The organism is Chitinophaga oryziterrae (assembly GCF_009758125.1).
GTDB lineage: Bacteria > Bacteroidota > Bacteroidia > Chitinophagales > Chitinophagaceae > Chitinophaga > Chitinophaga oryziterrae.
This window is the reverse complement of the sequence record NZ_WRXO01000007.1, coordinates 115,343-346,028: the sequence shown is the minus strand read 5'-3', so window position 1 is coordinate 346,028 and position 230,686 is coordinate 115,343. Positions and strand designations below refer to the sequence as shown.

166 protein-coding genes (2 of these 166 cut by a window edge) are annotated in these 230,686 nt (G+C 43.1%); 66 read left to right on the top strand and 100 right to left on the bottom strand.

What is annotated here, in order from left to right; translation table 11 throughout:
* Positions 1 to 1,497 carry the 3' portion of a SusD/RagB family nutrient-binding outer membrane lipoprotein gene (locus tag GO495_RS22935; protein WP_157302129.1) on the top strand. Its footprint begins 36 nt before the window's first position, so 1,497 of the gene's 1,533 nt are visible here — the last part of the coding sequence; the start codon falls outside the window, past its left edge; the stop codon is at positions 1,495 to 1,497.
* A 12-nt stretch (positions 1,498 to 1,509) separates the two neighbouring features.
* Positions 1,510 to 3,219, top strand: coding sequence for an IlvD/Edd family dehydratase (locus tag GO495_RS22930; RefSeq protein ID WP_157302127.1), 1,710 nt, complete (start codon positions 1,510 to 1,512; stop codon positions 3,217 to 3,219).
* Between the two features lie 448 nt (positions 3,220 to 3,667).
* Here the strand turns inward: GO495_RS22930 and GO495_RS22925 are convergent, their stop codons facing one another.
* Positions 3,668 to 3,904, bottom strand: a complete 237-nt coding sequence (locus GO495_RS22925) for a hypothetical protein (RefSeq protein WP_157302125.1) — start codon at positions 3,902 to 3,904, stop codon at positions 3,668 to 3,670.
* A gap of 285 nt (positions 3,905 to 4,189) precedes the next feature.
* On the opposite strand from GO495_RS22925, the gene GO495_RS22920 reads away from it, so the two are divergent.
* The 3 genes from GO495_RS22920 (at position 4,190) to GO495_RS22910 (ending at position 6,133) form a co-directional block, all read left to right on the top strand.
* Positions 4,190 to 4,780, top strand: coding sequence for a Crp/Fnr family transcriptional regulator (locus GO495_RS22920; protein ID WP_157302123.1), 591 nt, complete (start codon positions 4,190 to 4,192; stop codon positions 4,778 to 4,780).
* Between the two features lie 77 nt (positions 4,781 to 4,857).
* Positions 4,858 to 5,790 (top strand): alpha/beta hydrolase family protein, encoded by a 933-nt coding sequence (locus GO495_RS22915; RefSeq protein ID WP_157302121.1) that lies wholly within the window; start codon positions 4,858 to 4,860, stop codon positions 5,788 to 5,790.
* A gap of 145 nt (positions 5,791 to 5,935) precedes the next feature.
* A complete protein-coding gene (locus tag GO495_RS22910) occupies positions 5,936 to 6,133 on the top strand; it encodes a hypothetical protein (protein ID WP_157302119.1) in 198 nt (65 codons plus the stop codon).
* A 284-nt stretch (positions 6,134 to 6,417) separates the two neighbouring features.
* On the opposite strand, the gene GO495_RS22905 is transcribed toward GO495_RS22910, so the two are convergent.
* The 4 genes from GO495_RS22905 to GO495_RS22890 form a co-directional block, all read right to left on the bottom strand.
* Positions 6,418 to 7,218: an XAC2610-related protein gene (locus tag GO495_RS22905; RefSeq protein ID WP_157302117.1), complete on the bottom strand. Its 801-nt coding sequence runs from the start codon at positions 7,216 to 7,218 to the stop codon at positions 6,418 to 6,420.
* Between the two features lie 907 nt (positions 7,219 to 8,125).
* Positions 8,126 to 9,400 (bottom strand): DUF1016 N-terminal domain-containing protein, encoded by a 1,275-nt coding sequence (locus GO495_RS22900; protein WP_157302115.1) that lies wholly within the window; start codon positions 9,398 to 9,400, stop codon positions 8,126 to 8,128.
* Between the two features lie 21 nt (positions 9,401 to 9,421).
* Positions 9,422 to 10,666 carry a hypothetical protein gene (locus tag GO495_RS22895; protein ID WP_170302712.1) on the bottom strand — a complete coding sequence of 415 codons (1,245 nt, stop codon included), beginning with the start codon at positions 10,664 to 10,666 and terminating at the stop codon, positions 9,422 to 9,424.
* Positions 10,667 to 11,064: 398 nt separating this feature from the next.
* Entirely contained in the window at positions 11,065 to 11,736 is a 672-nt protein-coding gene (locus GO495_RS22890) for an XAC2610-related protein (RefSeq protein ID WP_157302111.1), read from the bottom strand.
* A gap of 178 nt (positions 11,737 to 11,914) precedes the next feature.
* Here GO495_RS22890 and GO495_RS22885 point away from each other — a divergent pair, with 178 nt between their 5' ends.
* Positions 11,915 to 14,158, top strand: a complete 2,244-nt coding sequence (locus GO495_RS22885; RefSeq protein WP_157302109.1) for a T9SS type A sorting domain-containing protein — start codon at positions 11,915 to 11,917, stop codon at positions 14,156 to 14,158.
* Between the two features lie 248 nt (positions 14,159 to 14,406).
* On the opposite strand, the gene GO495_RS22880 is transcribed toward GO495_RS22885, so the two are convergent.
* Positions 14,407 to 15,396 (bottom strand): hypothetical protein, encoded by a 990-nt coding sequence (locus tag GO495_RS22880; RefSeq protein WP_157302107.1) that lies wholly within the window; start codon positions 15,394 to 15,396, stop codon positions 14,407 to 14,409.
* Positions 15,397 to 15,755: 359 nt separating this feature from the next.
* Between GO495_RS22880 and GO495_RS22875 the strand changes: the two genes are divergently transcribed.
* Positions 15,756 to 16,265, top strand: a complete 510-nt coding sequence (locus GO495_RS22875; RefSeq protein ID WP_157302105.1) for a hypothetical protein — start codon at positions 15,756 to 15,758, stop codon at positions 16,263 to 16,265.
* Positions 16,266 to 16,400: 135 nt separating this feature from the next.
* On the opposite strand, the gene GO495_RS22870 is transcribed toward GO495_RS22875, so the two are convergent.
* The 3 genes from GO495_RS22870 to GO495_RS22860 all read right to left on the bottom strand — a co-directional run bounded on the left by GO495_RS22870 (position 16,401) and on the right by GO495_RS22860 (position 19,222).
* Positions 16,401 to 17,492: a protein kinase family protein gene (locus GO495_RS22870; RefSeq protein ID WP_157302103.1), complete on the bottom strand. Its 1,092-nt coding sequence runs from the start codon at positions 17,490 to 17,492 to the stop codon at positions 16,401 to 16,403.
* A gap of 116 nt (positions 17,493 to 17,608) precedes the next feature.
* On the bottom strand, positions 17,609 to 18,535 hold the full coding sequence (locus GO495_RS22865; RefSeq protein WP_157302101.1) for a hypothetical protein: 927 nt from the start codon (positions 18,533 to 18,535) through the stop codon (positions 17,609 to 17,611).
* A gap of 309 nt (positions 18,536 to 18,844) precedes the next feature.
* Positions 18,845 to 19,222: a winged helix-turn-helix transcriptional regulator gene (locus GO495_RS22860; protein WP_157302100.1), complete on the bottom strand. Its 378-nt coding sequence runs from the start codon at positions 19,220 to 19,222 to the stop codon at positions 18,845 to 18,847.
* Between the two features lie 122 nt (positions 19,223 to 19,344).
* Between GO495_RS22860 and GO495_RS22855 the strand changes: the two genes are divergently transcribed.
* Both GO495_RS22855 and GO495_RS22850 read left to right on the top strand, forming a co-directional pair.
* Positions 19,345 to 20,139 (top strand): SDR family oxidoreductase, encoded by a 795-nt coding sequence (locus GO495_RS22855; protein ID WP_157302098.1) that lies wholly within the window; start codon positions 19,345 to 19,347, stop codon positions 20,137 to 20,139.
* Positions 20,140 to 20,154: 15 nt separating this feature from the next.
* Complete coding sequence (locus GO495_RS22850; RefSeq protein WP_157302096.1) at positions 20,155 to 20,478, top strand: nuclear transport factor 2 family protein; 324 nt, start codon at positions 20,155 to 20,157, stop codon at positions 20,476 to 20,478.
* A gap of 482 nt (positions 20,479 to 20,960) precedes the next feature.
* Here the strand turns inward: GO495_RS22850 and GO495_RS22845 are convergent, their stop codons facing one another.
* The gene (locus GO495_RS22845; protein ID WP_157302094.1) at positions 20,961 to 22,403 is read right to left on the bottom strand and encodes a serine hydrolase domain-containing protein; all 1,443 of its coding nucleotides are present in this window, start codon (positions 22,401 to 22,403) and stop codon (positions 20,961 to 20,963) included.
* A gap of 1 nt (position 22,404) precedes the next feature.
* Between GO495_RS22845 and GO495_RS22840 the strand changes: the two genes are divergently transcribed.
* Together GO495_RS22840 and GO495_RS22835 are read left to right on the top strand one after the other, a co-directional pair.
* Complete coding sequence (locus GO495_RS22840; RefSeq protein WP_157302092.1) at positions 22,405 to 22,605, top strand: hypothetical protein; 201 nt, start codon at positions 22,405 to 22,407, stop codon at positions 22,603 to 22,605.
* A 406-nt stretch (positions 22,606 to 23,011) separates the two neighbouring features.
* A complete protein-coding gene (locus tag GO495_RS22835) occupies positions 23,012 to 23,689 on the top strand; it encodes a DNA alkylation repair protein (RefSeq protein WP_157302090.1) in 678 nt (225 codons plus the stop codon).
* 35 nt (positions 23,690 to 23,724) lie between these two features.
* Here the strand turns inward: GO495_RS22835 and GO495_RS22830 are convergent, their stop codons facing one another.
* Both GO495_RS22830 and GO495_RS22825 read right to left on the bottom strand, forming a co-directional pair.
* Complete coding sequence (locus GO495_RS22830; protein WP_157302088.1) at positions 23,725 to 25,278, bottom strand: Gfo/Idh/MocA family oxidoreductase; 1,554 nt, start codon at positions 25,276 to 25,278, stop codon at positions 23,725 to 23,727.
* Positions 25,279 to 25,751: 473 nt separating this feature from the next.
* Positions 25,752 to 27,389 carry an alpha-L-fucosidase gene (locus GO495_RS22825; RefSeq protein ID WP_157302086.1) on the bottom strand — a complete coding sequence of 546 codons (1,638 nt, stop codon included), beginning with the start codon at positions 27,387 to 27,389 and terminating at the stop codon, positions 25,752 to 25,754.
* A gap of 629 nt (positions 27,390 to 28,018) precedes the next feature.
* Here GO495_RS22825 and GO495_RS22820 point away from each other — a divergent pair.
* Both GO495_RS22820 and GO495_RS22815 read left to right on the top strand, forming a co-directional pair.
* Positions 28,019 to 28,888, top strand: coding sequence for a hypothetical protein (locus GO495_RS22820; RefSeq protein ID WP_157302084.1), 870 nt, complete (start codon positions 28,019 to 28,021; stop codon positions 28,886 to 28,888).
* Between the two features lie 638 nt (positions 28,889 to 29,526).
* Positions 29,527 to 30,153, top strand: a complete 627-nt coding sequence (locus GO495_RS22815; protein ID WP_157302082.1) for a DinB family protein — start codon at positions 29,527 to 29,529, stop codon at positions 30,151 to 30,153.
* Positions 30,154 to 30,245: 92 nt separating this feature from the next.
* On the opposite strand, the gene GO495_RS22810 is transcribed toward GO495_RS22815, so the two are convergent.
* The 3 genes from GO495_RS22810 to GO495_RS22800 all read right to left on the bottom strand — a co-directional run bounded on the left by GO495_RS22810 (position 30,246) and on the right by GO495_RS22800 (position 32,262).
* Entirely contained in the window at positions 30,246 to 30,665 is a 420-nt protein-coding gene (locus tag GO495_RS22810; protein ID WP_157302080.1) for an OsmC family protein, read from the bottom strand.
* 51 nt (positions 30,666 to 30,716) lie between these two features.
* Positions 30,717 to 31,511, bottom strand: a complete 795-nt coding sequence (locus tag GO495_RS22805; protein ID WP_157302078.1) for an alpha/beta fold hydrolase — start codon at positions 31,509 to 31,511, stop codon at positions 30,717 to 30,719.
* 154 nt (positions 31,512 to 31,665) lie between these two features.
* Positions 31,666 to 32,262: a Crp/Fnr family transcriptional regulator gene (locus GO495_RS22800; RefSeq protein ID WP_157302076.1), complete on the bottom strand. Its 597-nt coding sequence runs from the start codon at positions 32,260 to 32,262 to the stop codon at positions 31,666 to 31,668.
* A 221-nt stretch (positions 32,263 to 32,483) separates the two neighbouring features.
* Between GO495_RS22800 and GO495_RS22795 the strand changes: the two genes are divergently transcribed.
* Both GO495_RS22795 and GO495_RS22790 read left to right on the top strand, forming a co-directional pair.
* Positions 32,484 to 33,296: an alpha/beta fold hydrolase gene (locus GO495_RS22795; protein ID WP_157302075.1), complete on the top strand. Its 813-nt coding sequence runs from the start codon at positions 32,484 to 32,486 to the stop codon at positions 33,294 to 33,296.
* A gap of 10 nt (positions 33,297 to 33,306) precedes the next feature.
* Positions 33,307 to 33,471, top strand: a complete 165-nt coding sequence (locus GO495_RS22790) for a hypothetical protein (RefSeq protein WP_157302072.1) — start codon at positions 33,307 to 33,309, stop codon at positions 33,469 to 33,471.
* Between the two features lie 132 nt (positions 33,472 to 33,603).
* Here the strand turns inward: GO495_RS22790 and GO495_RS22785 are convergent, their stop codons facing one another.
* The 3 genes from GO495_RS22785 to GO495_RS22775 all read right to left on the bottom strand — a co-directional run bounded on the left by GO495_RS22785 (position 33,604) and on the right by GO495_RS22775 (position 37,218).
* Positions 33,604 to 34,992 (bottom strand): serine hydrolase domain-containing protein, encoded by a 1,389-nt coding sequence (locus GO495_RS22785; RefSeq protein ID WP_157302070.1) that lies wholly within the window; start codon positions 34,990 to 34,992, stop codon positions 33,604 to 33,606.
* An 80-nt stretch (positions 34,993 to 35,072) separates the two neighbouring features.
* Positions 35,073 to 36,212, bottom strand: coding sequence for a helix-turn-helix domain-containing protein (locus GO495_RS32550; protein WP_157302068.1), 1,140 nt, complete (start codon positions 36,210 to 36,212; stop codon positions 35,073 to 35,075).
* Positions 36,213 to 36,840: 628 nt separating this feature from the next.
* A complete protein-coding gene (locus GO495_RS22775; RefSeq protein WP_205691310.1) occupies positions 36,841 to 37,218 on the bottom strand; it encodes a winged helix-turn-helix transcriptional regulator in 378 nt (125 codons plus the stop codon).
* Between the two features lie 160 nt (positions 37,219 to 37,378).
* Here GO495_RS22775 and GO495_RS22770 point away from each other — a divergent pair, with 160 nt between their 5' ends.
* The gene (locus tag GO495_RS22770; protein WP_157302066.1) at positions 37,379 to 37,981 is read left to right on the top strand and encodes an FMN-dependent NADH-azoreductase; all 603 of its coding nucleotides are present in this window, start codon (positions 37,379 to 37,381) and stop codon (positions 37,979 to 37,981) included.
* A gap of 503 nt (positions 37,982 to 38,484) precedes the next feature.
* On the opposite strand, the gene GO495_RS22765 is transcribed toward GO495_RS22770, so the two are convergent.
* From GO495_RS22765 to galA, 3 genes are all read right to left on the bottom strand, one after another.
* Positions 38,485 to 40,452 carry a discoidin domain-containing protein gene (locus tag GO495_RS22765; protein WP_240915301.1) on the bottom strand — a complete coding sequence of 656 codons (1,968 nt, stop codon included), beginning with the start codon at positions 40,450 to 40,452 and terminating at the stop codon, positions 38,485 to 38,487.
* Positions 40,453 to 40,579: 127 nt separating this feature from the next.
* Positions 40,580 to 42,952 (bottom strand): PDZ domain-containing protein, encoded by a 2,373-nt coding sequence (locus tag GO495_RS22760; RefSeq protein ID WP_157302062.1) that lies wholly within the window; start codon positions 42,950 to 42,952, stop codon positions 40,580 to 40,582.
* Between the two features lie 27 nt (positions 42,953 to 42,979).
* The gene (gene galA / locus GO495_RS22755) at positions 42,980 to 45,436 is read right to left on the bottom strand and encodes a beta-galactosidase GalA (RefSeq protein WP_157302060.1); all 2,457 of its coding nucleotides are present in this window, start codon (positions 45,434 to 45,436) and stop codon (positions 42,980 to 42,982) included.
* Positions 45,437 to 46,795: 1,359 nt separating this feature from the next.
* Here galA and GO495_RS22750 point away from each other — a divergent pair.
* Together GO495_RS22750 and GO495_RS22745 are read left to right on the top strand one after the other, a co-directional pair.
* The gene (locus tag GO495_RS22750; RefSeq protein WP_157302058.1) at positions 46,796 to 47,818 is read left to right on the top strand and encodes an SDR family NAD(P)-dependent oxidoreductase; all 1,023 of its coding nucleotides are present in this window, start codon (positions 46,796 to 46,798) and stop codon (positions 47,816 to 47,818) included.
* Between the two features lie 69 nt (positions 47,819 to 47,887).
* Positions 47,888 to 48,715: an AraC family transcriptional regulator gene (locus GO495_RS22745; RefSeq protein ID WP_157302056.1), complete on the top strand. Its 828-nt coding sequence runs from the start codon at positions 47,888 to 47,890 to the stop codon at positions 48,713 to 48,715.
* Positions 48,716 to 48,810: 95 nt separating this feature from the next.
* On the opposite strand, the gene GO495_RS22740 is transcribed toward GO495_RS22745, so the two are convergent.
* Positions 48,811 to 49,749 (bottom strand): MBL fold metallo-hydrolase, encoded by a 939-nt coding sequence (locus tag GO495_RS22740; protein WP_240915300.1) that lies wholly within the window; start codon positions 49,747 to 49,749, stop codon positions 48,811 to 48,813.
* Positions 49,750 to 49,915: 166 nt separating this feature from the next.
* Here GO495_RS22740 and GO495_RS22735 point away from each other — a divergent pair, with 166 nt between their 5' ends.
* Positions 49,916 to 50,272 carry a winged helix-turn-helix transcriptional regulator gene (locus tag GO495_RS22735; RefSeq protein ID WP_157302053.1) on the top strand — a complete coding sequence of 119 codons (357 nt, stop codon included), beginning with the start codon at positions 49,916 to 49,918 and terminating at the stop codon, positions 50,270 to 50,272.
* Positions 50,273 to 50,417: 145 nt separating this feature from the next.
* Entirely contained in the window at positions 50,418 to 50,783 is a 366-nt protein-coding gene (locus GO495_RS22730) for a DUF2200 domain-containing protein (protein WP_157302051.1), read from the top strand.
* 18 nt (positions 50,784 to 50,801) lie between these two features.
* Here the strand turns inward: GO495_RS22730 and GO495_RS22725 are convergent, their stop codons facing one another.
* The 4 genes from GO495_RS22725 to GO495_RS22710 all read right to left on the bottom strand — a co-directional run bounded on the left by GO495_RS22725 (position 50,802) and on the right by GO495_RS22710 (position 55,314).
* The gene (locus tag GO495_RS22725; RefSeq protein ID WP_157302049.1) at positions 50,802 to 51,710 is read right to left on the bottom strand and encodes an SMP-30/gluconolactonase/LRE family protein; all 909 of its coding nucleotides are present in this window, start codon (positions 51,708 to 51,710) and stop codon (positions 50,802 to 50,804) included.
* Positions 51,711 to 52,364: 654 nt separating this feature from the next.
* The gene (locus GO495_RS22720; protein WP_157302047.1) at positions 52,365 to 52,616 is read right to left on the bottom strand and encodes a hypothetical protein; all 252 of its coding nucleotides are present in this window, start codon (positions 52,614 to 52,616) and stop codon (positions 52,365 to 52,367) included.
* Positions 52,617 to 53,326: 710 nt separating this feature from the next.
* Entirely contained in the window at positions 53,327 to 54,376 is a 1,050-nt protein-coding gene (locus GO495_RS22715; RefSeq protein WP_157302045.1) for an SUMF1/EgtB/PvdO family nonheme iron enzyme, read from the bottom strand.
* Complete coding sequence (locus GO495_RS22710) at positions 54,373 to 55,314, bottom strand: caspase family protein (protein WP_157302043.1); 942 nt, start codon at positions 55,312 to 55,314, stop codon at positions 54,373 to 54,375. The genes GO495_RS22715 and GO495_RS22710 overlap by 4 nt, the downstream gene beginning before the upstream one ends.
* A gap of 263 nt (positions 55,315 to 55,577) precedes the next feature.
* Here GO495_RS22710 and GO495_RS22705 point away from each other — a divergent pair, with 263 nt between their 5' ends.
* The 5 genes from GO495_RS22705 (at position 55,578) to GO495_RS22685 (ending at position 59,504) form a co-directional block, all read left to right on the top strand.
* The gene (locus GO495_RS22705; protein WP_157302041.1) at positions 55,578 to 56,051 is read left to right on the top strand and encodes a hypothetical protein; all 474 of its coding nucleotides are present in this window, start codon (positions 55,578 to 55,580) and stop codon (positions 56,049 to 56,051) included.
* Positions 56,052 to 56,726 (top strand): hypothetical protein, encoded by a 675-nt coding sequence (locus GO495_RS22700; protein WP_157302039.1) that lies wholly within the window; start codon positions 56,052 to 56,054, stop codon positions 56,724 to 56,726.
* Entirely contained in the window at positions 56,696 to 57,514 is an 819-nt protein-coding gene (locus tag GO495_RS22695) for a sensor histidine kinase (RefSeq protein WP_170302711.1), read from the top strand. The genes GO495_RS22700 and GO495_RS22695 overlap by 31 nt, the downstream gene beginning before the upstream one ends.
* Positions 57,511 to 58,161 carry a response regulator transcription factor gene (locus GO495_RS22690; protein WP_157302035.1) on the top strand — a complete coding sequence of 217 codons (651 nt, stop codon included), beginning with the start codon at positions 57,511 to 57,513 and terminating at the stop codon, positions 58,159 to 58,161. The genes GO495_RS22695 and GO495_RS22690 overlap by 4 nt, the downstream gene beginning before the upstream one ends.
* An 89-nt stretch (positions 58,162 to 58,250) precedes the next feature.
* On the top strand, positions 58,251 to 59,504 hold the full coding sequence (locus GO495_RS22685) for a WG repeat-containing protein (protein WP_157302033.1): 1,254 nt from the start codon (positions 58,251 to 58,253) through the stop codon (positions 59,502 to 59,504).
* Between the two features lie 41 nt (positions 59,505 to 59,545).
* On the opposite strand, the gene GO495_RS22680 is transcribed toward GO495_RS22685, so the two are convergent.
* Genes GO495_RS22680 through GO495_RS22650 form a run of 7 tightly spaced genes read right to left on the bottom strand, consistent with a single transcriptional unit; the run spans position 59,546 to position 69,384 of the window.
* Positions 59,546 to 60,202, bottom strand: coding sequence for an OmpA family protein (locus tag GO495_RS22680; RefSeq protein WP_157302031.1), 657 nt, complete (start codon positions 60,200 to 60,202; stop codon positions 59,546 to 59,548).
* The gene (locus GO495_RS22675) at positions 60,202 to 61,698 is read right to left on the bottom strand and encodes a MotA/TolQ/ExbB proton channel family protein (RefSeq protein ID WP_157302029.1); all 1,497 of its coding nucleotides are present in this window, start codon (positions 61,696 to 61,698) and stop codon (positions 60,202 to 60,204) included. The genes GO495_RS22680 and GO495_RS22675 overlap by 1 nt, the downstream gene beginning before the upstream one ends.
* Positions 61,691 to 62,674 (bottom strand): hypothetical protein, encoded by a 984-nt coding sequence (locus tag GO495_RS22670; protein WP_157302027.1) that lies wholly within the window; start codon positions 62,672 to 62,674, stop codon positions 61,691 to 61,693. The genes GO495_RS22675 and GO495_RS22670 overlap by 8 nt, the downstream gene beginning before the upstream one ends.
* Complete coding sequence (locus tag GO495_RS22665; protein ID WP_157302026.1) at positions 62,671 to 66,186, bottom strand: hypothetical protein; 3,516 nt, start codon at positions 66,184 to 66,186, stop codon at positions 62,671 to 62,673. The genes GO495_RS22670 and GO495_RS22665 overlap by 4 nt, the downstream gene beginning before the upstream one ends.
* Before the next feature lie 5 nt (positions 66,187 to 66,191).
* Positions 66,192 to 67,679, bottom strand: coding sequence for a hypothetical protein (locus tag GO495_RS22660; RefSeq protein WP_157302024.1), 1,488 nt, complete (start codon positions 67,677 to 67,679; stop codon positions 66,192 to 66,194).
* 2 nt (positions 67,680 to 67,681) lie between these two features.
* Complete coding sequence (locus tag GO495_RS22655) at positions 67,682 to 68,125, bottom strand: hypothetical protein (RefSeq protein ID WP_157302022.1); 444 nt, start codon at positions 68,123 to 68,125, stop codon at positions 67,682 to 67,684.
* Positions 68,126 to 68,142: 17 nt separating this feature from the next.
* A complete protein-coding gene (locus tag GO495_RS22650) occupies positions 68,143 to 69,384 on the bottom strand; it encodes a hypothetical protein (RefSeq protein ID WP_157302020.1) in 1,242 nt (413 codons plus the stop codon).
* Between the two features lie 913 nt (positions 69,385 to 70,297).
* Between GO495_RS22650 and GO495_RS22645 the strand changes: the two genes are divergently transcribed.
* On the top strand, positions 70,298 to 72,670 hold the full coding sequence (locus GO495_RS22645) for an FtsX-like permease family protein (RefSeq protein WP_157302018.1): 2,373 nt from the start codon (positions 70,298 to 70,300) through the stop codon (positions 72,668 to 72,670).
* 214 nt (positions 72,671 to 72,884) lie between these two features.
* Here the strand turns inward: GO495_RS22645 and GO495_RS22640 are convergent, their stop codons facing one another.
* From GO495_RS22640 to GO495_RS22630, 3 genes are read right to left on the bottom strand one after another with little or no spacing between them, the layout of a single operon-like run.
* Positions 72,885 to 73,562 carry an ABC transporter ATP-binding protein gene (locus tag GO495_RS22640; protein WP_157302017.1) on the bottom strand — a complete coding sequence of 226 codons (678 nt, stop codon included), beginning with the start codon at positions 73,560 to 73,562 and terminating at the stop codon, positions 72,885 to 72,887.
* Between the two features lie 2 nt (positions 73,563 to 73,564).
* On the bottom strand, positions 73,565 to 74,818 hold the full coding sequence (locus GO495_RS22635; RefSeq protein WP_157302016.1) for an ABC transporter permease: 1,254 nt from the start codon (positions 74,816 to 74,818) through the stop codon (positions 73,565 to 73,567).
* On the bottom strand, positions 74,815 to 75,897 hold the full coding sequence (locus GO495_RS22630; protein WP_157302015.1) for an efflux RND transporter periplasmic adaptor subunit: 1,083 nt from the start codon (positions 75,895 to 75,897) through the stop codon (positions 74,815 to 74,817). The genes GO495_RS22635 and GO495_RS22630 overlap by 4 nt, the downstream gene beginning before the upstream one ends.
* Positions 75,898 to 76,243: 346 nt before the next feature.
* Here GO495_RS22630 and GO495_RS22625 point away from each other — a divergent pair, with 346 nt between their 5' ends.
* Positions 76,244 to 79,657 carry a HEAT repeat domain-containing protein gene (locus GO495_RS22625; RefSeq protein ID WP_157302014.1) on the top strand — a complete coding sequence of 1,138 codons (3,414 nt, stop codon included), beginning with the start codon at positions 76,244 to 76,246 and terminating at the stop codon, positions 79,655 to 79,657.
* A 113-nt stretch (positions 79,658 to 79,770) separates the two neighbouring features.
* The gene (gene mug, locus GO495_RS22620; protein ID WP_157302013.1) at positions 79,771 to 80,268 is read left to right on the top strand and encodes a G/U mismatch-specific DNA glycosylase; all 498 of its coding nucleotides are present in this window, start codon (positions 79,771 to 79,773) and stop codon (positions 80,266 to 80,268) included.
* Between the two features lie 68 nt (positions 80,269 to 80,336).
* Here mug and GO495_RS22615 read toward each other — a convergent pair whose 3' ends face one another.
* Complete coding sequence (locus GO495_RS22615) at positions 80,337 to 81,863, bottom strand: S41 family peptidase (RefSeq protein ID WP_157302012.1); 1,527 nt, start codon at positions 81,861 to 81,863, stop codon at positions 80,337 to 80,339.
* 153 nt (positions 81,864 to 82,016) lie between these two features.
* Between GO495_RS22615 and GO495_RS22610 the strand changes: the two genes are divergently transcribed.
* Together GO495_RS22610 and GO495_RS22605 are read left to right on the top strand one after the other, a co-directional pair.
* Positions 82,017 to 82,724, top strand: a complete 708-nt coding sequence (locus tag GO495_RS22610; protein WP_205691309.1) for a WYL domain-containing protein — start codon at positions 82,017 to 82,019, stop codon at positions 82,722 to 82,724.
* Positions 82,725 to 82,784: 60 nt separating this feature from the next.
* Positions 82,785 to 83,318 carry a VOC family protein gene (locus GO495_RS22605; protein ID WP_157302011.1) on the top strand — a complete coding sequence of 178 codons (534 nt, stop codon included), beginning with the start codon at positions 82,785 to 82,787 and terminating at the stop codon, positions 83,316 to 83,318.
* A gap of 137 nt (positions 83,319 to 83,455) precedes the next feature.
* Here GO495_RS22605 and GO495_RS22600 read toward each other — a convergent pair whose 3' ends face one another.
* From GO495_RS22600 to GO495_RS22575, 6 genes are all read right to left on the bottom strand, one after another.
* Complete coding sequence (locus tag GO495_RS22600) at positions 83,456 to 84,472, bottom strand: glycoside hydrolase family 43 protein (protein ID WP_157302010.1); 1,017 nt, start codon at positions 84,470 to 84,472, stop codon at positions 83,456 to 83,458.
* A 4-nt stretch (positions 84,473 to 84,476) separates the two neighbouring features.
* Complete coding sequence (locus GO495_RS22595; RefSeq protein ID WP_170302710.1) at positions 84,477 to 85,988, bottom strand: RagB/SusD family nutrient uptake outer membrane protein; 1,512 nt, start codon at positions 85,986 to 85,988, stop codon at positions 84,477 to 84,479.
* 23 nt (positions 85,989 to 86,011) lie between these two features.
* On the bottom strand, positions 86,012 to 88,990 hold the full coding sequence (locus GO495_RS22590; RefSeq protein ID WP_157302008.1) for a SusC/RagA family TonB-linked outer membrane protein: 2,979 nt from the start codon (positions 88,988 to 88,990) through the stop codon (positions 86,012 to 86,014).
* Positions 88,991 to 89,109: 119 nt separating this feature from the next.
* On the bottom strand, positions 89,110 to 93,192 hold the full coding sequence (locus GO495_RS22585) for a hybrid sensor histidine kinase/response regulator transcription factor (RefSeq protein WP_157302007.1): 4,083 nt from the start codon (positions 93,190 to 93,192) through the stop codon (positions 89,110 to 89,112).
* Between the two features lie 207 nt (positions 93,193 to 93,399).
* Positions 93,400 to 95,778, bottom strand: coding sequence for an ABC transporter permease (locus GO495_RS22580; protein WP_157302006.1), 2,379 nt, complete (start codon positions 95,776 to 95,778; stop codon positions 93,400 to 93,402).
* A 496-nt stretch (positions 95,779 to 96,274) separates the two neighbouring features.
* Positions 96,275 to 96,907 carry a phosphoribosyltransferase gene (locus tag GO495_RS22575; RefSeq protein ID WP_157302005.1) on the bottom strand — a complete coding sequence of 211 codons (633 nt, stop codon included), beginning with the start codon at positions 96,905 to 96,907 and terminating at the stop codon, positions 96,275 to 96,277.
* Between the two features lie 167 nt (positions 96,908 to 97,074).
* On the opposite strand from GO495_RS22575, the gene GO495_RS22570 reads away from it, so the two are divergent.
* Together GO495_RS22570 and GO495_RS22565 are read left to right on the top strand one after the other, a co-directional pair.
* Positions 97,075 to 98,409: an erythromycin esterase family protein gene (locus GO495_RS22570; RefSeq protein ID WP_157302004.1), complete on the top strand. Its 1,335-nt coding sequence runs from the start codon at positions 97,075 to 97,077 to the stop codon at positions 98,407 to 98,409.
* A gap of 172 nt (positions 98,410 to 98,581) precedes the next feature.
* Complete coding sequence (locus GO495_RS22565) at positions 98,582 to 100,066, top strand: apolipoprotein N-acyltransferase (protein ID WP_157302003.1); 1,485 nt, start codon at positions 98,582 to 98,584, stop codon at positions 100,064 to 100,066.
* On the opposite strand, the gene GO495_RS22560 is transcribed toward GO495_RS22565, so the two are convergent.
* Positions 100,015 to 100,584 carry a Crp/Fnr family transcriptional regulator gene (locus GO495_RS22560; protein ID WP_157302002.1) on the bottom strand — a complete coding sequence of 190 codons (570 nt, stop codon included), beginning with the start codon at positions 100,582 to 100,584 and terminating at the stop codon, positions 100,015 to 100,017. The two genes, GO495_RS22565 and GO495_RS22560, sit on opposite strands and share 52 nt — an antisense overlap.
* 311 nt (positions 100,585 to 100,895) lie before the next feature.
* On the opposite strand from GO495_RS22560, the gene GO495_RS22555 reads away from it, so the two are divergent.
* Both GO495_RS22555 and GO495_RS22550 read left to right on the top strand, forming a co-directional pair.
* Positions 100,896 to 102,023 (top strand): acyltransferase family protein, encoded by a 1,128-nt coding sequence (locus GO495_RS22555; protein ID WP_157302001.1) that lies wholly within the window; start codon positions 100,896 to 100,898, stop codon positions 102,021 to 102,023.
* Between the two features lie 44 nt (positions 102,024 to 102,067).
* A complete protein-coding gene (locus GO495_RS22550) occupies positions 102,068 to 102,391 on the top strand; it encodes a hypothetical protein (protein ID WP_157302000.1) in 324 nt (107 codons plus the stop codon).
* Between the two features lie 44 nt (positions 102,392 to 102,435).
* Here the strand turns inward: GO495_RS22550 and GO495_RS22545 are convergent, their stop codons facing one another.
* On the bottom strand, positions 102,436 to 103,230 hold the full coding sequence (locus tag GO495_RS22545) for a hypothetical protein (RefSeq protein ID WP_157301999.1): 795 nt from the start codon (positions 103,228 to 103,230) through the stop codon (positions 102,436 to 102,438).
* A gap of 306 nt (positions 103,231 to 103,536) precedes the next feature.
* On the opposite strand from GO495_RS22545, the gene GO495_RS22540 reads away from it, so the two are divergent.
* Positions 103,537 to 105,444, top strand: coding sequence for a thiamine pyrophosphate-binding protein (locus tag GO495_RS22540; RefSeq protein WP_157301998.1), 1,908 nt, complete (start codon positions 103,537 to 103,539; stop codon positions 105,442 to 105,444).
* Positions 105,445 to 105,455: 11 nt separating this feature from the next.
* A complete protein-coding gene (locus GO495_RS22535) occupies positions 105,456 to 107,117 on the top strand; it encodes a flavin monoamine oxidase family protein (RefSeq protein WP_157301997.1) in 1,662 nt (553 codons plus the stop codon).
* Positions 107,118 to 107,210: 93 nt separating this feature from the next.
* On the opposite strand, the gene GO495_RS22530 is transcribed toward GO495_RS22535, so the two are convergent.
* Positions 107,211 to 107,738, bottom strand: coding sequence for a hypothetical protein (locus GO495_RS22530; protein WP_157301996.1), 528 nt, complete (start codon positions 107,736 to 107,738; stop codon positions 107,211 to 107,213).
* Between the two features lie 142 nt (positions 107,739 to 107,880).
* The gene (locus tag GO495_RS22525; RefSeq protein ID WP_240915299.1) at positions 107,881 to 108,501 is read right to left on the bottom strand and encodes a phosphatase PAP2 family protein; all 621 of its coding nucleotides are present in this window, start codon (positions 108,499 to 108,501) and stop codon (positions 107,881 to 107,883) included.
* Positions 108,502 to 108,613: 112 nt separating this feature from the next.
* Here GO495_RS22525 and GO495_RS22520 point away from each other — a divergent pair, with 112 nt between their 5' ends.
* From GO495_RS22520 to GO495_RS22510, 3 genes are read left to right on the top strand one after another with little or no spacing between them, the layout of a single operon-like run.
* Positions 108,614 to 109,303, top strand: coding sequence for a response regulator transcription factor (locus GO495_RS22520; RefSeq protein WP_157301995.1), 690 nt, complete (start codon positions 108,614 to 108,616; stop codon positions 109,301 to 109,303).
* Positions 109,300 to 110,541, top strand: coding sequence for a sensor histidine kinase (locus tag GO495_RS22515; protein WP_157301994.1), 1,242 nt, complete (start codon positions 109,300 to 109,302; stop codon positions 110,539 to 110,541). The genes GO495_RS22520 and GO495_RS22515 overlap by 4 nt, the downstream gene beginning before the upstream one ends.
* 40 nt (positions 110,542 to 110,581) lie before the next feature.
* Complete coding sequence (locus tag GO495_RS22510; protein WP_157301993.1) at positions 110,582 to 111,220, top strand: START domain-containing protein; 639 nt, start codon at positions 110,582 to 110,584, stop codon at positions 111,218 to 111,220.
* A gap of 80 nt (positions 111,221 to 111,300) precedes the next feature.
* On the opposite strand, the gene GO495_RS22505 is transcribed toward GO495_RS22510, so the two are convergent.
* The 9 genes from GO495_RS22505 to GO495_RS22465 all read right to left on the bottom strand — a co-directional run bounded on the left by GO495_RS22505 (position 111,301) and on the right by GO495_RS22465 (position 125,497).
* Positions 111,301 to 111,897: an HD domain-containing protein gene (locus GO495_RS22505; protein WP_157301992.1), complete on the bottom strand. Its 597-nt coding sequence runs from the start codon at positions 111,895 to 111,897 to the stop codon at positions 111,301 to 111,303.
* A 160-nt stretch (positions 111,898 to 112,057) separates the two neighbouring features.
* Positions 112,058 to 113,665 (bottom strand): SusD/RagB family nutrient-binding outer membrane lipoprotein, encoded by a 1,608-nt coding sequence (locus GO495_RS22500; protein ID WP_157301991.1) that lies wholly within the window; start codon positions 113,663 to 113,665, stop codon positions 112,058 to 112,060.
* A 26-nt stretch (positions 113,666 to 113,691) separates the two neighbouring features.
* Entirely contained in the window at positions 113,692 to 117,141 is a 3,450-nt protein-coding gene (locus GO495_RS22495) for a SusC/RagA family TonB-linked outer membrane protein (protein WP_157301990.1), read from the bottom strand.
* 164 nt (positions 117,142 to 117,305) lie between these two features.
* Positions 117,306 to 118,487, bottom strand: a complete 1,182-nt coding sequence (locus GO495_RS22490) for an ROK family protein (protein WP_157301989.1) — start codon at positions 118,485 to 118,487, stop codon at positions 117,306 to 117,308.
* A gap of 428 nt (positions 118,488 to 118,915) precedes the next feature.
* On the bottom strand, positions 118,916 to 119,395 hold the full coding sequence (locus tag GO495_RS22485) for a hypothetical protein (RefSeq protein WP_157301988.1): 480 nt from the start codon (positions 119,393 to 119,395) through the stop codon (positions 118,916 to 118,918).
* Positions 119,396 to 119,476: 81 nt separating this feature from the next.
* On the bottom strand, positions 119,477 to 119,932 hold the full coding sequence (locus GO495_RS22480; protein ID WP_157301987.1) for an ester cyclase: 456 nt from the start codon (positions 119,930 to 119,932) through the stop codon (positions 119,477 to 119,479).
* A gap of 65 nt (positions 119,933 to 119,997) precedes the next feature.
* A complete protein-coding gene (locus GO495_RS22475; protein ID WP_157301986.1) occupies positions 119,998 to 120,444 on the bottom strand; it encodes a DinB family protein in 447 nt (148 codons plus the stop codon).
* Positions 120,445 to 120,579: 135 nt separating this feature from the next.
* The gene (locus tag GO495_RS22470) at positions 120,580 to 122,340 is read right to left on the bottom strand and encodes a RagB/SusD family nutrient uptake outer membrane protein (protein ID WP_157301985.1); all 1,761 of its coding nucleotides are present in this window, start codon (positions 122,338 to 122,340) and stop codon (positions 120,580 to 120,582) included.
* Between the two features lie 22 nt (positions 122,341 to 122,362).
* Complete coding sequence (locus GO495_RS22465) at positions 122,363 to 125,497, bottom strand: SusC/RagA family TonB-linked outer membrane protein (RefSeq protein WP_157301984.1); 3,135 nt, start codon at positions 125,495 to 125,497, stop codon at positions 122,363 to 122,365.
* A gap of 336 nt (positions 125,498 to 125,833) precedes the next feature.
* Between GO495_RS22465 and GO495_RS22460 the strand changes: the two genes are divergently transcribed.
* Positions 125,834 to 127,159: an APC family permease gene (locus GO495_RS22460; protein ID WP_157301983.1), complete on the top strand. Its 1,326-nt coding sequence runs from the start codon at positions 125,834 to 125,836 to the stop codon at positions 127,157 to 127,159.
* 36 nt (positions 127,160 to 127,195) lie between these two features.
* Here GO495_RS22460 and GO495_RS22455 read toward each other — a convergent pair whose 3' ends face one another.
* From GO495_RS22455 to GO495_RS22445, 3 genes are read right to left on the bottom strand one after another with little or no spacing between them, the layout of a single operon-like run.
* On the bottom strand, positions 127,196 to 127,963 hold the full coding sequence (locus tag GO495_RS22455; RefSeq protein ID WP_157301982.1) for an SDR family NAD(P)-dependent oxidoreductase: 768 nt from the start codon (positions 127,961 to 127,963) through the stop codon (positions 127,196 to 127,198).
* 58 nt (positions 127,964 to 128,021) lie between these two features.
* A complete protein-coding gene (locus tag GO495_RS22450) occupies positions 128,022 to 128,597 on the bottom strand; it encodes a cyclic nucleotide-binding domain-containing protein (protein WP_205691308.1) in 576 nt (191 codons plus the stop codon).
* Positions 128,598 to 128,625: 28 nt separating this feature from the next.
* Complete coding sequence (locus GO495_RS22445; protein WP_157301981.1) at positions 128,626 to 129,747, bottom strand: hypothetical protein; 1,122 nt, start codon at positions 129,745 to 129,747, stop codon at positions 128,626 to 128,628.
* 237 nt (positions 129,748 to 129,984) lie between these two features.
* Between GO495_RS22445 and GO495_RS22440 the strand changes: the two genes are divergently transcribed.
* Positions 129,985 to 130,932 (top strand): hypothetical protein, encoded by a 948-nt coding sequence (locus tag GO495_RS22440; RefSeq protein ID WP_157301980.1) that lies wholly within the window; start codon positions 129,985 to 129,987, stop codon positions 130,930 to 130,932.
* 104 nt (positions 130,933 to 131,036) lie between these two features.
* On the opposite strand, the gene GO495_RS22435 is transcribed toward GO495_RS22440, so the two are convergent.
* Complete coding sequence (locus GO495_RS22435; RefSeq protein ID WP_157301979.1) at positions 131,037 to 131,459, bottom strand: secondary thiamine-phosphate synthase enzyme YjbQ; 423 nt, start codon at positions 131,457 to 131,459, stop codon at positions 131,037 to 131,039.
* On the bottom strand, positions 131,456 to 133,780 hold the full coding sequence (locus GO495_RS22430) for a GH92 family glycosyl hydrolase (protein WP_157301978.1): 2,325 nt from the start codon (positions 133,778 to 133,780) through the stop codon (positions 131,456 to 131,458). The genes GO495_RS22435 and GO495_RS22430 overlap by 4 nt, the downstream gene beginning before the upstream one ends.
* A 69-nt stretch (positions 133,781 to 133,849) precedes the next feature.
* On the opposite strand from GO495_RS22430, the gene gpmA reads away from it, so the two are divergent.
* On the top strand, positions 133,850 to 134,539 hold the full coding sequence (gpmA, locus tag GO495_RS22425; RefSeq protein WP_157301977.1) for a 2,3-diphosphoglycerate-dependent phosphoglycerate mutase: 690 nt from the start codon (positions 133,850 to 133,852) through the stop codon (positions 134,537 to 134,539).
* Positions 134,540 to 134,681: 142 nt separating this feature from the next.
* Here gpmA and GO495_RS22420 read toward each other — a convergent pair whose 3' ends face one another.
* Together GO495_RS22420 and GO495_RS22415 are read right to left on the bottom strand one after the other, a co-directional pair.
* Positions 134,682 to 135,377: a dihydrofolate reductase family protein gene (locus GO495_RS22420; RefSeq protein WP_157301976.1), complete on the bottom strand. Its 696-nt coding sequence runs from the start codon at positions 135,375 to 135,377 to the stop codon at positions 134,682 to 134,684.
* A 128-nt stretch (positions 135,378 to 135,505) separates the two neighbouring features.
* Positions 135,506 to 136,168 (bottom strand): GDSL-type esterase/lipase family protein, encoded by a 663-nt coding sequence (locus GO495_RS22415; protein ID WP_157301975.1) that lies wholly within the window; start codon positions 136,166 to 136,168, stop codon positions 135,506 to 135,508.
* A gap of 112 nt (positions 136,169 to 136,280) precedes the next feature.
* On the opposite strand from GO495_RS22415, the gene GO495_RS22410 reads away from it, so the two are divergent.
* On the top strand, positions 136,281 to 137,333 hold the full coding sequence (locus GO495_RS22410) for an AI-2E family transporter (RefSeq protein WP_157301974.1): 1,053 nt from the start codon (positions 136,281 to 136,283) through the stop codon (positions 137,331 to 137,333).
* 59 nt (positions 137,334 to 137,392) lie between these two features.
* On the opposite strand, the gene GO495_RS22405 is transcribed toward GO495_RS22410, so the two are convergent.
* The 9 genes from GO495_RS22405 to GO495_RS22365 all read right to left on the bottom strand — a co-directional run bounded on the left by GO495_RS22405 (position 137,393) and on the right by GO495_RS22365 (position 152,177).
* Complete coding sequence (locus GO495_RS22405; protein ID WP_157301973.1) at positions 137,393 to 137,605, bottom strand: hypothetical protein; 213 nt, start codon at positions 137,603 to 137,605, stop codon at positions 137,393 to 137,395.
* A 169-nt stretch (positions 137,606 to 137,774) separates the two neighbouring features.
* Positions 137,775 to 138,815 carry an Atu2307/SP_0267 family LLM class monooxygenase gene (locus GO495_RS22400; RefSeq protein WP_205691307.1) on the bottom strand — a complete coding sequence of 347 codons (1,041 nt, stop codon included), beginning with the start codon at positions 138,813 to 138,815 and terminating at the stop codon, positions 137,775 to 137,777.
* 128 nt (positions 138,816 to 138,943) lie between these two features.
* Positions 138,944 to 139,840, bottom strand: coding sequence for a PorP/SprF family type IX secretion system membrane protein (locus GO495_RS22395; protein ID WP_157301971.1), 897 nt, complete (start codon positions 139,838 to 139,840; stop codon positions 138,944 to 138,946).
* 5 nt (positions 139,841 to 139,845) lie between these two features.
* Positions 139,846 to 144,603 (bottom strand): tandem-95 repeat protein, encoded by a 4,758-nt coding sequence (locus tag GO495_RS22390; protein ID WP_157301970.1) that lies wholly within the window; start codon positions 144,601 to 144,603, stop codon positions 139,846 to 139,848.
* Positions 144,604 to 144,968: 365 nt separating this feature from the next.
* Complete coding sequence (locus GO495_RS22385; RefSeq protein WP_205691306.1) at positions 144,969 to 145,853, bottom strand: glycerophosphodiester phosphodiesterase family protein; 885 nt, start codon at positions 145,851 to 145,853, stop codon at positions 144,969 to 144,971.
* 1 nt (position 145,854) lies between these two features.
* On the bottom strand, positions 145,855 to 147,252 hold the full coding sequence (locus tag GO495_RS22380) for a RagB/SusD family nutrient uptake outer membrane protein (RefSeq protein WP_157301968.1): 1,398 nt from the start codon (positions 147,250 to 147,252) through the stop codon (positions 145,855 to 145,857).
* Between the two features lie 9 nt (positions 147,253 to 147,261).
* Entirely contained in the window at positions 147,262 to 150,381 is a 3,120-nt protein-coding gene (locus GO495_RS22375) for a SusC/RagA family TonB-linked outer membrane protein (protein ID WP_157301967.1), read from the bottom strand.
* A gap of 128 nt (positions 150,382 to 150,509) precedes the next feature.
* The gene (locus GO495_RS22370) at positions 150,510 to 151,517 is read right to left on the bottom strand and encodes a FecR family protein (protein ID WP_157301966.1); all 1,008 of its coding nucleotides are present in this window, start codon (positions 151,515 to 151,517) and stop codon (positions 150,510 to 150,512) included.
* Positions 151,518 to 151,583: 66 nt separating this feature from the next.
* Complete coding sequence (locus GO495_RS22365) at positions 151,584 to 152,177, bottom strand: RNA polymerase sigma factor (protein ID WP_170302709.1); 594 nt, start codon at positions 152,175 to 152,177, stop codon at positions 151,584 to 151,586.
* Positions 152,178 to 152,261: 84 nt separating this feature from the next.
* Here GO495_RS22365 and GO495_RS22360 point away from each other — a divergent pair, with 84 nt between their 5' ends.
* The 4 genes from GO495_RS22360 to GO495_RS22345 all read left to right on the top strand — a co-directional run bounded on the left by GO495_RS22360 (position 152,262) and on the right by GO495_RS22345 (position 155,067).
* On the top strand, positions 152,262 to 153,110 hold the full coding sequence (locus GO495_RS22360) for a dioxygenase family protein (RefSeq protein WP_157301964.1): 849 nt from the start codon (positions 152,262 to 152,264) through the stop codon (positions 153,108 to 153,110).
* Between the two features lie 6 nt (positions 153,111 to 153,116).
* The gene (locus GO495_RS22355; protein ID WP_157301963.1) at positions 153,117 to 153,989 is read left to right on the top strand and encodes a helix-turn-helix domain-containing protein; all 873 of its coding nucleotides are present in this window, start codon (positions 153,117 to 153,119) and stop codon (positions 153,987 to 153,989) included.
* Positions 153,990 to 154,043: 54 nt separating this feature from the next.
* Complete coding sequence (locus GO495_RS22350; protein WP_157301962.1) at positions 154,044 to 154,454, top strand: ester cyclase; 411 nt, start codon at positions 154,044 to 154,046, stop codon at positions 154,452 to 154,454.
* Positions 154,455 to 154,602: 148 nt separating this feature from the next.
* On the top strand, positions 154,603 to 155,067 hold the full coding sequence (locus GO495_RS22345) for a GNAT family N-acetyltransferase (protein ID WP_157301961.1): 465 nt from the start codon (positions 154,603 to 154,605) through the stop codon (positions 155,065 to 155,067).
* On the opposite strand, the gene GO495_RS22340 is transcribed toward GO495_RS22345, so the two are convergent.
* Positions 155,051 to 155,515: a hypothetical protein gene (locus tag GO495_RS22340; protein ID WP_157301960.1), complete on the bottom strand. Its 465-nt coding sequence runs from the start codon at positions 155,513 to 155,515 to the stop codon at positions 155,051 to 155,053. The genes GO495_RS22345 and GO495_RS22340 overlap by 17 nt on opposite strands.
* 85 nt (positions 155,516 to 155,600) lie before the next feature.
* The gene (locus GO495_RS22335) at positions 155,601 to 156,749 is read right to left on the bottom strand and encodes a DEAD/DEAH box helicase (RefSeq protein WP_157301959.1); all 1,149 of its coding nucleotides are present in this window, start codon (positions 156,747 to 156,749) and stop codon (positions 155,601 to 155,603) included.
* An 85-nt stretch (positions 156,750 to 156,834) separates the two neighbouring features.
* On the opposite strand from GO495_RS22335, the gene GO495_RS22330 reads away from it, so the two are divergent.
* Together GO495_RS22330 and GO495_RS22325 are read left to right on the top strand one after the other, a co-directional pair.
* Entirely contained in the window at positions 156,835 to 157,557 is a 723-nt protein-coding gene (locus GO495_RS22330; RefSeq protein ID WP_157301958.1) for a DUF4197 domain-containing protein, read from the top strand.
* 49 nt (positions 157,558 to 157,606) lie between these two features.
* Positions 157,607 to 158,476, top strand: coding sequence for a 2OG-Fe(II) oxygenase (locus tag GO495_RS22325; protein ID WP_338075453.1), 870 nt, complete (start codon positions 157,607 to 157,609; stop codon positions 158,474 to 158,476).
* A gap of 139 nt (positions 158,477 to 158,615) precedes the next feature.
* On the opposite strand, the gene GO495_RS22320 is transcribed toward GO495_RS22325, so the two are convergent.
* The 6 genes from GO495_RS22320 to GO495_RS22295 all read right to left on the bottom strand — a co-directional run bounded on the left by GO495_RS22320 (position 158,616) and on the right by GO495_RS22295 (position 170,062).
* Complete coding sequence (locus GO495_RS22320) at positions 158,616 to 160,760, bottom strand: glycoside hydrolase family 31 protein (protein ID WP_170302708.1); 2,145 nt, start codon at positions 160,758 to 160,760, stop codon at positions 158,616 to 158,618.
* 43 nt (positions 160,761 to 160,803) lie between these two features.
* On the bottom strand, positions 160,804 to 162,945 hold the full coding sequence (locus GO495_RS22315; RefSeq protein ID WP_205691305.1) for a hypothetical protein: 2,142 nt from the start codon (positions 162,943 to 162,945) through the stop codon (positions 160,804 to 160,806).
* Positions 162,946 to 163,020: 75 nt separating this feature from the next.
* Positions 163,021 to 164,658, bottom strand: a complete 1,638-nt coding sequence (locus GO495_RS22310) for a RagB/SusD family nutrient uptake outer membrane protein (protein ID WP_157301956.1) — start codon at positions 164,656 to 164,658, stop codon at positions 163,021 to 163,023.
* A gap of 10 nt (positions 164,659 to 164,668) precedes the next feature.
* Complete coding sequence (locus tag GO495_RS22305) at positions 164,669 to 168,007, bottom strand: TonB-dependent receptor (protein WP_157301955.1); 3,339 nt, start codon at positions 168,005 to 168,007, stop codon at positions 164,669 to 164,671.
* 279 nt (positions 168,008 to 168,286) lie between these two features.
* Positions 168,287 to 169,378, bottom strand: coding sequence for a FecR family protein (locus GO495_RS22300; protein WP_157301954.1), 1,092 nt, complete (start codon positions 169,376 to 169,378; stop codon positions 168,287 to 168,289).
* A 114-nt stretch (positions 169,379 to 169,492) separates the two neighbouring features.
* On the bottom strand, positions 169,493 to 170,062 hold the full coding sequence (locus tag GO495_RS22295) for an RNA polymerase sigma factor (protein ID WP_157301953.1): 570 nt from the start codon (positions 170,060 to 170,062) through the stop codon (positions 169,493 to 169,495).
* A gap of 42 nt (positions 170,063 to 170,104) precedes the next feature.
* Here GO495_RS22295 and GO495_RS22290 point away from each other — a divergent pair, with 42 nt between their 5' ends.
* Positions 170,105 to 170,476 (top strand): hypothetical protein, encoded by a 372-nt coding sequence (locus GO495_RS22290; RefSeq protein ID WP_205691304.1) that lies wholly within the window; start codon positions 170,105 to 170,107, stop codon positions 170,474 to 170,476.
* 62 nt (positions 170,477 to 170,538) lie between these two features.
* Here the strand turns inward: GO495_RS22290 and GO495_RS22285 are convergent, their stop codons facing one another.
* From GO495_RS22285 to GO495_RS22270, 4 genes are all read right to left on the bottom strand, one after another.
* Positions 170,539 to 172,212 (bottom strand): ArnT family glycosyltransferase, encoded by a 1,674-nt coding sequence (locus GO495_RS22285; RefSeq protein ID WP_157301952.1) that lies wholly within the window; start codon positions 172,210 to 172,212, stop codon positions 170,539 to 170,541.
* A 294-nt stretch (positions 172,213 to 172,506) separates the two neighbouring features.
* The gene (locus GO495_RS22280; protein ID WP_157301951.1) at positions 172,507 to 172,830 is read right to left on the bottom strand and encodes an ArsR/SmtB family transcription factor; all 324 of its coding nucleotides are present in this window, start codon (positions 172,828 to 172,830) and stop codon (positions 172,507 to 172,509) included.
* Positions 172,811 to 173,260 carry an SRPBCC family protein gene (locus GO495_RS22275; protein WP_157301950.1) on the bottom strand — a complete coding sequence of 150 codons (450 nt, stop codon included), beginning with the start codon at positions 173,258 to 173,260 and terminating at the stop codon, positions 172,811 to 172,813. Before GO495_RS22275 ends, GO495_RS22280 begins: the two co-directional genes overlap by 20 nt.
* Before the next feature lie 41 nt (positions 173,261 to 173,301).
* The gene (locus tag GO495_RS22270) at positions 173,302 to 174,207 is read right to left on the bottom strand and encodes an ABC transporter ATP-binding protein (protein ID WP_157301949.1); all 906 of its coding nucleotides are present in this window, start codon (positions 174,205 to 174,207) and stop codon (positions 173,302 to 173,304) included.
* Between the two features lie 185 nt (positions 174,208 to 174,392).
* Between GO495_RS22270 and GO495_RS22265 the strand changes: the two genes are divergently transcribed.
* Complete coding sequence (locus tag GO495_RS22265) at positions 174,393 to 176,291, top strand: AAA domain-containing protein (protein ID WP_157301948.1); 1,899 nt, start codon at positions 174,393 to 174,395, stop codon at positions 176,289 to 176,291.
* Between the two features lie 133 nt (positions 176,292 to 176,424).
* On the top strand, positions 176,425 to 180,492 hold the full coding sequence (locus GO495_RS22260) for an alpha-L-rhamnosidase-related protein (protein WP_157301947.1): 4,068 nt from the start codon (positions 176,425 to 176,427) through the stop codon (positions 180,490 to 180,492).
* Between the two features lie 65 nt (positions 180,493 to 180,557).
* Here the strand turns inward: GO495_RS22260 and GO495_RS22255 are convergent, their stop codons facing one another.
* A complete protein-coding gene (locus tag GO495_RS22255) occupies positions 180,558 to 181,250 on the bottom strand; it encodes a molybdopterin-dependent oxidoreductase (protein ID WP_157301946.1) in 693 nt (230 codons plus the stop codon).
* A 151-nt stretch (positions 181,251 to 181,401) separates the two neighbouring features.
* Here GO495_RS22255 and GO495_RS22250 point away from each other — a divergent pair, with 151 nt between their 5' ends.
* From GO495_RS22250 to GO495_RS22235, 4 genes are all read left to right on the top strand, one after another.
* The gene (locus tag GO495_RS22250) at positions 181,402 to 182,160 is read left to right on the top strand and encodes an alpha/beta hydrolase (RefSeq protein ID WP_157301945.1); all 759 of its coding nucleotides are present in this window, start codon (positions 181,402 to 181,404) and stop codon (positions 182,158 to 182,160) included.
* 77 nt (positions 182,161 to 182,237) lie between these two features.
* The gene (locus GO495_RS22245) at positions 182,238 to 183,215 is read left to right on the top strand and encodes a bifunctional methionine sulfoxide reductase B/A protein (protein WP_157301944.1); all 978 of its coding nucleotides are present in this window, start codon (positions 182,238 to 182,240) and stop codon (positions 183,213 to 183,215) included.
* Between the two features lie 777 nt (positions 183,216 to 183,992).
* Positions 183,993 to 186,152: an RHS repeat domain-containing protein gene (locus tag GO495_RS22240; protein ID WP_157301943.1), complete on the top strand. Its 2,160-nt coding sequence runs from the start codon at positions 183,993 to 183,995 to the stop codon at positions 186,150 to 186,152.
* A 2-nt stretch (positions 186,153 to 186,154) separates the two neighbouring features.
* Entirely contained in the window at positions 186,155 to 186,850 is a 696-nt protein-coding gene (locus tag GO495_RS22235; RefSeq protein WP_157301942.1) for a hypothetical protein, read from the top strand.
* A gap of 338 nt (positions 186,851 to 187,188) precedes the next feature.
* Here GO495_RS22235 and ltrA (GO495_RS22230) read toward each other — a convergent pair whose 3' ends face one another.
* The 6 genes from ltrA (GO495_RS22230) to GO495_RS22205 all read right to left on the bottom strand — a co-directional run bounded on the left by ltrA (GO495_RS22230) (position 187,189) and on the right by GO495_RS22205 (position 194,503).
* The gene (gene ltrA, locus GO495_RS22230; protein WP_205691303.1) at positions 187,189 to 188,376 is read right to left on the bottom strand and encodes a group II intron reverse transcriptase/maturase; all 1,188 of its coding nucleotides are present in this window, start codon (positions 188,374 to 188,376) and stop codon (positions 187,189 to 187,191) included.
* 662 nt (positions 188,377 to 189,038) lie between these two features.
* Positions 189,039 to 190,346, bottom strand: coding sequence for a group II intron reverse transcriptase/maturase (gene ltrA, locus GO495_RS22225; protein ID WP_157301940.1), 1,308 nt, complete (start codon positions 190,344 to 190,346; stop codon positions 189,039 to 189,041).
* Positions 190,347 to 191,131: 785 nt separating this feature from the next.
* A complete protein-coding gene (locus GO495_RS22220; protein ID WP_170302707.1) occupies positions 191,132 to 191,875 on the bottom strand; it encodes a PQQ-binding-like beta-propeller repeat protein in 744 nt (247 codons plus the stop codon).
* 788 nt (positions 191,876 to 192,663) lie between these two features.
* Positions 192,664 to 193,167 (bottom strand): DinB family protein, encoded by a 504-nt coding sequence (locus GO495_RS22215; protein WP_157301938.1) that lies wholly within the window; start codon positions 193,165 to 193,167, stop codon positions 192,664 to 192,666.
* Positions 193,168 to 193,256: 89 nt separating this feature from the next.
* Positions 193,257 to 194,084 carry an AraC family transcriptional regulator gene (locus GO495_RS22210; protein ID WP_157301937.1) on the bottom strand — a complete coding sequence of 276 codons (828 nt, stop codon included), beginning with the start codon at positions 194,082 to 194,084 and terminating at the stop codon, positions 193,257 to 193,259.
* Positions 194,085 to 194,302: 218 nt separating this feature from the next.
* Positions 194,303 to 194,503 carry a hypothetical protein gene (locus GO495_RS22205; RefSeq protein ID WP_157301936.1) on the bottom strand — a complete coding sequence of 67 codons (201 nt, stop codon included), beginning with the start codon at positions 194,501 to 194,503 and terminating at the stop codon, positions 194,303 to 194,305.
* A 958-nt stretch (positions 194,504 to 195,461) separates the two neighbouring features.
* Between GO495_RS22205 and GO495_RS22200 the strand changes: the two genes are divergently transcribed.
* From GO495_RS22200 to GO495_RS22165, 8 genes are read left to right on the top strand one after another with little or no spacing between them, the layout of a single operon-like run.
* The gene (locus GO495_RS22200; RefSeq protein ID WP_157301935.1) at positions 195,462 to 200,135 is read left to right on the top strand and encodes a hypothetical protein; all 4,674 of its coding nucleotides are present in this window, start codon (positions 195,462 to 195,464) and stop codon (positions 200,133 to 200,135) included.
* Positions 200,135 to 202,210: a fibronectin type III domain-containing protein gene (locus GO495_RS22195; protein ID WP_157301934.1), complete on the top strand. Its 2,076-nt coding sequence runs from the start codon at positions 200,135 to 200,137 to the stop codon at positions 202,208 to 202,210. The genes GO495_RS22200 and GO495_RS22195 overlap by 1 nt, the downstream gene beginning before the upstream one ends.
* An 18-nt stretch (positions 202,211 to 202,228) precedes the next feature.
* Positions 202,229 to 206,581: a T9SS type A sorting domain-containing protein gene (locus tag GO495_RS22190; RefSeq protein WP_157301933.1), complete on the top strand. Its 4,353-nt coding sequence runs from the start codon at positions 202,229 to 202,231 to the stop codon at positions 206,579 to 206,581.
* 48 nt (positions 206,582 to 206,629) lie between these two features.
* On the top strand, positions 206,630 to 208,879 hold the full coding sequence (locus GO495_RS22185; protein WP_157301932.1) for a fibronectin type III domain-containing protein: 2,250 nt from the start codon (positions 206,630 to 206,632) through the stop codon (positions 208,877 to 208,879).
* A gap of 10 nt (positions 208,880 to 208,889) precedes the next feature.
* Positions 208,890 to 212,195, top strand: a complete 3,306-nt coding sequence (locus tag GO495_RS22180; RefSeq protein WP_157301931.1) for a hypothetical protein — start codon at positions 208,890 to 208,892, stop codon at positions 212,193 to 212,195.
* Positions 212,195 to 213,190, top strand: coding sequence for an outer membrane protein assembly factor BamB family protein (locus tag GO495_RS22175; protein WP_157301930.1), 996 nt, complete (start codon positions 212,195 to 212,197; stop codon positions 213,188 to 213,190). The genes GO495_RS22180 and GO495_RS22175 overlap by 1 nt, the downstream gene beginning before the upstream one ends.
* 34 nt (positions 213,191 to 213,224) lie before the next feature.
* A complete protein-coding gene (locus GO495_RS22170) occupies positions 213,225 to 214,568 on the top strand; it encodes a PKD domain-containing protein (RefSeq protein WP_157301929.1) in 1,344 nt (447 codons plus the stop codon).
* On the top strand, positions 214,561 to 216,288 hold the full coding sequence (locus tag GO495_RS22165) for a DUF4136 domain-containing protein (protein ID WP_157301928.1): 1,728 nt from the start codon (positions 214,561 to 214,563) through the stop codon (positions 216,286 to 216,288). The genes GO495_RS22170 and GO495_RS22165 overlap by 8 nt, the downstream gene beginning before the upstream one ends.
* Before the next feature lie 65 nt (positions 216,289 to 216,353).
* Here the strand turns inward: GO495_RS22165 and GO495_RS22160 are convergent, their stop codons facing one another.
* Entirely contained in the window at positions 216,354 to 216,806 is a 453-nt protein-coding gene (locus tag GO495_RS22160; protein ID WP_157301926.1) for a hypothetical protein, read from the bottom strand.
* Positions 216,807 to 216,906: 100 nt separating this feature from the next.
* On the opposite strand from GO495_RS22160, the gene GO495_RS22155 reads away from it, so the two are divergent.
* Positions 216,907 to 217,620 (top strand): uracil-DNA glycosylase family protein, encoded by a 714-nt coding sequence (locus GO495_RS22155; protein ID WP_157301924.1) that lies wholly within the window; start codon positions 216,907 to 216,909, stop codon positions 217,618 to 217,620.
* Here GO495_RS22155 and GO495_RS22150 read toward each other — a convergent pair.
* From GO495_RS22150 to GO495_RS22115, 8 genes are all read right to left on the bottom strand, one after another.
* Entirely contained in the window at positions 217,615 to 218,910 is a 1,296-nt protein-coding gene (locus GO495_RS22150) for a GlcNAc-transferase family protein (RefSeq protein ID WP_157301923.1), read from the bottom strand. The genes GO495_RS22155 and GO495_RS22150 overlap by 6 nt on opposite strands.
* Before the next feature lie 33 nt (positions 218,911 to 218,943).
* The gene (locus GO495_RS22145) at positions 218,944 to 220,257 is read right to left on the bottom strand and encodes an SPASM domain-containing protein (protein ID WP_157301922.1); all 1,314 of its coding nucleotides are present in this window, start codon (positions 220,255 to 220,257) and stop codon (positions 218,944 to 218,946) included.
* A 13-nt stretch (positions 220,258 to 220,270) separates the two neighbouring features.
* Positions 220,271 to 220,756, bottom strand: a complete 486-nt coding sequence (locus tag GO495_RS22140) for a hypothetical protein (protein WP_157301920.1) — start codon at positions 220,754 to 220,756, stop codon at positions 220,271 to 220,273.
* Positions 220,757 to 220,767: 11 nt separating this feature from the next.
* A complete protein-coding gene (locus tag GO495_RS22135; protein ID WP_157301919.1) occupies positions 220,768 to 222,990 on the bottom strand; it encodes a peptidase domain-containing ABC transporter in 2,223 nt (740 codons plus the stop codon).
* Positions 222,991 to 222,995: 5 nt separating this feature from the next.
* Complete coding sequence (locus tag GO495_RS22130) at positions 222,996 to 224,018, bottom strand: hypothetical protein (protein WP_157301918.1); 1,023 nt, start codon at positions 224,016 to 224,018, stop codon at positions 222,996 to 222,998.
* Between the two features lie 7 nt (positions 224,019 to 224,025).
* Positions 224,026 to 225,390 carry a radical SAM/SPASM domain-containing protein gene (locus GO495_RS22125; RefSeq protein ID WP_157301917.1) on the bottom strand — a complete coding sequence of 455 codons (1,365 nt, stop codon included), beginning with the start codon at positions 225,388 to 225,390 and terminating at the stop codon, positions 224,026 to 224,028.
* Between the two features lie 78 nt (positions 225,391 to 225,468).
* Positions 225,469 to 225,684, bottom strand: coding sequence for a hypothetical protein (locus GO495_RS22120; RefSeq protein ID WP_157301915.1), 216 nt, complete (start codon positions 225,682 to 225,684; stop codon positions 225,469 to 225,471).
* Between the two features lie 153 nt (positions 225,685 to 225,837).
* The gene (locus GO495_RS22115; protein WP_157301914.1) at positions 225,838 to 228,219 is read right to left on the bottom strand and encodes a TonB-dependent receptor domain-containing protein; all 2,382 of its coding nucleotides are present in this window, start codon (positions 228,217 to 228,219) and stop codon (positions 225,838 to 225,840) included.
* 906 nt (positions 228,220 to 229,125) lie between these two features.
* On the opposite strand from GO495_RS22115, the gene GO495_RS22110 reads away from it, so the two are divergent.
* Positions 229,126 to 230,686, top strand: the 5' portion of a protein-coding gene (locus GO495_RS22110) for a B12-binding domain-containing radical SAM protein (protein WP_157301913.1). It continues 629 nt past the right edge of the window; only the first 1,561 of its 2,190 coding nucleotides appear in the window; it begins with the start codon at positions 229,126 to 229,128; its stop codon lies beyond the right edge, outside the window.

The window sequence follows — 230,686 nt, the reverse complement described above, 5'->3', positions numbered from 1 at the left end:
TTCTCCGCTTCCTGTGAAAAGGGATTGAGCGATCTGAATGTAAACGGAACAAATTCCACTTCACTCGACCCAGCCCTATTACTGAACCAAGCCATTATCAATACCTCGTTCCCGGTAAAATCCCTGGTGTTCGATATTGGAGTTGTACAGCAAATGATATCACCGAATGGCGGTGTGCTGGCCGGAGCCAATTTTAATCAGGACAGTCGCGATATAACCACACAACCGCTGTGGACAGCTTACTATCAAAGCGTGATCAAAAATACCTATGATGCCCGTACCCGGTCTAAAGACCTGCCGAACAGGAGCAATATGTATAACATGGCGCGCATTTACCAGACTTACGTGTTTATGATCCTTACAGATGAGTTTGGAGACATCCCTTATACAGATGGTGGCGCAGGGCTAGTTAAAGGCGCTCTGTTTCCCAAATATGACCGACAGCAGGATATTTACCCATTACTCATTCAGGAGCTGAAAGAAGCCGCCGCAGCACTTAACACAACGGCTGTTATTGAAACCGGCGACATATTGTATGCCGGCGATGTGGCCAAATGGAAAAAATTTGCCTATTCCCTGTTGCTGAGAGCCGGTATGCGATTGAGTAAAGTAGATCCCACTATGGCGCAAAGTACCGTGCAGGCTGCTGTAGCAGGAGGAGTAATCACCGCTAATGCCGACAATGCATATATACGACATGATGCCAATTACACTCAACCCATCGGCAATACACTGAATGGAGGCGAGGCGGCCAATTTTTACCTTGCCAAACCCTTTGCAGATCAGCTGAAGAATACTGCGGACCCGCGATTAACGGCCATAGCCATCAGGTATGTTGGTGCCACCAGCGGGGCCGGACAAACCGTAGCAATTGGCACTACGGACCCCACTAAACAAATTGGTATGCCTATTGGCAAAGACAACGGTACCATTGTGGCTGCAGCAACAGCGGATGGTCTGGCCAGCTTTTATGATTATAGTCAGGTTGATCGTCGCAGAATGCTCAAAATTTTCTCTCCTGTGTTTCTTGTCACTGCCGCACAAACCAAACTCTTACTGGCAGAAGCCCGTTTCAGGGGCTGGATCACCACCGGAAGCGCTGCTCAATATTTTGCTGACGGTATTAGTGCCCATATGGACCAGATGACAGTCTATGATATGAATTCTGCTGTTAGCACAGAAGCCCGTGATACTTACGTAGCCGCCACTCCGCTTACGGCCGGCAATGAACTGGAGCAGATCAATACCCAATATTGGATTGCCTCCTTTTTGAATGGCCCGGAAGCCTTTGCTAATTTCAGGAGAAGTGGTTTCCCGAACCTCACTCCTAATCCATATGGACAACCTAGTAATCCGGATGTGCCCAATGGTACTTTTATCAGACGACTTACCTATCCTACCTCTGAACTAAGTGTAAATATCGAAAATGTGAACGAGGCCATTTCCAGGCAGGGACCTGATAAATTGAGTACAAGGATCTGGTGGGATAAACAATAAAAAGAAGCGGCAATGAAGTTAAGAAGCGCAGACTGGTTCGGAAAACAGGATAAAATGGGATTTGTACACCGGTCATGGTTCCATACCCAGGGCTATCCTGATGATTATTTCATGAACAGACCTGTCATCGGCATCTGTAATACCTGGAGTGAGTTGACTCCCTGCAATGCACACCTCCGCGAAATAGCTGAAGTGGTAAAGCGTGGTGTGCTGGAAGCCGGAGGCGTTCCATTTGAATTTCCTGTTACTTCTCTCGGAGAAACGGTCATGCGCCCAACAAGCATGTTATTTCGTAACCTGACCAGTATGGATGCGGAAGAAACGATCCGCGCCAATCCTATCGACGGGGTAGTACTGCTTACGGGTTGCGATAAAACCACTCCGAGTGTTATTATGGGAGCCTGCAGCGTGGACCTCCCGACTATTGTAGTACCCGGAGGGGCTATGCTCAACGGACATTTTCGCGGTGAATGCATTGGCAGTGGTTCTTTCAACTGGCTGATAAAGGAAAAACAAGGTGTGGAAAATTATACTGCGCAGGATATTCACGAAGTGGAAGTAGGTGTGGCACGTAGCCAGGGTCATTGTATGACCATGGGTACTGCCAGTACGATGGCTTGTATGTCAGAAGCCCTCGGATTGACATTACCTGGTGCTGCAGCTATTCCTGCAGTGGATGCACGCAAGAAACTGCTGGCTCAGTTGAGTGGTCGTCGTATTGTAGAGATGGTAAAGGAAGACCTCAAACTCTCCCGTATACTTACCCGGGAGGCTTTTGAAAATGCCATTGTTATTAATTCCGCCATTGGAGGTTCTACCAATTTTATTATTCATTTACTAGCCATAGCCGGTCGTATCGGAGTTCCACTTTCATTGGAAGATTTCGACACCATAGGCAGCAGCATTCCCTTGTTAGTAAACCTGAAACCATCAGGTAAATTCCTGATGGAAGATTTTTATTATGCAGGCGGGCTACCTGTCGTTATTCGCGAAATGCAATCTTATCTGCAAATGAGTGTCTTAACTGTCAATGGGAAAAGTCTCAGTGACAATAGCAGCATTTCTCCCTGTTACAATACGGAGATCATCGCTACGCAGCAGGCTCCCCTGCAGCCGGAAGCCGGTATAGTAGTGCTGAAAGGTAACTTATGCGAGCAGGGAGCTGTTATTAAACCTGCTGCAGCTTCTGCTCATTTATTAAAGCATCGCGGCCGGGCAGTCGTATTTGAAAGTATAGAAGATTATCTGGCCAGGATTGATGATCCAGATCTGGATATTGATGAACAATGTGTGATGGTTTTGAAAGGAGTTGGCCCGGTAGGTTACCCCGGTATGCCTGAAGTTGGAAACCTGGATCTGCCAATGAAACTATTGAAAAAAGGCATCAAAGATATAGTGCGCATTTCTGATGGTCGCATGAGTGGTACGGCAAGTGGTACAGTGATTTTACATATATCGCCTGAATCATCAATAGGAGGTGTATTGGCATTGGTACAGAATGATGATATCATCGAGCTGGATGTGGCTGCAAAGAAACTGCATCTTGATGTTAGTGGAGAAGTGCTGGCTGCACGTAAAGCAAGCTGGCAGGCACCACTTCCTATGGCCACCCGTGGGTATGTAAAATTTTATATTGATCACGTACAACAGGCGCACCTCGGTGCAGACCTGGATATACTACGAAATAGTTCAGGATCTAAAGTAATCAGAGATCTGCATTAAGTGTTGGAAGATTAATTACCCGGATTATCCAGAAAAAGACAGGCAAACCCGTTGTTCTTACTCTACATGCCATTGCCTTAACAGTACTGCAGGAGATGCAAAGAATCGCATTGAATAAAGCAAACCCGAATGACTGTGTATTCGATCTGCCAACAGCAAACGGAGCTAATAAGGTGTTGGGCGAATGGGTTCAACGGGCAGGAGTAAAAAAGGAAATTACATGGTCTTGAGCCCGGTTAAGTTTTTCCATCCTGTTAAAAGATAATAATGTAGACGATGCTACTATTGCTTATCTGATGGGACATACCACTACCAGACAGGTACAGGCAACTTACAAAAGGCATAAGCCTAAAGACCAAACGGCAGCTATCAGTAACTTACCTAAGTTTGATATTAATACGCTGATATAAGTAAAACGGGCCATTCAAAATGAATGGCCCGTTCTTTACTAGGCTACTTTAAGTTTGATGGAAGAAGTTGTCACCAATTCTCCTGATAACATTTTATCTATATCCTCTTTCTTATAATACCCTGTATTCGACTTATAGACACCATATTCCTCGCAATTCTTTGCAAATTGAGTTCTGCCTAAGTTGCAATAAATAAGTGCTTCTTCGGGTTTCAAAAAGGGCTTAAAGCAGATTGCCACTGCCTTCATCAAAATAAGATCATCTCTTTTAATCATGGTTAAGGTTTTTAAGTGTTACAAAGCATTTATACTAATGGTAAACCAAAGTCAAAATGTAAGCTCCTAAAAGACAAGAAAGCCAATAAGACCTCCAGTTTTAAATCTATCGAACTTAAATAAGCCAGTTTTATGAATATAAGGATGGTAGTTTAGCAACCCTTTTTGCAAAACAATGGGACAAAATTGGGCAGTTACCGATACTCTGAAACATAGTGTATATTTATGTCATCATAATCAAGGCATATTATAAACCCTATTGCATTAATCCTTTTGAAATTACACATGGAAAAGACAGATTATTTTAAAGTCTTACGAAACAAGTTTCCGGTAAAGGATGACCATCCATTTCTGGCAGAACTAGAGCAAAAATGCACCGTACTAAAGCTGGAAAAAAACGAACTCCTGATCAGGTACAATGCAGACAATAAAAAGATGTTTTTTATTGTCTCCGGAAGTTTTATTCGCAGCATTATTACATCGCGGGGCGAAGACAGGACCGTCATGTTCCATACCGAAGATTTCCTAGAGTTTGTTAAAGCCTATGATACGGTCTATTTTCATGAAAAAACCAATTATGAAATTAAGGCCAATGAAAGGTCTGTTGTCATTGCTTTTGATTATGACTTCATGTTCCAGGCAGTATCCAAGCAACTCGACCTGCTCCAATATTTTACGTTTAAGACAGAGGAACTGTTGAAGACCATCGACCTTTTTCGTAATTTCCAGCTGGGCCTGACCAGCGATGAGTACCTTAGCTGGCTTTATGAAAATTACAGTTTTCTGTTCCAGCGCTTCCCTGCACAAAACATTGCCAGCTTTATGGGCATCACACCCGTCTGGCTCAGTAAATTGAAAGCAAAACTCACTTCTTAAATTAGTTTAAGAGGGTTCTTTTTTTTTTGGGCCACCTTTGTACTGTCAAACAAAAACAGACAACTAAACTCAAAAAAATGAAAACCTACGATTCAAACAACGCTTGGAAGCTGGTCAACAAATTGTTACCCGCAGACTTTCAACTGAACGAAAACACTTTACCTCTGGAAGAGGAGTGGATTTGGAAAGGCAATAAAATGCACCTTGACCGCTATCCTAACTCAGCTTCAAAATACCGGATTTTCCTGCACCACGGTGTCGGTACCAACGGGCGATTGCTGAATATGATTTTCGGACATAAAATGGCTGAACTCGGCTACGATGTTGTCGCTATGGATAATCTCGGTTATGGCATGACCGAAGTAAACCAAAAAAACATCACCTACGAAGATTGGGTTATTTCCTTTTCGGATTTCGTAAATGCGGAAACAAAAAGGGATTACAAAAAGCCCATTCTTTATGGTTTAAGTGCCGGTGGTATGATCACTTATAATGCAGCCTGCTACATGGATGAAGTGTACGGTATCATCGGTATGTGTTTTCTGGACAATGCCCATTATCAGGTCATTAATGATACATCGAAATATAAACATACTGCATGGTTCGCCTTTCCATTCCTTGGCCTGCTATCTAAAACCCCTTTAAGGACCATGGGGATACCGATGAAAGCGGTATCGAAAATGAATCATCTTGTCAATCATAAAGAAGCATTGAAAATTTTATTGCATGATTCCGCTTCGGGTGGCGCTTCGGTCCAAACACAGTTTCTTGCATCTTACGCATCTTATAGATCACCTATTGCAGTGACCGCCTTTGACAAATGCCCGATACTATTGACGCAGCCTGAAAAAGACGGATGGACGCCAATTGAACTCAGCAAACTGTCTATGGCAGGAATTAAAGCCCCTTTCTCCATTAAAACTCTAAAAGGCGCCGGACACTATCCTATGGAGGAACAGGGGTTGAAACAATTGATTATTTACGCCAATGAGTTTATTAGTAGACTATAACTCATATTGAATAATAACGTACTCTGGCTTTTTAACGTCAATAAACATATCTCTGAAGTTGAGCGTCATCTATATCGCGCCAAAACCATATTATTAGTAGTTTGGCACGATATAGATCTTGCATTACAAATAAATCTATTCAGTTATGCCATCCAGCAATGTTAGACATACACCAACGTTAACTTATAATTCTGATTTACCTATGCACGCCTGTAATGTTTGGAATATTGATACTGGTGCAGGATTTACCGGAAGTTTGTCAGCATTGAATATTGATACAAAAGAAATTCTACAAAGTGATAAGATTCCTTTTTTATATCCGCGTGAAAATGGAAGAAATTAATAAGCGCCGTAGAAATCAGAAAACAATACGAACTATTAAAACATTAGCGAAATATCAAAGACATTGAAAATCATTGCAGAAGAAATTGACATGATAATAAGAAGCAAAGGGCTATGGTTCGATTTCCATGTATATAGATATAAGAGTAATAAGCTAATAATTGCAGGAAGTATTGACCTATGCTACCAGGTCAACTTTATGGGTCGATAAAAAATCTGTTAAAAAACTGGTTCGTTAAATCCCCTATTCTAAGCACCAAAATAGAGAGACATAACGCCATTTATTTATTTGTCTACAGCCATTTCACATTTTTCTTTAACACCTTCTGCATAAAAACTGGGAACATATTTATAAGCCACCTTGTATGGAACGAAATAAGGCTTTTGTCCAAACACCTCAATTATACAACTGCCATTAGATTCCAGGCAGCAGTCGCAGCTCATTTCTTTTATTTTTTCCACTTTATTTCCAATGATTTTGAAAATCCCAAAATACATAACCATATCTGCGCAACCCATGCTTTGATATGAATAAATCAAGTTTGTACGTTTATCATATGTTGCACTTATGATACTATCAAATCCTTGCACTTTTGTAAAATGATTCTTGCTGTATAGCCATAGATCAGACTTTTCTCCAATATGAATATTCCAATACTCCTTTACAACTTTCAAGTCAGGAATATTGTCTCCGTTAAAGTCACTCACTTCTATGAGGTCTTCAAAAGCACCTGTTGTCACTGGACAAATCTTTGTAGAAAAGATAGTATCCCAGTTTTTTCCTGACAGCCTCAGAATAATAACATTTGCAACTGTGTCATTATCCTCATATCTAAGAACCGCATCTTTTTGTTTTTTGTCGAATAGATGTCCAATAAGTAATGATGTCCACAAATCCCGTGAACTAAATTTTGCTGAATCTTTGTTTAGTAAGAACAACTGATTCAAAGATGCTTTTTTTTTGGAAAATACGTCAACTGTGCTATCGGTCAAAAGCTTTATATCCCGGCCTTTTGCTTTTATTTCTACCCTATGTTGTCCACAAGAAAGAAAACAAACTGTTAAGAAAAGAATTACCCGTATCATTATTTTTATAATTAAGTCTATGAATTTACTATTCGCCTAAATAACAGCCTTAGTATTACAGCAGCCAGAGCATAAAAATGAAATTAATATAATTCCGCTTACTGACGTATGATAATTTTAACGCCATTTCTTAATAAATGCTTTAAGAGCCTGCTGTATCATCTTACACTCACTTATGTAAAAATACTGGCTTTTTTACAGCCTTTCCTAATTGTTCAGTCCTGATGTTCTCAATGGCAAGGGCTATCCTGCATATCAGGTAGAATTGAGCAGCGTTTTTACACAGCCCAAAGATATATTCAGGAGATAATTGACTTGAATAGTATCGACATGGACATTTTAGCGGATAGGTTCGTTCGTTTTTTTCCTGTCAGGATAATCGTACAGATCGGAATTAAATATGGCGTTGAATAAGGCGCAGCGATTTTGCTTGCAAGCCCTAATTTATTATTTTAATAAGATTAACTTAATCATTATCAATACTATTTGGTTCGAGAACTTACCAGTTCTGGGCACGACACAACTCTGTAAGCCATTGATTTACAGAGTTTTTAATGCTCCTACTTTCCTAAAATCCCCCCTTTCCCCCCCTTCCTCCCCTTTTCGTTGACACAAATTTGACACAGCAAATGACACAGCAAACCTTCTTTTACGATCTGCTCACGAGCCGGGCTATTAGGGAGGCGCTGATGCTGCCTGGTAAATTTATCCACTTCATAAAGGGGATTTCATTTGTGGGGATTCCTTATATACATAGTCCGACCAGGTAGCCTTGGGGCCGAGTGCAATCTGGGCTGATACAATCCTTCCGCAAACGAATAGATTGTATTTCTTCTTATTCTAATCGCACTGCGAAGATGCTGGAAGAAGGCACGCAAATATCCGATACAGGAACTGTTCGAGGTGTTTACCCCTGCTTCCACGCTTCACGCATCAGCGACACGAAATATGGATTGCCAAAAATGTCCATGACAAATCCATCATTGAGAATGTCCCGATCAAGTGCCACAAAAGTTTCCGTTATTCTGACTTCGGAATTTCTTGTCTTTGGGACGGAAACCTCAGGTTGTTTATTCACGGGTGTGGTTTGCAGCAGTAAGCGACGTTCATCCTCCAAAACACTATCTGGAATATGGTCAGAAACTGTCAGTTTCTTTTGTGCCAACAAGCGGGCATAAATAAGCATGTCTTCGCTGTCATGGAGTTGAAGAAGCGCTAAAAGGTCTTCCCAATCTACAAGGTGGGCAATGCGGGCCGCCTTATTTCTATCATTGCTCTTTTCATGAAATAAGATCATACCTGCAATACTGCGTTCACTGAATACAGGGCTATCATAGTTTTCCCGAAGCAATGCAGAGATTTGATCCAGCGTCATACCTCCACCAGCCCTATTTTTATTCCCGGCTATTTTATCGCTGATGATTCGGCCTAACTCCAGAAAAATCAAATTCAAGCGGCCATTGATCCTGGTGCTATGACTGGACCTGAATTTTTGGATTAACCGGCGGATTGCATAGGATAGCGAGGATATCTCCTCCTGTGCCACCAAATGGTCAAATTCCGGATTGGATTCGAACAGTTCAGCAAAAGCAGGCGCCAACGATCCTGTATACAAACTATCTTTCGGTACTTTATTGGTTAGAGCAGTTGTCGGTTCAGGGAGTAATCCGGAAAGCTTCTTCTGATCTACAGTATAAGTCGCAAGACCTGATGATTGATCGGAGGCATTGCCATCTCTATGAAACAGATCTATTTCCTTTTCAAGTTGCCCGGCGCTTAAGCTATCCCGGAAGCTGCGGTCAATAAAATGAAAAAGTTCTTCCTCATTTTGAAGTTTGGCAAAGCATGCAATATGATTCCAGTCAAAGTAAGACGCCATTTTTGACATGATCGCAGGCTCTGAAACCATTTGGGCAAACCGCCACATAATAGGTAGCTGTACTTCTTTGAACAACCCACCAAATTTAGCGGTCAATTCATCCTGAATAAGTGCCAACGCAGGTATCTGTGACCCTTGTCGGCTATATTCATCTATCTGTTTGCCGATCTCCCAAAAAAGCGCTATCAGCTCATAACGCGAGTTGCCAACGATTTCCTGTTGCCGCTGGCGAAGGGGCTGGAGCAGTTCATCAACGAAATTGTTTTTCCCAGCGCTAAGACCTGACTTGTATGTTGAATTCATTGTAATACATTTAGTGGGCTATTATTTAGTTATTGTTTTACTTTTCGACCACTGCCTGGTATTGACAGTACCATCTGAATACACATACCTGGCGTTCACCAAGCACCCCCAATGCAGGTTAACCCGCCTCGGATCAGTTAACAATTCATACCACTGCAATTTATCAAATAAGGTTAGGCTACGTGTAACTACTCTGCCGCTGTTATCATTGTAGGTCACCGTCATCGGGGTAGCCGTCATTGGATCGATAACCACGCTGAGAATATTGTAGGTATCCTGGTCACGCGCAATTTGTGCTTCATATGAATATTTTATAGCAACAGTTCCAGTCCCATTAGTTAAGTCGTAATCCGAATAATTATCCTCACTTTCATCCTCTTCAACCAACACATTTTCCACACCATTAGCATCAAGAACAGGATTGGGCCCACCGCCGACACCGTTTCCTCCACCACCTCCATTAGTAGAACAATTAGTTCCATTGGCCAGCATGTAATTCAAGAAGGGGCCATTTACTATACAGTAATTGTAATAGTTAGACAATATACTTGAAATCATCTGTTGAATATTAGCGCCATTTGAGCTTGCGATGACACTCACGACATCTGAATTTCCATAAATTATAATCCCAGAACCGGCAGGATTAGCCATAACTGTATAAGGCTCCTGGTAATAGTTATATAATTCGTTTGGCAGATTTTCAACTATTGCAGTGGTTATACCACTCAAATATTCTTCCTGACTTGTCGATGCGCACTGCCCATCTTGTGTATTGGTATACATTGTCACATATATATCCAATGTAACCGTACAAGATGTCGTGCTTGCAGAAGTTGACGTTTTCTTAGTTACCTTTCTTGAGGTTATATCATTAGTTCCATTCTTTGCAGACAGATAAGAAATTAACGCTTCAGGCATCTTATACCCTTGTTTTGATAATGCCCAAAATGCCTGGCTCATACGCCATTTCTGGGCTTCATCTTTCATTCCTTTTAGGTGGTTATAAGATATAAAAGCAGGCGATTTTACTTTCCCCTTCTCCACTGTAACCTTACAATACCCGGATAGCAGGCTATCTTGACCAATAACAGGAAACAGCATATCAAATGAGTTAACTTTCCCTAAAGAACCCGAACTCACGGGATTATCCCAAATGGCCATCTCCCTGGACGTGATCGTAAAAGGAGAATCAGCATTAAGCTGCTGCAACTGGTCAATTGCGCTTTTAATAGTAGCGTTTTGTTCCAGCGTAAGCAAAGAATACATTCAATTTTTCTTTTGATAATGAGGATTGGTCCTTTTTGCTGCATGCCCAAAAGCATATTAATGTCAAACAAAATAAACCGAATAATAACAAAGGTAATTTCTTCGAGTAAAATTGTCTCATGGTTCTTTTATATAGAAACTGGGTTACATAATCAGGCTTATACAATGCTAATTCACAAAATTCGCTTTACAGAAAAACAATTCAAATATATTTAAAATTTATAAATAAATAATTTATTAATGCCATAAAACAGGACTTCTTAAATAGAAAAGTTGCTGAATGAAAACGCAAAAACTGAGATGTTCGATAGCGCTACAAAAAAGAGCTGACCAAAAAGGATTCCCAGGTAGAATCCCCTATTCTAAGCACCAAAATAGAAACACATAACTCCATTTATTTATTTGTCCACAGCCATTTCACATTTTTCTTTAACACCTTCTGCATAAAAACTGGGAACATATTTATAAGCCATCTTATATGGAACTAAATGAGGCTTTTGTCCAAACACCTCGATTATACAACTGCCATTAGATTCCAGGCAGCAGTCGCAGCTCATTTCTTTTATTTTTTCCACTTTATTTTCAATGATTTTGAAAATCCCAAAATACATAACCATATCTGCGCAACCCATGCTTTGATATGAATAAATCAAGTTTGTACGTCTATCATATGTTGCACTTATGATACTATCAAATCCTTGCACTTTTGTAAAATGATTCTTGCTGTATAGCCATAGATCAGACTTTTCTCCAATATGAATATTCCAATACTCCTTTACAATTTTCAAGTCAGGAATATTGTCTCCGTTAAAGTCACTCACTTCTATGAGGTCTTCAAAAGCACCTGTTGTCACTGGACAAATCTTTGTAGAAAAGATAGTATCCCAGTTTTTTCCTGACAGCCTCAGAATAATAACATTTGCAACTGTGTCATTATCCTCATATCTAAGAACCGCATCTTTTTGTTTTTTGTCGAATAGATGTCCAATAAGTAATGATGTCCACAAATCCTGTGAACTAAAAAATGCTGGCTTTTTTACAGCCGTCTCCTCAGGAATACATGAATTCACTGCCCGGAATTTTCACACAATAGATGTAAACATATATCAGGACGAGACACAATGCTTATTCGAGTAACGATATTTATAACCTGGAAAATTTGGGAATTGGTATATTATTTTTATTATATTCACAAAACGTAATTAACCCGTATATTCTGTAACCTATATAACCCACAATTACCTCACCATGAAAGAACTCTACCTTCTTACTACTTTTCTGTTTTCTGTCGGTACTGTACAAGCATATACAGAACCTGTTATTGAAAAAGATAAACTGCATCAGATACAGGAACAACTCTCACGTAGCGAATACTTTATCCACTGGCAAAGCAATGCGGGTATCTACCAAAGTACTAACCCTAAGAATAGCCTGCATGCTGTTTATACTGGTCAGGAAATAAGTATTACACCCCGGAACTCCCAACAACAATGGTCATTCGGGTTTGCGGTAAAGGGAGTATCTGCTGATGGTCGCTCTCTTTACAAACCAGCAGTGCAGCCTGTAGCCATAATCGACGATGGTATCATACAATTTAATCATGATAATCATTATACAGTAGAATATGTAAATAATGATCAGGGTATCCGGCAGAACTTTATCATACAAAAACCGGCTGTAGAGGCGCACAAACTCAATATACAACTGCAGGCATCCGAAGGATGGCAAACTTTCAAACGTAGTGAAACCTGTCTCACATTCAAAAACAAGCAGCAACGACTTTCTTACAATGACCTGAAAGTATGGGATGCGAAGGGTACTATGTTACCGGCACATTTTTCTGTACAGAATAACCAGGTACAAATAGAAGTAGATGTTGAAAAAGCGGTTTACCCGGTTACTATTGATCCTATTGTATTGAATGGTACTCCGCAGAATGCCAATACTTTCGTACAAAGCAACCAGGCAGACGCATTGATGGGATATAAGGTATCAACTGCAGGAGACATCAACAACGATGGTTATGATGATATTATGCTGGGCGCACCAGGCTATATTAATGGACAGGGCGGAAACGGGGCTATATTCATATATTATGGTAGTTCCCGTGGTATTAATCCAACCAGGTATACTTTGTTGACATCAAACGTAGCCGGCGGACAATATGGAACAAATATGGCCGGAGGCGGAGATGTTAATGGTGATGGCTACGATGATATAGTAACAATTGCTCCCACAGACAGTGCGAACAGTCAAGGTGGTATCTCCGTATATTATGGCGCTGCAGCTGGTATTGAAACCACGCCCGAGACCGTCTATGGCGACCCGGCTTATGGCCAGTTTGGATCGTCTATAGCAATAACAAAAGATGTGAACGGAGATCTTATCGATGATATAATTGTAGGGTCAAGCGGGGCTTCACACGGACAAACTTATGAAGGAACTGTGACACTTATTTATGGTGGTCCCTGGGGGATATCATATACTCCGTGGACTGTTATTGAAAGCAATCAAGCCGGATTGCACTTAGGATCACAGGTTTCGGGGGCACTGGACATTAATAATGACCTCTACAATGATATTGTGGTTGGAGCAGACAATAAGATTTTTGTATATTTCGGAGGGCCTGCCGGTATTGAAGTAACACCTGCCAGTTCCATGATATTGAATGCACCTGGTACATTTCACGAATATGCCCTTGCAGGTGGCGGAGATATTAACAATGATGGTCATGGTGATATATTGATAGGCTTCCCTAATTATTCCAATGGCCAATCCCTGGAAGGCGCAGTAAATGTCTATTATGGTAATTCCACAGGTATTGATACAATTCCTGCCACGATCCTGGAAGGAAATGTGGATTCGACTTATTACAGCGGTACGCTTGCATTTGCCGGAGATATCAATAATGATGGATTCAGCGATATTGTAGTTGGTGCGAGAGCGCAGAACAACAACATCAACCAGATAGGCGAAGGAATGGCTTACGTTTATTATGGCCGGTCCAATGGCATAAATCCGGTTCCTGCATCGACGATACAATCCAACCAGGCGAACGCATTAATGGGATTTAGTGTGGACGGTGCAGGCGATGTTAATGGGGATGGTTATAGTGATGTGCTTATCGGTGCAATGTTGTATACCAATGGGCAGTTCTTCGAAGGAGGAGGATTTGTTTATCATGGTGGGGCTGGTAGTGCAGGGTTGCTGGCCGCAGCTCCGGAGATAGAAAGTACTGCTTCCGCGGCTGTAAAAGTATTTCCTAACCCGGTAGTGAACAACTTGTCTGTTCAGTTGCAGGGATTAGATATTCAAGCCCCTACTTACATACAGATAATGAATGTGCAGGGTATATTAGTTCAATCTGTTAAAGCTGGTAATATAGAACACTATCAGCAATCAATTGATCTTAGCAGGCTTACCTCGGGAATATACTTTGTTATCATACAGAATGGTGGTAAAGTATTCCGGGAAAAAATAATTAAGCAATAACTAAATAAACCGGAACTACCCTACCATTACTATTAGAGTCCCTGCCGAGGCAGCAGGGACTCTAATAGTAATATGTATCAGCATCACAAAAGAAAAATACAGGGTCTATAGAATGACACAAAAAATTGTGGTACTTCTCCAACGGTTACCGTTGTGTCTATAGTAAGGGTTATCTTTGCATTTTGAATTTCAGACAATTGATGGGTAGTAAAAGGCCCCGTGCGGCCATATCTACCTTTATCACATTCTTACAACCTTTTCCCTGTATTTATAATACTCCTGATCTCCCGCATAAAGCGTTCGATCTGTTGCGCACTCCTGAAAGTAGATACCCGCAGTACATTGCTTTTCTTGCCAGTAGTTTCAAAGAACATATTGATATCCGTACCGGTGTAAACACCGTTATAGGTTTTACGCACCGTCTCGAAATTGACAAAACTGTCGAAGCTAAACTGACGATTGCCTATACCGATTGGACTCTTCCTTTCTATGATACGGGTCCCTATATTGAAAGTTAGCCTGGTATAAGCAGCAGCGATGAACACTACACCTAATGCGATCGGGAAGATGGTCACCAATAATTTACCGACTATATTGAGGTAATACATCCAGGCATCGGGGGTACATTCATGAATGCCGATGGCCAGGGAGAGGATACCAAACACGACGAGTCCGGCTTTCTTTACCTTGAGGGTATAGATGCCATCACCTTCGGTGAAATATTCGTAGTCGGTGATCGCTGTGTTTTCCGATTCTAATGGCGCTACAGCATCCAGGTATTGGTGAATCAGGGGAATGACTTCATTGATGAATGCTACCGCGTTTGGATCGGTATCTTTACTGTAGTGGGAACTTATAATAGTACCTCTTCCATACTTATTTGCCCTGGTAAAGATACGGAAGTTAAAACCGCCTGGGCGTTGGGTAATCATGTTCACCTGATACAGTTTCTCAAAAGGAACGTTCCTGACAGGAAGAAAGCCAAACAGCATCTGTTTCATACGACCAGCGTTGCGATCGAAGATTACACACGTAAAACCACCCAGTAAGAAAGGCAGCCAAACGAGTGCCATTATTACCACCAGGGGCCTCATATAGCCAGCGTTTTCTTTTTGACCTAACAGGAACAATCCAATAAAGATAACCGCCAAAACGCTGGCAAGGATGAACAGAATGCCGCGGGGACGGATAGTGATTCTGTCAGATTCGATTTTCCATTGTGTTTTTGATATCGACATATATTAGCGTTTACGAACAAAACAAAATTTTAACTCAGGCGTATTAAGCCTGAAGCGATGCAACTCCTCTGCATCAATAAGAATTAACAAACCCTCTCTGGTACTGACGATGCCGAAATATGGTAAATAAATCCTTCATATATGTATTCAAAAATAGATGCTGAAAACGAATTATTTGAATAATTGCCTACTACAAATCGACTACAACTACATCAATTAATTCTAATGATGCTAAAAATCAATTACATAAGCATCTATATACGTTGGTTCAACAACTATTACCCTTTGATGTCAAAAAAGCCGGAGAAATTATTTTATCACTAAAATTAAATATGTTTGATCTCAAAATTCCAAATTTGATGAATCGAATTATAACCATACTCCTGTTAATGATCGTTTTACCTGTTTTGAATACCCATGCTCAACAGAAAAATGTTGAACCGGATATTATAGCTATCAGGGCAACATTCAAAAAGATCAACACGCTATCTCTGAAACAGGAGCAATTTAAGTATGAAGCTGAAGGTTGTGTAGAGGATGGTATCGTACAATACTATTTCCAGGGCAATGAGATCGTAAAGATCATAGAATCAGGAAGTATTGGAGACGGCAGCTGGAAAAATGAATACTATTACGAGTCTGGTAAATTTATCTTTTCTTATGAGATGATTGTAGGTAGTTCTGCTGACGGAGCAGAAACCAAAAGCGAGTATCGTATATACGCGAAAGATGGTACGGCTATTCGCTACATGGAGGATCAAAAGATCTTACCGGCAGATAGCAGAGTTACCAAAACACTGGCAATCGCAGAAAAATTACCGAAAGCCTATACTACAAAAAAATTTGCAGCAGTATTGTGTGAGCAATGATAAAATTACCTTATCAGCGACAGTGCCAGTTTAATAGCCCTCAAATGAGGACTCGACTTTATAGTCCGGGATAACTCCACGTCCACGGAAGCCTTTATGCACAGCCAGATTAATGATGATATTTTAGATACGCTCTTATTCCAATGCAGCATTATCTCCACCATCAACAACTGCTTTATCAACCGCCGCTTCAACAGGAAGTACTTGTGGGATGGCGGTTGCTTCCTGCACCACCCATTGTGAATCATCCCCAGCCCATGCTACTATTTGATTGTATGTTTTTGTCTGGCCGGATTTCTTCATCAGGTCGTTCATCAATATCTCTATGTCTTCAGTCTTTCTTATATACCTCCCTTTGGTATAATCACCAAAATCTCCCAACATAGGCAGGTCTTCAGCATTAAGGAAGATGTTCGCAGGTTTGATGTCTCCGCTGTTATAATCAGAAGCTGCAAGGCGCGAAAGTATCGTCTCAAGTTTTTTATAGTACAATTTCGCTTTATCATTAAAACCAGCTATTTCAGATTTTTTCACCTCTTTATGAGCCTGGTCCCCCCCTTCAGCGTACTCCATGATAAGATAATAGCTCGTTATCTCTCCGGCATTCATCACTTGCAGGGTAACGAAAGTATTGGTCGCTACATCGAATACATCACCACTATTTAATCTTTCCGGTAAAAGTGCCTCCAGTGGAATGTCATTGCCTGCCACTTTTTCCGTCCTGATGTCTGTCATTGAGCGAACATTGACTTTTTTTACAACGACATCGTCTCCTTCCTCTACATAAAGGTCCATTGACGCTAATAATTCCGTCTTTAAAAGCTCTGTTGCGCTGGCACGGTACACCTCTCCACTCGCTCCATCCGTTGCGCCTTTTAAGCGTTCTCTATCTTCACAATATTTATCTAAATCGTCAACGATATGTTCAGCGTCGCTCTGTACTTTAATTACACGTTGTATAGGTGCTGAACCTGAATTGCCATTCATTTGCATGGTCGCATTAACGCTGCCTCGTTTCTGCTGCATAACGTGCCAGGCTTCAAGTGGCTTTTGAATCCCAGGCTGGCTTTCAAAGGTGCTGTCTTGTAAAGGTGGTTCATCGCCAATAAGATCTTCTTTCTTTTGAAACACAGGTACGGCAGGCATACTTTTGCCCTTCACACCCTGAAGGCTGTTAGCAATACTTACTGGCTGTCCGGATGCCCTGTCTGAATCGGGGATTTTCATTTAAGATAGCGCTTACCTTATATCTGCCGATAAAAAAGCATGATTAGCTATTCTCTGACAATGATAAGCATCGTAATTTAAGCATAAATTAAATATGTGATTGAAGATTTCAATAGTTATTGATAGCTGTACCATCGACCCCCCAGCAGACCATGATGATCTTCGAGATGCAGGTAGTTACCCTCTGTAAAGCGTTTATATACCTCGTACCCGAATTCCCGTCTGAAAACCTGGGCATTCGTTTTTAGTACAAGCAAGTGATAAGTCGCCTCTATGTTATTACGTTGTCTGAATGAAGCTGCTTTTACGCTGCTGGCTCTTCTTTCCATGTCCAGAAGCATGCAATTGGTACAATTTATATTGGCTTTCACACAGTTCCAGTCAAACCCTGCATTTTTATAATGCTCCCCACTCACCTCCATCCAGTGGGGTGGCACAATAATACTATCAGCAGGCAACAGGTACAAATAATATAGAGTGGTCTCGCTCTCCCCTTCTGCAGGATCTGAATGATATGCAAAAGTCTGCGTCTCTGTATCGGTAACATAATACTTTGTGATCGCCGGACGGGAAAGATCAAAGGCATAGTTAATACCCGCTAAAAAGGGAAGCGTATAAAAGGCCATGGTCGTTAGCAAAACATTCTCATTCCTTTGTGACTGATCAGGCCTCCGTTGTATTCTCCAAAACACAGCGAATGCTGCTACTATAGACAGTCCAATGACCAATAAATAACCCGGTAAGGAAATATTATAAACGGAAAATACATGAGGAATTGCAAAAAGGTATACAACGAGTGAAGCCGAAAATAGCACAAAACGAATCACTCCTCCTCTGGGGGAGCTGTTGGAAAAAGGATGATCCATTCTTGTACCAGCAGTTTTATGCAGAAAATATCTCAGCAGCGGAATGCAAAAGATGATCAGTATAAGACATCTGAAAGTAACAGACATTGGATTCGCAAAAAGCAGCCAGACGCACAATACCAGGCGGGTGATCGCAGAAAAGATAATATTGCCGATAGTCTTTATCAGGTTTTTCAATAGCGCTAAATTGTATTATCAATTTACGAATATTAACGTATATCCCAACGATTTACGAGTAAGCCTGACCTTCTTCTATTACTACACAGTACTGACAAGGGTTACAGACAGATTGCAAAATTAATTTCAAGTTTCTTTTTCTCACCTTTTCACAAGAACTCCCGTTTGCTCTTAGACGTTGTTTCCACGGGAGCTTTTTTTATTGGCATGGCACATTCATTGAGCCTTTCTGCTGTCATTCACGCTGAACCAGCCTACTCTATACTCCATCATACAGCTTGCATCGTCAATAGCTGATCATTCAAGCGATCAGGCTTCATTTGCATCGTTATCCTGAAATTGCTTTAATATCACCCTTTTCAAGCGCTCCTGGTGTTCATCGCCCCAAAGCCCGATAGTGTGCATGATCGGTATCAATGTTTTCCCAAATTCCGTAAGATCATACTCCACTTTGGGCGGCATTACCGCATAGATCTTTCTGGTAACCAATTCGTGTTCTTCCAACTCTTTCAGCTGGATGTTCAAAACCCTTCTGGAAACATCAGGTATCTTACGCAGTAGTTCACTGGGGCGTTTGTGGCCTTCGTGAATGAACCATAATATACGGATCTTCCACTTTCCATAAAGCACTTCCCCGACCAGATCGAGTCCGCAATTGAGATGAGGTAAGATCTTTCTTTCATACATACTACAAATATAGATGTGTTATACGATGTGAACAATAGGGATAAATTTCTCCCTATATGAATCGTAAGCCCGTACTTGTTAGGACTTTATGTACTACCGAAATTTGTACAAAACTAATACATATGAAAACGGAACTTAATTTCTCTGATGAGCTTTCAGGCAAGATCGCTCTGGTGACCGGCGGTACGAAGGGTACCGGTAAAGCTATTGCGCAACGGTTACAGGCAGCAGGCGCAACTGTCATTACTACGGCCAGGAATAAACCTGAGGATGGTGATCAGCACCTGCATTTTATTTCTGCTGATCTGAGTCAGCCGGAAGGGACCAGTAAAGTTGTCCATGAAGTTCTGGGAAAATTCGGCAGGCTGGATATACTTGTGAATAATCTTGGCGGCTCAGATACACCCGGAGGAGGATTTGCCGTCCTCTCTGACGAAGACTGGGAATCATCCATCCATACAAATTTATTAGCTCCTGTCAGTTTAGACAGAGGCTTTTTACCGCAAATGCTGGATCGTGGCAGCGGGATAATTATACACATCGCTTCTATCCAGGGCAAGCTGCCACTGCACGATTCTACTTTGCCTTATGCTGCGGCCAAGGCGGCCCTTATTAACTATAGCAAAGGCTTATCAAAAGAGGTTGCGCCAAAAGGCGTTCGCGTACTTACAGTATCGCCGGGATGGATCATGACCGAATCATCTGAACGAATGATGGAGCGGATCTCAAAGAGCTCGAATATTACGATAGATGAAGCGACACAAAGCGTAATGACTGCTTTAGGCGGCATACCGATGGGCAGACCGGCACAACCGGAAGAGGTGGCAGAATTGGTGGGCTTTTTAGTTTCGCCGAGAGCCGGCTATCTCACCGGGACCGAATTTGTGATAGACGGAGGAACGATACCAACAGTTTAACAAAATACATAAACCATGAATTTACCAAAAGTAGTAACAAGTTTAGTAGAAGCTCAGAACAGCCATGACAGCCAGGCCTATGTGGCGTGTTTCTCAGAGTCGGCCATTGTACATGATGAGGGCAAGACCCATAAGGGCAAAGCAGAGATCCAAAAGTGGATAGAGAGATCGGACAGCGAATATCACACGGAATTAAAGCCGTTGAATTACAAAGAAACTGAGACTGAAAACATAATGGCCGCTGAGGTGTCCGGCGAGTTTCCCGGGAGTCCTGCGATCCTTCAATTTCACTTCGGGCTGGCAAATGGCTTGATCAGTTCATTGCGTATAACGGGGTGATCATAGTTATTTGAAATCTCATTTAAACTTTATAAGATACTGTAAGCTGGTTTACTGTCCAAAATGCCGTACTTGGAGGTTTCTCTATGGGCGGAGCAGCGGTTATCCATTACATAACCAAATATAACGGCGCACACGTTAGCAAACTGGCTTTATTTGCCGCTGCAGCGGCCACGCATTGTTCCTGGAAGAAATGGATAAATTCAATACTGAATTAGAAAAATTCGCAAGGTCATAATTGAAAGGATTTATTCCTAAACTTAAATTGAAATCAGCCATAAAACCTTAGACGGATATGATATCTGTCTGAGGTCTTTTGGTTTCCCTGATGTTATTATTCTCAACCAAATTTCAAGTATATGACCAATAAAAAAACACTTATAGCCGGTGTTACAACAGATAAAATCTAAGGGCTTCTATTTTCCTACAGCCGACCGCAAAGCAAAAAAAATATAATGGATAAGATCGCCGAAAGTTTCATTTTATTTTTTCTTTAGCGCCGCTTGCAATAAGATTTGATCAGCCATTTCACTTAATTCATCTTCAATCAGGTCAGAACGGTTGGAAAGCCAGATGAGCCCCACTCTTTTGTCAGGTACCACCGCACAATAGGAACGAAAACCAAGCGTTCCGCCGCTTTTCCATATCCGTTTTCCATTGATGGTCTTATAAGCGATCTGCCAGCCCATGCCCATACCGTCATCGCCATTGCCATTGCCAAAAGTCTGCTGGTGGGAAAGCTTTACAGCAGGCAGACTTTCAGCGATGTTTTCCCGGACATAGTTCAGCATGTCCCTGCTGTCGGAAAGTATCGCCCCTGCTCCCCCAAACATATTGACGTTCAGGTGTGGCATCGTCTGTCCCTCCTCATTATAGCCTTTGGTATAACTCGTGGTATCGCTGATGGCATTGGCCATACGTGTATTTTTCATTTGCAGCGGGCCGGTGATATATTTTTTCAGTAATTGGGCATAGCTCAACCCATACGCTTTTTCCAATATAATGCCCAGCAACTTCATACCGGAGTTTGAATAGGCATAGGTCGTGCCTGGCAGCGTATCTATTTTTACGTCGCGGATATCGGCGAAGAATTTAGCGTTGTCATAATTGTTATACATCTTCAGCACCGTAAACGGGTTCCTGAAGGTGTCCAGGTTTGGTAACTCTGCGGGCAGGCCAGACGTATGATTGGCCAGGTTCACAATGCGTATCGGGTGACCCTTATATTGCAGATTAGGATAAGTGCCTGGCAAAAATTTCCGTATATCATCATCGGGGTTCAATTTCTTATCCAGTACAGCCTGCGCCATCAATATGCCCGTAAACGTTTTGGTCACTGAGGCAAGTTCAAAAGTCGTTGTGACTGTAGGCAGTTGCTGACGACCTTTTTCAATTGTACCATAGTTATAAGTATAGGATTTGCCGTTGCTTATTACCCCGACTGCTAATCCAACCAGGTGATGCGTCAGCATGAAATCGACAGTGAGCCGGTGGACGGTGGAGTCCAGCGCGGATTTTAACGGGTTATCTGTCGGTATCGTGGAGTCGAAAATGACATTTGCAGGAAAATGAAAACTATTGAAATCAAAGCTTTCAAATCCCCCATTGCCTGCCCCCTGCAATTTAAAAGTGATGATCTTCTTTTTACCTTGCCAGGTATAATATTTGGTATTGCCTGAGTCCAGGCTTAACACAGCGCTGGTGAGGTTACCCGTTTGGCTCTTGATGTATTCCAGCCAGCCGCTGATCCCGTCCGCATTATTTTTCTGCCTCCAGCCGGGCGAGCCGAGATCGTAAAATCCATGGAAATCATTCCGGTTGAAACGAGCCATCAGCGAGTCCTGGAGGACGTCTGTTTGTGCCTGAGCTCTTAAGCCAGTATAAAGGAGCAAATGCAAAAATAAAGCGAAGAATAATTTTCTCATTATGCAAAGTTATTCAGACAATGGCAGCCAAAATAGAACAGGATCAACCTGTTGTCAACTCATGGTATTTCCTGGGCAGAAACCCCGTGAACTATTTGAAGATACGGATAAAATGGCTTTGTCCGGTCTTGAGCATGCGGAAGTACTGACCAGGCGTGCAGCCGAAATAGCGGAGAAAGAGCGGAATTGTTGTCTGAAGTGAAACTTTGATCCCCTCACAGATTATAATAAAACCCTATGTAAAGTAGTATTGAAGAGGTATTGATAAGGTTCATCCTACGTTCATCCTACGTTGCGAACGTAGGATGAACGTAGGATGAACCTTATCAATACCTCTTCAATCCCTTTTCTTAACAATACTTCTTAGAATCTGAGTACCTGTTAAGGTGTCTTATCGATTAGAGACACTATTTTTCCATATATTAAAAGCGCTGCTTAACCTGATACCTGGATTTTTCTATTTCTTCCCGATAATTTCCTTTTGGTGTGTTATCCCCCAATCTGTCAGACTGTCGATTATGGTCTTTAACGTTTTGCCATGTTTCGAGACCGTTTCCTTTTGACACAGCTAGCTTATCTTTGTATTTAACGCAACTGAAGCTATACATATGAACGTTACCGAAATAATAGACCTGCTTAAAGAAGAAGCAAATACCAGGTATCGCGAAGGTATGCTGCGCTTCGGTATTGATAATGAAAAAGCGTTGGGCGTTAAAATACCCGAGGTCAGAAAACTAGCCAAACTAATAAAAAAGGACCATAAATTGGCCCTGCAACTATGGGATACCCGTATACACGAGGCACGTATCCTGGCATCATTAGTTGCCGATCCAAAGCTGGTTACTCCTCAGTTAATTGACAGATGGACAAAAGACTTTACAAGCTGGGACATATGCGACCAGGTATGCGGCAACCTGTTTGACCGTACCCCCTACGCTATAGAAAAAGCAATGGAGTTTAGCAAGCATGGAGAAGAATTTATTAAACGAGCCGGTTTCGTACTGATGGCCGAATTAGCAGTACATGATAAAAAAGCCGATGACATGGTTTTTATTCAATTCTTCCCTGTCATAGAACGCGAGGCATGGGACAAGCGCAACTTTGTAAAGAAAGCCATTAACTGGGCATTACGGCAAATTGGCAAGCGCAACAAAGCATTACTACCCTTAGCTATACAATGTGCAGAGCGTATTTTATTGCAGGATAGCACAACTGCTAAATGGATAGCGGGGGATGCTTTAAGAGAATTAACCTCTCTCAAACCCTCCCGTAAGAAAGGGCTTTAAGGTGCATTAATGTACAGAAATTGTGGAGTATATAATCAGAATTCGTTCATTCCATCCAGTTTACAACGTGTGATACATGAAGGTGATAGAAAAGTTGAATTACCATTTCTGCTATACCACTCCTCTAAATGCGTAGCATCCTGAATTTCAAAATCGTAACAAGCCCTTTGCTTAGTTATATTAGAACAATAGATTCCGCTCATTATCTTTACAGGGATGATATGATCTTCTATTTGAGAACAGATTTCTCTTTTTTGTTTTTTTCCAACCAGATAATCAGCAAATTGTTCTACTACGCTAAATTTAACCCGTTCCATTGTTATTGCAGGGCCATTTTCTTCAGAACGATTATCAACAATATCTGAATATTTATAGACTCTGGGTTGAGTTTCTCCATCAGCAATTAATGGATTACGAAACACATATATTTCAAAATGGTTTTTTCCTCCCAGAAACTCTTCCGGATTTTTATTTTGATCATGTTTATCATATGCCTGATAAGCATGTATCTGTATACTTTGAAATGGACCTTGCTGGATATGATAACTTTCATGCTTAATCCTTCCATTTCCTTTGTACAAATCATCACCAGGCATGATCCAGGTCCTTCCGGCAAATCCGTTATGAACCAGGTTTACGTTAAAATTAGCTACTACCTCTCCATATTTTCTAAGTGCAATTATGGAAGAGATGTCAATCTCTCCATAATTTTCACATATTTCTTTCAGTTGTTTTTCCGACCAGGAATTGACCTGTTTATATTCATCGCCAAAAATAGACCGATAATCATTTTCATTTAATTGAGTAAAAAATCCATTAGGTTTTATGAAAGAACTAATCACCTCCATTTCATCTGCAAGTTTATCCGGCAACGCTGAGGCTTTGTAAAATTGGTAAATGGTGTCAAAAATATGATACCCGCTATGAGAAGCCTTCCCATATCCGTAACAGTAAGGATGGTATTTTTGTGAGATAATTTCATTTGGTAAACGCCATTGACCGTCAGAGTGATATGCCTGAATAAAGTTAATTGGACAATTTGTCCTCATTGCAACTTCATTGATTTGATCCTTAACAAATTGAAATCCTTTATGAAAACGGCGATGGGAATTAATCATAAAAATAGTTTCTGTCCTTCTTTGAAGGTCTTGATAGGCGGCGCGCAATTCAAAGTAGTCATTAAGGATCCCTTTGGCATTATCCAAATTACTTGTAATATCTATTTTTGTTGTTAAAGGTTTATCTATCAGTATATTAAGCTCATTTACCAAAGCCCATTCGGCATAGGCTTTATGCACTAGTGGTTCAGTTGCAATAATTACCCCTTTAATTTGATTTTCTAAAACGAACTTTGAAAGTCTGGCATTTAATGCTGGGGGTAAAGTGTTTGCAAAGGGTTGAATCAACCATAATTCCGTTTCTAAAGTATCTCCAATAGCGCTACGTACAATCGATTCTTCACTTTCCAAATCAATAACTAAAGCCAGCTTTACGTCTTTAATGCTACGCAACGCCGGAAGGTATATGCGTCTGGCGTGAGGACCACATCCAATTAAAATTACACTTACTTTTTCTTCTTTATTTTTCATTATAGATAGATATTCAGATCAGATCCGGGGTTAAAACAAATATTCCTCATGTATTTACTTTTATTTCGAAACTGGAAGTATCAGGGTTATGCTAATTAATCCATTTACTCATATAAATCACAAGTAAAGATTCATCAGTTATGGGGCCAACTTGTCTGATCATAACAAGATTTAAATTTTAAGGATACTTATAGGTATTAAGCTCAAAATAATGATTTATTTTGAAAATTCAATAAGAGAAACCTGTAAGGAGGGAAACGCGAAGACCAGAAGTACCTCCACGTGTTGCATATGAGTTAACTGAATTAGGGAAAGCATTGCAGCTCCGCTGATAGCATTGCTGCAATGGTCTATAGACCCCGAAAAGCAGATCCGTAATTTATATAAAGCGAATTTGAATCGTATCTAGTTACTATTAGTCTGTTTAGATTAATGCGATAATAATCCCCGATAAATGATGTAGTTTAATTCCATTAAATTATTTTTAGCACAAAGGCATTATCACATGGCTGTTTTTCCGGAAGTATAACTTCAAGGCCATCGGTTGTTTGTTTCCATTCAAGCTTGTCATTATATCCTAATAAACGCACTGCTGAAACTTTTTCCGCAGCCATTGATTTCACCACCACTTTTCTGTTTTCCGGCCAACCAAAAAATGTGGCGTAAAGTATATCTCCTTTAGTTGTAAAACGAATATCATCGGCAGCAAAATTCTTTGCGCTGCCTTCATTAAAGCCTTGACCACTCAGGGGTTTAGCATTGGCAATAGAAGGTCCTTCGCCAAATATTTTCCATGGCCGTGTTGCAAATATGGCTTCTCCGTTCACATGCATCCAGCGTCCGATATCTTCAACAACGGCAAGTTCCTGGTCATCAATTGTACCATCAGCACGTACAGGAATGTTAAGCAGTAAATTGCCATTTTTGCTTACCACATCTACCAATTGGTTTATCACATCACGTGCAGATTTATAATCCTTGCGGTCATATATCCGGCGGTCATAATGCCAACCACCGATGCAGGTGCAGGTTTGCCATGGCAGTGGCTCAATATTATTGCTTGCACCCTTCTCTATATCCCATACCATGCATCTACGCTGCTGTTCGTTCAATATCTTTCCATTTATTACTGCTTCCAGTGTACCATGGCGCATGATGCTTTCGTTGTACATGTGCGCTGCTATACGTAAACCTGCATCACTAATGGGCCATAAAGGCAAAGCGGTATCATCAAAGTATACAAGGTCTGGATGGTACTTATTGATCAGGTCAACAGTGCGGTTATAAAATTTATCACAATAAGCTTTGTTGGGGATAGAAACACCTTCGCCCCAATCCCATTGCTTATGAATATTTCCTATATTTTCACTGCCCTTACTCAATGAATGTTTTTGGGCATACAGCTCCTGTGGATCCCATCCATCCCACCAGGTTCCTTTCCCATTTGCCTTTGTTAATTTCCCATCATAGGGTATGCCAGCCATCGGCCCCTCCTTATCGCTACGTTGGGCAGTTTCATACCAGCTCCATGCATGCGCACCATGTACACTTACACCAAATCTCAATCCCTGGTTTTTTGCAGCTTTTGCCCACCCTCCGATAAGGTCTTTTTTGGGACCCATTTTTACACTGTTCCATGGCTGGTATTTACTGTCATAGTTATCAAAATTATCATGATGATTAGCCATGGCTACAAAGTATTGTGCCCCCGCTTTTTTGTATAACTCAACAAGCTGTTCAGGATTCCATTTTTCAGCTTTCCATTGATGTATTACATCTTTAAAACCAACCTTTGAGGGATGTCCGTATTTTTCGCAATGAAATTTATACGCATCGCTTCCCTCATCATACATAAAACGTGCATACCAGTCGCCATGTTCCGGCTGGCATTGCGCACCCCAGTGCGCCCACATACCAAACTTGGCATCTCTAAACCAATCTGGTGTTTTATATTGTTTCAAAGATTCCCAGTCTGGTTTAAAAGGCCCTGTTAGCATTGGCTCATTTTCAAAACCCTGCGCACCCGCAAAAGGCATTGCACCTGCATACTTATTCAACCACAAAGCAGGGGTAGCAGCCAGTAGCCCTTTTAATAGTTTTCTCCTTTGCATGTTATTTTTTTAAAGTACCCTGATTAGAAAGATTTATATCTGTCTCTGTTTGCGGTGTGGAATAATTTAGTTTCATCATAATGGGAATTTTCTTACTTAGGAAAATAATGATATTGAACGAGGGGCGGTTCGCAGTAGGATAAATGATCTATTGACAGTTTATACCCAATACATTTTTCCAACCGTTTAATCAATCAATTTAACATATATGTGTGTGCACCGTATATTATTATCCGTAAACACTTCAGTTGATAAGTAAAGTTAATCTTAAGCCATATCAGTTACTGATTGTTTATTTTCAAAAAGTGATTCAATATTAACATTTTATAGCCTGGTAGAAATTAAAGTATTGCCGGAATTCTCCTCAATACTGACAGCGCTACATTTGAAAAAGAGCGATTACCAATACGATAAAAGTGATTTTATATAAGGTATACGATAGAAAAGGGATGCCGGTATTAGAAACATATTACCTCTATTCTGTCAAATTAAAAGTTCTTTACATAATATAGTCGAAACCTTGCAGGGAAGCGGGATTTCATTAAATTCGCAACAACCAAAAAAGAAAGCCCAATCAGTAGAAACCGAACGGGCTTTAAAAAATAGTATATTTAAATAAATGCATTTAAGTGGCACATCGCATTAATTATGTTATTAAAAATAGAAATCAGCTCATCTGCTATCATCACCGTTGGGGGGCCAACTCAATTGCATCAGACCTATACCTCGGTGAAAAGACCTTTCTAAGATATCTAAGCGAATGTACTATTGAGGCTGAGTTAAGGGAGCATTTATTGATGGAAGGCTTTGTAATTGTAGATATGGAGAAGAAACTGCTCGGCTTCTGGGCATGGGAATTTGAAAATGAGACTTCAATAATACGTTACTATTTATGTGCACTACAAAAGATATGGCCTGGCTGGCAGGTAATGCATTTAGCCAATGAAATGTATGATGCGGAACCATTGTTAGAAATTGACTATTTTTCAAAGCAAACAATTACGGAATTTAAATCCGTTGACGCAACGGATATCATTAATGATCCTTTGCAAGATGAATGTCCTTACGTATTGTTCTTCATCAGGGAACACGGAAAGATTCTTGTTTCCGAAATGGCGAATATCATGCTGGAGTCTATTATATGCTATGGCGAAGATATTATTGCGTTACTGGGAGAAAGACCTGCTATTTCAATACCAACGGAAGGCCAAACACGTTCACTTGATCAACTGTTTATCGATGTCGACAACAAGCAGATAATTGTCAACAATAGTATTTTGGGTATATGGGAATCGATGGGCCACAAGTGGCCAGGATATACATTAAAAATGGGCCGCATGGGCTATCTAGCTATGCTGGAAGAGGCGAATATTCCCACAACAGGATTGGAAATGTCATATGAAGAAATACTGGAAAGGTTTGGACAAATGATTGCATTAAGTCAGAATGACAGATCATCATCTTCCTCTTCAGGTAGCGGAGGTGTTTCAATCTGGTAGCGTTGGTCCGCATCGTGCTTTTCATTATACCTGCCTACCTTGTAATCTGTGGTCATTGGATCCATGAACTTCTGTATGGATAGGTTTTTACACAATGGGATAGTGGCCAGATCCCCATTCCTGTGTTTAGCGATTTTAATATCAACACTATCCCGAAGAGAGGGGTCTACCTAGGGTTACCGGGATTCCTGAGGAAGTTGTTCGTCCATTCCTGATTTATTGATTTTTAAAATTTTGCGGTAAAGACTGATTTTGGTTTGTTGCCCTTTTTACATTCATTTTCGTATGGTTTGCTGTAGTTTTTAAACATAAAACGGAGAGTGGGCGGAGAGTGGAAGACAAATGCCTTTATAATATTCAAGTGCAGCGGGAACTCCGTTTTTCAATGAACGATTTATCCGAAGGCATTCGGGTGAGCTGTGTGTTAAAACCGTCTATCCCGCCTCCATGGGCGATTGTTTCTATTCGTTCGGCCGTGTTACCTAAGGGCATTTCATAAATATCCCAACCATAGCCATTAATGACTACTTCTTTCAAAGATAGCGCAATAAGATGTCCAAATCAGCCCCTTAGATTGGCTGAATAGCACCCGCTGCTAATCATATTCAAGTGATAAGTTTGTCAATCAAATCTATTTTATGAAAAGGACAATTACCTGGGTACTAATGGCATTTCTGCTACTTAGCACTGATACAAGTATTGCACAGCAAAAAACGACAACAATGACTACTCAGGAAAGGGATTATGCAATCCGATTTTTAAAAGAAACCGAGACTGATGTTTTAAATTCGGTAAAGGGTTTGAGCGAAGCGCAGTTAAAGTTTAAGCCAGCGGCCAACAAATGGAGCGCAGAAGAATGCATCAAACATATTGCAGCAGCAGAAAAAGAACTTTGGGCAATGGCGGTGCCTGTGCTTAAACAACCAGCAAACCCCGAAAAAAGGACGGATATCAAATTTACTGATGAACAGTTAGTGAAGGCTGTTGAAGATCGTTCGCATCAATCGAAAACTATTACTGCATTAGAACCTGACAATTCCCCCTACAAATCTGTTGCCGAAGCACTAAATGCATTTAAAAAAAACCGCGATAAACTAATCGTCTTTATTAACAGCACTCAGGAAAATCTGCGCAACCATGTTGTAGTACTGCCCGTTGGAACGTATGATTTGTATCAGTTTATCCTGCTTATTTCCGCCCATAGCAACAGGCATACACAGCAAATAGAAGAGGTGAAAGTTAATAACAGTTTCCCCCAATATTAATCACATGAAGGATTTGCGTACACAAAACAGAAACTCACCGGATGATTTCCGGTGAGTTTCTGGTAGCATGCTGCCAGATGCCTCAGATTGTATTATGCGTAAACAATGCTTAATGTAATTGGCACATTCAATGCTTTGGAGATAACGCAATGCGTTTTTGCGCCTTCAGCTATTTCGGTAAATGTTGCTTCATCGACACCTTCGATGATACTTGCTTTTAATTCCAGATGGATGCCAGTTATGCTTAGTGCCTGCATATCAAGGTCAACTATCGCGGTAGTATAAATATCGCCTGCGATAATATTGTGATGAGCCAATGTTGCGCTGAGGGCCATCGAAAAACAGCCTGCATGTGCGGCGGCGATCAGTTCTTCCGGATTAGTGCCGATGCCATCGGCAAAGCGGGTCTTAAATGAATATTGGGTTTCGTTAAGTACGGTACTTTGTGTGCTGATCTCACCAAGACCTTCCTGCAGTGTGCCATTCCAATGGGCTTTTGCTGTGCGTTTCATGCTATTTTTATTTTTGATGTAAAAGAATTTGTTGTTTGAGATTACCGATTATTATTTGCTTTCAGCGATCAGGATGGCAGCCAGTTTGTCCGGCATAGAAAGGAATGGTGTATGGCTGCTTTGCAGTGTATAAACTTTAGCCACTTTACCTGCTTTTACCATGTATTGTTGTGCAGGATAGCTGATCGCGTGGTCATCAACCGTATGGATATAAACTTTTTTAATGCTGCCAAAATTTTTCTCAGTCAGGTGAACTGGTGTGGCAAGAGGTACCAGAGGTTCCGGCTTGATGTTAGCGGCAATATATTCCTGAACCTGCTGAGGTGCATCGGCGGCAAAAATATCGGCTACCGCATCTTTCGCTATGATAGCTGCACCATGTTCCTGATCGATAGTGAGGGATTTGCCGATATGAGATGCAGGGTCTTGTTTTGCCAGTGATAAAAGGTCGTCACCATCATGCGGTAACGCTGCTGCAAGGAAGACCAGTTCTTTAACTTGTGCGGGAACCTCTTCAGCAACCTGGCTGATCACCATTCCGGCAAAACTATGTCCTACTAAAACTACATTAGTGTGGGTGCCGATAGCTGCTTTTACCTGGTCAACATAAGTTTGAAAGGTGACACCGGCAAATGAGGTTGTATCTTTTCCGTGACCTGCAAGGTTAACATTGATCACCTCTTCGTCCGGGGCCTTTAATAATGGAGTCACTGCATCCCACGAAGATGCATCTGACCAGGCTCCGTGAACAAGTACAATGGTTTTAGAATTGTTGTTGATTATTTTTTGAGCGTGAGCAGTAAAACCTAATACACTCATTGCGATCATTATTATTGCTTTTTTCATGTTGTTTAATGCCTAATTGTTTATTTGTTTAGGACACCACAAACATCCGACGATGCCGCAGCAATAATTTTAACCTGGGTTAAAATCGAAAATCCTCTAGAAAGTCTTTTAGAGGATTTCAGCAATTCAGAACCTGGTGGCAGGTTAACGTGTTTTATTTTCCAACCATTCTTTTACGAATCCGGCTCAGTGATGGTCCCTGGATACCCAGATAAGAGGCAATATGATAAAGTGGCACTGAATTAAAAATATCCGGGTGTTTTTCCATCATTTCCCGGTAGCGGTCCTCCGGCGTTTTAAACAGGAATCCCTCCGTATTAACCATAACCTCATGAAAAGCCGTTTCAGCGACAATCCTTCCAAACCGTTCCCACTGGTGTGATTGCTCATAAAGTTCATTCAGGTGATCGATATGTATATATAATATAAGCGAATCAACTACCGCTTCTGTATAATAATCGCAGGCTGTTTGGGTTAAAAAGCTTTTATAAGATGCTACAAACTGGTGATCAGTAAAAAACAGCATATTCTTTTCTTCACCCGTATTGCTATTTACCCGGTAGATTCTAAACACACCGTGGATAACAAACCCCAGGTGCTTACAAACATTCTTGTATTCATTATAAAACTCACCTTTTTTATACTGTTTTAATTTCCAGTAAGGTAATGATAAGTCAAATGCTTCCGGTTTCATACCGGTAGATTCCAAAATCGTTTGTAATAGTTCTATTTCTGTTATGTTCTCTGGCATACGGCAAAAATATCGATTTTAATAACGTCATACAAGAAGGCACCGCGACGGTCGATAGATATCATTATTACTGACTAATCATTGTCTTAGTTGCACTAAAGGATAGTTTTTTTGATGGATTCACGCTGTTTCCTGATTTTAACCTGGGTTAAAATTATCCAGAGCGTATCATCGGATGTTTGTGGTGTCCTAAACAATAAAACAATTAGGCATCTCAAATTATGAAAAAAATTATGACGATCCTGCTTTCTGTAGCTACGGCTGCTATTACGTTTTCATCTTGTTCAAAAAAGAATGATGAAGTAAAACCTGCTAAAAATTATGTACTGGTACATGGTGCATGGCAGGCCCCTTATGTATGGGATGCCGTAAAAACAAGCCTGATCAATGAAGGTAACAATGTGACCGTTGTAGAACTTCCGGGCCATGGCAGCGATAACACTGTCCCTTCAACCTTAACCTTAAACATTTACAGAGATATAGTGAATGATGCTGTATCAAAAATGAATGGCAAAGTTATACTGGTAGGCCATAGCTTAGGCGGTATGATCATCTCTGCTGTTGCCGAGCAGAACCCTTCGAAGATCGAAAAGCTGGTTTATATCGCAGCCTATCTGCCGGCTTCCGGACAATCTCTGCTTGACCTGGCCAATACCGACGCCGGCTCTGCTCTTGGCACACCTGGAATACTGACTCAAAATGCTGACGGAACGCTTGATGTAAAACAAGATCAGATCACAAAGATCTTCATTCAGGACGGTTCTGCTCAGGTTCAAAATCTTGTTTTGCAAAACTACCGCCCTGAACCAGCCATTCCATTTACGAATCCGGTGACATTGACCGTTGCTAATTTCGGTTCTGTTGAGAAAATTTATATTAAAACCTTGCAGGATTATGTGGTATCGCCATCCTTGCAAGACCGCATGATCAGTGCTGCAGGCATAAAAACAATATACCAACTGAACACCAGTCACTCGCCATTCCTTTCAAAACCTGATTCTGTAGCTGTATTGCTAACTAAAATAGGAGAATAAGTTTGCATACATGCGCGCGATTTGGCTTACCGACCTTTGGACCATGGAAATAAAACAAATAGCATTGGGCAGCCAGGGTTTGGTTGTGCCGGTGATCGGCCTGGGCTGTATGGGCATGACAGGTTTTGAGGAGGCGCATTTATCGCCGCTGGAATTTCGTCAGGCTTTTAACTGATTACCAGGGACAAACTGTGATACAGCTTTCGAGCCTTTTCTTTAAAGACCTATTAGAAATCAATAATTTATTAGAAAAACATAGAATCAGCTAAGTATAAAACTAACTACCTGTCCTGGCAATGCTATTGTTTTATTTCGTTTTTATCCATTCATAACGCCCGTTTTGGTTCACATAGAATTTCGTAACCTTTCCTTCTTCAACTACAAATTCGCCGCTAACGCCCAGCATGTTTTTAAATTGAAAATTGGTTTTCGATAGAAAAAGCAAAGGTATTTTTTGAGTGGTCGAAACGACGGCAATAAGCCGGTCCCTGACTCTTTGGATGGTGATCGTTCTGTTGGTGTCTATGGACAGTTTATAAGCACCTACATATTTGTCAAGAATTTTTGGGTCTACTTTTACATCGCTTTGCAATGGTTTTCCCAATGCGATGATGGATATTTCGGCAGACAATTCATCTATGGGCGCAAAGCCACCGTTGCATAATATGACGATGAACAGATCCTCGGCAGGGTAATATATTTCATTGGTCTTAAACCCGGGCATTCCGCCCTCGTGTTCTATTGACCGGATGTTGTTGGTTGTTTTCACATACCATCCATAGCCGTAATCCGTTGTTGTGCCATTGGTCAGCCGGAAAGGAGTAAATGCTTTTTGTAGGGTTTCCTTTTTCAGCAGCTGGTAAGCATGAAGGCCATTGTTCCACTTAAGTAAATCACTCGCACTTGAAATCAACCCACCAGCCGCATATTCAATGGTTGGGCTCCAATATTCGGCATTTTTAAAACCTGCACTGGATTTGCGATAACCATTCGCCCGGCCCGGGATAATACTGCCATCACTGTCAAAATAAGTGTGCGTCAGCCCCAATGGGTTTAGAAGATTGTCCACGATATAGCTTTGATACCGTTTACCGGACACTCTTTCGATGATATAGCCCAACAGAAAATATCCTGAATTGCTGTAGGAAAACCTGGTGCCGGGTATAAAGTCCAGCGGATAATTTTTAAAGCTGTCGATAAGCTGTTTGGGGGTAAAATCCCATCGCTCGATATTTTGGGCATCATAGTCAAGCCGCAGATAATCTTTGATACCAGAGGTATGTGTGAGCAGATGCTCAATAGTTATCGTGTGTCCTTTTGAAGGAAATTCCGGTATAAATTTTTGCAAACTATCATATAGAGAAATTTCATTCTTTTCTACCAGTTGCAGGACGGCCACAGCTGTAAACTGCTTGGTAATGGAGGCAAGATTAAAGACCATCCCCGTGTCCAGCGGAACATTTAATTCGAGATTGGCGCAGCCGAATGCTTTCTTGTATACAATTTGTCCATTTTGAGCAACCAAAACAGAAATGCCGGGTTCCTTTGGTGTAAACTGTGAAGAAAGTAAACTATCCATTGATTTTTCCAGATCCCTGTCTGGCTCTCGTCCCCGGGCAAACGAATCTTGAATTGTTTGAGCAATCGATAATACACGTATTAGTAAAAAAATAAATACTAAGCATATTTGTTTCATGGCCGTGAGTTTGATGCAAACTCCAGGTTTTCTGACTTAATTTTCTGAAAACAAGTTCTCAAATCCGGATTTGAGAATAATTAGTTGTTTGAGCTGATCGTTTTTAGGTATGCTGAGGGTGTCACCCCCTCTGATTGTTTAAATATGCGTTGAAAAGTGGCCTGCGAATTGAACCCGCATTCCATGGCAAGAGCCGATATGGTAAGTTGCTCCAGGCAACCGTTCCGGATCCTTAGTTTGAATTCCCCGATACGATAGGCATTTACCCATTTGTTAAAGCTTGTTTGCTGATGTTGGTTCAGGACTGCTGAAATCATTTTGGCAGCAATGCCAGTATGCTTTGTCACGGTTTCAAGGTTCAATTCGGGGTTCAGATACAATTTGTCATCTTTCATGCTTTTTTGAAGCAGGCTCATTATTTGTGTAACCCCTTCTTTTGTTATATCACGGAAAATTGTCTTTTTTACTTTTTCGGTATTAACGGTCAGCGAAATGGAGTATCCTTTTAAGCCCAACCAATAAATCATAACAGCAATCGGGATATAAATAGGATACCAGTCAAACTTGTTTAAAAGCCAATCACTATAGGCGGGAAGGATATAAGGGATCAGGAAAATGAACCAGATCAGCTGGAAAGACAAAAATATGGTAATAAACAGTTGGAGCCATTTGCGTATAGCCTCCTTATCGGTATTAACATCTGTAGTTTTTTCTTTTCGCAAAAATTTAAATGAAAGCAATACATAAATAGTAAGCGATAACCACCGCGGTATATCGGAATACATATTATAGCGATCGATAAAAAGCCCCCAGGGTTCGGGATGATACTTTATAACCTTCATGTAAACACCAATAATGAAAATAATGGTTGTTAGTTGGGGTACAATATCAATGATGCCGGCCAGGAATTGAAGTCTGTGCTTGCTGGCAAGCCGGAAAGAAGGATTGAGCATTGATTGAATATAAAAATAAATGAGGGGTCCCATTGGCATTATGATGATCAAAGGCACCACCCAGGAAATAAACCGCAGTATGATGTTGGATTCCAACAGATGATTATGAATGCAATAAAGGTTCAGACTTGCCATTGACATCAGTAAAATAAGAAAGGCCAGCATACGGTTAGAACGTTTATTGACGGAGCGGCGAAAAAGGAGAATGCATAGGATTAATCCCTGTAGTGTACCCAGCAGGATAATGGTATTTAGAAAGCTTGTCACGGTTTACTTTTATTTGTCTATCAAAAATAACCTCATTTTAGTATCTAAGATATTGAACTTTTTTACGTTAGCATTATTGAACGCATATGCAATCCCGGAAGAAACGGGAAGGGTTCGGATCAGTTAAGTGCTGACTTATAATACTTTACATGTATCGCTAGAAACAAAAACGTTCTGCTATAATAGGGAAATCCGCTACCAGAAAGGGTTTTAAAGAAGCGTAATTTTCATCGGAGAAAGAGGGATTCGAGCTTTAACTCACAATGATTTCTTACTTTCGTTTTGACAGGTAGAATGAGTAGGAAAGCATGCAAATCAACACCTAATTTTGGTAGTATAGTTGGCCATCCTCACCCTCCTGGTCAATATCTTCCTTAAATCCTATGGTATCCCGGTTTTTCTTTGTGAATTCCTTAATACGATTCCAATCATGATCCTGCCTGCTCATTTTACTGTGTCTCATCGCTAAGAAACACTATTCTTCCATATATTAAAAGCGCTGCTTAACTTTTATGGCCATTAAATTTTTAAGTGCCGCAGGATTCAATTCCATTATACTTTTCACCAAACCTGTACTACCCTATTGTTGCATGTTAATAGTTTTCTGCATTGATGTTTCCTTTAGTACTCAGGATTGTTTACGCATGCTTTGCTTAACTTTTTCCCTGTGCTGTTCTCCCCAGGCACTTAGCTCCCCTATCACGTTTTTTAAAGTCAGGGCATATTCGGTCGCTTCATAAATAATGCTTACCGGGGTGGTCGGATATACATTACGTTTAATAAAGTCATTCAATTCCAAATCTTTTAGCTCTTTAGCTAATATCTTGGAGGATATGCCAGTGATTTCATTCTGGATCTCGTTAAAACGTTTTGATGATTGTACAAGACAAAGGATCAAAGCCAGCTTCCATTTTCCATTAAGAACATACAGCGCATCAAGGATGTTTTTGAGCGAGCCTACGCATTCTTCTTTGCCCGGAAGGGACTCATCTATAATCATCTTCATAGTCACAAAGGTAATCACCTTACCTCAATGTAATCGCTTTCCTTTGGGTAAGTACTAACTTTTGACCAGCTGGTAACCATAATTTTGACTTTGATAATTCGGGAAATCAGACGACTTCAGAATTTAAAATTGATAATATTATTAACCAGGCAAATTTCTCATGAAACGCATCCTTCATTTAATTTCAAGCATACAAGGTAAAGAATCCTACAGTATTAAACTAGGCGAGGCTATCGTCGAAAAAATTCAGGAAAAGTATACAGGCAGTATACTTGAAGAATTGAATCTGGTCGATATAGAAATTCCGCATCTTACTCCTGCTGTACTTGGCACATTCTTTATTCCGGGAGATCGGCTGACCAAAGAAGAAAAAGAATCCATTCGCTTTTCTGACAAGATGGTTAAACAGTTATTGGCTGCAGACATCATCGTTATTGGTGCCCCCCTTTACAATTTCACTATCCATTCATCGCTTAAAGCCTGGATTGATCATATTACCAGGGCCGGAATAACTTTTGGGTATGGTGAAAATGGCCCGGTTGGAAAAGTAACAGGGAAAAAGGTTTATGTTGCAATGTCTTCAGGTGGCGTTTATTCGGAAGGTCCGGGTAAAGCCAATGACTTTGTTGCTCCCTATTTGAAGTCTTTCCTTGGCTTTTTAGGCATGACAAATCTGACGGTATTCCGTGCTGAAGGATTAAAGGTACCGGGAGTAAAGGAACACGCTATGGAGAAAGCAATTGACAGTATAAAGATTGATTAAAATCTGCAACATTCATTGGCATAATTGTTACACGATGACATTCGCATAAGCTAAGTCAATCTTCACTGTAGAAAGAGAGTGTATCAGTACGATACACCCTCTTTTCATCCGATATCATACTTAAATATGTTGTTTCGGGAATAATGCTGAATGTGTCCGCAGATCCTTAACAAGTATGTTAGATTTTATACTTAATTGCTACGAAACAAATATTTTGAAGATGCATCCAACTGAAGGGTTACAAATAGATGAAGCATATTGGAAAATTGAACATGATCATCAGGAAGATTGAGGGGGCTTTGCAGATGTGCAATATTGACTATTGTTTTTCGGAATTCTATCTGTTAACCGTTTCGCAGTAGAGATACGTTTAAACAATTCTTTTAACTGGTCCGATAATCTACTATTAATTGCCAATAGGGAACGGATCCATGGATCCGTTCCCTATTGGCAATTAAGTAGCTTCACCTGCTTCCGTGAATTCAGGAAAAGCAGCGTTGGATCTAACGGGTGATCAGATCTAATTCTGCATAACCAGCTTCATCATCGTGCCGGGTATTGTGTAACGCGCGCAACCTGATATAACGGGCTTTCACCGGCTTAAACTCTTTAACCTGCCACAATGGGTTATTCTTAATATTAGAAAATTCTCCTTCGTTCACTATTTTCCATTCTTTATTATTCTCCGAAACATAGAACTGGTAGTGCGTAATAATCCCCTCTGTGCGGCCCTGGCCGGGCAGGTATTTGAACCCTGAGACATTCTCGATCTTACCCATATCAATATCAATATCTGCCGGCAGCTTTTTGTCACGCCCCTGGTACCATGCCGTGGCAGCGTCTCCGTCTATTACACGATTAACTTTATCGTCACTAATACCCAATATCTTCCAGTCCTTCCTTGATATGTCAAATCTCTCCCCTGCTACAGCGCTGCTCTTTTTCGATATTGGGTCATAAACGATCGCCTTTACGTTCACTTTTCCATCAGTTCGTACGGGTCCTTCATACCGATTCGTTTCCTTTGTAGGCTGGTTGCCATCCAATGTATAATAAATAACGGATTCCTTGTCAGCGGGCGTAATATACACCATCCCCGACTGATCCCTGATAATTTTAGGGGGCATTAAAATAGGGGGGGCATTATAAACCCCGATATTGGAAATGAGCGGGCAGCTTTTTGCGCCTGTAATGGTAAAACGTAGCTGCGTAGCAGTTACAGTTGGGAAAAGCAGGATACGTTTGTACCCAATAGTTGTCTCATTAGCCAGCTCCTTCCAGCTGCCATCTATTAGCCCTTCTACCTTAAATGCTTTTACCCGCTGGCCTAACCTTATATATTCCTGCGCAAGAAAACGGTTAAAAGTAGTGGGTTTGCCAAAGTCTATAGTCAGTGACGCGTCTGTTATTGCATCATCGGTTGCCCAATAGGTATTCTTATTCCCGTCCACTGCCATACCTGCGCTGAATACGTTTGCATTACCACGCACATTTGAAGCGCTCACTTTTTTCTTTTCAGCAAGATTCACTGCAAATGCTTCTTTTACAGCTTTTGCCAGCGCCAGCGCCGCCTTCTCATCGGTTTCATGTATCAGCCCCCTCCTATCTACAGGAAAATTCAGCAGCAGGGTGCCGTTACGTCCAAAAGAGCTGTAGTATGTGTTCAATAGATCGGGCAGGGATTTTACCCGACTGTCTTCATAGGAATGATAGAACCATCCGGGACGGATGGATGTATTAACCTCACCAGGCACCCAGGAATCGCCGTTCTCCAATCCATGACGTAACATATCTCTTGTTACCTCACCGGTAGCATTGAGCAGGCTCCAGTTCGTTTCGCCAACATGACCATCCTCTGTTCCTACCCAGCGAAGATCAGCGCGATCTCCTCCATCGTTCCATATAACGATCTTGGGCTGCAACTGACGAATGAGCTTATAAGTGTTCTTCCAGTCGTAATAAGTGGTAGCGTCTATTTTCCGGGTTTCCTTAGCGCCCCCGTAGTAGCCGGAACCACCATTGGCTCCGTCAAACCATATTTCAAAAATATCCCCATAATTTGTAAGCAGCTCTTTCAGCTGGTTCCTAAAGTAAGTAATGTATTCAGGCGTTCCATAAACCGCGCTGTTCCTGTCCCAGGGAGATAAATAAATGCCCAGCTTCAGACCGTATTCTTTGCATGCATTTGCCAGATCACGAACAATATCTCCTTTGCCACCGCGCCAGGAAGAGTTCTTAACCGAATACGCGGTGTACTTAGAGGGCCATAAACAAAATCCCGAATGATGTTTGGCCGTAAGAATGATCCCCTTCATACCGGCTTCTTTACAAACACGGGCCCATTGACGGCAATCCAGGTTAACCGGATTAAAAGTTTTAGGGTCGTCTTCGCCAAAACCCCACTCCTGGTCTGTAAAAGTATTGGTAGATAAATGGATGAATGCGTAATATTCCATTTCCTGCCATTTCATTTGGTTTTCAGAGGGAACCGGGCCGCAGGGACCGGGTGCCTTAGTTTGAGCGTAACCATGCACGGCCAAACATGCTGCGACGATTATTACACTATAAATTTTTTGAATCATAACATTATGGTTTTTATCACTTATTATCCTCCAGATCAATGTCTTTTCTGAGGTCTTTTTGATTACGGAAAATAGTTATACCAGTGCTTGTGCCGATCACCCTCATCCTGGCTTCGGTTAAATCCCCGACATTGTCAATTCTTTTCCCATTCAAAAAGAGAATGACATCATTAGGCTGCAGGAATTTTGCAGCAGCAGTACCGGGCATAACCGAGACAACCAGTACTCCTCTTGTTTCATCCATTCCGGTTGCGGACCGTTCCCCCAGCGTGCGCAGGGTCTTTACCCTGGCTCCCATAAATTCAATAGCTTCATCCTCACCTGTTTTGTTCACTGCTACAATTACCGGCAAGGGAATTTTTTTCGCCAGCATCTTCAGCTTAGGAGAAACAACGCCAAAGCTATCCATCGGAAAGTTCTTAAAACCTGTTTCAAAAGCTTTGGAACCATCCTTTAGCCTGAAATCGCCTTGTTGCGGGTCCTGGAAAACCAGGGGCTCACATACGGAATGTTTATCTGTCCCTCTTTCCCAGGCGGCTTTCAGCGATGCAGAATCCGGGAAAACATTGTAGTCAATCTCTTTACCCCATTCATGAATACCAATAGGCAGGTAACCGGTAGCAACAACATTATGCACAAAAACATCATTGCTGTTTTTGAACCACACATGCGGATGAAAGGTGTTATTAACCATGATATTGTTATCTACCACCCTGTTCACACCTTCCCTTAGTTTTATGCCGCCGTTTAAACAAAGATTATTATAGATCAGGTAGTTGCTTGAGCCATCATCCAGGTCAATATCCCAACCGTGATCACAACGCATACGGTTATTATGCAGAAAAATGGGTTCTACCACATCCAGCAGCGCAAGGTCAAAGTTGGTGGCCACAATGGAATCAAGCTTCTTTTTATCCGGGTGCCAGTACCGGTCGCGGCCCCAGGAATTAAAAGAGCCATGATCCCCGCTTTCTTTAACCGTATTGAATACGTCGTTATAGGCTATCTCATGTCCGCCCCAGGTGCCTTCGCTAACATTTATACCGGCGCGGGGAACGTCATAAATAGTATTATGGCTTGCAGTAATACGCCTGCACATTGATAGCTCAATACCTGCCGACTGTTTTTCAACTGTGCCCAGATTAAACATCAGGTTATTGTATACGACACATGATGCCGGGTAATTACTCGTTTTGGGACCGGGCGAGCGGTCTATTTCTTCCAGTGGAACAATTTCGTTGTACTCAAAACCGGGCGAACGTACGGCTGCGGGATCACCAACAAAACATACAGCGCTGGCGCCGATGCCGGAAATCAAACATCCGGATACCTCACAATACCGGTTATAATTATTAAAAAAGACTGCGTTCCCTCCTAAATCCCTGATCACACAGTCACTGATCCCGCAGTTAACCGCTCCATTGAAAAGAACGGCCCCACCGCGGTAAATAGTCCAGTCGCTACGCAACAGTGGTTCCTTGTTCTCCATGAATGTGCGCAGTGTATACATGAGCGTAAGCCCGCTAATACGGATATTCTTCACCGGAGTTGCTTCCGTTCCATTAAATTCAATGAGATGACGAGTCCGGGGCGTTTCAAATGTTGCGGTCATTATATCAAGCCCGTCTGACGGATAATAATACAACACACCGGTTTGCTTATCATAGTACCATTCCCCGGCTGTATCGAGCTCCTCAAAAATGTTCTCTACAAAACGGTGGACGGGGTGCATGCCCATGCGCCTGTTATTCTGCCATCCGCCTTCAAGTATTAGCTCACCCAGGCTATCCTTCCCTTTGATCACATAATGGAAATCGCCCCATTCCGAACGGTGGAGCGCATGTACATATCCCCCAGCCGGGTTTTTCCAACGCGCAGCTCTTTCCCTGCTTACAGCGTCGGCGGCAGTGCCACCCAGGAAGCGGGCAGCCGGGTCATAATCAGGATAACGGGCCATATACTGCAATCGCCGGTTAACAAATAACTGATCAAAAATAAGATCTGGTCCAACCCAGGTTTGCCAGACAGCACCTTTATATTTACTCCACCGAAGGTTTTTCAACTGTGTTCCCCCGCTAATAGTGACGGTTTCATTTTCAACACTGGTTATGGTAAGTGTTTCATTATCGCTCCTGGAGTCTGCGGCTGTAAATACAACAGGACTTTCCAGGTAATAAGTGCCGCCAAACAACCTGATGATCACCTGCCCGTGAGTGCTCCGGGCGACCGCAAGGGCTTTGCCGATGGACAAAAACGGCTGCTGCCGGGTTCCATTACCGGCATCGCTGCCTTTTAGTGAAACATAAAAAATGGTTTGTGCCAGGGCGCATACCGGCAATAGAAAAACCATTAAATAAATTGCAACAGCTATTCTGTTCGTTCTAATCATGGGTAGGTCCCTTTAGCAGTTAATAAGTTATTGCACCTTTAAGATAACCGTCGCGCCAACAAGCGTTTCAGAAACAGCTTTTAGGCGTATTTCCCCTGTAGTTTTGCCCGACTGCACCAATACCTGGCAATACCCATTGAAAGCACTGCGCTGACTTGTATTTTCAGGCTCGTGACTGCTGGGATCACCATTGCCGGATCCGATGATCCTGCCGTCTCCTTCAACAGAAAACCGGACAAGATTATTCGCGACAGGCACCACCCTTCCGCTGGCGTCCCTAATAGCAACATTCACAACGGCAACGTCACATCCATCGGCGTTCAGATGGTCTACATCACTTGTTAAGGTTACCTGTTCGGGAGCAGTAGTTGTTTCTATTAACTGACTGGCTACCTGCCGGCCGCCATTGTAACCCCTTGCCTCCAGGCTTCCGGGGTGATAAACCACTTCCCACTCAAAATATTCAAACGGTTCTGCCTTCTTCCTACCCACGCTTTTCCCGTTAACAAATAGCTCTACTTCTTCGCAATTGCCATATCCCCTGATCATTATTTTTTGTCCTACCTTGCCAGGCCAGTTCCAATGAGGGAAAACATGTACCAGAGGAGTGTCTGTCCAGGCAGCCTTGTAGGCATAATATCCGTCTTTCGGAAAGCCGCATAAATCCATAATACCAAAATGGGAGCTCACGCAAGGCCAACGGTAAGGGGTGGGCTCTCCCCGGTAGTCAAATCCTGTCCATACAAAAGTGCCGCCAAGGAACGGGTACTGAACAATGTGTTTCCAATCCTGGCCAGGCTGCAACCCCCATCCCACCCCCATTCCAAAGTTTGAAACATAACCTTGTCCTCTATTATCTTCGTATTCGCCACGAGTGGCCACATAGCTGGTTGATTCAGTAACAAACATTTTACGTTTGGGATATTGCTCATGGTCTTTCACATACTGCATTCCCCTTTGACCATAGTTATAGCCTACCACATCCAGCACATCACTATATCCACCTTCATCCCACCCATGGTTCATGGCAGCTGTTACCGGTCGTGTACTATCTAACTGATGGGCGGTTTCGACAAGGGTTTCAAGTATTCTTCTCCCTGTTACCGTACCTTCGAGAGACTCCTCATTTTCCAGGTTCCACATAAATACCGCAGGATGATTCCGGTCCCGGCGGATCAAAGTTGTCAGATCCTCTATTCCCTGTACGCTTGATGACAACTGCCGGTTTTCATCTAATACCAACATGCCTATGCTATCACACATATCCAGTAGCTCCGGTGTAGGCGGATGATGCGCGCAACGGTAGCCATTGCTGCCCATTTCTTTTAAAAGTTTCAGCTTATACGCATTTAATTTATCAGGTAATGCCACTCCCACACCAGCAAAATCCTGATGGTTGGCTGTGCCTTTTACCGGGTAAAGCTTCCCATTAAGGAAAAAGCCGTTACTGGTGATCTCTACTTTTCTTATGCCAAAGATGGTTTCGTAATTATCAACGGTAATGCCCTTTTCAACAATTTCGGTTCTCACCTTATAAAGAGAGGGTGTTTCCGGTGACCAGAGCTGCGGACTTACTACATTAGCCTGCTGTGTTATCGTTAGTTTACCATGCGTTGGAATTGACTGAGTGCTGCTTTGGGAGCTCAGCACAGTTCCATTTTTATCGAATACCCTGGAAATGAGTGTAAATTTTCTATCAACATTATAATCATTCTGCAACGTGGTGCTGATATTTACAGTTGCTTTTCCGGGGGCAACAACGGGCGTTGTAATAAAAGTACCATACTGGTCAACATGCAAACTTCCTGTTTTAATGAGCCAGACATGTCTGTAAATGCCACAGCCTTCATACCACCATCCTTCAAAATCTGTTGCGTCCACCTTTACCAGTATTACGTTCTTACCTTCTTTCCCATATCGCAGCACATCTGTAAGATCATAAAAGGAAGGCAGGTAACCGCTTTCATGATTACCCATAAGATGTCCATTCACCCAAACCGTACTATTACGGAAAATGCCATCAAATACAATTGAGATCCTTTTCCCCTCATCACCTTCCGGTATCTCAAATTCTTTCCTGTAAAAACCTATACCAGGCTGCCGGTAACCATTACCCGCAGGCTGACTGCCAATGTTATCATCGTGTAGAAAGGGCTCACCTACCAGCCAGTCATGCGGCAGGTTTACATTCTCCCAGTCGCCGGGCTTGTAATCTGCCACCTTATTCTTATCGGTATACGCAATCACGGCTTCTTCACCTGTCACAACTTTTACATCAGCATCCGTTAAGCCTCCCTGTTTTCCAGCTTTTACAGCGCGCTTTATAGCAATGTCGCCTTTATGAAACTGCCAGCCCTGATCAAAGTTAATCCTTGACCTTTTTAACTGCTCCCCCTCCAGCCTATGCTGTGCGGCCAGGTAAGCATTATCTGTCAATAGTAGTATAACAACACTCGTAACAAAAACAAGAGATCTGCAAATCATCTATCTAAATTCTAAAATTATTAAAGTCATCTAATACAGGCATCATTCCCACATTTTCACCTTCGCTTTAATTACACCTTTCGTTGAAATCAAGTCATCTGCGGAGTGCTGATGCCACGTTTGCGAACTATGGTTTAAACCCTTCCTTTAATGTGCAGTTATTATTCCTCCAGATCTGTTTTTACCATCCAGGCGTTTGTTTTAACGCTCCTTTGGACAGTGTTATTTGCTCTAATGGAATAGGGCTATGATACAACTTGTCCATCCAGGCACGAGCGGTTGTACCAGGATAAGGGTTTAACAGCTCTTCATCTCCTAAATATCGAACAGCACACCACTAAATGCAATCATTATTAAAAAGGTAATTACAGCGCCTGCTATACATATAACCATGGTTTCTTTTTTGTATTTTCTTATTGATATGAATGCATCAACGGTGTTGTTCATGTTATTGACCTTTTCCATACGCTTTATATAATGCACACACACAATATGCGCAAACACACATATCAGTGAAAGCGTGTAATAAGGAATAAAAAATAATTTAGAAGGGTAGTTGTTTGCAACGCCCGCGGCGAAATAAAAATCTGTTTCCACGTTCCATTGGTACCGGCCAAGCATGACTGCACGTACATGATAGATTATAAAAAAGGAAAGATATAAACCGCTTACTATTTGTATGATTACATAAAAAGGCTGTTTTAAAAAACGCTTTTTAAAAACAAGTGTAACCCCGCTTACCACCTGGAAGATAACACATATTAATAAAAGAATTTCAACAGGTAAAAATCTGTACACATGCCTGAACAATTTCATTACAGCTATGTGCAGTACAGGCCCCCCCAATGCAAACAAATGATTAGTCAGGTGCAATAAAAGGAATGATGCGATAATAATCCCCGATAAATGATGTAGTTTTCTTAAAGTTGGAATCATAAAACAAGCATGGAATTCTAATTAATTCAGAAGAATTTACAAAAAAATGATTGAAACGTTGAAAATTCTATTTTGCAGTAATGTCAATTAATAATCCGGTCCTTGTCCGAATGTATGACGCATCCAGCGTTAAATAATATAAGGGCGAAGTGTAAATTGGACTTCAGCATTTGTTTTTCATATACAGGAAATTGTCGCTTTGAATTAATGCCACAAAGCTATTTGTCTGATCCTTGAAACCAGGGGTCAAATGTTTCAGATGAGGGTATCAATTGTTACCTTATAGAAACAGAACTCAATTAATTACCATGGGAGTAGCTATCATGATATCCTCGGTTCCGGCTTCTAAACAAAGTTCATTTCGCCTTTTGAACAAAACAAGCTTACGGGTGAAACGCGAACTTTGCTTTATAAATTATAGCAATGGGAAATAACACAAACAACTACAATGGAGTTTTGCAAAAGCCTGTAGGGTCCGGTTTTGATGCGACATCAACGGCCAGTGAAGTAATCAGAGGTATAGACCTTAGCGGTAAAACAGCTATTGTAACCGGAGGCTATTCCGGTATTGGCTTAGAGACGGTAAAAAACCTGGTGGCTGCAGGAGCGGAAGTGTATGTGCCGGCCAGGAGCATCGGGAAGGCAGGGAAAAATCTTGAAGGAGTACCCAATGTAACCATAATGGAACTGGACCTGATGGAACCGGCATCAATTGATCACTTTGCAGATCAGTTTTTGGCGCTGAATAAACCGTTACACCTGCTTATTAACAATGCAGGCATTATGTGGACTCCTTTACGTCGTGATGGCCGTGGTTACGAATCGCAGTTCTCTACCTGCCACCTCGGACATTTTCAACTGACAGCCAGACTGTGGCCGGCCCTGAAAGGTGCAAATGGAGCACGTGTGATTAACGTTTCATCCTGGGGGCATCATAGCGCCGAAGTGGACCTGGATGATCCTAATTTTGATCATCAGCCTTATGATCCATCGGTTGCCTATGCCCGTGCTAAAATGGCTAATATCCTGTTTACCGTAGAACTGGATAAGCGGTCGCAGGTTTTCGGTGTAAGGTCATATACACTGCACCCTGGTGCGATTCCAGCCACTGACCTGGGCCGGGAATTGCCTGAAGATGCATTTCATAAGTTAGGGGTTTATGATGAAACAGGTGCTTTCCGGCATGACCCTTACAATGGCTATAAAACCCTGGAAGAGGGCGCATCAACCATAGTTTGGTGTGCCTGCAGTCCCCAATTAGCGGATATTGGCGGTGTTTATTGTGAAGACACTGATGTAGCGCCGATCGACACTGAATGGAATGGCCATTCTGAAAAGTTTGTAATGACCAAAGGCGTAACACCTCAGGCGGTGGATCCGGATAAAGCCCGAAAACTCTGGACTTTGAGCGAAAAGTTAACTGGCATTCAATTCTCCGTGGAATAACCTCATCAAAGGAACGCACTTGTTTATAGGAATTTGTGCGTTCCTTTGTAATATCAAAAGCTATTGATCATGTCAGTATATTGGACTATGCCGCAGGAGATTATGCTCCCCTGTATCCAGGATAAATATTTCCAGTACGAAGTGGTTTCCGGCGACCACTCCTTTGGCCGCCTTATTTCCGGGGAGGTGAAGATGATTGTTGCCGATCGGACCTATATTTTAAAACCAGGGGATACCTGGTTTTGCCCACGTAACCAACTGGCAACGTTCTTAAAATATTCAAAAGACGGGCAACCATACAAATCGGTGACTATCAGCCTGCGGGTAGAGCGCCTGAAAACCTATTATACCCATAATGAGCCGGTGCTTACGCCAGATCAGCACCCTGGTATCCGGCATTACGGGAATCATCCTTTACTGGAAAGCTTTTTCGGATCACTACTCCCTTACTTTGAACTGGAAGAAGGATTACCTCCTGCAATTGTGTCCATAAAAATAGAAGAAGCCATAACTATACTGCGCACACTTGATAGCAGCATAGACCGCTACCTGTCCAATTTTTCCGAGCCGGGTAAGATTGATCTCGCTGATTTTATGGAGAAGAACTTTATGTTTAATATGCCATTGCAGAAATTCGCTTATTTTACCGGGCGTAGCCTTACTACCTTCAAAACAGATTTTAAAAAGGCATTTGATGTAAGCCCGCAACGGTGGCTAACGCAAAAGCGACTGGAACTGGCCTACTACCAGCTCAGCGAAAAGAATCACAAACCGGTTGACGTTTACCTGGAGGCAGGATTTGAAAATCTGTCGCACTTCTCCTTTGCATTCAAAAAACACTTTGGTTATCCGCCAACAGAAGCAACCGGCCGCCATCAACGGTATGAGAACCGATGAGGTATCCATGCAGCATTATCAGTTTTCAGGAAAAATCCTGACCAGATCGTATCCCCTGCGCACACTTTGATAAAATCATTCTTACTATTCTTTCATTATTGCCCCATACCGGTAGTTGTGTAAACAATAGGGTACCAGGTATAACCCTGCCCGGTTTTACGAATATGTCCAATGCCAGGGAACGACAAATGATCTCCTGCCACCCAATATTTCTCTTTAGCGGCTTCCTGAAATGCTTTTTTTCGCATTGCTGCTGCTGCCTGAGGATCTATATCAAAAGCAATAGTAACATCAGGATTAACAAACTGTATGGGGGCGGCATGCATAATATCGCCCCAAAACATAATTTTCTCACCTTTAGATGATACCTGATAAAAAGTATGACCTGGCGTATGTCCGGGACTTGCAACAGGTAATATACCAGGGAAAAGTTCTGCCCCATAATCAAATGATTTTACTTTACCGGCCTTTACATAGGGTGTCATTTTTAAACGGGCTTCATCGAAGTATTTCTTTAATCTGGCAGGCGAATTCGCATAGTTTTCCTCACTCAACCAATAGTCAGCTTCCTTTTTGCTTACGTACAATATAGCATTTGGGAATACCATTTTATCTCCATTCATCAAACCTCCTGTATGATCAGTGTGAATATGGGTAATCAATATGACATCTATCTGTTCCGGTTTATAACCAGCCTTGATAAGATTTGCCGGCAGATATCCGAGCGCTGGTCCGTAAAGCTCTGCAGTGCCGGCATCCACCAAAATAAGTTTACCTGCCGTTTTGATGAGATATGCATTCACAGAGGCTTCAATAACCGGTGCTTGAAAATTGTCATTAGTAAGCTTTTCAATTTCAGCAGGAGTCGTATTTGTCAGTACCTTATTTAAGTCTATTGGAATACTACCATCGGAAAATGCAATGATTTCAATATCGCCAAGTAACATATGATAGCTGCCGGGTTGGGGAAATACCTTTGGTCGATCCTGTGCGGAAGCAGCATGAACAAGGAACATGTAAATTATTATGCTCATAATGTTCAGTTTTATTTCTTTCATTTCTTAAGTTTTTGTAGATGCAAAGCTATAGGGTTAGTGTACAGCAGGCAAGTACGTACTTCATTATAGCATAGGGCTAAAATTATCCCTATAGCTCAATATGGTTTTAATACTTATTTTTATTCAACAAATCAGTATAGTTATGAGTGATAGAAAAATTCCTAAGGACCTGGATTGTGGGATGGCAATGATTATGGAAATTATTGGTGGCAAATGGAAACCGTGTTTGATCCATAACATTTCCAGAGGATACAAAAGACCAAGTGAACTACAGCGGTTAAATCCCAAGGCAACCCGGAGAGTTCTGTATCAGCAACTGACAGAGCTGGAAGGATATGGTATTATTGAGAAGGTAATTTTTCCGGTACTGCCTCCTAAAGTTGAATATTCCTTGACCAGCTTAGGTATGTCTTTACTTCCTGTAATCAGGGTAATGGACGATTGGGGTACACAGTATCTTGAAAATCCTGGACAACACCCTACGTTAAAAACAGCCTGATGAAACCGGATTTGAACATGGCCATGTAAATTTTCAATCATAATCTTTCGTTATTTTCACCTCTAATATCAATTAACACTATAAGTGGGATCGCGTATATTTGTTTCCAGAATGCTCTATTAATCAAGACGCTAAAATACGAGTTATGGACAATTCCAACACACACGATCAGCGTATTGCAAAAATGACGTTTGCATCCGTCTATCCTATGTACGTTGCAAAAGTAGAGAAGAAAGGTAGAACAAAAGAAGAATTACATCAGGTTATAGAATGGCTGACAGGCTACGATGAGAAGAAGCTGCAGGAGTTAATAAGTGAAAAGGTTACTTTTGAAACTTTCTTCCAGCATGCTTCGCTTAACCCCAATGCAAATCTCATTACCGGAGTAATCTGTGGCTATCGTGTAGAGGAAATCGGGAATCCTCTGACGCAACAGGTTCGATATTTGGATAAGTTAGTGGATGAGTTAGCGAAGGGCAGGAAGATGGAGAAGATTTTGCGAAGATCGTAGGATGCTGATCTTATCGGTTCACTCTACACCTCTTACCTGCATCTGCAATGTATATACAGCCTCAGATGCTGTAATGAGCAATGTATGCCGGTCCTTCCCTCCAAAACAGACATTGCCGGTCCAGTTGGACGGAACTGGTATATTACCCAGCTTTTCGCCATTGCTGCCATACACTGTCACACCCTTCCCGGTAATATACAGATTGCCCTCATTATCCAGCGTCATACCGTCAGATCCCTGGGGAACGAACTCCTTGCGCCCTTTCAGGCTACCATCATGATTAATCTCATAACGATAAGTCCTGTTTGCCTGTATATCCGCTATATAAAGGTATTTACCATCTGGTGTGCCTACAATGCCATTGGGTTTTACCACACTATCTCCAACTATGACGGCCTGACTTTTCCCCTTTGGCAGGTAATATACTTTCTGGCCGGAGATATCGGGCTGTTTACGATCCCAGTATTCACGCTGGTAATAAGGATCTGTGAAGTAGATACCACCTTTAGGATCAATCCATAGATCGTTAGGCCCGTTCAGACGTTTGCCTTCGAAATGACTAAGCAACACAGTTACTTTTTTGTCCGGGCTAATGGACCATAGCTCATTTTTTTCATCTGCACATGAAATGAGGTTGCCTTGTTGATCAAAATATAAGCCGTTTGAACGGCCGGTCTTATCCATGAACAAGGAAAGCTTACCATTTCTATCATACTCCCATATCTTATCATTAGGCTGATCAGTAAAGTAAATATCACCCTTCTTATTAACAGCCGGACCTTCTGAAAAAGCAAATTGTTCAGCCAGTTTTATTAGCTTGGCGCCTGGCGTGACCAACCTGAGCGCAGGTGACTGCTGACCGGCTACACTGGAGATTGTCACTGCTTGAATCAAACAAAGTAATATGAATGTACAGGGCCTGTTCATATGGTTATTTTTAGAAAGGTAATAATTGTAGACCGGATTATGAAAACAGGCAGATATAGATAGTGTCTCAGTTTGAATATTATGACAGAGTAGATTGGCAGATGTTGTTGATCATAAATACACTGGATCTGACTGTTTAGTTCTCTGATTTAGCTTTGGAATATGGGTTCAGGATTTGTTTTTCAATTTAACTTCACCTAATATTCACGTCAGATAAGGTGTATTTATGATCAACAACACCTCCCGCAAAGATTATGTAACCAAACTCAGTCACTACCCAGATATAGCAAAACTAAAATTGCTTAATCAAAGCTTACCGATCATAAAAAAACCATAATTTGTTAGTATTTAAGTGATTCAATCATATTAAGGATAATCGAAAAAACGGAAACCCCGAAGAAAGAACCGGCGATTGCCGTAGGTGTAGACAACTGTGCTTATAAAAAACGAGACAGGTAGAGTAGTGTCCTGGATAATCCTCACAGATAAAGTCCTTGATCTGTTGCCGGACCGCGAAGAATTTAGCCTGCGGAAATAGCTTTAGTTGTTACTTTTCAATAATAGTCTATGGAACGCTGGGTGAATATAAAATTTAAAGGTACTCTTACTGAATGTGAATGGAGAAACCACCTTTGGGTGGTTTCTCCATTCACATTAGAAATCTAGCCTTCCCGTCACACACGTCACAAATTTCTCTCTGGGTCTTGGAGAATGTACTGTCTTACAACAGGCTTCAATTGCACTTCTAATCTGTGCTTCAGTTTTGGTCGGGTAGTGCTTCTTTAATTTTTCAAGAAGATAACTCACTTCCCATGATTCCTCACAAGAGAAGAACAATCTGTCCTCTTTTTTCTTTTTTTTGTTGTCATAATCTGACCAGTCTTCGCGTAAAACCGGGTGTGCCATGGTATATGCATTTTTAAGTGAAAAATATATTTACTCTTGTATACGATCTAAAGTATCAATGACATACTCAGAGCTTGGATACGTTTAATTTTGTACTTCTAGAGAAATTCATAACTTATGCAGAATATCATTTTAACTCAGCAAAGATCAAAAACCTACTTAAAAGAAAAAACCTGTATGGAGAAGGAAAAATCCCCTTTTTTACTTTCTATAGGTAGTCACCGTCTTCAACTAGAATGGACCACTTCCTTCTATTTTACAACCCTCTAAATAAACCTGCTGAGCTTTGCTTTGAATCAGTTATTGATTGAACTAATTACAATTACAATATGATCTGTCAACATATTCTTTATTACCCCTACTATTGTAATAATAGCAACCAGACCGTGGTCCATTATATAAAACATGTCCATTATAAGTACAGGAAGAAGAAGGGCCTGAATCCGAATTCTTTTTAGAACAGCACAAAAGGGTAGTCAACAATACAGTACAGCATAATAATTTTCGCATCGGGATATTTTTTAAGAGTTACAATCGCAATATGATCTATCTACATACTGCTTATTACCGTGATTATTGAGATAATAACAACCCCCTCTTTTACCACGATAAAGTTTATGTCCTTTATAAGTACAATCCATCATATCACAGGCTAACATCGATAACAACAATACAGTACAGTATAATAGTTTTTTCATGTGAATTAATATTTAGTTTTTCTTATCCCATACCACCCTGAATCCAACATCCTGTAATCGCTCATCTGGCCTCTCCGCTCTTCTATAACTCACCGCCAGCTCATTTACAGGGTTTATTGAGCTATCATACCCTCCTCCTTTCACCACTTTAGTGGTATTCGTAGAATCAGCCCAATCATCACACCACTCCGCCACATTCCCTGTCATATCAAATATCCCCCATGCATTAGGTTTCTTAGAGCCGATCTTCGCAGGCTTTACCTTGTGATACACAGCCACCGTAACAGCAGAAGTGCCACCGCTATAGGTAGTGTTTTTCCCTGCCAGTGCAGCATACTCCCACTCCGTCTCTTCCGGCAATCTTCCCCCAATCGCTTCGCAATAAGTTTTTGCCTCTGACCATGTTATATTCCTGATCGGACCATCATCACATGAATTGACAGGCTGCGCAGGGAATGCCTTACGCTCACGCATGCAGTACTCCCTGTATGCAGCCACTGTCACTTCTACACTGCTGATATAAAAAGTATCATTAGCGGACACGACCAGTACTTTTTTTACAATATTTTTTTCCCACCCAAGCAGCAATCCCCATATTAACACTGTCGCCAGCAGCACAGAAAAAAAAGTTGATATCCGCAACCACCGGTCTCTCACCAACCGCTTTTTCCTTCTTACTTTCTGATGCAATAACTTTGCGATTTCTTCGGGATTATTCTTCCAGTCCTTATACACCACATGCTTCGAGATCCCGTCCACAGAGGTATCATCTAATCTCAATTGCAGAATATATCCTCGTTGTAGCCTTGTTAACGCTATCTGCTTTTCTATATCCGACCAATACTTAGTCACGAAAATTTTGCTCGTTATCAATAGCACATATCTCGTATGTTTACCATATGCATCCATCGTTAGACCTATAAGGTCCTCACCCCAGCTAATATCTTCCTGCACCTCATAGTAATAATACTTAACATGTAGCTTCTCCAATTCAGCCACAATCATCTTTGCGACTTCGTTATCCTCTACCGCTACTGAAATAGCCACATCATACCTCCTCATATCCTCCCCGCATTTACCAACTGCCAATAATACATCCCCAATGCCGTCAATCTACAGGTACCACTTTTCATCGCCGCCCAGTACATATACTCCTCACCAACCGGCTCCACCAATCCCACACCCTGCAAATGCCTTAACACCTTAAACACTCTTATATTCTCCGAATCCGCCTCTTTCACCGTACTCTCATAACTAGGATCCAAAGATTTCTGATAACCAACCTCCGGAAAATATACCGTCAACTTTCTCAACTCACTCAAATCCACCGGTGGCTTCACCTTCCTCAGATTTACCGACCTGACTATATTCGCCTTAAACACCGGCCTTTGCTGCCAGCCCCCGAGTCCTCTGTCAATATAGCTATACACATTCCCCGCAGCAACGTCTCCCACTATATCCGCCGCACCACCATTCAAGGCCTTCAACAACAAACTCGTAAACACCCCCTGCCCGCCAATCTCCTTTGATACCTCAGTATCCCTGCTGGCAGCTAATATCACCACTCCCGGCCCTAACAATGCAGCTCCATTTCCGAAGGCAGCTGGTGCGCCCATTGCTCCGGCATGACAACAATCTAATATTACTACCTTCTGCCTCGCCTTCGACCCACTAGCCAAAGTCAATATCTCATCCATGGAGATTCCCTCGTCATACTTTTGAAAATCCGGCGTTACGATATAGCCACCTGTTTCATTTACATAACCATGACCGGAAAAATAAAAAAGCTGTACCTCATCATCCCCTCTAAACAACTCACTGATACGCGACCTGATCGCCGCCTTCTTCTTCTCATTCAACATGAGCATGACATCAAAATTTGGGGAACCATCCTCATTAAAACTTAATAATTGCTCTATACTGGTCGCATCATTCACACAACCATTTAGTCTTGCACTGCCCGGATACTCATCAATACCGACTACCAATGCTCTTCTCATATGTTTAGTGGTTTGTTATCACTTTTAAGGGAATCCAAATGTCAACACGAAGGTTATACCTATTTGCTTAGGAAAAAACCTGTACCCATAGGGGAAAAATCCCTTTTTTTTAAAAAAAGGGGGAATTGCCTTTGTCAAAGGAGGATTTTTCCTGTATTTGCTTCAAGCTGATTTTTGAAGGCTAAGGAAACAATAGTTTCGCATTCGTAAACAGTTTACAAACAACAAGCAACTATTTCCTTAACACCAAAAAAATTATCTTTATGCAACAACATGTGACTGTAAAACCCCTACCTTTCTTCTATGTTGGTCAGGCTATTACCAACAATCGCATCAATCAGTTCAAGACACAGAAACACGGGCTCTTAACTCAGGCTCTGGGTAAATCAGATACCTGTTCCGTATGGTATTCCAAAGAACATTTTGTTAAATTGCTGGAAGAAATCGAATTTGCAGGGGGGGACGGCATTCGTATCAGCTTCGGCATGTACGAAGAAGGACACCAATACGCAGGGCAAACCTGTCTGCTCTTCAACACAACCCGGGAAACTGTAGTAGGTGAAACCATTACCCACACTGACGTGATCCTGGAGCTAGAGCCAGACTACCCGGAACGTGCAGCCCAGGAAAGAGACATTATCCTCTTCCCTGGCGAAGATCCGATCATTCGGGATTTCAACCTGGGTGTTCCTTGTCCTCCCTTCTGCCCCACCAGCAACCCAAAAGAACAACCATAAATGCGTTTTCTAAAACATGAATATTTCTATTTAGTTCCATTAATGCTTAGCGCCATTTTTTGCCTGAAAGCATTCAGGCAAAAATGGCCTAAGCATTACAGATTATATGCCTGCATGGTCATCATCACCCTGGTAACTGAATTAATCGCCATAGAATGGCCATACGAACTGCATTCTCTTTTTAATTCGTCACAGAACAATTTCTGGATTTATAACCTTTTTATCATCATCCGTTTTGGTCTGCTATGCGCCATTTTCTATCTGATATTAACACAATCCATTATAAAAAAAATATTACCATTAGCAGCTATCGGGATTTTAATAATCGGGATACTGGATTATACCATCATTCATGGCCCCCTCCAGTACAACACTTACAGCATGGTCATCACCCATGTTTGTATTATCACATTATGCTTTCTCTATTTCCAGCAACTATTGCAGGAGAAAGGCGCTATCCTCATTCATAAAGAACCTATGGTATGGATGGCGTTAAGCATCTTCGTGTATCACGCGGTATCATTACCATTCTTAATGATGTTAGGTTTTTTTAATATTAATGATATCCGGTTAACCTTATTATTTTTCCCTATTAATGAAATCCTTAATTTCTTCTTGTGCTCGTGTTATCTAATAAGCTTTTTATGGAAACCTCAATATTTGCAACCTCGCTAACAATTATTATATCCACACTACTGGTCCTTGGTCTCTGTAGCGTAGTCGTATATTTCCTATTCTTGTATCAGAAAAAGAAATTCCGACACCAAAAAGAGATCATTGAAATGCGGGAAGCTTTCAGCCAGGTCCTCCTGCAATCAAGACTTGCCATTCAAGAGCAGACACTGGATCATATCAGTAAGGAGTTACACGCTAACTTCAGCCATCTTGTATCCCTGATTAATATCAACCTACAGGAAATCCTTCCTCAGGCACCGAGCGACCAACGGGAAAACATACTGGAAACAAAATCCCTAGCCAAACAACTCATGAGCGAGCTTAAAGCGCTCTCTGCTAATCTGAATACAGACCACATTATTCATATAGGCTTTGTAAAAGCCCTGGAAAATGAACTAAACCGGCTGGCTAAGACCAAGAAGTACGAAATCATTACAACCAAACAAGGCGAGGAATACCGCATCCTATCAGAGCACGAGATCATTCTTTTCCGCCTCTGTCAGGAAATACTGAATAATATTGTGAAGTATTCCAAAGCCTCTGAAGTAAGGACTTCCATGAACTTCTCCAAAGAGCAGTTCGTTCTGGTCATTACAGACAATGGCATGGGATTCAATGTAGCCGATGCGCTCAATCAAAGCGGTGAAAAACAAAGTACCGGCTTGCTTAACATGCATAAACGAGCTTCTTTGATAAATGCAGAACTGCTCATCACCAGCAATGACCATATTGGTACGAGTGTTATTATCACCATTCCTCAACCTCAAATCCTTAAAACGATTCAATGATAAATAAGATAAAAATAGCATTAGTCGATGATCATAACCTTTTCCGCAAAGGTCTCATCAAACTGATCAATATCGGAGATTCCAAACAGCGTTATGATATCCTCTTTGAAGCGGATAATGGCAACCAATTGAAGGAAAAAATGAAGACCCCACCTTTTCCGGATATTATCCTGATGGACATTGACATGCCTGAGGTAGACGGCTTTGAATCGGTGGAATGGTTACAACGCACACATGGGGATGTGAAGGTATTGGTAATGACGATGCTGGAGAAAGAAGCGGCTATATTACGTATGCTCCGCATGGGTGTAAAAGGATACATCCACAAAGACATTGAAGTGGAGGATTTGCATGCGGCACTGGAATCTATTGCGGCTAATGGCTTCTATTACTCAGAGGCAGCATCCGAAGTTTTGCACCAAAATTTGAATGGTCTGAGCAATGCCCCTATACACCTCTCCGAAAAAGAACGTGAATTCATCAAACTGGCAGCTACAGATATGACCTACCAACAGGTTGCTGACAAGATGAACCTGAGTGTAAAAACAATTGATGGGTATAGAGAGGCATTGTTCCGCAGGTTGAATGTAAAAACAAGGGTAACACTGGCTTTATACGCCGTAAAACATGGGCTGGCTGAATTGTAACAAATCTTTATTTACAAGGAATTTTGTATTATTGCTCAATAATCATTGACTCTAAGAACCCATTGTTTTTAAAATATCAAAATTCCATTATGCGAAACCTTTTGATTTCAACAACTATCCTCATTTTTTCTTTTCATTCATCTATTGCACAATCACTAAAAGTAATAGGCTATCCAGGAGATCCCTATAATTTAATTACAAAATTTAAGAATGACTACTTTACCGTAGAAAGAAATGATGGCTATGCGATCATCAATCTCGAAGGGAAGACTATTACTAGTGGAATAAAAACTCCCTCAATAGGATTTAGCAGGAAACTCCTGATTGACTATGGAACTATCTTTGTTGAAGAAGGAGGTAAAATCGTATTAAAAAACATACGTGGTCAGGCATTAGGTACCAATAAATATATAGATGCCCTCCCGTTTACAACAGATAACACAGTAGTTAGGGTTCCCAGTCCAATGGGCACATGGATCGTCGCTTATATTGACACATTAGGTAGAGAAATTGTAAGATTTGATGTCAAAAAATATATATCTATCGTTCAGCCACTCAGCAAAAGCGGAGGTATTTCGTTTGTTTCCTTATCCAATTTTCTGCCATTCAGCAATGGATTAACCCCTATAAGATCCAGTCTTAAAGATAAATATGGGTTCATTAATAAGAATCTCCAGCTTGTTATTCCTGTCACTTTCGCCAAGGCCCGTCCATTTTCAGATGGCCTTGCTGCAGTGCAAAATGATGATGGAAACTGGGGATTTATTGACTTAAAAGGGAAACTTGTTATTCCATACACTTACTCAAGAGAACCGTCAAGATTCATGTCAGGACTCGCAGCGGTAAAAAATAAGGACGGGTTAAAGGGATATATCAACAAAGCAAATGAAGTAGTTATTCCTCCCAGATATGAAGATGCTACAGTTTTTTATAAGGGCTATGCGCTTGTCTGCGAAAAATATGGTACACCGGCGCTCATGATAGATAGTACAGGAAAGGTGGTTACCACCTTCCCGAAAAATCTTTCATACATTGACAATGCTACACCGCCAGTAGGAATTTCCGGAGGAGATAACCCGGACTATCCCTTTTACGTATCAGAAACGCTGAAACAACTGGTAGATGAAGGGAAGGGCATTTTTTCGTATGGCATGAGCTATGGCCTGGTTGACAGATATGGTAAAATTATTCTGGAATGCAAGTATAATCACCTTTCCAATTACCATAATAGTAAAATGTTTGCTTATAAATCAAGTTTTATAAATAACTCTACCAAACATGAATATGGTATTCTAAAGGACGATGGTGAATGGGCTATTCAGATCGTACCTTCAGAGTTTTAATAAAATAAAGGCTTTCAGGTTTGTACCAGAAAGCCTTTATTTTATTTTACGTCCCCGATCTTCGGAAATATCTGAATCAAAAACCTTTGATTATCCACCTCTAACGGCAACCTCCCAATACCTCCCCATCCATTCCCTGCTATCTGCAAATCTACCAGCTCCTCATACTCCTTCGCCTCAAAATCAATTCCTTTCGACTTCCAGTAATTCTTCAACTCCAACGCCCGCTTATAACTCAATTCATAGTTATGCAATTCCTCTCCTGACTTCGAAGCATATCCCGCTATTACGACCACATAGGACACCCGCTTTAATCGCTCATCCGACACCCGCTCCTGCTCCAAATGATCAATAATAGATTTCAGCTTCAACCCCGCTTTATCAATGCGTTCAATCGTCCCCTGATAATTATACAACTGATCCGGCGTCAACTGATACTGGTTATTTCCAAATTTTACATCAAACGCCAGCTTAAATCGCCTGTACTGCTCTTCATAAATAAATAGCGACGTTTCTGTCTTCAATGGCCGCAAATTTTCCTCCACGGTCTCTATAATTTTCAACTTATTCGCCTGCAACTGTATCGTTGAATTCAACCTTACATAAGTAAGGATATACAATACCAGCATAATAAAAAACAAGCTGGTCATCAGATCAGTATAACTCGGCCAGAATGCATCCGATTTTGAAGTATTCATCACGTTATTGTCTTTTTACCTAACAATTTTGTAAACGATCGGGTAACCTTCACAGAGAAAGAATTCTCTGACAAACGCTTGATCAGGTTCAGCTCTGCTGTCATCATGGCAAACTGTTCATTAAACCTATCGAATGTACTTACATGATCACTCCCCTGACGCTTCAAATCTACCAGATGCTTATTCACTATTTCTAACTGCCCTAGCTTCTCCAGGTGCTTCCACTTCTCATAATAGTCATTCTTTATCTGATCAATCTCTTTCAACGTCAGCTGCTGGATCTCCACAATCCGCTCCTGCGTAAAGTCTTTCAACAACTGCAAGCTACTATCCAACGTATTACTCACTCCATTCACCGCCTTCGTGATCAACTGATGACTATCATCCAGCGAACTATAATGATGCCGCAGGAACTGCATCAATTCACGGTTTTGGGTAAATACTGAGATAATATTATCTCCTAACACATGCAACTCATCCGTCCTGGTCATTACCTGACCGATCTTCTCCGCAAAGGTTCTTGTACTGCCTACCAGTTCACTGATATTGGATACGTATTCATTGAACGCCTTGAACTGCGTCATAGATGCTTGTAACTCCTTCAGGATGACGACATTGGCATTAGCAAAATTTACCACATCCATATTATTCAGTGTATCCAAAATCCGCTCCTGCGATTCAATGGTCTGCACATGTTTACCCATAGCACCACTCAGCTGGTATACATTACTCTTAAACTCATCGTTGAATTTGTGCAAGTTATTCTGCAGAGAGTATAACGTAGAATTAATATTCTGATTTAACAATGGCATCAGATCTGTCTGAATAAAAGTATAAAACTCATTCCGGCTATCTTCCACTTTTCGCTTTGCCCGTTTAAAAAAGAAGCTATTCCCTGCCAAAGTGCATAACAGCCCGGTAAAACTGGCAATCATTGCAATCTTCACTCCTCCCAGCAGCAAATGAATTGCCATACCGGCCGCACTGGGATCTCCTGCCAGACTCTCACCAGATATCTGCATCAGTCCTAACACAATTCCCATAAAAGTCCCCAGCAGCCCAAGATACAACGGCAATGACACCGACTGCTGAATATCGTTTTCCACCACGTTCACATTTCTCTCCACCACGTCTTTGATTAGGTGAAAATCAGCAGCAACTCCCCTGTTTCGTAACAAATAGGTATTGATATTCCGCACAATCTTATCCGTTACTTTATTTCCCTTATCTTTTTTCAACATCAGATCTACATACAATACCTCTTCGCGTACTTCATCACTATCGCCTACATATTTGTTGATGTTATTCAACAACTCATTAGGATGTAATTGAAACAGCCGCCTCGCCAGTCCGACATTAATTACCTCAAATTCCTCGTATGATGGGAATATCTGCTCGAATAACCTGATCTGCTTTAACGTTCTTAAAAATACGGTAATCTGCAATCCTATAATAGAGATTGCGCCGAATATCTCTACCGCCTGTACACTATTCATATCTTATAATGGCTTTATCTTTAATGATCCATTTTTCATTTTCCAATATCGCACGACCCGGCGTTCGGGTTACAATATTCCGCGTGCCTGACGAAGGCAGATTTTCTTCATCACAGGCAGGTTTAATATAACTTTCAACTACTTTGATAATTTCACTGATACTGGCACCAGTTGTATGTAGTTCAAACCTGGCCTCATTCCCACCCGGCTGAAGAATGAATTTATACACAGTATTCTCCCTGTTGTTAGACCTGGCACTGGATGGAAAATAATTGTTCGTCGGACCGGTCATATAAAAAGTAGCCCCTGGTGGCTCCTCTGCGGGTATTACAGGAACAACCTCTGGTGCAGGCTGCTGCAGCTTCTCCATATTACTTTTAAGGCTAGCATATTCTTCCTGGATCTTCTTTAGGGTAGGGCTTGTGTTAATTAAATGTTCAACTTCCGCACTATTAATCCCAGCCTGATACTTTGCTTTCTCCCATTGTAAATTAGCTTTTTGAGCATCAAGATGTTTTTGAATCTTCCAAAGCCTATCGCGAATATTCCCATTAGTGCGGAAAACGTACATCCCCATTCCAACGATTAGCCCCAACGACAACCATGATGTCCAGTATTGCCAGTCCGACATTGGCTCAGCAGCAGGTGTAGGCATAAGTGCTGATTTTGAAGTATTTTCATGTTGATGAGGAGCTATCACCACAGCAGTAGTCTCTTTAGACACTACCCCGCTATCTGCTGTTCCAGGGCGCATCTCTTCTTTCTCATGCACAGGAGCTACCACCTCATTTTTTTTTTCAACCAGCGGCTTATTTTCTTTCTTTTTCTGTGGCGCTACATCTTTTTTAGAAGATGGTTTTTTAGTAGACACTTTTTCTTCCTTCTTTTTCATAATAGCCTTAGGCGCTCCTTGCTGCCCAACAACACCTCCGTGAAAAAGATATATAAAAATCAGTAACGTGATAATTCCTTTCATGAGTTTACGAGGTTAGTTTCATTATAAATTTTATAGGCCAGTCTGTTCAAAGCCCCTATTAATGGATAAAAGAACAAGGTTTCTTCAAGATTAATATTGACATTCCCCTCCAGCTCTTTCAACTTCTCTTTAATCCCACTCTGCAAGTCATTCCTCACTCTATCTTTCAACAACTTTTTATATTGCTCAAACCGGCTGGGGTTCACTCCGAAGTGCCGGAAGTAGTTAAATTTGTGGTCCCATTCAAAAAACTTATCAATATATTCCGTCACTGTCCCACACACATCCTGTATTAGCCGTTCATCGTCCAACTGGCTATAATTAAGCGTCGTACCTGGAATTAAGAGGTCCTGATTACCTCCTACTAACACACTTGTGATCTCATTTTCCAGTTTATGGAACTGCGCAAAGTCTGTACATTCCAATCCTCCTTTACAGGTAATCTCTTTAGATTTATCATTAAATCTGAATTCGATCTCAGGACACTCTTCTCCAAACACATCAGAGAAAATAAGTCTCGAAAAAGCATTTAAAGTGTGCAGGTTAGCCCCATCTGTGAGCTTCACCAGCCTAGCGCCATTTCCACTAAAAGTGATGTACTCGGGCACTTCCAGTTTCTTTGCTTTCATCAGTTGTGCTATATGATAAATAATTGCCCCGTAGAAGAAGATCAATACCAGTTTTAATTCGCTCTCTTCCATCAGCATCCTGGAGAATGAAAGCGAGACGCCCTTATCTTTCAGGGTCTTATTATCTTCCAATGAAAAGAAAAATTCAATCAGCTCGATCGAATTGGAATTACGGCTCTTCAACTCCTCCAACACTGTGCTTAAATTATTCCCGGCAATATTCTTCAACGACTCATTAATGCTTGTTTCAAACCGTTGCACAAATCCATTAGAATTCACATTGCTACCATATCCATCTCCGAATATGGCATTCGCAGCAAACCTGAAAGATGTTAGCAGGATAGGAAATTCTCCCTTATAAGCCACAATATCGGTCGTACCACCACCAATGTCTATATTCACAGCACTCCTGTCATGCGCCCTTACATTTTCTTTATGATAATAATAATAGAATGGCGCAAAGGATTCAGACATGCTATGCAGCTTATTGGCATCGCCGAAGTAACGTTTATAATAGTCTTTCCATGCATTGTCCAGGAAGCTCCTTCTGTAGATAGTCATGCTGGTCGGATAAAACCACACTATCTCTGTAGCAGCCAGGTCACCACCATTGATTAACACTTTATTTCGGATCATCAGCATTAACTGCTTCATAAATGCCCTTGTTCTGCGCTCAAATCTTTTTTGGTATCTGAACTCACCCCATTTCAGATTAGAAGTAATTTCTCCGCCATACTGCACTACTTCTTTCAAATACCCGAACGGAATATTTAATTCAGCCAATGCAAAGTTTGCCTCATCCGGATTAAAAGATCCATTATCACAAATCACTGTACGCTGTGGGAAACGGTACTGTTTACCCTGCCCTATCGTAAAAGGCAGGAACTCCTCCCTCACCACTTCAGTCAGTGCGATTGCTCCCAATCCAAGTCTGGCAACTTTTAGTGCAGCCAGTGTTCGCTCATCCGGCGCATACAGGGTGCCTACCTGTATATCCTTTTCTGTGATATCAAATGGCCTTGGTGATTCATTACCAACCTTATATTCAATATGCGTATTCGTTGTACCGAAGTCAATGGCAAACTTAAATACTTTTCCTGCCGTCTGCTGAGGCACAAACAACGGAATTAACAATGCCCTGGCAGTGGTATTCATGACTTCTATAAAATCAAAATTCTTTTCCAGTATATTGTACAGGGTTGTTACTCCTTCCTTTTTATGCTTATTGCTGCGCTGCCGTGGAGCAAGATTATTAATTACATTCAATGGCTGTGCCTCATTATAAAAATTAAGTGTATAACTGTTATGCTTAGTCAGCGCCTGCATATCCCTGTCTACCAGCATTACTCTGTAATGGGGATTAATATAAGGATCAGTGACCCTCAGAAAAGGATATACAGCTATGGTAAACTGATGCTCCACGACAATCCCCAGGTTATTCACTTCATCAGGTTGCTGAATCTTATCGCTGAATTGGTTCACCAAATAAATCCTCGACATCTCGATATATCGGTCATTCCTCACAGGAATTCTCAATATTGCTTTTACACCACCCGGCATCTGCACCATCTCAAACCGCTTCTTCCCATCTGACACATTGCGCTGCAGATCGTCTACAGTAAAGTACTGGAAGTAATTCTTTTTGATAGGCAATGCATAACCATGATCGCTATCCCCGGTACGAATCGCATAATTACCATCAAAAAATTTTTCCGTATCAATAGGATAAGGTAATCTCACCAGGTAAGGCTCCAGGAAATCACTTACGGTCAGGTAAGGATATTTCAAATGTCCCTGGTTAGGTAGCGTCCTTTCATATAATGGACTGGGATCATAGGCAGGTACATTTTTATGATAATCTTTCTGCCATAGGCCACCTGCAAATCGCAAAGGTTCATTAAACGGCTCCATGGGAAATACACAGGGCATGGGACCTTCTACCAGCCTGGAAGCATCTATTACAAAGTCGTTTTCGTCGGAAAAATTCACCACCCCGTATTTCTTCGATCTCAGTGAATGGCGTAATATCTCAGCATTATTCCCTACTGAATTCACCGGAATCTTCTGATATTCCTTTTCATAAAATCCCGCATCCAGGTTCCGGATGATTGTCCGTAGATCTTCACTCAGCAAAGGAAAACAGGTAGACATATAAGTGTCCACATCAGGGAAAAGACTGGAGAATTGAGAAAATGATGCCTTAAATGCATACAAATACTTAATAAAGTCCTTATCCCGTTTATACAAAGGACAGTATTGACTATCGAATACCCTGTCATTTGCAAACATGATATCCACGTAGGACAGGTCATTTGCCGAGGAAAAGAATAGTGTAGAAGGTGAAGTCCCACCAATAATATTAATCAGGTCAGGACCGTTTTTATAATTAAGCAGGTAAAAATGCCCAAGGTGAGAAAAGTTAAACGCCACCTTATCCTGTACAATGTATGTCTTCAAAGTTTCTCCCAGCAATTTATGTCTGGGATCTCCGGATTTCATCAACATGCCAAGATCGCTACCTTCCGCGATTTCTATATCATTACCATTTGTGATAATACCGGCATTCCATTCAATAATTTCTATCTTATCGGAGAGTGCCTCAATATTAAAAAATATATTCGCAATATCCAGGCAGTCGGATACGATCCGATGATAAATAGTAGTGCCATCTATTACACCACTAAGGTTTACATTCCTCAAAGCAGTTCTTACCAGGTCCATTCTCGCAAAAGGTGTAGGAATAGAAGTGATCTGCGTATTAGCATTTGCTCCGGCAGGATCTGTGATAGAATTGATAAACGTGTCATGTAAATGGCCTCCTGTATCCTGCCAGCCTTCAATATTTTCAGATGCCCCTTTATGCAGGCGAAAGATTTTGCTCATATCAGCTACAGATTTAACTCTTTATTGATGATGACAGCAGTTGTTGCGGAGAACAATGCCAGTAGTTTACGGGTGCTATTTAAATGGTCCAGTCCGGGTTCTGACTTTGATAATACTTTCAGATAGTTATCTACGCCTGAAGAGTCCAGTACCCGCTTCAGGAAATCCTTTTTATTAGGCATCCCATTAACAAGGTTATAGATATCCTTACCTTTTCTTTCAGTATCAATAGCAGAAAATCCAACATTGGAATGTGCCATTTCATTCAGCCATTCAGTGTAATGGCGGTTGAAGACAGTAATCGCTGCTAGATATCTACCCTCCAGTTCTTCCGGTGTTAATTTATTATTCCCATGATTTGCCCATGCTTCACCTTTCTTTCCAGCGAATTCTTCATAATGGTTGTCCATAAAACTCCGGAAAAGGCTGAATCTGGTCAGTGGTTTTGTGACCAGGTCATACGTCTGTCTTGGAAGGTCCGGGAAAGTGATATTCATACTCTCCTTTCCCAGACCAAATTCAAAATATTTGGGGTTAACTGCCTTCCGGTCATCACTGACCTGCAGCTTATTATCTTCCAAGGACATAAAGTCAATAATGCTTAGGGCAGCAGCCAGCTCTACAAAATGTGCTTTGTTCCTTTGCTCATTGGAGCCATCGGCACCTTTCTGATCATTCGTAACTTTATCCCCTATATAATATAAGGCGTTTATAGCGCGGGTACTCTCCGCTGTCATATTATGCGCGTAGTAGGATAATGCCGCCTTCGTTTTTGAAATAAAAGAATTACTATCAATGGTGACACCATTTATTTTATCTACACCAAAATATGGCAGTACTGTCACGGCACCCACTTTTGCCCGTTGCAGATAATAATGCCGGGGGATTGGTGGTGTTGCATCCCTGATATTTTTTAATAACAGGGGAAATCCCGCAGCACCGGTACCTCCAAAGATCGAACTGATGATAAACACCCTATCCTGTTCTTCAAAATTGGAAGCAAACTTTCTAAAGAAAGGAGCATCTTTAAATTTATTCAATACCACACTGCCAATATTGGGGTTGCCTTTAAAGCCAACTTCCATATCCGCGTTCAGGTTAGCCGTGGAAAATAAGAGGGATGCAAAGGCCTTATTGTTTTTATCAAGTTCACTGTAGCCGATGAATTCTTTGAACAGTTGTTCTTTTACGCCATCAATGTCGAACTTAAAATTATCTGACAGGAAACCAGCATCGCCTAATTCATCGAGGGAGGTGATCATGGTTTTGAAGAAGTCACTGCTATCGGAGGCACCTTTCTCTCTGATCTTTTTATAGGTTTTGAGTAACTCGATAGTGCGTGTCAGGTCCCCATTTGAGATATCAGGGTCAATAATAATAGGTACGATGGCATCGGTGTTCATTATTTGCACACCTGCAGCCATCAGCATGGTCAATGCCTTTACTACCCTGGAGCCTGTACCACCTATTGCAAACAGGAATAATTTAGCCATTGTCAGAAGGGGATTTTTTTGTTAACGATACTTTTCCACTTAATGAAGAGGGATAAAAGGACAGACCATATCACGGAGTAGATAGCGGCAGTGAGACCGAATCTCACGCAATCGCCATTATGGAAGTTCAGCTCTTGACAGTAGTTGTTATTAACAAGATCTCTATGTGGTTCCAGATAGGCAATCAGGTAAATAATGAAAGCTCCTGTAAATACATTGATCAGCCACCAGCCTAATTTGTTAAAGGGATGTCTGTTCAATAATCCATAATAATAGTTCAACATGATTACGGCATTTACCAAAATCATAAAGAGGAATACTATACTATAAGCAGACTGCCGAGAGAAAGTTTGACAATTAACATCCAGTCCGCGTAGGTGTTCTCCCAGTCCACCGGAAGTAGAATACAGTCCTACAGCTTCAAATAAGCCAGATAAAATATTCATAGTAATTGAGGTTTATATTATTTATTAATTACAATATCATTTATGGGCAACTTAAATGCATGATCGGAGCTACTAGCATTATAGGCCTGGGAAAAACCTCTCATTAGTTGTTTGAATCCGAAGGTCTGGTATTGCTGCATGCTATCTACCGGATTGCTATCATTCTCATTTCCAGTTTGGTCAATCCACGAAGGGATATCGTATTTTATTAACAATCTCAGTGAATGAGGTGGCAATAAATGATCAGTCTTTAGGGTGATACTGTACGGCTGTTCCCCGGTTGTCTTATTAATATCCACTACTGAAAAGCCATCATTCACTATATAATTTTGAGCGTTCAACAGGTAATCATCCAAATACCCCAACCGGCTAAGGTCGGCATCAAAAGAGAACTGAAACACCCCTTTATGTTCTTCTGCTTCTGAAATCCGCATCAGGCAGGACGGTTTTGCATATTCAAATGAACCTTTCTTGTTTTTATAAGTCATAACAGCATAAGCTGCGTCTGTAGAGTCGTTCGCTGACAAGCAATAACTAGCTTCAAATCCCGGATAGTTCTTAAAGTCTATTCTTTGTAATAGCGTTGCAAGATTTTCTTTCTTACCGAATAAGAGCAGGTAGTAAGGACGGTTGATGTTATTAACTCTTACAGGTTTTCCGCCGGTAGATTCTGTATAATATAATCCGGAAAAGCTGGAATTATACTTGATTACAATAGTAGAGATATTCCCTTCAGTTTGTAGCTTTTTAGTCATGAAGACTTTCAGTTCTGCTTCAGCTAAAGTAGGACTACCTCCTTTATCTGAGAAGATACAATCGGATACAAGTATACTTACCTTTTTCTCCATTCTGGTAGTACAGGAATCAATGATCTGGGGCAATAGAGAAGATCCTTCAGGTGGACATAAATTTTTAAGTACAGCAGGATTCAACCCCATAATACTTTTTACCAAAGGTGTACTACCGAGTGGTTGAAAAGGACAAGCATGTCCATTTATCAGGAACAGTTGTGGTTCTTTCTTCAATTGAGCCGCGACATCACTTACAAAATTAATCAGCACGTTCTTAAAGTCCGAAGCCCTGCCAAGGTAACCGGCCATGCTACCTGAATTTTCGATATAGATGTTGTAGGTTACATCAGGATTTGCACGTTTCTGAGGCTTGCAATCAGGACGGGGTAATCCTTGGTCACAACTCAGCAAAAATATCAACATACACATTAGGAGTCTTCCATGGGTCGGGGTATTAGCATTCTTCATATTGTAAATTTTATAACATCAGCAGGTAATGTCTCTTGTCCCAACGAAGATGAAACTAACTATTGAAGGAAAAAACCTGAACAGGCAGGGGAAATTTCCCCTTTTTTATTCTACCTCCGATTATACCAGATTTGTGACAGGGGATTTTTCCGGTATTTACCATTGACATCATTTCGATATAGAGCAAAGGTTTACTTTTATATCGTTCATAAAAAACATCTCGTCATTAACCTCTAAAAACAATAAAACCATGCATACAGATTATGGGACTATTATCATTTCTATTGGCTTTCTCATCCTCTTAATAGCTCTCTATGTAAGCCTCGTTCGATGGGTACTCCGGATCAATGACATTGTATTTTACTTGGATAAAATAAATGAAAAGTTGAACAGAATTGAGCGGGAGAAGGCAGCATCTAAAGAATAAGTCTAAACTTTGCCAATTTGCCCTTTTTATAACTACATCTCTGTAAATCATTTATTTCCAGAGTACTTTTCATGAAAGATTTTTTTATAGATTAATCCACCTTTTTTAAATCCACATTGATATTCCTTAGGTCTTCGAACAGCTCTTTTCTTGTCAGATGATGTGAAAAACCGCCATTAGAAATTAAAAAGGATAACACAATTAAGAAAAAAAATACTTTTCATTAGGCACGGTCTTATTTTATCGTCTGTAGTAAAAAAAGAGTTTTCACAGGTAGCGAAGAGCATCCTCAACTGAACCTAATATATGCACCAATTTTTAAATTTCCCATATTACCGGTGTTATTTGAATAAACAAAACCGCACATACAGTGTATCAAAACCGGACATATGCACAAATGTTCTCATGCGCATTTTACTGTTATTAATAAAATAATAATCTGGCATCTTCTTAGTGACTTTAACCCTCATGTATTAAGAAACAATTATGCTTAGAAACTATTTTAAGATTGCCTTCCGTCATTTCCTTAAAAACCGTCAGTTTACTTTCCTTAATCTAATAGGGTTATCTACAGGCCTTGCCGGTGCTTTGCTGATCTATTTGTGGGTATACGATGAACTCACAATTGACAAGTTCCACGAAAAAGGCCTTCAATTATTCCAGGTAATGGAGCAACGACCGCATGCCGGAGGAATTAATACAACTTCCGAAACTTCGCCCTTACTGGCAGAAGCCCTAATGCAAACAATGCCGGAGGTGGAATATGCGGCAGCCAGCACGCCTCCTTCCTGGTTCCCGAAGATGGTTCTTTCTGTTGGAGACAATACAGTTAAAGCAGCGGGGATATTTGCAGGCAAAGACTACTTCAATATCTTCTCTTACCCGCTTTTACAAGGCAGCAGCATGCGGGTGCTGACCGATAAGCATGCCATTGTGATATCGGAAAAACTTGCCATGAAATTATTCCATACAACTGAAAACCTTATTGGAAAAACCATTCACTGGCAACTATATGATATTAAAAAGCAGAGTGTTATTGCTGGCGTTTTTAAAGGAACACCTGCCAATTCTTCCATACAATTCGATCTGGCATTTCCATTTGCGACATTTAAAGACATTGTGGGAATAACAGGAACAATGAACAGCCAGAACAATTCCGGCCCTTTTTACACTTATCTGGTGCTCAAAAAAGGCACCAGCGTAGCACATTTCAACGATAAGCTCAACGCTTTTATGAATAGCTATGATAAAAGCACTGATCGTAATTTATTTCTGAAGCCCTATGGCGAAAATTATCTTTATGGGAATTATGAGAACGGGATACAGTCGGGTGGCAGAATCGGATATGTAAAGCTATTTTCCCTGATAGCACTTTTTATCGTTATTATCGCCTGTATCAACTTCATGAATCTTTCAACGGCAAAAGCATCCGGCAGAATGAAGGAAATTGGTATATGCAAAGCAATGGGCGCCGACCGGAAAACCCTGATACTTCAGCATATGGGAGAAGCTTTGCTGATGGCCTTTTTATCGCTGATAATAGCATTACTGCTGGTACAGTTGCTGCTTCCCCGTTTCAATGAAATTACAGGGAAGCACTTGGTAGTCCGTGCGGACATTAACCTTATATTATCATTTCTGGGCATTACGCTGTTCACCGGGCTAATAGCAGGCAGCTATCCTGCCTTATACCTCTCCGGTTTTAATCCCGTGGCCGTACTAAAGGGAAACGTCCGCAACAGCATGGAGGAATTATGGGCCCGGAAAGGGTTGGTGGTATTTCAATTTAGCCTGTCGTTCATATTTATTGCGGCAGTATTGATCGTGTATAAACAAATAACCTACATACAAACAAAAAATCCGGGGTATGACAAAGACCACGTGATCTACTTTGAGTCTGAAGGAAATGTAGCTGCCAGTATACCAGCTTTTCTTTCTGAAGTGAAAAAGATACCTGGTATTGTAAATGCTTCAGCAATGGTAGGTCACATACTGGGCAGTCCTGGTATACCTGTTTCATGGAAGGAAAATGGACGGGAAGAAATGATTATGTTCAGGAACCTTCACGGCACCTATGATTTAATAGAGACCCTGGGAATTAAAATGCTTTCCGGACGCTCTTTTTCACAAAATTCCGGCACAGACGGATCAAAGATCATCTTTAATGAAGCGGCCATCAAAACCATGGGAATCAAAGATCCGGTGGGAAAAGTTATCAATTTTGCAGGCATGCGCCGTGAAATAGCAGGGGTGGTCAAAAACTTTCATTTTGAATCTCTGCATGAGTCAGTAAAACCGTTATTCATTGAGCTGGACCACCAGACACAGACTATCCTCGTAAGGATCAGCCCAGGGATGGAAAGGAAAGTGATTGATCAGCTAGGCTCCTTCTATAAGTCCTTCAATCCTAAGTTTTCTTTCGATTACAATTTCCTGAATGCAGATTTCCAGGCTCAATACAATGCAGAAAAACAGGTAGCTGAATTATCAAAATACTTCGCAGGACTGGCAGTATTGATATCCTGTCTGGGGCTGTTTGGCCTGTCCACTTTCACGGCAGAGCGGAAACGTAAAGAAATAGGCATCCGCAAAGTGCTGGGAGCAACAGCAAAGAATGTGATGCTGTTATTATTCAGGGATTTATTACTATCTGTACTTATTGCTATGGTCATTGCAATTCCCCTGGCCTGGTGGACCATCAGCAGTTGGCTGCAGCGATTTGCCTATCATATTCATATTGGCCCCGATGTTTTCCTGATAGCCGGAGGCGCAATAATAGGAATTACTCTACTCACCATTAGTTTTCATACCATTAAAGCTACCATGACAAATTCTGTGAATGACCTGAGAACTGAATAAACGCTTTCCGGTTGTAGATTTTATTTTATCGGGAAAAGAATTCTCTTAATAGCTGATACATTATCAATTTTAATTCCATGAACCTTTTTTATTACTCTCGTTCCATAATTATATCCACCGTCTAATGCTGGCAATTGCGCTTTTTCTTCTGCTTTAATTTTTGCAGTATCCCACTTTCCATCAGATCACATTCATGTTAACTAATTTATAGGTTTTATAATAAAATTTTCCCATCTTCCATTTGTATGATCCTGTGCGTGCGGGAAGCAAATTCCTGGTCATGCGTAACGATTAGCAACGTTTGCTGATATTCCTCAGCAAGCCGTTTAAAAATATCAAATACTATTTCACTGTTTTTCTTATCGAGATTACCGGTGGGTTCATCTCCCATAATAATACAGGGATCGTTGATCAATGCCCTTGCTATGGCCACACGTTGTTTCTCACCGCCCGACAACTGATTGGCTTTTTTATGAGCCAGTTTTTCGATACCAAGCATGTTCAGTTTTTCGATAGCACGATGCTCCACTTCCTGTTCGGGATATCTGTTGAGTTTAAGTCCGGGCAACATCACATTATGTAATACACTGAATTCATTGAGCAGGTAATGAAATTGAAATACAAACCCGATCTTCTCATTGCGTACCCTGGCCAGTGCAGGCTCCGGCTTGTTGACCATCGATATATTGTCAATCAGCAGCTCCCCTTCATAATCCGTATCCATGGTCGACAGGATATACAGCAGGGTGGATTTGCCGCAACCAGACTTCCCCGTCACTGCTACAAATTCCCCTTTATTGACGCTGAAAGTAATGTCGCTTAGCACCTTCACGTCTACCGGATCGTGGAAGTATTTATTGATATTGCGTGCTTCAAGGATAATGTCTGCCATAATTATTTGCCCCTGATGATGACAACCGGATCAATTCTACTGGCCTTCCTCGAAGGAAGCCAGCCGGCAAGGTAAGTGGATATAAGGGAAAAGGCGCCGCCAATAACATAAATAAATGGATCATAGCTAACCGGGTAGGTGGTAATGGTGGGTAGTGAAGTGGTACGAAAAGGTAACTGGTCAATACCCAGTGAAAGCAGGAATCCCATTATCAAACCCGCCAGACCTCCGAAAACCCCAATGCTCATGGCGATAAAAATAAATATCCTTTTCACATCACGCCCGGCAAAACCTGTTGCTTTCAGAATAGCAATGGAATCCATTTTTTCGTAGATCATCATGTTAAGTATATTGTAAATGCCAAAACCCGATACGGTAAGCAACGTAATACCTACTGCATAAGAAATAAGCGACCGTATAAAACTGCCTGTTTCAAACTCAGCATTGAGGGTTTGAATATCCTGTGCACTGGTATTAAAAAGCCGGCTATACTCACGTGCCAGCGCCGGTGCTGCAGTGATATCTTTTACCCTGATCTGTATATCCGTTATGTAGTTCTGTGTCTTGCCCAGCAGTTTCCGGGCGGTAGACAGCGAAGTAAAGCTTTGCACCTTATCGTAGTCCCGTATACCTGATTGCCAGAAACCTACTACTTTCAGGGAGAATCTTTCTCCGTCTGCTGTTGTCAGTTGCACATTCTCCCTGAGATTGACCAGCAGACTTTCTGCCAGTGCTTTACCGAGAATAATGCTGTTAGGCTCTTTCTCCAGCAAAGAGGCGTCGCCCGCTACTACATATTCCGCGAAATGAAAAAGGGCGTTTTCCTGGTATTCTTCAATACCATTTACCGAAGCTGTTATGTCAACTGTCCCCTCTCTAAAAAAGGCCTGCAGTAGTATTTTAGGAGCGACACCAACAACCCGTTCATCCTTACGCAGTGCTTCCAGAATGGCTCCACTGTTATAAATGTCAGAACGGCTGCTGCTGGCTTTTACAGAATGAATAAAATGATGGCCGGAACGGAAAGCGGGTGATAGATAGACCGGCTGAATAGCAGATGGTTTTACTTCATTATACAGGCGTACATGGGGCGTACGGTTTAGAAAAAGGGAATCCATCATTTCATTGAGCCCATTCATAAAACCCAGTAGTGATACAAACATGGTAATGCTGAAGGTAACGCCGATGGCGGCAATGAGTGTTTGCCGCCATCGGGCCAGCAGCAATGACTGCGCTATGCTGATAATCAATTTCATGGTGCTGGTTTTAAGATAACATCGTTGACCGTTAATCCGGCTGTAATCTCTACTTTCTGGTAATCCTCCAATCCAATCGATACTTTTCTCTTTTCTTTATTCGCCAATAATACAAAACCTCCTTCCTGCAGGCATGAACGTGGAATAGTGAGGGCTTCTTTCTTTTGTGCAATGATAATATTGGCTTCACAGGTTAAGTTGGGATATAATACAGGAGGAGATTGCAGGAATTGTGCCTCCACGGTAAATGTCTTTGACTTTTCATGCATAAAGGGCTTAACTTTTGTTACCACTGCCTCAAACACCTGTCCTCTGTAACTATCCATGGTGATAAGTATTTTTTGTTCCGGTCTTATACGGGCGATATCATATTCATCGACCTGCAGTTCCAACAAAAAGGAAGTCGCGTCGCCAATAACAGCAATGGGTTGTTGTGTATTGACCATCTCTCCTTCTTCCACCAGGATATCATATACTTTACCTCTATATTCACTTTTGATCGTATAATCGCCTGCCTGCGACTTAGATATCTGCAGGTTCTTGAATGCTTGCTTCTCTTCGAAGCTGATCTCGCGCTGCAATTCTGCATAACGCAGGCTGGCTGCTTCATAATTGCTACTGGAGGTTTTCCAGGCAAGCTCACGCTGATCGAGATCATTACGGCTGCCTATCTGCTGCGCCCAAAGGTTCCGCTGGCGTTGCAACTGTAAAGCATCATGGTCCAGCTTCATCTTCGCCTGATCAATATTCAAACGCAACTCCGCCAGCCTCCGGGAATTGGCTGCTCTGGTGGCGTTTTCAGCTGCAATACCGGCATTCTCGACCCGCAACTGTGCCGTAACACCCGAAAGCTGCAGGAGCACCTTGTTTTTATCGACCATATCCCCTTCTCTTACCATCCATCTGACCACAATGCCGTTAACGGTAGAGAAAACCTCATACTGGTTACTGCTTTTTATAAAACCTGAAGCATATACTGATTCCGTAATCTTTTCAAGCACAGGTTTTATTTCTTCCTTACTCCTGTTGCACGAAGTCACTATCAAAAGAAGGCTCAACAGTATTAAAGAGTACTTCATAAGACGAGGCGTTATGTTTTATAACTATCAGGTTGCCTGTTCATTCAGAAATAATAGTATCACGGTTCCTCATTGAAAATACGACTGGTCGGCCATATCAGGAATGAGGCTGGTCACTGAAGACAGTGATGATTATCATTTCTTTAGGTAAGTAATTTTCCTGATAGCCTGAGGCGCAAGAATAGCAGCACAGCAGTACCCACACAGCACAAACTGATAAACCAGCCCTTAATAACTATCCGTTCAAAAAAAATATTCCCCTGTACATTTTTTTTTGCCCTATATTAATCAGTCGCAGACATGTCTTTAAGAACATGTGTAAAATTGACAATCATTGCTTCCTCATATGAAAAAACTGTATGCTTTAAAAGCTCCTGTTCTGGCATCATTGCTTGTTTCCGCAGCTTACCTTTCCTCCTGTAAACATGATACCGGACCAGTGGATAAACGTATCAAACGGATGGATACCACCCTTACGGCGCATCTGGCAGACTCTATCGGTTCCATGGTGAAACCCGAATTGGCGGATAACCTTTCCCTCACCCTCTGGGGTATAGATTCACTGGTGATATCTCCCATCGCTATTGATATAGACGACCAGGGAAGAGTGTATTACACTACCACAGACCGGCAGAAACACTCCGAATTTGACATACGCGGGCACCGGGATTGGGAGATCCCATCCATCAGCCTGCAAACGGTGGAAGATCGCCGTGCCTTCCTGCATAAAGAGTTATCCCCTGAGAATAGCAAAAAAAACGAGTGGCTGGCAGACCTGAACGGTGACAGCTCGCACGACTGGCGGGACCTGACCGTAGAAAAGGAACACGTATATCGCCTGGATGATATATCCGGGGATGGCGTGGCAGACCAGTCGCAATTGGTAGTGGACGACTTTCACGATGAGGTAACCGATGTTGCCGGCGGGGTACTAAGCCAGGGCGATGACCTCTACGTGGCCGTAGCGCCCGACCTCTGGCGCATAAGGGATAAGAATCATGACGGCATCGCAGATGAGAAAACATCTATATCCCACGGATACGGCATCCACATCGGCTTTGGCGGCCATGGTATGTCTGGCGTGGAGATGGGCCCTGATGGACGCATCTACTGGCAGATAGGTGATATCGGTTTTAACGGTAAAGGGCCCGACGGGCAGCAATGGACCTTCCCTAACAGTGGGGTACTGGCCCGCTCCAACCCGGATGGCAGCGACTTTGAGATATATGCTTATGGCATCCGTAATACACATGAATTTGCCTTTGATGAATACGGTAATATCATCAGCGAAGACAATGACGGGGACCATCCCGGTGAAAAGGAACGCCTGGTATATCTTGTGAATGGCGGTGACCAGGGCTGGCGCAGCAACTGGCAATACGGTAAATACAACGACCCGGACAATAATGCCTACAAGGTATGGATGGATGAAAAGATGTATCTGCCCCGCTTTGATGGACAAGCGGCTTATATCACCCCCTGTATCAGCAATTTCGTAAGTGGTCCTGCAGGTTTTGTATACAACCCGGGCACGGCTTTAGGTCCTGCTTATAAGAATAATTTCTTTGTGGCGGAGTTTGTAGGCAATCCTTCCAATTCCGGCATACATGCATTTAAATTGAATCCTAAAGGGGCCACCTTTGAGCTGGGCGAGCATAAGAAAGTACTGGGCGGCATATTGGCCACCGGCATTGACTTCGGACCGGATGGGGCACTATATATAGCCGACTGGATAGACGGCTGGGACACACATAATTACGGCCGCATCTGGAAGCTCGATGATAAAACGGAAGCCGCTACACCGGAACGCAAGGCTACCAAAAATTTACTGGCAGAGGATTTCAGCAAACGTAAAGAAGCCGGGCTGGCCGGACTGCTAAACAACCCGGATATGCGCGTACGCATGAAAGCCCAGTTTGAACTGGTGACCCGTAAAGAAAAAGGCGCTCCGTTGTTTGAACAGACATTAAAACAAACAGAGAACCAACTGGCAAGGGTGCACGCTATATGGGGACTGAGCCAACTGGCCCGCGAGGATAAACAATATGCCAAAGTATTGCTGCCCCTGTTAAAGGACAATGATCCCGAGATACGGGCCCAGGCCGCCAAATGGCTGGGCGATATCCGCTATAAGGAAGCCGGACCGGCACTGATACCCCTGTTAAAGGATACGGCCAGCCGCACACGTTTCTTTGCAGCAGAAGCCCTGGGCAGGATACAGTACGCCCCCGCAGTACAACCACTGATCTCCTTCCTGGAAGCGAATAACGATGAAGACGCCTATCAGCGGCATGCAGGTACCCTGGCACTGTCCCGCATAGGCCAGGCGGAACCGCTGATCGCTTTGGCGAACAGCCCTTCCCGTGCGCTGCGTATAGCCGCCGTAGTAGCCCTGAGAAGGATGAGCCATCCAGGTATCGCAGCATTCCTTCATGATAAAGATGAATTTGTGGTAACGGAAACGGCCCGCGCCATCAATGATGACCTGTCTGTTAAAGAGGCATTACCCGCCCTGGCCAACCTGCTTGGTACTACAACCTTCAAAAATGAGGCCCTGATCCGCCGCGCCGTCAATGCCAATCTACGGGTAGGTACAGACGGAGCACTTCACAACCTGGTGGCTTACGCGCAAAATGCGGGCAGCCCGGCGCCTATGCGGGCGGAAGCCATAGACGCCTTAAGCGTATGGGCTAAACCATCTGTGCTGGACCGTGTGGACGGCAGACTGCGCGGCGCAGTAAAAAGAAACCCTGCACCCGTAGTGAATCTTTCCACTGCACCACTCACTGCCTTGTTAAAGGATAAAGAGCTGCCGGTACGCATCAGCGCTGCCAGGGCCATTGCCAGACTCCAGATCAAACAGGCGGGCCCTCAGTTGCTGGCAACTGTAAAAGCAGACCGGGATGCAGATATGCGGGTAGCCGCATTAGAGGCACTGGCAGCCCTCCAGGATGCCGGCGTGGAGCAAGGGATCACCTCTGCATTGGCCGACCGGGAAAAGGCAGTACGCGTAGCCGGCCTGGACCTGCTGGGGAAAATGCATATATCCGAAAACGTAATGGTGAATCTGCTCATGGGGGTAATTACCAACAAGACCATAGAGGAAAAACAAGCGGCCCTTCTGACGCTGGGCAAACTGCCTTCACAGTACACAGAGAAGCCGTTGAGCGATCTGTTGAACAAGATGGCTGCAGGCCAGCTGGATCCGGGCATCAATCTTGAGCTGGGCGAGGCCATTGATAGCAGCCGCTCTACGCAACTGGCCGCCCGTTACAAAGCGGTGAACAGTAAACTGTCGCCGGACGAGCTGATGGCCTCCTACAGCAGTTGCCTGCTGGGTGGTGATCCTAAACGGGGCAGACAGCTATTTTTCCATAACGAGAACACCCAATGCATGCGCTGCCACTCTTATGATGACCGTGGCGGTAATGCAGGCCCGCGGCTAAACGGTGTTGCCGGCCGTATTTCAAGGGAACAGATACTGCAGGCGCTTATCTCCCCCAGCGCCCGGCTGGCGCCAGGGTTTGGTATGGTGATACTGGAACTGAAGAATGGTAAAAAACTGAGTGGCATTCTCCAGGGAGAGACAAAGAGCAGCTTGAAGATCAAAGAAGGAAAGGTCGAGCGTACCATTGCGGCAGAAGAGATAGCGCACAAAGAGTACGCTCAGTCCAGCATGCCGGATATGAAACTGCTCCTGTCCAAAAAAGAAATAAGAGATGTTGTGAGCTTTTTGGCGGAACAGAAAACAGATAATTAATGCTCATATCAGCGATATACAAAATGCTGCATCAAATATTTTGATGCAGCCTTTTTGTATAAGTATGTAAAGACCACGTTAACTTTGCGGTGGATTTCGAATCAAATATTTATATGCTAACTGATATTATTACCAAAGACCTGAAAGTTATTTTTTGCGGGATTAATCCCGGCTTAAAATCCGCCGGGGACGGTCATCACTTTTCCGGACGAAGCAATCGTTTCTGGAAAGTTTTGCATCAGGCAGGTTTTACGCCCCACGAAATCGAACCTGTAAAGGACGCAACTATCCTTGATTTCGGTTACGGTCTGACCACTGCTGTGGAGAGAGCAACAGCCCGTGCGGACGAACTTTCCAGAGAAGAGTTTGACAATTCCATCGAAGCCTTCAAAACCAAAATGACGCTTTTTCAACCGAAATATATCGCGTTCCTCGGCAAACCGGCCTATATGGCCTTTTCCGGGGAAAAGCAAATTGTATGGGGAGATCAATCCAAAGATTTCTGTGGGGCAAAGGTTTGGGTACTACCTAATCCAAGTGGTTTAAACCGGGGATTTATGCTTAATGACCTTGTCGTTCATTACCGGCAAATGTTTTGTGCAATACAATAGTATAAAAATGATATAACATTGATTTTTAAATTCAGTTTATATATCCTTTCAATCAGATCTTTTACACCTCAATGTTTCTCAGCGATCAGCTTCAGCACATATTCCATCTGTGTATCCCGGTTTTGCATAAAATCATTAAAAGCAGGCCACACCGTATGATCCGGAATAATACCCCTGCCTTCCGGCTGGTCCGGTTTTACAGGTGCATCCTGCACTACATAGACAATAGAGAATTTCGTTTTTATTTTCGAATGAGGTAGTTCGTATACCACTGCCATATGGCCGTTGTGGCCATAATATCCCCCAACGGTTTCTACTCCAACAGTGGTAACATTGCGGGCATAGGCTTTTACGAGGGAAGCCAGGTGTGATCCTGCCGAAGCCACTTCTTCATCAATGAGTAAATACAATTTCCCTTTGAAACCTGGACTTTTAGGATGATACATCGGGTTGTACCTGACGTTCTGCATATTCCTGCCATTGTGCAATGCCGGGAAATAATCTTTCAGTAGTCCCTTTCCGTAAACTTTGCCCATAGAGTCCATCTTTTCTGCAGTAGATATACCCCAAAAATATTCTTCATATGGAACGCCATTATCAAAGATCGTATAAGCCAGTGTATTTTCTTTGAAACTTGAATCTGTCAGGTACATCATCGGTTGTTCAAAAGTAGGATCACTGCCACCGGGATTACCGCGGATGTCCAGTATGAGGTTGGGTATATTGTTACTGGCAAGTACCTGGAACACGCTGTCAATAAACTTTACATATACGGGAAAGGCCGGATCGTCTGTTCCTGTGGCCATGGAGAATATCCGCAGGTTCAATAAACCCGTGGAAGGATTTACCATCTTAAAACTATATGAGGGTTGCTCACGGTAATCGATCACACTGTCTACCGGCGCACTATGACGCAATAATAAGTTGGCTTTCTGCTCGTCCAGCGATACAGCTTGCACTGTCACCGTTTGCTCGCGGGTACTGCCCGGGCTTGAAAACCGGATCTCAAAACGGTCTTTGATGCCGTACTCATACAGGTAACGCAATCCATAACTCCTGTTCACGCTGCCCGATTGCTTTTCTGTTTGAGTAAAGCCATCTGCGGTCAGGTATTTGTAAAAGGATTGCATCAGTTCCTTATCAGAAACACCATTGATGCTCAGCACCCGCGATCCTACAGGGATCTGGTCTGTTTTGCTATTGAAGATCATCTTGCCCTCAATATATTTAAGGGCAAAAGGAAAGAAGCCACGCTGCCGGTTGAGATAACTTACAAGGTCGGCATGTGGTTCTGTATAGTTATGGCAGCTTCCTTCAAAATCAGTCAACTGTAAAATGATCTTGTAAAATGCCAGTGTAGACATGGGCTGGCGCACCTGCCCAAAGGCCCATTTATAGATGCTGTCGATCTGCTTTTGGGTGCGGTAGCGATACAGACCAGAATTGGCTTTTTTACGGATATCGAGAAACAGTTGCAGGTCCTGCTTCATCTCTCCGGGATAAAGCTGCCGGTTGTACAAGGACAGGCTGTCTGCATGTTGCTCAGCCTGTAAGGATGAATTCTGTGCCCATCCCTGATGTACCAATAGTAGCAAAAACAGTACTTTTCTTATGTAATTTGAGGGTATCATGCTCTAATCTACAAAAACCTGTTAGAATCATCAAAGACATTAACTTGTGAAATTTCAAGGCATTTAACTACTATTGTCAATGAGACGCAGCAGACCGTAACAAACAAATAAGAAATCGTGTCAGACAAAGAAATTTCAAGACTCTCCAGATTAATCGCAATTTTAACGCAATTACAATCCAAGCGATTGGTGACATCAACTGAAGTTGCTGAAAAGTTTAAGGTCAGTGTAAGAACGATATACCGTGACATTAAAACATTAGAACAAGCAGGAGTACCCATAATAACGGAAGAAGGAAAAGGTTATTCGTTAATGGATGGTTTCAGACTGCCGCCCGTCATGTTTACTGAAAACGAAGCAAATGCTTTTATAACTGCGGAGAAACTTGTTTTGTTAAATAAGGATACTTCCCTTATAAAAAGTTATGTTGACGGTATTACTAAAATAAAATCCGTATTGCGAAGCAATGCAAAGGACAAGGCAGCACTTCTTTCAGAACGGGTAGCGTTTGAGCAAAACTCAGGTGATAACATCACCAGTAACTTTTTGTCATCCATTCAGATAGCGCTGACAAATTTCAATGTAATAAGCGTTGAATATTACTCACCCAATAATGATGAAACTACAAAAAGGTACATTGAACCCTTTGCGCTGATAAACGACGTTGGGAAAAGCTGGTATCTGATTGCCTGGTGCCGTCTGCGAAAGGATTACAGGCTTTTCCGGTTTGACAGAATAATGAAAATAGAAATAACGGACGAAAAATTCACTCCCCATAAGATGAGTCTTCAGGATTATTTAGAGCGTTACAGAAATAAATTTTAATACCCCTGACATAGGGTTGTCATAGCACCTGTAGTAGTTTCGTGCAACAATAAAAAAAGCATGGAAAACAACATCAAAATTGTACCTGATAATTACACATCAGTAACGCCCTGGATAATTTCGCCGTCATCAGCAAGACTGATCGAATTTCTGAAAGCAGCATTTGAAGCGGAAGAAATTCCAAATAGCAGAATAAAAAATGAAGAAGGGATAATTATCCATGTAGTGGTAAAAATAGGGAATGCTATGGTAATGCTTTTCGACTCCAGAGAGGGCTGGGCCCCTACTCCGGTTTTTTTGAATTTGTATGTGGAAGATATTGAAAAGGTTTACCAAAAATCACTGCAACTCGGGGCTACATCTGTGACTGATATTACCACGCTTTATTTTGGAGAAAGGGTTTGCAGAATTCTGGACCCCTTTGGCAACCTTTGGTGGATAAACCAACGCATTGAAGAGATCGACTTTACGAAGCCTGAAGAAATAGGACAGAGAGCATCTACCCCTGAGGCGATAAAGAGTATCGTGTATATTCAAAAATCATTGGATGAAGCCCTGAAAGCTCAGAAAAGCTTTTTTGAAAACATGGTTTGATAGTGAAGAAAAAGCGGTTAACCACTATTCCCACCTCTATGTTTTAGCGAAATACCTGGGTTTACCGGTGATCTGAACACATAACACATTGCTGAGTGAATCAGCAATGTGTTATGCAAAAATGTATTGTATATTAATCAGTCTGTACCTCCCGGCTTCCACTGATCTTTCCATAGAATGCCCGGAGTCCCCTCAGGACCAAATGTCAGAGGCAACCATATATAGCGCGATGCTTCCAGATTGGTTTTGTTCCACCTGTCTGCCATAAAGATGAACATATCCTTTTTGCCCTGTACCGGCAATACATATGCACTTTGCGCATGATAGGTACTGTCGGCGTCTGTACCATGACAGGGATTATCATGTTCCGTCCAGTTTCCCATAATACTATCCGCCGTAGCATAGGTTGCCGCATTGGGCGACCACCCGGTACAACCGGAGGTGAACAGGTAAAAGCGGTTATTGTATTTGCATACAGCCGGTGCTTCTCTCGCCCGCTGTACCAGTATACGGCGATCATTGGCAGTATGCGAAAGATAGTCATCTGTCAGCTCGCAGATGTGCATCGTTTGGTTCTCTTCCGATGAATAGAAATGATATGCCTTACCGTTATCATCCTGGAAGATAGTCATGTCCCTGGCCATATTGCCATTGGGCCTCACGCTGCCCATGTATTGAAAAGGGCCTTCAGGCTTATCGCTTACGGCCACACCAGACCTGGCATAGGAGTAATCCTGCGAATCTATATGCATCCACATCACAAACTTGCCCGTTTTTTTGTTATAAATCACCTTGGGCCTTTCTATCACTTTGCTCACGTGCAGATCTGATGTACTGTCTGTTGTTACGGGCTGTAAGGCCACTCCTTCCTGTTTCCAGTGCAGCAGGTCTTTGGAGGAGTAGCAGGATATGCCTCCTGCATTTACCCGGTAGTTCTCCCAGGTAGAACCGGGTACCCGCCAGGTAGCGCCCTGCTTTATTTCACCATACCAGTAATAAGTGCCGTTGTAGTATAATATACCGCCGCCGTGTGCATTTACCGGGTTTCCTTTGGTATCCGGCCAGATAGCACCCGGAAGAATGTACTGTGCATAACATCCTATGGACACTGATAGTACCAGTATCAACAGGCATATCGCCTTGATTCTTTTCATATGGTTAAAGGTTTGGGTTCAGTTGTTGATCACCTATTGGTATAGGGGCCCAGTAAAAAGTATGCGAAGCATCGTCGGGAATACTCTTCAGCGTTTCTTCAGATGCATCCCTGTCCGAATTGGCTTTGCCCACTGTTTCTGTACGTATCAGGTCATACCAGCGGGCTGCTGGTTCAACACCCGCAAATTCCCAGCCCCGCTCTGCGATCACGGAGTCGCGGAACGCCGTCTGTGATAATCCCCCAACAAGGTCGGCAATCCCGGACCGGTTCCTTACCTGGTTAATAGCGGTATAAGCGGTTGCATCCGGAGATGCAGACATAGCCTGTGCTTCCGCATACGTGAGTAATACCTCTGCATACCGGATCACGAATACAGTGTGACTGCCTATCCAGTTATTGTTAACATGATTCACCGGGTTAAAGGCATCATCATCACGGAACTTGAAGAAATAAGGATGTTTATGCTGCGTTTTGGTCCAGTCCACCGCATTGCCGGGATCATTGTTGATATAGTAAACAGACTGGTAAGTAGCTTCTTTCCTTGGGCCTGGCGGGAATTTCTTGTAAAAATTGATCTCCCCGTAGCCATCTCCCCAGCCACCTTCATCGTCCGGTGCATAAGCGTTGGGCGTAAGCATATTGTAGTTCTCCCAGGCCCAGCCTGATACATTTACATTATAATAGCAGCCAAATACCGTTTCGTGGTTGAACTTCCCTGTCTTCTTCCACAGATCGGCAAAGTTGGTGGTCAGTTCATAACCCCAGGCAGCCTTGTTATCTATCACTTCTTTGGCCTTGGCGGCAGCCAGTGCATATTTGTCCGTTTGCTTCAGCGGCCAGCCTGCCATGGTCAGGTATACATTGGCCAGCAATGCTTTTGCAGAACCACGGGTAGGTGGTATATCCACACCGTTCTGCCTTTTGGTGCCATCCCATGCATCAGGCAGCATTGTCTCTGCCTTTTGCAGGTCTGCTACTATCAGCGTATAAATTTCTGACGGTTCTGCTTTGGTCCTGCTATAATCTACCTTGTTATCTGTGATCAACGGCACTTTCCCCCAGGTGCGGGTAAGAAAGAAATAACTCAGTGCACGGAAAAAATAGGCCTGCCCTGCTGCGTGGTTCCGGTCATCCTCTGATGCCGCCGTGGCATTCTGATAATTGCTGAGTAGCGAATTGCTCGATTTGATGGTAGCATAAAAATAGCTCCACCAGTTGGTCATACGGTCGTTGGAAGAGGTGGCCTGATAGGTGTCAAAGTCTGAATAGGAGATCTTGTTCCCGGCCCGGGCTACGGTCATATCATCGCCTCCCCACAGCGTAGAAAAGCCGCCAGACTGATTAAAGGCGCCGTTTACCTGTGTATACAGCGCAATGGCAGCCATATTCAGATCATCGGCCGTTTTATAAAAATTATCCGGTGTAAGGCTGCTTTTTGGGTCTTCCTTCAGAAAATCCTTGCTGCAGGAAGTTACCAGCATGAGCAATAGAAGAGCGGTTATATACAGTTTCATCTTGTTAGCTTTTAATGTGATCATTATAAAGAAATATTCACCCCAAACGTGATGGTACGGGGGGAAGGATAAGCTCCCAGGTCAATGCCGGCGTCAGCATCGCTGGTAGCAGACGTAGAGGTGGCCTCCGGATCATATCCTTTATACTTGGTAATAGTATAAATGTTCTGTGCGCTCAGGGTAAAGCGGATATCTGCAAAACGGGTGGCCCTTTTTTCCAGTGTGTAAGAAAGGCTGACGTTCTTCAGTCGCACATAACTGCCATCCTGCAAATACTGGGTGGATTCCACATAGCTGCGGTTTGTTTTACTGGCAGGGTCAGCCCACACAGCACCGGTATTCTTTGATGTAAAGTAGTTAGCAGACTCCGCCAGCGTAGGGTATTTCACATCGCTGGTAGGCGCTGCTATTCCGGCATAGGTAGCGTTAAATATCTTATTACCATGTGATGCCTGCACAAATACATTCAGCTCAAGATGCTTGTAACGGAAGTTATTATTAAAACCCCACTGGAATTTGGGAAGGGCACTGCCGGCAATCACACGGTCCTCATAACCGATAGAGCCATTGCCGCTAACGTCCGTATAGTGGTTATCGCCGGCCTTGAATCCGTTGTTATCACTGCTGTAAACGCCCTGCCAGGGAACAAGATAGAATGCCCCCAGTGGCTGTCCGGTCTTCACGACCTGTATATTGGTGTTAATAAGTCCTCCGCCTATAATGGGCCGGTACAGGATGGAATCCTTACCCAGACTTACCACTTTGTTCCTGTAAGCTGAGGCGTTGATGGTGGCTGTCCAGGAGAAATCGTGCTGCTGAATGGCAGCGATATCTACAAAGATCTCAAAGCCCTTATTATTTATCTCGCCCACATTCTTATACATGGTGCCACCACCGTCGTAGCTGGCAATCGGCACCTGCAACAGCAGGTCTTTTGTACGTTTGTTATAGTAATCTGCGGTAATGTTCAACCGTCCGCCCAGTAATCCTACATCCATCCCTATATCTGTCTGTTTGGTGGTTTCCCATTTAAGGTCGGGATTGCTGGGACTACCCAGCAGGTAACCCTGGTACAGCGTAGTAGTACCGTAAGAATACTGCACGCCGTTAAGCAGACCAAGACTGCTGTATGGATTAATCGACTGGTTACCTGTAATGCCCCAGCTACCTCTCAACTTCATGTTGGAAAAAATACCCAGGTCTTTGATGAACTGTTCTTCAGATAACCGCCATCCAACGCCAATGGAAGGAAAATAGCCCCACTTATTGGCGGTGGACTGGAATTTGGAAGAACCATCTGCCCTGTAGGTGGCAGTAATAAGGTATTTATCGTTAAAAGTATACGAAGCGCGGCCTACATAAGAGAGCAATGCCCAGTTGGTATAGGCCGATGAAATGCCCTGGGAGGTATTCAGCCCCAGGTTATAATACCCGTTAGAAGTGGAAGTAAGCCCGGAACCAGCCGCCGTGAAAGTATTGTATTTGCTGGAGGTTTCTTCTACAATACCCATTACGGTCAGATCATGCTTTTCATTGAACTTCTTGTGAAAGGTGAGTGAATTGCTGTTCTGTAAGGTATAGTTTTCCAAATAACTCTGACCGGAACCTGGATTGCCGGGGCTTATCCAGTCGTTATTCAGGTAGGCGTTCCTTGTGTTATTCATATCCAGGCCCACGTTCACGTTGAACGATAGCCAGTCTGTGATATCGTATTTGAGCCGTCCGTTGACTACTGCGGAATTAGCGGAATTATCGCTCTTCCTCTCCTTAATGGTCATGTAAGGATTGGACCAGATAGGGGAAACAGCGAACCGGTTGTATTGGGCCCCGGAATCGTATACCGGTTCGGTAGGTGCCCATGCCAGCGCTGCTGTTACGGGGTTGCCCTTGCTACCAATATCGCCGTTATTGTGTGAGTTAGTATGTGTAGCAAAGATGCCCAGACCTATACTTACTTTGTTGCTCAACTTGCTGTCCAGGTTGGCCCGCAGGGCATATTTTTCCTGGTTGGTGTTCACCAGCAGGCCCGACTGGTTTACATAATATCCCGATATATAATATCGTGATTTTTCCGTCCCGCCCGAAACGGACAACTGATGGTTCTGTGTAACGCCGGTATGAAATATCAGGTCCTGCCAGTTGGTCCCTTTACCGGCATAGCTTGACGGATCAGCAAAAACGGCAGATCCTGCAATATGATTAGCCTGTTGCGCATATGCCACCGCATCCAGCAGCTTATATTTTTTCATCGGCTTGTTGCTGCTCAGGAAGCCATTATACTCGATATGCGTGGTGCCGGCCTTGCCGTTTTTAGTGGTGATGATAATAACACCGTTGGCACCACGTGATCCGTAAATTGCAGTGGCAGAGGCATCTTTCAGCACTTCCATAGATGCGATATCATTTACATTGATATCCTGTATACCGATGCTGCTTAACGCCACCCCGTCAATTACATACAGGGGATCATTACTGGCGTTGATGGAATTGGCCCCCCGGATGCGGATCTTCACCGCTCCACCTGGTGCGCCGGAACTATTGGCCACAGAGACGCCTGCTACTCTCCCCTGCAGGGCAGAAGAGGCATTTAACACAGGCTGATCTTTATAGGCACTCGCATTCAACGAAGAGATGGAACCTGTCAGGTCCTTCCTCTTTTGTGTACCATAACCGACCACCACTACTTCTCCCAGCCCCTGGGTCGTTGGTTCCAGTTCTACATTAATAGTACTGCGGTTATTGACTGATACTTCTTTGCTGCGATACCCCATCAGGCTGAAGGTAAGGGAGGCTCCTTTTGGAGCGTTAATGGAAAACCGTCCATTATTATCCGTTTGCGTATTTACGGAGGTGCCTTTTATGTACACAATAACGCCTGGCAAAGACGTGTCCCCGGCGCTTACCCTGCCGCTGACGGGTTGCTGGGCATAAAGCACCAACGCATAACTACTGAAGACAAAGCATAGGAACAGCTTTTTCCATAACGAGAGATAGCTTTTCATGACAAATTAAATTTTTGTACCGTGGAAAATATTCATTGTTGAGTGCAAGTATATGCCCACTAACCCGGAAACCACCGGGGGTAAATGATCAAAAAAGGGGGGGAAACTGGTAAAATGGACTACTCTTTCCAGTTCACTACATTAAAATCATTGTTAAAGGAGTTCCGGTATTTTTTTATGTATTCAGAAGGGTTCATACCAAAGAGTCCAGAGAACTGCTCCCTGAAGTATTTCATGTCACTGATGCCTACCCCGAAGGCCGCTTCGTTCACATTACAGCCGGTACTTAACAGCAATACCGCCGCCCGGCGCAAGCGGATAAACCGGATAAAGGCATTTACCGAATGCCCGGACACCAATTTTACCTTCTTATAAAGATTGGAGTGGCTCATACCTATTTCGGCAGCCAGTACCTTGATGGTAAAAGTATCTTTATCCAGGTTGTTCTCCACTATGCTGATACATCGTTCCAGGAAATTCTTGTATTCCGTAGAAATCCGGGCATCGTTCTTTTTAAGGGTGATCTTATCGAAGAAATAGCGTTGCAACACATTCCTGTTCTGGAGGATATTGTCAATACGTGCGATCAGCAGCTCTTTTTCAAATGGTTTTACGATATAGTCATCTGCCCCGCACTCAATACCCTTCAGTTTGATCTCCTGTGAGGGGCTGGCTGTAAGCAGTATAACCGGTATATGGTTAAGGGAGGGGTCTTTTTTAATAAAATTACATAACTCCACCCCGCTCATTTCTTTCATGAACACATCGCTGATGATAATATCCGGGCAATATTCCCGGGCCATCTTCAGCCCATCCTCCCCGTTATCTGTCTCATGGAAAAGGAATTTTTCGCTAAAAAGCAGTTGCAGGTAATCCCTGATCTCCGCATTGTCATCCACTACCAGTATAGACCGTTTACCGGAGATAATATCGCCTATAGGGCTTTGTTCTATTTCTGCCGCCAGGCGGGCCGGAGGCATTTCAGTGGGAATGTTGCCCATCAGCTCTTCCAGCAGTGCAGGGTCTTTCTCCATCTCCTCGAAAATATATTGTCCGCCGAAATGGAGAGTGCCTTTTTTGAGCCGTATCATAAACGAGGTTCCATGTCCGGTTGTACTGGTAAAGGATATATGTCCTTTATGACGCTCAATAAAATGTTTTGACAGGTATAGCCCGATACCAAAACCGGCTTTTCCGGGCAGACGATCTTCCTTTACCTGGTAGAATTTTTCAAACAGCCGCTGGCTGGCGTCTTCGTTAATGCCGCAGCCGGTATCCATGATAGTGATGATGATGTCAGTATCGTCTTCGCTTATGTCAAAGCTGACCGTTCCGTTTTCCGGCGTAAATTTCAATGCGTTGGAAAGCAGGTTAAACAGCACGATCTCTATCTTTTCCCTGTCTGCATATACCTCCAGTTGCTGCCCGGGGGAATTGAACGTATAGTTAATGCGTTTTGTTCTGGCCTGCTGGCTAAAGCACAGGTACACCTCATTGCAAAGATTGTGGAGATCGAGCCGGGTTATTTTCAGTTTGTCGGTCTCGCTGTCGGCTTTGCGGAACAGTAGCAACTGGTCTACAAGGCTTAACAGGCGGCGGGCGTTCCTGTACACTACCTCCAGGCCGTTGCCGGTGGTTCTTTCACTGCTGTTAAGCATCTCCTTAACAGGATTGATGATCAGTGTAAGAGGTGTTCTGAACTCGTGCGATATATTGGTAAAAAAGGCCAGTTTCTTTTCATTCAGCTCTTTTTCTTTCTCAGTTTCCAGCCGGGCCAGCCGGATGTCAAATGCCAGCTTTGTTTTTTGCGCTTTATACCGGAGGTATGTGTACGCCAGGCCGGCAATAACAGTCATATACAGCAGGTAGGCCCACCAGCTCCTGTACCAGGGTGGCAACACGGTTATTTGCAGGGTGTATTCCCGCTTATTCCAGGCGCCTTCCGCATTGGTAGACTTTAACCGGAAGGTATAGCTCCCTTCATGCAACCGGGTGTAGTTGGCTGTTCTTGACTTTCCTACATAATTCCACCCTTTATCCCATCCCTCCATATAATAAGCGTAATCTATCTTGTCCGGGGCCGAGTATTCCAGGGCTACGAAGTCAAAAGCGATCACGGCCTTGTTATAAGGGATCTTCAGTGCCATAATATGGTCCTGTGCGCTTTCCGCAACATATTCCTTTGCACGCTCTACCGGAACATTGTCGATCTTAAGGCCCGTCAGCAGTACTTTGGGCATATTTGAAGAATACTGTAGACTATCGGGGTAGAAAATGTTCAGCCCTTTAATCCCGCCAAAGATAAACTCACCGGATGGCAGGGCCAGGGCAGCATTATAGTTGAACTGATTGGATAGAAGTCCATCCGACTGCGAAAAGTTCTTGAAGGTCTTTTGCTTCGGATTGAATTTTGAGATACCATAAAATGTGCTGATCCATAAATTACCGCTTTTATCTTCCAGTATTTTCAGGATGGAGTTATTGGAAAGGCCATTAGTCTTGTTGAATCGTGTATAGTTGCCGTTTTGCGGGTTAAACAGTAGCAGTCCGCCACCTTCGGTGCCTATCCAGCAATTACCGACACTGTCCTCGTGAAAGGCCCGGACGGGATAACCAATATTAAATACCTGGTGCCGCCGGGTAATCCTGTCAATCTTTATCAGGGATGTGTAGGTCCCAGCCCAGCAATTACCGTTACGGTCTTCCGCCATTGTAAGAATGTTAGTGAGGTTGCGGTCGAACACCTCAAAACGGTTGGTCTTCCGGTTGAACCGGTATAGTGGTCCATTGGTGCAAACGCCTGCCCACAGGTTTTTTTCTGCATCTTCATATAAGGCCCAGGTATTTTTATCCTCTCTCCCGCTCTGCTGATCAAAACAGGGAAAGTGTTCAAAAGAGCGGGTCGTTTTGTTATAGCGATAGATGCCCGTTCCCCAGGTGGAGATCCATATATTTTGCTGGAAATCACTGATAATATTGGTCACAAAATCGCTGCACAGCGAAGGGTTGTTGCCAGCCAGGTGTTTAAAGTTGGTGAACTGGTTGAGTTTCCGGTTCCAGATACTAAGTCCGCCCCCATCAGTACCAATCCATATATTATGCTCCGCATCTTCGCAAAGTGACAGGGTAAAATCATTGATCAGGCTATTGGGGTTCAGGGGGTCATGTGTGACACTGGCAAACCCGGTCCTTTTAGGATCAAGGATATTGATACCACCGCGCAGGGTACCGATCCATTTGCGGCCTTCATGATCTTCAAATATAGAGAACACTGCCGTACTGGTAAGCAGTTCCTTGTTTTGCGGCGATGTCAGGCTCGTAATCTTGCCGGTAGCAAGCGGCATCATAAAAACACCTTCCCCATCGGAAGCTATCCACAGCGTATTATGTTTATCGGTAAAAAGGTCCACTACCCTTTTGGAATGTGTTGTCAGCACTCCTGTAAATACATTGGAAGCGATCTGGTATTTATACAATCCTTCATCTGTACCCAGCCATAATTGTCCGTTATTATCCGTCTCGAGGACAATACCGTTCCTGATACTGTCATTGATCACTCTCACCCTGCCATGGCTATCATCATAAAGACAAAGCCCTACATTACGCACAAACAGCCAGGTCCGCTGGGTTGCATCCATTACCACCGACATGACTTCATATTGCGTAGTAACAGCTTTTCCGTTCCAGAGCGGTACCTGTCTGGCAGCGCCTCCACCATTGTAAATAAGCAACCCTTCTCCGTTGGTGCCGATGAAAACGGTTTCTTTTAGTCCGGGTTTGACAGCATTTACCCAGGCCTCGATCTTTTTTTCCCTGGAGCCTTTATAAGGGAGATAGTTGAGGCCGGAGAAACGGCCGGTAGCATCGCTGTAAATACTGACGCCACCACGGGTACCTATCCACAGGCGGTTATGCCGGTCTTCAGTGATGCATGCTATCCTGTTGTTGGCTACGGAATTTGTATCATTGAATTCATTCCTGTAAATAGTGAAGGTATATCCGTCGTACCTGTTTAATCCATCGTAGGTACCAAACCACATAAACCCATTATGGTCCTGGTAAATACTGGTAACAGCATTATTAGAAAGCCCCTGTTCAATGCCCAGGTAGGTAAGCGACGGAGGAAGTGCGGCAAAAGAATTGGTTAGTGTAAAGAAAGCACACCATACCCAGCAGATGGCTGGCCTCAGATACTTTATCATTATTCACTGTATTTTATACTGTCCCGATTTTTTTTTCACAACGACTTCAGAAAAAGTACAAAATTTATTTTAATAAAGAAAGTTTGAAGAACGTAAAGTATGCCGTCGCCTTCTCTGGGTGTTAATGCTGTTGTCTTCGCCTGGCAGGCCGGGCGGTAGCCTGCCAGGCGAAGACAACAGCATCTGAGGAATTTCAGGAAAGTCCTTTTATTCTTTTCTGAGGCTTTTCACCGGGTTCATGAACGCCGCTTTGATAGCCTGATAGCTTACAGTTAATATTGCAATTGCTACTGATAAGAAACACGCAACAGCAAATACCCACCAGTGAATACTAACACGATACTCATAATCCTGCAACCATTTATACATACTCCAATATGATAATGGCGCTGCTATTAAAAATGAAACAATGACCAGCTTCACAAAATCTTTAGATAGTAAAGCAGTAATGCTGGTTACAGATGCGCCCAACACTTTTCGCACGCCAATTTCCTTTATCCTGTTTTCTGCCATATATGTAGCAAGACCAAATAAACCAAGGCATGAAATGAAAATGGTAAGTCCTGCGAATAACGCGGCTAAAGTTCCCTGGCGTTGTTCATTGTCGAATTTCCGCGCATAGGCCTCGTCTACGAATTTATATTCAAATGGATATTCCGGGTTGTATTTTTTGAAAATCGTTTCCACCTTTTTCAGAGCTTTTGCAGTAGAGTTATTCCTGTTTAGTTTTATCTGCATCACTTTGAAAGTCATGAAGCTGCTCTTCGCACCGCATATTAATATCGGTCTTGTTGGCTCATAAGGGCTGGTAAGAATAAAATCTTTAATAACCCCTACAATATGCCAGTCAATACCAAGGTCGCTTACAACTTTACCAAGCGGGTCTTTGAACTTCATTACTTTCAGCGATGATTCATTTATAATCAGCCCTGTTGAATCGGTAGGGAATTTCTTCAAATCGAAATCACGGCCTTGTACAAACTGTAGTCCCGCAGTAACACCCAATCCTTCATCAGATAAATACCGGTCGAACGATGTTTTATCATCCGGGTTCTTTCCTGCCCAACTCTGTCCCCATCCATTACTCCACCTTTCAGTAAGCGGGGAGTTTGTTTTTGTAACGGATTCCGCAATACCTGATTCGATCAGTTCATTTTTTATCAATGTGTAGTTCTCAGGTATATCGCCCGTCATGAAATGGTAAATAAGATTATCCCTGTTATACCCTGTTTCGCGGTCACGGCCGTAATCTATCTGTTGTTTTACGACAATAGTACAGATGATAAGAATGGTCGCACATGTGAACTGCAATACAACCAGCGCTTTTCTTGGCGTTACTAATGCATTTGCTTTTTTAAATGTACCTTTTAATACCTTAACGGGCTGGAACGCTGAAAGAAAGAATGCGGGGTAACTGCCGGCCAGTAAACCGGTGAACAGGATAAACCCGATAAATGTAATCCATGTATAGATATTGCCAAAGTTTACAAATAGTTTTTTGTTCGTAAGCTGGTTGTAAGCGGGTAGGCTTATCAGAACAATAATGACAGCTACGATACCCGCCAGAAAAGCGATAAAAACAGATTCCCCGATAAACTGGCTGATAAGAGAGCTTTTCTGGGCACCCACAACTTTTCGTATCCCTACTTCCTTTGCCCGCTTTTCACTACGTGCGGTACTCAGGTTCATAAAATTGATACATGCAATCAATAATATTAACCCCGCGATGATGCTAAATATTTTAATGAATGTGCTACGTCCCCCATTGTCTTCCACACCATTAGTGAAACTTGAATATAAGCGCCAGCGGCTAAGGGGATAAATAAACAGCTCCCATTTCATCGTTTTTGCTTCGTCATTGTAATGCTGTTTCAATTCTTTTATTTTAGGAGCAACAGCAGCATAATTTACATTTGGCTTCAGCATCACATAAGTGGGGGTGCTGTTATCGTTCCAGCCAAGATCCCCCCCTTCCCTGTATTTTAAAGATGACCAGGGCAGTAAGTATTCAAAATCGAACCTTGTATTGTCAGGCAAATCTTTTAGAATACCGGTAACAGTGAAATTATCCCTATTCTCAATCTTAATAATTTTCCCCATTGCCTCTTCATTGCCGAATAAACTTTTAGCTGTCTTTTCGGTAAGCACTACCGAATGCATATCATTCAGTGCTGTAAGAGGATTACCTTTCAGCATCGGGAAGCTGAACATCTGGAGAAAACCGGTATCAACCGTAACTCCCGACTTCATCATTTTTTTCTCACCAACTGAAAAAAGAAAATTATCATTCGAATTTACACGTACAGCACGCTCTACCTCAGGCAAATCCTTTTCCATGGCACGGGCCGTTAATCCGGACACGGTATTCCAGCAGTCGACCTTGCCTTCAAACGGAACACGATTCCATACCTCGTATATCCTGCCTTTATTCTCATGAAACTCGTCGTAGCTCTTTTCGTCTTGTATCCACAGTAAGATAAGTATTGCGGCAGCCATGCCTACTGCAAGACCTATAATATTAATTGTAGAAAAACCTTTACTACGCAGAAGATTCCGGTAAGCGACTTTGAAGAAATTTCTGATCATAATATCTCATTAATTCGTTGAAATGGAAACGGACAGGATTTGCGGGAACTGTGCGCCAAGACAGTGCCGAACAACTATGTTATTGATTTACAATATAATAGTTTATTTCATGAAAGCCCGGCTTGTTCATTTTCGACACAAAGCTGTCCGCTTCTGAACACGTTCAGATGCAAATGGCTACCTAATCATGTCATTTTTAAGCTACTCATCAGGTAGTATAAGCCCTATATAAGCCCTATATAAGCCCACTCATAGCCCCCTATAAGCCCACCTTATTTAGGGTGGGCTTATATAGCAATTATATTTGAGGTGATAGCAGCTTTTAGATAAACCGTAGTATACATTCCATACTGTATGGCCCGGTTTACAGGGGAGATATTAATACCATCAGGGGTGCGGGAATGGGATCTTCATATTGCAAACAACGCCTTCAGGGCTGTTATAGCCCTATGATTTTAGTTGAATGATTGCGGGTGTTCTTCTTTAGTGATGAAATTCATCCTGTCATTTTCAATCCTTTCCACCTTTCCAGGTAATACATCACTTCTTTATCAGTTACCTGTGCAAAATCTTCGTAAAAGGCGCCAACACCATAAAACTCCTCTGGCACCAATATTGCGATTACTTCGTCTACCTTGTTGGCTAATTTATTTACTGCATTTTTTGATGCTACGGGTACGGCAATCACAATTTTACCCGGCCTGCTTTTCCGTAGGATATTTACCGTAGCCAGCATAGTGTTACCAGTTGCCATTCCATCATCAATTACAATCACTGTTTTTCCTTCCAGCTTCTCGGGGCTTTTATCGCCCATGAATTTTTTATACATCTCTTTCAACCTTGTCCTTATTTTCTCTAACTCCTGCTGAATATAAGTTTCAGGTACTCCGTTACCGTGTGTAATAAAATAATCATTGAGGCTTGCCGCACCTATGGCGTATTCTTTGTTTAAAGGGTGGCCGATTTTTTTTGTCAGAATCACTTCAAGGGGAACCCCCAGTTCTTTAGCGACAATATAAGCAACAGGAACTCCACCCCGGGGTATCGCCAGCACTATACCGGAGTCCTTTTTATATTTTTCCAATTTTACTGCCAGCATTAAACCAGCTTCCAATCTGTCACGAAACATAGCTGTTGCATTTTAAACAAATGTATTAGTGTGCTTGCACCAGGGCAATGATAACCATCAATGCAACCATTGATCATTCTCATTGCCCCAAAATATAAAATTCTTTTCCTTTGGCTAACCAATTACTATGGGGGGTCTTATTAATAACAGGTTAAAATTTAAGGATTATGCCAAGTCATTTTACCAAACAGGCAATCATTAATGAACCAGAAATAATAAGCGCCATTAAGCAATGGGCTTATCCATTAAAGAGCAAAGCAGACCTGCAGCCATTGTTTGAACGTATAGGGGATGCAAATATTGTTATGCTCGGTGAAGCAAGCCATGGTACACATGAATATTATACCTGGAGAGCCCATATTACCCAAAAGCTGGTGGAGGAAAAAGGCTTCAATTTTATTGCGGTTGAAGGTGACTGGCCTGATTGCTACCGGTTAAACCGTTTTGTAAAAGGGTATGATATTGAGAATAAAAGCGCTTTTAAAGTTTTGCACGCATTTGACCGCTGGCCCACCTGGATGTGGGCTAATTGGGAAATAGTAGCATTAGCCGACTGGTTGCAAAAACATAATACCGGTTTACCTGCCAATAGCAAGGTCGGCTTTTATGGTCTGGACGTTTACAGCCTTTGGGAAAGCATGGAAAGTATTATGCAGTATTTGAAAAAAACCGATCCCGCAGCATTAATAGTAGCAGAAAAAGCATTCCATTGTTTTGAACCTTACGGACAAGAAGGGATTTCCTATGCGGAAGCGTCACAGTTTGTGCCGGTGTTATGCCAGCGTGAAGTAGTAGAATTACTGAAAGTGATACAAAAAAAGATGCCAACATATAATACCGATCATGAAAATGTATTAAGCGCTGAACAAAATGCATTAGTGACGGTAAATGCAGAAAAATATTACCGCGCGATGGTTGAAGGCGGACCACATAGCTGGAATGTACGGGACCGCCACATGGCAGAGACACTGGACAGACTATTGAAATTTCATGGAGAGAATGCCAAAGTGATTGTGTGGGAGCATAACACACATATCGGTGATGCAAGGGCAACAGATATGGCTGGTGAAGGCATGTATAATATCGGTGAGCTGGCAAGAACACAACATCATGATGATAAGGTTGTACTTGTAGGTTTTGGATCGTATAAAGGAACTGTGATGGCCGGAAGAAAATGGGGTGCGCCCATGCAACTTATGCAGTTACCCGAAGCCCGTAAAGCAAGCTGGGAATATCTGCTTCACACGGCAGGTCCGGAAAACAAACTGTTAATAATGGATGATTTTGCAGGAAATGATGCGCTAATGGAAACACATGTCGGACACCGCGCAGTAGGAGTGGTATATAACCCCGAGTATGAACAATATGGTAATTATGTCCCTTCTATTTTGCCATTGCGATATGATGCCTTTATTTACCTGGACGAAACAAAAGGGCTGCACCCGCTGCATATACAGCCCCATGGCCAGCAGATACCAGAAACCTACCCTTTTGGCGTATAATATTGCATGTATCCCGCATTTCAATTTGCCTGCTTCAACCCGAAGGGGCTTTTTGAAATTACAAGCATTCCCTACCTGATAGAGAACAGGCTTCCAATCCTAATTTATTGACATTTGTCAAGCCTGACAGCCCTCCTTGTGGTTTATCTTTGTAACAGATAAAACTATGATAATGGGCACTGCAATATTTACATCTAAATACACAATCGCCTTGAGTGTTCTGTTATCAGGACTCTGTTATTATTTTGGAAATGGATTAAATGGAGATTTTTGGTATCTGGTATGGCTTGCCCCGGTTCCAATTATTTGTCTCGCTATTGCAAATTCAAAAAAGGTCACCTTTCTGGCTTCATTTATAGCATATCTGATTGGAAGATTAAGTTGGTTTTGGTATTTGGTGAAGGTAACTACAATGCTACCAGCGATATTTTTCACATTAGCACCATCATTAATTTTTGCAGGTATCATAATCCTCACAAGGTCAACTGCATTAAAATTAAACGCCTGGTATTCCGTTTTCGCCTTCCCGATATTTTTTTCAGCGTTTGAATACTTACTCATAAAGTTCGCGCCTGATGGGACAGCGGCAAGCATTGCCTATTCACAAATGAACTGCCTGCCCTTAGTACAAATTGCGTCTGTAGCAGGTATTCTCGGTATCACTTTTATAGTTACATTAATACCTTCCGCTATTGCATTTGCATTTTTTTTCAGGGAAGAAAAGAAGGAGCTTACTTATTTGTCAATATGCACTAGTGCTATTATTTCCGGCGTATTACTATTTGGATTCTTACGTCTGAATAATACCTCGCCCAATGATAAAATTAAGATTGGCCTGGTGGTGATGGATGAGAAAAAGCACAACAATTCTGACAAACCTGATAGCATTAAAGATAACGCTGCGGCGGTTTTTTATTTAAAACAGATTGACTCTCTCGCGGGCCAGGGAGTAAGTGCAATACTCTTACCGGAACGCGCATTAAGTATCGATAAATTATCAGAAAATGAGATGATAAAATTATTGATCAATGCCGCGGTCAAAAACAACGTTTACATTATATCGGGTTACACAAATCTTAGAGGAGAAAAAGAATACAATTCAGCAATTGTAATAAATAACAGGGGGAATATTGTTACTGACTACAACAAGATTCATTTGGTAACAGGACTTGAAAGTCAATTCATTCCGGGGAATAATATTGGCTTATTTAAGCTCAATAACCTGCAATCAGGTATTGCGATTTGTAAAGATTTAGATTTTCAGGATTATATCCGCCAATATGGTAAAAACAACCCCAGCATCTTATTTGTACCAGCATGGGATTTTGTGGTAGATGACTGGCTCCATTCCCGTATGGCGATATTAAGGGGAGTTGAAAACGGATTTTCGGAAGTTAGAGCTGCAAGAGTAGGAAAATTGACAATCAGCGACTGTTATGGAAGAGTTACTGATGAAGCCAGCAGTTCAAATCTGCAACAGGCCACTTTAATTGGATACGTTCCCACACAACGATTTGATACGTTCTATACAAGATCCGGTGATTGGGTGGGTGCCTTTAGTCTTTTATTATCAGCCTTTCTGATATTTATCACATATATGAGGAATCATCTTTTTGATTTCAAACGGCTCAATGTTTCGGGAGATATACCCAGGTAGTCGGCTATTATCCTGGCAGGAAGGCGCCTGATCATTTCCGGGTTATCTTTCATCAATAAATGATAGCGTTCTCTGGAATCTGCAGTTATTAAATTTTCTATGCGTCGTATCGCTTTAATATACTCCTGTTCCAGCTCGATGCGGTTCAGGGTCTCCCATCCGGGAATGTTTTTACAAAGTGATTCACGATCTTCAAAACTAAGCATCAGCAATTCCGAAGGTTCCGGGCTTTGTATAGCTGCTACTGAGGGTTCCTTTAGAATAAAACTCGGGAATGCGGTACCCATTTTTCCTTCAAATACCAGGAAACGGGTTGACTCTATCCCTTCCTCATTCGTTAGAAAAATCCGCAGGCAACCTTTAATCACAAAGTACAGGTGCCTGGCAATTGATCCTGCCGGAACCAATATTTCGTTTCTTTCCGTAGACTTTTCTACGAAACATTTATCGATAAGCTCTTCCTGGGCCGGAGACAACGCTATTTTTCCTGCCAGATATTTTTTTAACGCGGGGTGCATGATCAAATATAAAGTTTTTGTAACGAAGTCATAAGCATTTTAACCCTCACTTTTGGCTAAATCAAAAGTTGATCTGACTAAATCGGTCTCTTCACGACTGCCGACCTTTGCATCATAAAAAGATAGCCAAGGAAAAATTGACCACCACCAATTTATCCATCAGATGCTTACTCAGAGGCCGGCTTTGAAAATCTTTCCCATTTTTGTATGCCTTCAAAAATCAATTTGGCAACCCGCCTGATAAACTGGTTGGCCAGGCGGCTATATAAAAACCTTCTCTTTTATTAAAGTTTTTACTTATTTTAACTTCGATGAGTAAAAATCCAGTATACCTTCCAACAAAGAACCATTACGAGATCCTTGACGGCTTACGCGGAGTAGCGGCTATAATGGTAGTTGCCTTTCATGTCTTTGAAACTTTTTCCGGCGACCGCTTCCACCAAATTATTAATCACGGCTATCTGGCAGTTGACTTCTTTTTTCTGCTGTCGGGCTTTGTTGTGGCTTATGCCTACGATGACCGCTGGGGGAAAATGACTCAATGGGATTTCTACAAACGCCGCCTCATTCGTTTACAACCGATGGTGATCATGGGTACGTTAATCGGTGCGGTGCTTTTTTATTTCCAGGCCTGCGGAATGTTCCCGCTTATAAGTTCAACGCCTGTATGGAAGATGCTGCTGGTAATGATTGTTGGTTTTACATTGATACCTCTGCCCACCTCTATGGATATCCGGGGCTGGCAGGAAATGCATCCATTGGACGGTCCCGCCTGGTCGCTTTTTTTCGAGTACATCGCCAATATTCTATATGCCCTGTTTGTACGTAAATTCTCTAAAACACTGCTTACTATACTGGTAGTCTTATCTGCCTGCTTCCTGATACAGTATTTGGTAATGGGCCCTAATGGCGATGTTATAGGTGGCTGGTCTATAGATAAAACCCAGTTACACATCGGTTTTGCCCGTTTACTATATCCTTTTTTTGCAGGCGTATTACTTATGCGTGTGGGTAAACTGATCCATATAAAAGGCGCCTTTACCATATGCAGTCTGCTACTGGTTGCTATTTTCATGGTTCCGAGAATCGGAGGCAGCGGGCATCTCTGGATGAATGGTTTGTATGAATCTGTTTGTATCATCATATTTTTCCCCTTGATCGTATCTATCGGAGCAGGGGGCAGTATTACCCGAAAATATGCAAGTAAAGTATGCAAGTTCCTCGGGGCAATATCATACCCGCTTTATATCACGCATTATCCACTGATCTATTTGCATCTGGCCTGGGTTAAAAACTATAACGTTTCTACGTCAACTGGTCTTTGGGGTGGTGTAGTGGTGCTTATTGGCAGTATTGTTATTGCCTATGCATCTTTGAAACTCTACGACGAACCAGTTCGCAAATGGCTTACTAACAGGTTTCTAAAGAAGCAATCCTGATGTTCAATTATTAAATAACAGAAAAGATGAAACCTCTGTATAGTATGTTAAAAGCAATACTCCTGCTTACCGGATTTTTTCTGATGGTAACATCATGTATACACCATTCACCTGCAGTAGATGTTGCAAAATCAACGATAATAGCAGTTAATCGTAGTCACCCGGATAGTTCAAAAATTATCAGAGAAGATGATTCTATACTATCTGAATTTATTCCCGAAAATTATACTATTCTTGATACAATTTCGGGTGATCTGAATCTTGACCAGTACCCTGATATGATAATAGTATTAAAGAAAATGAATGAAGCAGAAATTTCGTTTGATGGGTATCGGTTACCTTACACTTTAATCTGCACTGCAACCTGATCCTGTGCCATCGCGTAAGATCCCGGGCATACAATTCTTTTTGTTTATACTTCTGTTGATGTTGCCTTTGTAAACGCTGAATGATAACCTAAAAAGAAGAATGCGATCAGCACAATACCGGGAACGCTTTCTAATAAATAATAACTATCAGACTTATCAAACGGCATTAGAACCAATGCAAAAACATGATAACGGCACCACATGAAAAGCTCATAAGCAAACTCATTAAATAACCAGAGGGAGATATAAAGAAATAAGATGTTTTTCGCCTTCAGCTTTATTTTTTCTGATGTTCTTAACACGTATATACCTAATGCAAATAATATTAATGGTATATAAATCCTGAGCTGAAAGATCGTCCCATGTATATATTTGTCAATAGATCTGTTACGTGTATGTTCTGCAGAATAACCATCCATTTTAAATAGAAAATAATCTATGACAGCAGAGAGAATAAGTATGCCAGCCAGCACAGTAACATCCTTTAAATTTATCTTACAGATAAGCAGAGAGAACGTAATCTCCACAGGTATTCCTTCTTTTTCCCAACGTGCAAACCCTAAAGAGAATAATGCCACAAAAAATATAAATACATCTTTTGTAAGATCAATAATACGATACACATTACCCGCACTATAAGACAGGAAAAAGTAATTGAGTAAACTGATCTGGGTTTTCGCTGCTTTTCCGGAAAATTCGGTAAAATGGAGAAGAAGCGCCGCTACTATAAAACAGACCGCTGTAAATATGATAGTTGGACCGATAGTTCGCCGTAGATATTGTTGATAATAATCAACGATATCAGTAAGCTGGCTTCTGAGATAGTCTGCGAATTTCATAGTGTTTATATTTTACAGGGATTGTTTCTTTTATGATAACTCAGCACAACTCATATTCTTAGTAGAGAGATATCATAATATTGCAAGATATTACATTCATTTTTTATATTTAACATCTTTTTTGCCAAAATCTGTTGTAGCAAAGAATCTAACTTAGCTGACCTCTCTCCCAAAAGAAATAATAAATAAATGTTTTTAGATTTTAAACAATCCGGAATAACAACATGTTAATTAGGGAAAAGCCCTTTTAAACCTCAAAATAACATTCAAGGAAATATCCTTTAAAGACCAAAATTCCAATAGCTTATGGAAAACAAACAGCCTGCCAGCCCTACTCGCTGGACGCGGGATTACGTATTCGATATCCTTAAAGACCTTGGTATCCATTACATTTTTGGTGTACCCGGAACAAATGAAATTCCTATTATTGATGGCACCTCTTACCCCGAAAACGAAGTAGAATATATTGAATGCCTCCATGAAAATATTGCAATAGGCGCGGCGATGGGATCTGCGCGGATGACAGGGAAGCCGGGAGTGCTGGTAGTACACGTTACACCCGGTATTGCTCACAGTATAGGTAATCTTTTCAATGCTTGCCGTTCTGAAATGCCCCTGGTAATTCTTTGCTGCCAGCAGCAGAACGAACTGGTTACACAAGAACCTTTACTGGCATCTAACCTGGTAGAACTAGCCCGTCAGTACACCAAATGGTCTCATGAAGTGCGTACTCCCGATGAAATAGCCATGGTGTTGCAAAGGGCATTTAAAGAGGCGATGGCGCCTCCTAATGGCCCTGTATTTATTTCCATCCCCTGGGATTTTACCATGGTGGCCATCGAAGATAACCAGAAGGTAAAAGGAGTAACCCGCATTTCACCACATTTTACAGGTGATGAAGCAACGATTAAACAGGCTGCCGGTATGCTGTCTGCCGCCAGTAAGCCGGTTATTGTTGCCGGAGATGCGGTCGGATATGCAGATGCCTGGGCTGAATTACAGGAACTGGCAACGTTGATAGGAGCGCCGGTAGTATTACAGACCTTTAGCAGTGTAGCTAACTTTCCTAATAACGATTATCACTGGCAGGGAGAACTGCCCGGCAGTCAGGCTGGTATACAAGCCGTATTTAAAGAGCATGATGTAGCCTTCCTGGTAGGCTTTGGAGCACAGGCCCAGCTGGCAGTATATAAATATTCTGACGGGCCGCTCTTCCCTCCGCATCTGAAACAGATCTACCTTACAAACAACACCTGGGATATCGCCAAGAACTATTATGGTGAAGCTGCCATCTTTGGAGATATAAAGGTTACGTTACCCCTACTGAATGCCCAGATCAAATCAGAGGGGGCCGCAGCCAGAAATGACAGTATGAAACTGATGGCAGTTACCCGCACGGCAGACTGGGACGCATATCTTCATAATGCTATGCAACAAAAGGAAATATGGAGCGTAGTCATTGCAAAGGCACTGAAAGATGCTATTGAAGAACGGAAAATGATGAGTGATTTCGTATATGTGCATGAAGCCATTTCTGACAGCGCACCCTTCCAGTATTATCTTCCATTTGGCACTACAGGTGCAAAACCCATCAGTTATTACTGCGTGGCCGGAGGCTCCCTGGGCTGGTCAATGCCAGCATCCCTGGGTATTAAACTGGAAAAAGAAACCGTACAGGGAATAGGGACCAGGCTGGTGATAAATGCAGTAGGTGACGGCTCCTCCCTTTTTTATCCGCAAACCTGGTGGACGGCAGCTCACCGCCAACTACCCATCCTTTATATCATCACCAATAACCAGGAATACCATACACTGCAACTCGGGCTTCAACAGGTGGTAGCATCCTACGGCACTGCTCCCGGCTACGGGTGGACACCCAAAACAATGGACCCTTCTTATCTGAAACTGGAAAGACCACAGCTGGATTTTGTTAGTCTGGCGAAGGCTTTTGGCGGACAAGACGGAGAAATAGTGAGAACGCCCGACGCTGTAAAAGATGCCGTGGAAAGAGGCATTGACCATGTACTCAATAACGCCTCTTCCTATATACTGGATATGCGTATTGCGGCCAATGCGCCAATAACCCCTACCACCAGTATGCAGCATTATATTGAACAACCAGTGCTGGATGTGTTCCATAAACAGGCATTTAAAACTTACCTGCTGGAAACTGATAAAACTAAAGTACCATCTAACATGCCCTCAATCTTCTAAAACTATTTTTTATGTCAAACGAACAAATCGACATCGCCATAGTTGGCGGCGGTATTTCAGGAGTATACAGCGCCTGGACACTGCAAAAAGAATTTCCGGGGAAAAAGATCGTTGTATTTGAAGGCAGCGATCATATCGGCGGGCGACTACTTTCCGTTAAACCACCACATATTACTGATATGGTGGCAGAGCTGGGAGGCATGCGTATACTCGAAAACAATCAGAAACTGATTGTAGACCTGATTGCCGAACTGAATACACTCCTACCGGATGATGAACAGATTACCCTGTACGATTTCCCGGTAGATGAACCACAGAATATCGCTTTTCTGCGTGGTGTATTCCTCCGCCTGGCTGATTTTACAACCCACCCGGACAAAGTACCTTATAATCTCTCTTTTCTTGAAAAAGGAGATGGTCCGGGTACGATCATTGTAAACGCCATAGAACAGATCGTGCCGGGTATCACGGATGCTTCACTAACAGATGAAGAGCGCCGGGAAATGACAAAAAATGCCACCTTTGATGGCCTTCCCCTCTACAAATGGGGTTTCTGGAATTTGCTTTATCGCGTGATCAGCAGTGAAGCATACCAGTTCAGTATGGACGCAGGTGGATATGACTCTACACTCGTTAACTGGAACGCCGCCGATGCCATCCCCTGGTATCTGTCAGATTTTGGTATCTCCCCATTATATAAAGGCTTTACCAACGGATTTCAGCAGGTTCCTATTACACTGGCCAACCTGTTCCGGACCGGTGGTGGAGATATACGCCTGCATCAGCAACTACATGGCTTTGAATGGATCAATGATCATTTCGAATTAACATTTCATGAAGGAGAGATCATCAATGCCGGAAAGCTGATCCTGGCAATGCCACGTCGCGCACTGGACCTGCTATCACCACACAGCCCCAAGCTACAGGAAATACAACCACTTATCAGCAGTGTTACACCACGTCCGTTATTTAAATTATTCACTACTTATGGCAGTCCATGGTGGAGAATATCAGGATATACGAATGCCGCCGGCAATTTTGTACCTGTTGAATCCGGCCGTTCCGTAACAGATCTTCCGATAAGACAAACCTACTACTGGCCTAAAAATGATGGTACTCCTTCTACAAAAGGAAGGGCTATGTTACTTGCCAGTTATGATGATGGCACCAACATCGGCTTCTGGGACGGATTAAGACCTCAGCGTAAACTAGCATGGCAGGAAGGACGTTCTCATGCAGTACTGAATGATCCGTTCATTGGGGAAGACGATAATGAGATCAAAGAGGCCGATGATGGTCTTAACCAAACCTGGGACCAATATAAAGCGCCCAGACGTATGGTGACGGAAATAGCCCGCCAGTTAAGACAAATGCATGACCTGGATTATACGCCTGTGGTAAGAAGCGCTGCATTCCGCGACTGGGGCGAAGATCCTTATGGTGGTGGATGGAATAGCTGGAACATCGGTGTTAAAAGCTGGGAAGTAAGAGATAAGATCGTACATCCGATAGCTGACTGCCCGTTATACATCTGTGGGGAAGCTTATTCTGATGCACAGGGATGGGTAGAAGGCGCTTTGCAAACAGCGGATATTATGCTGGCCAGTTTTTTAAACAAACCGGTAAATACAGGAAAGAAAACTAATCCGGTCGCAGAACTGGAACACAGCTGATAAAATCACAGGAGAAGCTGATAGCTTCTCCTGTTTTGTCTTTTCCACCCCAGGTATTCCCGGTGGAAAGAGAAATGTACTCTCTGCCAGGTCTCAATGCCCCCAGGTTACCTTTATATTATGTGCGTTTGCATATACTTTGCCCAACGCAGTTAACTTCTCCTGTAACTCTTCAAATTGTTTACCATACTTAGCATCTATCTCCTGTCCTTTTGCTGCAATTTCTTCTTTTGAAGCGCCGCTATCACATAATTTTGCCAGGTCCTTATACTCATTTTTATAAACAGGTAGTACATATTCATGTAAAGCAATGGAAGTCTGCAGCATGTCCTTAGTCTCTGCTGTCTCCTTTAATGCTTTCACATCCTGCAGCGCTTTATCAATAGACAACACTTTCATTTCAACCATTTTCGTAGCAGAAACATCCTGCTGTTTTACGCCTTCGTACTTCACTGTGTAGGCTACAAGCATCCTGGTAAACTGTTCACTTGCGAAATCATTAAAAAGATTAGTGTTTAATACTGCCCTGTCAAAATAATTTTCCGGAGTAGCGGTATTACATGCTGTTAACAAAAGTGACCAACATAATACTAACAAACTGGCAATTTTTAGTCTTTTCATGTTTTTACGAACTTTATTTCGCACAAGTTTACAAAGTATTATTTCAAAATCCGCAGTGGTTAAAGGGCTAAATAACGTAAATTGACACCCTTTTAAATTTAAACCAAATGAAATTCAATTATTTATAAAGGATAAATGCTCTTTATAATTCCTTTATTATAAAAATACGGGAATGCCATATCCTGTAACCTATAAATGCCATCACCGTTCCAAGGCACATACCCGCCAGCACATCACTGGGATAATGCACCCCCAGGTCCATACGGGAATAAGCAACCAGCAAAGCCCATAGATACACCGGCACTATAACATACCATTTTCTGAAGGCCAGACTTAATACGGCTGCTGTTACAAACGCATCTGTAGTATGCCCTGAAGGAAAAGAAGGACTCCCCCCTGAAGTAATCTTCTGGATAAAGTCATACGTTGCGAAAGGACGAGGTTTATTTACCATATGTTTAATCCCCGTATCAGTAATAGAGGTAACCAGCAGGGTTAAAGCGCTGTAAACAGCTATCTGACCTGTCAATTTATTCTTAAAAAGAAAAGCGTACACAAATAATGCGACCGGAATAAATATAGCCACCGGGGTCGCGCTATCTGTAATCATCCTGAAAACCCCATCCATCGCTACATTTCGGCCATTATTGATGCTTCTCAGTAAGCCAATATCCCAGACCTGCATATTACCAAAAGGGAACATGCTTAATATAAAAACCATCACCAGTATACTGATGATACATCTATCTCTTGTAGAATACATCGTTGCAGGTTAAAGTATAAAGTTCCCCCGAAATTCTGTAAATAATCTGAAATAAAGCCTACAGAATTACTTCAGATTCTATTAATAAGTTTGCCTTTAATCATAAGATATTATGAAAGTACTGATCATAGAGGATGAACAGGAGTTATCAGATAGCATCTGCCAATACCTGGCAGATGAGAATTTCCTGTGTGAAGTGGCTGGTACATTTGATGCTGCCATTGAAAAGATATGCCTGTATGATTACACCTGTATTATTCTAGACATTAACCTGCCCGGTGGAAGCGGACTTGATATTCTAAAAGAATTAAAACGTAATAATAAAACAGATGGTGTATTAATAGTGTCTGCTAAAAATTCTCTGAACGATAAAGTTTATGGATTAAAAGCCGGTGCTGATGATTACCTCTCCAAGCCATTTTATCTACCAGAATTATCTGCCCGTGTCGCAGCTATTATCAGAAGAAAAACCTTTGATGGTAATAATATTGTTTCTTTTGATGAATTACAATTAAACCTTCAGGAAAAAACAGCCACCGTTAAAGGAAAAGTAATTGATCTTACACGTAAAGAATATGATCTGTTGCTTTATTTTATCAGCAATAAAAATAAAGTAATCAGCAAAAATGCCATTGCAGAACATCTGTGGGGAGATGATATGGATCTTGCCGGCAACTATGATTTTATCTATAGTCATATTAAAAACGTACGCAAAAAACTGATACAATCCGGCTGTCAGGATTATATTAAATCCGTCTATGGCATGGGATATAAGCTCTCTTATCAAATTGCCCCTGAATGAAATTACTGGAAAAATACAACCGCTTTAACCTGTTGTCCACTATTGCGGTTTTTATATTAGCAGGGGTTGCCTTTTATTTTGCCCTGCATTTTACACTCTTAAGACAGATGGATGAAGATCTCATGATCGAACAACGTGAGATTTCCAATTTTGTTGCCTTACATGATTCATTACCACTTCCCGTAGTAGTAAAGGACCAGCAGATCATTTATAAACACGCCACGCAACCTTTCAAACACAAAAAATTCGAGACCATAAAAATACCTGCGGACGATGATGATTACAGGCAGCTTTCTTTTAGTATCATGGCTGCGGGAAAATGGTACAATGTAAAGGTGCTGAAATCACTGGAAGGCACAGATATCATTACCCACTCCGTGTTCCTGATCACCATCTGTACCATCCTCTTAATGTTTATCGCCACATTTATTATCAACAGGACCATACTAAAAAGATTATGGCAGCCCTTCTATCATTCACTCGATATCTTACAGCACTTTAAAGTAGGCAGCCAGCAACGGCTACAATTCCCTGCTACCGGTATTGATGAATTCAACTTCATGAATTCCACACTGGAACGTAGTACCGCAAAGGCGCTACAGGATTATAATGCATTAAAAGTGTTCACTGAAAATGCCTCTCATGAACTACAGACCCCTTTAGCAATCATAAGATCTAAGATGGAAGTGATTATGCAGGGAGAGAACTTATCGGAAAGTCAATTTGCAGCGTTGCAAAGCGCCTCGGAAGCGCTTAATAAATTGTCCCGCATGAATCAATCATTGTTACTGCTGACTAAAATCGAAAACGAGCAATTCGCTTCAAAATCAACCGTTGAAACAGACCAGCTCTTAATTAAAAAAGCAGCGCAGTTTAAAGAACTATGGGACGACAGGCAATTGCAGGTACATCTGGATATTAAACCCGTCACCCTGCATGTAAATAAAGAACTGGTAGAACTATTATTGAATAACCTGTTCAGCAATGCTACCCGCCATAATTATAATAACGGTGAAATCTTTATATCTTTAGACAAACAGGGGCTGACTATCGGTAATACAGGGAATAATACACCATTAAGTAAAACACACCTCTTTCAACGGTTTTACAATCCATCCAACAGCAGCACCAGTAATGGCCTGGGACTGGCCATCATTCGCCAGATATGCGAAGCATCCGGACTTACAGTAGAATATGATTATACAGACAACAAACATCTGTTCACCATTCTCTTCTGATTCCATTTACCAGTAAATTTGTCTACTTCAGATTTATATTATGCATAAGATATTAATTACAGTATTTCTTTTAGCAGTGAATACTGCATCCGCACAAATCAGATGGCATCTGAACAGCGAGAAAGATGGTATGAAAATATATACCAGTACAGTGCCTGATTCAAAGATAAAAGCAGTGAAAGTAGAATGCGTGTTTCATGCAACCTTATCCCAGCTTGCCACCGTGTTACTGGATGTTAATACAGCAGCAGAATGGCTATATCATACCAAATCAGCTTCATTGGTGAAACAGGTTTCACCTTCGGAAATATATTATTATTCTGAGATAAGTTTACCATGGCCTGCACAGAACAGGGATTTTGTTGCTCACCTGACAATTACCCAGAACCCGGTCACAAAAGTAATGACCATAGACGGCCCGTCAGTACCAGGCTATGTTCCCGTAAAATCAGGTATTGTGCGCGTGAATAATTCCAAGGGGTACTGGGTCATCGCTCCTCTGGCAAACAATCAGATAAGAGTGGAATACAGCTTGCACGTTGACCCCGGAGGAGCTTTACCTGCCTGGCTGGTAAATATGTTTGCAACAGAAGGTCCGTTTAAAATGTTTAAGAATCTGAGATCACAGTTAGAGAGTCCTGCTTACAAAAATGCACAGTTACCATTTATCGTTAACTAGAAAACATGTACCAATAGCCACTTGCTGGCAATACTCTATTATGCTTCTTTAAAAAATGCATTCTATATCTGAGAAACAATTTAACGGGATTTGATCTTTTCTTCGAGGTAACGGATGTTTTGTGCCTTACCTGCATCCAGTTTATTACGGCAATAAGAAGTAAAGAAACGATGATCTTTCAGCAATTGGATAGTATTTTCATACCAGTGAGGGAATTGTTTATTTTCCCTTAGTTCCATTTCCCTTCTCACCAGATCGTCTGTTATTTCAAGGTATTTTGTCCCGAAATGGTAAGTATCTGCATCACAAATGATTTCTTCCATCCTGCTTTTTGGGGTAGGCGGATACCTGGTAGCCATGATACATTCAGCAATGGGTGCTATCAGGTCATCATTGATATGCTCCTTTTCCAGAAATGATCCCATAATATCTACCCCGGCTTCTTCATGTACCTCCATTTCGGCAACAAGATGACCTGTGTCATGAAACCAGGCAGCCACACTGATGATAAAATCAGTCCTTTCGTCTAACTCGTAATACTTTGTAATTTCTTTGGCGTGTATAACGACTTCCTCTGTATGTGTAAGATTATGATATATCAGATAAGGGGAGGTTAACCGGGCAAAAAGATCCGTAACATATTCTCTGACAAGACTTTCTGTAAAGACAAGATCCATAACTCAATTGACTATGTATAAACAAATATCCATAGCAAATCTGAGTAAATTCTGTAGCATAAAAAGCGGGCCGTCCCATATAATGAGACTGAAGAAAGTCTTTAATAACAAAAAAGGATTGCCTCTTACGAGACAACCCTTTTTTTGGTTTTTCATTTTGCTACTTCATCCACCAAACTTTATAGTTGGTGTTATTCCCACCCATTTTACTGATCTGCGCGTTATAGTTATCTGCATTATTCACCGCTTCATCCTGTGCATAAGGAAGACGATAAAAAGTAGTATATGTTGCTGATGGATTGCTGCTCGCATCCACAGGTGTACTGCCTGTTCTTCTCGATAAATTAAATGCCAGCCATGGTTGACGGAAATACGACAACCACTCCTGTGCATAAATCTTACTGATCGCATCCGCAGTTGTGCCGGTAAAGGCTACTTTAGGATTGGCTAAAAAAGCCTGCATTTCCAGCGTAGTTGGAGCTGATGGCGCTACTGCCGCCCAGTTTTCCGATGTAGTGTTCGTACCTGCTGCTACTTTATACCAGAAATTAACAGAGGACGTGATACCTGCATTATATTCTGTTTCGGCTGTCGCTATATTCTGGCCTACACCTAATCCGCGGGCATATGCTTCTGCCTTTAAGAAATGTACTTCTGCGGAAGTCATGATTGGCTCCGGAATATACCACTCGTCACGTATCAGGTACCAGTTGATAAGAGAGAATAAACACCCGTTCTTATTAGTAGGGTCAGTACTTGCATAAGTATATGCATTGATGTTATCTCCCGAACTTACACCTATGGTGTAAGGCGCCCAGTTACCTGCCGCATTGGGTTCTACAAAAAGCTTTGCACGGGGATCAAAGATGCCGGCATCTGTGTTATTATCAGATACCAGGTTCCACATCGTACTGCTCATTCTCACCAGCCCTGTACCACCTGTTGAAAAACTAAACCATCTTGATGATAAATCATAGCCGCCTAATGAAGCCGGCCACATACAGATATCTTCATTATCCCCTAAAAATCCTACACTGCTGTTCAATGCATCCAGGATAACCGGAGTAGCAGTAGCCGCATCTTTCTCTACCATCTGCATAGCATAACGCAGGCGCAGGGAATTGGCAAACTTTTGCCATTTTGCCATATTTCCGCCCAGTACTGTTTCAAAACTACCTAAGGTCTGGTATGCAGTACCCTGACCAGTAACCGGATTCGCCGCAGTGTTAATATTCTTCACTGCCCAGCTAAGATCACTTAATAAGGAGTCGTAGATCAGTTGCTGTGAGTCATAAGCCACTCTAAAACTGGCAGCACTACCGGTATAGGCCCTTCCCGCTTTAAAATAAGGGATATCCCCGAACTGGTCAGTCATCCTGAATGTTTTATAGGCGCGTAAAATGTATAACACCGCCTGTATATTCTTCATGGATTCCTGATCTGACACTGCATTTATTTTATCCTGCACCAGGTTAATATCCTGCAGTGTGCTGTAATAATTGTTCCAGATCTCATTTACACCGTTAGATAATACGAAAGCAGAAAAGGCAGTCGTAGCCGCTAACTGGGTAATAGGATAATAGTAGTCGTTATGAATAGATCCCTGTTCTGTGCTACCCAGGAAAAGAGAACTGTCGATCCTGTTGATCAAAGGACCAATCGTAGTTGAAGAAGGAGCATTATGTGTAGCATTCAGCTCTTCGAAGTTCTTTGTGCAGGAAGCGCAAAGAAACATTCCGAACAATAAATATATAGATATGCGAGGCATAGTTGTCTGATTTTTTACGTGAATGACTAGAATGACGCCCTTAACTGTAAGCCAAATGAGCGGACACCCGGTAAGGATGCAAACTCAATACCCTGAGCATTACCAGCACCATTAGAACCTTCCGGATTAATATGATCAGGCAATGAACTGTACAGATAGAACAAATCTCTTCCTACCAATGAAACAGAAAGTGCCTGGAATGCCTTTGTCTTCTTGACGATGTTGGCAGGTACAGCATAATTGATAGATACTTCTCTCAGCTTGTACCAGGTATCTTTTAAAACAGCCGAACTGTGTATCCAGTTGTTTCCATTAGGTCCGCTGCTCCATACACCATATTGCATGTATTTGTAGTAATAATGCACTACGTTGGTATTCACTGTTCCATCGGAATAAACACCCGGTAACACAACGCCCCATTTAGTAGAAGTACCATCCGGAGTAGTATACGCAAGACCACCGCCGTCTCTTTCTTTCAATGTTTCAGGCGCAGTACCCTGTTGCATCATAGAAGCATATGTTCCGCTCCAAATTTGTCCGCCGATTTTCCAGTCTATCAAAGTGCTTACTGAAATACCTTTCGCAAAAGTGAAGGTATTGGTGATACCGCCTCTGAATTTTGGTGTTGCATTACCGATAGGTACTATCGTGCTGCTCGACTGATACATAGTACCTTTCATCTGAGCAGCTGTTGCTGCACTTACACCGAAGTTCTGCATGAGCATTGCTTCATCCTGCAGTAAAGGTTTATGTGTTTTAGGATCATACACATAATCATACCCCATGATGGTACCAAATTCATGTCCTACAACCGCTGAAATGTAGTTACCGTTACCGCCCCATATATTAGCCATATCCACGCGGTTGGCTCCTTCTGTAAGAGATAACAGGCGGTTCTTGTTATTGGACATATTTACACTCGCATCCCATTTAAAGTTTTTCTGATCAACAATCCTTGCTCTCAGAATCATTTCCATTCCTGAGTTTTCCAGTACACCTGTGTTGATGATGATGCTGGATACACCGGAAGAAATTGGCAGTGGAGAATTTAATAATTGCTGGGTAGCACGACCACGATAATACCTGTAATCTAAATTGATCCTGTTCTGTAAAAAGCCCAGTGTAACACCAAAGTCCGCCGTTTTATTCACCTGAGGTTTGTAGTTGATCGCAGGTAAAGCAGATGGCAGACTTGATGTTGGCTGACCGGCAAAACTTGATGAGCTGTATACGGTATTCACGATATAGGGAGGAACATCCACTGCTCCTTCCGCCCATGCAGCTCTTATCTTACCAAAGCTCAACACGGAGTTATCAATGTGTAAAGCATCAGTAAATATATAACTGGCTGAGAAGGATGGGAAGAAATAGGACCATTGCGTTTTAGGCAATGTAGAAGACCAGTCGTTTCTTGCCGTGATATCCAGGTAAAGATAATTTTTATAGGATAGGTTTAAAAAGCTGTATACTGAGTTCAGTTCTTTATCATACCATGATTCAGATGGAATCTGGCTTGTTTGCGTAGAACCGGCATAGTTAGCAAAATATGTCAGGTAGGGATTGGCATAAGCAGAAGGACTGTTTGTACCTGCAAGGCCATACATTGATCTTTTATAAAAAGTACCACCCACAGACCATTTGGCGCTGATGTCTTTAAAAATATTGTCTTTATGCAGTGTAGCCAGCCAGTCGTAGTTATTGGCAATATCTCTTACTAATCCATGTCCGTATGTACCACCTATTGTACCAGTGGCATCGGTAGGACTATTAACCGTCAGATCTTCATTGTTATTAGCATCCACACTTGCCCTTACTAATAAATTCAGGAAATCGGTAGCTTCATAATTTATCTGTGCAGATCCGATCAGTTTTCTTCTGGTGACTGTCTCGTTATGTTCATAGGTATTCCAGTAGAGGTATTGTGCAGAACCGTTACCATACCAGGGAAAACCGGTGAAGTTGTTGCGTGACCCGTCAGCAAGTTTATAGTTGCCGATATCGGATGTTCCCCTGTAGTTCCTGCTGTACGCATAGATGAGGTTAGATTGTAATGTACCTTCAGTATTTCCTAATGCAGGTGCATTCTGATATACGTTTGTGAAATAGGAAGCATTTACCTGTACATTCACTCTTTTGCTCAATTTCATGGCAGTCCCCACATTGAATGAATTCTGGTTATACTTCGAATTGGGAATGATAGAGTTATTATCCGCCCTTGTATAAGAAGCACGTAAAGTACCCCAGTCGTTCCCACCGGAAATAGCCACATTATGTGTAGTCTGGCTACCATTTTGATAATAAGACTTTACATTATCAGGTTGAGGAACGTCTGCTTTTGTAGTACCATCCCACCAGGTTATCTTTGTACCATCCATTTTATGTCCCCACGATACACCAGAGCCCGTCCAGCTAACCTGGTCCGTAACAGCCACACCAAAAGGACCGGAACCTGTTTTCTGATTCACGAACATCTGTTCCCATCCGTCTGTCAGCATAGGGTTACCGGAAGCGTCCGTCTGGTATTGAGGAGCATTTAATGATACCATCCCACCTGCACCATATTCATTCTGCATTTTGATATAACGGTATGGTTGCACTACTTTATAGCCGAAGTTATAGTCTACCCCTAATCCCTTACGTTGGGCCCCCTTTTTAGTAGTGATCAGTATCACACCATTTGCACCACGACCACCATATAAAGCCGCAGCAGCAGGTCCTTTCAGCACACTCATATCTTCAATGTCCTGAGGATTGATCAGGTTAATAGCGCTACCCCAGTCTTTAGGAGCAGTAACATCCTGAGCAGCAGCAGGTATTGTATTATCCATGGGCATTCCATCGATAATGATCAGCGGCTGGTTATCTCCTGTGATCGTGTTATTTCCGCCTATGATGATCCTGGTGCTACCACCATCAACACCATTAGGACTGGTAATATTTACACCGGCCATTTTACCACTTAACGCATTGATAACATTGGGTGCATTGGATTGAGTTAATTCAACACCTTTAATTTGTTCCTGAGAATAACCAAGCGCTCTTTTCTGTCTGCCGATACCGAGAGCCGTCACCACTACTTCATTCATCGCATTCTCGCTTTTCAGCAATGTTACGTTTACAACAGGAGATGCCCCGAGTGTGATTTTAGTAGTCTGATAACCGACGAAAGAGAAGACCAGCACAGCTCCTTCAGCAGCCTGAATCTGAAAATTCCCTTTTTCATCGGTAGTAGTACCTTTAGATGTACCCACGATCGTTACGTTCACACCAGCAACAGGTTCTCCATTTTTATTTGTTACCTGTCCGTGTATATCTACAGGCGCGGAGATGTTTTTAGAGGAGATTGCAATCTTCCGGGAATAGCTTTCTGCATGTAGATGCAAAGGTGTTGCCAGAATAAGGATTGGAAGAAGCATTAATTTGGCAGGCAAAAATCGTCTTGTGGGACGAACTTTGCCATGTAAAAGTAGTTCCATACTTTTGTGTAGTTTGGTTTTGAAAGTAAAACAGTCATTTGCTAGTGTCTCGTTTAGTGCCGGATGACCAAATTTTCCTCCGGGTTCTGGTGCAAACAGAATCCGGTTTTTTTATGATCAGCCGTTCATATTCGCGGCTACGTTTTCATATTTGGTTGATTTAATTAGATGTTAGTATCTATTCCATAATTCTCTATAACTAAAGCTGCTGCCCCTATTAACTCTGCTTCATAACCCATCGTTGACATTTCTATCTCTGTGTTGGATGCTAATCGTGGAATACAATGTTCGTTTATGGCCTGTTGTATAGGCGCCTGCCATATTTTACCTGCAAGCGATCCTCTTCCGCTCAATACTACTAATTCCGGATTGAAGAGATGTATTAAAATAGCTACTCCCCTACCTATATTATATCCTGCTTCTGATAACAGTTCTACTGCAAACTGATCCCCCCTTATAGCTGCAAAAAGAATATTTTCATGTATTTCTTCAAAAGTCTCCAGTGGCAATTGCTGCAGTAATGAAGCGCGTCCCGCCTTTAGCCCCTGTTTTGCTTTTTCAGCGATTATCAGTAAGGACGTTTCTGTTTCAAGACAACCGCTTTTACCACAGCTGCATAATTTGCCGTTCATGAAAAGAGGTATGTGACTGAACTCACCGGCAAAACCATCATGCCCCCTGAATAGTTCCCCGTTAACGATCATCCCCAGGCCTATTCCCCAGCCTATATTCACTACCATGGCATTTTTCTTCTGCCGCGCTACGCCAAACTTAAGTTCCGCGAGTGCAATCACGCTGGAGTCGTTATCTATATGTACAGGTATACCTGTCTTTTCTGTAATATAACTGGTGACAGCTTCTCCGGCTTCCAGGAAAGAGTAATTGATCCCTTTACGCGCATCCACAAAGCCCGGCATGCCTATCCCTATCCCCATTATGCGATCTCTTTTGAGACCTGACTTATGAATTACTCCTTGAATCTTTTCTGTTAGTATAGCAAGCCACCTCGGCTCTTCCGGTAAATGCAATTCGAATTTTTCAATGTCAGTTACATAATTGCCCTGCATATCCGAAATAATGATCCTTGTAACGAACTGGTCCATCGCAACGGACACTACAAACATAATATCCGGCCTCAGAGAATATATGATTGGCTTTCTGCCCCCGGTAGACGCTGCATATCCTGTCTCAACCACGTCCCCCTCTTCCATCATTTCAGCCAGTAATTTGGCCGTAAAGGGAAGACTTCTATTGATTCTACTGCTTAAATCCGCACATGAAAGCGTCTTTGCAAAGTACAGTTCCTTGATAATTAAGTTCTTATACAACAAATTTTTCTCTTCCATTACCCAGGATCAAAGTTTTGTTAAACTTTATTGAAGATAATATACTTCTGTTAACTTTTTAAGAACTTTTGAAAATTTATTAAAAAGTATGACAACTTATTAAATATCAGACTGTCTTTTGAGAATCTTTAAAAATGAATGCCTAAAACAGCAAATCCGCTAATAATAGCGGATTTGCTGTAAGCATTTCTTCTTTATACTATCAGATAGATCTTCTTAAGATGGTTGTTTTGAATGAAATAATGAATTAACCAGTTGGCAAGACAGCTCCCAAGTTGAAGAATCAAGGAAGGAGAGTTTTTGCAACAGAAACATTAAATACTAATAACTTATAAATAAAAACAGACTGTCAAAAGTAATTTAATGGGTTTGAGAAAATCGGATAAAAGTTGTTTTTAGAAAAAAAACTATTTTTATTTCAAGTACGTTTATTTACCACTTTCATCCCACTGACCTTTTAATCTGTACAGCTTAATTAAATATATAACCAACACAATAAGATCCAGTCTGAAATTAAGGATAAAACCTTGTGTTGAATTTGAATGATCGGGAATAAACATAGAGACTATACGGATCACAACTCCTAACAGACCATCTGCCAATGCCATTACAATTCCCCAATTCTTTTCAGCCCATAATCCATATGCAGCAATACCTTTCAACATAAAAAGTACTACCAGGCAAAATCCTGCAAATGAAACAGGTCCAGTTGACTCCATACCATATAGACTCAGACTTACCTGAATCCCGAAAAGTCCTGCTATCAGAATAAAAGGTGACAAGGCTCCTGTTAAAAGAAACAACCAGGAGAAAGCCCTTATCCACCAGGGCAATATTAACCATCTGCGTTTAACAGGTTGTACATCATCAAATTCCGATGAAAAAATAGATCCGCTTTGCTCTTCCATAAGCAAATATAATATTTATCTAATGTATAAAGAAGAGGACTCAATTACTTTTGATGTCCCCTTCTCTTACATACAAGTTTATCAGATTGCCTTGATAAGCCCCAGCTGTGTCAATGCTGTAACACCATCATCCAAACCGATCTCCTCCACTATCTTTCCGTCTTTAAGGCGAAGTACAGTTGTTCCCGTGAAATGCATCTTGCGGCCAGTTGCAACTGGTAATGATCCTGCAAGGAAGTCACTGAAAGCCGGCCCGGTGTGTGTACCGCCACCTTCCCAACGCCCGACAACATAGTCGCCTTCAGCGATAAGATCTGCAGCACCCCAGAAGTTAAGATCAGGGAAGGCTGTACGAAAATCAGTCATAAATGCTTTGATGTCTTCGTGACCACGACGAGGTTCATGCAATGAATAACTCAGTAGCATATCTGATGCAGCCAATTCATCAACAATGTCGAGATTACAGGTTTCTCCCCAGAAATTCGCGAACCAACGGCCAACGATAGCCTTGTTGTCTTTTTCTTTTTGTGTTTCCATGATGTTTAAATTAGAATTCAAAAGTACATGGATGGGGTGCGGGTAGAAACCCGATTCTTGCGATGTTATTTAATGAGACCGAACTGTTTCAGATGATGTGTAAAATGTCTGCCATGCCATATCAGCCACTCATTGTAGTCCATAGGACCAAATCCACCATGAATAGCGGTGTTTCCTGGTATTTTAAAATATGCATCAAAATCATCCAGTGCCACCATCAGTTGATGAACAGCTGTTTCAATATCTGGATAAATTAATGCAGGGAGTTCTCCCAGAAATACATTCTTTGGCAGCTCCTTATTAGACTTAAGCATTCTGAGTTTACTCTCATAAGCCTCCTCAGCAGGCTTATCGCAGGTAGGTATTTTCGTACCATTAGTATATTCCACCTGGTCGGTTAAATGCTCTACCATTTCCTGTGGATTCATTTTGCCCCAAAGCGGTACAGCATCTGGCGTAAGACACTGGAATAGTCGTAGTAATTCTTTCCTGTTATTAATATCGATAAACATACCTCAAAATTACTATTTAGTCACGTTCTCTCAGGGGGCAAATGTGACATATATAGGGTGCATTTACTTCAATCAATAATTAATCAATATGTAACAAGCCAGGGTACATCCCTGGCCTGCTACACATTGACACGTTTAATAACCAGGGTTCTGCCTGATACGTGGATTGCGGTCCATCACATCCTGCGGAATAGGGTTCAGATACATTTTCTGCAGGAATACATGCGGATGATTCAGCGGTACTACCTCATACACCCATACCCCGCTATTATCAGCAGGAACACTGTTAGTGATCTTCATACCGTGTCTGTCCAGGTTCAATACATTCTCTGCTGTTTTCCAGCGGATAATATCATAAAAGCGCTTGTTCTCAAAGCATAGTTCTATGCGCCGCTCCTGGTGAATGGCGGTACGCATATCGTCCTTACTTAATGCCGCTGGCAGGTCAGGAAGACCAGCTCTTGCCCTTATCTGGTGCATGGCATCATACACGCTGGCATCAGGGCCGGCAGATTCATTCTGCGCTTCTGCATACCCCAGCAGGATTTCCGCATACCGGTAGTAAATGAAATTGGCGCCACTGATGGTTCCTCCTCCGGGTCTTACCAGTGGATTTAGTCTTTTTTTGAAATAATATCCGGTGTTGCTTACATCATCTGTCCCGAAATCGATCTGGTTTTTGGATGGATGCACCTTATCGATACGGGTGTAAATAGTATCCTGTTTGTCCATCCAGGCCATTTTATACGGTGCGCCATCATACACTATCCAATCATAAAAACGAGGCTCCCTGCCCACGTAAGGATGTTGCGGATCATAACCTGAAGTGGGATCCTGAATGCTTTTCCCATTAGCCATCTGGAACTGGTCTACCAGCTCCTGGGTAGGATCGTAATTACCCCAGGTGTAATAAGCACCATTGATCCACACCGGCCCGCCATATTGTTCAAAAGAAGAGCCCATCGTAGTGGGTACCACCTGCCGGTCCCATATTACTTCCGCATGGTATTCATTGGCTTCATACCAGAGAGCGCTGAGATCAGGGAATAAGCCGTAAGGATGGCCATTACCATATTGGTCCAGGAACTGTTTCAATGTAGCCGCAGCATCCGTCCATCTTTGTCCGTCATAATTGTTATAGCCTGCCAGGGGATCCGGACCGGCAGCAGGTTGTGCTGCGTTATAAGCAGGACTGGCAGCATATAACTGTACCCAGCCTTTTAATGCCAGCGCAGCACCAAGGGTAGCACGGCCCGCATCTGCTTCACCATGATTGTATTTAACGGCAAGATGCCCGTTTAGTAATATGGTATCAAGGTTACTGGTGATAAAGTTGACAGTCTCCGCAAACGTGCTGCGGGGATAATAAAGCCCATTGCTATCGCTTCGGTTAGGAAGATTGGTAATGAGTGGAAGCCCGCCCAGGTGCATCCATAATTCGCTGTAAAAAAAGGTACGCAGGAAACGGGCTTCATCCAAACGTTTCTGTTTCCATTCCGGTGAAAAGTTAGCCGCATTTGCCTGCACTTCGGCCATAAAAGTATTACACTTTCTAACGGCAGTAAAAATAGCCGGCCAGTTGGTAAGATCTCCCGATCCCGTAATACCACCCCAAACCGTATAGTCAGTACCGGAAGGAGCTACAATCCCCTGTTTCCAGTTATTAGAGGTATAATAAAAACCTGCATCATTATCATCTGTGAAATTATCCAGGTTCTCCGGTTGATTCCAGTAATTGGGTAAGCTGCCGTAAATATCATTGAGAAAGATATCCGCATTTCCTTCCGATGCCCATTGTATCTCATCCGTTAATTGCGTTTTATCAGTCTTCTCAAGGAAATTCTTATTACAGGAAAAAAGTAATATCAATATGAAAATCGATTTTATGTATTTCATGATTAGTCGGATTACTAGTGATCTAAAAAGTTACATTCAATCCCATTACGTATACTTTCTGATTGGGGTATGCAGTTTCACCATCCGTGTAACCCACTTCAGGGTCCATGAATTTCAGTTTACTGAAGGTGAGCATATTTTGCCCGGATACATACAAACGTATCGTCTTTATCTTTAAGCGTTGCAGTATTTCGCCCGGTAATGTATACCCCAGCATCACTGTTTTCAGGCGCAGTAATGCTGTATTAGCCATCCAGAAATCGGATACCTGTGTATTATTAGCATAAGGAGATTGATTCGCTCTCGGGTACTTTGCATTCTGATGATCAGGAGTCCAGCGGTTGTTGTAATATTCGTAAGCGGAGTTACTGTTGTTATTATTGAAAGGGATCGTCTGGAAACCTGAAATACTAAAGCTGGACATCGCTGAGCCCTGGAAGAATAAACTGAGATCAAGCCCTCTCCAGGATGCTGTTGGCGTAAAACCATATGTAATGAACGGATATACAGGATTGCCTATACGTGTTTCATCGTTCGCATCTATTTTTCCATCTGGTTTTCCATCAGGACCGCTAACATCCGCATACCTTATATCTCCGGGATGCAAGGCTCCAAACTGTGTTACATTATAACCATCTGCTGCATCGATCAATCCATCATTATTTTTATCATCCGCAGTATTGAAAAGCCCCAGTGCATGATAGCCGAACGGAGTGCCGAAAGGTCTTCCAGTTCTGCTTCTGTTGGGGTTATCACGGGTAGCAGAAGTTTCGAATATCTGCAACATTTTATTCCTGGCATAACTGAAATTCCCACTGATACCTACATGCAAACCATTCGCAAATTCGTGTGCGGTAGCGACTGTAATTTCTATCCCATGGTTTTCCATGATGCCTTCGTTTTCATCAGAAAGATCTAACCCGTATTCTATGGGAACAGTCACAGCAGGTGGTAATAACATCCCGGTCCTTCTTTCATGAAAATAATCTACTTCAAGGTCCAGCAAGCCTTTCCACAAAGATGTTTCAAAGCCTACATCTGTTTTGGTTGAGATTTCCCAGGTAATATTTGGATTAGCTTCGCGAGGTACATAAGATCCTTGTACCATAGTACCGTTACCATATGCATATGCATTGCCATACAGCAGATACCCTTGCAGATACTGGAAAGGCGTTCCCGCGAGATTACCTGATTTACCCCACGATCCTCTTACTTTCAGATAATTGATAAATGACAGTGGGCGTAAGAATTTTTCTTCGGATAATACCCAACCGGCAGAGAATGCAGGGAAATAACCCCAGCGTTTCCCCGGTGCAAAATAGTAATGGCCATCATAACGGCCGGAGGCTTCCAGTAAGTATTTATGCGCATAACTATAACCTACTCTGTATACAAAACCAATCTGGCTTCCGGCAGAAGAAGACCCTCCATTATCGAAGTCGCTTTTATCAGAACTACCCATTCCCAGTTCATCAATGTTAACACCAAAATTATTTCTGCGGGCAGAGAAAGCACTGGAATCACTTTTACGCGCTTCTGCTACTACTAATCCTGTGATATCATGTTTCCCGAAAGTTCGCTGGTAGTTCAGATATCCCTGAAAGGTGTATAATCTTTGCTGTGCATATTTTTGCCCCAACCAGGTGTAAGATGCTGCATTACCTTCGGCAGTAGAGATCTGTTTTTTATACGTATAAGGTGTGGTAGATAAGTCCTGAGAATAAAAATAAAAAGGCGTATGCCATCCTTTGCTGGTCATTTGTGTAGGGTCGAAACTAAAAGACCCTTTGACACTTAATCCGGGGATGAATGGCAATTGCTGATTTACGGCAATAGTAGACAGCAAGGTATTTCTGTCGTTGTGCAGGTAACCGGCATTCAGCATTCCTATAGGGGAATTCCCCGCAAATTCGCCCCATAGTCCATTGCTGTAGCGCAGGTTGGCAATAGGGATGAATTTATAATTACTACGGAAAAGATTAGTTACCGATATAGCAGTATCTACAGAATGTGTTTGCTCAAAAGCGCCTATCAGTGATAAATTCACTGTAGTTGTCTTAGTAGCCTGCACTTCCAGGTTTACGTCATAATCATATCGACGATAACTAACAGGATCAAACATGCCTGATTGATTCAGATATCCCAGTGATACAAAATACTTCATGGTAGGAGAACCTCCACTTAGTTGTAGTGCATAGTTCTGCATGGGCGCATGCATATGTACCAGGTCTTTGGTATTACTGATAGGATATTTATCAGGGTCTTGTTTATTGAGTTCCGCATAATGATCTATCAGATCATTTGTATAAGGCAGTTGAGTACCGGTTGGATTTTCATTCAGATAAGCTTCATTATGCAGTCGCATATAATCCTGCGCATTGAGCATAGAAGGGTAATAGGTCGGCATCTGCACACCATAGGAAGCATTGAGAGATAACTGGGGAGGCCCGTTCAATCCCTTTTTTGTAGTGATCAGCAATACGCCATTCGCACCACCTAAGCCATAAGGTGCTACAGCAGCGGCATCCTTCAGCACAGTTACAGACGCAATAGAGCTGGCAGGTATTTCATTGATATTATCACGTATAATACCATCAATAACAATCAGTGCACCGCTGTTGCCTGTAGTAGCAATACCCCGGATGTGAATATCAGGATTATCTGCTCCTGGTCTTCCGCCATTGGGACGCATACTTACACCGGCTACCCTGCCGGCCAGTGAGTTGGAAATATTGGGTACCGGTGATTTGGCAAGGTCCTTCCCGCCTACCGATGATACAGCAGCAGTAGTGGATACCTTTTTCTGCGTACCGTACCCAATTACAAGGACTTCATTTAATCCGCTGGCGCTTTCCGTTAGCGTTATCTGTAAAACACTGCGGCCACCCAGCGCTATTTCCTGGGATTGATACCCCATGTAACTGATTTCCAATACGGCTTTATCTTCGGCTGGCACCTGTAACTGAAAAGAGCCATCTTCTTTGGACAGCGTACCGGTGTTCGTACCTTTTATTTTGATGGTGACACCGGCCAGGAATTCGCCTTTTGTGTTTTTGACAATGCCTTTTACTAAAGCGGACCAGGCATACGCGGGCAACATTAACAGCATAAACAGCAGCAATGCGGGCAGAGGGATTGCCCATTTTTTTTGTTTCATAGTAATCTCATTAAACGGTGGAAAAATGCATGACGGCGCCATTAACAGCATCCGTATGTTGTTTTAATCATATAGTATAAAAAATTGGCTAAGTAGGGCTACTTCAGGTCATAACAGTGGGTTTCTTAGGTTGACAAATACGATCAGATGTTATTCGAGGGCCAGGCTTGTTTCTTTCGTTTACTTTCCAGTGGGCTCATAGCAAGATACAATTAATTAAAAGAAATAGATTTGCTTTTATCCATCAGATTATAGTACTTTTTTGACAATGATAGAAAACGCCGGAGAATATCCCTGATCTTTTCTATTCAATATTTTTTTACTTTTACTCCCGCAATGAATCAACCAGAACTTTCCCGTCGCATAAGTTTAGTACAGGCTACCGCCATCAACATGACAGACATGGTGGGTATCGGCCCGTTCATCGTATTAAGTGTGGTAGCAGAAACAATGCACGGCCCCAGCTTCCTGTATGCGTGGATAGCCGGAGCATTCCTCTCGTTCATAGACGCTATGGTATGGAGTGAACTGGGTGCTACCTTCCCAAAGGCAGGCGGCAGCTATAACTTTTTAAAAGAGAGCTTCGGGCCACGAACGGGGAAACTCATGAGTTTCCTGTTTGTCTGGCAGACCATGATACAGGCTCCTCTGGTGATTGCTTCTGCTGCGATAGGCTTTGCACAATATACAGGGTATATCTTCCCATTAGGGTTCTGGGAAACAAAGGCGGTGAGTGGAATGGTGGTGCTGTTGATTATCTTCCTGTTATACAGGAACATAGAAACGATCGGTAAGATAAGCGTGCTGTTATGGATAGGCGTCCTGGTTACTATGGTATGGATCATCAGCGGAGGGATTACCCACGGTCATTTCCTGGAGCCTGTAAAACATATTAACGATGGACTGGAACTCAACTATGCTTTTGCGGCAGCGCTGGGGTTTTCCAGTGTGAAGACTATATACAGTTACCTGGGATACTATAATGTCTGTCATTTAGGCGCAGAAATCAGGATGCCGGAAAAGAACATTCCCCGGAGTATGTTCATTTCCATTGCAGGGATTACCGTATTATACCTGTGTATGAATATCAGCGTGGCCTCTGTACTGCCACTGGAGCGCATAGAAAAGAGCCCATTTGTTGTGAGTGAGTTCATACAGGTATTGTCCGGGCATACTGCGGCTACGGTTGCCACAGTGTTAATCCTCTGGGTGGCTTTTGCTTCGGTATTCTCCGCCACCCTGGGTTACAGCAGGATACCATATGCAGCAGCACAGGACGGTGCCTTCTTCAAAGTATTTGCGCGATTGCATCCTACTAAAAACTTCCCGTACGTATCCCTCCTTTTTTTAGGAGCAGTCGCTTTTGTATTCAGCCTGCTGTTCAAAATCAAAGAAGTGATCAGTGCCATACTGGCTATGCGGATATTAATACAATTTATCTCTCAGGCTGTTGGTCTGATTATGCTGAGTAAGAAGAAAGGAAGAACTTTCTTTAAATGGCGCATGCCTTTGTTCCCGGTGCCGGCCATTCTTGCTATTATTATCTGGGTAGGGATCTTTATCTCTACAGGGGTACATATGATGCTGGCAGGTGCGGGAGTTACCACAGCAGGTATTATAGCATATACAATTAAGAAAAGGCTCTTTACAGAAAAGCTATAACCAGTGCTGTTTGTCCGGGTAGAACCAGAGCTGCTACTAATTAGTAGCAACTCTCTTTTTCATCATTCCTGACACCACATTAATCATACTCTTTCTTGGTAATAACCTGGGTAAAAATGATTGCAGATAATTCACTCTTCCCGTAATCACATAGCTCTTCCCTTTAAAAAATGCTTCCAAGCCTTTTTGTGCCACATACTCCGCCGTATCAACAGACATTCCCTTTGTATCCGCTTTTGCAGCCACCTGGAAGTTAGTCGCCGTATTACCCGGACAAACAGCTGTTACCGTCACCCCTCTATGGTAATACTCTCCATACAACGCCTCCGAAAAGGACAATACAAAAGCTTTACTCGCGCAATAGACCGCTACATAAGGACAAGGCTGAAATGCACCTGTGGAGGCTATGTTTATTACGCCACCTTCCCCGCGTTCCAGCATACCCGGCAATACCAGTTGTGTTAGTTTAACAAGTGCATTGATATTTAACTCCAGCATTTCCTCATAAGAAGCTTCATCTAAAAAGTTGGCCCACTTCCCTATGCCTGCATTATTAACCAGGAGGTCTGTTTTTACCCCGTTAAATTTTGCAATATCTTCTTTATGTGAAAGGTCGGCCACTATTACCTGTACCTTGTTATTGTACTGACGGGTTATCCGGGTAGCTATGTCATTTAGTTGCTGTGATGAACGCGCAGTTAAAATAAGGTTCGCCCCTTTTTTTGCCGCTTCGAAAGCAAATGCCTTACCAATTCCTGAAGAGGCACCTGTGATTAACACGGTCTTTCCTTTGATACTTTTCATTGTGTTTGTTTTACAATGCAAAGATCAGTAGCCTGGAATAGTTCCTGCTGAACAAATGTTAAGAACTTATCTTCTTTCGTATACGGCTTAAAGACTGGGGTTCTATACCCAAATATGAGGAGATATATTGTAAAGGTACCTGCCGGATAATTTCAGGTTGGTTTTCTAACAATTTAAGATATCGTTGTTCTGCGGATAACCCTATCATCTCTTTTGTACGTGTTTCATTATACGCAAGAGATTTTTCATAGATGATTTTGCCAAATAAGGCCCATTGGGTGCTACGCTGATACAACCATTCCAGGTCTTCTTTAGTAATTTTTAATAACTCACAGTCTGTTACACATTCTACATTATCAGGAGCAGGCTTCGCGGAGATAAAACTATTAAAGGAGGTAATAAATCCCGGAGGGCAGTTAATATGTGTGGTAATCTGTTTCCCATCTTCCCAGTAAAACACCCTTACAAAGCCGGAATTAATAAAATACAGGAACTCAGGCACTTTGCCTTCTTTTTCCAGCATAGTATTTTTCTCACAACTCAGGGGACGGAATAAGGTTGTAACAAACCCTTCATCGGCTTGATCCATCTGCACATGCCCGGCAATAAGATTCAGTAATTTACTATGTACCACAGCTTAAAATTACAAATAAAAGCCGGCTTTATTGAGAGAGCTTTTCTATTTTAACAGGGACCAGTTCGGTGTCTGTATCTCTCATTGGTTTGTGCCGGCGTTTCTTTACCTCTTTTTTCTCTTTTTGGGTATTAAACCTGAATGCTACATCCAAACTGATCGTATGCTGATACATCAGCCTCACGTCAGGTGTAACGGTTAATATCGTTGGCCTGTAAATAATACCCAGCTGTATAACGGAATTAAAATAATGATAGGCAGCAAGTTCAAAACCAAAGGAATTGGTTGTCCAGTCTCTGTTACGTGTATGATACAGGTTACTATCAACAGGGTCGCGCCAGGATTGATCATGTTGCCACCAGTTCGTTACATTGCTGATACCGAGGGAAAAAGCCTCTCTGTTAACATGATACTTCTTAAAGGCGGTCAGGTAAACCGAAAAGGCGTTTTCATGGTCCTTAGGAGCGTAATAATCACCGAAATGCTCCGCTAACGTCGGGAAAGTATTATGCACCATTAATCCCATCCGTATCCCCATCGCTTTATTCTTTTCATAATAATGCTCAAGCCCCAGAGAAAACCCAAAGCCACCCCATGACTCCTTCATTCCTTCTCCGTATGGCTGCAATTGCATATGATCTGCAATAGGTACAGACAATGTGAAGTAAGTCCCCTTTTGCGCTAAGTCTTTTGAAAAATAGGGCGTCCGTTGTTTAGGTGTTGCGGATGTCAGATAAGGAGTCCCTTTAACATGACCTTTAGTATGAATTAAGATGGTATCCTCATTCTTTGCATCTACATTCAGCTCCTTGCCATAATAATAGCGTTGGGGATTGGTAAGGTCTACCAGATAACCCAGCGGATTACCAGGTGGGTATATAAAGAAGTACATATTACCAAACCTGAAGTGGTTATCTGTTATTGGATTGATAATATAAGCCCGGCTGACAGAATCTCTCACTGCACTAAAAATCAATGGCTTACGGGAACGTTTCAGTTCCATTTTTAATGGTAGGCTGTAAGTACTATCATTGTAAATGATCTTCGTACTATCCTCACAGGTAGTTACATTAAAAATACAGGTCCTTTTATTCTTTATTGTAGCACAGGAAGTCAGTGATAGCAGGAAGATAAAGTACTTTAGTCGCATAGGTTAAGGAGTTCTCTTCAAATATATTATACTTAATGATAGTGAAGAAGCCCTTTAACACTATGTTCACATATAAACAGGAGAATATAATTCTTCTCTTACCTGTAACATCTAATGCATACAGATCGTTGAAATCCTGCTTATCTTTGCCCGTTCTCTGCCAACTATGTAGCAATTAACCAATAAAAAAATACTATGTTCTGTGATTTTAAATGGCTTTCCCGCCTATTTTTTCTTATGTTATTTATTTCTGCCTGTAATAAAGAAAAGTCTTACGAACCACCAACAGCTCCTGTTGTAACGACACCAGGAGGCAGCACCGGTGGTTCTGCCGAATTTGCGCTTGTAGCTACTGGTGGTAATTGCTCCAATGTTATTATTCTCGGTACTTACCAGGTAGGTAAAAGCATGAGCGCTGGTGCAAGTCTCACTGTTACTGTAAATGTCACCAAAGTGGGCAACTGGACCATGTCTACCAACACCGTGAATGGGATCGTATTTGCAGGCGCAGGTAACTTTACGGCTTTAGGGCTCCAACCTCTTACATTAATAGCTGCCGGCGCTCCGATAGCTGCCGGCTTTCATGCTTTTGCATTCAAAGCTGGTGCTGTTACCTGCAGCGCTACGGTGGAAGTCCTGCCTGCGGATACAAATAATGGCGGTACCACATCGGATTACTATTATAAGATTACGATTGATGGTAAGACCTATCAGCAAACCGTTACTATGGATAACAACTACGAAGCTGGCTCCGGTATGGGTGGCGGAGATGATGTAACCATATCTGCCAGTATCAACTACGGAGAATCAGATCCCCCGGCAGGTACTACCGGCTTTGGTATTACAATCGGAACGATGCATCATTATATGAATGCTACAAACGATGATTTTAAGGCGTATTTCGCGCCCGGAATACGCGCGTATACAAAAGACTTCTCTGTTGCTGATGGCATAATTATCGGGTGGACAGACGCCAATGGTGAGGAATGGGAAACAGATTATGGCACTGGAGATCAGACAGGCAGTACATTCAGTATTATCAGTATTGCAGATGCCACAGATCTTACAGGCACCTTATATCTGAAAACAAAAATGCAGTTCAAGTGTAAATTATATAATCACACTACCGGTGTTATGAAAGAAGTAACGAGCGGAGAAATGGTAGGTAATTTTGGGAAGATATAAATTCAGATCAAAGAGCAATTTTTTTGTGATGGTGCTTCGCACCATCACAAAAAAATTAAAGAGGTTTTGCAGGGCGAAGCCCTGCACCCGAAAATCAAACCGGATCATTCTCCCCATGCAGTAATAATCAGACTCCTTGGCCCGCCATGATCCCTATGCTCACATAGATAAATCCCCTGCCAGGTACCAAATGCAAACCTGCCATTACAGACAGGTATCATCACAGAACTACCCAGTAAAGCCGCCTTCAGATGAGCTGGCATATCATCCGGCCCTTCATCATTATGTATATACTCAGGATCATTCTCCGGTACTGTTTTACTGAAGTACATTTCAAAATCCTGCCTTACAGTAGGATCTGCATTTTCATTAATAGTTAACGAAGCAGATGTATGCTGGATAAATACCTGGCACATGCCTGTCTTCATTTCCCTGATATGAGGAAACGCCTGCATTACTTCCGCCGTAATCAGATGGAAGCCTCGCCTTCTTTCTCTTAGTTGCAATGATTCCTGGTATATTTTCATCGTTTGGGCGTAGCTGCCATTTTCAATTCCAAGGTACCACCTTTTACAAGATCAGCAAAAGGAACACTTAAAGCCGGCTTGCCATTCAGTATAGCCGACTGAACATATATATTCTGCTTTGAGTTATTATCGGTTGTTATTACAAACGCTTTTCTTCCGGGTACATTAATCGTTACCTTATCAAATAAAGGGCTGCCTACCTGGAAAGAAGGTGATGGTGCTGTCAGCCCTTTTACATCAAATAAACCCATACCAGCCATTACATACCAGGCACCCAGCTGTCCCTGGTCTTCATCCTGCCCATAACCATATCCATGTATACCCTCTGTTCCATAAAATTCATCACAGATAGCCCGTACCCATTTCTGTGTGAGATCAGGCCTGCCCGAGAAATTAAACAACCAGGAGATATGAAGATTGGGTTGATTACCATGATTATATAATCCCTGTAATCCTGCAAAGGCATCTATTGTTTTCCCACCACCGAAAACGCTCTTCTGAGAGATGGTGAAGATACTGTCAAGACGTTTATTGAATACATCCTTCCCTACCGCGGCTACTAATTCTTCCACATCGTGCGGTACAAAGAAGGTATACTGCCAGGCATTGCCTTCCTGGAACCCTATCCAGGGAGCAGCAGGATCAAAAGGTGTTATAAATTGTCCGTTGCTATCTTTAGGCCTGATGAATTTAGCAGATGAATCGTACAACAGTTTCCATCCTTTAGACAATTTCATCAGCTGCTCATAATCTGCTGTTTTACCTAATGCTTTGGCAAACTGGGCAACAGCATAAGCGCTAAAGGAATACTCCAATGTATGGGAAGCTCCGAAGGCAGAACCTTTGGTGGTCAGCTCCCGCTGGTTTGTATCGATCTCTGGTATGTAAGGAGAAAAGCCACGTTTAACGAACGCGCCTACATCCAGTTTGCCCGCACCTGGCAAACGTCCTTCATCCACCAGTTCGTTTTTGCGTGCAGCTTCATATGCCAGGTTTACATCAAAGTTTCTGATGCCGGCATTATAGGCAGCAGCTATTGCAAGCCCTGTAAAGTTGGTACCTACACCAGATACGTATTTACTGTTGGCGATACCATCACCCAGCCAGCCGGCGTCTTTATAAACGAGTAACTGGCTTTGTATCCAGTCGGCATAATATTCAGGATATGCCACAGACCAAAGCTGCGTAAGATTCCAGTAAGCGCCCCAGATAGCATCTGTGTTATAGTGATTACAGGCAGGTCTGTCACCATTGAATGGTATCTGCCCTATGCTGCCATCATTCTTTGGATAGGCTCCGTTTACATCACTGGCCAATCCCCGGCCTAATAAGGCATGGAACAAGCCGGTATAGAACTTCGTCTTATCCTCTTCTGTTCCACCTTCTACGGTGATGCGGTGCAGGTAGTCGTTCCATTTATCAGTGGTTTGTTGCTTAGCTTTGTCAAACGTCAGCGCTTTGGCTTCTGTATCGAGATTCAGGCGGGCATTTTCAACAGAGGTATAAGACAAGCCTACTTTAATAGTAATAGCTTCATTGGCGGTTGTATGGAATGTAAGGTACATTCCGGCACCCGGACCTTTTACTTCTTTTTGTCCCGCCATAGGAATGCTGTCTATGAATATACCGTAAGCAGCAGGTGTTTTATCCAGCACTGCAGAAAAGTACATGTTAACGGTAGCACCTTTCTGGTATTTCTTCACATATTCGGGACTGGTAATAACATATCCTTCAATCCGGTTGCTATCTACCAGTTTTACATCTGCATCCACCACAGCGCCACTTTCGCCCTGCCTGTGGCCAATATCGAAAATAATATTGGATGCTTTTGACGCAGGAAAAGTATAACGGTGAAATCCTACACGATCTGTAGCGGTTAATTCCGCCTTTATGTGATAATCTTTCAGTATAACGGAATAATATCCCGCTGTCGCAAACTCATCTTTATGATCGAAGTTCGAGCGATAACCACCGGCAACATTTTCCAGTGTACCCGGTTGAGTTTGCAGGGACCCCACAGTAGGAGCAAAGACAATCCCTCCTACCTGGAATTCATGGAAGTTGGGGAACCCTTCTATGGAAGTATGACGTTCGTCATATCCTACGGCTTCCCATCCACTGGCATTGCCATAACTACCATTAGTAGACGGCGCTAATTTAGCCATCCCGAACGGACTGGCAGCAGGTGTATAGAAAAACCAGCGGCTATGTGCTACCCCGATATTCGGCTTTACGTAGTGTATAAAGTCAGCATCCTTTTTATGAGTGTTGCACCCATATAAAATGAGCATGATAATTGAGACCCTGAATAACGATTTCATACGATGGAACTTGATTACTGACAAAATACACATTTTATTCAGTTATATTTAATAAGCAAAACAAGACCTATGTTAAAATTGGTATTACTTCGTCACGGACAAAGCGAATGGAATTTAGAGAACCGTTTTACAGGATGGACAGATGTAGACCTTTCTGAAGAAGGTGTTAAACAGGCTAAACATGCCGGAGAGCTGTTGAAAAAAGAAGGTTATTCTTTTGATATCGGGTTCACTTCATTACTCAAACGCTCTATTAAAACACTGCATTACGTGCTGGAAGAAATGGATTTACTATGGATTCCGGAAGAGAAATCCTGGCGTTTAAATGAACGTTTCTACGGAGCGTTACAAGGCCTTAACAAAGAAGAGACCATTGCCAAATATGGAGCAGAGCAGGTACATAAATGGAGAAGAGACCCTCACGAACATCCACCTGCAGTAGATCGTAAAGATCCCCGTTTCCCTGGTAATGATCCCCGGTATAAAGGGCTTACCGAAAGAGAATTACCACTGACGGAGAATTTAAGCGAAACGATGGAGAGGGTACTCCCCTTCTGGACAGAAACCATTATGCAGGCGGTGAGGAATCATAAGAAAGCGATTATATGCGCCCATGGGAATAGCTTACGCGCATTGATCCAGTATATAGATCATTTAACTGATGAAGAAGTAACAATGCTGGATATTCCCTTAGGCATCCCCTGGGTGTATGAGTTAGATGAGGACTTTAACAGGATCAGACATTATTATTTAGAATAGTGTCTGGTACCCGCAGGGATTATCTCCAATAAAACAGATACTCGTACCATTTCAGCAATTCCAGCTGATCTGCTATCTTCCATGAATGAGGATGTTCTCTATCATTAATAATAAAAAAAGGAATCCTAAGATTCCCTTCCAATTATTTAATCACTTTATACCTTATCCACCATACATTATCTTCCCACTCTTCCATGAAAAATAAATCCAGCTGTGAAGCAGGAGCCTTTGGTAATGCTCCACTTACATCAAATAGCGTAGGTGTATTATCCGTACCATCAATTACCGGGCAGGATAAAAAACTTAGCTCGTCAATCAGTCCTGCATTCAGTATAGAACCATTGATATTCCCACCCCCTTCTACCAGTAACCTTTTGATGTTGAATATGCTGAACAGTCTTTCGAATACACTGTTAAAGTCTATTTCTACTTCTCCTCCAAAAAGGTAAGAGATCCCTTTTTCCTGTAAAAAGGCCAGATACTCGTCAGATACAACTGTAGTCAATACCGTGATGATATGATCTTCATCAATGGCAGATGATGACCAGTTCAGTTTACCGGAAGGATCAATTGCAATAGCAAAAGACTTTTCCTTATAAGGAGCAATGAAATCAACACGTTCTACCGGTTTGCTGACAGGCCTTAACGCTAAAGGCTCTTTGCTGGCAAACCCCTCTTCCATTGTGACCCTGCCACAAAGCCATGCATTAGTATTGTGTACCAGCGCCGTTTCCTCGTAGGTATTGGTGTAAGAAGTCTTTCTCTCTCCCCATTGCTTCAGCAGGATCCTGCCATCCACAGAACTCATCATATGGCAGATTACATATGGTTTACTCATGAACTTTTTTTGGAAAAAAAATCAGCAAATAATAAGCCCGATACTTTGAATCCTTCACTATCTTCTTTATTAGTCCTTCCGGAAAAAATGTATCTTTTAAAGGATCTGAAAGTAAGGTGGCACAAGCGTTAAAGCCTCTTTAACAGATAAGGTTCCACCGCAGCGCGCCAGATCTTATATCCCTGTCCATTCATATGCAGCATATCTCCTACAAATAACTCAGGGCGGAGTTTTCCTTCCGGTGTTAACATCAGGGAGAAAACATCAATAAAAGTAATATTCTTATCCTCCTTCAGATATTCACGTATCAGCCTATTCGCTTCTATCGCTTTGGGCTGATATTTTTCCCTGCTGGGGCTTGGTTTAATAGAGATATAAAGAATAGATATTTCGGGTAATTTAGCTCTTATCCCTTCTATCAGGCGTTTTGTTCTGTTTAAAACAGAATCAGCTGTAGATTGCTCATCCGGCAAATCATTTTCTCCCACATAAATAACGATCTGACGGGGATGATAAGGGAATACAATATCATTAAGATAATAAGTGATATCATTTACAACAGCGCCGCCAATCCCCCTGTTTAACACTACATAGTCTGCAAAGGTCCTTTCCAGGTCATTCCATTTACGGATAGAAGAACTACCGATAAAAAGGATAGGCTGATAAGGAGGTTCATACATCTGATCATACTTTTTGATCGTTTGTACATCTTCCCAGTATACCGGTTTATTTTGTGCAGAAAGGGTTTCACCCGCAATGATCAGGAAAACAAGGAGCAGTAATTTTTTCATATGACGATTTTACCTGATCAAATATAAGATATAACATTGGCATGCTTCTGGTAGCCAAATATTTATTACATTGTAAGGCCCCATTACGATGGAGTTTAAAATTACTCATTTTATGAACAGCGTTAAACTGGCCTTTTATGCACGCCTGGCCCTGATACTGCATGCGCTTGTACTCGTGCTGATCCTGATGCACTTTGGGAAAACCATTATTATTCCACTCTTCTTTGCTTTGCTGATCTCTTTTGCCTTACTCCCGGTATCCAGACAACTGGAAAATTGGGGATTACATCGTGGATTTGCGTCCGCAGTGTCAGTATTGTTATTTGTATTGGTTATAAGTGGGTTCGTCTATTTATTAAGTCACCAGGTAGTAAGTTTTACCCATCACCTGCCGGAACTGCAAATCAAGTTTACAGCCATGCTGCAGGAAATCAGTTCCTGGGTATTCAATACTTATCATGTTGATTACCAGCAACAGATAGCTTATTTGAAGAGGTCTGCCGGTAGCCTGGAAGATACAGCGTTCACCTCCCTTGGAGCAACCTTTATAAGTGTGGGCGAAGTACTCATTCTCACTATCTTCTTCCTGATCTTCACTTTCTTTATGTTATACCACCGTCGTCTGTTCAAACGTTTTATTCTGGCGCTGTTCCCCCATGATCAGCTGCATAAGGTAGAAGATGTGATCAGCAGCGCCAAAAGTATGATCAACCGGTATATTATCGGGTTACTGACAGAGATGGCGATCCTGATTGTATTACTGGTATCTACCTTTGCGATCTTAGGAATTAAATATGCGTTGCTGATTAGTGTAATAGCGGCTGTACTGAATGTAATACCTTACCTGGGGATTTATACGGCCATGGCTATCAGTATGGTGATTACGCTGGCAGATGGCACACCAACCCATGCATTAACGGTAGCGATCGTGTTTATTGTCGCACATTTCCTGGATGCTAATATACTCCTGCCACGTATCGTGGGCGGTAATGTAAAACTGAATCCCTTAATTACTATCATAGCCGTATTAACCGGCAAATTGATCTGGGGTATCCCTGGTATGTTCCTTTTTATTCCGCTCACAGCTATTATCCGTATTATCAGTGAGAAGGTAGAAGGACTGCAGCCATGGGCTATTCTGATGGGAGAAGATAAAGAGAAATAAAGAAATTCATACCTGTACAAAGCCACAAGTACAATAATATTGTGGCTTTGTACATTTTGTTACCGCCTCTCCTTCATTCCCTGAACTTTCCTGTAGTCAACAACGTCAAGCATATAATCAAAACATAGGCTTTCTTCCAATCGCGTCCCATCTATTTTACCACACCAGATAATATCTGCAAATCCTAAAGACTTAGAATCGTCTTCGGAGGCCATCTGAAGATAAATATTATCTTCAAAAATGAATATTTTACTATCAGAATTGCTTTTCATGTTATTCGCTTTGTAATAATAATGCCATTCAGATGCCAATCATAAATTCTGACATAAAATATTGATTATTAATGAATTAAAACAATTACCTGTATCTGAATTTTTCCCGTTGCGGGAAAAATTTCCAGATTATGGAATATTGTAGCTGATCTATTCAGGAGCTTTTTAGTTATTTATCTTCCAGTGCTTTCCTAACTGCCGGCGCTACTTTAGTACCATACAATTCTATAGAGCGTAATACTTTATCATGTGGCATTTCATCTCCTACCAGTTGCGCAAGGAAACGGGTGTTCCCGAATAATTTATGCTGTGCCAGTATCTTATCAATGACCTGTTCTACACCACCTACCATCAGCGGTCCTTTCTCTCTGAGGTAGTCGAATTGTGGCCTGTTGAGGGGCGACCAACCTCTCTCCGCTCCTACACGGTTCATCAGTACCTCATATCCCGGATAAAAATCTTCGGCAGCTTCCTCCTCATGCTCCGCAATATGAAACTGCGAGCTGATACCCAGCTGTAATTTACTGGCATCATGGCCTGCCTCTGTAGCGGCATCCCTGTATGTTTTAACGAAGGGTACAAAATGCTCCGGGGTACCACCCAGCAATGCCAGCATCAGTGGCAGATTCATCCTGCCTGCACGTTTGGCAGAGGCAGGTGTACCACCTGCGGCCAGCCATACGGGCAAAGACTCCTGCAAGGGACGAGGATAGATCCCACGGTTCACCAAAGGCGCCCTGAACTCCCCTTTCCAGGTAACGAATTCATTCTTGTTGATCGTCAGCAGCATTTCCAGTTTTTCATTGAAAAGTGCATCATAATCATCCAGTTTATATCCGAATAAAGGGAAAGATTCAATAAAAGAGCCGCGGCCTGCCATGATCTCGGCACGTCCACCGGAAATCAGGTCTACCGTTGCAAAGTTCTGAAACGTTCTCACAGGGTCCACAGAACTTAATACCGTTACTGAGCTGGACAAACGTATGTTTTTAGTAATGGAAGCACCTGCGGCCAGTATCACTTCCGGTGCTGACACCATAAAATCAGGGCGGTGATGTTCTCCCAAAGCAAATACATCCAGTCCTACTTCATCTGCCAGCTTAATTTCAGCCAGTAATTCCTGCATGCGGCGATGCGCATTCACTGCTTTTCCTGCTCCATGATCACGACGTACGTCCCCAAAGGAGCTAATACCTAGTTCAAATTTCATCATACAAATATCGGAATGTGATCTTACTTCCGGAAATAGTTGTGCTTTCCTGTGGGGAACTATGTGCAGGTAATAAAAAAGCGCATGCCCCAAAAGACATGCGCCATCAAAACCAATAACCATCTATTCTACCTGCCGATATTCAATCGCAGGTCGATCTCAAAACTGTTTCCCATAATTGTGCTGTAACCGGATGTCTGGGTGATGTAAACAGCCTGTATGCCCAGCAGCGATTTATAATTAAACCCTGCTCCTGCACTAACACTGCCACTGCTGTGATACATTCCGAAAACATTGGCCCGGTCGTCCAGTAAACCTACATTCACACCGGCATCAACGATGCCATCTTCTCCACGTAAACCACGATAACCTACTTTGGGTTCTATCTTCGTAATCTCCGTTCCCGTATTGAAGCGGTAAGCCACTGCACTATAAAAAGTAGTTAAACCCGATACACCTTTGTTATCATTCTTAATCATCCCTATCAGGCTGGGTAATGCTGCCTGTACCGTTAAATGATGATCTGTGTACGCTACTCCGAAATCGCTTTCAAAATAATTGTCACGCCTGTTGAAACTACTTACGGAAGGATCATTCACCTCTCCGTTTATGTTTTTATAATCCAGGCGTTGTACTTCCAGCGCCAGCGATAATCCGAAATGTAATGCCTGGGCATTCATGCCTAACGGAAGGTGATAAGCATAGGTCAACCCCACTTTGGTACGCTGTAACAAACCGGATTTATCATTGTAAATATTCACGCCTGCCCCTACCCTGCTGCCTAGATTGGCATCTGCTGTAAAGGTCTGGGAAACGGGCGCGCCCGGAATAGCATCCCAGGGACGACGATAAGTAGCATTGATATGAATACCGGAATCAATACCTGCCATAGCAGGATTAGCCAGGTACTGGTTAAAGAAATACTGCGCTTCCGGCGGATCAAAATTGCTGACCGCCCTGCCCAGGGATTGTGCCTGTAATTGCTGCACGCACAGTAAAAGAATAAGCGTATATAAAGATCTCATGTTAATTATTTCTGATTGCGAACAATAGTGATAAAGCCTTTGAACGTGTGTTGATCGTTACCTAATGTTAATATATAATAGTACGTACCTTCTGCCAGTGGAGAGCCATTACTCATACCATCCCATTCGTTCAGGTAGTGCTGTTTATGGTATACCAGTCTGCCCGTACGATCATATATTTTCACATCGTTATCAGGATAACTATCTATGTTCCGTACTATCCATTTATCATTAATACCATCCCCATTTGGTGTGAGGATGTTAGTTGCATCCAGTTTATAATCATACACGACCAACAGTGAAACAGAACCCTGTCCGGTACAACCATCTGCTGTTTTTCCATTGACAGTGTACGTGACATTTTCCTGCGGGCGAACATTTAATACCGCAGTGTTTTGTCCGCTGACGATGTAATCTGCATTCTCCCATGAATAGGTAGATGCGCCACTTGCCGTAAGGTAAACAAGGGAGCCTTTGGAAACTGTAATCCCTTTATCACTGCTGATTGTTAATACCGGTGGTGTGGATACTTTCACAGGGAACTGTGTGCTAATTTTATCAACACCCCCATTGCTGGTGCCCCCATTATCCTGTACGGTTATAGTAATCACCGATGTGCCAGTGGCATCTCCTTTCAGCTCATAACGGATTGTAGCAGTGCCATTCCCATTATCTGTGATAGTGAGTGTTGTGAATACGTCTTTATCAGCGCTTACACTTAAAGTATTCGTCTGTGTCGTTTCAGGGCCTGCAGAAATACCGGTAACAGTCACGGTTTGTTCTCCACCGGCACATACTGCCTGATCTGCCACCGTACCAATAGCAGGTACTTCATTCACGTCTTTCAGCGTAACGGAGACAGTACCAACAGCACTGGTATTGTATCCATCACTAACAGTAACACTGATGTTAAACTGTGGGTTGCGTTCAAAGTTGAATTCATCCGCATCATTTACTGTTAACTGACCAGTACTGGTATTAATAGCAAATGCAGGAATATTGTCATTATCGGTATCTGCATTTTGTGTGATCTTCCAGTTATCCAGGATGCTACCATTATCTGTGGCTGCAAGAGTGCCAACAATAGTACCAGCAGCAATATTCTCGAATACACTGAATGTTTGTCCGGCTGTTACAACCGGGGCTACTGCATCTACCAGCACGCCTGTGAATGCGGCTACGTTATTCAGCAAAGGATCCAGATCATTACCTGCCTGGTCTGTTATCTTACCAATGGCAGTGGTGAGAGAAGCAGCAAGAGAAACCCCATCCAGGTCCGACTGCCCATCCACAACAGTATATGAGAATGTCAGTGTATTACCGGTGAGTGTTGCATTTACAGCAGTACTACCGATAGTTACCTGTAATAAAGGCGCTGCGCCGGCCGGTGCTATGGTAATGGGTTCATCCGTAGTGATTGTAAATGTCAGTACATCTCCGGCTTTGTAAGTACCATTGGCAGGGCCTGTTACGCTTAATACAACAGGCGCCTTTGTATCCACATAAACAATACCCGGCGTAGTAGTATAATGTATGGTGAGGTCTGCCGTATTACCTGACAGGTCTTTAATAGTACCTGATTGTATGGTAGATCCTATATTAATACCATTGGCATCATTTTCACCTGCCTGTATAGTGTAACGGAATACCAGTGTATTAGAACCGGAGCCACTGATATATTTAGCAGGCTGAATAGTGCTGCCTATTAAAAGGCTGATCTGAGGCGTTCCTGTTACGACTACATTTTCCGGCCAGGTAACGGTAAGGTCTATATTCTTTCCTGCGTTATAATAACCGGCTGTTACTGCTACATTAGTAACCACAGGCGTCACTGCATCTACCAGTATCCCTGCGGTACTACCCGGCGTAAATGTTAATACAGCGTCATTGCCTGCGATATCTTTAATAGTAGCGGACTGTAACTGTCCTACACCTATACCATCCGTATCCTGCTGACCAGCCGGTATGATATAATGGTAAGTAGCTGTACTGCCAGTGGCAGACAGGAAAGTAGCATTCACTGCAGCGCTACCTATCTGGATTGGTAAATAAGAAGTAGTGCCTGTTACGGTAACCGGTTCACTGAAATTCACTACAAACAGCAGTTCATCACCAATTATATAAGTATTGTCCGCTGGTAATGTAACAGTATTTACCACAGGGGCAATACCATCTATCTTAATATTTTTGTTGGCAGATAAAGAGCTGGCAGCAGCTGGCAGGGGTAAATCTAAAATAGCATCTTTATTACCGGCGTTGTTTTTAACCGTTCCACTTAATGCGCTCACAGATGTATAATCCAGGTCGGATGATACATCACCGCTTTGTACGGTGTAAGTGAATGTAAGTGTGGTCGTTCCGCTACCGGAAGTATAGACCGCATCGCGATCCGCAGCACCTGTTTCAAGGGTTAATAGCGGGGTACCTGTTACATTCACGATCTCATTAAACACTACATTTACAGTAACAACATCTCCTGCTTTATAGGTCCCATTGACGTTATCTGAAGTAACGTTGATAACAAACGGTTTTAAGGGCCCTACTGAGATATCAACTGTCTTTGTATCTGTCTTTGCTCCACCGGTACCGCTATTACCCAGGTCATCTGCGGTAATCTGCAATGTAGCGATACCCGAATAATTGCCGGAAGGTGTATATATGATGAAACTCAACGCATTATTTATATCAGTGAGTGTACCCCTAAAAGTAGACGTAACATCCCCTGTACCGGAACCTGTTATAAAAGTAAGACCGCTCGTAAGCGGTAATGTAATAGTACCAGCAGTAACACTTAAGGTTACACTTACCGTATTGTTGCCAGCATCTGCATCGGCTATTGAAATTTCATTATTCAGTACAAGATTTGTATTCAGTGCTACTGTCTGTGCTGCCGGTACCGTAATCACAGGTGCGTCGTTTACAGCAATTATGGAGAAGGAGACTGTCGTTGTCCGTTCTTCACTGTTAGCATCTCCTGAAGTACCAGGATCTGCTCCTGTAAATCCACCATCGTTGATGGTGACGGTCAGTACTACGGTATTACCGTTTGTATTTAAAGTACCGGTGAATTTCACACTATCCTTAGCGATATAATTATTGATATCGGTGATACTCCCTTTCAAGATAACTGTATTCGTAGCTGTCGGAACGATGATAATACCAGTTGCCGGGTTGGCAGACAATGTACCATCAGCAGGCGTTACAGACAAAGTAACCGTTACGGGATTTGTACCTGCATCGGTATCTGCGAAGGAGAAACTGTTCATGGGAGATGGTACATCTTCCATTACATTCGCCTGTGCAGCAGTAGCAATAGTTGGTCGGTCGTTCGTATTGATCACTACAATTATTCCCAGGGCAGTATCACAGCGTGAAGGAATACCATTGTCGCATACCTGGTATTCAAATTTGTCAATACCGTCGAACCCATTATTGGATGTATAAGTAAAGGAGCCATCGGCATTTAATACAACGCTGCCATTTACAGGGGCGGTTACCAGTGAGGTAGTTAATGCATTACCTTCCCTGTCTGTATCGTTACTTAACACATTCCCACCGAGATTCTTAAAGTCGGGTGTAGTAACAATATCGTCAATAGCCAACGGTGCACTGTTAATGCTATTTATAGTAATCGTACAGGTGGCATTCGCACATGCACCCTGCGCATCACAATTGCTGTAAACAAACTGGTCTGTGCCGCTAAAGCCAATATTTGGTACATAATAAAACCCTCCATCCGGATATAGCTTAAGAGTACCATGAGCAGGACTAGTAACTAAACCGGCCATATTAAAATTGCGTATAGATCCACTGTTAGGATCATTATCATTCTGTAGTACTCCTGAAGCTGCATTTACGTCTAATGCCATATCCTGGTTAATGGTATAACCATCATTCGCCGGCACAGGAGCCACGTTTGAGCTTCCCACAAAGAATAATGCTTTGGCATCGGAGGAACAGGCTCCTCCCGGGTCACAGAGCTTATATGTAAAACTATCCAGTCCTGTATAACCGGCATCCGGAGTATATGAAAAACTACCTGAATTACTCAATGACAACGATCCATGCAGGGGCAGGGAGACAGGACTGAACGTTACTGCATCTCCATCAACATCATAATCATTTGCCTTAAGACCGGGTGCAACCTGGGATATAAGCTGGTCCTGCGCAGTCACATAATATTCACTGTTAGCTATCGGACTATGATTAATAGCAGTAAAGTTCACTGTTACAGCAGCTGCTGTACTGATACTGCCATATCCATCGCTTAAAGTAAAGCTGATAGTTCTGCTGGCAGTAGCGGCTCTGCTATTATTATCAAGATAAGCTATTCGTTTCAGCAGCGCGGTTATGGCAGCTGCACTTGCGTTGGCATTCAACCGTATTCGCATAGGACGGCCAGCATTGCCGCCTGTGTATGTCCCTATAGTAATTCCGCCATAAGCAATGACGTTAGCATCTACACCAATCTGTCCCGCAGCAGCGCCCTCATTTTTTATATTGAGGACATCTTCCGCGTAACTTGCTCCGGTGGTGACAGCCACCGTCAGCAGCCCACCATTAAAGTCTGGTGCGGTTCCTGCGGTGAGAGTCGCATCCAGGCCTGCATCTAAAAACACATCTGCTCCCGCTGTTGTAAAAGAGACCACATCTCCATTCAGATTACCAATAACGGGTAGTGTATAGGGTACTGCTGCATATGCACTGCTGCAGAGTAGTAATAGAAAAACAATAAGAAACCTAGGCGTAGAGTTTTTATTCATGTATCAGTTATGTTGTAAAAAATTGGCTCACCGTATAGTTGCGTATACCGGTAGTATTTAGTATGTTATCTATGGAGATCAATCAGGGCTCTAACAGGATTTCTACATCCATCTACACCAGACCTCTTAATTATTAAATTGGCGTATCTAAAGCTGCGGGTGAAACAAATAAGGATTTCCCAAATTAGTTTAAAGTGTCCTATGGGCAAAATTAAAAGAAAAAAAACATAACAAGGAATTTATAATCAAAAAACATAAAAAGCCCCAGACATAAAGTCTGGGGCTTTTCCGGGTACATCAGCCATGATAGAGCTTATCACCAATATTTATATAGATTTCCAACTAATAGTTGTATAATTCAAACATTACTTATGCAATCCTTTCTTCCTTAGATAAGCGAGTAATGCTGCGGGCCTGTCTGTTTGAATAATGTTAAATCCTCTGTCAAGCAGCCATTGCCAGCTATCTCTTATATTGCCATCATCGAAGGCCATATCGTCATAATGACCGCCATTCAGGCTGGCCCACAAAGCATTTACCCATAGCCTCGACTGTTTAATATCTTTCAGATGGGATAAGATAGCAGAGGTATCACTTTTAAATATCAGCTCAAAAGCTACCGGTTCTATCTGTGACACGGCATCATGAATACTATACAGTGCAGCAGAATCATCCAGCGACACGATAGACATGTAATGTATCTTTTTCAATACAGCTGCATAGTCATTTATTACTTTGCCGGCAGGTAAATCTCCTTTAAAAATGGCCTGATTAACAGTACCTGTTTTTTCAAGCACGGCATATGCTTCGTTTATATATCTGTAAGATTTATCCAGGTTTATCATCACTTTACCTTTTGCGGCCAGCATGGCTTCTTCCAGTGTTGGGATACGATGATGAGTGGGGACACCACATCCGTTACGCAGGTATAATGTTTTCAGGGAATCCAGGGTGAAATCGCTCACCTTTCCTTTACCGGCAGTGGTACGGTCTATCTTCTCATCATGCATAAGGACAAGCTGACCATCTGCGGTTTTCTGTACATCAATCTCCACGATATCTACTCCCATCGCAATCGCATACTTAATAGCAGCGATGGAATTCTCCGGCGCATTACGCCAGTCGCCCCGGTGGGCAGCCACCAGTACTTCTTTCCCTAAAGGATTTTTAAATTCACTGATAATAGCATTCACCTGCGCATTTACTGATATGGTAAGCAGCAGTAATAAAAATGTAAGTACCTGTTTCATGTTAGTTATATCCCTCATTTTGTTTAACAGACGGATCTGTATCTATTTGTCCCTGTGGCACTGGCATTAAAAGATTATGTTTATCAATCGTTGTCAGTATCCCATTATCATTAAACCATTTATTCATAACAGTAACAGCGGTCCCTGTGCGTAACAGGTCGAACCAGCGTTGTCCCTCTCCAATCAGTTCCAGTCTTCTTTCCAGGTCAATAGCAGCCCTCACATCATCCTGTGTAAGAGCGGTGGTGGCGGTAAGGCCGGCCCTGATCCTGACGGAGTCCAGATAAGGAATGGCAGTAGTAATATTCTTCAGTTCATTCTCTGTTTCTGCCAGCATCAGCAATACATCTGCATAGCGCAATACGACCACATCACTACCTCCATCCGTGATCACTGTCGTTGGCAAAGAGAGTTTCTTACAATAAGGTATCCCTGAAGTAGTGACATCAATATAAGTCCCTTTTCTTTTATCAGCAGCGGTATACAGATTGTATAAACTTTTTGTCGGCAGGTTATGTCCCTTTGCGCCTGATTGTGTACCGGAAGGACTAAACTGCTGAAACATAGTACTCCCTTCTGTATTTCCATTGATGCCTGATGCAAACTGTACTGCAAATATAATCTCTGCATTGTTCTCATTACTGATACTGAAAACATCTGCCGGATTTGTCATCAGGCGGTGTTTGCCGGAATTAACCACTGCCATCAGCACGGTTTCCGCATTGGGATATTCTTTCAGCGTCAGGTATACCTTTCCCAGTAATGACTGCGCAGCAGTTTTGATCACTTTCCCGGCCTGAGTGGTAGAAACCGGTAATTCATCAATGGCTTCTGTCAGGTCTTTTTTGATCTGGAGATATACATCAGCTACGGGCGTACGTCCTGCACCGAAATATACATTAGGGTCTGTCGTTTCTTTCAGCACCAGAGGCACATCCCCATATAATCTTACAAGATTAAAATATAACAATGCACGGATGAATTTCATTTCTCCTTTACGGGCCTCTTTTGTAGCCGGTACCGCATAAGTAATATTATCTATACGGTTCAGTACAACATTTGCTTTCTGGATAGCCTTGTAGGAATCCTGCCAGGCAGCAGCAATAATAAGATTGGAAGGGATGAGCGTGAACTGGTCCAACTGTCCGTAAATTCCATCATCATTGGCAGGTACTTCATCATAGGTATTATCAGTAGGGATTTCTGTAAGCGCAGGCATATACAGGCCGTATAACCCGTTAAACTGTAAGTTGGCATATACCGCATTCACATATTCCTCTACTTCCGTTTCTGTACTCAGAAAGCTACCGGATTCTTTTTCCGTAGTAGGGTTCTGAAATAATTCCTTACCGCAGGAACTACATAAAAACAATAATATAATAAAGCTGATCTTCTTCATGATAAATAATTAAAAGGTGACATTAAACCCGATGATGAATGATTTTGCTACCGGATAATTTGCCATTGACAATCCATTCGTCAATACGTTATCTGTAGAAGTAGCATCCGGATTGTATCCTCTGAAATCTGTAATAGTGAAAAGGTTATTGGCAGTGATATATACTCTTGCAGCAGACATCTTTACCCTGGAAGTCCAGGCTGCAGGCAGGGTATATGCCAGTTGAATATTACGCAGGCGCAGGTAATCTGCTTTCTTAAAGAATATACTGGAGGCACGGGTCAATTTCCTGTTGCTGGATAAATTACCAAGGTTAGGCTGACCCAGGAAACCGTTGGGGTTATCAATGGGATGATAACGATGATCATAATAATATTTGCTCGGTACAGAAAACCCTTCTCCTGATTCATCAAATAAAGCGATCTGTCTGTCGTAAGTTTTTCTTCCCTGAATGCCCTGTAAAGCAAAGCTGAGTTCAAATCCCTTGTAAGAGAAATTATTCGAAAACCCGTAGGTAAATTTAGGATTGTAGGTCCCGAATCCCATACGGTCATCTGTATCAATCCTTCCGTTGTGGTCGATATCTTCTACTTTGTAGTCCCCGGTCAGTGTACCGGTCATATGCGGCGTATTATCTATCTCTGCCTGTGTCTTATATACACCCGTTACTTTATAACCATACAACTCTGCCACTGGTCCGCCAACCCTTGTACGGAAATTACTTTCAGCACCTGTAATGATCTGCTTCTGCCCCGGAGCCAGCGCCTGCACGACGTTCCTGTTGGTAGCAAGATTGCCGCTAAAGCTCCATTTCACAGGTCCCAGCGCGATCTCGGTCCCTGATAATTCCACCTCAAAACCCGAGTTTTTTACTTTACCTATGTTCTGGATAGAGGCACTGAAACCTGATGCATCAGGAACAGGAACATTCAGCAATAAATCCTTTGTAATGGAATTATAATAATCGGCAGTGATATTGAAATGATTCCATAAGCCCAGATCAATACCAAAGTTTGAAGATGTTTTTGTTTCCCATGAGAGGTTTGGATTAGGGGTAGTGGTGGCAGCAAAACCAGCTCCCAGTGCATTGCCATATACATAATTGGACGAATTCACCAGCGCTTTTGAACTGTAGGAACCTATCTGGTTATTACCGGACTGTCCGTAAGTAGCACGCAGCTTGGCGAAGGTCAGGACATTTGATTGCGGGAAGAAGCCTTCTTTACTCAATATCCAGCCTGCTGTTACCGAAGGGAAATTCCCCCATTTCCTGTCATCCCCAAAACGGGAAGACCCGTCTCGTCTTACAGTAGCAGAGAACAGATATTTATCCAGGTAAGCATACTGCGCACGGGCCAGGTAGGAGATCTGTACCCAGGTATAGCGGGAAGCGACAGCCGTAAAGGCGCTGGCCCCTCCTATGTTGGTAATGTTATCATCTGCAATACCGGAACCGGTTACAACTGTAGATGATCCCGACTCCTTCTGAAAGGTATAACCTGCCAGTACATCCAGATCGTGAGGTCCCCAGCTTTTAGTATAGTTCAGGGTATTCTCCCAGAGGTAATTCACATTCAGGTTTCTTGTCTCAATAGCGCTCGCAGGTTTAGGTGCAGCTCCTCTGTATTGTCCTATGCCGGAAGGGTTATAAAAGTTGAACAGGTTACTGACAACATCTCCACCTACCAGTGTTTTTAGTTTCAGTCCATCCAGTAATTTAAAAGACATATATCCGTTCCCGAACGTTCTGAAAAAATCCCTCTTATTCTTAATCTTCGTAGCCAGTGCGACCGCATTTTCTCCCAGCGCTCCATCTTCCGGGGTATTGGCAATGATCTGTTTACTGATAGCCAGTGACCCGTCTGCATTACGCGGGCTGAAAAACGGGTACATAATGTAGATATCAGCTATCGGGTCATTAGACCAGTTGGTATTGTTATCAAAATAGTTTTGTGAGTTCCAGGAGGGATTAATGCTTACCCCCATGTCAAAACGGTCAGATAATTTAGTATCTATTTTGATGGTACCGCTGTAACGTTTTAATCCATTATTGATGACAATCCCCTGCTGGTTGAAATAATTGCCGGCTACATAATAGTTTGTCTTCGCAGATCCACCGGAGATAGCCAGGTTATAACTGCTCATCTGTGCATCCCTGAATACCTCATCCTGCCAGTTAGTGTTGGTGAGCCCGGGTTGTTTTGCCAGATAAGGGTCCAGGTAATTCAGGCGCAGCTCACGCAGACTAGCACCTTTTGAAATGCGGGTAGCCCTGTCATCATTAATACTCCTGTTGGCGGGGTTCTTCGATACATATCCCCAGTCCCTCGCTTCCGTGAAAAAAGTAGCGGCTTCATAAGCATCTACGTATTTAACACGATCTGCGCGTTGCTGTGTACCGGCATATACATCCAGTGATACTTTAAACTGATCTGCTTTGCCTTTTTTAGTTGTCACTAAAATCACCCCGTTAGCAGCTCTGGAACCATAAATAGCGGCAGAAGCGGGATCTTTCAGGATATCTACGGATTCAATATCCTGTGGATTGATCGAATTAAAAGAAGATCCTTCTGATAATGGAAATCCATCTACAACGATCAAAGGATTTCTTCCTGCGGTTAATGTACCTATCCCCCTGATGACGATCTGCGGGTCCGTACCCGGTTGTGCGGAGGCTTCGTTGATGACAACACCGGCAGCTTTACCCACCAACTGTTGTGCAAAGCTGCTCCCGCTATAACGACTCAGTTCCTTCGACTTCACCTGAGAGATTACGCCGGTTACTCTCATTCTTGATTGTTGCCCGTAACCAATTACCACTACATCTCCCAATGCTTTTGTAGCAATATTCATTCTTACCAGTAATGAGTTATTATCACCATCGTTGATCAGGTAAGCATTGGAAATATATTTTTCGTACCCAACGGCCGTGAAAACAAAATCGTATTTACTACCTACTGTTAAATGATCAAATGTATAGATCCCTTTTTCATTGGTCATAGTGGCTTTGATAACCTTACTGCCGGTTTCATTCATCTGCACGGTAACACCCGGCATACTCTCCCCTTTTTCATTCACGACCATTCCCTTGATCCTGGCAGTTTGCTGCGCCTGTACCGTAAGACTCATTAACAGTATACAGACTGTTATAAACTGTCGGAAAAACTTGTGATGTTGCATTTTTTTCTTTTATAATTTTGACAATAGGTATCCCGTACCGCCCATGAAGCGGTTACAGTATGCTTATAAATCCGGATTTATTGCTGTTTGCTGATGACTATTTTCCGTCCCTCCTTATTGAATGTAAGATCATTCATATTGCATATGGCTGATAATACCACCTGCAGGGAGTCTGATTTTTCAAATGTTCCTGTAAATGACAATCCTTTTATTGCTACCGTATCTATATCAAACTGTACATGATAATAGTTGCCCAGTTGTGCAAATACATCCTGTAAGTGCGATTTATTAAATGACATGATGATGATATGCTCTCTTGCGTGTACTTCTTTTGATGGAGCAACATTCTCAACATGAAACTGTTTCAGTACGGTATTAACAACGAATTCCTGTCCTGGTGTTAAATACATTTCTTTCATCACCAGATCACTACCCCTTGCAGTCTTTACAACTACCTTTCCTTCCAGCAGTTTCACAGATAACTTATCCGACTGTATGGTACTAATAGAAAAAACAGTCCCCAGTGCAGTAGTGGTAAACCCTTTTGCAGTAACACTGAAAGGACGTTTATGATCTTTTGCTACTTTAAATAATGCGGTCCCTTCTAATGAGATATTACGTTCCAGGCTATCAAACGATGGATAATAACTGATCATACCACCTGGTTGTAACTGCACTTCAGAACCATCAGACAGCGCTATTATTTCCATATGCCTGCCGGTATTACTGTGCTGCAATAATTGCTTTACCGGCGCTGTTTTCATCGCCAGCGAACGCGTATCATTATTTACATGGAAGAATCCCCATCCTGCCATCACAATGATCATCGCGGCGGCGGCCCAGCGGCCCCACACAGGGATAATGCTTACCTTCTTAGTAACTATTATCTGTTCACGCAATCCCTGCAATACTCTTTCTCCGGCGGGTCCGCTTAACAGTTCTTCACGACTGTCAGCATATGACTGTTCCATATATTCTTTCCACGCAGCCTCGTTATTGTTCATATATTCGAACAATTGCTGCTTTTCTGTTGCGGAGATCTTACCTGCCCAGAATTTTTCTATGAGATGTTGGATATCTTCCATGATTCAATAGTAAATACTCCGTGAGGGAGCAAAAGGGGATGATTCTAATGTTACCAGATTGTTAACTCAGTAATTTTCGAGGAAAATGATCAGCAGGGATAAAGTGGTAAGACCAGAGGTATATTCCCCCTGTACATAGCTTTTAATAAAACGTGTGGACTGTTTCAGGTAATCTTTCACGGATGGCACCGAGATCCCTACTATTTCTGCTACTTCTTCATAGGGCCTGCCTTCCAGGCGGCATAAACGGAATACTTCTTTCTTACGGGCAGGTAAATGGTTAATCGCATCTTCTACTACAGACAACTGTATATGATACAGTTCATCCTCGTCCTGTTCCTCCTGTGGAAGGTTTTCGGGGTATTCATCCAGTACAATGGCTGATTTTAATTGTTGCTTCAGATAAGTAGCGGCCTTATTATAACTCACCACAAAAAGCCATCCTGCCACAGATTTATCCTGGTGGACCTTCTGCCGGTTCTGCCAGAGCGCCAGGAACACTTCCTGCAAAATATCCTCTGCAGCTTCCGGCTGCCTTACCATCTTATATATATTGGCATATACAGCCTGCTTGTACTGATGATACAATGTTTCAAAAGCAGCAAAACTTCCGCCGGCAAGATCATGGAGTAAAGATATTTCTGTTTTGGCCCCATCCATATACCGCAAAAGTACAGATTGGATTGAGGGACGTAGGTTATGAAATTGTGAATTCATAGTATATTTATGGATTGTTCGCAAAAAATGGAAAGGAAATCATTTATCAAAATGGCGGCATTATTGCCGTTCATTCCCTACTCATCACAGATAGAGCAGTTGCTGAAACTGCCCGGTGTTTTCCAGCCAACGGAGAAAATGCCCGTTTTCTTTGTGGGGCATGGTGACCCTGAAAATGCGTTCAGGGATAACCCTTTTACGCAGAGTTTAAAAAAGATGGGAGATGATCTTACCCGTAAGCCATCCGCCATATTGATTATATCCGGGCATTATCTCACGGCGGAAGCCTCTTATCTGAAAGTTCCGGAACACTTCAACTGCCCTTATTACAATGTATCCGGCGCTACCGCCTTTGGCCAGGTAATTCCGCAGTTATCGGAGAAAGTGGAAGTGGATGACAGTAATGATCTTGATCATGGGGCCTGGGCCATTTTAAGACATATAGCACCTGAAGGTAATATCCCTGTTATGGAATTAAGCATTCCTGTAGGGCAGCGACTAGATTATCACTGGGACCTGGCCCAACACCTGAAACCCTTACGGGATAAAGGCGTATTGATCATTGGCAGCGGGAATATTGTACATAACCTGGAGCTCAGTTTGTTAAAGGGCGTTTTTTCAAGGAATAAACCCTACTCCTGGGCTATTGAATTTGACGAATGGGTAAAGGGCCGGATTAATGAAAGAGACTTCGGCAGCCTGTTTTATTATAATAATTTAGGGAAGATCGCCAATCGCGCTGTACCTACTACAGATCATTACATTCCTATGTTATACAGCATTGCTTTGGCTGATAAAAATGAAGAGATCCATTATACTTATGAAGAAGTATTTTCTGCCATCAGCATGAGATGCTTCAGAATAGGTAATAACTAATTTTGTATGAAAGTGATCAACCTGCCGCAAGACCTGCTACCAGGGAAAACAGACCCTGACAGTGATGTTATCATCAAAAGGTATACCTCTGGTACCAATACCGTGAAGAACAAGATCATACTGCATAAGAATATGATCAACCTGCTGATAGAGGGGCAAAAAACAATTGCTTATACTGATAATAAAACGACCGTTCATGAAGATGAAATCCTACTGCTTTCCTGTGGAAATTGTTTAACAACAGAAGTACTCTCGGGAGAAGGTAAATTCCATAGTATCATCATTTATTTCAGCAATAAACTAATGGCTGATTTTTATGTAAAATATGCGAAACTCATCAGCCGTGCCGGAAAACAGAAAGGTCTCCCCTCTCTGACATTTAAGAAAGATACTTTTATCAGGAATTATATCTCCTCTCTGGATTTATTACTTCAATCAGGAAATGAATTATCAGTGGAACTGCGATTATTAAAAACAGAAGAACTGATGGTATACCTCTTTGAAACAAACCCGGATGCCATTGCTTCTTTCAGGCTTAATAATACCAGTGACAGCAAAGACCTTGCACTAAGACAGGTAGTAGAAACAAATATTGCTAATCATATTACAGTAGAAGAACTGGCATTCCTTTGTAATGCAAGTCTGTCTACATTCCAGAGACGCTTTAACAATATCTACGGCCTTTCTCCCCAGAAATGGCTTCTGGAGCAAAAGCTGCAACTAGCTGCCCGTTTATTACAACAGCCCGGCGAAAAACCCAGTGACGTATACCAGAAAGTAGGTTATGAGAACCATTCCAGTTTCTCTAAATCTTTCAAACAGCAATTCGGTATTTCTCCCAAAGATTATCAGGAACAAAATCTGACTGCCCGGCAATAGTTTTTGAATGAGTAGCTATAACTGTAAAAGGTAAGGCATTCCTAATTTTGCCTTATGGAAAACAATAACAAAGCAGTTGTATTACGCTTCAACAAAGAAGTAATTGAACAGGGAAACCAGGAAAGTTTCAAAGAACTGATGGATGATAATTTCATCAATCACACTGCCCGGGAAGGTATGAATAACGGCCCGGCAGGCATGCGGTATATGTTCGAAGAAGTATTAAGGCCCGCCTTCTCCGATATCAAAGTGATTATCTACGATCAGATTGCTGAAGGCGATAAAGTCACTACCCGCAAAGCTATCACAGGCACACATACCGGCCCTTTAATGGGCATCCCTCCTACAGGAGAAAAAATAACAATAGATGTGATCGATATAGTTACTGTAAAAAATGGCAGGTATTTCGGGCACTGGGGGATGAACACATTGTCCGCTCTGATAGCAAAACTCTCTAAGCATTAGTAGCGACATTTTTAAGTGTTATCATTTTTTAAATTTTAACAAAAATCAATACTTAAAAACAATAACATTTGCAATTGGGTAAATAAAATAAAGCTCCCACAAAAGAACTGATTACTTTTGCATTGTACCCAAAATTTACCCCCTGCTAATGGATAAGAGTTTTATCATCCGAACAGCTACCAACAGGGACAGGGATAAAATAACAGATCTTGTAAAAAGGACCCTGCCCGAATTTGATTACGTGTACGCCCCTGATACGTATGAAAGCGACCTCGCAAATATCGAGGCAAACTATACCCAAAAAGGAGGCGCCTTTGAAGTCATAGAAACCTTCGATAGTGATATCATCGGGACAGTCGCATTACAGCCAGCAGATGCAGATAATAACACCTGCTGGCTGAAAAGGATGTACATCGACAGTAACTACAGAGGTCTGAAACTGGGAGACCTGCTGCTGAAAAACGTATTACAAAAGGCTGTTAAACTGCATTTTAAAGTAGTTTGCCTGCATACTGCAAGAAGTATGTCTGCTGCTATCAACCTGTTTAAAAAGTACGGTTTTGTTATAAAGGAAGAAGGGGATGATATCACCATGTCTAAAAAACTGCTCTGAGCCAGGGTCTGTTTGCTAATGGAGAGAATGGCCAGGGGACGGCGATAAATATGATGATGAGCGCGATGATAAACCAGATTAACATCGTTTTAAATTTCTCTTTATCTGTTTCTTTTCTTTTAGCCATTCCCGAACCAACAGTAAGTATAACAGTTGCGATCACCATAAGAGAGATATGGATCAGTGCGAAGAAAGTAATTTGCTGCTGATGAATAGCCTCACTGAAATTTCTCCAGAAATATTTGATAAGAGCACTTTGGGTATATAAAAAGATGCCCAGCAGCATCTGGGTTTGCGCAATGGTAGCCGTCCAGTGCCGGGCTGCATTATCTCTGGCTGTAAAGGTCCTGTTGGTTGTATAGCCTGTATATGCCTTGTAAATAGCATATAATAAACTGATTAAAACCAGCCATCTTAACAGAGAATGGAAAACCAAAAAGTAGTACATATTTTATTCACTTTAGATATTGTAAAGATCTAAAGTGAATAAGAAAAATGTTAGGACGGATAAATCCCTTTATAGGATATTTCAATCAAAAGCCATGCAGATCTATCTCAGCGCTTTCTTTGATCTCTACTTTCTTACCCATCTTCTTCTGGATAATTTTAAAGTGATGCTGATCATCTTCACATAACAATGAAATAGCTGTTCCATTCGCATCTGCCCTGCCGGTACGGCCTATCCTGTGTACATAATCTTTAGGGGAACGGGGTAATTCGAAATTGATCACCACCGGTAAATCTTTGATATCTATACCTCTGGCAGCTAAATCCGTAGCTACCAGTACGCGTAATCTGCCTTCTTTAAACATTCGCAGGTTGTCTACCCTTGTACCCTGACTCAAATCTCCATGAAACGCAGCTGCCTGGACGCCGTTCTTATTCAGCTTACCTACCAGGTTCTCTGCAGAGCGGATAGCAGAGGTAAATACCAACACCTGTTCCATATTCTCACTTTTAATCAGATATCTGAGGAAAGGGCCTTTTCTTTCAAGGGTCACATTATATGCCAGTTGTGAAATCTGGTCAATATTACTTCCACTCTCCTCATCAACGATCTCGATCTTTACCGGTTCATGCAGCAACTGTAACTGTATATCATTGATATCATTGTTTAAAGTAGCAGAGAACAGGATATTCTGGCGTTTCTCCGGCAACATGGCCATGATCTTATCCATTTCCTCTTTAAAACCCAGGTTCAGCATCTTATCCGCTTCATCCAGCACTAATATGTCTGCCCTGGAGATATGCACGGCTTTAGAGTCTATAAGGTCTAATAAACGCCCCGGAGTAGCAATCAGTACATCGGTATGGCGTACTGCTATCATCTGCGGATTGATGGATACACCACCAAATACGGCTGTAGTCTTTATCGTCTGAGGAAGATGTTTGCTGAAGGTCTTGAACACGTCATTCACCTGGATGGCCAATTCCCTGGTAGGAACGATCACAAGGGCACCTATGTGGCGGTCTCCTTTACTGGACCTTAGCTGGAACAATTCCAGGATAGGCAGTACATAACCTGCGGTTTTACCCGACCCTGTTTTGGAGATCCCTAAAATGTCTTTTCCGTTGATGATGGCAGGTATAGCTTGTTCCTGCACCGGGTATGGCTCTTTGTATTTATGTTCCCTGATAGCCTGAAGTAAAGGTGCAGATAATCCAAGTGATGAAAATGCCATTTTTTGCGCAAAGCTAAGATAAACTACGAAAAGTAACGCCTATATTTGCCAAACATTGTCATTATGTAATGTAATATATGCTATTATGAAAACCGGTTTTTTCTCATGTTTGCTCATTTCACTGCTTTTAACGAGCTGTGAGACCTCTCAACAGATCCTCAACAGCCTGCCAACTACAGTGGGTGGACAGACGAACACCACACAGATTGCTGCTGCTTTAAAAGAGGCCTTAACGATAGGTACACAGAACAGTGCCAATCGCCTTTCTGCTGTAAACGGATTCTTTGCCAATGCAGCATTAAAGATACTGATGCCCCCTGAGGCGCAGAAAGTTGAGTCTACCTTACGTAATGTGGGCATGGGTAGTGTAGTAGATAAAGCGGTACTGGCCATGAACCGTGGTGCAGAGGAAGCGGCTAAGTCAGCCACGCCCATCTTCGTAAATGCTATCAAACAGATGAGCATCACCGATGCCATGGGTATCCTGAAAGGGGGTGATTTTGCAGCTACCAATTTCTTTAAACAGAAGACCACGGCCGATCTTACCAGTGCTTTCCGCCCGGTGATCGCGGAAGCCCTGAAGAAAGTGGATGCTACCAAGTACTGGGGAGACGTTTTCTCCCTGTATAACAAATTCTCCTCTACTCCGGTAAACACAGACCTCTCCTCTTACGTAACAGAGAAGGCGGTAGCGGGTATTTTCCTGGAAGTAGGACTGGAAGAGCAAAAGATCCGTAAAGATCCTGCTGCCCGTGTTACAGACCTGTTAAAAACAGTGTTTGGAAGTGCGGCTGCACAGACGAAATAAATAAGCAATTATAAATTGTTGTAAATTGTTATAAATTTAAACGTCAAAAGTGAATACTACAGTTGCAACTCCTCAGCCAGGCCAGTTATTCAATTACGATAAATGGAACGGCCAGCTACCAACTTTGAGTAGCGAATACCAGCAAGCGAGTCCTTATCCTCATATTGTACTGGAAAATTTCCTTGATCCGGAAGTATTGAATAAATGTGTGGATGAGTTTAATAAACTCAATGAAGCTGATGGCTGGATAAATTATGTTCACTACAATGAGAAAAAAGCAGGGTTGAACAAGCTGGACGCATTACCTGCGACCATAAAAAGAACTATTAACGAATTAAATTCACCTGCATTTCTTGAGTTCCTGAGTACCCTTACCGGCATAAAAGGCCTGATGAAAGATGATTTGCTGGAAGGCGGCGGAATCCATCAGTCTAAAAGGAACGGGTATCTCAACATTCATGCAGATTTCACGGTACATCCACATCATCGCCACTGGCAAAGACGTGTGAACGTACTTGTTTATCTGAACAAGGACTGGGAAGAAGAATGGGGTGGAAAACTGGAGTTATGGGATACACAGATGAAAGCCTGTGAGAAAAAAGTACTGCCAGTGTTTAACCGTTGCGTGATCTTCAATACAGATGCCGATTCCTATCATGGCCATCCGGAACCAACTACCTGTCCCGAGGATGTTTTCAGAAGGTCTATTGCATTATATTACTATACAGAAGAAGCTCAGCCTTTCCGCAGGGCAACCCATTATATGGTAAGACCTGGTGAAGGAAGGAAAAAGTTTATGGTGAAGCTGGACAATACCATGGTGGCCATTTATACGGAAATAAAGGGAAGACTGGGAGCTAATGATAAGATTGTCAGTAAAATACTTCGCTTCTTATCAGGGAATTCCAAAAAGAAATAATATATATGCTATAAACAAAAAGAGGGTGTATCAGTAACTGATACGCCCTCTTTTTGTTTGCGACAAAACATATCCGGCTCCGTGTTTGTACAGAAATGATATAGCCGGCAGCTATATGATACGCAGGGCGGAGTTAACATTAATTAATAACAACCCATCGGGTTATCTCATACCTGGAATTTTTGAATGAACCCTTGTGGCTGATATGCGCCTTATTATTTAACCATTGCAAAGTCATCGTATTATAATCTCCCTTTTCATAATTAAAAGTTACACCATCGTCCTCGAACAGCGTTGTCCCTGTTGCACCATTGCCGTACACATAACAGGTGATCTCAAATACTGTACCTGCTGTTACATGCTCAACTGGCTTGGCTAATGGTAGGATCGTTCCTTCTTTGATAAATATGGGCAGTTGAGAAAGTGTGGGTTTAATGGAGTATTGCCTGCCCCCTGCATATTTTTGGTTCGTATTAAAATCATACCAGATACCGGCCGGGAGGTAAACCATCCTCTCGTCCATTTTTTCTGTTAATGGCGCCGCCAGTATACCTTCACCTATCATGTATTCATCTTCCAGATTAACGGTGTTTTTATCATCCGGATAATCTATTACCAAAGCACGGAACGGCGGTATGCCTTTAAAATGATACTGAGCAAAAGCATTATACAAATAGGGAATCAGGCTCATCCTGAATTCGAATAATTTGCGGATATCAGCTTCCACGTCTCTTGCATTATCCATCAGCTGGCCGGCATTGTTCTTTTTAATATTGATCTGCAACCATGGCGGGTTCTGCAGGTACCAGGAATTGAAAAGTGTTTGTGCCGACAGCACCGCGGTTTGACTGCGGCGCATAAAATCTTTTATCGAATTGGACTCCCTCACTTCCGGGGACCAGATCATACCCGAGAACCCGGAGTTCAATATCATTTTTATGTATTGGTCATGATCGTATGTATCGCTATACAATGCAGCAGGATACGAAGACGCGAAAGCATTCGAAGCCCGTACATCCAAATAGGTGCGTTTGTTGAAGCGCTTATAAATATTATATATGGTTTTTTGATACAGCAAGCCAAAAAGCTGGTGCATCTGCTCACCGTCAATACCCGATGGGAACTGGCTAAGCTCGGGGAAACTCCACGAGTTGCTTCCAAAAGCGATATTGGAATTATCGCATTCATCCATTTTAAAGCCCGAAATGCCCTGTTTTACAAAGGTTTCGTTATGGTAATCAGCGAAAATCTTCCTCGTCGTACTATCAGCGAAATCGGGAACTAAGCCGCCCCATACCAGGTAATTACCAGACCTGGTTTTCAAAGGTTCATAAAGCGGCGATTTAGGCGATACAAAAGCATGTTCCCATAGGTTTAACTGAAAACCCTTATCCTTCATAACCGCTATAAAAGTATCGGGATCAGGAAAGAAGTCTTTGGCCCACACATAGGAACAGGAGTATGCTGCGGTTTGCCATTTAGGTTCGATACCCAATACATCGCACGGAATATGGTTGTTACGAAAATACTCCGCCATTTTGATCACCTGCTGCTGGTTAAAATCTGCTTTTACGCGGTATTTAACGCCCAGGCCCCAAATTGCAGGCAAAGCACCGCCGCCTGCGAACAGATTATACCGCTGCATAACGTTTTTGAGATCGGGACCCTCAAAAACAAAAACTTCTATCCCTTTGGCCCCCGGGATATCCACCGTTACACTACCCAGTACTTTGCCACTACTTTTGTAAAGTTCATCAACTGAATTGCCGCCTTTTATTTCCGCAGATGCAATGTTCCTGTTATTCAGTTTAGCCATGCTGCCGCAGTAAAAAGTGGTATAGCGCGCTGTATTTATCAAGATCCCATAGCCTCTGTTAGATACATAAAACGTTGTGGGGCCATGCGTATAGCCAACATCATTCAGCGGGTTATCGTTAACAATAGGTCTTATTTTTAACCCCCGCTTATTGAACGAGCCAAGCTGCAAGCCAAAGCCATAAAGCTGCTCACTGCTATCCAGCGGGATCTCTACTACTACCCCACGGTCGGTTGTACTTATTCTGATATCAGCCAGTTTAAAAGGCAGTTCTCCGGCTGGCAGGCCGGCAAGTGCTGTCTTCATAGGTAACTCTTCACAAAAACTATAGGGCGTAAATTTATCGGGCACACCCGCGGAGATCTTTTGTACCCCAGGCGCCACATTGGTAACCTGCGCAATTGCCTTGATAAAGAGAGCCTGCAAAAACAGAAGCAGGGTAAACGTACTAATCGTATTTTTTCTCATGTGAAAGGTAATATTATAAAAATCGGGAATCACGATTGTATTATCAGGGGGCTTTTTTAAACCCCTCCCATTTAACTGTCCAGGAGCCATCTTTCGGCCACCCAGGTTCATGAATGTTTTGATCACCATCCCAGCCCGCCGTCATAAATGCGATCGCATATAACAAACCACCGTTTGAAGGGATGTAAGGATACGGATTTCCCCCGCCAACAAAGCCATGCTCGTCAAATCCGAATTTTTTTGAAGGATGTAAAAGCATATCAACAGCTTGTTCCGGATGCCCAAGCCTGGCAGCAGACATGGCGACCATCGGAAAGTCCCACCCCCACCCGGTATCATATTTCCAGACAGCCTGAATCTTTTGGTAGGTTTTTTCCATGATGTGCCTGTCTGCACCATTACCGGGCAGCACGCCAAATATCCCTGCCATGGCCGGGTGCTCAAAATTGAATTTTGTCCACATTTCGTCGATCCCTTCCCATTGCTCGTAAAGACTGTCCTTCACGGGGATCGGCGCCAAATTTTTAAGCACTTTTTCCCATTCCGGCTTTGGCGGCAGTTTCAGTTCCTTTCTCCATTGCAGTGCGGTTTGCAGGCCGTACCGCCAGTAAGCCAGTTCAAAGGCCGGGTTTTGTGTGGTCAGCGGCTCATTGTTTTCCGGGACTGTTTTTACAGGCGGACCTAAAATATATTGTTTGCGGACTGTATCCAGAAAGGCATAAGAAGTTAAAAAATCTGCCGTTTTTTCAACAATCTTATTCCATTTTTTTAGCGTTTGCAACGTTGGGTGTGCCCGATAATCAAGTTCGGCAAAAAAGATTGGATGGGGTTGCTGCCATATCAGCCAGGCATGCGTCTTATCCGGCCACTCTCTGCCATCGGGACCGGTACATTTGGGCCACCTGGCCCCGGCATATCCCTGCAATTTTGCCCGTTTAAGCGACGATACCAGGTTGTCTGAATAGACATGAAGGCTTTTATGCAATAGCGGCCAGCGATCCCACAACGCATAATGAGCCGCATGCCACCAGTACATTTCATAATGAAAACGGCCATACCAACTATTATTGACAAGTCCCGTTTCCTGCGGAGGAAAGTTTCCGGCCGCGTTGATAGCCATCACATATTCAGAGAGTATGATCCGTCTTTCCAGTTCAAACCAGCGCGGGTCTTTACTTTGAGAGAGATCTATGGCAGCACCGCTTTTCCAGAATGCCGGCCAATGTTTAGCGCTTTTGGCTTTGATCTCCGTAAACGATGGCAAATTATAGCCAATTTTAGAAGGGGAAAAAGCAAAGACATATTCTATGCTTGTACTTTTTTTACCCGGATAAAACGAATAGTTATGCGCGCTTTGTTTTTTTATACTCCCGCTCCCCGACCACTTACAAGCTACCTGATAACTGGTGCTATCCATGTGCCGGTCAAATATCACCGAATTTTTATTTTTTAAGATGATACTGGTTCGATGTAACAGAGGCTTTGTATAATCTGAACCATTACTAAAGTATTTTAAGCTTGCATAGGGAAAGTTCAGAAAGATACCTAACCGGCCTTCAGTTATTAAATCAGATTCAATTTTGAAACTTAAAATATCTTTATCCGGATCACAGATGGTGGTAACCTTCACGTTTTGCCCTTGCAAAGTGAAGTTGCTTTCGGCGATACCGCTCCACAGGTTTAAATATTGAACCGGATTTTGCAGGTCATCCGGCAGGGCCATACTACCATCCTCTTTTTTTAATATCAGTCCGATCTTTCCCAGGTTAAACCGGTGTGGATTGCTGGCGAGCCATTGGGTCAGTTCTGGCTGATTGGAGTCAGGCAGGTCATAGCCAACCATCCGGCCATGCGTGTCAACAAGTGTTTGTTTAAAGCCGGCGGGCTTCATGCCTTTTGGGGGGTGCGTGCTGTGCCAGCTCCACTGCGACATCGTTGTAAACTGGTCATCATAGGTTTGCATCCCGGTGATATCAAACCCGTAGGCAAAATTACCATTCCCCACCTGGGTTGGCCCGGCGGATTTGGCGCCGGTTATTTTAAGATTATGGCGGCTTACCAGCGCTTTACGATCAATCGTTCCCCGGCTAACCTGTTGTGCCCGGCCAGCTAAATTGCTAAAAATAAACAATAATAAAACAAGCCTTTTTACGCACATCTTCAACTTTGAAAAAGTAATAATCATTTTAAATGATTAAGTAAATGGAAGAATATTAATAAGGCAGTTGCCGGGCAACTGCCTTATGCCAATGGATTAAATTTATTGATATCCCGGATTTTGTTTAAGTGAGCCTAAGCTTTTATCTACTTCCGCACGCGGAAAGGGTATCAGATACTGCGGTTCTAAAAACTTACTATCATTCAATTTGATAATGTTATAGGTTTTTGTCCCATTGGTTTGTTTCGTGATATCCATGCGGAGAAATGGCTGGTTCAATACCACTGTTGCAATTTTCCAGCGCCGGACATCAAAGAATCTATGCTCTTCAAAGGCAAGTTCCACCCGGCGCTCGTTCTGTATACGGCTCCTGAGCGCATCGCCAACATCGGTAACCTCCGGCATGTGCACACTTGGACGGCTCCTCACCATATTCAGGTATTGCCTTGCTGTAGCCTCATCACCCAATTCAAATTTTGCTTCAGCATAATTCAGCAGCACCTCCGCGTAGCGAAAAAAGATCCAGGGGTTAGTGGGCCTAAGGCTGGAACCTGATGGAGGAATACTCTCGACCAAAAATTTCTTGAAATTATACGAAGTAAGCGAGGCGTTAAACCCGGAGTTGCTTTCCGGAGAATCCTCGCCTCCGTGAAATGTTTCCGTTACCCTTCCAGCCCAAAGGGAGCCGTCGTGCAGGATCGAAGCATCAAATCTTGGGTCCCTGCCGCTGTAAGGGTTCGCCGGGTCATACCCGGAACCAGGGTTTGCAACCAGGGTACCGTCATTTTGTACAATATAGGGTTGCTTTCCAGTAGCCGCCATCTCATAAGCATTAACAAGGTTTTGTGACGGATTTTCTGATCCGTAGCCATTTGAGCCATTACGCCCCTGTTCAAGGTTAAAGCCGGTGCCTCCGGTATTATTGGCTTGCGTAAACTGACGTACAAAAATAACTTCTTTGTTATTGCTTAAAAAAGTTGCCTGGTAATCGTCATTTAACTGATAACCAGCATTAAGCAATGCCTCCGCAGCATCTGCAGCTGCCTGCCACTTTACCGGGTCATGACCTGGATTATTTTGCGCGCTGGCGGCATAAAGCAATACCCGCGCCTTCAATGCCAGGCAGGCATTCTTTGAAGCTCTTCCCAACTGGTCGGCTGGCTGATCGGCGGGGAGTAATTTTGCCGCATCATCAAGTTCAGCTACAATGAATTTTACACAATCCTCATAAGAGGATTGTGTAACCGTAAAATCATCATGCAGACCAAACACTTTGGTGATCAACGGGACGCCGCCATACCTCCAGATCAAATTCGCATAAATATAGGCCCTGATGAATTTCATTTCCCCCATAACGCTGTTTTTAAAACCCGCTTCACCCGGCGCCGCATCGATCTTCGAAAAAAAGATGTTGATGTTGCGGATATACCCGTAGGCGAAATTAAAATAGTCGATCTTGTCAGAGAGGCCGGAAACATTATCCTGGGTTAGTTCTCCTCTTTGCAATACGGCAAGATTACCATAGCCATGGATGTTATAAGTCTCATCACATGCCGAGGATAACAGATCCTGTTGAAAGCCATGCTGCATAGAATTATAGGTTGCGTTCACATATAATTGGATCAGAGCAGGGTCGGTCCAGGTATCCGTTTCTGATATTTTATCCAATGGTTTTAAGTCCAGCTTATTACAAGAAGTAGCCGTAAAAACGATCAACATTATATAAATAATCTTTCTCATGTTGTTTAATTTATAAGGTTACGTTAATGCCGAAATTGATCACACGTTGTGGCGGGTAATACCAATAATCTGTCGTTTCCGGATCAAAGCCTAAACCTTTCATGTGGTCGTATATAGTAAACAAATTACTTCCGCTGACAGAAACCCGTAAATTTTTGATACCAACCCTGCTGATGACGCTTTTCGGTAAATTATAACTAAACTCCACATTCTTTACCCTTAAGAAACCAGCATCAAGCAGCCACTGGGTTGAGGTTTGGGTATTATTGTTAAATAGCTCATAGCTGGCACGAGGCTGTGTTGCATTGGTGTTTTCAGGACTCCACCGGCCGTCGGCGCGCCATCTCAAAAAGTTACCCAGTGAATAACTCATTACAGGAAAATAGCCGCCAAAATATTGTTTCGCGTTAGCCTGGCCTTGTAGCAAAACCGAAAGGTCAAAGCTTTTATATTTAAAATTTGCGTTAAAACCAAAAGTGATCTCCGGGACATTCGTTTGATTGATGCGGATACGGTCACGTGAGTCGATCGATCCATCCTTATTGACATCTTCATATTTAATATCTCCGGGGCGGGCGTTCAGATAATGAGGGTAGGCATCGATGGCTGCCTTATCGGGAAATATCCCGATAGCTTTGTAACGTAAAGACGAACCTATTGGCCGGCCTGTAGCTAACTGGTAAGGTTCGGCCGCGGGTTGCTCATCGCTGAATATTACTTTGTTTCTGGCAAATGCAACGTTACCGGAAAAGTTGTACTTGAATTCATGATTATTATTTGTGTGTGAAAGTAGCAGCTCAAAGCCTTGATTATCCACAATACCTACGTTTTCATCAGGTAAAATTAACCCGGTATAACCCGGGATCACAGCTGTTCGTTTTGTTAAAATATCAGATCTCCTGGTTTTGAAATAATCGAATGTAATACCAAGGAAGCCGTTCCATAAGGTGGCATCTAATCCGATATTACCTGTTTTTGCCCTTTCCCAGGTAATACTGGGATTTGGAGCACCTGTTTGAACCAGCCCGGTAACATCGTTCCCCCCGATAACATAGTTGTCCCCGAAACCGTATGTTGTCAGGTACTGAAAAGAATTGACCAGGTCATTACCCATAATGCCATAAGATGCCCTGACCTTTATGTCATTTATAAAATCGAATCTTTTCATGAACTTTTCCTCAGACAATCTCCAGCCAACAGATGCGCTCGGGAAATTCCCCCATCGCTTGTCTGCAGCAAAATTTGGCGAGCCATCACGCCTCATCGTAAACTCAGCGAGATATTTTCCCGCGTAATCATAGTTTATTCTTCCAAAGTAATTTTTCCGGGCACCCTGGGTGGCAGATCCGTCGTTACCTTGTTTGTTTTTGTCACTGCTACCAGCAAATATTTGTGGTATCACGGTAGAAACAAAGTCACTTCGGTAAGTGATGTCATAATTACTATGGATGGTTTGCTGTTCGTATCCTAATAGTACCTTGAGGCCATGAAGCCCGAATTTTCGCTCATAGTTGATCTTACCCGTCAGGTAAAATAAAGAACCCAAACTCGTCCTGTCATTAAGATCAGCCAAATCAGCACCCATTCCAGAGCGTCCGCGCGTATATTCACCGCTTGTTGCATCTTTATAGTATACATACGTCGGCGTCTGAAAAGTCTTTGTGAAAACGCTGTTTGGATCATAGCTTCCGCTGCCATTGACTGACAAGCCTTTTACCCAGGGCAGGTTCCAGTTAAAGAACAAGGTGCTTTGGAACGTATTTGTGTGTACGTCCTGATAACCGTTATTATCATTCACCCAATTAAGTATGCTTTCATTACCCCGATTGGGCTGGGGCAGGTTCGTGCCCGGCCAGTAGGGCTGCCAGTTGGGCTGATACAGGAAAATATGGCTATTAAGATTATTGGCCCCCTGATAAGGGAAATGATTGTTATCAAACCGCCCGGACAAATTCATTCCTATTTTGAAATTATTCGTGACCTGAACATCAATATTCGACCGGATATTATACTGCCTGATCTTTTCGGTGCCTCCATTATACTGCCCGTCCTGCATAACCTCTCCGAATGAAAGGAAGTAGGTTGTGCCACTATTACCTCCGGATACAGACAGGTTAGTCCTGTGCTGTGGCGTCCGGTTTTTAACGATAAATTTATACCAGTCGGTATTTGGGTAATTCGGATCTGAATTATTCTGGTATTTTTTCAGTTCATCGTCGGTATACCTCGGCGCTCTGCCTTCTCCTGTTTCTATTTCATTATAAACTTTGCCGAAGGTATAGGAATCGGCCATAACAGGATTTCTGGTTGGCTGGGTAAACCCCTGGTTAAAAGAAAGGTTAACCTGCGGCGCAGCCCCGGTGGTTCCCCGTTTTGTGGTTACCAAAATAACGCCATTTGCGGCTCGTGCACCATATATTGCAGCAGAAGCGTCCTTTAACACCGATATGCTTTCAATGTCGTTAGGGTTGATCTGTCCTAAGCCACCTCGTTCCACACCGTCAATGACCACCAGTGCAGAAGAATTTCCGGTCGTGCTGCGACCTCGTATGGAAATTGACGGATCGTCGCGTCCGGGTTCGCCGGATCTGCTGTTAATAATAACACCGGGTAAGCGCCCGGCGAGGGAGGCTGCCACATTTATTCCCGGGCTTTTCACAATTTCAGAACCTTTTACCGCTACAACAGAGCCGGTCAGCGTAGCTTTTTTTTGCGTTCCATAACCTACAACAACTACTTCGTTCAGATTGCCGCTTACCGCTACAAGCGTTACATTAATGCGCCGGTCACTCCCTACTACTATCTCCCTGGTTTGATAACCCAGGAAAGAAAATGACAAGGTGCCGGTTGCCTCCGGCAATACTATTGTATATTCTCCATTAATATCAGCTACCAGGGCTTTACCTGTTTCCTTGTGCCTCACCGTCACACCTGGTATAGCTTCGCCTTTTTCATCGGTAACTTTGCCCGTAATAACAACCTGGGCCTCAACCTGGATGACGTTCTCAGCCTGACTGGCCTGCGCCTCTGATGATTTAGTGGATGAAAAAGGAACATTTTTTTGATTGACATTGACATTGCGGATCACGATCACATCGCCAACCATCTCAAATCTTAAATTCAACGGTTGCAAAATTTTCCGGAGTACATCAGAAAGCTTTTTTCTTTGCATATCTACGTTTACAACAAGCTTTTCATTGATGATATCCGGACTATAAACAAACTCAATATGGTACTGTTTTCCCAGTTTCTGAAGGACCTGGCGAAGCTGATTATTGGTTTCTTTGACAGATATTTTTGTATCCAGTACGTCTTGTGCTTTTACGTCATCAGCATAAACACTTCCCATAATGGAAAAAACTATGATTAACTGTAAAAATGTTATTCTCATTATTTTTAGCAGTAAAGGTTTATATTTCATAAATTTGACTTTGGTTAATAATTCAAAAAAAACCAGACAAAAAAAGCCCCTTTTAATCGCTTAGGCGATTAATTAAAATGAGTTCGAATGCATTTGGGGGCTGAAACTATGACCGGTAATACTGCAAATATTACCGGCCTTTTTTTAGCGCGGAATTATCTATAATTTTTTCTTCTCATACTGTGGTTTTTGTGGTTTTATAATCAGCTATCTATTAGCCGGCGTGTCTTCTTCGATAATTATCCGGCCGTCTGCGAACCTATATTTCGCGTTCACTGCCCGACAGATCATCTCTACCTTTTCATTAAGCGGATGTTCAGCCAATGAGGCGGTTATTCTCAGATCTCCAAGTTTTTGCTTATTATATTCTATTTGAATACCATAGGCTAGATTTAGCTTACTGATAACGGTACTGAACCGAATGTCAGTAAAGTTCAATTCCTTATCAGCCACTTCTTTTGAAAGCAATGATGGACGGGTTAACGTATCTTTTTTAAATTGAAAGATATCCCGTTTGTATATGACTTGCTGATTTGGCGTTAGGGCAATAACGAGATCTTTTTTCTCGGCTACCGGCTTAGTCTTCTGATCGTAAACCCACACTTTCCCGGTATTAACTATAACTTTGAACTCAGCAGCATTTTTAAATGCTTTAACGGTAAAGCTTGTCCCTAAAACGCGGGTGATCATATTTTGACTGTGTACCAAAAAAGGATGTTTAGGGTCTTTGTGTACCTCAAAAAAAGCCTCCCCTTGCAGATAAACATTTCTTTCCTCCCCTTTGAAGGCAGAAGGGAATTGTATTTCAGACCCGGGGGTCAGCACCGCCAGGCTCCCGTCGTTCATCAGCACCAATTTCGATTTGTTACTTGTGTTACTGATTTTCACCTGGTTGTTTAACCCGTCTTTGGTAATAAGATCATCTGGTTTAATCAGTGTTCGATAAGTGATAAACCCGCTACTCATGAAAATCAGAAAGATAACCGCTGCTTTAAACCATTGACGCTGATAAATTTTGACCATGGGTGCCTGCCTGCCAGGTACCTGCCGGAAAGCCTGGTCCTGAATTAGTTTTACCCTTAAGTTTATCTCCGCATCTGATAGCTGATCGTCAAGCGGTTTCACGTTTATCGAAATAAGAACAGCGCGGGCCTTTTCTATTAAAGTCCTTTTTTCCGGATGTTCTGACAAAAAAGTTGTCCAAAAGGCATTACCTTCAACTTTTTCGTTCAGTATCCAGTCAATAAAAGAATCGTCCTGCAGAAAATCCTCAATTTCGTAATTGTCGTACTCGGCCATGAAATTTTATTTACAATGGGTTATACTAACAATATTCAAAAACTGGCAAAATGTACCCCTGGAAATGCAAAAAGAATTGAATAAATTTTATTATTTTTAGTAACAAACTGATTGTCAGTTATTTAATTTACAGCAGGAAAGAAAAACAAGAAGGGGGATCCACTCTGACCGGAAATTTTTATATGACTTCTGCAATAGATTACGTAACGATTGGTTGCTGATTCCCATAATTTCTGAAATCTGGTTAAGCGCTAAGCCCTCATAAAATCTCAAATACATAATTTCTTGCTGGCGGGGAGGCAGGGCGTTCAGGATATTTTTTACTTTTACAGATAAGTCATTTATTTCTATATCATTGATGATCTTTGATTCAATATTGAATTCAACAAAAAAAACATACTCGTCGGAAAGTTCTTCATTTTTAACCCATTTCGACTGATCCCGAAATATCCTCAATCTGACAGCTTTGAACAAGTACCATTTTACGGAGGGCGTCGAACTGATTTTTTCTTTTCTGTTCCACAATTCATAAAAAACTTCCTGGATGCAGTCCATCAAAAATTCACGATCCTGGCAAAAACGCCGGCCATAATTAAACAGTGGCTTATAGTACCTGTTAACTAATTGCGTATATGCAAGCTGATTGCCGACCCGGAAGAGATCCCATAATTCTGAATCTTCCATCAATAGAATTGTTTAGTTATCTGACCCCTTATTCTGCTAATTATGCCTGAAATCGGACTAATATACAAAATAGCCGTCTTAATCAATGATTTTAAACGTTCTGCAAAAGAAATAGCACAGGCATATAGAAGTATTCTATCGCTTTTAAAACGGGAATTCAATGTAAAAGACCACTTGGTCTCATTAAACAAGAACGGTATGCAGGTGATATTGTATATGATGCTTATTGTTGCAATGATAGTACTTATTTACAAAAAGGCAAACAACATCGCTTACAAAACTTCCAAAAGATGCTTCGCTATGGAAGTAAGGGATCTCGCAATTGCCATTATTGGTGTCCAATATGGCGGAGATCCTGGTCTATTTTTAAAATATGAAAAATGGCCGGAATTTCTTCCGGCCAGGACTGCCTGACGGCGCTTTTTTTTGCTTTAAATAAGGGAGTGTCGTTAGACCCTTTTGAATATATTTTATTCCTACGGAGCTTTTGGATGAGGTACTTCCCTTTTCAGGAAAACAAACCCGTTCTTCCTGTACAGCTCTTTCAGGTCTGTGTATTGTTTATAATTATCCACCCTGTCGATCTTTGTAACAAAGTAAACTGGTTTATCAATATCTCCTGAAAGCAGCCATTGTTCCTCATATGCATTTGGATTAGCCGGTTTTTCTTTCATTGTATAGAAAAACGGCGCATAACTCCAGTAGCCCAATGCATTCACATAACAATCTTCTCCTTGTCGCTGGATCAGGAAATCAATTGCAGCTCCCTGAGAATACCGCTCTACTTTAGGAACGATCATGGCAGCAGCGAAGAAAATAACAAGGGCAGTTCCAGTAAACCAGGTCCACGCAGATTTATAGTATTCTTTCTTTTTCAGGAATCTCAGTCCTACAATAATCGTGATCACCATGATAGTACCTGCAATACCTTCAATACCGGTCCATTTCACATCTGCCTCCATGTTTGCCTGGGCAAATTTATCTTTCACATAAGGGGCCAGTTTAGAAATATTTAATCCGATAAGAGGCACAGCCAGTAATAATAATGAGACGATACCTCCCAGTACTGCTGCAAATATGCCTGCATATTTCTTATAGCTCATTTCTTTCCTGTCCCATTTGTAAAATGAATAGGCAGCAAGGAATGTAACAGGGAACCATGCCAGGGAAGAATAATGGATGATACGTGACTGTACGATAGTAAACAACAGTGTCACTACCCAGAAAAGAATCAGCATCCAAACCTTGAAATCCCTGTCGTACCGACTACTGGATGGCGTTTTGAAAAAAGCCGGAATGGCAAACAGAGAAGCCGGAAAACATCCTATCAGCAACACTACATAATGATATCCCCAGAAACCTTCCTGTCCCGCATCATGTGTAGTAAAGAGACGGTATTGATATTTTAAGAACTCAGTGATGAACCAGGGTCCGTTTTTAGCCGTTTCATATCCATACCAGGAAAGGGTGATCAGGGATGCCACCACTAAAAATAACAATGCATGTCCCCAGTTAAAGTAGAATCTGAACCTGTTATAAATAAAATAAACGCCCAGTACCATTAAAAAGACCATCAATGCCACCTGCCCTTTTGTAAGGATGGCGAGGCCCATAAATATTCCCGACCATATCACATATGGTAAAGACGTCTTCTTCAGTCCTTCTTTATCAAATCCATTCCTTTTCCAGTTATATAAAATGAAGAAATATAAAGAGAGGAATATAAAAAGGTTAAACCAGGGATCGATGATACCTGATTTGAAATACATGTTAGGAAAAAGGGACCCTCCATAGGCAAGCGCCCATAGGATACCAAACTTCTTATCATAGATTCTTTGTCCGCAGAGGAAAACCACTACCAGGGTAGCTATGCCGCAGAGTGCATTGGGAAAACGGGCCGCAAATTCCGTAACGCCAAAGACTTTCATCGACAAACTTTGCATCCAGAAGAACATGGGAGGTTTTTCCCAGAACGGCTTAAAGTTTACATAAATGCGTGTATAGTCTCCCAGTTTGAGCATTTCTCTTGAACACTCTGCAAAATTTATTTCATCCCAATCGAACAGATGTACCCTGCCAAGGAACGGGATAAAAAGAAGAGCAGCGATCACAGATAATATTATAGCATTCCGCGCTTTATTTGAAAACATATGCATATCCTGTTTATGAGAGGGATACAAATATATGTGCATATAGTATCTTTTACAAATCAGTTAATTGGGGGTAGAGACTTATGACAGCGTAGATTGCCAGGTGTTGTTGATCATAAATACACTGTATCTGACTGTTTAGTTCCCTGATTTAGCTTTGGAATATGGGTTCAGGATTTGTTTTTCAATTTAACTTCACCTGATATTCACGTCAGATAAGGTGTATTTATCGATCAACAACACCTGTCGCAAAGATTATGTAATCAAACCGGGTCACTACCTGATGGGGGGATACTACTTCCCTGCTTTCTTGTTCAGCAAATCTTCCAGCTTCTTCAGTTTAGTGTTCCAGAATTTATCGAAGTGATCAATCCAGCCCTGCAGTTCATGAAAGCCTTCCTGCCGGAGGATACAATATCTTTCCCTGCCTATATCTTCTATAGCAATAAATCCTGCTGAATGTAATATTTTGATATGTTTTGATACCGCCGGCCGGCTCATATCAAAGTTCTCTGCCAGTGTGTTGATAGTGAGGCTGTCTTTTGATAACAGTTGCAGAATTTGTCTTCTGCTGGGATCTGCAATAGCCTGGAACGGGTCAGTGAGCGCTTGTTTCATGACTGTTTATAATACTGGTGAATCTGTTCTTTATGTTGGTACTCCAGCCTTTGTTCATGATGAGATAAGGAAGGTAGTTCCTCATGCCTTTAAAACCGGTTTGTTCCAGCAGGAGTTCTGTTCCGTTATCTGTAGGCGTGAGTGTCCAGGTTACAACAGAATCCAATGTAATTTTGCCCTTGCCGGGACCACCTCTCCACGAATAAGACAGCTTTTTCAGTGGTACTATTTCCAGTACCTCACAAAAGATGATGCCGTCAAAGCCAATCTTTACCCTGGGTTTTGCATTAAAGCGGAAACGATGACCTATTATTGGCTGGAAATCGTTTTCCATTAGCCACTGGGAAAGGATTTCCGGGTTTGTAAGGAACTCCCATACGGTTTGAGGAGGATGCTGGAAAAACCATTTCTGCCTGATATCCCTCTGCATAATGCGTAACTTTTTAGTTACACAAATGTATATGTAACTTTTTAGTTACGCAAGTTTAAATTTACCGTATCTCCTTTCTTCACATGATTATCCTGTGTTCTGATAGTGATCATCTTATCGGAGAGCATGATATCCAGTTCATAGTAACTACCGAAATACAGTACTTTATCTACCTTACCTTTTAATTCTCCCTTTTCAACTATCTTAAATCTTTCAGGTCTGATAAAGGCATTGTTAATGAGGTTATACCTGCCAAATAAGGCAGCCGTGTATTCATTCACCGGTTCATTATACACCTGTTGAGGACTGCCTCTCTGGATGATTTCCCCGTCCTGCATGATCAGCACTTCATCTGCCCATGAGAGGATATCCTGGGCATCGTGGGAAATGAGCATACAGGTGATTTCCAGTTTCTCTCCAAGATCGTAAATAACAGATTTTAAGATGTCTTTATGGATCATATCCAGATTGGAGAAGGGTTCATCCAGTAATAATAACCTGGGAGAAGTGATGAGTAGTTTAGCCAGTGCAATACGCTGTTTCTCTCCACCTGAAAGCTGATCATTCTTTCTTTTCATGAGCTGCGTGATCCTGCATACCTCATAGATCTTATCAGCATCCTCTTCTGATAATTTATTGGAATAGGCGAGTAATTCCTCTACCCTGTAGTGATTACGCAATTCAAAATGCTGAGACAGATAGGCAATACCGGGATGCCCGGGCAATAATACTTCTTCCGGCCCTTTTACCCGTACATTCTCAAATAACACCTCTCCCCCGTCTGCCTGCACCAGGCCGCCGATAATTTTCATCAGGGTACTTTTCCCTGAGCCGGTCTCTCCTGCTATGGCAACTTTCTGAAACTTCTTTTGTGTGAGGCTCGTATCCTTTAATATTAAAGCTCCCTGCTGTAGTTTCCTGACCCCTGATACCTGTAATAGACTCATATATTCTGAAAAATACTTATTTATACTTCAATAAGGTAGTGGCAATTGCTCTAAAGCATGCGTAAATTGCTGTAAAGGTATACACAAAGCGTATATAAATGATCTCTTTAGATGTATCCATGCTTCAGACAGGACGGAGACAGGAAGGAGGTATGCTTTAGCCATGCTTTATTTATCTTTGCCGGATGGAGTATTTCAAAAAGCTGCTTGATCTGATGAAGATGGAGCGGGAAGAGGACAGGGAATCTTACCGGCAAATCACCGAAACATCCTCTGTAGCAGATCGCAGGGCCAATGGACTTACCTGGTATCCTATTGCCATCAAAGACACGGAAATGAGCCGGGGCGATTACTTAACCGTTGAAGTAGAACGTACCACCCACCAGGATATTAATCACCAGTTGCGCTTTGGCGTATCTGCCGTGCTGTTCTCCAATCACGATCCGAAAAAAGACCGGGTAGAAGGCACTATCTCCTACCAGAGCGGGAATAAACTCAAAATCACCCTACGTACAGATGAGCTGCCGGAATGGTCCAGGGATGGTAAACTAGGCATAGATCTCCTCTTTGATGATAACAGCTACGACGAGATGCAAAACGCCCTTAAACAGGCAGATTCCATCAGTGAACAGAGCAGTCTGGTAAAGATCCTTACCGGCAGTAAAGCCCCCGGATTTCAGCCGGATATCCCCCCTTTTATCATTCCCAGACTGAATGCTTCCCAGCAGGAAGCCGTGAATAAAATACTGGCAGCCAATGAACTGGCTATTGTACACGGCCCTCCGGGTACCGGTAAAACCACTACCCTGGTACAGGCTATCAAAGCCCTCATCAAACAGGACCATAAACAGATTCTGGTAGTAGCGCCCAGCAATACCGCCGTGGACCTGCTTAGTGAAAAACTCTCTGATGAAGGACTGAACGTATTACGCGTGGGTAACCCTGCCCGTGTGTCTGAAAGGTTAATGTCCCTTACCCTGGACAGTAAAATGGCCGAACATAACAGCATGAAGGAAATCAGGAAGCTGAAGAAACAGGCCAATGAGTTCAGGGACATGGCGCATAAATACAAACGGAGCTTTGGAAAAGCAGAACGGGACCAGCGTAAAGCGCTCTTCGATGAGGCCCGCAGCATCATGAAATCTGTGGAAAACACCGAACAGTATATTATCGACGACATACTTACCAAAGCACAGGTGATCGCAGCTACCCTCGTAGGCGCCAATCACTATACCGTGCGGAAACTGAAATACCATACCGTAGTGATAGATGAAGCAGGACAAGCCCTCGAACCAGCCTGCTGGATACCTATCCTGAAAGCACAGAAAGTAGTATTGGCGGGAGATCATTGTCAGTTATCCCCTACCATCAAATCAAATGAAGCTGCCAGGAACGGACTCAGTACCACCTTACTGGAAAAGTGTGTAGCTCTTCATCCTGAAGCTGTTACATTACTGGAAGAACAATACCGCATGAATAAAATGATCATGGGTTATTCTTCTGCTATCTTCTACAATGATCAGTTAAAAGCGCATGCCTCCGTAGCAGATCATGTGCTCTTTACAGATGATATCCCCCTTGCATTTATTGATACCGCAGGCTGTGGCTTTGATGAAAAAACAGAAGGCACCAGTACCACTAATCCGGAAGAAGCCGCGTTTTTATTCAAACATTTAACACAACTTGTCGCTGAACTCGCCCCGCATTATCAACCGGAGCACTTCCCCAGTATTGCGGTTATCTCTCCCTATAAACAACAGATTTATTTACTGAAAGAACAACTGCTGCATAGCCCTGTTTTACAGGCGTATGGAAATAAGATCTCTGTGAATACCATAGACAGTTTCCAGGGACAGGAGCGCGATATCGTGTACATCAGCATGACGCGTAGTAATACAGAAAGTAAGATCGGTTTCCTCTCGGATATCCGTCGTATGAACGTGGCGATGACAAGGGCCAGAAAAAAACTGGTAGTGATCGGAGATAGCGGAACGCTTTCTCAATTACCTTTTTACGCAGATTTCATTACCTATGCGGAGAAAAGAGATGCCTATAAAAGCGCCTGGGAATTCGTAGACACCTAAGGACAGTTAATTCATTTATTCTTTTTAAATTTCTGAGGTAATCAAAATTCCCTTATGAAAACCTATGCCCGGTAGTTCACGTTGAAGCCTATACCTCCTTTCTCATAACCATCAACCCTCAAATTTCAAACCAATGAAACACACAACACTTGTAAGGAATTACTTGTTCCTGTTGATCTGTATGTTGTCGGGGATCCACCTCGCCAGTGCCCAGGTGGTACTTTACACAGACGTCAATAATGTAGGAACTGCCGTGTCGTTCCCCGTCGGTAATTACAGGCTCGCAGATATGAATGCGGCCGGATTCCCGGATGACGCCGTATCTTCCTTTACCATCCCCTCCGGGTACCAGGTAACCTTTTATGCGGATGACAATTTCACCGGAAAAAGTTTCTCTGCTACGGCATCCTCATCATGGATCGGCGCCGAATGGAATGACCAGGTCACTTCTTTTATCGTCAGCCTTGTTCCACCTTCCACAGGAACGGCTAACTGGATCTGGTCTTCCGACGCAGGCCCCGCCAATACCTGGATCGCTTTTCGTAAAAAGGTGACTTTATCCGCGAAACCGGCTACTACCATCACTAAAATTGCAGCGGAGAATAAGTACTGGCTGTATGTAAATAACCAGCTGGTAGTGAAAGACGGAGGGCTGGATATTCGTCCGGACCTGGTGAACACCTATTATGATGAAGTAGACATTGCGCCCTATCTGCAGGCAGGTGAGAATACCATTGCAGTACTGGTATGGTATAAAGGCGGTCAGAATGGTTACACAGAGCGGGCTGTGGGTAATGGCGGCTTATTATTTGATGCGGGTTCCGTACTGGTGTCTGACGATACCTGGAAGTATAAAGTGCATCCTTCCTTTGGTGCTACTACACAGTTAATTCTGAACGGACAGGATTATAAGTGGATCGCATTCCCTGTTTCCTATAACGCCGCTAATGAACTGAGCGGCTGGACTACAGCAGCCTATAATGATGCATCCTGGACCGCTGCCGTGAAGAAGGGGCTCCCTCCTGTTGCTCCATGGAACAGACTTGTACCTCGCGGTATTCCTTTCTGGAAAGAATATGATCTCAGCAATTATCAGAACCAGTCCTCTCTGCCAACAAGCATCAGCGCGGATGGTACTATTACCGGCACTGTAGGGATCAATATTCAGTTACGTCCTTACCTGCATGTAAATGCACCTGCCGGTGTGAAGATTAAAATAGTAGTGAACAGGCATTACTGGCAGGAATATATCACCAAAGCAGGTGATCAGGAATTTGAATGTCTGCCCTGGCAGAATTCCAGTGATCATACGGTTCAATACCAGTTCTCCAATGTAACGGGTACGGTACAGGTCCTTGGACTGAAATACCGGGAAACCAGCTACAATACAACGGTTGTAGGCCAGTTCACTTCTTCAGATGCTGCTATGAATACATTGTGGACCAAAGCCAAAAATACGTCCAGGATATGTATGAGAGATCAGTTCTACGACTGCCCGGATCGTGAACGCGGTCAGTGGTGGGGAGATGTATCTGAACAAATCCTCTATTCACTTTATACCTATGATACCAGTGTAAGCAAACTACCCCGCAAGGCTTTCCGGGAACTGATGAATACACAAAAGGGAAACGGGTCTTTGTATACGACCGCTCCCGGTACCAGCTTTCACCTCCCGGACCAGAACCTCGCGGCAGTCGCTATGCTCTGGAAATACTACATGTATACAGGAGATAAAGCCTTGATGCAGGAACTCTATCCACAGTTGAAAAAATATATCCAGTTCTGTGTGGCCAGTTGTAACAGCGATGGAATGCTGGTACTGCAAGGTGATGCCTGGAACTGGATAGACTGGGGGACTAATATGGGTTCTATGGATATTGGCAATGCTAATACCATCTTCAATGCCCTTTATATTAATGTCCTTGAAACTGCTGTCAATACCGCAGACCTGTTAGGACAATCTGCTGATAAGGCTTACTATCAGGGCTTACAGACCAAAGTAAAAAACAACTTTAATAATTATTTCTGGAACAGCACTGCCAGGGCTTATGTATTCCATAATCAGAACGGTACAAAATCCGCTGTTATGGATGACAGGAGTAATGCCTGGGCATTACTGGCCGGAGTTACAGATGAATCACAAAAAGCAGCAGTATTAGGTGTACTGAAAAACAGGTATGATGCAGGTCCTTACCAGGAGATGTACATAGAACAGGCGCTCTTCCAACTGGATGGTAAAGAAGCCGTAAACAGGATGAAAAGCCGGTATGCAGGCATGATCAACAGCTGGTCATCAACCCTGTGGGAAGACTTTACTGAAAGTAACAACAATACAGGTTACAGCAGTAATGATCATGCATGGTCTGCCGGACCGCTATACCTGATGAGCGCTTACCTCTTAGGTATCAGACCCACACAGGCAGCCTTTACAGAATTTACTTTCTTACCGCAGCATGGAGGTTTAACAACTTTCTCAGGCACTGTACCTACTGTAAAAGGCAATATCACTGCTTCTTTCACCAACAATACGACCAGCTTTACACAAACGCTGTCTTCTCCTTCGGGCAGTACAGCTATTGTAGGCATTCCTAAAGATGTATTCTCTACCCTTACCTCTGAAATACAGGTAGGTACGACTACTGTATGGAGAAACGGTACCAGTGTAGGCAATGTTTCCGGCGTTACTTTCTACCAGGAAGATGATAAATACGTACAGTTTAAAGTAACAGCCGGTACATGGCAATTCACCGCCTTACCACGTAGTACGAATAATCCTGTTATTACGTATAGTGATTGTGGGTATAGTGGTAACCCGGTAAGTTTAGGCTTAGGTGATTATACCCTTACACAAATGAAAGCATTAGGGATTAAGGATGATGATATCTCTTCTTTGTCTGTAGCAGAAGGATATAAAATCATTTTATATGCCGATGATAATTTCACAGGTACAACATTGGAGATTACTGCTAATAACACCTGTATAGCCACTACTGCTTTACAGGATAAAACAACATCTATACGTGTTCGTCCTAATGGTATTACCAATTTAGCCGGTACTTATTTCCTGAAAAACAGGGCCAGCGGATTGATGATGGATGTGAACCAGGCTTCTACTGATGATGGTGCCAGCATCATCCATTCAGAGTACAATGGTAACAATAACCAGAAGTTCACCTTCACACATCTGGGAGATGGTAATTATAAGATTCTCGCAGTGCATAGTGGTAAATCGCTGGATGTAAATGGTCTTTCTCTCGATAATGGAGCCAATGTGATCCAGTACCCTTACCATGATCCCGCACAGCCACATCAGAACTTTATAGTGGTGGCTACCGGTGACGGCTACTACAAACTGATCGCTTCACATAGTGCAAAAGTACTGGAAGTAACAGGTGTCAGTGGTGGCGGACTGGTACATCAATGGTCTAACACCAGTCAGGCCAACGGGCAGTGGAACTTCACTCCGGGTAATTTAGTACCGGGCACCGGTGATGGCCTTACCGGCAACTACTTCAACGGTATGAATTTCGAGACGCCGGTGTTCACCAGAAAGGATAATACCATTAATTTCAACTGGGGCGACGGTTCTCCTGACCCTGTTTTACAGGCGGATGCTTTCTCTGTAAGATGGACAGGACAGATTCAACCTAAATATTCTGAAACATATACATTCTACCTGACTTCAGATAACGGAAGAAGATTATGGATCAATAATCAGTTAGTGATTGACAAATGGATTGATGACTGGGGTACTACCTATTCCGGTACAATTACATTGACAGCAGGACAGAGATATGATATCAGAGTAGATTACTTTGAGGACTATGGCGGAGCGAATGCTAAACTGGAATGGGCCAGTGCTTCACAGATAAAAGAAGTAGTACCAAAGAACCAGCTATATAGTTCTGCGGTTGTAGCTGCGCCTGTAGTGGCTTATGCAGCGCCATTGGTATCTTCTTCTCCTTTATCACTGGGTATAGATCCTAATCCTTTCGCGAATAATGTTAACATCAGGGTCAATAATACGAAAGAGGATAAACTGCTTGTACGGGTGTATAATATATCCGGTACTGAGGTGCTTCCTTTAGAACGTATTAATAACGGTCAGCAGATCAATCTGTCTAAACTGCCGGCCGGTGTATATATTATTCAGGTAACGGTTGGGAAAGAGGTGATTAACCGGAAAGTGATTAAGTATTAATGTGAGCTTCTTTTAGTTTAAATAAAAATCCCCCCGGTTTAAGACAGGGGGGATTTTTATTTACCTTAACTATATCTGTCATTTCTCCAGGGATACGCCGTATTTGAATACCCTCTCTCTTCCCAGAATCCCAGTTTATTCTTTGACAGGAATTCTATCCTGTTAATCCACTTGGACCCTTTCCATGCGTATAACTGTGGAGTAATCATTCTTACGGGGCCACCATGATCGCGGTGTAAAGGTTGTCCATCTACAGTATGTACCAGCAGTACATCAGGTTTCAACGCTTCTTCCAGAGATACATTGGTCGTGTATTCATCATACCCGTAACACATGATATGTGTGGCCGTATCTTTTGGCAGTGCCAATGCTGCGAGGTCCAGCAGCCGCACTCCTTTCCAGTTCATATTCAGTTTAGACCAGGTCGTTACGCAATGAAAGTCTGAAGTATCTTCTGTTTGCGGTAAAGCCAGGAATTCCTGCCAGCTGAGTTCAACAGGATGTTCTACTTCCCCATCGATGACCAGCCGCCACTTTTCAAGGGAGATATCGGGCTGTATACCCAGGTCCAGTACCGGCCATTTATTGGTAATGGTTTGCCCTATGGGCACCTGTGGCATACCATGACGGTTAGGATTTCCTTTACCCATCGGCTTATTATCAGCAACCGAAGGCGTAAGGCTCATTTTATCTTCAAAGCGGGCTTTGAGTTTCATGCGGGCCTCTACTACCCTGTTTAGTTTTTCAGATCCTTCCATAACTACAATTTAATCATTCTATATCTCTTTTATTCTCACTAAGTAAAATATACAACATAAACCCCTATTCGTCAATTGCCATTGCAGGCTGCCAATACTAGTTTTGCATGCAACAATTTGATAAACCCGTACCCAAATAAAATCCAATAAAATGAAAAAGTTCAATCTGATCGCAGTCTTCTTTGTCTGCATGCTTATTGTAAATACAACTTTCGCCCAGGGAGTGAAAAACATCGTACTGGTGCATGGCGCTTTTGCTGATGGTTCCGGCTGGGAAGGGGTGTATAATATCCTTAGCAAGAAAGGTTACAATGTTACAGCCGTACAAAATCCGCTGACTTCCCTGGAAGATGATGTAGCCGCAGTAAACCGTGCTCTCGACAAACAGGAAGGCCCTGTTATACTGGTAGGTCATTCATGGGGTGGTGCTGTTATCACAGAAGCCGGAAATTCGCCTAAAGTGGTAGGACTGGTATATGTAGCTGCATTTCAGCCAGATGCCGGAGAATCGGCCTTAAAATGGGCAATGGACGCACCTCCTGCTCCTGAAAATGGCATTCTGAACCCGGATGCGGCAGGATTCCTCTACTACGACAAGGCCAAATTCCATGCAGGATTCTGTGCGGACGTCAGCAAAGAAAAGGCAGACTTTATGTTCGCTTCCCAGGGCCCTGTAGGCGCCAAAGGGTTCGGAACGCCTGTCAGTCAGGCTGCATGGAAAACAAAGCCATCCTGGGGCATTGTAGCCACCGCCGATAAAAGCATCAGTCCGGATACAGAAAGGAAGATGTACAAACGTTCCGGCACTAAGATCACTGAGTTGAATGGCAGTCATGTTATCTTCATCTCCAAACCTAAAGAAGTGGCAGCAGTTATTGAGACTGCGGCAAAAGAGGCTGACAAAAAGTAACTTAATTCCTGTTGCAACGGCATTTTGACGCAAAATAAGTTACGGCATGGCTATTGAGCATATATGGAAAAAAAATTATGAACTGGACAGATATCTTAAAACTCAGTCGTGACGGGAACCAGGCACCACCAAGAAGGGTAGAAAAAACAGAGCAGGAATGGAAAGCTATCCTCACACCTGATCAGTTCCGTATCACGCGCCTGAAAGGGACAGAAAGGCCCTTTTCCGGGGAACTCTGCAGTGCTTTCGGTCCGGGACGCTACTCCTGCGTTTGCTGTGGGAACCCGCTTTTTGACAGTGGTGAGAAATTTGAGTCCAATTCAGGCTGGCCCAGTTTTACCCAGCCAATAGCCGAAAATGCGATCTCCTATCATCAGGATACTGCCTATGGCATGGTAAGAATAGAAACCCTCTGTAGTGTATGTGATGCCCACCTGGGGCACGTATTCCCTGACGGTCCTGCTCCTTCCGGTCTGCGTTACTGCATGAACTCCGAAGCCCTGGTAAAACAGGAATCCGATAGTAAAGAAGCCAGCATTGTACTGGGCGGCGGTTGTTTCTGGTGTACAGAAGCCGTATTCCAGGAAGTGGAAGGCGTAACAAAAGTGGAAAGCGGTTATGCAAATGGAGCGCAGCCATCACCTACTTATGAACAGGTATGCACCGGTAAGACCGGTCATGCTGAAGTAGTAAAAGTGACCTACGATCCCGCTGTGATCTCTCTGGAAGATATCCTGGAGATCCATCTTACTACGCACAACCCTACTACGTTAAACAGACAGGGCGCAGATGTTGGTACACAATACCGTTCTGCGATCTTCTACAATAACGAACAGGAAAAAGCAACGATTGATAAAGTGGTAGCTGACGTAAAACAATCTTATGATGATCCGATTGTAACAGATATCCAGCCATTGGATACCTTCTATAAAGCAGAGGGTTATCATCAGAACTATTACCGTAACAATCCCGGTAACGGATATTGCGCAGCGGTTATCAATCCTAAATTATCAAAGTTCAGAAAGAAATATACCAGCAAATTAAAAGTATCATAAGAAAGGAATTATAACAGACCGGCTTTAGCTAATAACAAAAAGGGTGTCTCATATGGGATGCCCTTTTTGTTATTATACCATTCATATAATACAATGTGAGGGCAATATTCGAATCCCTCGCAGCCCCGCAAGGAAAATTTAAGCCTTCAAGTCATTGGACTTGAAGGCTTTTTTAGTTCGAAGGATTTCTTAGTAAAGGGATCCTTATTTTCGCAACTGATTTAATATCAGATATTACGTTGGTTCGAAATGGTGCATAAGCATTCGATATATGTAATTTTAATGGCTTCGGGTAGGCTAGTAAACATCATTAAAATAGATTCAAAAAAAATCAGCCATAAATTTTAAATATTCCGGTAAGTCTTTCTTCTAATTGCCGCTTCCATAAGATGAATTTTTTTTAGGATGGGAATACTCATGAAATATGCAAAATACTGGTTAGCAAAGCCAGTTATACTTAAGGGTGGTAAATACCGCCTTTAAGGTGTAAGGATCACTTTACTTCAGTATGAAGCCTTTATTTAGCAAAACCACAATCATGTAATTTTGCTGGTTGATAGCTGGGAACTTCGTTATCAAAGAAAAGTATTAATTTTGAGTGTCCAAAACCAGTGAATTTGCTCAGAACGTCCTTTAATGTATTCAGTAACCTACTGTAAAGCCGCAACCTTTTGCGTTACTCCCTTTACCAATTGCCTTGTTTTCGCAAGGGTAAGTAACAGGTTGTCATCGATGAGTATTTAATTGAATGAATTTATGCCCTATTAAAACTATACCATGAGAAAGGTATCCCTGTTCACTATTATTATAATTCTTATTAGTCTAAATAGCACAGCACAAACAGATATTCAGCGAGACCCTCGTGTTGATCCATTATTAAAGTTAGCTGCTGGTAGTCGCGCCGGGCTAACAATTTTTGGAAGAAGAGATGGAGAATCAACGAAATACGTAAATATGGCTGTGCTTGACCAAAATAGCAAGAAACTCAAATGGTTTACTTGTTACGGAGGGGTATTCGATTCTGCACAGTTATCAGATCATGAGTATAGGCAGATCGCTTCAAAAAGCCTTGACCCTTTTAATTTTTACAAAAATTACTGCTATCAGAATCTTTTCTACACAGAAAACGCTGAAATGCAATACCGTCTGCTTGGCAAAGAAGCATTAGAGGACACTTCTTATAATCTTCGGGCAGTATATACCAGCTCTCCTGTAAAATCAGTCCAAAGCACCTTACAAAAGCTAATGGTTATGGAGGGGTTTTTGAAAAGAGGATGTCTGCAATTATGTTTATTTGACTGTAAAATTTCTGGATCTTTAATTGGGAATGATAGTTTTATGATCCGGAAAAATCTCGCAGGTGCGATGGTCAGGAAAACAGATACTATCGAATATTATAATATTTACCCTTTTGCGGCGGCTGCTAAAATAGTGTTGAGTAAGCGTTCTCCGCAGAAGATGTTTGTATATAACCGAGAGGGGTTGGTTATTGATAGTGTATCATTAAAAGCAGGGAAATATGCATCCCTGATGGCGGAAAAGGAAGATGTATTTTTCTTATACAGAGGATGGCTGGAATTGCAATGGCAACAGGCACAGGAACATAAACAAGAGGGCATAAAGCTTTTGAATTCCAAAGCCGGAGTATATAATCAGACATCTTTTTTGGAGAACAGAGAGCAAATTCAGTATGCTGTAGTGAATTTGCAGCAATTACAAAATTCTATTGATGATAAGATCAGCAGTTTAATCGTACCGGAGCAAAAAGATGTTGAGCAATTATTGTTTGATCTTTATCGGGACCAGGAATCAGAAATAATCTATTTGGGGTCTATAGGTTTCGGCTACACGGTTTCGTATAAGCGCGGAAATAAGCGGTATGAGTTGACAGACCATCGGGGGAATGTATTGGCTACTGTTTCGGATAAGAAAGTGGGTGTTTCTGCCAATGGCAATACGATAGATCATTATGAAGCGGATATTGTTTCAGCGCAGGATTACTATCCTTTTGGCATGCAGATGCCGGGAAGAGGTTTTAATAGCAGTAAATACCGTTATGGATATAATGATAAGGAAAATGATAATGAGGTAAAGGGAGATGGTAATCAGCAGGATTATGGCATGCGGGTTTCTGATCCTCGATTGGGAAGATTTTTAAGTGTTGATCCTATAACTGCCAAATATCCCGAGTTAACACCTTATCAGTTCGCTAGTAATAGACCTATTGATGGCATAGATATGGATGGCTTAGAGTTTGTCAAAAAACCTAATCCTGAGGCAACGGCTTTATTTGTTACAAATATGGGATTAACGGAGTGGGCTGGTATGAATAATGCGGCTGTAGCAAATAGGAATATAGATGTCCTAAATGTTTCGACAATTAAAGACATGAATCACTATTTGAAAGGATATGATAAGAAGTACTCAAATATTATTTTTGCTGGTCACGGCGGCGTTTTTGGAGCTGCACAGGTAATTGGTACTACAAAATATCAGGAAAAGGATCTAATTACGAATAGCTCTTCGTTTGAAGCCCTTTCAAAAAATATTGCAAAGGATGGGAAAGTTATTCTTTTGGGTTGCTTTTGTGCAGCCCCCCAGAATAATGGAGATAATTTCATGAGAATTTTCTCAAATCTAGTTGATCATAATGTAATTGCTGATCAAGGTGAAAGCTGGCTAGGACCTAATACTTTCAAATGGGATCCTCTTGGAAAACCGCCCCTTCCACGTCCTGGTAGTTCACATCCTTTTTTTTATGATTGGGGTGTACAAAATGCAGGGAAATGGTCAGAGGCAAAACCGAATGGGGTAATTAATCCTAATATAGGCAACGTCAGATTAGATGATAAGGGTGCGCCACATACAGAGCCATATATCCCACCTTTGAAGCCGGCAGATAGTCCATTACCAACATGGCAATCAATTGTTCAATAGTTATGAAAAGAATAAGAAATATTAATGTGATATCGCTATTGCTGTTTGTTCTAGCATGCGGACCTGCATCTAATGAAGGAATCAATAGCAAATACAATGTTAAATATCCGGACTTTGGATTCTTTGATATTAAAGGTTCAAATGTAACTCCTGAATATCTGAATGGGCATTTAATCCGGTTGAAACATATTATAAATGGAAAACTGTACAGGATAGACACTATAATATATAATAATGAAACCAGCTTTTTTTTGCCTGAAGATGCTTTTGATAGCAAAGGTCATAATAATGAAAGAACTGTTAGGATTTCTGCTTGTATCTCAGATACATCCAAAACTTTTGTCTTTAAACAAAATGGATCAGGGTATTATTTGACCCTAATAGAGAGCAATTTGGGAGATTCATCTATAAAGGTTCAATTCTTGTTGAAGACAATTGGGTATAAAAAAATGAGCTCTAATGTGCTCGATTCGTTATCAAGTTTTAATCGGCATGTAACTCCTTACAATGAGTTTGTCGTCATTAAATATTATTATCGAGAGCAGCAATTATACTATCGTACCTTAGAAGGCAGTGATACATGGAGTGCATGGTCGCCTGATTATTATGAGTTGCAACATAGTTCTGGGTTTCTTTATTGGGATTTGGAATCTATAGAACAGAAAGAAAGTTTGATGTATATCACAAAGGACATGTAATTAAGCGTTATTCCAGTTTAGTACAAAAGAAAAAATTGCACTTCTAAAACAACGTTCTATCGCTATCTTTTTTAATTTAAGTTAGTATATACTGAAAGAGAGGAGGTCTATGAATTCTTACTCCTGTAATATACTCAGAAATTGGCAGATTTGGAGCAAATTTGCCACAAACAGGTTCCGGGTAGAGCGGTTCGTTACCTCCCCGCTCCCCCACAGGTAGGGTCGAGCAGTGGCGCATTAGACCGCAGTCAATGTTTCCACCACCCGCCACGTCAAACGCAGCGTGCGCATTTAACGCACTGCGCTTTCCTAATGACTTCTTATGAAAGTTTATTCGCCTATCGCGTTGGGGACACTTTCCGCGGGGATATATTAAAGTCGCTATAAATATTGTAGATAGCGTATAAACCCTTTGTACTCCATAAGTTCCAACCGAAGCCTTTCAATCTTTTGGCTTTCTTCAAATGACGACGGATTTTCCTGGTCAGCCAATCTTTTATATACCCAAACGTCTTACTGGAATGCCCTACCCGAAAGTACTGCACCCAACCTCTCAGTATTGGATTTATAATATCCCGAACGCGGGTTAATGGCTGTGATTCTAAACGCTTAAAGACATCCCGTATCTTTCCCATTAGGTTAAGTCTCGCTTGCATTTTGGGCTGATAATTTGCCCGCCATTTTCCAGTCAGCGATTTTACTTTCCTAAAATCAAATCCTAGAAACCCAAAACTTTCTCCTTTGTTTAGATCAAGGAACTTTGTCTTTTCTTCGTTTATCTCAACCTTTAATTTATTCAGTTCCTCAAAAAGGCGCTTTCTGATTCCTTCCCATAGCCAGTCATACCTTTGATGTTCATCTACAAGTATTACCGCATCATCTGCAAAACGGGTATATTCAATATGCGTATATTTTCCTTCCCTCGTTGCTTCTTTTGCTTTTTCAAGCATTTTATCAACTTCATTCAGGTAAATATTGCTTAGCAATGGAGATAGTCCAGATCCTTGTGGAACGCCTTCTTTCCCTCCTGCTTTTAGCATTTGTTTCAGAAGTCGGAGAATCTTTTCGTCGCTCACCCTTTCTGCTACTTTCCGCAATAATATGTGATGTTTTACCGTATCGAAGTAAGCACGTAAATCTAAATCTATTACTCTTGTTTTAGCATTTACTATTGCTTGTGCTACTCTTTCTATTGCTTGATGTGCTGTACGTTTTGGCCGGTAACCATAAGAGCCATCCTGAAAATCAGCTTCAAATACAGGTTCCAATATCAGCTTGGTTGCTACCTGCACTACACGATCGCGAATGTTAGCGATACCAAGCTTCCTGGTTTTGCCATTGGCCTTAGGTATTTCAACTATCCGGTTGCGCTGTGGTTGGTAACTGTCATTTATTAAATCCTCATGTATGTTCTGTAAGAACTGTTGTCTTCCGGTTTGTTCTATATCATCAAACGTTATTTTATCCAGTCCGTGTGCCCCGTTATTAGCTTTTGCTAATCGATAAGCCTCTTCCAACGTCTCCATCTTACAGATATGAACATACAATCCCCAAAAGCGATGTGACTTGTCAGCCTTGGCCTTAATATATATTTTCTTCCTCAGTTCCTGCAATGTGATAGACGTTTTTATCATTGTCGTCTTTGCCTCCCATTTTTGTTAGAAAATTGATCATTAGTAAGGGGACTTCGCTCCATTCCTATTAGAGAATTTCATCGCTACTATTCCCCTGTCCGACTCCCTTTCATCTTCGGTTCATTTCCTTATTATTAAGTTATAGAACCTACCTTTTTCCGGTCATTTCTTTCCGGGATGAGGAGGGTATCTCCAGTTGCGATACATATCCTTATTACCATGCTGTTGCTACCACCCCGCCAGCTGTGTCATTTCCCGTTTCAGTCAATTCGGAGAGACATACTGCCTTCGCTACACGGATATTAGCTCGGCCTGCTGGAATTATGCTCTTTCGAGGCTATCTATGCATTCACTTTCGTTACGGCCTGGTAATTTGCATAACCTGCTTTACAGATCACTTTTCAATGAGCTTCATGAAATTCATTTCTTCCTCCCATGTCATTTAGCTACAGAGCTTTGACTTTTACTCTGATGGGACTTGCACCCATTGGATATGTCCACCTTTGCTGGACGCACACCCGTGCGAGCAGATTTCCTGCACACGGTTCCTCTATTTACGGCTTCGCTAAAAGGTAGCTGTGATAGATTCTTGGTTGTACAAGAGGTATCCACTCAGTAGTCAGTTTCATGATCTTATCCCATGTCCAGACTCGTTTGCCTCCACGATGGTTTAACCATTTATGGAGTAGCCGTTTTGTCTGCATGAAGTAAGCGTTTAGTCGCCGACTATTAAATGTAATACCATAATAGGCATAATGGCCGCGTAGCTTTTGGTTTAGTTCCGTTATAAGCTCCGTTATAGGAAGCTTGTGTCTATAGAACTTAATCCAATCACTCAATCGCATCAAAGCCAAATTCAGTTTCTTACTGCTTGTTTTGCGTTTCAGGATAAGATTGCCTTTCCGACTTTTACTCATGTAATGGGTAAACCCTAGAAAGTCGAACGTTTTCTTTGGATGATTATCCTTTCCTTTTTCTTCGTCCAGATCTATCAATCTGGTCTTTTCAGGATGTAAGGTCAATCCAAATTTCCCTAGACGTTTCGGCAACACTTCCATAACTCGCAGCGCATCCTCCCTGTTAGTAAACCCTAACAGAAAGTCATCTGCAAAGCGAATGATAAAGCTGCTCCCTTTCAGTAATGGCTGGATTTGTTCTTTGAACCATGCATCCAGAACATAGTGCAGAAAAACGTTGCTGATCAACGGAGAGATACTACCACCCTGTGGCGTTCCCTCTGTTGGATATATCACCTGTCTGTTTTCCAATATGCCAGCCTTCAGCCATTTGTCTATCATTTTCCTTATCACGCCATCTTTTATCTTCAGGTCAAGGAACTCCCGCAGGTATTGGTGATTGATACTCCCAAAGTAGTTTTGCATATCAGCGTCTATGATGTAGCGCTTCCTATTTAAACTCACTTCTCTGGATAACGCTTCCAGTGCCTGGTGCTGAGATTTGCCTGGCCTAAACCCATATGAATGCTGATAGAATATTTCTTCATATATCGGGGTCAGGATTCTGGATACCGATGTCTGAAGTAGCTTATCTTCAACTGTAGGAAGACCTAGCGGCCTCAATTTCCCATCTCCTTTCGGTATAAATACCCTGCGGATATTGGGTGCGCGGTATGTACCGCTCTTGAAAGCCGATAATAGCTGTGGTATTCTTTCGTTTCTCTGTTGATGGTAGTCGATCCATTTTTCTGCATCTACTCCGCTTGCCCCTTTCTTATTCAGGGAATCGAAGCAGGCATTCAACAATCCAACATCAATAAACTCATGCAGGTTCGTCAGGGCTTCTCCCGGGTATTTCCTTACCCTTGCCGCTATCTGCATCTCTACTGTTAACACTTCTTTCATGTCTCTGGTACATTTAGTGTTGCTAAGATGCTAGTTCCGTAAACAGACATCCCCCTTCCTTAATAAGTGGCTTTCATAGAGCTGATTTCCCACCCTTCAAACAGTACTATGAGGATGCTAAGACTGCCTTCGTCCTTCTCTTTACCTTCGATTTCTCTCGGTTCAGATACCTCTCGATATCGTCTTTTCTTTGCGCATAATAAGGTGGCGATATAGACCCTGCACGCTTGGATTATTCTTGTTCGGTCAATCCATTATAACCGGCTTTCGTTTGGAGACGTTAGGCTCTCCTGTGTTCCCGTATTACCCCTGTCTGCCTTTGATATGTTCTAAGACCCCGGTCGAATCGCCCCTGCTCGTCAATAACGCAGGTTAGATGTTGCCTTAGCATTTCGAACAACTAAAGCTTCAACGTTGAGGACAGTTTCGAGGTTCAATAGCATACCGTCAGCAGTCGCTGTCTACGCTTCGTGCCACCATTTCTAATAACTACGCAAGACTCGCTTCCGGTGGTTGACTAGACCTTATCGGGCAGGGCTGTTTACCTGCCGGGTAATTTCGAGGTGTTTCATTTATAAATCCCCACCTCACGGACTTTGCACAGCGCAATCGAAAGTTGTCCCTCTTTCTCCGCAAGCTTTAAAGCCTTCAAGTCGAAAGATTTGAAGGCTGTTTCTTCTTCGAATTATTTCCACGAATTAACTCCTTCTTAAGCTAAACTTTGCAGTATAAAACGATGAACTGCATTGGGGTAAAATTGAGTTTTTCTTTATAGTAATTTATTATTACTGTGGCGATAATTTATATAAATGTATGGTTCCTTCATTATCAAGGACGATTAGTCTCAATCCAATTATATAGGGGAAATAGATCGCTGGAACGAAGCCGTCGATGGGTAAAGGAAGCTTCTGTTTTTCCAAAATTCTTCCAGAGTCTCTATGTAATGTAAAAAGTAACCCACTGGTAGTGCATCCATATACATGATTAACGGATAAGGAAAACCTGGTCAAAAAACCTCCTGCGAAAATCTCTTTGTCGGTAGTGCCCCAGTCTTGTCTTACTGGGATATATTTTCCTTCCTGGAGGTCTGCAAAGCCATACCTGTTCTTTGTCATTTCGTAGACTTTTCCATCATTCGTCAAAAAAACATTCGTCCCAAAATCTGGTATCAAGGCATGCTGCCTGCCGGAAAAAAGTTCGAGAACAAGAAGTTTACCAACAGAAAGCAGAACCGCTGCAAGGTCTTGATGAATAAGAATCTCTCCGCAGATACTGCACGGTTCTTGAGGTAGGAAAGGATTGATCCTGGCTGTTCCATAGTTCGAAACGTCTACCGTCCATAGTTTTTCGCCGGTTACTCCGGAATATCCAATCAAACTGTGTCGCCTGTCTTCCTTCGGCGATGCTATCAGGTATTTTCCAGCACACTGTACAAAAGCATTAGGAAAGTCCGGAATAATCCAAAGAATCTCGTCGTGTTCGAGACTGCGTTTCACAAGATTGAATGTTGAACCATCAGCAACTTCCATTATAAAAGATTCAGTATCGCTGCAGTGATATGCTCCCTTATGAATTGCACGGAGGCTGGCGTCGGTCACTCGATAGATATGAAGGCTTCCTGAGAAATTCAGAAAAATGTAGCCGTGTCTAACATTCCACGCACTAAAAAAAGTATTTTCCGGGAGGGCAATGAAGATTTGCCAGGACGTTATCTCAAACGTGGAGACATCCATACAATAGATCGTCAGACCTCCCGTCTGGTGCTGAATGTAATAAATAAGATTATGACTTTCATCTGTATAGAAACCGTTGATTCCGGAAATCGACTTAGCGTGTTTTATCATTGATCGGTAACATTAAAAAATTATAAAAAGGGCTTACCTGAGGATAGGTATAGTTTGAACTGTGATCCCAAAGTGCGGTTATCACCGGGAAATGCGATTATGAATCAGGTTAGGTTTAGATCATCCTTATTATCTTGTTAATTTTCCACTGTAGCCTAATACACAATCAGAATCAGCAACAATATCATCCCGGTGTATTTCACGACTATCATCGTTCTTTGTGGAGGCAGTGGAATAGTTTCCGTTCTTTCTTTCACCCAGTAAAAAAACTTAGTAAAGTCTTCAGGGATGTATAATGCTTGAGCTTCGCAATCTTATTCCATGTCCAGACACGTTTGCCGCCACGATGGTTTAACCATTTATGGAGCAGGTGCTTTGTCCAGTTATAGCATTAATCAGCTAGTTTCCAATTAATAAGGAGTTCGAATTTGATAACGATTTATAATCAATTTGGTTCTCATAAGGCAGCGAGGTCAGTCATAATTGCCTCTTTGTAAAAAGAAGTTGAAAAGGTCGGTGGATGAAAGCGAACGAAATCCTGCCGTACGCAGCATAGTCACCAATTGCCCGCGGTGATAGGTTGAGTGATTGACAAAGTGCGCAAACGTCTGCCAGAATTTCAATTCATAAAATTCGGTTCCCCACTTAATGCGTACATTCTTCGAGTAATCCGCTTCCGGGTATTGATCAATGACCATTTTTAGCAACGTTGACGATTGCCGCCAAATGGTCAATAATTCAGCTTTGCCTCCGTTGAATACAGTTGACAGAAAAACTGGCGCTGGATTGTTACTCCAGTAGTCGATCCAGACAAGCTGTGCGCTTACAAGGTGGAGCGTTGTTTTTTCTATGCTATCGAAGCTACTCGTTATCGTCTGCTTCCATTGGTTATTATCGAGTTGTTCCAGCCATACGCAGATGATCTTGTTCGTCTCGATAATGTAAGCGGTAAGTTCCTGAAAATAGGTTTTGTCCATATTGATGAAGATAAAATAAAGCCCGGCAGACACATACGCGACCGTCCATAGGCTTGGATGGGTCTTAAATAAAAGGAATTGGTCAGTTGCTATCCAGCTAACTGATATTGTTTCGGGGTGACGCCATATACCTGTTTAAATGACTGGATAAAGCTTGACAGGTTTTCATAACCTACCTCCAGGTAGATCTCGCTGGCTTTTTGATTGCCCTTTTTAAGCAATTGAGCGGCTTTTTCCATACGTTTTTCTAAAAACCACTTGTTGGGTGAAGTCCCATAGATATCTGCGAACCGCCTTTTGAATGTAGAAAGACTGGTATGGCATAGAAAAGCCAGTTCGTCTACAGTAACGGGGTAATCAATGTTCGCTGTAACAGCTTGCCTGATCAGCAGTTCGTTATCGGCCAGTTTACCCACGTTCTGAAACTTTTGCACTTGGCCAGGATAATTGTCGCAAAGATATAGGAGTAGTTCATTCAATTTGATTTTTTGCATCTGCGCAGATATAGGCTTTCCCGTTCCAAGCATAAGGCGAAGCGAGGTAGTATAGGTGACCAGGAAATCATCCTTTTCAAATAACAGCACTGGTTCTGCACGACGCTGGTTCACCGCAGTTACCGATCCGGGATGATCTGCAAAAAAATCTGTAAGTAAATGGCTATCGAAAGAGATCAACAGGCTTTGATAAGTACCACTTTCGGATACCGTTTTTTCGCTCATCAGGCAATTCCCGGCTGAAAGCAGTAAGAACTGCCCCGGGTTGATCTGAACCGTAGTACCTGCATAATGAACGGCCTTTTGTCCTTCCAGCAGAAAACTGAACAAGTGTTGTTCCAACGTGATCCTGTTACGGACACTTGAAGTTTCTGTATGATAATGGATCATAGAGATGGTTGTTGTTGCCTGGTTCACTTTCATGTTATTTAAAAATACGACAATATCATTAATGTGCCTGCCCGTAAACCAACAGGCCAGGTTCGTTGCTCTTTAGTGTAAATACGGATGATTTTTTTTCTCAAGTTGCCATAACTTTCTTTGTTTTATGTTTTCAAAGGTAGCTTCTGACATCACGGCGTGCCAATAGCCAACAGTCCAAAAAGTATCGCCCAACGTCCAAAAAAGTAAAGCCTGTGGTTTTAGTCAATCAGTTCAACGCCCGTATGTAGAAAAAAAACGGTAGCCTTCCTGAACTGTTCCTGGTTCTGCATTTGTATTTCAGTAGCCGGTACACTGGCAGCTCTGCGTCTTCTGCTAACGATGGTCTCTCCGCTTCTCTGGCGAAAGGTCATATTATCTATAGATCCCGATAGTCCTTTTATGAGTACGTTATTAATCAATATGATAAAATGATACTTGAACGGTATGATACACCTTCACAGATTATAATAAGACCCTATGCAAAGCAGCATTGAAGAGGTATTGATAAGGTTCATCCTACGTTCATCCTTCGTTGCGAACGTAGGATAAACGTAGGATGAACCTTATCAATACCTCTTCAATCCCTTTTCTTAACAATACTTCTTAGAATCTGAGTACCTGTTAAGGTGTCTTATCGTCTCTTAGCTGCTGTGCAGCACTATTTACTCCGGCTTTGTCAACTGTTATCTCTTTTTATAATCAGGAATATTTACAATTTGCTATGCCAGAAATTATCCAATTCGTTATCCCCTGAAAATATCAGGTTGAAAGGGAAAGACATACGATGCTATTTAGCGATAGGGTAAGGATGCTGAATGAAAACCGGCTTCGCATCCGGAAGATTATCATCTCATATTCTGACACGAACAACAGCATCTCTCACCCACCGCACAAAAGCTTTTAGCAAAGTACAATAGGACCCTGTTAAATCGACACCTCTAAGTCGGGCCATAAGGTGTGTAGTATATGCTACAATTTACTTATAACCTGCTATTATTACCTATTCAATTGCTATATAAGCCCTCCTTAAATAAGGTGGGCTTATATGGGGCTATGAGGGGACTATGAGAGGGCTTATATAGGGCTTATACTACCTGATGAGTAGGCATTACATGCATTGAGAAATGAAAACAAGGTTCCTTCCGATTTAAATGATCTCATTCCTGATAATTGTTGTTATACCTGATGCCTCCATTGCAATCCTGCCGCATCAACAAATAAATCTTTTTGACAATATTAAAAATTTACTAATATTACGCAAAATTTGCATCCGGGAAAGTTTTGTGAGGGGGGAAAAAATAACTGTTATTCTCTGTAGTAATTAATCGTTGTTAACTGAGCTGTTCCCGACAACCCGATACCTATATTATTCAACCTATGGTAAAACCTTACCTGCGAAAGTTCTATTGCCGTTACATTAGCTTGTTAGCGCTGTTAATTATTGGTCAGACTGTTGTGGTACACGCGGCGGACAGTGATTATGTTAAGACCCGTTTACCGGCCACCAATGTCATGGCCACCAGTATGATGGAAAGCCGCAGCTTTCCGGATATAGATAAACAACTGGTGCAGGAAACGCTGATTGCGCCCGAAACCGGTTTGTTCTCTGATGGCGGCCTGCAAAGTATATACGATACTGACAGCAATGCCCACGTATACCGCGATATCGCTAAGGCAGAATTCGAGAAAATAGACAAGAATAACCGCTATACCGCTTCCCTCTCGCCGGACGACCTGAATGAGCTGCCCATAGGGCTTTTTAAGACCGTTGGCAATACTACCGTGACGATCGCGGTGAGCAATGCCATGTTCTATCCCACCTATGCGGAGCTTACCGTATATGCCAAAGTGCAGATACCGCAGGAGCCACATGAGATCTTTTTTGGTCTGAAAGGCCTTAAACTGTCGTACAAAGGCGGTATACTGGGCGATGCCAAACTGGTGCTGCTGGGGGATGTTCCTATAAAGCTGGGCGGCGGCACGGCAGCCCTGATATTGAAAGGCGGCATGGATATGCAAACCGGCCAGGGGCTTGACCTTACCTACGTAACGATAGATTGTAACGGCTTTAAGGAGCTGGGGGTTAGCGGGGAACTGATGTTCCCGCGGAGTATGCTGGTGCCTTTAAAATCAGATGGAGAACGGAATACAGACACCACCGCGCAGGTAAAAGCCTCATTCAATACTGTAGTGCGCGACTGGAATGATATACTCGTGAGCGTAGAACTGCCTGCATTTGAAATAACGCCCCTCAAAGGCGTGGGGTTCCGTATAGGCAAAGCTGTATATGATGGCAGCGACCTGCGTAACTCCCCGGACATTGTATACCCTGCAAAATACCAGGAGCGTTACATGCCTGCGGATGACCCCAACTTATGGCGGGGGGTATATGTGTCGGACCTGGAAATAACGTTGCCCAAACAATTTACGTGGCGTAATCAGCCCGGAAAACGTGTTTCGTTTGGCGGCAAGAACCTGATTATCGATAACAACGGCATCACCGGCAACTTCTTTGGCAATAACATATTACCAGATGGCAGCGCAGCCGGCTGGCGCTTTTCTGTGGATCATCTGGACATAGACCTGGTGGCCAACCACCTCACAGGCGCAGCGTTCAACGGTATGCTGGGCCTGCCTATGGCAAAAGCCCCACTGGCTTATTCTGCCGTTATTACCGCGGACAATGAATATATACTGAAACTGACCACCATTGATACACTGGATTTTATGGTATGGCGGGCAAAAGCCCAGCTAAACCCAAACTCATGGGTACAGTTAAAACTGTCTGACGGACACTTTGAACCTGAAGCCATGCTGAACGGTTACCTGATAGTGGCGTCGTCCCTGAAGGTAGATGACAATGGCAAACCTGTTGCCAAATTTAAAGGCATAGTGTTCCAGGGCTTGCACCTGCAGGCCAAAGCCCCCTATCTCACCGCCGATTATTTTGGGTACAAGGATGAGAACACAATCTCCAATTTCCCGGTGGCCATTAAGGAAATCTCCCTGGAAACCAAGGACAGTACTACGGCCAACCTCAATATTGAAGTACGCTTTAACCTGATGGAAGGGAAATTTGGCGGTGATACCCGCCTGGCCCTGGTAGGAAAGTTTGATAACAGTAAAGGACTGCAGACCTGGAAATTTGAGAAAATAAAGTTGGATTCCATTTCGCTGCATGCTGATTTGAGCGAAGCCATGTCCATATCCGGTCTGCTAAGAGTATATGACGATGACGCTGTATATGGCGATGCAATAAGCGGCGAGGTGAATGCGAGTTTCATGAAGGGAAAAATAAAGGTAAGAACCCGCGCCATGTTCGGTTCCAAGGGTTTCCGCTACTGGTATGTAGATGGCAAGGCCGAATTTAAACCCGGCATCGCAGTAGCCCCACCCCTGGAAATATCAGGCTTTGGCGGCGGCGCCTATTACCGGATGAAAAAAGAAGGCATTGATACCATTGCCTCTCCAACGGGCGTAAAGTACGTGCCGGATTCCACCGCAGGATTAGGCATTAAGGCCGCCGTGTTGTTTGATATGGTAAAGGACCAGGTAGTGCATGGGGAAGTATCGTTTGAAGTGGCGTTTAACCGCAGTGGTGGTATCAACTTCATGGGGCTGTATGGTTATGCAAAAATACTGGCCACAGTGCCGATGGGCAATATCTCAGAGAAAGTGGGTAAGCAGTTTGCCAAACTGCAGGCAGAGGAACAGAAAGCCATTGCAAGCCTGGGGGCCACAGGCCAGAAGCTGGAGGACCTAAAGGTATCTAATCCCTCGGGGGCGGCGGCGGCCATGGCGGGCGATGAAAATCTATCTGCCGAAGTGGGCATCACTGCCTATGTAGGTATACAGTATGATTTTACCACGTCTACCCTGCATGGCAACTTCGATATGTACATGAACGTAGCTAACGGCATGATGACAGGCAACGCCAGCGGCAACCGCGCCGGCTGGGCCGTGATCCATATTTCGCCCAGCGAGTGGTACCTGCATATGGGTACGCCAACCAACCGTTTGGGCACTAAGTTGTCTATAGGTGGTCTCAACATTAAATCAGGCGCCTACCTGATGGTGGGCGATAAGATACCCGGCTCTCCGCCACCACCACAGGAAGTTGCGGATATCCTGGGCGTGGACATACAGGAACTTGATTATATGCGCGATGCCAATGCACTGGGCGAAGGCCGGGGTTTTGCATTTGGCGCGAGCCTTAGCGTGGAAACGGGCGATATCACTTTCCTGATACTATATGCCAACTTTAAAGCAGGTCTGGGCTTTGATATTATGCTGAAAGATTATGGTGATGCACATTGTGTGGGCAGCACCGATAAGATAGGTATCGACGGCTGGTACGCTAACGGCCAGGCCTATGTGTACCTACAAGGTGAGTTAGGTGTGAAAGTAAACCTGAAATTCATCAAGGCCCGTGTACCGCTCATATCCGGCGCAGCAGCCATGCTGATGCAGGCTAAACTGCCCAACCCTACGTGGGTAAGAGGATACATGGCAGTTAAATTCAGCGTATTGGGCGGCCTTGTAAAAGGTAATATGCGGATGAAGGTGGTTATCGGCCATGAGTGTGAGATTGTAACAGGCAGTAACAGTCCGGTAGATGTGAAGATCATCTCCGATCTGAAACCAACTGCTAATGCCAGTGCAGTAGACGTATTCACTGCACCGCAAGCCGCCTTTAATATGCGTATAGGTCAGTCTTTTGATGTAGACGACGACAAGGGTACAAAGACTTACCGCACAAGGCTGGCATCCTTTACCGTTATGGATAACGGTCAGCCGATACCTGGTCGTCTGGAATGGAACAGCAACAATGATGGTGTTTCTTTCTACTCCAAAGAGGTACTACCTTCTCAAAAACAACTGACCGCGACGGTGAAAGTGACCTTTGAAGAGCAGGCGGACGGAACCTGGCAAACGGCCTATGTAGACGGCAAACCGGGCGAAGAGACTGAAACGGTGACCTTCACTACGGGTACCGCGCCGGACTATATCCCGATGCAGAATATCGCTTATGCATACCCGGTAGTGAACCAGCAATACTATTATAAGGATGAATCTGATAAAGGTGTCATTAACCTGAGCATGGGGCAGGCCTACCTGTTTGATGCGAGGTGGCAGTATGCGATCAATTTCAAAGATGCTGCTGGTCAGACCACTAAAATGGATATGACCTATGACATCCCTTCACAGACGATTCATTTTACACCAACGGCGCTGAAGGCGGGTACGGCCTACCAGTTTGACGTAATTGCCATCCCTCCTGGCGCACAGAGCACCGATGAAGTGGTAGCTTACCAGCAACAGCAGGATGCAGGCGAGGACGGTAGTTATGCTGTCGCCAACAACCAGGCACAGACAGTTTCCAGGGGCGACGTAGCCAAGTCATTGTTGCATTACGGATTCCGTACCAGCAAATTCAACACGTTTGCGGAGAAGATGCAGTCGCTGCGTTTGAAAGACGGCATAGGTGAAACAGTAACCACGGACGTAGTACGTCTGCTGGCCGATGTAGGTGACTATGAAGGCTTTGAAGTAGTGGAAATGACAGGAAACAATTACACCGGCTACAAACCGATGGTGAATGTGGAAGCGGTGATGGATGATGCGTATTATACAAGCGACATCAACCCACTGTTGTATGCCCGGTATCCTATCGATAACGACATATTCATTAACAACCGTAATACGGATGAATTGGGGGTAACGCCAAGCAAGGCGTTTATACTGATGCCTACTTACCTGGCAGAAGCATCTACCGGCAAAGTGACCTCCTGGATAAAGACAAGATTGCCGTATCTCTATAATCTTCCACAGGTGTACAACCTGGACTTCTCCGAGTTGCAATACAAAGTAGTGAACAGGTACATGGGCACAAAGAATGCGGTCAAATATGACTACCTGATAAACGCACATTTCCCTTTCATACGGTACGGCGATTACAAAGTAAAATACCAATATGTGCTGCCTGACGGTACGAAAACCAGCAGTGCTGTATTCAATTATCATAATCCATTTAAAACAACCGGCTTCTGATGCGCAGGCTATCTTTTATACTACTTATACTTACCGCTGTTATGCCGTTGCGCGCACAGCGTAAAGACAGCGCCAGGATAGCGGTTACCGCCACAGCCAGGCAACACAGCATATTGCTGCGATGGGGCATGACCACATCCCGTGCCTGGAAGCTCGGTAACCAATATGGCTTTCAGCTTACCCGTTTTACCGTTACCCGGGACGGGAAGCTATTGTCATCGCCGGAGGCCAAAGTATTAAATACGCAACCGCTACGGCCCAAACCATTAAACGACTGGGAAAATATCGTGCAGCATGACCAATATGCCGCTATCATTGCGCAGGCATTGTATGGTAAGGATTTTGAAGTGGGCGGTGGCGGTGACAAGGGTATTGCAAGTATCATGGCACAGTCGGCCGAGCAGGAACAGCGTTTTTCACTCTCCCTGTATGCCGCAGACAATAGTTTTGAAGCCGCTGTGATGGCAGGTTGGGGCTGGGAGGATAAAGAAGCACGTCCTAATGAGAAATACCTTTACCGCGTCAACTCGCTGGCGCCACAGGATCGTTTGGCTGTGGACTCCGGAGGCGTATTCATAGGTATACAGGACTATGCACCGCTGCCCGTACCTGGTGATGTAGGCGCAGTGTTTGGAGATAAACAGGTAGCACTTAGCTGGGATTACAGCGTTTTAAAACACTACTATACTTCGTGGATAGTAGAACGTTCCAAAGATGGTGGTAAGAGCTTTGAGCCGGCCCGTTCGCTGCCGGTAACCAACCTGAATGAAAAAGAGAACAAGCCTTCACCCCGCATGTATTTTCTTGACTCCCTGGAAGACAACAATACGGTGTACCAGTTCAGGGTAAGAGGTATTTCAGCATTCGGCGAAAAAGGGCCACCTTCTGCAGTTACTACCGGTAAGGGCAGGCACGTATTGATATATGTGCCTAACATCCGCAGCAACCAGATCTCTGCACAGGGAAAGATGACGCTTACCTGGGATTTTGAAACTGCGGGTAACACATTTATCAAAGGTTTTGCATTGAACCAGGCCGCCAGTGAAAACGGTCCTTACAAAACCGTACTGACCAATATTGCTCCTGATCAGCGCAGCCTGCAATACGACCAGCTATTGCCGTCCAACTATTTTACCATTACCGCTGTCGCCAAAGAAGGCGAATCGACCCACTCCTTCCCTGTGCTGGTGCAACCGGTAGACTCTACTCCACCTGCACCGCCCATTGGACTTACAGGCACTGTTGACAGCAATGGTGTAGTAACGCTTAGCTGGAAAGCCAATATGGAAAAGGATATGTTGGGGTATAAGGTATTCCGCGCAGGCAGACTGAATGAAGAATTGTCTCCCTTAGTAGACTCCATTTATATGAAGACCGTTTACAAAGACACTGTTCCTATAAAATTCCTTAACCGTAAAGTTTATTATGCGGTAGCGGCATTGGATAAACGTTATAATCAATCCGACTATTCCGCTATCCTCGAACTGAAAAAACCGGATGTAATACCACCTACTTCGCCGGTATTCAGTGCTTATAAGGTCGTAGATGGCCAGGTACAACTATCCTGGGTGAATAGCGGAGATGAAGACGTAGCTGCGCACCTGCTGTACAGGAAAGCCCGTGCAGACACCAGCCGCAAGTGGGTATTGCTGCAAACATTCCGGGATGGCACTCAATACTATGCAGATCTGCACACTGAAGGCGGACAGACTTACACTTACATACTGTTTGCAAAAGACAGCAGTGGTCTTGAGTCGCCGCCTACCCAGCCAATTACTGTAACCATACCGGCAGACCCGAACGATATCAGTGTAAAAGCACTGAATGCTTATGTGAACCGGGACCAACGTTACATTGAGCTATCCTGGAAAGATAACAATACTGGTATAAACGAATATCAGCTATATAAAGGGGCAGGCGGTCAGCCGCTGAGTCTCTGGAAAGTAGTTCCGGCAAGTGTAAAAACCGTTGTAGATGAATCGGTGAAAATCAATACCGATTATGAGTATGGCGTACGTGCTGTGAACAAAAACGGTTTGAGCGGCCCGCTCAAAAAAGTTAAAACAAATTATTAATCCCTGCATACTTTACTTATGCGATCTATAATAAAAAGAAGCCTTCTATTGTTATCCCTTTCCCTGCTGGTGTTTACCAGCAGGCTGGCCGCGCAGAACACGGCGGTGTATGAACTGACCGTGGACTACGCCATCATGGGCTTCGGCGATGCAACCTGCGGCAGTCTTTATGAAGTATATGCGATTATGGACCACGGCGGTTCAAGGCTTATCTCCTCCGGATCCCTGGACGGTATCGGAGATGGCGAAGTGTGGCATTTCTCCCCCAAGACTATCACCTTTACCTCGGACAATCCGGTAATAGGGATTGCAACATATGGCAAGCGGAAAACCAGCTGCAGCAAAACCGCGGCTTCTGCCGAAACAGATTACTTATTCCCGCCGGGCGATCGTACCTGTTTTGATGTTAACGTTGGCGGTTTATTTGCTGGCTATAACGCTGAGTCTAATATGCATATAACCATTAAACCTGCGTCCAATGTATATGAATTACAGATCCAGACAACGGAAGTATATCCCGCCAGTTTGCAGCTAAACTATGACATAACTGCTCATTATACAGATGGCACACAGGAACAGATATTAACGTTTATATCGACTGCGATTCCCGCCAACGGGGATGTCATCAACAGGACAGGCAGCGCCATACATAGCTCACCAAAACAAATAGCATCCATAGAAGTTTACAGTAAAGGGATAAAAACCGTCTTCCTTCCCGTTACAACAGAACGGACGGAGACCTTTCCTGTCAGTCATACAGGTGTAGATTTTACCGGGGATATTCCGAATCCGTTTGTAACGACGATGGATCCGAGCAGTAAAATCCATGTGACCTATAGAAAAGTTACGAATGACCTGGTATACGACGGACAAGGATCCAATATACTACCTACTGACGCTGAGATCAGGGTCATTGGTACCTCCGGGATACCAAACCAGCAATACATCTGGCAATACATGGACTATAATGGCATTTGGCAGAACGCCCCTGCAAACAAACAGGGATCCAACATTCTTCAAGTCTCCGCCAAAAGCCTTTTTGGAAATGACTGGGAAAAATATCTCGCCAAACTGGTACGGGTTAGAATGTTACCGGCTTGCGCACAGGACCGGGAATCCGCCACTATTACATTGGACTGCCGGCTGGAAGCTCCGCACATCACAAGCATCATTCCTAAGAAAATATCCTGTAACGGTGCCAGTGACGGCGGTTTCATAATCACCTTTGACCGTCAGGCATATTCCGGTGAGACAATAAATGTAGAAGTCAAAGACCTGCTAAACGTTATCGGTGGTACTCTACCCAATCAGATAGGTGTTACGATGGGACCAAACCAGACTTATACCTGGCCTTTAAATACGCTTTTCGCCAGCAACTTCCAGGTAAGGGTTACCGGGGATATTAATGGCAGTCCCACTTACAGCGACGGAAGCACGGCCACCTTCCAACTGGAAGAACCTACACGGGTTACCTTCTCTACGCCCGCTCCTATTGACGTAAAATGTTTTGGAGGCAGCGATGGCGGTATCAATCTTAACATTAATGGAGGTGCAGGCGGTTATGTAGCGTGGTATAAAGGAGTCGCGGATAATGATTATCTCACGCTGCCGTTCACTCAGAACAGCATAACAAGCCTGGCCAAGGGAGATTACCTGATAAAGGTAAAAGACCAGAACGGATGTGCCGGCAAGACAACTGCCGGAGACGAGGAAATAAGCTTCAGCGTTAAACAACCTGATGCGCCGCTTGCCGTGGATGCTTATTCCATCGCAGATCCTAAAGCATTTGGATATTCTGATGGCAGTATTACCGTCCATCTGAAGGGTGGTACGCCTAATCCGGACGGTTCTTATACTGTTGAATGGAGAAAAGCAGATGGCACCCTGTTAACACCCGTAAATACTGTAGATGGCAATGGAATCTATACCACCACTATCAACAACCAGCCTGACGGCAATTATACCCTGACGGTCACAGACGCCAACTATAATGCGGCTGCCACAGACAGCAGGAACGGTTGTACGTTCATTAATACATTTACACTTACACAGCCACCACTATTAGTGGCCAATATACAGATTACCGACAGCGTCAGCTGTAACGGTAAGACTGATGGTACGCTTACGGCAATAATAAGCGGTGGTATACCTTTTAAAACCACGCCTCGTTACACTTATGAATGGTACCAGATAGTGAACGGCATGACCCTGCCTATCGGACAAACAGATAGCACCGCAGTTGGTCTGCCCGCTGGCCTGTACCAGGTAAAAGCCACTGATGCCAATGGCATCACCATACTATCCGATACTACGGACCTGATAGATCCTGCTCCGTTACAAGTGCAATTCAACACCACACCAGCTACCTGTTACGATGGCAGCAATGGCGCGCTGGAAGCCCTGGTAAGCGGTGGTACAACACCGTACCAGTATAACTGGAGCAACGGCAGCCGGGCGGCTTATAATACCGGTCTGCATGCCGGCACATATACAGTGGATATAACTGACTACCACGGATGTCCGATATCAGGCGACTCCGCAGTAGAACAACCAGCAGCTCCGATACAGGTGGCACAGCAGTTATTAACGCAACCCCTTGCTTATGGTTATTCAGATGGTAGCATCAAAATACTGCTGCAAGGTGGTACTGCTAAAGCCGACGGCAGCTACAATGTCAGCTGGAAAAGGGCGGACGGTACACCGCTGGGCAATGGTACAGGTCAGGTAGTGGCCGGCGGTTATGAAAATGTGCTTTCTGATATACCGGCCGGTGATTATACCGTTACCATTACAGACGCTCAATATACCGGTCCTGACCCTAATATGCAGGGTTGTACGTTAACGGTAGATTTCAAATTAGACCAACCAGCTCCGTTGCAGGTAACCGTGGCAGAACAACGTTATGTATCCTGCAAAGGAGCCGCTGACGGTGTGCTGACAGCTACCGCCAACGGTGGCGTGCACATATACGGTCCGCTGCCTTATCGTTTTGTCTGGTATAAACTGGTTAATGGCACATATAACGCCATCGGACAAACGACCCCATCGGCCAGTGCGTTAGCAACCGGTACCTATAAAGTGACCATTACAGACGCAAATAATATTGATAAAACATCCGACCCATTCCTGCTCGTTGAGCCGGACCTGCTGCAGGTACAGCTGGCCACCACACCGGTGACCTGCGCCAGCGGACAGGATGGCGCGGTAACCACCACAGTTACCGGTGGTACTGCTCCCTTCCGTTATGAATGGACGAATGGCGCAACCACCAGCAACATCAGCAGCTTATCAGAAGGATCTTACCTGGTGTTTGTAAAAGACGTACGCGGCTGTGAAGCACAAAACAACGCAGATGTATTTATACCCAATGGTATTGTGATAAATGCAGATATCACATCGCCGGTTTGCGCAGGTAGTTGCGACGGTGCTATTAACACGATGATCAGCGGAGGCATCCCTCCTTATCAGTATACGTGGAGCAACGGCAGCACTGGCAACAGGATAGACCAGCTGTGTGCGGGCAAATACACCCTTACCATCCAGGACGCCAATAACTGTAAACGTGTGCAGTCCTTCAATATGCCGGACCCACCACCGCTACAGGTGCAACTGGGGCGCGATATAACCCTTTGTAACGGTCAAAGTTATACGGTAAATGCTGCTATAACAGATCCCGTTGCCACTTATACCTGGGGCGGCCAGCCCACCTTCCAGGCGGCTACGCCACAGGTTACGCTCAGCAACAGCGGGAAGTATTGGGTAAGCGTTATGGACGGTAAAGGCTGCACCGGTCGTGATACCATCCGCATAGAACAACTGCAATCGGATATAGCGGCTGAATTTGTGGTATCCACACAGGTATTCCGTAATGAGGACGTATCGCTGATCAATATCAGCACGCCCCTGCCGGAGCGCACCGAATGGGAAATACCGGCCGACCAGCACATTACCGTATTGCAGAACACCACACTATTAGCCTCGCTGCGTTTTGCAGACACCGGCGTGTACCGCATCCGCCTGCACTCCTATACCGGAGATTGTGAACAGGTGTTCACCAAGGACATTGCCGTACTGGAATCACAATCCATGCCGGCCCCCGGAGGTGCACAGCAGCCTTTCATCACCACATTTGAAGTAATGCCCAATCCTAATACCGGGCAATTCACTGTGCGTGTGACTTTGGATAAAGCATCGGAGATACGCCTGCGCCTGTTCAATATCATCAGCAATCAGTTGGTGAATGACCGTAAGGAAGCCTCAAACGAGCAATTCAATATACCCTACCAGCTGAATATAACGGCAGGCACCTATGTGTTGCTGCTGGAAACGCCGCTGGGCAATGCAATAAGGAAGATCATCATCACCCAATAATCATTAAAGAAGCTACCGTTGACAGCGAAACGCAGTATACAAATAGTCGTGGGCATATTATTATGCATGATATGCCGCCCGCTTGCCGCACAGCAATACCCGGTGAAGGTGCAGGTACAGACCCTGCAGCCGGTATCCGCACAGCTCAGCAATCTGTATAACGGCTCACAGGCCAGGATGATCGTCACCCTGCTGAACACCGATTTGCAGAAGCCGACGCTGAACGTGCGGCTACGGCTGAACATCAAGGGCACTACGGTGTCCCTGCGCAACCGCGACTATGGCTCCTATCCCCTGGTGCAACTGGACGCCGGTTTACCGGTACAGTTGTCACTGAACGACCTGGCGCCCTATTTTAATCCGGACAACCTGGAAATATCGGGTATACCCCGTTCGCAACTGCTACAGACCGGCAAGCTGCCGGACGGTTTTTACACCTTTTGCGTGGATGTGGTAGAAGCCAACAGCGGGCAGCTGATCAGTAATGATAAACTGAGTTGCGCCCCTCCGGTATGGATCAGCACCAGCGAACCGCCTTTGCTGAACCTGCCGCGTAAAGGAGAAGCAGTCGCCTTCCGTGAGCCCCTGAACATTGTGTTTAACTGGACGCCCCGGCATATGGGTAGCCCGAATGCCGCTTTCCAGACAGAATACGAGTTTACGCTGGTAGAATTATGGGATACGGCCATTTTACCGGAGGCCGCTTTTGGCACCATGCCGCCATTGTACCAGACTAACACCAACGCCACTACTTTATTATACGGCCCGGCAGAACCGCCACTGCTACCCGGCAAACGCTATGGCTGGAGAATACGCGCAATAGCCAAACAGGGAGTAGATGAATTTGCCGTATTCACCAATAATGGCTATAGCGAGATCTTCTACTTCACCCTGCAGGAAGATTGTCAGCCTCCCCAGCAGGTAACCGCCACCGTAGCCAATGGCGAAGCCACTATTACCTGGGCGCCACAGCCAAAGATGTTTGAATACCTGGTAGAATACAGGGAGCAGGATAATGATAAGGCAGAATGGTTTAACGTAAAAAGTAATGACCCTCAGGCAGTGATCCGCGACGCCATACCCGGTCATAAATATGAATACCGCGTAGGCGGCTCCTGTAGCCTGGGCAGTAAAACGCTGGGAGAATTGCATGCCTTTGAGATGCCGGCGAAGAATGCCGTGGACAGTGGCTCCTGTGGGCTTTTATCAGACATTAAACTGGCCAATGACACCGTCTTAAAAACGCTGCAGCCGGATGACCAGATCATGGCGGGCGATTTCCCCGTGCGGTTCACGACATTAAAGAACAGTGGAAATTCGTATAGTGGAACTGGTTATATCACAATCCCATTCCTGGGGTATAACCGCGTGAAGGTGAAGTTTGACAACATACAGGTGAATACTGACCGGCAGTTGATGAAGGGGATACTGATGACGACATTTGATTCAACGAAACTGCAGGGAACGAATGTGGACTCTGTGGTGCAGGCGATTAGTAACCTGGCCAGTGTGATCAATGACCTGATACATTTGACGATAGATGCGGATTATGTAAAAGTAAAAGAGATGGCAGAGCAGATAAAGAAGCTGGCGGAAGAAGAGCTGCCGGAAGATCTGAAAACACGTATGAACCAGGCGGCAGATAACCTGGTAAACGCAAAAGAGGAGTATGATGCGGCGAAGAAAGAATTGGCTGCTGCTAAAACGCCGGAAGAGAAAGCAGCGGCGGAACAAAAGGTGAAGGATGCAGAGAAAAAATTTGAGGATGCGAAGAAGGAAGTGGAAGTGGTGAATAAGGAAAAGGAGAAGTTGGTAACCGCGGTGGCGAATGTGATCGTGACGGCTATTAAGGAATTGAAAACAGAAAGCGCAAGCTGGGAGCAAACGGGAAAGCTGGAGGAAAAAATGGCCGCTTTGAAACAGGAAGTATTTGACAAACAAGGTTTATCTGAAACGCAGGAAACGGACGACTCTCTGGTAGTAAATGTTGTTGGCGTGTTTCAGATAACGGAGGACGAAATGACGGACGAGATGAAGCAGTTCAAGGCCGCAGCAGAAGAATATACTATTGCATCAGCCACTGTAAAGGCCTCCCGGATCGTTAAGGCAATCCAGCAATTCTATAATGAACCAACATCCATTTCGCAGTTATTTACAACAGACAAGGCTTTGAAAGGTAGTAGTATTCTGAAGGTGATCATGGAAAGTAAGCAGCAAGGGAAAACCGATAAGGAACTGATCGCTATCGCTAAAGAATCAATACTGAAGCAAATTATTGTCATTATAAATGCAGAATAACAAATTATACATGAGACAGGTATATCTGAAATTAATGATCCTTTTTTTGGCGCTGGCCGGCACTATCAATATTGCCCGGGCAGGCACGCCAGAAGATAGCCTGGTGGATGCGCAGGCCGCTATTATTCGGAAAAACCTGGCGGCGCGCATCCAGGAGAATGAGCGTCTTATTAAAGCGGGAAAGGCGGCGGAAGCCAGCTATGTGGTTTCTGCCATGCAGGACCAGCCTTATTCCGTGTTCACAAGTTTTACCAGTCTGGCTGCCAGGCAGCTATGGATCAAACAAAGCCTTTCAATGAGACTAGTAGGACTGGACCAACTTTCCTCTCATGTTAACAACCTGAACGCATGGATCAGCGAGCTTAGAAAAACTTACCTTGACAACACCCCTTACAAGGATTACAAGATATACTTTGTTGTTTCCGGCATCTATAATTACAAGGATATAGAGCGTAAAGACCCTGAATACGATTGGAATAAAATGCGGACCGTTAATTACTATGAACAGGTAAGGACCAATCCGGGCGCATATACTGAGAAGGAAGAAGAGATCATACGCGCTATTATGTCAAAAGTGAAGAATGACAAGGATAACAGCGTGCTTAAAGCCTCTCTTGAGAAGGATAAATATATTGTCTGTTACCTGTTTAACCTGTATAAAAATTACTCAGGCGTTCATGCGGAATATCATGCAGGCATGGAGCTAAGCGAGTCCAGGATGATAATGGGGTCGACGCCGGAAGTACACAATACATTTATTATAAATGGCATCTACCACAGTAGTTCCATAGAGCCCTCCCTTATCGCCGAGCTTCAGAATTATAACAAGAACCATCAGCAAAGTCCGCCCAGCGACAGCGGGACTAATATCACTACCCGGAATGATTACTTATCGCAGCTCATCAGGAATGTATACATCTTTTTTGGCCAAAAAGCCGGTGGGGGGTTGGCAAATGTTGATTGTGAACACGACGAAGGCCTCATTGACAGATTGGAAGATTTATACAAAACACCACTGCCTAATGCCACTAAAATCGATATTTCAGTATCGCTGAAAGATCTCACACTAGAAACCCGCAAATGCCTGTTGGAGAAACTGTCCCAAAAAGCCATTTGTGGTGACAATAAGGTGTTGCCCTTCACCTCCAACCTTTGTGAACAACTGATCCTTGATATTGTAAGAAGCACGCCACTTGAACAACAGCGGGCATTCCTGGATCACCTCAACGGAAACGCCCAATTACTGCGCAAACTCATTGTCAAGACAGATGACAAGCATGAATTGTTTGACTATTCAACAGAAGGAGAAAACAACTATACGGAGCTTGTTAAGGTGTTATGCCAATTTGCCTACAATGTCTACAAAGCCGAGCTTACCCTGGCAATCGCCGAGACAAGCCCCTGTAAGACGTTAACATATGATCCGCAGGCACCATACAACGACTTGTCCAACGAAGTGCTGGCACATTACACCGATGGCAACCAGTTTTCTTTTGAGTTCAGGAGATATCGTGGTCCCTGCAGCTACCAATACTTTGATTATTATGGCAACGCTCAATATGGCAACCAGAACTTTACTGTCGATCCCTTTGCCTGGGTAAGCATTGTACCAACGACTGACCTCCCTTTTAATTTTTTCGTTGATGGCAAGCAGCAGGAAGCCCGGGGGAAAACGCTATATATTCCGGCGCTGATGCTCTATTGGAATATTGAAAAGAATACCGAACAGGGCATAAAGGATAATCTTGAACGTGCGAAGAATGTGATTGATGTCGGTATGCTGATATTTGGAGAAGGCTGGATGGAGTTAAAAGGTTCAAAGCTTAAGAAACTGTGGGCTGGAATAAACAATGCGGTTACGATCGCTAACACGGCCACCAGTGATCCTGAAATTAAGAGATGGCTCGAAGGTTCGCCGATGGGAGAAAAAGCACTGAACGCACTTGAGGTGATCAGCAACCACGTATCCACTCCCGGGAATATAAAAGAGCAGATAGAGAAAGGCGAAGTAAAACCTGAAACACTAAAGACGCTGAATGATATTGTTGTGTTCTGGCAGGGGGTGATGGCCAATCCTCCCACGTACGATCCCAACCTCAACTACGCATCTGTTACTACCCTGGTAAGAGAAATACAGGAAGGGCTTCTGGAAGAAGATGCTATTTCAACTAAAATACCCCTGATCGCTGCTGCCGGCACAGGTACGCAGACAGGAACACAACCAAATCCACAGACAGGTACCCAGGCCCCGTGCGACCTATGCGGTAACGAACCATTGATGTGTAAGCTTGAAAAAACGGCTACCTATGACAAGAGAACGGATGCCCTTCATATATTATGTGCCAGGTTACAAAATGCATGGTTAAATCCAGTTGCTAAGAAACTGGACGATATGGATGTAAACGAGTTGAACACTTTCCTCAGTGACGTTGTAAACAACACTCCTTCCGGCGCCAACTGCTATACTATAGTAAACGGCTATCTGGCGCAAAATATTCCCTCACTCACAGTCGGGACTGTCAATGCCTGGCATATATACCGGGAAGCAGGCCGCACTTGTTTACGTGTAAGCCAGCCACATTTGACGAGCCTGAGAAATGCAATAGAAAGCGACGTTCTTCATACTCGTCCATATAGTCTGACTACCCCTGACTATGAAAGCATCATAAAGGCTTGTGAGGCCCAGAAATCGCAGTCAGGTACCGTAGACAATGAAATATTCGTTAACCTCTTCGAATTTGCAAAGAGACGTTATGACGTCGCCGACTTCGACGGAATGAAATCGAACCTTAAGAATACTAATCCATATTACACCGTAGTAGGAGCAAACTGGGTGCTAAAATATATGCAGCAACATGAAGCCGAATTCAGAAACGCGTATAATATAAGATTTGAATCGACAACTGTGTATGATGATATGGGAAACCGGATTTCTGACCTTGAGCTGCAAAGAGGTCAAGCCATACAATATTATGAGTTCAAAAGCTACAAAACCACCAGTCTGCCTAATAGCAACTTTGCAGAGCAGCTTATAAAAGATATGTCACGCCGCAATGTGACAAGTATCTACCAGTTAATATGGATATTTGACGGAAGTAAAACAGACAGGGATGCAGTATACAAAAGGATAAAGGAAGAGTTACTGATGGATAAAAACCTTACCCAGCTCAATACCGATAGAATACGATTGTTGTTCAACGAACTGGCGGGAAAATTTCACTATGCTTATCCGATCACAAACCGTGATGAATTACGTGCTTTCATTTCGGGGGCCGATAGCAGGTGGTTTGATGAAATATTTAAAGTTGTACAATAATGTTTACACCAGATAACATACTCAAAAACATAAAGTCCATATTAAGATATGGGAATAACCTGATCATCTGTTCCGGGGATGGAGGTATTACCGTATACAATGAAGATACCCCGGTGGTGCTTAGTGATATTTCACCCGATTATGCCTGCATTATCAATGATCACCTGCTGTTCCAGCAAGCGAATGACAGCGACATATACTGCCAGCCTTTAGACGATCTTCAAACACCTGTCCGCATCATTGAGGGCAGGTTTTTCCTATCCCTGTACCAGACAGACAATAAGCTGTGTTACGTTCCTTCCAAAGAGTATCTGTTTGAATTTGACGAACATTTTCGTCCAACCAACAGCTATGAAATAAAAAGACCACCCCAAGGGGTTCGGAGTGGTAAGCTGTACCAACTGTATCCCCATGTTAGCTGCTTTTCAATGCAGATCCATACACCAATATGGGAGTTGGAAAATGATGATCAGTTGGTGCAGAGAATCTACATAAGGGATAAATTCTTTGCGATAAAAAATGATCTCGTGATCCTCCTGGCGCCATTTGTAGACAACGCCAATTATCTGACCGCCCTTGATGCAGATACCAGCGCGATCGTCTGGCAATACAGAGACTATATACCCGAGATGAACTTTATTGATGGGAATATAGTCGTATGCTATTATCTCAAAAAGCCCACTCTTGAGGGTAGACTCCTTATCATAGACAGCAAAACTGGGAGTATCCTGACAGACCTTGATCTCACTTCGGAGTTCGGCACCCATTCTTTCAGAACCGGGGATTATTTCCTCCTTGACAGGCAAGGCGCTTATCTGTATATGGCTGCCACTTACGACAAATCTGTGCATATACTGAATATTGAAACAGGGCGTATTGAATGGTCGCATAAAGTGGATACAATGGCAGATTGGCTGACCGGTATAACGGTGACGGACAAATATTTATTTGTTACGGATCAACTGGAGATGCTGCATATTTTAAAACGAAGCTGATATGCTATCATAAACACCTGTTAGTTTACAACCTATGACCAAACTTATACCCTATACCTTGTTTATCCTGCTGTTGCTGGCTGCCTGTTACAAAGAAGTAGCCCGGCCCGTTACGGTGGATTTCGCCTATGTGCTGGCAGACAGCTCGCATACCGTGCCGATAACCGTAAACATCGCTAACCGCAGTACAGGCGCTACAGGTTTTAAATGGAGCTTTGAAGGCGGCGAACCGGCCACTTCGGATTACGAGAACCCGGGGACAATTACCTTCGCGCTGGCCGGCCCGCATAAGATCACACTGGAGGCCTGGAATGAAGATACCAGGAATAGCAAGACCATCATTCTGCAACTGGACAGCGCCGTACAGGTGGCCTTTGACGCGGAGATACAGGTGAATGATTTTTCGCCCGTACAGGTAAAACTCACTAACCATACCGCAGGGGCCAGCAGTTATAACTGGACCTTCCAGGACGGTGACCCGGCCAGCGCCAGCACCGCCGTACCGCCGCTGGTTACCTTTACCACACCCGGGCCGCATACTATTACCCTGCGGGTGAGTAATGGCGGGCAACAGTTCACTACCAGCAAAACCATCACCGTAAAGCCACCCTTACACACGGATTTTACGGTAAACCCCGGCCCTTTCGACGACGACTATGAAGCGCCGTTAACAGCGGTACTGGCCGGCAAAAGCGTGAGCTATCTTACACAGCAGTGGCAGTGCGCAGATGGTGTACTGAGCAGCGATACAGCGGCTGCCAATACTGTCTACTTTGCCAACCCGGGCACCTATACCATTACATTGACCAATACCAATGGAAAGGGAACGCAAACGGTGGATAAGACCATCACGGTAAAAGCTAATTCGCACCTGCGTACGATTACAGATGTGAAACTGGGTATCAGTACCGCTCATGCAGATATTGGCTGTTTTTATTCTACCAGGCTGCGGAAGGTATACCGTAAAAACGATGACCTGACAAACGATGGGAAAGAGATAGACCTGGTATTCTTTGGGCTGAGCCGCAGCTTTGCCTATAACAAATTTATATCACCGGATTCTGCCACCAGCTATACCTTCCCCGCCATACCCGGTGCTACGGTAACGCGGTTTATCAACAAACAGGAACAGTGCAATTGCGGTGTATCATTCAGCGTAAGCGATTTTGACAATATGCAGAACGACACTCCCCTGCAAGCCCTGCAACTGCCCGCCGGGGCTAACGGCGGCCTGCAATTTGACCAGACAGTATTACCCCGTATTATATTATTCCAGACGGCAGATGGCCGTAAAGGCGCCATTAAGATAAAGGACTATGTGCTGGAAGGCAGCACAGCCTATATAATGGCGGATATCAAAGTACAGAAATATGAATAGATCCCGTATCCTATACCTGTGTGCCGCCGCCTTACTGCTGCCTTTACTATCATCTGCGCAGCAGGTAGACCTGGAACATATCCGGGACCTGTTCGGCAAGGGTAAACCCCTTAAAGTGAACGGCGGGCTAAATGCCAGCACCGTATTCAACAGCGGCAGCGGTGGTGGCCGGCAACCCTTTAGCTGGTTCCTTAACGGCAGCCTGAATGCCAATATACTGGGGCGGATCAACCTGCCCTTTTCGTTTAACCTGACCAATGCCGGCGCAGGTTACTCCTATCCGACCACGCCCAACCGTCTGAGCCTGCATCCCAGTTATAAAGGGGTGACCGCCCATATAGGGGATGTAGCCATGTCGTTCTCCCCCTACACCTTAAACGGCCACCAGTTTACGGGCGTAGGGGTGGACATAGCACCCCAACAGGACTGGAGCATCAGTGTGATGTACGGACGGCTGTTGCGTGCAGTAGATTACGACAGCACCAACAAAAGCATACTGCCTACGTACCGGCGTATGGGTTATGGTGCTAAACTGTCTTTACAACAGCAAAACTATGCGCTGTCCCTTAACTTCCTGCACGCTAAGGATTTCACAGACCCTATGCAATACCTTCCGGATACCTTGCACATCTACCCTAAAGAAAACCTTGCGGTAAGCGTTACCGGTATGGTGCGCCCCGCCAAAGGGCTGGAGTTCACGCTGGAATATGCCAACAGCGCCATGAAACTGGATAAACGGGATAACTACGGCCCTGTCAAACCAGGCAGCGGCAACCTGCTGGAAGACGTGTTTATGTATGATGCCAGGAATACGCAATACTTTAAAGCCATTAAAGCGGGGATGAACTACGCATTCCATAAGAGTGTGATAGGCATAGGCTATGAACGCATAGACCCCGGCTACCAGACGCTGGGCGCTTATTATATGAACAATGACCTGGAGAACATCACCGTGAACCTGTCGCAACCACTGCTGCATGATAAGGCCAATATATCCGGCAATGTGGGTTACCAGCGGGATGACCTGAACCACACCAAGGCTGGCGCCACCTTCCGCATGGTTAGCGCGGTAAACGCGAATTATATGCCAAATGAAAAGTGGAATGCCAACTTCACGTATTCCAATTTCCAGACCTACACGCATATAAAACCGCAGTTCGATTATATTAATCAGACGAATCCCTACCAGAACATGGATACACTGAACTTTAAACAGATATCACAGAATGCGGGGCTAACGCTTACCTATATGTTAAAGGCCAATAAGACCAAAAGCCACAACATCAACCTGAACCTGAGCGTGCAGGATGCGGCCGACATCCAGAACAATGTACTTTGGAAAGGCAACGGGTCGCGGTTCTATAACACCAGCACCGCATATACCTTGTTACTGATACCACGGCAGATAAGCTTTACCAGCGCTTTTAACCTGAGCTATAATACTATTGGGAGGGATGACTTTCTTACACTGGGCCCTACTTTTGGAGTGAACGCACGATTGTTTGATAAAAAGGTGACAGCCGGTTTTACCAGTTCGTACAATACCAGCGCCAACAACGGGCAGCAACAGGGGCAGGTGCTGAATTTGCGTATGAATGCGGCATACATGTTCATGAAAAAACATAATCTGAATATGAATGCGGTGCATCAAACGCGATGGACCCCCAGAGGTACGGCGAGTAATGTGACGGCTACGGTGGGGTATAATTATAGTTTTTGAGTCGGGGGTTCCGGTATTATATTATAGCAGTATGAGGGTGTATCCTGCGATACACCCTCTTCTTTTTAGAATTTAAATATTCTTGTTACATCATTCAGGTCTACATCACCATCCCCATCTTTGTCCAATCCCAGCTTAGCCCCGATATTACCCAGGTTACCGCCGCCTACAGACTGCAATATCTCCTGAATATTAAATCCACTTCCATCCCCTCCATTTCTCAGGGAAGCCATAACAGTAGGAATCAGCGTAGTGGCTATACCAGCCGCCGCAGATTCGCTAATCCCAAACTTCTGCATGATATTGGTAACGAAGTTCCCCTGTATCTGCTGTACTGCAGGATGATCAGGATTATCCAGGATCTCCCCTGCTCTTTCAGGTTCTCCGCCCAGCACCGACATAATAGCGCTGCCGGCTTCTTTCATTACTCCTTCGTTGTGTTCATTCGGTACGTCAGGATTGTTAACGACCGAGTGCTGGCTGTATTGCTGGACCAGTTGCATGAATTGCTCGAACATGGGATTTTATATTTGATAAACAAATTAGAATAGAGAACCCATATTAACAAATCTGTCTGTCAGAAAGTTCAAATTAATTACTTTTGAAAAAATAGTCCAGTTGAAGAAAACAGTAACATTTGCAGATCATGTGATCTCTTTTAACAGCAACCTGGAATATACAGGGAAACTACCACCCGGCATCCGTATCATGAACCCTTTCCGCGAACAACCGCATATAAAGGAAATCATGCGGCAGTTCTACAAGAAATTCTACAATGATCACCTCACCAGGCAAATGATTATTGGTATCAATCCCGGCAGATTAGGCTCCGGTTCTACCGGTGTACCCTTTACCGATACCAAACGTATGATTGACGTACATGGAATTAATATTGAAGGATTTAAAACACATGAGCCTTCAGCCGTATTTATGCATGAAATGTTCAGCGCTTATGGTGGCGCAGAGAAATTCTACAAAGATTTCTATATCACTTCTGTATGCCCGTTAGGTTTTACGTCTATTCAACCAGGCGGGAAGGAAATAAACTACAACTATTATGATAGTAAAGCACTCACCGATGCCGTGTATGATTTTGTGGTAGAGAGTATGCGGAAACAGTTAACATTTGGGATAGATACTAATACAGCTTTCTGCTTAGGTACAGGGAAGAATTTTGCTTTCTTACAACAACTCAATAATAAAGAAAAGTTTTTTAAGAAGATCATTCCACTGGAGCATCCCCGTTTTGTTATGCAGTATAAGTCTAAAACAAAACAGGAATATATAGATAAGTATTTAAGGGAGTTTGAAGAAAACCGGGATAAATTATAGCATATGGCAGTTATTCAATGAGAACGCTCTCAATCTTCTGTTGAAATATGGCATAACACCCGTTGTTCTTTTGGTCCAGCTACCGGATCTGCTTTGCACCGACAATTCCCAGGAATCCGGAAGATGTTTGACTGAAAAACGCAGTTTTATCTGATGATCTCCGGCAGATGCGAGCATCGAAGTGATCTCTTCATCGTTCAGCCGGATATGATGGCACACCTGGTTATTGGCCTTAAATGTCAGGATAGCGGCATCGAAGTTCTTTTCCCGCAGCGCATATACTGGTATGTATATAGTGCTGTTGACCCGTCTGAAAAAACTGTCAAGCCACTCCTCCCCGCTATCGTATCTATCCTGGTTTGGCGGCGGCATGTTCTGGTAAGTGTACTCCTGCGCCTGCTGCTCCGACAGCAATATGCCTGCATACTGCTCATATTGCCTCACTGTTCTCTCACTGCCCCGGCCATAAATCCCCAACGCGGATGTGGCAGCATCCAGCCTGTTATCCATCAGCCTGTTCAATCTTAAGACGGCCCTGTTGTGCCTTACATCAATACGCTGATGGTCGTCCCAGTGCTTAGCGCTTTTGGGCCTGGTGTAATAATGCCACAGCACATTAATATGAGGATGGAAAAGGTCGTACCCATGGGTATAGGCGCGAACAGCAATGTTTATTTCCTCTCCCAAAAAGTAAATATTAGGATCATGAGGTACGTCTTTACAGAAACGGCCCACCGTAAATGAAAAACCTGCGGCATAGAACCTGGCTGGCCTCGGCATTTTAAGTTCTCTCCAGGATGGCATCTCATCCGGCCATACCTCGGGTAGCCCCCCATCGCTAAATGACAATAAAATAATCATATTGGGCGCCACTTCCTTCAACTCAAAGGTCTCCGGAAAAAAGGGCGGAGGGTAAGTGGTCAATACAGGTTTCGCATACCCTTGCTCCTGGAGTTGTTTTAACATATCGATCAGCACCTTATCCCAGTCATAAATAAACCGCATATGTGCATCAATCTGTAACGTATAATCCTCTCCGTTATAATGTTGCTGGATCAGATTCCGCGCCCAACAGGCGCCTTTTGACTGATCGTATGGTATATCTATGAATTCGATCCTGCTATCGCTTCTAAATGCATCCAGCTCATTATTGAACGCGTCATCAGGATGGAACTGGTTACAGATCACTATCCGCAGTTCATCCGGATACCTGGCCTTTTCCATAAGGTCGCTGATCGTGGAGGATAACAGCTCATCCCTGTATGCTGCAATTTGAACAAAGATTGACATCTGCGATTTTTGTAAATAAAAAAAATATTGTTCTTAACTGTTAAAGGCTCCTTTCTGGGTCAGGTAGTTCAGGATAAGCCTGTCCTCAAAATTATACCTGAAGGAAGGGCATCCGTCTGCGCCCTCGCTCCATTTGAGCCGGCATCCTCCTCCGCAGACCGGGAATAAATTACAGTCATAACAGGAGCCCCGGTGCGTATCCAGCTCATCATACCATTGTCTGAACTTCAGGTCTGTCCTGAACAGGGAAGGCTCTGAAAAAAGATTGCCGATCATATTGGCGTTATGTTGTTCGTGGTCAGTATAGGGCAATGCATAACATCCAAACATATTTCCCTGTACATCGACAGTCATAAAGTTCTCATTGACTGCGGGGCAGGAGGTCAATGCCCTGGATGGCAGAAAGTTCACCGGGAATCCGTTCTTCGCTGCATACATCAGGTATTCAATCTCCAGCTCGGCAAATTCCGAAGGAGTATAACTATAACGGTACCTACGTTCTTCTTCGCAATAGCTGGCTTCGGAGCAGAACTTGAATATTATCCGGTTCTGAAAATTATTGGTGCCAAACTTGTCCACGAGGCCGGATACTTCATGATGATTGTCCTTATCAACATTTACCTTGATCTCAAATATGATCCCATCCCAGGGTTGAAATTGCACTTCTGCAAGTATATGTTCGATATTGGAAAAGGACCGCCTGTTCAATTCAGTATTCATACTTCCTCCCACAACAATGTGGAAGTGCTTTACCAGGCAATCGTAAAAGAGGGTCCGAAACGTATCCAGGTGAAGATCTGCCCCATTTGTGATCATACTCACCGTACAGGGCTTGTCGTATTTTGCCGACAACCTGATATTATGCTGCGAGATCTCCTTTACCAGCGGCAATTCAGTCAATGCATCGCCGCCATCCCATGTTATATGCCAGGCATCAAACCGATCATGTTCCAGCTGTCTATCGAGATAATCCGCGACCCTGGCCGCTATCGCAGTATCCATACTTTTATGCTGCGCCTGTTTCTTACACCGGCAGCCTAGCTGGCATTGAGAAGTGGCATGCAATACCATCGACAGGAGGCGGTCAGGTACCTTATTTTCTGCGAGTACGTTCGCAAACTCGTTATTTTCCGCTGGCACCAGTATACGGGCGTTTTCCAGCTCTACTCTTATCTCTGCTTCAATTCTTTCATAGCTCCCGTTGTTCAGCATATGAAAAACCTGGTCTGTTATAACTACCGCTGCATTGCTGACAGCAGAATACAGTATTCTTTTTTGAAATGCAGGCTGGTCTTCCGGATTAATGACAGAAGTAGGAACAGTATATCGGGAAAGTTTCAGGTCCATTTGTCAACTGGTTTTATCTTAATAATATTTTCCTTTTGAGCATCTCAAACCCCGATTCGGCACCAGGAGTTTCCAACTTGATCTTCCCGGTCATATTTCTGGCGATTTTCATTTCCTTTAGCAGATGGCTGTCATAACTGATCAACAGGTAACTGTTACCCTCCTGGCTCCACATCCGGTCCACCGTACACGCAATGGGCTTTTCCATTCCTGCGTCCCTGTTCAGTATCAGCAAAATTTTCCGTTCTTTCGGCATCTGCAGCTGACTGGAGGAAACGATAGTGATCGTTTCCCGGCCTCCGGAACTCCCCGCACCCAAAGATTCTATGGTGCAGGGAACGGTCTGACGGACCTGAAGCTGTAAGTTAAAGACCCAGAGCAGCGCTGCTATCAATAGTAAAAAGATCAGGGTATTACCCCATAAGGTAATAAAGCCAGGAGGTTTGCTCAAAACTTCCTGCACCTGCGAGCTTCTGATCTCATATTTTGAATGTGACATTGCGTAGCGTTTTATTTTCCAAGCTCCAGTTGATTTCGTACTAACTCAAAGTATTTCCCTTTTCCACTTGTGAGAGAATCATGCGTTCCTGTTTCGGCTATCCTCCCGTTCTCCAGTACGATGATCTGGTCGGCATTTTTTACAGTGCTAAGCCGGTGAGCAATAACGACCACGGTCTTACCCCTGAAGAAATCGTCCAGATTGTCCATTATTACCTTTTCGTTATTTGCGTCCAGACTGCTGGTAGCCTCATCAAAGAACAGATAGTCCGGGTTCTTATATACTGCCCGGGCAATAAGTATCCTTTGGCGCTGCCCTCCGCTGATGCCCTGCCCTGAGACACCGATCTTAGTCGTATAACCTGAAGGAAAACGGCTGATGGTCTCTTTCAGATTGGCTATATATACCGCCATTTCCATTTTCGATTCATCGATCTCATTTCCGTCAACGGCAATATTCCGAGCTATCGTATCGTAAAATATATACCCGTCCTGCATAACAGTTCCACAGTATTTTCTCCATGATTTCGGGGAAATATCTTTCAGGTCTATATCGCCGATCCGGATCTCTCCCTTTACAGGGTCGTAAAAATTGAGCAACAGTTTCATCAATGTAGTTTTACCGCTGCCGCTTGTTCCCACGATTGCCGTTATTTTGCCTTTGGGAATTGTAAAGGAAACATCTTTCAGAACGAATGGCGAATTAGGTCCTTCATATTGAAAAGACAGATCATTGATATGGATATCCTCATTTACCAGTTCATGTGGCTTTATCTCGTGATATCCGGGTTTTTCCTCTTCATCCTTGCTAATTATCTCCTGCAGCCTGTCAATACTTAATTTTGCGTCCTGGGCTGCCTTTATGAAGTTGACGAGCTGCTCTATCGGCGAGTTTGTCTGCCCTATAATATAGGCCACGCTTAGCAATGCCCCCAGGGTCAGACGTCCTTCGATCACTCCTTGCGCAGCGATGAACGTAACGAGGATATTTTTAAGGTGTGTAAAGAAGATCAGGCCTGATTGCTGGTATTGCTCAAGCGCAAGGCCTTTCACATTCAGCTTAAAATAATTCGCCTGCAGCTGCTCCCATTCCCATCGCTTGGAAGTCTCGCTTCCGTATAGCTTGATTTCCTGCATTCCTGTGATCATTTCATACAGTTTGTCCTGGCTTTCCCTGTTCCTTGCAAACCTCCTGTAATCGAACTCTTTTCTTTTCTTCTGGAACAGGAATATCCAAAGGATGCCCATAATACTCAGCGTAAGGAACACTGCCAGTATCCTGATATCATAATATGAAAGGATAAATGAAAAAACGAGGATGTTAATGACAGAAAAAAAAGAGCTGAGCACCGACCCTGTAAGGAAGTTCTCGATGCGATGATGGTCTGTTATCCGCTGGGAAATATCGCCGACGGCCTTAGTATCAAAATATTTTATCGGGAGCTTTAACAGTTTTATCAGGAAGTCTGAAATGATATTCAGACTGATCCTGGTATTTATATGCAACAGCAACCAGCTCCGGATCCAATCTATCGCGGTGGTCCCAAAAAACAGGAACAGTTGTGAAAGCAGGATAATGTATACGAATGAAATATCCTTTTCAGCTACGCCAGTATCAACAAGCAGCTGCGTCAGGAAGGGAAAGATGAGGGAAATAATGCTGGCGCAGACCATTCCGATAAAGAGCTGGAAAATAAACCGCTTGTAAGGAACAAGATACCGGAACAGGAATCCATATCCCCCTTTACTGTTCCCGGCAGTCTCCTTACTGTAAAAGTCGGGTGTTGGCTCCAGCAGCAGCAGCACACCTCTTCCGGTAGCAGTAGACACCCATGCTTTCTGAAAGGTTTCCTTGTCAAGCGTCACTATTCCATATGCCGGGTCGGCCACGATCAGCCTGTCTTCCGGTGCTGACAGGTTTAGTGCCCTGGACAGCCAGCCGGACTTTTTCTTAATGTCCGTAAGTAGAACAAAATGTTCCTGATTCCAGTGAAGTATGCAGGGCAGCGGGCAATCTTTCACCAGCTTCTCATATGATGTCTTCACCATTAACGTTCGGAAGCCGAGCGCTGTTGCAGCGTCGTTAATACTTAGCAAACTAACCCCCTCCCTGCTTAAAAAGCATAACTCCCTCAGGTATTCCAGCGAATAATTCTTCCCGTAGTGGTCTGTTATCATTTTCAGGCAGGTAGGGGCACAGTCCATAGCATCATGCTGCCGCGTAAACTTGATCATAAAAACTATGCTTTTTGCTTTACTGGCAATAGTCTCGCCATCTGGCGATCCGTAAGGTGTAAAACTTTCCTGCAATATTCCTCCAGCTTAACAAGCGTTGTGCTGTCTGAAAACATTTCTTCCGGAAAGCTGTCAATTAGCCGTCTCAGGACAAAGTACTGAATGGATGCAGGTGCTTTTTGGGAAAAAACAGCGGCAAGAAGTTCTTCAGACGCTGTCACCGGGCCTGCATTGGAGAGAACGCTAATAAAACCAGCCAGCGCTGCTTTAAGTTCATCTCCTACATACGCACCGTAGCTTGCCGGGCCATCTGAAAATACCGTCAACAGTACCTCTTCGCCATTCCCTGTTAATAGGGGGATGCCTGTGGTCTTAAACACAATTGCGTTAATATACATATCCAGTATCCCTTTTAATTGATCGGCTGATCGGAGCACTTCTGAAAAGGGGAACTGGAATTTCTCCCTGCCGGAGCTAAGGAGGTACAGCATTACATCCTTTGCATATGAAGTGGCCTCCTCAAAATTACCTGCACTGACAGCCACCCGGAATGAGTTAAGGTATTGCTCGATCTTCATGTACATCCCGTCCCTGAACCCGGTGTCAATCAGGTAGTCTATGTTCTCTAAAGAAAGCGCCAGATAATCTGCTGCCTTTTGGTAATTATTCCCTTCCGCGTAGTAGTAATAAGCTACCGAAGGGTTGATAATACTTTCCAGTGTATTCCTGGAAATTAAATTTTCCGACTCATTTTTAACAACGGGGTTGTTCTCCAGCTTTGAAAGGAAGTAACCGGCAAGGTTCATATCTTTATTCTGACAGGCTCTGAGCAACTTCTGGTGCATACCGTAGAAGTAGGCGTGTTTAACCCGTTCATTGCAGAAATCTGATGCAAACTCCTGCACGGCATAGAAAATATGACCCTTGTCATATTCCACTGTATTTGGTTTCGCAGATGTCCCGGCATTCTCATTATGTTCAGCTGGTGCCGCGTCCAGATAGCTGACAAGGTCTTTTAAGCTTATCATGGCTTGATCAAAGGGTTTTTAGGTTAGACTTATCCATCAGATACTGGAGCACCAGCCTGTCTTCCATATTGGCCTTCATTGAAGGGCATTCCCCTTCTCCATTATACCATTTCTTCGGGCACTCTCCGTTACAGACGGGGAACAGGTTGCACTTGCTGCATTTGGGAACCTTATATTCCGACAGGTCATCATACCATCCCCTTACCTCGGTCTTATGATTGTATGTGTCACTTTCCTTAAGCAGGTTCCCGATGATGTATTTCTCTTCGTTGTATTTAGGTGTATATGGGAACTCATAACAGGGAGTAATGTTACCATAAGCGTCATACACCTCGCTATGCTCATCCACGACCATACACGTAGCAAAGTTCCGTTGGGGCAGTATATAATCAATATTGAAGCCCTTTTTATATGCATACATGAACCATTCGATCTCCCATTCGGCAAATGTCATTACGTCCAGGCCAACATCATCCCCTGCTGTTTTTTCCCCCCAGTTGTTCAATGGCGAGAACCCGAGGTCCACTTTATCTTTCAGGCCCAGATCGCATAGCCGGTCGATGAAGGAGGTCACGTCCTGATAATTGGTGACATCAATATTCATCCGGACAAAAATGGGGCGTTTCACTTTTGCCGTATAATAATCTTCGCTGGTTATTTCCAGGATATTATTCATAATGATATCAAAAGTTTCAGTCCCGCCTTTGGTGATCCTTCTTTTATCATGATGCTCCTTTGTTGTATCAACTGTTATCTGGAACCTGTGAACGTGATGGTTCAGATAGAGTTCCCTGAAAATATCCTTTTTTAAGCTCAGTCCATTCGTGATCATATTTGAACTATACGGAATTTTCCGCTCCCTGGCTAAAGCGATTATCCTGTTGCTCAGGTTTAAAATAGTCGAATATGCCATTAAGGGTTCCCCTCCATACCAGGTAACGCTCATTCCATCAGCGTCTTTTTTCTCCGCCAGTAAATAATTCAATCTATCCATGAGCTTTTCCTGGATCTCCTCGGACATGACGTGTTTGGTGTGCGACTGGCCACAATAAAAGCAGCCAAGCTGGCAATTCGCAGTCGCCTGTATCGTCATGGCTATTCCCCTGGTATCTTTTACCCCAAGACGGTTGATCGCTATTATTTCCTGGAACTCATCCGTCTCTTCCGGCACTATAAGTTCATAATCCATCAGCTTTGTCAGCCTTGGAAGATCGATCTTATCAAATTCACCATGCTGGAGCGTTGAATAGAAAGATTCTGAGATCAGCATGGAAATTCCCGTACGTGTGGAAAAGAGTATCCGTTCCTTGTTCCTGCTTTCGGGATTAAGCGGCTCTGTAGCAGCGATGTACTTCGATAATTTAAACTTCATAGCATAATTTTTGGGGAGGATTACCCTACTTTTTACAAGTAAGGTAATCCCGCTAGTTTAATAATAATCTCACTACCTCTATGCAGCTGCATAACTGCTACCACTATTACAGGTGCAATTTGTTTGCGTCGGCTTGGTATACGAACTTCCATTGTTACATGTACAATCCAATACACCACCTCTGGCAAGGGAGGCTTCCTGGAAATTAAGGACTTCAAAGCCCTGATCTTCCTGGGAGCTGTCATTGGCCTCATTGAATTTTTGCAGGGCCATTTTTAAATTCTGGGATCTCATACTTGAATTTAATTTTGAGGTAATTAATCAGCTAAAGTTTTACATTGTTAAGCTATTATTGAATGGCATAGTAGCTCCCATGCTGAGGTTCAATGAACGTTTGGCCAATGTTTACTGAAAATCTTAGAATATTGAACAACACGAAACAAGGAACTATCTTGACCGTTGTTTCTCATCTTCGTTCCTGAAGTCCCTTTGTTTGGTGTTTATTTTTTGGTTACCGAACTTATATTGAAATGCGACTCTGAAGTACCTTGAATCATAGTAGTTATTATAGTGCTGGATCACCCCGCCCACAGTGGAAGAGAGCCTGGCCTGCGACCTTTTCAGCATGTCATTTACCGTGAGGCTCAGGGAAGCTTTACTTTTCCATAATTTCCAGCGAAGCCCCCCTGTCAGGTTATAGCGGTCCGACTGTTTATAAATACCCATAAATTGCGGGGCTGCATACCAGATTCCCGCCTGGGCAGACAGGTTCCGGCTGATCTTAATAGTATTGTCCATATTGAAAGAAAACGCTACTCCATTTTCTTTCTGTGGCAGGAACGCCACCTTCTGATCAATGTTCTGATAAAAAACTGTCAGCTGGTTAATACTCTCCAGCCATTTTATCTTTTTGAAAATATAGAAAATGTTCACTCCGGCGTTGAACGCATCATATGAATTCTGCATCGTATCCACAACCAGCTTTGTGATGGCATCAGGGATAGCGATCTGCGCGGCCACGTTCGAACTGAACGACAAATAGGAAGACACACCCAGGAAATCCTTATGGTCGTAGTTAAACTCCAGGTTATTCACGAAAGATGGCAGGAGGAAAGGGTTTCCCACGCTGTAATAATTACGGTTTATATAACGCGCAAAAGGATTTAAACTCTGGTAAGAAGGCCGTTCTATTCTCCTTCCATAGTTAAAAGAAAAGGTATTGTTGTCGTCATGCCTGTACGAAATGTAGAACGTGGGGAACAGGTTAAAATAATCGTTCCTGTAAGTTTCCTGCAGCGTATTTGACACCCCTTTTGTGTGAGTAAGTTCCGCCCTTAATCCGATCCTGGCTTCTATCTTCTCTGTCAGGCTTTTATCAGCAGATGCGAAAACCGCTCCTGTTGATTCGTCAAATACAAACTGGTCGTTATTCCGGAAAAGGATATTGGTGTCGGCCAGAGAAGCATACGAATTCAGGTTATTTACGCTCCTGGATGCCAGATACCGTGCGCCGTAGTTTACGTTCAGCGACCCGATCCTATGTGCTATGTCAAGATTAATAGAATAATTGTCAAATGTATTTTGTCCCAGATTACTCGAATACCAGTTTGATCCCCGGAAGAAATGATAGGCGCTGTCGTAACTATTCGAAGTAAAGATCCGGTCATTGTCCCTTTCGCTGGAATAGTAGTCAAAGTCCAGCATAAGCCTGGCGCCGTTACTATCCAGCTTATAGGTAGTGTTGGCATTCACGGACAGGTTATACCCATCCCTGGTAGATCGGCCGCTTCCAAACAGCATTGAATCGATCCGTGTACTCCCAGCAGAGGTAATATTGGTAATACTATTATCCACGCTATGCGGCATGCTCCGGCTATAAAATACCTGTGTACCGATATTCCACCTGGAGCTTATATCGTAATCTGCTAACAGTCTTGCATTATAGTTCTCTGAATAATCACGCCGGCTGCTATATCCGTACCATGTCTGATCGGTATACTCAACCAGCGGCCGTTCTATTGCCGCATTGGAACCGTTTGTGTAATTCGCGCCGGCCGAGAGGGACAACTGCTGCTTTTTGTAGTCGAAGTTAACGCCGGCAGTCCCTGTAGGATAAGTACTCTGGGAATAGGATGAGCGTAATGTGCTACTCCAGAAATCCGACCTGTTCTTCTTCAGTACTATGTTAATGATCCCGGAATTCCCTTCGGCACTGTACTGTGCCGGGGGGCTGGTTATTACTTCTATTTTTTCTATTGCATCGGACGGGATCGCCCTGAGATAGCTGACCAGATCTGTTCCGGAAAACTGGACCATTTTCCCGTTTATCATAAAGGACACTCCACCTTTACCAGCTATTCCCACACTCTCATTCTGCACGCTCACGGCGGGCGTTACAGACAGTACATCAAGCGCGTCTCCCCTTTCCGCAGCCAGGCTGTTCTCCACATTGAACACAAACCGGTCAATTTTTCTCTCGAAAAGAGGCTTGTTACCAGTCACTTTTACCTCTTTCAGCTGACTGGCCTTTGGCCTCATTATCACTTTAACAATCGTGTCGTGGAAAGCGGACAACAGGAACTGCTGCTGTATATAGTTGATATGACTGAACTGAGCCTGGTACTGACCGGCAATAATATGTTGGAATCTGAAAACACCCAGGCTGTCTGCTAAAACAGCAACAGATTTAATGTTTCCCCCGCTAAGGGTAATCGTAGCGAAAGCTATTGGCTGACCATCTTCATCAGTGATCTTCCCATTCAGGGAGATTTGGGCTGAAGCATTTAATACTGATAATACACAAACAAAGATAGCTGGCAAGATTCTCATGGGTAACCAATCTATATGTAAAAAAACGCTCCTTACAAATCCCTTCCCTATAAAAAATTTGTATTCAATTCATTAATTGATTCCCTTGTACTTCCTCTATAGATTGGCGCCGGATAACATTTAAAATACCGTTCATTCTCTTTGGTTATTATACGATTAACAATTATAACTTCTTATGCAAAACGGGAACACTGGAAAGGCCGATCCGGAATGATCATTACAAAGTAACTGTGTATGGTATGCTGCACGGAGGGTCGTGCAACAAAAGGGAGAAACCGAGTCCTCATAAGCTTCCGGGATTTGGGTTCATTAAATGGTAATTCTAAATTTAATAATTAAAATTTTAAAAAAACAACTATTGTAAGAGAATTTTTTTTCAGGACCTGCCATGTCATTTATTAACAGATCATACACTGTTTCTGCCATGAATGCAATAGGTATATTATTTTTGATTGACACTACAAGTTGGCTATCACAAAAGAGTTATAAGCCACATAACTTTTTACTTCGTTACGGCACTATATCAATCCTGATGACGATTTTATTACGGGATAAATTTTACAAACCGGGCTCCTGGTTGCGTGAACTTTCCTGGTTATCAATGAAAACCAAACTGACTGCCAACAGCAATTAAATGATTGAAATAATCAATGCGATTAAGCAAAGAATAAAGTAAATTGGGGTAACAAGTATTCCTCAGCCATTACGGCTGCCGCCTGGCAGCCAGCCAATGGCACTAAGAAAGCAGGGATCATGGTGTTTGCAGGAAATGTTGATTCTTCTTATACGAACAGGATCTTCAGAGCAATAACCAACTAATTAATAAAGAAGGAGTTATACGACACAACTCCTTCTTTTATCACTTCTTAACCTATTTAGTGATAATTTCGCATCAAAATCATTGATTTGGGTGCTTCTGTTTTCTTAATTACTCCGCCTTTTACACAGCTGAACACGCCTTACCCGGCGACGGCCTACCTGAAAGGTTTTCTCAATACTAAAAACATTACTTCTTTCCAGGCAGACCTGGGGATTGAAGTAACCATTGCCTTGTTCTCAAAGCAGGGATTACAGCACCTTTTTGCTAATATCAACGCTCCTTTATCCGAAAATGCAGCCCGTATCGTTGCATTACAGGACGACTATATATACACCATCGATGATGTAATCGCTTTCCTGCAAGGGAAGAACCCTACCCTGGCACACAGGATCTGTAAACGCGATTTCCTGCCGGAAGCGAACCGCTTTGCCCAGCTCGATGACCTGGACCATGCATTTGGTTCCATGGGTACACAGGATAAGGCCAAACACCTGGCTACCATGTACCTCGAAGACCTCTCCGACCTCATCATGGAAACCGTTGATGAACACTTCGGCTTCAGCCGTTATGCAGAGAAACTGGCCCGTTCTGCCAATAGCTTTGACGAACTGTACGAAGCCCTGCAAAAAGACTATACTTACATAGATCAGATACTCATAGATATCCTGGAGAAACATATGGCCGCCGTACAGCCTAAAATGGTGGCTATTTCCGTGCCTTTCCCGGGTAACCTGTATACTTCCCTTCGCTGCGGACAATGGATCAAAAAACACTACCCTTCCGTGCGTGTGGCAATGGGTGGAGGCTTTGCCAATACAGAACTTCGCTCCCTTTCCGATGCCCGTGTATTCGAATTCTATGATTTCGTTTCACTGGATGATGGGGAAGCTCCTCTGGAAAACCTGTTCGCCTTTGTAGAAGGGAAAAAAGAAATAGAAGAATTAAAACGCACTTTCTCCATCGTTGACGGCAAAGTCACTTATTCCAATAACCAATCCTGCACTGACTATAAACAAGGCCAGGTAGGTACTCCTGATTACAGCGACTTTCTCCTGGATAAATATATCTCTGCCATAGAAGTAGTCAATCCCATGCACCGCATGTGGAGCGACGGACGCTGGAATAAACTGACCATGGCACATGGCTGCTACTGGGGTAAATGCACCTTCTGCGATATCTCCCTGGATTATATCAAACTCTACGAACCTGTAGCAGCGCAACTCCTCTGCGACCGCATGGAAGAGATCATTGCCCAGACAGGGCAAAACGGCTTTCATTTTGTAGATGAAGCAGCACCGCCGGCATTAATGCGTGCATTGGCCCTGGAAATCATCCGCCGCAAGCTGACCGTCAGCTGGTGGACGAACGTGCGCTTTGAAAAGAGCTTTACCCGCGACCTTTGCATCTTACTGAAAGAATCCGGCTGTATCGCTGTTTCCGGCGGACTGGAAGTTGCATCCGACCGTTTACTGGAACTCATACAAAAAGGGATCACAGTATCCCAGGTAGCACAGGTCAATAAACACTTCACAGAAGCGGGCATTATGGTGCATGCTTACCTGATGTATGGCTTCCCTACCCAAACGGCACAGGAGACAATAGACTCCCTGGAAATGGTAAGACAGATGTTCCAGGCAGGGATTCTGC

What these genes read in the sequence shown, in the direction of transcription:
- GO495_RS22930 (WP_157302127.1), top strand. Translation starts at nt 1,510, where the DNA reads ATGAAGTTAAGAAGCGCAGACTGGTTCGGAAAACAGGATAAAATGGGA.
- GO495_RS22925 (WP_157302125.1), bottom strand. Translation starts at nt 3,904, where the DNA reads ATGATTAAAAGAGATGATCTTATTTTGATGAAGGCAGTGGCAATCTGC.
- GO495_RS22920 (WP_157302123.1), top strand. Translation starts at nt 4,190, where the DNA reads ATGGAAAAGACAGATTATTTTAAAGTCTTACGAAACAAGTTTCCGGTA.
- GO495_RS22915 (WP_157302121.1), top strand. Translation starts at nt 4,858, where the DNA reads ATGAAAACCTACGATTCAAACAACGCTTGGAAGCTGGTCAACAAATTG.
- GO495_RS22910 (WP_157302119.1), top strand. Translation starts at nt 5,936, where the DNA reads ATGCCATCCAGCAATGTTAGACATACACCAACGTTAACTTATAATTCT.
- GO495_RS22905 (WP_157302117.1), bottom strand. Translation starts at nt 7,218, where the DNA reads ATGATACGGGTAATTCTTTTCTTAACAGTTTGTTTTCTTTCTTGTGGA.
- GO495_RS22900 (WP_157302115.1), bottom strand. Translation starts at nt 9,400, where the DNA reads ATGAATTCAACATACAAGTCAGGTCTTAGCGCTGGGAAAAACAATTTC.
- GO495_RS22895 (WP_170302712.1), bottom strand. Translation starts at nt 10,666, where the DNA reads ATGTATTCTTTGCTTACGCTGGAACAAAACGCTACTATTAAAAGCGCA.
- GO495_RS22885 (WP_157302109.1), top strand. Translation starts at nt 11,915, where the DNA reads ATGAAAGAACTCTACCTTCTTACTACTTTTCTGTTTTCTGTCGGTACT.
- GO495_RS22880 (WP_157302107.1), bottom strand. Translation starts at nt 15,396, where the DNA reads ATGTCGATATCAAAAACACAATGGAAAATCGAATCTGACAGAATCACT.
- GO495_RS22875 (WP_157302105.1), top strand. Translation starts at nt 15,756, where the DNA reads ATGAATCGAATTATAACCATACTCCTGTTAATGATCGTTTTACCTGTT.
- GO495_RS22870 (WP_157302103.1), bottom strand. Translation starts at nt 17,492, where the DNA reads ATGAAAATCCCCGATTCAGACAGGGCATCCGGACAGCCAGTAAGTATT.
- GO495_RS22860 (WP_157302100.1), bottom strand. Translation starts at nt 19,222, where the DNA reads ATGTATGAAAGAAAGATCTTACCTCATCTCAATTGCGGACTCGATCTG.
- GO495_RS22855 (WP_157302098.1), top strand. Translation starts at nt 19,345, where the DNA reads ATGAAAACGGAACTTAATTTCTCTGATGAGCTTTCAGGCAAGATCGCT.
- GO495_RS22850 (WP_157302096.1), top strand. Translation starts at nt 20,155, where the DNA reads ATGAATTTACCAAAAGTAGTAACAAGTTTAGTAGAAGCTCAGAACAGC.
- GO495_RS22845 (WP_157302094.1), bottom strand. Translation starts at nt 22,403, where the DNA reads ATGAGAAAATTATTCTTCGCTTTATTTTTGCATTTGCTCCTTTATACT.
- GO495_RS22840 (WP_157302092.1), top strand. Translation starts at nt 22,405, where the DNA reads ATGCAAAGTTATTCAGACAATGGCAGCCAAAATAGAACAGGATCAACC.
- GO495_RS22835 (WP_157302090.1), top strand. Translation starts at nt 23,012, where the DNA reads ATGAACGTTACCGAAATAATAGACCTGCTTAAAGAAGAAGCAAATACC.
- GO495_RS22830 (WP_157302088.1), bottom strand. Translation starts at nt 25,278, where the DNA reads ATGAAAAATAAAGAAGAAAAAGTAAGTGTAATTTTAATTGGATGTGGT.
- GO495_RS22825 (WP_157302086.1), bottom strand. Translation starts at nt 27,389, where the DNA reads ATGCAAAGGAGAAAACTATTAAAAGGGCTACTGGCTGCTACCCCTGCT.
- GO495_RS22815 (WP_157302082.1), top strand. Translation starts at nt 29,527, where the DNA reads ATGAAAAGGACAATTACCTGGGTACTAATGGCATTTCTGCTACTTAGC.
- GO495_RS22810 (WP_157302080.1), bottom strand. Translation starts at nt 30,665, where the DNA reads ATGAAACGCACAGCAAAAGCCCATTGGAATGGCACACTGCAGGAAGGT.
- GO495_RS22805 (WP_157302078.1), bottom strand. Translation starts at nt 31,511, where the DNA reads ATGAAAAAAGCAATAATAATGATCGCAATGAGTGTATTAGGTTTTACT.
- GO495_RS22800 (WP_157302076.1), bottom strand. Translation starts at nt 32,262, where the DNA reads ATGCCAGAGAACATAACAGAAATAGAACTATTACAAACGATTTTGGAA.
- GO495_RS22795 (WP_157302075.1), top strand. Translation starts at nt 32,484, where the DNA reads ATGAAAAAAATTATGACGATCCTGCTTTCTGTAGCTACGGCTGCTATT.
- GO495_RS22790 (WP_157302072.1), top strand. Translation starts at nt 33,307, where the DNA reads ATGCGCGCGATTTGGCTTACCGACCTTTGGACCATGGAAATAAAACAA.
- GO495_RS22785 (WP_157302070.1), bottom strand. Translation starts at nt 34,992, where the DNA reads ATGAAACAAATATGCTTAGTATTTATTTTTTTACTAATACGTGTATTA.
- GO495_RS22775 (WP_205691310.1), bottom strand. Translation starts at nt 37,218, where the DNA reads ATGAAGATGATTATAGATGAGTCCCTTCCGGGCAAAGAAGAATGCGTA.
- GO495_RS22770 (WP_157302066.1), top strand. Translation starts at nt 37,379, where the DNA reads ATGAAACGCATCCTTCATTTAATTTCAAGCATACAAGGTAAAGAATCC.
- GO495_RS22765 (WP_240915301.1), bottom strand. Translation starts at nt 40,452, where the DNA reads ATGAAATGGCAGGAAATGGAATATTACGCATTCATCCATTTATCTACC.
- GO495_RS22760 (WP_157302062.1), bottom strand. Translation starts at nt 42,952, where the DNA reads ATGATTAGAACGAACAGAATAGCTGTTGCAATTTATTTAATGGTTTTT.
- galA (WP_157302060.1), bottom strand. Translation starts at nt 45,436, where the DNA reads ATGATTTGCAGATCTCTTGTTTTTGTTACGAGTGTTGTTATACTACTA.
- GO495_RS22750 (WP_157302058.1), top strand. Translation starts at nt 46,796, where the DNA reads ATGGGAAATAACACAAACAACTACAATGGAGTTTTGCAAAAGCCTGTA.
- GO495_RS22745 (WP_157302056.1), top strand. Translation starts at nt 47,888, where the DNA reads ATGTCAGTATATTGGACTATGCCGCAGGAGATTATGCTCCCCTGTATC.
- GO495_RS22740 (WP_240915300.1), bottom strand. Translation starts at nt 49,749, where the DNA reads ATGAGCATAATAATTTACATGTTCCTTGTTCATGCTGCTTCCGCACAG.
- GO495_RS22735 (WP_157302053.1), top strand. Translation starts at nt 49,916, where the DNA reads ATGAGTGATAGAAAAATTCCTAAGGACCTGGATTGTGGGATGGCAATG.
- GO495_RS22730 (WP_157302051.1), top strand. Translation starts at nt 50,418, where the DNA reads ATGGACAATTCCAACACACACGATCAGCGTATTGCAAAAATGACGTTT.
- GO495_RS22725 (WP_157302049.1), bottom strand. Translation starts at nt 51,710, where the DNA reads ATGAACAGGCCCTGTACATTCATATTACTTTGTTTGATTCAAGCAGTG.
- GO495_RS22720 (WP_157302047.1), bottom strand. Translation starts at nt 52,616, where the DNA reads ATGGCACACCCGGTTTTACGCGAAGACTGGTCAGATTATGACAACAAA.
- GO495_RS22715 (WP_157302045.1), bottom strand. Translation starts at nt 54,376, where the DNA reads ATGAGGAGGTATGATGTGGCTATTTCAGTAGCGGTAGAGGATAACGAA.
- GO495_RS22710 (WP_157302043.1), bottom strand. Translation starts at nt 55,314, where the DNA reads ATGAGAAGAGCATTGGTAGTCGGTATTGATGAGTATCCGGGCAGTGCA.
- GO495_RS22705 (WP_157302041.1), top strand. Translation starts at nt 55,578, where the DNA reads ATGCAACAACATGTGACTGTAAAACCCCTACCTTTCTTCTATGTTGGT.
- GO495_RS22700 (WP_157302039.1), top strand. Translation starts at nt 56,052, where the DNA reads ATGCGTTTTCTAAAACATGAATATTTCTATTTAGTTCCATTAATGCTT.
- GO495_RS22695 (WP_170302711.1), top strand. Translation starts at nt 56,696, where the DNA reads ATGGAAACCTCAATATTTGCAACCTCGCTAACAATTATTATATCCACA.
- GO495_RS22690 (WP_157302035.1), top strand. Translation starts at nt 57,511, where the DNA reads ATGATAAATAAGATAAAAATAGCATTAGTCGATGATCATAACCTTTTC.
- GO495_RS22685 (WP_157302033.1), top strand. Translation starts at nt 58,251, where the DNA reads ATGCGAAACCTTTTGATTTCAACAACTATCCTCATTTTTTCTTTTCAT.
- GO495_RS22680 (WP_157302031.1), bottom strand. Translation starts at nt 60,202, where the DNA reads ATGAATACTTCAAAATCGGATGCATTCTGGCCGAGTTATACTGATCTG.
- GO495_RS22675 (WP_157302029.1), bottom strand. Translation starts at nt 61,698, where the DNA reads ATGAATAGTGTACAGGCGGTAGAGATATTCGGCGCAATCTCTATTATA.
- GO495_RS22670 (WP_157302027.1), bottom strand. Translation starts at nt 62,674, where the DNA reads ATGAAAGGAATTATCACGTTACTGATTTTTATATATCTTTTTCACGGA.
- GO495_RS22665 (WP_157302026.1), bottom strand. Translation starts at nt 66,186, where the DNA reads ATGAGCAAAATCTTTCGCCTGCATAAAGGGGCATCTGAAAATATTGAA.
- GO495_RS22660 (WP_157302024.1), bottom strand. Translation starts at nt 67,679, where the DNA reads ATGGCTAAATTATTCCTGTTTGCAATAGGTGGTACAGGCTCCAGGGTA.
- GO495_RS22655 (WP_157302022.1), bottom strand. Translation starts at nt 68,125, where the DNA reads ATGAATATTTTATCTGGCTTATTTGAAGCTGTAGGACTGTATTCTACT.
- GO495_RS22650 (WP_157302020.1), bottom strand. Translation starts at nt 69,384, where the DNA reads ATGAAGAATGCTAATACCCCGACCCATGGAAGACTCCTAATGTGTATG.
- GO495_RS22645 (WP_157302018.1), top strand. Translation starts at nt 70,298, where the DNA reads ATGCTTAGAAACTATTTTAAGATTGCCTTCCGTCATTTCCTTAAAAAC.
- GO495_RS22640 (WP_157302017.1), bottom strand. Translation starts at nt 73,562, where the DNA reads ATGGCAGACATTATCCTTGAAGCACGCAATATCAATAAATACTTCCAC.
- GO495_RS22635 (WP_157302016.1), bottom strand. Translation starts at nt 74,818, where the DNA reads ATGAAATTGATTATCAGCATAGCGCAGTCATTGCTGCTGGCCCGATGG.
- GO495_RS22630 (WP_157302015.1), bottom strand. Translation starts at nt 75,897, where the DNA reads ATGAAGTACTCTTTAATACTGTTGAGCCTTCTTTTGATAGTGACTTCG.
- GO495_RS22625 (WP_157302014.1), top strand. Translation starts at nt 76,244, where the DNA reads ATGAAAAAACTGTATGCTTTAAAAGCTCCTGTTCTGGCATCATTGCTT.
- mug (WP_157302013.1), top strand. Translation starts at nt 79,771, where the DNA reads ATGCTAACTGATATTATTACCAAAGACCTGAAAGTTATTTTTTGCGGG.
- GO495_RS22605 (WP_157302011.1), top strand. Translation starts at nt 82,785, where the DNA reads ATGGAAAACAACATCAAAATTGTACCTGATAATTACACATCAGTAACG.
- GO495_RS22600 (WP_157302010.1), bottom strand. Translation starts at nt 84,472, where the DNA reads ATGAAAAGAATCAAGGCGATATGCCTGTTGATACTGGTACTATCAGTG.
- GO495_RS22595 (WP_170302710.1), bottom strand. Translation starts at nt 85,988, where the DNA reads ATGAAACTGTATATAACCGCTCTTCTATTGCTCATGCTGGTAACTTCC.
- GO495_RS22590 (WP_157302008.1), bottom strand. Translation starts at nt 88,990, where the DNA reads ATGAAAAGCTATCTCTCGTTATGGAAAAAGCTGTTCCTATGCTTTGTC.
- GO495_RS22585 (WP_157302007.1), bottom strand. Translation starts at nt 93,192, where the DNA reads ATGATAAAGTATCTGAGGCCAGCCATCTGCTGGGTATGGTGTGCTTTC.
- GO495_RS22580 (WP_157302006.1), bottom strand. Translation starts at nt 95,778, where the DNA reads ATGATCAGAAATTTCTTCAAAGTCGCTTACCGGAATCTTCTGCGTAGT.
- GO495_RS22575 (WP_157302005.1), bottom strand. Translation starts at nt 96,907, where the DNA reads ATGTTTCGTGACAGATTGGAAGCTGGTTTAATGCTGGCAGTAAAATTG.
- GO495_RS22570 (WP_157302004.1), top strand. Translation starts at nt 97,075, where the DNA reads ATGCCAAGTCATTTTACCAAACAGGCAATCATTAATGAACCAGAAATA.
- GO495_RS22565 (WP_157302003.1), top strand. Translation starts at nt 98,582, where the DNA reads ATGGGCACTGCAATATTTACATCTAAATACACAATCGCCTTGAGTGTT.
- GO495_RS22560 (WP_157302002.1), bottom strand. Translation starts at nt 100,584, where the DNA reads ATGCACCCCGCGTTAAAAAAATATCTGGCAGGAAAAATAGCGTTGTCT.
- GO495_RS22555 (WP_157302001.1), top strand. Translation starts at nt 100,896, where the DNA reads ATGAGTAAAAATCCAGTATACCTTCCAACAAAGAACCATTACGAGATC.
- GO495_RS22550 (WP_157302000.1), top strand. Translation starts at nt 102,068, where the DNA reads ATGTTAAAAGCAATACTCCTGCTTACCGGATTTTTTCTGATGGTAACA.
- GO495_RS22545 (WP_157301999.1), bottom strand. Translation starts at nt 103,230, where the DNA reads ATGAAATTCGCAGACTATCTCAGAAGCCAGCTTACTGATATCGTTGAT.
- GO495_RS22540 (WP_157301998.1), top strand. Translation starts at nt 103,537, where the DNA reads ATGGAAAACAAACAGCCTGCCAGCCCTACTCGCTGGACGCGGGATTAC.
- GO495_RS22535 (WP_157301997.1), top strand. Translation starts at nt 105,456, where the DNA reads ATGTCAAACGAACAAATCGACATCGCCATAGTTGGCGGCGGTATTTCA.
- GO495_RS22530 (WP_157301996.1), bottom strand. Translation starts at nt 107,738, where the DNA reads ATGAAAAGACTAAAAATTGCCAGTTTGTTAGTATTATGTTGGTCACTT.
- GO495_RS22525 (WP_240915299.1), bottom strand. Translation starts at nt 108,501, where the DNA reads ATGTATTCTACAAGAGATAGATGTATCATCAGTATACTGGTGATGGTT.
- GO495_RS22520 (WP_157301995.1), top strand. Translation starts at nt 108,614, where the DNA reads ATGAAAGTACTGATCATAGAGGATGAACAGGAGTTATCAGATAGCATC.
- GO495_RS22515 (WP_157301994.1), top strand. Translation starts at nt 109,300, where the DNA reads ATGAAATTACTGGAAAAATACAACCGCTTTAACCTGTTGTCCACTATT.
- GO495_RS22510 (WP_157301993.1), top strand. Translation starts at nt 110,582, where the DNA reads ATGCATAAGATATTAATTACAGTATTTCTTTTAGCAGTGAATACTGCA.
- GO495_RS22505 (WP_157301992.1), bottom strand. Translation starts at nt 111,897, where the DNA reads ATGGATCTTGTCTTTACAGAAAGTCTTGTCAGAGAATATGTTACGGAT.
- GO495_RS22500 (WP_157301991.1), bottom strand. Translation starts at nt 113,665, where the DNA reads ATGCCTCGCATATCTATATATTTATTGTTCGGAATGTTTCTTTGCGCT.
- GO495_RS22495 (WP_157301990.1), bottom strand. Translation starts at nt 117,141, where the DNA reads ATGGAACTACTTTTACATGGCAAAGTTCGTCCCACAAGACGATTTTTG.
- GO495_RS22490 (WP_157301989.1), bottom strand. Translation starts at nt 118,487, where the DNA reads ATGGAAGAGAAAAATTTGTTGTATAAGAACTTAATTATCAAGGAACTG.
- GO495_RS22485 (WP_157301988.1), bottom strand. Translation starts at nt 119,395, where the DNA reads ATGGAAGAGCAAAGCGGATCTATTTTTTCATCGGAATTTGATGATGTA.
- GO495_RS22480 (WP_157301987.1), bottom strand. Translation starts at nt 119,932, where the DNA reads ATGGAAACACAAAAAGAAAAAGACAACAAGGCTATCGTTGGCCGTTGG.
- GO495_RS22475 (WP_157301986.1), bottom strand. Translation starts at nt 120,444, where the DNA reads ATGTTTATCGATATTAATAACAGGAAAGAATTACTACGACTATTCCAG.
- GO495_RS22470 (WP_157301985.1), bottom strand. Translation starts at nt 122,340, where the DNA reads ATGAAATACATAAAATCGATTTTCATATTGATATTACTTTTTTCCTGT.
- GO495_RS22465 (WP_157301984.1), bottom strand. Translation starts at nt 125,497, where the DNA reads ATGAAACAAAAAAAATGGGCAATCCCTCTGCCCGCATTGCTGCTGTTT.
- GO495_RS22460 (WP_157301983.1), top strand. Translation starts at nt 125,834, where the DNA reads ATGAATCAACCAGAACTTTCCCGTCGCATAAGTTTAGTACAGGCTACC.
- GO495_RS22455 (WP_157301982.1), bottom strand. Translation starts at nt 127,963, where the DNA reads ATGAAAAGTATCAAAGGAAAGACCGTGTTAATCACAGGTGCCTCTTCA.
- GO495_RS22445 (WP_157301981.1), bottom strand. Translation starts at nt 129,747, where the DNA reads ATGCGACTAAAGTACTTTATCTTCCTGCTATCACTGACTTCCTGTGCT.
- GO495_RS22440 (WP_157301980.1), top strand. Translation starts at nt 129,985, where the DNA reads ATGTTATTTATTTCTGCCTGTAATAAAGAAAAGTCTTACGAACCACCA.
- GO495_RS22435 (WP_157301979.1), bottom strand. Translation starts at nt 131,459, where the DNA reads ATGAAAATATACCAGGAATCATTGCAACTAAGAGAAAGAAGGCGAGGC.
- GO495_RS22430 (WP_157301978.1), bottom strand. Translation starts at nt 133,780, where the DNA reads ATGAAATCGTTATTCAGGGTCTCAATTATCATGCTCATTTTATATGGG.
- gpmA (WP_157301977.1), top strand. Translation starts at nt 133,850, where the DNA reads ATGTTAAAATTGGTATTACTTCGTCACGGACAAAGCGAATGGAATTTA.
- GO495_RS22420 (WP_157301976.1), bottom strand. Translation starts at nt 135,377, where the DNA reads ATGAGTAAACCATATGTAATCTGCCATATGATGAGTTCTGTGGATGGC.
- GO495_RS22415 (WP_157301975.1), bottom strand. Translation starts at nt 136,168, where the DNA reads ATGAAAAAATTACTGCTCCTTGTTTTCCTGATCATTGCGGGTGAAACC.
- GO495_RS22410 (WP_157301974.1), top strand. Translation starts at nt 136,281, where the DNA reads ATGAACAGCGTTAAACTGGCCTTTTATGCACGCCTGGCCCTGATACTG.
- GO495_RS22405 (WP_157301973.1), bottom strand. Translation starts at nt 137,605, where the DNA reads ATGAAAAGCAATTCTGATAGTAAAATATTCATTTTTGAAGATAATATT.
- GO495_RS22400 (WP_205691307.1), bottom strand. Translation starts at nt 138,815, where the DNA reads ATGAAATTTGAACTAGGTATTAGCTCCTTTGGGGACGTACGTCGTGAT.
- GO495_RS22395 (WP_157301971.1), bottom strand. Translation starts at nt 139,840, where the DNA reads ATGAGATCTTTATATACGCTTATTCTTTTACTGTGCGTGCAGCAATTA.
- GO495_RS22390 (WP_157301970.1), bottom strand. Translation starts at nt 144,603, where the DNA reads ATGAATAAAAACTCTACGCCTAGGTTTCTTATTGTTTTTCTATTACTA.
- GO495_RS22385 (WP_205691306.1), bottom strand. Translation starts at nt 145,853, where the DNA reads ATGAAACAGGTACTTACATTTTTATTACTGCTGCTTACCATATCAGTA.
- GO495_RS22380 (WP_157301968.1), bottom strand. Translation starts at nt 147,252, where the DNA reads ATGAAGAAGATCAGCTTTATTATATTATTGTTTTTATGTAGTTCCTGC.
- GO495_RS22375 (WP_157301967.1), bottom strand. Translation starts at nt 150,381, where the DNA reads ATGAGTCTTACGGTACAGGCGCAGCAAACTGCCAGGATCAAGGGAATG.
- GO495_RS22370 (WP_157301966.1), bottom strand. Translation starts at nt 151,517, where the DNA reads ATGGAAGATATCCAACATCTCATAGAAAAATTCTGGGCAGGTAAGATC.
- GO495_RS22365 (WP_170302709.1), bottom strand. Translation starts at nt 152,177, where the DNA reads ATGGATGGGGCCAAAACAGAAATATCTTTACTCCATGATCTTGCCGGC.
- GO495_RS22360 (WP_157301964.1), top strand. Translation starts at nt 152,262, where the DNA reads ATGGAAAGGAAATCATTTATCAAAATGGCGGCATTATTGCCGTTCATT.
- GO495_RS22355 (WP_157301963.1), top strand. Translation starts at nt 153,117, where the DNA reads ATGAAAGTGATCAACCTGCCGCAAGACCTGCTACCAGGGAAAACAGAC.
- GO495_RS22350 (WP_157301962.1), top strand. Translation starts at nt 154,044, where the DNA reads ATGGAAAACAATAACAAAGCAGTTGTATTACGCTTCAACAAAGAAGTA.
- GO495_RS22345 (WP_157301961.1), top strand. Translation starts at nt 154,603, where the DNA reads ATGGATAAGAGTTTTATCATCCGAACAGCTACCAACAGGGACAGGGAT.
- GO495_RS22340 (WP_157301960.1), bottom strand. Translation starts at nt 155,515, where the DNA reads ATGTACTACTTTTTGGTTTTCCATTCTCTGTTAAGATGGCTGGTTTTA.
- GO495_RS22335 (WP_157301959.1), bottom strand. Translation starts at nt 156,749, where the DNA reads ATGGCATTTTCATCACTTGGATTATCTGCACCTTTACTTCAGGCTATC.
- GO495_RS22330 (WP_157301958.1), top strand. Translation starts at nt 156,835, where the DNA reads ATGAAAACCGGTTTTTTCTCATGTTTGCTCATTTCACTGCTTTTAACG.
- GO495_RS22320 (WP_170302708.1), bottom strand. Translation starts at nt 160,760, where the DNA reads ATGAGAAAAAATACGATTAGTACGTTTACCCTGCTTCTGTTTTTGCAG.
- GO495_RS22315 (WP_205691305.1), bottom strand. Translation starts at nt 162,945, where the DNA reads ATGATTATTACTTTTTCAAAGTTGAAGATGTGCGTAAAAAGGCTTGTT.
- GO495_RS22310 (WP_157301956.1), bottom strand. Translation starts at nt 164,658, where the DNA reads ATGAGAAAGATTATTTATATAATGTTGATCGTTTTTACGGCTACTTCT.
- GO495_RS22305 (WP_157301955.1), bottom strand. Translation starts at nt 168,007, where the DNA reads ATGGGAAGTGTTTATGCTGATGACGTAAAAGCACAAGACGTACTGGAT.
- GO495_RS22300 (WP_157301954.1), bottom strand. Translation starts at nt 169,378, where the DNA reads ATGGCCGAGTACGACAATTACGAAATTGAGGATTTTCTGCAGGACGAT.
- GO495_RS22295 (WP_157301953.1), bottom strand. Translation starts at nt 170,062, where the DNA reads ATGGAAGATTCAGAATTATGGGATCTCTTCCGGGTCGGCAATCAGCTT.
- GO495_RS22290 (WP_205691304.1), top strand. Translation starts at nt 170,105, where the DNA reads ATGCCTGAAATCGGACTAATATACAAAATAGCCGTCTTAATCAATGAT.
- GO495_RS22285 (WP_157301952.1), bottom strand. Translation starts at nt 172,212, where the DNA reads ATGTTTTCAAATAAAGCGCGGAATGCTATAATATTATCTGTGATCGCT.
- GO495_RS22280 (WP_157301951.1), bottom strand. Translation starts at nt 172,830, where the DNA reads ATGAAACAAGCGCTCACTGACCCGTTCCAGGCTATTGCAGATCCCAGC.
- GO495_RS22275 (WP_157301950.1), bottom strand. Translation starts at nt 173,260, where the DNA reads ATGCAGAGGGATATCAGGCAGAAATGGTTTTTCCAGCATCCTCCTCAA.
- GO495_RS22270 (WP_157301949.1), bottom strand. Translation starts at nt 174,207, where the DNA reads ATGAGTCTATTACAGGTATCAGGGGTCAGGAAACTACAGCAGGGAGCT.
- GO495_RS22265 (WP_157301948.1), top strand. Translation starts at nt 174,393, where the DNA reads ATGGAGTATTTCAAAAAGCTGCTTGATCTGATGAAGATGGAGCGGGAA.
- GO495_RS22260 (WP_157301947.1), top strand. Translation starts at nt 176,425, where the DNA reads ATGAAACACACAACACTTGTAAGGAATTACTTGTTCCTGTTGATCTGT.
- GO495_RS22255 (WP_157301946.1), bottom strand. Translation starts at nt 181,250, where the DNA reads ATGGAAGGATCTGAAAAACTAAACAGGGTAGTAGAGGCCCGCATGAAA.
- GO495_RS22250 (WP_157301945.1), top strand. Translation starts at nt 181,402, where the DNA reads ATGAAAAAGTTCAATCTGATCGCAGTCTTCTTTGTCTGCATGCTTATT.
- GO495_RS22245 (WP_157301944.1), top strand. Translation starts at nt 182,238, where the DNA reads ATGAACTGGACAGATATCTTAAAACTCAGTCGTGACGGGAACCAGGCA.
- GO495_RS22240 (WP_157301943.1), top strand. Translation starts at nt 183,993, where the DNA reads ATGAGAAAGGTATCCCTGTTCACTATTATTATAATTCTTATTAGTCTA.
- GO495_RS22235 (WP_157301942.1), top strand. Translation starts at nt 186,155, where the DNA reads ATGAAAAGAATAAGAAATATTAATGTGATATCGCTATTGCTGTTTGTT.
- ltrA (WP_205691303.1), bottom strand. Translation starts at nt 188,376, where the DNA reads ATGGAGACGTTGGAAGAGGCTTATCGATTAGCAAAAGCTAATAACGGG.
- ltrA (WP_157301940.1), bottom strand. Translation starts at nt 190,346, where the DNA reads ATGAAAGAAGTGTTAACAGTAGAGATGCAGATAGCGGCAAGGGTAAGG.
- GO495_RS22220 (WP_170302707.1), bottom strand. Translation starts at nt 191,875, where the DNA reads ATGGAAGTTGCTGATGGTTCAACATTCAATCTTGTGAAACGCAGTCTC.
- GO495_RS22215 (WP_157301938.1), bottom strand. Translation starts at nt 193,167, where the DNA reads ATGGACAAAACCTATTTTCAGGAACTTACCGCTTACATTATCGAGACG.
- GO495_RS22210 (WP_157301937.1), bottom strand. Translation starts at nt 194,084, where the DNA reads ATGAAAGTGAACCAGGCAACAACAACCATCTCTATGATCCATTATCAT.
- GO495_RS22200 (WP_157301935.1), top strand. Translation starts at nt 195,462, where the DNA reads ATGGTAAAACCTTACCTGCGAAAGTTCTATTGCCGTTACATTAGCTTG.
- GO495_RS22195 (WP_157301934.1), top strand. Translation starts at nt 200,135, where the DNA reads ATGCGCAGGCTATCTTTTATACTACTTATACTTACCGCTGTTATGCCG.
- GO495_RS22190 (WP_157301933.1), top strand. Translation starts at nt 202,229, where the DNA reads ATGCGATCTATAATAAAAAGAAGCCTTCTATTGTTATCCCTTTCCCTG.
- GO495_RS22180 (WP_157301931.1), top strand. Translation starts at nt 208,890, where the DNA reads ATGAGACAGGTATATCTGAAATTAATGATCCTTTTTTTGGCGCTGGCC.
- GO495_RS22175 (WP_157301930.1), top strand. Translation starts at nt 212,195, where the DNA reads ATGTTTACACCAGATAACATACTCAAAAACATAAAGTCCATATTAAGA.
- GO495_RS22170 (WP_157301929.1), top strand. Translation starts at nt 213,225, where the DNA reads ATGACCAAACTTATACCCTATACCTTGTTTATCCTGCTGTTGCTGGCT.
- GO495_RS22165 (WP_157301928.1), top strand. Translation starts at nt 214,561, where the DNA reads ATGAATAGATCCCGTATCCTATACCTGTGTGCCGCCGCCTTACTGCTG.
- GO495_RS22160 (WP_157301926.1), bottom strand. Translation starts at nt 216,806, where the DNA reads ATGTTCGAGCAATTCATGCAACTGGTCCAGCAATACAGCCAGCACTCG.
- GO495_RS22150 (WP_157301923.1), bottom strand. Translation starts at nt 218,910, where the DNA reads ATGTCAATCTTTGTTCAAATTGCAGCATACAGGGATGAGCTGTTATCC.
- GO495_RS22145 (WP_157301922.1), bottom strand. Translation starts at nt 220,257, where the DNA reads ATGGACCTGAAACTTTCCCGATATACTGTTCCTACTTCTGTCATTAAT.
- GO495_RS22140 (WP_157301920.1), bottom strand. Translation starts at nt 220,756, where the DNA reads ATGTCACATTCAAAATATGAGATCAGAAGCTCGCAGGTGCAGGAAGTT.
- GO495_RS22135 (WP_157301919.1), bottom strand. Translation starts at nt 222,990, where the DNA reads ATGATCAAGTTTACGCGGCAGCATGATGCTATGGACTGTGCCCCTACC.
- GO495_RS22130 (WP_157301918.1), bottom strand. Translation starts at nt 224,018, where the DNA reads ATGATAAGCTTAAAAGACCTTGTCAGCTATCTGGACGCGGCACCAGCT.
- GO495_RS22125 (WP_157301917.1), bottom strand. Translation starts at nt 225,390, where the DNA reads ATGAAGTTTAAATTATCGAAGTACATCGCTGCTACAGAGCCGCTTAAT.
- GO495_RS22120 (WP_157301915.1), bottom strand. Translation starts at nt 225,684, where the DNA reads ATGAGATCCCAGAATTTAAAAATGGCCCTGCAAAAATTCAATGAGGCC.
- GO495_RS22115 (WP_157301914.1), bottom strand. Translation starts at nt 228,219, where the DNA reads ATGAGAATCTTGCCAGCTATCTTTGTTTGTGTATTATCAGTATTAAAT.